This is a genomic window from Moraxella sp. CTOTU46711 (assembly GCF_031975715.1).
Taxonomy (GTDB): Bacteria; Pseudomonadota; Gammaproteobacteria; order Pseudomonadales; family Moraxellaceae; genus Faucicola.
Map to the genome: position 1 here is coordinate 288,358 of NZ_DALYMP010000001.1, position 230,686 is coordinate 519,043.

At 43.1% G+C, this 230,686-nt stretch carries 188 protein-coding genes, 1 tRNA gene and 1 pseudogene (2 of these 190 running past the window's edge); 92 read left to right on the top strand and 98 right to left on the bottom strand.

Going from position 1 to position 230,686, the window contains the following annotated elements; all coding sequences use genetic code 11:
* Positions 1-1,163 carry the 5' portion of a penicillin-binding protein 2 gene (gene mrdA / locus RTJ53_RS01285; protein WP_312275501.1) on the bottom strand. Its footprint begins 817 nt before the window's first position, so 1,163 of the gene's 1,980 nt are visible here — the first part of the coding sequence; it begins with the start codon at positions 1,161-1,163; the stop codon falls past the left edge of the window.
* 464 nt (positions 1,164-1,627) lie between these two features.
* On the opposite strand from mrdA, the gene RTJ53_RS01290 reads away from it, so the two are divergent.
* From RTJ53_RS01290 to adk, 6 genes are all read left to right on the top strand, one after another.
* A complete protein-coding gene (locus RTJ53_RS01290) occupies positions 1,628-2,938 on the top strand; it encodes a DUF445 domain-containing protein (RefSeq protein WP_312275502.1) in 1,311 nt (436 codons plus the stop codon).
* Positions 2,939-3,004: 66 nt separating this feature from the next.
* Positions 3,005-5,089, top strand: coding sequence for a heme lyase CcmF/NrfE family subunit (locus RTJ53_RS01295; RefSeq protein WP_312275503.1), 2,085 nt, complete (start codon positions 3,005-3,007; stop codon positions 5,087-5,089).
* The gene (locus RTJ53_RS01300; protein ID WP_050325568.1) at positions 5,076-5,651 is read left to right on the top strand and encodes a DsbE family thiol:disulfide interchange protein; all 576 of its coding nucleotides are present in this window, start codon (positions 5,076-5,078) and stop codon (positions 5,649-5,651) included. Before RTJ53_RS01295 ends, RTJ53_RS01300 begins: the two co-directional genes overlap by 14 nt.
* A gap of 41 nt (positions 5,652-5,692) precedes the next feature.
* Entirely contained in the window at positions 5,693-6,223 is a 531-nt protein-coding gene (locus RTJ53_RS01305) for a cytochrome c-type biogenesis protein (RefSeq protein ID WP_312275910.1), read from the top strand.
* Positions 6,223-7,503: a c-type cytochrome biogenesis protein CcmI gene (gene ccmI, locus RTJ53_RS01310; protein ID WP_312275504.1), complete on the top strand. Its 1,281-nt coding sequence runs from the start codon at positions 6,223-6,225 to the stop codon at positions 7,501-7,503. Before RTJ53_RS01305 ends, ccmI begins: the two co-directional genes overlap by 1 nt.
* A gap of 261 nt (positions 7,504-7,764) precedes the next feature.
* Positions 7,765-8,421 (top strand): adenylate kinase, encoded by a 657-nt coding sequence (gene adk / locus RTJ53_RS01315; protein WP_312275505.1) that lies wholly within the window; start codon positions 7,765-7,767, stop codon positions 8,419-8,421.
* A 165-nt stretch (positions 8,422-8,586) separates the two neighbouring features.
* On the opposite strand, the gene rpsT is transcribed toward adk, so the two are convergent.
* A complete protein-coding gene (gene rpsT / locus RTJ53_RS01320) occupies positions 8,587-8,856 on the bottom strand; it encodes a 30S ribosomal protein S20 (RefSeq protein WP_007117302.1) in 270 nt (89 codons plus the stop codon).
* A gap of 351 nt (positions 8,857-9,207) precedes the next feature.
* Between rpsT and RTJ53_RS01325 the strand changes: the two genes are divergently transcribed.
* From RTJ53_RS01325 to RTJ53_RS01350, 6 genes are all read left to right on the top strand, one after another.
* Positions 9,208-9,921: an NAD-dependent epimerase/dehydratase family protein gene (locus tag RTJ53_RS01325; RefSeq protein WP_312275506.1), complete on the top strand. Its 714-nt coding sequence runs from the start codon at positions 9,208-9,210 to the stop codon at positions 9,919-9,921.
* A gap of 44 nt (positions 9,922-9,965) precedes the next feature.
* Positions 9,966-10,481, top strand: coding sequence for a ribonuclease E activity regulator RraA (gene rraA / locus RTJ53_RS01330; RefSeq protein WP_312275507.1), 516 nt, complete (start codon positions 9,966-9,968; stop codon positions 10,479-10,481).
* Between the two features lie 166 nt (positions 10,482-10,647).
* Positions 10,648-11,904, top strand: a complete 1,257-nt coding sequence (gene alr / locus RTJ53_RS01335) for an alanine racemase (protein ID WP_312275508.1) — start codon at positions 10,648-10,650, stop codon at positions 11,902-11,904.
* 234 nt (positions 11,905-12,138) lie between these two features.
* A complete protein-coding gene (mfd, locus tag RTJ53_RS01340; RefSeq protein ID WP_312275509.1) occupies positions 12,139-15,741 on the top strand; it encodes a transcription-repair coupling factor in 3,603 nt (1,200 codons plus the stop codon).
* Positions 15,742-15,895: 154 nt separating this feature from the next.
* Positions 15,896-16,276: a phytanoyl-CoA dioxygenase family protein gene (locus tag RTJ53_RS01345; protein ID WP_312275510.1), complete on the top strand. Its 381-nt coding sequence runs from the start codon at positions 15,896-15,898 to the stop codon at positions 16,274-16,276.
* A 405-nt stretch (positions 16,277-16,681) separates the two neighbouring features.
* Positions 16,682-16,882 (top strand): oxidoreductase-like domain-containing protein, encoded by a 201-nt coding sequence (locus RTJ53_RS01350; protein ID WP_312275511.1) that lies wholly within the window; start codon positions 16,682-16,684, stop codon positions 16,880-16,882.
* A gap of 413 nt (positions 16,883-17,295) precedes the next feature.
* On the opposite strand, the gene RTJ53_RS01355 is transcribed toward RTJ53_RS01350, so the two are convergent.
* Both RTJ53_RS01355 and ccoS read right to left on the bottom strand, forming a co-directional pair.
* Positions 17,296-18,246 carry a sulfite exporter TauE/SafE family protein gene (locus RTJ53_RS01355; protein WP_312275512.1) on the bottom strand — a complete coding sequence of 317 codons (951 nt, stop codon included), beginning with the start codon at positions 18,244-18,246 and terminating at the stop codon, positions 17,296-17,298.
* A 90-nt stretch (positions 18,247-18,336) separates the two neighbouring features.
* Positions 18,337-18,567 (bottom strand): cbb3-type cytochrome oxidase assembly protein CcoS, encoded by a 231-nt coding sequence (gene ccoS / locus RTJ53_RS01360; protein WP_007117308.1) that lies wholly within the window; start codon positions 18,565-18,567, stop codon positions 18,337-18,339.
* A gap of 277 nt (positions 18,568-18,844) precedes the next feature.
* Here ccoS and RTJ53_RS01365 point away from each other — a divergent pair, with 277 nt between their 5' ends.
* Positions 18,845-19,168 carry a rhodanese-like domain-containing protein gene (locus tag RTJ53_RS01365; RefSeq protein WP_312275513.1) on the top strand — a complete coding sequence of 108 codons (324 nt, stop codon included), beginning with the start codon at positions 18,845-18,847 and terminating at the stop codon, positions 19,166-19,168.
* 1 nt (position 19,169) lies between these two features.
* On the opposite strand, the gene RTJ53_RS01370 is transcribed toward RTJ53_RS01365, so the two are convergent.
* From RTJ53_RS01370 to lipA, 5 genes are all read right to left on the bottom strand, one after another.
* Complete coding sequence (locus RTJ53_RS01370) at positions 19,170-19,847, bottom strand: YdcF family protein (protein ID WP_312275514.1); 678 nt, start codon at positions 19,845-19,847, stop codon at positions 19,170-19,172.
* On the bottom strand, positions 19,822-20,931 hold the full coding sequence (murB, locus tag RTJ53_RS01375) for a UDP-N-acetylmuramate dehydrogenase (RefSeq protein ID WP_312275515.1): 1,110 nt from the start codon (positions 20,929-20,931) through the stop codon (positions 19,822-19,824). The genes RTJ53_RS01370 and murB overlap by 26 nt, the downstream gene beginning before the upstream one ends.
* Positions 20,932-21,045: 114 nt before the next feature.
* A complete protein-coding gene (locus tag RTJ53_RS01380; protein WP_036598052.1) occupies positions 21,046-21,480 on the bottom strand; it encodes an RNA-binding S4 domain-containing protein in 435 nt (144 codons plus the stop codon).
* A 196-nt stretch (positions 21,481-21,676) separates the two neighbouring features.
* Positions 21,677-22,564 (bottom strand): alpha/beta fold hydrolase, encoded by an 888-nt coding sequence (locus RTJ53_RS01385; RefSeq protein ID WP_312275516.1) that lies wholly within the window; start codon positions 22,562-22,564, stop codon positions 21,677-21,679.
* An 88-nt stretch (positions 22,565-22,652) separates the two neighbouring features.
* A complete protein-coding gene (lipA, locus tag RTJ53_RS01390; RefSeq protein WP_312275517.1) occupies positions 22,653-23,741 on the bottom strand; it encodes a lipoyl synthase in 1,089 nt (362 codons plus the stop codon).
* Between the two features lie 389 nt (positions 23,742-24,130).
* On the opposite strand from lipA, the gene acnB reads away from it, so the two are divergent.
* Positions 24,131-26,731, top strand: coding sequence for a bifunctional aconitate hydratase 2/2-methylisocitrate dehydratase (gene acnB / locus RTJ53_RS01395; RefSeq protein WP_312275518.1), 2,601 nt, complete (start codon positions 24,131-24,133; stop codon positions 26,729-26,731).
* Between the two features lie 164 nt (positions 26,732-26,895).
* Here the strand turns inward: acnB and dinB are convergent, their stop codons facing one another.
* Positions 26,896-27,951, bottom strand: coding sequence for a DNA polymerase IV (dinB, locus tag RTJ53_RS01400; RefSeq protein WP_312275519.1), 1,056 nt, complete (start codon positions 27,949-27,951; stop codon positions 26,896-26,898).
* 398 nt (positions 27,952-28,349) lie between these two features.
* Between dinB and RTJ53_RS01405 the strand changes: the two genes are divergently transcribed.
* Positions 28,350-29,357, top strand: a complete 1,008-nt coding sequence (locus RTJ53_RS01405; RefSeq protein ID WP_409418125.1) for a TerC family protein — start codon at positions 28,350-28,352, stop codon at positions 29,355-29,357.
* 62 nt (positions 29,358-29,419) lie between these two features.
* Here RTJ53_RS01405 and RTJ53_RS01410 read toward each other — a convergent pair whose 3' ends face one another.
* From RTJ53_RS01410 to RTJ53_RS01420, 3 genes are all read right to left on the bottom strand, one after another.
* On the bottom strand, positions 29,420-30,352 hold the full coding sequence (locus tag RTJ53_RS01410) for a manganese-dependent inorganic pyrophosphatase (protein WP_312275520.1): 933 nt from the start codon (positions 30,350-30,352) through the stop codon (positions 29,420-29,422).
* A gap of 139 nt (positions 30,353-30,491) precedes the next feature.
* Positions 30,492-31,676, bottom strand: coding sequence for an aspartate aminotransferase family protein (locus RTJ53_RS01415; RefSeq protein WP_312275521.1), 1,185 nt, complete (start codon positions 31,674-31,676; stop codon positions 30,492-30,494).
* 65 nt (positions 31,677-31,741) lie between these two features.
* The gene (locus RTJ53_RS01420; protein ID WP_312275912.1) at positions 31,742-31,954 is read right to left on the bottom strand and encodes a DNA gyrase inhibitor YacG; all 213 of its coding nucleotides are present in this window, start codon (positions 31,952-31,954) and stop codon (positions 31,742-31,744) included.
* A 91-nt stretch (positions 31,955-32,045) separates the two neighbouring features.
* On the opposite strand from RTJ53_RS01420, the gene RTJ53_RS01425 reads away from it, so the two are divergent.
* Positions 32,046-32,684: a methyltransferase domain-containing protein gene (locus RTJ53_RS01425; protein WP_312275522.1), complete on the top strand. Its 639-nt coding sequence runs from the start codon at positions 32,046-32,048 to the stop codon at positions 32,682-32,684.
* On the opposite strand, the gene RTJ53_RS01430 is transcribed toward RTJ53_RS01425, so the two are convergent.
* Positions 32,681-33,625 (bottom strand): RDD family protein, encoded by a 945-nt coding sequence (locus tag RTJ53_RS01430; protein WP_312275523.1) that lies wholly within the window; start codon positions 33,623-33,625, stop codon positions 32,681-32,683. The two genes, RTJ53_RS01425 and RTJ53_RS01430, sit on opposite strands and share 4 nt — an antisense overlap.
* A 342-nt stretch (positions 33,626-33,967) precedes the next feature.
* Here RTJ53_RS01430 and RTJ53_RS01435 point away from each other — a divergent pair, with 342 nt between their 5' ends.
* The 4 genes from RTJ53_RS01435 to RTJ53_RS01450 all read left to right on the top strand — a co-directional run bounded on the left by RTJ53_RS01435 (position 33,968) and on the right by RTJ53_RS01450 (position 38,521).
* A complete protein-coding gene (locus tag RTJ53_RS01435) occupies positions 33,968-34,885 on the top strand; it encodes a DUF3025 domain-containing protein (RefSeq protein ID WP_312275524.1) in 918 nt (305 codons plus the stop codon).
* Positions 34,886-35,101: 216 nt separating this feature from the next.
* Positions 35,102-35,386, top strand: coding sequence for a hypothetical protein (locus RTJ53_RS01440; RefSeq protein WP_007117325.1), 285 nt, complete (start codon positions 35,102-35,104; stop codon positions 35,384-35,386).
* Positions 35,387-35,594: 208 nt separating this feature from the next.
* Positions 35,595-37,481 carry a tRNA uridine-5-carboxymethylaminomethyl(34) synthesis enzyme MnmG gene (gene mnmG / locus RTJ53_RS01445; protein ID WP_201666268.1) on the top strand — a complete coding sequence of 629 codons (1,887 nt, stop codon included), beginning with the start codon at positions 35,595-35,597 and terminating at the stop codon, positions 37,479-37,481.
* 83 nt (positions 37,482-37,564) lie between these two features.
* The gene (locus tag RTJ53_RS01450) at positions 37,565-38,521 is read left to right on the top strand and encodes an AEC family transporter (protein WP_312275525.1); all 957 of its coding nucleotides are present in this window, start codon (positions 37,565-37,567) and stop codon (positions 38,519-38,521) included.
* Between the two features lie 36 nt (positions 38,522-38,557).
* Here RTJ53_RS01450 and RTJ53_RS01455 read toward each other — a convergent pair whose 3' ends face one another.
* Positions 38,558-40,594, bottom strand: a complete 2,037-nt coding sequence (locus RTJ53_RS01455; protein WP_312275526.1) for an Lnb N-terminal periplasmic domain-containing protein — start codon at positions 40,592-40,594, stop codon at positions 38,558-38,560.
* Between the two features lie 252 nt (positions 40,595-40,846).
* Here RTJ53_RS01455 and RTJ53_RS01460 point away from each other — a divergent pair, with 252 nt between their 5' ends.
* Entirely contained in the window at positions 40,847-41,137 is a 291-nt protein-coding gene (locus RTJ53_RS01460) for a YeaC family protein (RefSeq protein ID WP_312275527.1), read from the top strand.
* Positions 41,138-41,270: 133 nt separating this feature from the next.
* On the opposite strand, the gene RTJ53_RS01465 is transcribed toward RTJ53_RS01460, so the two are convergent.
* The gene (locus tag RTJ53_RS01465) at positions 41,271-42,584 is read right to left on the bottom strand and encodes an acetyl-CoA C-acetyltransferase (RefSeq protein ID WP_309576670.1); all 1,314 of its coding nucleotides are present in this window, start codon (positions 42,582-42,584) and stop codon (positions 41,271-41,273) included.
* A 348-nt stretch (positions 42,585-42,932) separates the two neighbouring features.
* On the opposite strand from RTJ53_RS01465, the gene RTJ53_RS01470 reads away from it, so the two are divergent.
* The 4 genes from RTJ53_RS01470 (at position 42,933) to RTJ53_RS01485 (ending at position 47,428) form a co-directional block, all read left to right on the top strand.
* Positions 42,933-44,315, top strand: a complete 1,383-nt coding sequence (locus RTJ53_RS01470; protein ID WP_312275528.1) for a 3-oxoacyl-ACP reductase — start codon at positions 42,933-42,935, stop codon at positions 44,313-44,315.
* A gap of 258 nt (positions 44,316-44,573) precedes the next feature.
* Positions 44,574-45,470, top strand: a complete 897-nt coding sequence (locus RTJ53_RS01475; RefSeq protein WP_312275529.1) for a MaoC family dehydratase — start codon at positions 44,574-44,576, stop codon at positions 45,468-45,470.
* 121 nt (positions 45,471-45,591) lie between these two features.
* Positions 45,592-46,938, top strand: a complete 1,347-nt coding sequence (locus RTJ53_RS01480) for a serine hydrolase domain-containing protein (protein ID WP_312275530.1) — start codon at positions 45,592-45,594, stop codon at positions 46,936-46,938.
* 70 nt (positions 46,939-47,008) lie between these two features.
* Positions 47,009-47,428: an HIT family protein gene (locus RTJ53_RS01485; RefSeq protein WP_312275531.1), complete on the top strand. Its 420-nt coding sequence runs from the start codon at positions 47,009-47,011 to the stop codon at positions 47,426-47,428.
* 40 nt (positions 47,429-47,468) lie between these two features.
* On the opposite strand, the gene modA is transcribed toward RTJ53_RS01485, so the two are convergent.
* Positions 47,469-48,410, bottom strand: coding sequence for a molybdate ABC transporter substrate-binding protein (gene modA, locus RTJ53_RS01490; protein ID WP_312275532.1), 942 nt, complete (start codon positions 48,408-48,410; stop codon positions 47,469-47,471).
* 242 nt (positions 48,411-48,652) lie between these two features.
* Here modA and RTJ53_RS01495 point away from each other — a divergent pair.
* The 14 genes from RTJ53_RS01495 (at position 48,653) to RTJ53_RS01560 (ending at position 64,912) form a co-directional block, all read left to right on the top strand.
* Positions 48,653-48,739 (top strand) — tRNA-Leu (locus RTJ53_RS01495).
* Between the two features lie 394 nt (positions 48,740-49,133).
* Positions 49,134-50,165, top strand: a complete 1,032-nt coding sequence (locus RTJ53_RS01500) for a polysaccharide biosynthesis/export family protein (protein ID WP_312275533.1) — start codon at positions 49,134-49,136, stop codon at positions 50,163-50,165.
* Positions 50,166-50,181: 16 nt separating this feature from the next.
* Positions 50,182-50,613 (top strand): low molecular weight protein-tyrosine-phosphatase, encoded by a 432-nt coding sequence (locus tag RTJ53_RS01505; protein ID WP_312275534.1) that lies wholly within the window; start codon positions 50,182-50,184, stop codon positions 50,611-50,613.
* Between the two features lie 100 nt (positions 50,614-50,713).
* Positions 50,714-52,882 (top strand): polysaccharide biosynthesis tyrosine autokinase, encoded by a 2,169-nt coding sequence (locus RTJ53_RS01510; RefSeq protein ID WP_312275535.1) that lies wholly within the window; start codon positions 50,714-50,716, stop codon positions 52,880-52,882.
* A gap of 131 nt (positions 52,883-53,013) precedes the next feature.
* Positions 53,014-54,861, top strand: a complete 1,848-nt coding sequence (locus RTJ53_RS01515) for a polysaccharide biosynthesis protein (RefSeq protein ID WP_312275536.1) — start codon at positions 53,014-53,016, stop codon at positions 54,859-54,861.
* A gap of 33 nt (positions 54,862-54,894) precedes the next feature.
* Positions 54,895-56,436, top strand: coding sequence for a lipopolysaccharide biosynthesis protein (locus RTJ53_RS01520; RefSeq protein ID WP_144917751.1), 1,542 nt, complete (start codon positions 54,895-54,897; stop codon positions 56,434-56,436).
* Between the two features lie 4 nt (positions 56,437-56,440).
* Positions 56,441-57,412, top strand: a complete 972-nt coding sequence (locus RTJ53_RS01525; RefSeq protein WP_144917750.1) for a glycosyltransferase family 2 protein — start codon at positions 56,441-56,443, stop codon at positions 57,410-57,412.
* Positions 57,413-57,436: 24 nt separating this feature from the next.
* Positions 57,437-58,441, top strand: a complete 1,005-nt coding sequence (locus RTJ53_RS01530) for a glycosyltransferase family 2 protein (RefSeq protein WP_312275537.1) — start codon at positions 57,437-57,439, stop codon at positions 58,439-58,441.
* Between the two features lie 83 nt (positions 58,442-58,524).
* Positions 58,525-59,538: an EpsG family protein gene (locus RTJ53_RS01535; RefSeq protein ID WP_312275538.1), complete on the top strand. Its 1,014-nt coding sequence runs from the start codon at positions 58,525-58,527 to the stop codon at positions 59,536-59,538.
* Positions 59,538-60,428 carry a glycosyltransferase family 2 protein gene (locus tag RTJ53_RS01540; RefSeq protein ID WP_312275539.1) on the top strand — a complete coding sequence of 297 codons (891 nt, stop codon included), beginning with the start codon at positions 59,538-59,540 and terminating at the stop codon, positions 60,426-60,428. Before RTJ53_RS01535 ends, RTJ53_RS01540 begins: the two co-directional genes overlap by 1 nt.
* Before the next feature lie 465 nt (positions 60,429-60,893).
* A complete protein-coding gene (locus RTJ53_RS01545; RefSeq protein WP_312275540.1) occupies positions 60,894-62,003 on the top strand; it encodes a glycosyltransferase family 4 protein in 1,110 nt (369 codons plus the stop codon).
* On the top strand, positions 62,000-62,929 hold the full coding sequence (locus RTJ53_RS01550) for an NAD-dependent epimerase/dehydratase family protein (protein ID WP_312275541.1): 930 nt from the start codon (positions 62,000-62,002) through the stop codon (positions 62,927-62,929). The genes RTJ53_RS01545 and RTJ53_RS01550 overlap by 4 nt, the downstream gene beginning before the upstream one ends.
* A 56-nt stretch (positions 62,930-62,985) precedes the next feature.
* Positions 62,986-63,489, top strand: a complete 504-nt coding sequence (locus tag RTJ53_RS01555; RefSeq protein WP_312275542.1) for a sugar transferase — start codon at positions 62,986-62,988, stop codon at positions 63,487-63,489.
* The gene (locus RTJ53_RS01560; RefSeq protein ID WP_312275543.1) at positions 63,461-64,912 is read left to right on the top strand and encodes a capsule assembly Wzi family protein; all 1,452 of its coding nucleotides are present in this window, start codon (positions 63,461-63,463) and stop codon (positions 64,910-64,912) included. Before RTJ53_RS01555 ends, RTJ53_RS01560 begins: the two co-directional genes overlap by 29 nt.
* A 73-nt stretch (positions 64,913-64,985) precedes the next feature.
* Here RTJ53_RS01560 and RTJ53_RS01565 read toward each other — a convergent pair whose 3' ends face one another.
* Entirely contained in the window at positions 64,986-65,762 is a 777-nt protein-coding gene (locus tag RTJ53_RS01565) for a ferredoxin--NADP reductase (protein WP_312275544.1), read from the bottom strand.
* A 177-nt stretch (positions 65,763-65,939) separates the two neighbouring features.
* On the opposite strand from RTJ53_RS01565, the gene tsaA reads away from it, so the two are divergent.
* The 3 genes from tsaA to RTJ53_RS01580 all read left to right on the top strand — a co-directional run bounded on the left by tsaA (position 65,940) and on the right by RTJ53_RS01580 (position 68,612).
* The gene (gene tsaA / locus RTJ53_RS01570; protein WP_312275545.1) at positions 65,940-66,671 is read left to right on the top strand and encodes a tRNA (N6-threonylcarbamoyladenosine(37)-N6)-methyltransferase TrmO; all 732 of its coding nucleotides are present in this window, start codon (positions 65,940-65,942) and stop codon (positions 66,669-66,671) included.
* Positions 66,672-66,859: 188 nt separating this feature from the next.
* A complete protein-coding gene (locus RTJ53_RS01575; RefSeq protein WP_312275546.1) occupies positions 66,860-67,252 on the top strand; it encodes an MCR_0457 family protein in 393 nt (130 codons plus the stop codon).
* Positions 67,253-67,433: 181 nt separating this feature from the next.
* Positions 67,434-68,612 (top strand): D-alanyl-D-alanine carboxypeptidase family protein, encoded by a 1,179-nt coding sequence (locus RTJ53_RS01580; protein ID WP_409418126.1) that lies wholly within the window; start codon positions 67,434-67,436, stop codon positions 68,610-68,612.
* 67 nt (positions 68,613-68,679) lie between these two features.
* Here RTJ53_RS01580 and RTJ53_RS01585 read toward each other — a convergent pair whose 3' ends face one another.
* The 10 genes from RTJ53_RS01585 to RTJ53_RS01630 all read right to left on the bottom strand — a co-directional run bounded on the left by RTJ53_RS01585 (position 68,680) and on the right by RTJ53_RS01630 (position 80,570).
* A complete protein-coding gene (locus tag RTJ53_RS01585; protein WP_312275547.1) occupies positions 68,680-70,530 on the bottom strand; it encodes a sensor histidine kinase in 1,851 nt (616 codons plus the stop codon).
* Between the two features lie 34 nt (positions 70,531-70,564).
* Positions 70,565-71,968, bottom strand: coding sequence for a ribosome biogenesis GTPase Der (gene der / locus RTJ53_RS01590; protein ID WP_065252739.1), 1,404 nt, complete (start codon positions 71,966-71,968; stop codon positions 70,565-70,567).
* Positions 71,969-72,169: 201 nt separating this feature from the next.
* A complete protein-coding gene (gene bamB, locus RTJ53_RS01595) occupies positions 72,170-73,363 on the bottom strand; it encodes an outer membrane protein assembly factor BamB (RefSeq protein WP_312275548.1) in 1,194 nt (397 codons plus the stop codon).
* A 143-nt stretch (positions 73,364-73,506) separates the two neighbouring features.
* Entirely contained in the window at positions 73,507-74,346 is an 840-nt protein-coding gene (locus tag RTJ53_RS01600) for a YfgM family protein (RefSeq protein ID WP_312275549.1), read from the bottom strand.
* 65 nt (positions 74,347-74,411) lie between these two features.
* The gene (hisS, locus tag RTJ53_RS01605; protein WP_312275550.1) at positions 74,412-75,710 is read right to left on the bottom strand and encodes a histidine--tRNA ligase; all 1,299 of its coding nucleotides are present in this window, start codon (positions 75,708-75,710) and stop codon (positions 74,412-74,414) included.
* Positions 75,711-75,758: 48 nt separating this feature from the next.
* Positions 75,759-76,874: a flavodoxin-dependent (E)-4-hydroxy-3-methylbut-2-enyl-diphosphate synthase gene (gene ispG, locus RTJ53_RS01610; protein WP_100270046.1), complete on the bottom strand. Its 1,116-nt coding sequence runs from the start codon at positions 76,872-76,874 to the stop codon at positions 75,759-75,761.
* A gap of 64 nt (positions 76,875-76,938) precedes the next feature.
* Positions 76,939-77,847 carry a RodZ domain-containing protein gene (locus RTJ53_RS01615; RefSeq protein ID WP_312275551.1) on the bottom strand — a complete coding sequence of 303 codons (909 nt, stop codon included), beginning with the start codon at positions 77,845-77,847 and terminating at the stop codon, positions 76,939-76,941.
* 1 nt (position 77,848) lies between these two features.
* Positions 77,849-78,817, bottom strand: a complete 969-nt coding sequence (pilW, locus tag RTJ53_RS01620; RefSeq protein WP_312275552.1) for a type IV pilus biogenesis/stability protein PilW — start codon at positions 78,815-78,817, stop codon at positions 77,849-77,851.
* A gap of 194 nt (positions 78,818-79,011) precedes the next feature.
* Complete coding sequence (gene rlmN / locus RTJ53_RS01625) at positions 79,012-80,211, bottom strand: dual-specificity RNA methyltransferase RlmN (RefSeq protein ID WP_312275553.1); 1,200 nt, start codon at positions 80,209-80,211, stop codon at positions 79,012-79,014.
* 176 nt (positions 80,212-80,387) lie between these two features.
* Positions 80,388-80,570 carry a hypothetical protein gene (locus tag RTJ53_RS01630; protein ID WP_312275554.1) on the bottom strand — a complete coding sequence of 61 codons (183 nt, stop codon included), beginning with the start codon at positions 80,568-80,570 and terminating at the stop codon, positions 80,388-80,390.
* Positions 80,571-80,812: 242 nt separating this feature from the next.
* On the opposite strand from RTJ53_RS01630, the gene dusB reads away from it, so the two are divergent.
* The 3 genes from dusB to RTJ53_RS01645 all read left to right on the top strand — a co-directional run bounded on the left by dusB (position 80,813) and on the right by RTJ53_RS01645 (position 83,653).
* The gene (dusB, locus tag RTJ53_RS01635) at positions 80,813-81,811 is read left to right on the top strand and encodes a tRNA dihydrouridine synthase DusB (protein ID WP_312275555.1); all 999 of its coding nucleotides are present in this window, start codon (positions 80,813-80,815) and stop codon (positions 81,809-81,811) included.
* A 184-nt stretch (positions 81,812-81,995) separates the two neighbouring features.
* Complete coding sequence (locus tag RTJ53_RS01640; RefSeq protein ID WP_007115366.1) at positions 81,996-82,634, top strand: peroxiredoxin; 639 nt, start codon at positions 81,996-81,998, stop codon at positions 82,632-82,634.
* A 182-nt stretch (positions 82,635-82,816) separates the two neighbouring features.
* Positions 82,817-83,653, top strand: a complete 837-nt coding sequence (locus RTJ53_RS01645; RefSeq protein ID WP_312275556.1) for an META domain-containing protein — start codon at positions 82,817-82,819, stop codon at positions 83,651-83,653.
* 56 nt (positions 83,654-83,709) lie between these two features.
* On the opposite strand, the gene rlmKL is transcribed toward RTJ53_RS01645, so the two are convergent.
* The 5 genes from rlmKL to queC form a co-directional block, all read right to left on the bottom strand.
* On the bottom strand, positions 83,710-85,956 hold the full coding sequence (rlmKL, locus tag RTJ53_RS01650; RefSeq protein WP_312275557.1) for a bifunctional 23S rRNA (guanine(2069)-N(7))-methyltransferase RlmK/23S rRNA (guanine(2445)-N(2))-methyltransferase RlmL: 2,247 nt from the start codon (positions 85,954-85,956) through the stop codon (positions 83,710-83,712).
* Between the two features lie 82 nt (positions 85,957-86,038).
* Positions 86,039-87,169: a mechanosensitive ion channel family protein gene (locus RTJ53_RS01655; protein WP_312275558.1), complete on the bottom strand. Its 1,131-nt coding sequence runs from the start codon at positions 87,167-87,169 to the stop codon at positions 86,039-86,041.
* Positions 87,170-87,235: 66 nt separating this feature from the next.
* Positions 87,236-87,736 carry a peroxiredoxin gene (locus RTJ53_RS01660; protein WP_312275559.1) on the bottom strand — a complete coding sequence of 167 codons (501 nt, stop codon included), beginning with the start codon at positions 87,734-87,736 and terminating at the stop codon, positions 87,236-87,238.
* A 145-nt stretch (positions 87,737-87,881) separates the two neighbouring features.
* Entirely contained in the window at positions 87,882-88,196 is a 315-nt protein-coding gene (locus RTJ53_RS01665; RefSeq protein ID WP_065252727.1) for a hypothetical protein, read from the bottom strand.
* Positions 88,197-88,303: 107 nt separating this feature from the next.
* Positions 88,304-89,014 (bottom strand): 7-cyano-7-deazaguanine synthase QueC, encoded by a 711-nt coding sequence (gene queC, locus RTJ53_RS01670; RefSeq protein ID WP_312275560.1) that lies wholly within the window; start codon positions 89,012-89,014, stop codon positions 88,304-88,306.
* Between the two features lie 268 nt (positions 89,015-89,282).
* On the opposite strand from queC, the gene RTJ53_RS01675 reads away from it, so the two are divergent.
* Both RTJ53_RS01675 and RTJ53_RS01680 read left to right on the top strand, forming a co-directional pair.
* Positions 89,283-90,161 (top strand): DNA/RNA non-specific endonuclease, encoded by an 879-nt coding sequence (locus RTJ53_RS01675; RefSeq protein ID WP_312275561.1) that lies wholly within the window; start codon positions 89,283-89,285, stop codon positions 90,159-90,161.
* Between the two features lie 75 nt (positions 90,162-90,236).
* The gene (locus tag RTJ53_RS01680; protein ID WP_312275562.1) at positions 90,237-90,506 is read left to right on the top strand and encodes a hypothetical protein; all 270 of its coding nucleotides are present in this window, start codon (positions 90,237-90,239) and stop codon (positions 90,504-90,506) included.
* A gap of 78 nt (positions 90,507-90,584) precedes the next feature.
* On the opposite strand, the gene RTJ53_RS01685 is transcribed toward RTJ53_RS01680, so the two are convergent.
* Positions 90,585-91,355, bottom strand: coding sequence for a MipA/OmpV family protein (locus RTJ53_RS01685; protein ID WP_312275563.1), 771 nt, complete (start codon positions 91,353-91,355; stop codon positions 90,585-90,587).
* Between the two features lie 261 nt (positions 91,356-91,616).
* On the opposite strand from RTJ53_RS01685, the gene RTJ53_RS01690 reads away from it, so the two are divergent.
* The 3 genes from RTJ53_RS01690 to RTJ53_RS01700 all read left to right on the top strand — a co-directional run bounded on the left by RTJ53_RS01690 (position 91,617) and on the right by RTJ53_RS01700 (position 94,727).
* A complete protein-coding gene (locus RTJ53_RS01690) occupies positions 91,617-92,786 on the top strand; it encodes a metal ABC transporter solute-binding protein, Zn/Mn family (protein WP_312275564.1) in 1,170 nt (389 codons plus the stop codon).
* A gap of 210 nt (positions 92,787-92,996) precedes the next feature.
* The gene (locus RTJ53_RS01695; RefSeq protein WP_312275565.1) at positions 92,997-93,785 is read left to right on the top strand and encodes a metal ABC transporter ATP-binding protein; all 789 of its coding nucleotides are present in this window, start codon (positions 92,997-92,999) and stop codon (positions 93,783-93,785) included.
* A 63-nt stretch (positions 93,786-93,848) separates the two neighbouring features.
* Positions 93,849-94,727, top strand: a complete 879-nt coding sequence (locus tag RTJ53_RS01700) for a metal ABC transporter permease (protein ID WP_312275566.1) — start codon at positions 93,849-93,851, stop codon at positions 94,725-94,727.
* Between the two features lie 69 nt (positions 94,728-94,796).
* Here RTJ53_RS01700 and mnmA read toward each other — a convergent pair whose 3' ends face one another.
* Positions 94,797-95,972: a tRNA 2-thiouridine(34) synthase MnmA gene (mnmA, locus tag RTJ53_RS01705; RefSeq protein ID WP_312275567.1), complete on the bottom strand. Its 1,176-nt coding sequence runs from the start codon at positions 95,970-95,972 to the stop codon at positions 94,797-94,799.
* A 261-nt stretch (positions 95,973-96,233) separates the two neighbouring features.
* On the opposite strand from mnmA, the gene RTJ53_RS01710 reads away from it, so the two are divergent.
* Entirely contained in the window at positions 96,234-97,346 is a 1,113-nt protein-coding gene (locus tag RTJ53_RS01710) for a metallophosphoesterase (protein WP_312275568.1), read from the top strand.
* Between the two features lie 94 nt (positions 97,347-97,440).
* Here RTJ53_RS01710 and RTJ53_RS01715 read toward each other — a convergent pair whose 3' ends face one another.
* Entirely contained in the window at positions 97,441-97,998 is a 558-nt protein-coding gene (locus tag RTJ53_RS01715; protein ID WP_312275569.1) for a TetR/AcrR family transcriptional regulator, read from the bottom strand.
* A gap of 294 nt (positions 97,999-98,292) precedes the next feature.
* Here RTJ53_RS01715 and RTJ53_RS01720 point away from each other — a divergent pair, with 294 nt between their 5' ends.
* The 3 genes from RTJ53_RS01720 (at position 98,293) to RTJ53_RS01730 (ending at position 103,382) form a co-directional block, all read left to right on the top strand.
* Positions 98,293-99,594 (top strand): HlyD family efflux transporter periplasmic adaptor subunit, encoded by a 1,302-nt coding sequence (locus RTJ53_RS01720; protein WP_312275570.1) that lies wholly within the window; start codon positions 98,293-98,295, stop codon positions 99,592-99,594.
* A gap of 8 nt (positions 99,595-99,602) precedes the next feature.
* Entirely contained in the window at positions 99,603-101,180 is a 1,578-nt protein-coding gene (locus RTJ53_RS01725; RefSeq protein ID WP_312275571.1) for a DHA2 family efflux MFS transporter permease subunit, read from the top strand.
* A gap of 153 nt (positions 101,181-101,333) precedes the next feature.
* Positions 101,334-103,382: a potassium transporter Kup gene (locus tag RTJ53_RS01730; RefSeq protein ID WP_312275572.1), complete on the top strand. Its 2,049-nt coding sequence runs from the start codon at positions 101,334-101,336 to the stop codon at positions 103,380-103,382.
* A gap of 74 nt (positions 103,383-103,456) precedes the next feature.
* On the opposite strand, the gene xseB is transcribed toward RTJ53_RS01730, so the two are convergent.
* Both xseB and xseA read right to left on the bottom strand, forming a co-directional pair.
* The gene (gene xseB, locus RTJ53_RS01735) at positions 103,457-103,651 is read right to left on the bottom strand and encodes an exodeoxyribonuclease VII small subunit (RefSeq protein WP_312275573.1); all 195 of its coding nucleotides are present in this window, start codon (positions 103,649-103,651) and stop codon (positions 103,457-103,459) included.
* Between the two features lie 23 nt (positions 103,652-103,674).
* A complete protein-coding gene (gene xseA, locus RTJ53_RS01740; RefSeq protein WP_312275574.1) occupies positions 103,675-105,177 on the bottom strand; it encodes an exodeoxyribonuclease VII large subunit in 1,503 nt (500 codons plus the stop codon).
* Between the two features lie 305 nt (positions 105,178-105,482).
* Between xseA and RTJ53_RS01745 the strand changes: the two genes are divergently transcribed.
* The 4 genes and pseudogenes from RTJ53_RS01745 to RTJ53_RS01760 form a co-directional block, all read left to right on the top strand.
* Complete coding sequence (locus RTJ53_RS01745; protein WP_409418127.1) at positions 105,483-106,631, top strand: sulfate ABC transporter substrate-binding protein; 1,149 nt, start codon at positions 105,483-105,485, stop codon at positions 106,629-106,631.
* Positions 106,632-106,855: 224 nt separating this feature from the next.
* Positions 106,856-107,767, top strand: coding sequence for a sulfate ABC transporter permease subunit CysT (gene cysT, locus RTJ53_RS01750; protein ID WP_198001245.1), 912 nt, complete (start codon positions 106,856-106,858; stop codon positions 107,765-107,767).
* Entirely contained in the window at positions 107,764-108,618 is an 855-nt protein-coding gene (gene cysW / locus RTJ53_RS01755) for a sulfate ABC transporter permease subunit CysW (protein ID WP_312275575.1), read from the top strand. The genes cysT and cysW overlap by 4 nt, the downstream gene beginning before the upstream one ends.
* Before the next feature lie 42 nt (positions 108,619-108,660).
* Positions 108,661-109,371 (top strand): annotated as a pseudogene (locus RTJ53_RS01760) (sulfate/molybdate ABC transporter ATP-binding protein); the annotation flags it as partial.
* Positions 109,372-109,550: 179 nt separating this feature from the next.
* On the opposite strand, the gene sat reads toward RTJ53_RS01760, so the two are convergent.
* Entirely contained in the window at positions 109,551-110,807 is a 1,257-nt protein-coding gene (sat, locus tag RTJ53_RS01765) for a sulfate adenylyltransferase (RefSeq protein ID WP_312275576.1), read from the bottom strand.
* A gap of 253 nt (positions 110,808-111,060) precedes the next feature.
* On the opposite strand from sat, the gene RTJ53_RS01770 reads away from it, so the two are divergent.
* The 5 genes from RTJ53_RS01770 to ggt all read left to right on the top strand — a co-directional run bounded on the left by RTJ53_RS01770 (position 111,061) and on the right by ggt (position 117,688).
* Positions 111,061-112,770 (top strand): nitrite/sulfite reductase, encoded by a 1,710-nt coding sequence (locus tag RTJ53_RS01770; protein WP_312275577.1) that lies wholly within the window; start codon positions 111,061-111,063, stop codon positions 112,768-112,770.
* 3 nt (positions 112,771-112,773) lie between these two features.
* Entirely contained in the window at positions 112,774-113,349 is a 576-nt protein-coding gene (locus RTJ53_RS01775) for a DUF934 domain-containing protein (protein ID WP_312275578.1), read from the top strand.
* 219 nt (positions 113,350-113,568) lie between these two features.
* Positions 113,569-114,204 carry a phosphoadenosine phosphosulfate reductase domain-containing protein gene (locus tag RTJ53_RS01780; protein WP_007115334.1) on the top strand — a complete coding sequence of 212 codons (636 nt, stop codon included), beginning with the start codon at positions 113,569-113,571 and terminating at the stop codon, positions 114,202-114,204.
* 88 nt (positions 114,205-114,292) lie between these two features.
* Entirely contained in the window at positions 114,293-115,693 is a 1,401-nt protein-coding gene (gene cysG, locus RTJ53_RS01785) for a siroheme synthase CysG (protein ID WP_312275579.1), read from the top strand.
* A 225-nt stretch (positions 115,694-115,918) separates the two neighbouring features.
* Positions 115,919-117,688 carry a gamma-glutamyltransferase gene (ggt, locus tag RTJ53_RS01790; protein ID WP_312275580.1) on the top strand — a complete coding sequence of 590 codons (1,770 nt, stop codon included), beginning with the start codon at positions 115,919-115,921 and terminating at the stop codon, positions 117,686-117,688.
* Positions 117,689-117,767: 79 nt separating this feature from the next.
* Here ggt and RTJ53_RS01795 read toward each other — a convergent pair whose 3' ends face one another.
* Positions 117,768-118,826, bottom strand: a complete 1,059-nt coding sequence (locus RTJ53_RS01795) for an NAD(P)H-dependent flavin oxidoreductase (RefSeq protein ID WP_312275581.1) — start codon at positions 118,824-118,826, stop codon at positions 117,768-117,770.
* A gap of 226 nt (positions 118,827-119,052) precedes the next feature.
* Positions 119,053-119,631, bottom strand: coding sequence for a GTP cyclohydrolase I FolE (gene folE, locus RTJ53_RS01800; protein WP_007115330.1), 579 nt, complete (start codon positions 119,629-119,631; stop codon positions 119,053-119,055).
* A gap of 189 nt (positions 119,632-119,820) precedes the next feature.
* Here folE and RTJ53_RS01805 point away from each other — a divergent pair, with 189 nt between their 5' ends.
* Together RTJ53_RS01805 and RTJ53_RS01810 are read left to right on the top strand one after the other, a co-directional pair.
* Positions 119,821-120,624, top strand: coding sequence for an enoyl-ACP reductase FabI (locus RTJ53_RS01805; protein WP_312275582.1), 804 nt, complete (start codon positions 119,821-119,823; stop codon positions 120,622-120,624).
* 186 nt (positions 120,625-120,810) lie between these two features.
* Positions 120,811-121,482, top strand: coding sequence for a YoaK family protein (locus RTJ53_RS01810; RefSeq protein ID WP_312275583.1), 672 nt, complete (start codon positions 120,811-120,813; stop codon positions 121,480-121,482).
* A 24-nt stretch (positions 121,483-121,506) separates the two neighbouring features.
* Here RTJ53_RS01810 and RTJ53_RS01815 read toward each other — a convergent pair whose 3' ends face one another.
* The gene (locus tag RTJ53_RS01815; protein ID WP_312275584.1) at positions 121,507-121,725 is read right to left on the bottom strand and encodes a hypothetical protein; all 219 of its coding nucleotides are present in this window, start codon (positions 121,723-121,725) and stop codon (positions 121,507-121,509) included.
* A 376-nt stretch (positions 121,726-122,101) separates the two neighbouring features.
* On the opposite strand from RTJ53_RS01815, the gene RTJ53_RS01820 reads away from it, so the two are divergent.
* Genes RTJ53_RS01820 through recD form a run of 3 tightly spaced genes read left to right on the top strand, consistent with a single transcriptional unit; the run spans position 122,102 to position 133,177 of the window.
* Positions 122,102-126,667: an exodeoxyribonuclease V subunit gamma gene (locus RTJ53_RS01820; RefSeq protein WP_312275585.1), complete on the top strand. Its 4,566-nt coding sequence runs from the start codon at positions 122,102-122,104 to the stop codon at positions 126,665-126,667.
* Between the two features lie 25 nt (positions 126,668-126,692).
* Positions 126,693-131,186, top strand: a complete 4,494-nt coding sequence (locus tag RTJ53_RS01825; protein ID WP_312275586.1) for a UvrD-helicase domain-containing protein — start codon at positions 126,693-126,695, stop codon at positions 131,184-131,186.
* Between the two features lie 29 nt (positions 131,187-131,215).
* Complete coding sequence (recD, locus tag RTJ53_RS01830) at positions 131,216-133,177, top strand: exodeoxyribonuclease V subunit alpha (RefSeq protein WP_312275587.1); 1,962 nt, start codon at positions 131,216-131,218, stop codon at positions 133,175-133,177.
* Between the two features lie 100 nt (positions 133,178-133,277).
* On the opposite strand, the gene RTJ53_RS01835 is transcribed toward recD, so the two are convergent.
* The 3 genes from RTJ53_RS01835 to RTJ53_RS01845 all read right to left on the bottom strand — a co-directional run bounded on the left by RTJ53_RS01835 (position 133,278) and on the right by RTJ53_RS01845 (position 135,781).
* Positions 133,278-133,835: a hypoxanthine-guanine phosphoribosyltransferase gene (locus tag RTJ53_RS01835; RefSeq protein WP_099808079.1), complete on the bottom strand. Its 558-nt coding sequence runs from the start codon at positions 133,833-133,835 to the stop codon at positions 133,278-133,280.
* An 80-nt stretch (positions 133,836-133,915) separates the two neighbouring features.
* Complete coding sequence (locus tag RTJ53_RS01840) at positions 133,916-134,587, bottom strand: hypothetical protein (RefSeq protein WP_312275588.1); 672 nt, start codon at positions 134,585-134,587, stop codon at positions 133,916-133,918.
* Between the two features lie 12 nt (positions 134,588-134,599).
* Positions 134,600-135,781, bottom strand: coding sequence for a JmjC domain-containing protein (locus RTJ53_RS01845; RefSeq protein ID WP_312275589.1), 1,182 nt, complete (start codon positions 135,779-135,781; stop codon positions 134,600-134,602).
* Positions 135,782-136,040: 259 nt separating this feature from the next.
* Between RTJ53_RS01845 and RTJ53_RS01850 the strand changes: the two genes are divergently transcribed.
* Positions 136,041-137,705 carry a fatty acid--CoA ligase gene (locus RTJ53_RS01850; protein WP_312275590.1) on the top strand — a complete coding sequence of 555 codons (1,665 nt, stop codon included), beginning with the start codon at positions 136,041-136,043 and terminating at the stop codon, positions 137,703-137,705.
* Between the two features lie 82 nt (positions 137,706-137,787).
* Here the strand turns inward: RTJ53_RS01850 and RTJ53_RS01855 are convergent, their stop codons facing one another.
* Positions 137,788-139,233: an FAD-dependent monooxygenase gene (locus RTJ53_RS01855; RefSeq protein WP_312275591.1), complete on the bottom strand. Its 1,446-nt coding sequence runs from the start codon at positions 139,231-139,233 to the stop codon at positions 137,788-137,790.
* Between the two features lie 263 nt (positions 139,234-139,496).
* Here RTJ53_RS01855 and RTJ53_RS01860 point away from each other — a divergent pair, with 263 nt between their 5' ends.
* The 3 genes from RTJ53_RS01860 (at position 139,497) to RTJ53_RS01870 (ending at position 141,954) form a co-directional block, all read left to right on the top strand.
* Positions 139,497-140,012, top strand: coding sequence for a fasciclin domain-containing protein (locus RTJ53_RS01860; RefSeq protein ID WP_159770510.1), 516 nt, complete (start codon positions 139,497-139,499; stop codon positions 140,010-140,012).
* Positions 140,013-140,175: 163 nt separating this feature from the next.
* Positions 140,176-141,219: an NAD(P)/FAD-dependent oxidoreductase gene (locus RTJ53_RS01865; protein ID WP_312275592.1), complete on the top strand. Its 1,044-nt coding sequence runs from the start codon at positions 140,176-140,178 to the stop codon at positions 141,217-141,219.
* A gap of 3 nt (positions 141,220-141,222) precedes the next feature.
* Positions 141,223-141,954, top strand: a complete 732-nt coding sequence (locus RTJ53_RS01870; protein WP_312275593.1) for an SDR family NAD(P)-dependent oxidoreductase — start codon at positions 141,223-141,225, stop codon at positions 141,952-141,954.
* Positions 141,955-142,016: 62 nt separating this feature from the next.
* On the opposite strand, the gene RTJ53_RS01875 is transcribed toward RTJ53_RS01870, so the two are convergent.
* The 5 genes from RTJ53_RS01875 to RTJ53_RS01895 form a co-directional block, all read right to left on the bottom strand.
* Positions 142,017-142,433, bottom strand: coding sequence for a DUF2177 family protein (locus RTJ53_RS01875; protein WP_312275594.1), 417 nt, complete (start codon positions 142,431-142,433; stop codon positions 142,017-142,019).
* 66 nt (positions 142,434-142,499) lie between these two features.
* Entirely contained in the window at positions 142,500-143,960 is a 1,461-nt protein-coding gene (locus RTJ53_RS01880; RefSeq protein ID WP_312275595.1) for a class I SAM-dependent methyltransferase, read from the bottom strand.
* 29 nt (positions 143,961-143,989) lie between these two features.
* Positions 143,990-144,916 carry a DUF1365 domain-containing protein gene (locus RTJ53_RS01885; RefSeq protein ID WP_312275596.1) on the bottom strand — a complete coding sequence of 309 codons (927 nt, stop codon included), beginning with the start codon at positions 144,914-144,916 and terminating at the stop codon, positions 143,990-143,992.
* A gap of 6 nt (positions 144,917-144,922) precedes the next feature.
* Positions 144,923-146,599, bottom strand: a complete 1,677-nt coding sequence (locus RTJ53_RS01890) for an NAD(P)/FAD-dependent oxidoreductase (protein ID WP_312275597.1) — start codon at positions 146,597-146,599, stop codon at positions 144,923-144,925.
* Positions 146,600-146,632: 33 nt separating this feature from the next.
* The gene (locus RTJ53_RS01895; RefSeq protein WP_312275598.1) at positions 146,633-147,382 is read right to left on the bottom strand and encodes an SDR family NAD(P)-dependent oxidoreductase; all 750 of its coding nucleotides are present in this window, start codon (positions 147,380-147,382) and stop codon (positions 146,633-146,635) included.
* Between the two features lie 223 nt (positions 147,383-147,605).
* On the opposite strand from RTJ53_RS01895, the gene RTJ53_RS01900 reads away from it, so the two are divergent.
* From RTJ53_RS01900 to thiE, 5 genes are all read left to right on the top strand, one after another.
* Positions 147,606-148,205 (top strand): TetR/AcrR family transcriptional regulator, encoded by a 600-nt coding sequence (locus RTJ53_RS01900; protein ID WP_312275599.1) that lies wholly within the window; start codon positions 147,606-147,608, stop codon positions 148,203-148,205.
* Between the two features lie 71 nt (positions 148,206-148,276).
* Entirely contained in the window at positions 148,277-148,579 is a 303-nt protein-coding gene (locus RTJ53_RS01905; RefSeq protein ID WP_007115308.1) for a polyhydroxyalkanoic acid system family protein, read from the top strand.
* A 250-nt stretch (positions 148,580-148,829) separates the two neighbouring features.
* Entirely contained in the window at positions 148,830-149,762 is a 933-nt protein-coding gene (locus RTJ53_RS01910; RefSeq protein WP_312275600.1) for a lantibiotic ABC transporter permease, read from the top strand.
* A gap of 31 nt (positions 149,763-149,793) precedes the next feature.
* On the top strand, positions 149,794-150,255 hold the full coding sequence (locus tag RTJ53_RS01915) for a GNAT family N-acetyltransferase (protein ID WP_312275601.1): 462 nt from the start codon (positions 149,794-149,796) through the stop codon (positions 150,253-150,255).
* On the top strand, positions 150,245-150,901 hold the full coding sequence (gene thiE / locus RTJ53_RS01920; RefSeq protein WP_312275602.1) for a thiamine phosphate synthase: 657 nt from the start codon (positions 150,245-150,247) through the stop codon (positions 150,899-150,901). The genes RTJ53_RS01915 and thiE overlap by 11 nt, the downstream gene beginning before the upstream one ends.
* A gap of 29 nt (positions 150,902-150,930) precedes the next feature.
* On the opposite strand, the gene RTJ53_RS01925 is transcribed toward thiE, so the two are convergent.
* The 10 genes from RTJ53_RS01925 to RTJ53_RS01970 all read right to left on the bottom strand — a co-directional run bounded on the left by RTJ53_RS01925 (position 150,931) and on the right by RTJ53_RS01970 (position 168,110).
* On the bottom strand, positions 150,931-152,301 hold the full coding sequence (locus RTJ53_RS01925; protein WP_312275603.1) for an FAD-binding oxidoreductase: 1,371 nt from the start codon (positions 152,299-152,301) through the stop codon (positions 150,931-150,933).
* Between the two features lie 51 nt (positions 152,302-152,352).
* Positions 152,353-153,234 carry a pseudouridine synthase gene (locus RTJ53_RS01930; protein WP_312275604.1) on the bottom strand — a complete coding sequence of 294 codons (882 nt, stop codon included), beginning with the start codon at positions 153,232-153,234 and terminating at the stop codon, positions 152,353-152,355.
* Positions 153,235-153,306: 72 nt separating this feature from the next.
* Positions 153,307-154,902, bottom strand: coding sequence for a hypothetical protein (locus tag RTJ53_RS01935; RefSeq protein ID WP_312275605.1), 1,596 nt, complete (start codon positions 154,900-154,902; stop codon positions 153,307-153,309).
* Between the two features lie 25 nt (positions 154,903-154,927).
* A complete protein-coding gene (locus RTJ53_RS01940) occupies positions 154,928-157,948 on the bottom strand; it encodes a penicillin-binding transpeptidase domain-containing protein (protein WP_312275606.1) in 3,021 nt (1,006 codons plus the stop codon).
* 75 nt (positions 157,949-158,023) lie between these two features.
* Positions 158,024-160,249, bottom strand: coding sequence for an FtsW/RodA/SpoVE family cell cycle protein (locus tag RTJ53_RS01945; RefSeq protein WP_312275607.1), 2,226 nt, complete (start codon positions 160,247-160,249; stop codon positions 158,024-158,026).
* Between the two features lie 50 nt (positions 160,250-160,299).
* The gene (locus RTJ53_RS01950; protein WP_312275608.1) at positions 160,300-161,208 is read right to left on the bottom strand and encodes an RDD family protein; all 909 of its coding nucleotides are present in this window, start codon (positions 161,206-161,208) and stop codon (positions 160,300-160,302) included.
* A gap of 41 nt (positions 161,209-161,249) precedes the next feature.
* Positions 161,250-163,757 carry a hypothetical protein gene (locus RTJ53_RS01955; RefSeq protein ID WP_312275609.1) on the bottom strand — a complete coding sequence of 836 codons (2,508 nt, stop codon included), beginning with the start codon at positions 163,755-163,757 and terminating at the stop codon, positions 161,250-161,252.
* 3 nt (positions 163,758-163,760) lie between these two features.
* Positions 163,761-165,815, bottom strand: coding sequence for a PP2C family serine/threonine-protein phosphatase (locus RTJ53_RS01960; RefSeq protein WP_312275610.1), 2,055 nt, complete (start codon positions 165,813-165,815; stop codon positions 163,761-163,763).
* A 60-nt stretch (positions 165,816-165,875) separates the two neighbouring features.
* Positions 165,876-166,658 carry a vWA domain-containing protein gene (locus tag RTJ53_RS01965; protein WP_312275611.1) on the bottom strand — a complete coding sequence of 261 codons (783 nt, stop codon included), beginning with the start codon at positions 166,656-166,658 and terminating at the stop codon, positions 165,876-165,878.
* 255 nt (positions 166,659-166,913) lie between these two features.
* Positions 166,914-168,110 carry an amino acid aminotransferase gene (locus RTJ53_RS01970; protein WP_312275612.1) on the bottom strand — a complete coding sequence of 399 codons (1,197 nt, stop codon included), beginning with the start codon at positions 168,108-168,110 and terminating at the stop codon, positions 166,914-166,916.
* 381 nt (positions 168,111-168,491) lie between these two features.
* Between RTJ53_RS01970 and RTJ53_RS01975 the strand changes: the two genes are divergently transcribed.
* From RTJ53_RS01975 to RTJ53_RS01985, 3 genes are all read left to right on the top strand, one after another.
* Positions 168,492-169,052 (top strand): hypothetical protein, encoded by a 561-nt coding sequence (locus RTJ53_RS01975; RefSeq protein ID WP_312275613.1) that lies wholly within the window; start codon positions 168,492-168,494, stop codon positions 169,050-169,052.
* A gap of 198 nt (positions 169,053-169,250) precedes the next feature.
* Positions 169,251-170,507, top strand: a complete 1,257-nt coding sequence (locus RTJ53_RS01980; protein ID WP_312275614.1) for a putative DNA modification/repair radical SAM protein — start codon at positions 169,251-169,253, stop codon at positions 170,505-170,507.
* 84 nt (positions 170,508-170,591) lie between these two features.
* Positions 170,592-171,407 (top strand): TIGR03915 family putative DNA repair protein, encoded by an 816-nt coding sequence (locus RTJ53_RS01985; protein WP_312275615.1) that lies wholly within the window; start codon positions 170,592-170,594, stop codon positions 171,405-171,407.
* 93 nt (positions 171,408-171,500) lie between these two features.
* Here RTJ53_RS01985 and RTJ53_RS01990 read toward each other — a convergent pair whose 3' ends face one another.
* Complete coding sequence (locus tag RTJ53_RS01990; RefSeq protein WP_312275616.1) at positions 171,501-172,616, bottom strand: RluA family pseudouridine synthase; 1,116 nt, start codon at positions 172,614-172,616, stop codon at positions 171,501-171,503.
* A 174-nt stretch (positions 172,617-172,790) separates the two neighbouring features.
* Here RTJ53_RS01990 and RTJ53_RS01995 point away from each other — a divergent pair, with 174 nt between their 5' ends.
* Both RTJ53_RS01995 and RTJ53_RS02000 read left to right on the top strand, forming a co-directional pair.
* Positions 172,791-173,873, top strand: a complete 1,083-nt coding sequence (locus tag RTJ53_RS01995; protein WP_060995778.1) for an outer membrane protein assembly factor BamD — start codon at positions 172,791-172,793, stop codon at positions 173,871-173,873.
* Between the two features lie 87 nt (positions 173,874-173,960).
* Positions 173,961-176,183 carry a DNA primase gene (locus RTJ53_RS02000; RefSeq protein ID WP_312275617.1) on the top strand — a complete coding sequence of 741 codons (2,223 nt, stop codon included), beginning with the start codon at positions 173,961-173,963 and terminating at the stop codon, positions 176,181-176,183.
* 12 nt (positions 176,184-176,195) lie between these two features.
* Here the strand turns inward: RTJ53_RS02000 and RTJ53_RS02005 are convergent, their stop codons facing one another.
* Genes RTJ53_RS02005 through RTJ53_RS02020 form a run of 4 tightly spaced genes read right to left on the bottom strand, consistent with a single transcriptional unit; the run spans position 176,196 to position 180,818 of the window.
* A complete protein-coding gene (locus tag RTJ53_RS02005) occupies positions 176,196-177,509 on the bottom strand; it encodes an ABC1 kinase family protein (RefSeq protein ID WP_312275618.1) in 1,314 nt (437 codons plus the stop codon).
* 13 nt (positions 177,510-177,522) lie between these two features.
* The gene (locus RTJ53_RS02010) at positions 177,523-178,317 is read right to left on the bottom strand and encodes a HesA/MoeB/ThiF family protein (protein WP_312275619.1); all 795 of its coding nucleotides are present in this window, start codon (positions 178,315-178,317) and stop codon (positions 177,523-177,525) included.
* A 55-nt stretch (positions 178,318-178,372) separates the two neighbouring features.
* Entirely contained in the window at positions 178,373-179,227 is an 855-nt protein-coding gene (gene prmC, locus RTJ53_RS02015) for a peptide chain release factor N(5)-glutamine methyltransferase (RefSeq protein WP_312275620.1), read from the bottom strand.
* The gene (locus RTJ53_RS02020; protein ID WP_312275621.1) at positions 179,220-180,818 is read right to left on the bottom strand and encodes an AmpG family muropeptide MFS transporter; all 1,599 of its coding nucleotides are present in this window, start codon (positions 180,816-180,818) and stop codon (positions 179,220-179,222) included. Before RTJ53_RS02020 ends, prmC begins: the two co-directional genes overlap by 8 nt.
* A 324-nt stretch (positions 180,819-181,142) precedes the next feature.
* Between RTJ53_RS02020 and RTJ53_RS02025 the strand changes: the two genes are divergently transcribed.
* The 3 genes from RTJ53_RS02025 (at position 181,143) to RTJ53_RS02035 (ending at position 183,613) form a co-directional block, all read left to right on the top strand.
* Positions 181,143-181,541 (top strand): type II toxin-antitoxin system HicB family antitoxin, encoded by a 399-nt coding sequence (locus RTJ53_RS02025; protein ID WP_312275622.1) that lies wholly within the window; start codon positions 181,143-181,145, stop codon positions 181,539-181,541.
* A gap of 73 nt (positions 181,542-181,614) precedes the next feature.
* A complete protein-coding gene (locus tag RTJ53_RS02030) occupies positions 181,615-182,541 on the top strand; it encodes a LysR substrate-binding domain-containing protein (RefSeq protein WP_312275623.1) in 927 nt (308 codons plus the stop codon).
* 61 nt (positions 182,542-182,602) lie between these two features.
* On the top strand, positions 182,603-183,613 hold the full coding sequence (locus RTJ53_RS02035) for an LLM class flavin-dependent oxidoreductase (protein WP_312275624.1): 1,011 nt from the start codon (positions 182,603-182,605) through the stop codon (positions 183,611-183,613).
* A gap of 57 nt (positions 183,614-183,670) precedes the next feature.
* Here the strand turns inward: RTJ53_RS02035 and kdsB are convergent, their stop codons facing one another.
* The 10 genes from kdsB to ppsR form a co-directional block, all read right to left on the bottom strand.
* Positions 183,671-184,465, bottom strand: coding sequence for a 3-deoxy-manno-octulosonate cytidylyltransferase (kdsB, locus tag RTJ53_RS02040; RefSeq protein ID WP_312275625.1), 795 nt, complete (start codon positions 184,463-184,465; stop codon positions 183,671-183,673).
* A gap of 21 nt (positions 184,466-184,486) precedes the next feature.
* A complete protein-coding gene (gene lpxK / locus RTJ53_RS02045) occupies positions 184,487-185,575 on the bottom strand; it encodes a tetraacyldisaccharide 4'-kinase (protein WP_312275626.1) in 1,089 nt (362 codons plus the stop codon).
* Positions 185,575-187,338, bottom strand: a complete 1,764-nt coding sequence (gene msbA / locus RTJ53_RS02050; protein ID WP_312275627.1) for a lipid A export permease/ATP-binding protein MsbA — start codon at positions 187,336-187,338, stop codon at positions 185,575-185,577. Before msbA ends, lpxK begins: the two co-directional genes overlap by 1 nt.
* A 63-nt stretch (positions 187,339-187,401) precedes the next feature.
* Entirely contained in the window at positions 187,402-187,857 is a 456-nt protein-coding gene (locus tag RTJ53_RS02055) for an ExbD/TolR family protein (protein WP_188874265.1), read from the bottom strand.
* A gap of 30 nt (positions 187,858-187,887) precedes the next feature.
* Positions 187,888-188,511, bottom strand: a complete 624-nt coding sequence (locus tag RTJ53_RS02060; protein ID WP_036593908.1) for a MotA/TolQ/ExbB proton channel family protein — start codon at positions 188,509-188,511, stop codon at positions 187,888-187,890.
* 51 nt (positions 188,512-188,562) lie between these two features.
* Positions 188,563-189,699 (bottom strand): ParB/RepB/Spo0J family partition protein, encoded by a 1,137-nt coding sequence (locus RTJ53_RS02065; RefSeq protein WP_312275628.1) that lies wholly within the window; start codon positions 189,697-189,699, stop codon positions 188,563-188,565.
* Positions 189,700-189,877: 178 nt separating this feature from the next.
* Positions 189,878-190,678: a ParA family protein gene (locus tag RTJ53_RS02070; RefSeq protein WP_312275629.1), complete on the bottom strand. Its 801-nt coding sequence runs from the start codon at positions 190,676-190,678 to the stop codon at positions 189,878-189,880.
* A gap of 101 nt (positions 190,679-190,779) precedes the next feature.
* The gene (rsmG, locus tag RTJ53_RS02075; protein WP_312275630.1) at positions 190,780-191,427 is read right to left on the bottom strand and encodes a 16S rRNA (guanine(527)-N(7))-methyltransferase RsmG; all 648 of its coding nucleotides are present in this window, start codon (positions 191,425-191,427) and stop codon (positions 190,780-190,782) included.
* Positions 191,427-193,121, bottom strand: a complete 1,695-nt coding sequence (gene sthA / locus RTJ53_RS02080; protein WP_309593772.1) for a Si-specific NAD(P)(+) transhydrogenase — start codon at positions 193,119-193,121, stop codon at positions 191,427-191,429. Before sthA ends, rsmG begins: the two co-directional genes overlap by 1 nt.
* Positions 193,122-193,214: 93 nt before the next feature.
* Positions 193,215-194,099 carry a posphoenolpyruvate synthetase regulatory kinase/phosphorylase PpsR gene (gene ppsR, locus RTJ53_RS02085; RefSeq protein WP_007116642.1) on the bottom strand — a complete coding sequence of 295 codons (885 nt, stop codon included), beginning with the start codon at positions 194,097-194,099 and terminating at the stop codon, positions 193,215-193,217.
* A gap of 446 nt (positions 194,100-194,545) precedes the next feature.
* Between ppsR and ppsA the strand changes: the two genes are divergently transcribed.
* The gene (ppsA, locus tag RTJ53_RS02090; protein ID WP_312275631.1) at positions 194,546-196,912 is read left to right on the top strand and encodes a phosphoenolpyruvate synthase; all 2,367 of its coding nucleotides are present in this window, start codon (positions 194,546-194,548) and stop codon (positions 196,910-196,912) included.
* Between the two features lie 104 nt (positions 196,913-197,016).
* Here the strand turns inward: ppsA and RTJ53_RS02095 are convergent, their stop codons facing one another.
* From RTJ53_RS02095 to RTJ53_RS02125, 7 genes are all read right to left on the bottom strand, one after another.
* Entirely contained in the window at positions 197,017-199,119 is a 2,103-nt protein-coding gene (locus RTJ53_RS02095; protein ID WP_312275632.1) for a 2-oxo acid dehydrogenase subunit E2, read from the bottom strand.
* An 84-nt stretch (positions 199,120-199,203) separates the two neighbouring features.
* Positions 199,204-202,017 carry a pyruvate dehydrogenase (acetyl-transferring), homodimeric type gene (gene aceE / locus RTJ53_RS02100; RefSeq protein ID WP_312275633.1) on the bottom strand — a complete coding sequence of 938 codons (2,814 nt, stop codon included), beginning with the start codon at positions 202,015-202,017 and terminating at the stop codon, positions 199,204-199,206.
* A gap of 280 nt (positions 202,018-202,297) precedes the next feature.
* Complete coding sequence (locus RTJ53_RS02105; protein ID WP_312275634.1) at positions 202,298-202,993, bottom strand: glutathione S-transferase; 696 nt, start codon at positions 202,991-202,993, stop codon at positions 202,298-202,300.
* 173 nt (positions 202,994-203,166) lie between these two features.
* Complete coding sequence (gyrA, locus tag RTJ53_RS02110; protein ID WP_312275635.1) at positions 203,167-205,980, bottom strand: DNA gyrase subunit A; 2,814 nt, start codon at positions 205,978-205,980, stop codon at positions 203,167-203,169.
* 431 nt (positions 205,981-206,411) lie between these two features.
* Positions 206,412-208,076 carry an alpha/beta hydrolase family protein gene (locus RTJ53_RS02115; protein WP_312275636.1) on the bottom strand — a complete coding sequence of 555 codons (1,665 nt, stop codon included), beginning with the start codon at positions 208,074-208,076 and terminating at the stop codon, positions 206,412-206,414.
* 167 nt (positions 208,077-208,243) lie between these two features.
* Complete coding sequence (gene pssA, locus RTJ53_RS02120; RefSeq protein ID WP_312275637.1) at positions 208,244-209,161, bottom strand: CDP-diacylglycerol--serine O-phosphatidyltransferase; 918 nt, start codon at positions 209,159-209,161, stop codon at positions 208,244-208,246.
* Between the two features lie 129 nt (positions 209,162-209,290).
* Positions 209,291-210,178, bottom strand: coding sequence for a 23S rRNA (adenine(2030)-N(6))-methyltransferase RlmJ (locus RTJ53_RS02125; RefSeq protein WP_312275638.1), 888 nt, complete (start codon positions 210,176-210,178; stop codon positions 209,291-209,293).
* 120 nt (positions 210,179-210,298) lie between these two features.
* On the opposite strand from RTJ53_RS02125, the gene RTJ53_RS02130 reads away from it, so the two are divergent.
* Complete coding sequence (locus RTJ53_RS02130; protein WP_312275639.1) at positions 210,299-210,913, top strand: 2OG-Fe(II) oxygenase; 615 nt, start codon at positions 210,299-210,301, stop codon at positions 210,911-210,913.
* Here RTJ53_RS02130 and RTJ53_RS02135 read toward each other — a convergent pair.
* The gene (locus RTJ53_RS02135; protein WP_409418128.1) at positions 210,899-211,513 is read right to left on the bottom strand and encodes a LysE/ArgO family amino acid transporter; all 615 of its coding nucleotides are present in this window, start codon (positions 211,511-211,513) and stop codon (positions 210,899-210,901) included. The two genes, RTJ53_RS02130 and RTJ53_RS02135, sit on opposite strands and share 15 nt — an antisense overlap.
* A 186-nt stretch (positions 211,514-211,699) precedes the next feature.
* On the opposite strand from RTJ53_RS02135, the gene dapE reads away from it, so the two are divergent.
* Complete coding sequence (gene dapE, locus RTJ53_RS02140) at positions 211,700-212,938, top strand: succinyl-diaminopimelate desuccinylase (protein ID WP_312275641.1); 1,239 nt, start codon at positions 211,700-211,702, stop codon at positions 212,936-212,938.
* Positions 212,939-213,166: 228 nt separating this feature from the next.
* Here dapE and iscX read toward each other — a convergent pair whose 3' ends face one another.
* The 6 genes from iscX to RTJ53_RS02170 all read right to left on the bottom strand — a co-directional run bounded on the left by iscX (position 213,167) and on the right by RTJ53_RS02170 (position 218,181).
* On the bottom strand, positions 213,167-213,367 hold the full coding sequence (gene iscX, locus RTJ53_RS02145; protein WP_007116656.1) for a Fe-S cluster assembly protein IscX: 201 nt from the start codon (positions 213,365-213,367) through the stop codon (positions 213,167-213,169).
* Positions 213,368-213,380: 13 nt separating this feature from the next.
* On the bottom strand, positions 213,381-213,893 hold the full coding sequence (locus RTJ53_RS02150; RefSeq protein ID WP_312275642.1) for an acyl-CoA thioesterase: 513 nt from the start codon (positions 213,891-213,893) through the stop codon (positions 213,381-213,383).
* Between the two features lie 88 nt (positions 213,894-213,981).
* Entirely contained in the window at positions 213,982-215,370 is a 1,389-nt protein-coding gene (locus RTJ53_RS02155) for an NAD(P)(+) transhydrogenase (Re/Si-specific) subunit beta (protein ID WP_095355761.1), read from the bottom strand.
* Positions 215,371-215,381: 11 nt separating this feature from the next.
* Positions 215,382-215,744, bottom strand: coding sequence for a proton-translocating transhydrogenase family protein (locus RTJ53_RS02160; RefSeq protein ID WP_101963738.1), 363 nt, complete (start codon positions 215,742-215,744; stop codon positions 215,382-215,384).
* A gap of 43 nt (positions 215,745-215,787) precedes the next feature.
* Positions 215,788-216,909, bottom strand: a complete 1,122-nt coding sequence (locus tag RTJ53_RS02165) for a Re/Si-specific NAD(P)(+) transhydrogenase subunit alpha (RefSeq protein ID WP_312275643.1) — start codon at positions 216,907-216,909, stop codon at positions 215,788-215,790.
* A gap of 222 nt (positions 216,910-217,131) precedes the next feature.
* The gene (locus RTJ53_RS02170) at positions 217,132-218,181 is read right to left on the bottom strand and encodes a ribonuclease Z (RefSeq protein ID WP_312275644.1); all 1,050 of its coding nucleotides are present in this window, start codon (positions 218,179-218,181) and stop codon (positions 217,132-217,134) included.
* Positions 218,182-218,636: 455 nt separating this feature from the next.
* On the opposite strand from RTJ53_RS02170, the gene RTJ53_RS02175 reads away from it, so the two are divergent.
* Both RTJ53_RS02175 and RTJ53_RS02180 read left to right on the top strand, forming a co-directional pair.
* Entirely contained in the window at positions 218,637-218,918 is a 282-nt protein-coding gene (locus tag RTJ53_RS02175) for a hypothetical protein (RefSeq protein WP_312275645.1), read from the top strand.
* Between the two features lie 128 nt (positions 218,919-219,046).
* Positions 219,047-220,714 carry a sigma-54-dependent transcriptional regulator gene (locus RTJ53_RS02180; RefSeq protein ID WP_312275646.1) on the top strand — a complete coding sequence of 556 codons (1,668 nt, stop codon included), beginning with the start codon at positions 219,047-219,049 and terminating at the stop codon, positions 220,712-220,714.
* Here RTJ53_RS02180 and RTJ53_RS02185 read toward each other — a convergent pair.
* From RTJ53_RS02185 to pheA, 7 genes are all read right to left on the bottom strand, one after another.
* Positions 220,711-221,259 (bottom strand): hypothetical protein, encoded by a 549-nt coding sequence (locus RTJ53_RS02185; RefSeq protein ID WP_312275647.1) that lies wholly within the window; start codon positions 221,257-221,259, stop codon positions 220,711-220,713. The two genes, RTJ53_RS02180 and RTJ53_RS02185, sit on opposite strands and share 4 nt — an antisense overlap.
* A 40-nt stretch (positions 221,260-221,299) precedes the next feature.
* The gene (gene folB, locus RTJ53_RS02190) at positions 221,300-221,827 is read right to left on the bottom strand and encodes a dihydroneopterin aldolase (protein WP_312275648.1); all 528 of its coding nucleotides are present in this window, start codon (positions 221,825-221,827) and stop codon (positions 221,300-221,302) included.
* Between the two features lie 11 nt (positions 221,828-221,838).
* A complete protein-coding gene (gene rarD, locus RTJ53_RS02195; RefSeq protein WP_312275649.1) occupies positions 221,839-222,837 on the bottom strand; it encodes an EamA family transporter RarD in 999 nt (332 codons plus the stop codon).
* Between the two features lie 125 nt (positions 222,838-222,962).
* Positions 222,963-225,197 carry a bifunctional prephenate dehydrogenase/3-phosphoshikimate 1-carboxyvinyltransferase gene (locus RTJ53_RS02200; RefSeq protein WP_312275650.1) on the bottom strand — a complete coding sequence of 745 codons (2,235 nt, stop codon included), beginning with the start codon at positions 225,195-225,197 and terminating at the stop codon, positions 222,963-222,965.
* Entirely contained in the window at positions 225,198-226,088 is an 891-nt protein-coding gene (locus tag RTJ53_RS02205) for a DMT family transporter (protein ID WP_312275651.1), read from the bottom strand.
* Positions 226,089-226,092: 4 nt separating this feature from the next.
* Positions 226,093-227,178 carry a histidinol-phosphate transaminase gene (hisC, locus tag RTJ53_RS02210; protein ID WP_312275652.1) on the bottom strand — a complete coding sequence of 362 codons (1,086 nt, stop codon included), beginning with the start codon at positions 227,176-227,178 and terminating at the stop codon, positions 226,093-226,095.
* A 54-nt stretch (positions 227,179-227,232) separates the two neighbouring features.
* Positions 227,233-228,333 (bottom strand): prephenate dehydratase, encoded by a 1,101-nt coding sequence (pheA, locus tag RTJ53_RS02215; protein WP_050324445.1) that lies wholly within the window; start codon positions 228,331-228,333, stop codon positions 227,233-227,235.
* 408 nt (positions 228,334-228,741) lie between these two features.
* Between pheA and RTJ53_RS02220 the strand changes: the two genes are divergently transcribed.
* A complete protein-coding gene (locus RTJ53_RS02220) occupies positions 228,742-229,680 on the top strand; it encodes a transaldolase (RefSeq protein ID WP_312275653.1) in 939 nt (312 codons plus the stop codon).
* An 86-nt stretch (positions 229,681-229,766) separates the two neighbouring features.
* On the opposite strand, the gene RTJ53_RS02225 is transcribed toward RTJ53_RS02220, so the two are convergent.
* Positions 229,767-230,303 carry an adenine phosphoribosyltransferase gene (locus RTJ53_RS02225; protein ID WP_312275654.1) on the bottom strand — a complete coding sequence of 179 codons (537 nt, stop codon included), beginning with the start codon at positions 230,301-230,303 and terminating at the stop codon, positions 229,767-229,769.
* A gap of 368 nt (positions 230,304-230,671) precedes the next feature.
* On the opposite strand from RTJ53_RS02225, the gene rubA reads away from it, so the two are divergent.
* Positions 230,672-230,686: the 5' end (the start) of a rubredoxin RubA gene (gene rubA, locus RTJ53_RS02230; protein ID WP_036589380.1), read on the top strand. It continues 150 nt past the right edge of the window; the window shows 15 of its 165 coding nt (coding positions 1-15); its start codon is at positions 230,672-230,674; its stop codon lies beyond the right edge, outside the window.

Genomic DNA, 230,686 nt, shown 5'->3' on the forward strand with positions numbered 1-230,686 from the left:
TTGTAGTAGTAGGTATCGACAGATTCGACCACGGATTTATGCAAATTGACGTTACCATGACCTGATTTTTTCCAGTCACGAAATTTATGGCTATCGCCAGGCAGACTAAAATAACCCGGATCATAAATACTACTGTCCCATCCCATCATGCCGTAATGAATCCCTGCCAAACCCTCAATCGGTTTGATAGAAGAACCCGGGGGATATTGCCCTTGTAGCGCGCGATTGTACAGTGGCATGTCGGGGTCTTGTTGCAGCGCCTTGTATTCTCTGCTACTAATCCCAGTGATAAAGGGATTGGGGTCAAAACTTGGGTTGCTCACAAAGGCTAAAATCTCGCCAGTGCTTGGGTCAATTGCCACCGCGGCGCCGCGTTTACCATTTAACAAATCGCTGGTCAATTTTTGCAAGCCATAATCAAGGCTTAGATAAATATCATTGCCGGGAATGGGCGGTTTGGTATCGAGTTTTTTGATGATATCGCCATAGGCATTGGTTTCAATCGATTGATAACCGGGTTTGCCCAGTAGCAGCGACTCGTAATACTTTTCAATCCCTGTTTTACCTATCAGATCGGTGCCTGCATACAGCTTTTTATCCAACTTTTTACTATCATTGTCGCTGATACGCCCAACATAGCCAATCACATGGGCAAACAAATCACTGTAGGGATAGGTGCGCGTGAGTTTACTTTGAATCGTCACGCCTTTAAAAAACGGTTTGCGTTCACTAAACTGGGCAACTTGCTGTTCGGTAAGTCCGATTTTAATGGTGACAGGTTCGTTTTTACTTTTTTTAAGGGCTTTTGAAGCTTCACTGATTTCTTCAGGTGTCAACTGAAAAATCGGGGTAAGTAGTGCTAAGGTATTGTCAGGATTGTCAATTTCATCAGGACTGATGACGGCGGTAAAAACAGGCTGGTTATCTGCCAAAATCACCCCGTTCCGGTCATAAATGTAGCCGCGGCTGGGCGGTGCAGAAACCAGCTTAATACGATTATTGTCAGACTGGGTAACGTACTGGTCGTGGGTATAAATTTGTAGATAAGCATAGCGTACAATCAAGCCAACCAAGCCCAAAAAAACAAACACCGATGCCAAAATTACCCGACGGCGAAAGATGAGATTTTCACGTTGCATATCTGAAGAATGGGGTGGTTTCATAAGCGGGTAACAGCAATTAGAACGGTTTTAAAAAGGGTCGCGGTGCGATGAAAGTTTAGCTTAATGCAAATATAGGGATATCACCCAGCTACTATATAATATGGGTAGCTTAAATCTGATGGCTTAAGTCAAAATTTAAGAGCGATATACTAGCATAAAATGTGGTAAATAAGCATGCCCAAATCCTGCCAAAATCGCAAATAACTGACGGCTGCTGTCAAAACAAATGTATCAAATTATGATAGCACCATTGACGGCAATATGGATGATAACATAGGGACGCAAAACCGCTAAAAATACAACTTCTTCAGGCAAAATATATCTTTCTGTGCTAAAATCTAGCAGTTTGAACGCACCCTTATTAAGCCACTTATAGTATAGACGTTTTCAAGCAAACCTTATAATGTCATCTCGGTTTTATTGTCCTTTGATTTTAGCTTTTTCACCATGTGAGCTTTTTTGATATGTTTGCAGAAATTTGGCACAAGCTTGCAACCCATCCGCAATTTTTCGCCATGCTGACCATTCCATTTGTGACGGCAGTCGTGACTTGGGCGCATGTATGGATGGCGCTCAAGATGCTATTTTATCCCATTCATTTTTGGGGCATTAAGATTCAAGGATTCCCAGGCGGCGGTATCGGCTGGCAGGGCATTGTGCCACGCAAAGCGGGTAAAATATCCGGGATTATCGTTGACCAAACTTTATCCAAGCTTGGCTCGCTCGATGAGTTTTTCCAAGCCATGCACCCTGAAGAAGTGGCAGATTTTATCAGCCAAACCATGAACCAAAATTTGGATTTGCTGATTGATGAAATCATGAATGAGCGCTCGGCAACGCTATGGGCGAATCTGCCTTTTGCTGTCAAACGCCGTATCTATGCGTATGGACACGAGCAATTGCCAGCTATCATGAAAAATCTGGTGCTCGACTTGACCTACAATGTCGAAAACTTGGTTGATATGCGCGAGATGATTGTCAACAAGATGGAAAGCGACCGTGCGCTGATGGTGCGGATGTTTTTGAAGGTAGGTCAAAAAGAGATTAATTTTATTTGGCATATCAGTGCGTTGATTGGGTTTGTATTTGGTATTTTGCAGATGGCGATTTTTTGGTTTGTGCCGCAGCATTGGACGGTGCCGTTTTTTGCTGCGATTTGGGGGCTGTTGACCAACTGGATTGCTATCTGGATGGTATTTAATCCAATTGACCCGCATTATTATCGCTATCCCAAATTTTTTAGTTTTAGCAACTCATTGCCATTTATTCGCTTTGAAAAACCGCATATGGGACAATTTAACTGGCAAGGTGGTTTTATGAAACGCCAGCCTGAGGTCTCTGAGGTGTTTGCTGAGATTGTGGTCAAAGATTTGGTCACGCTCAAAAACATCATGTATGAAATGATGTATGGCAGCCGTGCGATGCAAACGCGTGAGCTAATTAAAAAACACCTAAACCCAATGTTGGAATCACAGGTGATTCAAACGAGCTTGAAATTTGGTTTGGGTCGTAAAGAATTTGGTCAGCTCAGACACGTGATTATTGATAAGTCAATTGCAGCGACCATGGTGCCGATGAGTAATCCTGAGCTTAACCTTAGCCGCGCGGAAAAAATCTTTGGGCTGTTTCGAGACCGTATTCGCGCATTGACGCCCAATGAATTTCAAAATCTGTTGCGTCCTGCCTTTCGTGAAGATGAATTAACACTGATTATTTTGGGCGGTGTGACAGGGTTTTTGGCGGGCTGGATACATTTGATATTGGTGTTTTATTAATTTGACCCATTTTTTTGGTGAAAATTCTACAGTGTGATAACCACTACAGCGATAGGAGCAGTGGGTATGTTAATTACTGAATTGGGCTATTTTGCGCTTATTTCAGCCTTGGTGATTGCCATTTTACAGGTTATTTTGCCAGCAGTGGGGGTGTTTAAACACCAACCTGCTTGGCAACGACTGGCGGGAAGTTTTGCCATTGCTCAGTTTTTGGCAACCGGTACGTCATTTTTATGCCTGATGTATGGGTTTTATGCCAATGATTTTACGTTGATCTATGTCGCCAATCAGTCAAATTCTTTGCTGCCTTGGTACTATCGCTTATCAGCCACGTGGGGCGGGCATGAAGGCTCACTGTTACTGTGGGTTACTATTTTGGCGACTTGGGGCGCGGCGGTGGCCGTTTTTAGTCGAAGCTTGCCGCTTGCCATGCGCGCACGCGTGTTGGTGATTATAGCCTTTGTGCAAATGATGATGCTAAGCATGGTGATTTTTGTGTCGTCACCTTTTAATCGCAGTCTACCCAGCATCCCCGTGGATGGCAAAGATTTGAATCCACTACTGCAAGACCCCGGATTAATTTTTCACCCGCCGATGCTATACATGGGCTATGTGGGCGCGGTAGTACCGTTTGCCTTTGCCATGGCAGCATTGTGGGCGGGCCGGTTAGATGCGGTTTGGACGCGTTGGTCGCGTCCTTGGACACTAGCGGCTTGGTGCTGTTTAACCTTAGGGATCGTATTTGGCTCAATGTGGGCATACAACGAGCTTGGCTGGGGCGGCTGGTGGTTTTGGGATCCTGTGGAAAACGCGTCGTTTATGCCTTGGCTCGGTGGTGTGGCATTATTACACTCATTGGCAGTCACCGAAAAGCGCGGCGTGTTCAAAGCTTGGACGATTATGTTGGCGATTTTTACCTTTGCCTTGAGTTTATTGGGTACGTTTTTGGTACGTTCGGGGGTCATTACCTCGGTTCACTCATTTGCCGCAGACCCCACCCGCGGTCTGTTTATACTAGTGATTTTGGGCGTGGTAATCGGTGGCGGTCTGGCGATGTTTGCGTGGCGCGGTTGGCGTTTGACCCAAGAAAGCCATTATCAGCTCAAATCTCGTGAGACATTATTGGTCATCAATAACATTATTATATTAGTCGCAACCATCGTGGTGGTGATTGGGACACTTTACCCAATGCTGGCCGATGCGTTAAAACTGGGTCAAGTATCGGTGGGTGCGCCTTACTTTAATGCGTTATTTGTGCCGTTAACTTGGTTATTGTTGTTGTTTTTAGCCATTGGACCTGTCAGCCGTTGGAAAAAAGACACCCGTCCATTGTTAGGTATAGGCCTGGCGATTTTAGCCAGTTGTTTTGTGTTAGCCGGTGTTCTGAGTTATTTCTTGGTCAGTAGCATTAACATCAATATCTTTATGTCCGCGGCACTGTGTTTATGGGTGTTGGTATGGATGGTGATTGATATCAAAGACAAAACCCGTAACGCGCGCTCACTGGGCGCTGGGCTAAAACGTCTGCACATGGGCTATTGGGGAATGCAGTTGGCGCATTTGGGTATTTTGCTATCCGTGATGGGCATTGCCATTACCACAAGCTTAAGTATCGAAAAAGACATTGCCATGCAAAAAAACCAATCGGTTGAAGTACAGGGCTACCAGTTTACGATGGATGAGCTAAAAAAAATCCGCGGTGCCAACTTTGATGCTACCCAAGCGGTGGTCAGTGTTCGTAAAAATAACCAAATAGTCGCGACCCTTTATCCAGAAAAACGCCATTATGTGGTCAGTCAAATGCCCATGACCGAAGCTTCTATCCAGTACAACCCATTAAGAGATATCTACATGGCAATGGGTGAGCCAATTTTGGACGCCAATCAAACGGAAGCTGATGCCACTAAATGGGCGGTGCGTATCTATATCAAACCTGGCGTACGCTGGGTATGGTGGGGTGGTTTTGTGCTGGCGCTCGGTGCGATTTTAAGTATGTTTGATAAACGTTATCGTAAACTGCCGAGACTTGCTGATATGAGTGATGACAAGTCGGGTAATTTGGCAGCGATTAACACACCAGTGGCAAACGCCCCTGTATTAGTAAAAAATGACAATGAGTTAGGTCAGGAGAGTGCTCATGGCAATGCGTAAAAGACAACTTTGGTTTTTGATTCCTTTGGTGCTTTTTTTGATTATCATTGCGCTGTTTTATACGCGGTTGGGCAAAGACACCACAGTAGTGACCAACACCTCGCTCAATCGCGCTTTGCCAAGTTTTAGCTTACCGTCGTTGGGTAACCCATCACAAATGATTACCCAAGCACAGTTACCCAAACAGCCATTTTTACTCAATGTATGGGCATCTTGGTGTGTGACTTGTAAAGTTGAACATCCGTTTTTATTGCAGATGTCAAAAGCAGGTGTACCGATTGTTGGGGTCAATTATAAAGATGAAACCAAAGACGCGCTCGATTATCTCAACACCCATGAAGACCCATTTACCCTCAATGTGCAAGATAAAGAAGGTAATTTTGGCATTGATTTGGGTCTGACAGGTGTGCCAGAGTCGTTTGTGGTTGATGGCAAAGGCAATGTGCGCCAGCATATCTTGGGTGAAATCAACGAAGAGCGCTACAATAAGCAAGTATTGCCTTGTATGACTGCGCTGCGTGAACAAGCCGCCGATGCTAAAATTCGTGAGGTGTGCCAATGAGTATCACATTTGCAAAAATTCTTCATTTGATAGTCAGGGCGATGGCGATGGGGTTGTTGGTCGCAGGGTTATCCATGTCGGCTTGGGCAAATATTGATACCTACCAATTTGACAACCCGCGCCAAGAAGCCCAGTATCGTGCACTTATTGAAGAATTTCGTTGTCCAAAATGTCAAAATCAAAACTTGGCAGGTTCCGATGCGCCAATTGCACAAGATTTAAAACAAAAGACTTATGACATGGTCAAAGACGGTCGTTCCGACGCCGAAATTCGCCAGTATATGAATGAGCGTTACGGTGATTTTATTAGCTACAAACCACCTGTGCGCCCATCCACCTGGATTTTATGGTTTTTTCCGCCTGTGTTGTTGGTGTTTGTGATGCTGGCTTGGTTTATTCGTAACCGTAATTCGTCAAAACGTGCCGCTGTCATCGACAATCCCATAGAAGACGGCTATGCGCCACTTTCAGCCGCCGAACAACAGCGGTTACAAGACTTGTTAAACGCCAATGATAATGCTGCCAGTGCTAAAACTAGTGAAATCAATCAAGCAGTGGGTAAGGAAAATTAATGTCAACGCTAATTATTTTTATCATTGTCGCGCTTCTGTTTGCTATCACGCTTGCGGTATTTATTTTGTTACCTTGGTTGCAAACCCAAGACCATCACGCTATTGCCAATCGCGCTGATAATCAGCTACTAACGCTCAATATTGAAGTATTTAAACAACGATTGGTAGAACTTGATGCCGATTTTGGCGAGGGTCAAATCGATGAGGCGACTTATCAAACCCAAAAACTGGCGTTAGAGCGTCAATTACTAGATATCAGTGACAATCAAGATACCAGCCATTTTACCCCCAATTGGAAAAGCCGTCTGATAGTTATCATCTGGATTCCGCTGTTATCTGCGATGGCTTATGTGATGATTGCCGACCGCACGCCCGTCTATCAATTATGGGATGCACAAAATCGCTTGGGACAAGTCGCGGATGATTTGCTGACCGCAAAAATCGATACGCCACCCGAATGGGCGACCAAAGACAGCGTGGGACTCATTAGTGCCATGCAAACCAATGTGCATCATCATGCCACCGATCCGCTACGTTGGTTTCGTCTCTCTGAAGTGTTTGTAGCCTTGCAAGCACCCGAGCAAGCAATTGAAGCCTTGGCAAGGGCGTATCGTCTCAATCCTGATGATGAAAAAATCGCCATCACCTATGCGCAAACTAGCTTTTTCACCCAAGGCGGGGTAATGGATGACAAAACCCGTCAAGTAGTTGAGCATATTCTAGCCAAAAGTCCCAAACACCAAGGCGCACAAATGCTGATGGCAATGGGCGAAATGCGAGCGGGTAACTACGCGCAGTCTCGAAAATGGGTAGAACTGCTACGCACCGAAATCCAAGCGCGTCCTGGCGATCATACCCAAGCTTTAAACAGCCTATCTGAACTTGAGCAGACTATCAATCAGCGTGAGGCCCAAGGCGAACAGGCAATTACAGTCAATGTCAAAGTCACCCCTGAGATATTAGGACGGGTGAAAAAAGGCGAAAGCTTATTTGTTAATGTGCGTAAGATGGCAGGTGGTCCCCCTGTTGCTGCCAAAAAACTGTCAGCAGATAGCTTAACCATCAATGGTATGTCAATCAACATCAGCGATAACGATAGCATCATGCCGACCATGACCTTAAGCTCGGCGATTAGCACGAATGAGGCATTGGTGATTACTGCCCGGGTTAGTGCTTCAGGTGACGCCATGCCGCAAAGCGGTGACTTGACGAGTAACCCCGTACCGCTAGAGAAAACGGCTGACTCAACAACGGTATTGATTGATAAAATCGTGCCTTAAATCGTTATGAAAAATATCTTGATTGAATAGGGGCTCAATTGAATAGAGGGCGGATTAAAGCTTGCCACATTTTTATTTTTAATACCCCTATCAATTTAAATTATTTTGCAAAAATTGCTTGAGATTTTAGCGGTTAACGAGTATTGTTAACCCAGTATTTCAAAACTGTTAGTTATTCGAACACACCATTTGTGGGTCTTTTTTGCTATTGCAGTAATGAGATAGGGCGATTTTAATAATTTCGACTTAAGGAATAGGTTTATGAAGCGTATTATTCTTTTAGGGCCACCTGGCGCTGGTAAGGGTACCCAAGCACAAATCATCACCAAGGAATTTAATATTCCACAAATTTCAACAGGTGATATGCTACGTGCCGCTATCAAAGAAGGTACTGAGCTTGGCAAACAAGCCAAAAGTATCATGGATGCCGGTGGACTTGTCTCAGATGATTTAATTATCAACCTAGTTAAAGCCCGTATTGCGCAGCCAGATTGCGCCAACGGCTGTATTTTTGATGGTTTTCCGCGTACCATTCCACAAGCGCAAGCGTTAGCCGATGCAGGCGTACACATCGATAACGTGGTAGAAATTGCAGTACCTGATGAAGACATCGTGTCTCGTTTGTCAGGTCGTCGGTCTCATCCTGCTTCAGGTCGCGTGTACCATGTGGTCTATAATCCACCCAAAGTGGAAGGTAAAGATGACGAAACCGGTGAAGAATTGGTTCAGCGTGAGGATGATAAAGAAGATACCATCCGCGATCGTTTAGCGACTTATCATAACCAAACAGAAGCTTTGGTTGGTTTCTATCAAGACTTGGCAAAATCGGGTCAAAACGCACCTCGCTATGCCAAATTTGATGGTACACAAGCGATTGATAAAGTCAGTGAACAAGTCCTTGCCGAGTTAAAAGCATAATTAAAACCATGATTAAACGCATCAATGGGCTTTTAGGTAAGCTAAATAAAAAGCTGAAATTTCGATTTCAGCTTTTTTTATAATTAAATCAGTTGTATACCCAAATCGGGCTCAATAAAAAAGCCAATTCAATACGAATTGGCTTTTTTAGTTTTAAACAAACAATTAAGCAGTTTTAAGGGCTTTAATTGCTTTATTTAAGCGGCTTTTATGACGTGCTGCTTTGTTTTTGTGAATCACGCCTTTGTCAGCAATACGGTCAATCACTGGAACTGCTTTTTTGTAAGCTTCAGTCGCTGCTTCGTAGTTTTTATCTTCAACGGCTTTTACCACATGTTTGATGAAAGTACGAACCATAGAACGTTGTGATGCTTTTAATTGACGACGTTTAACGTTTTGACGAGCGCGTTTGCGAGCTTGTGCAGAATTTGCCACGTAAATCTCCTTGGATTTGCAATATAAATCGATCTGTTAGTAAGTGAGCAGCCATTCGCTTATTACAGACACGGGTAGTTAGGGTTGCTTGAATCCTTGAATCACTAGACACGGAAACACAATTAACGATATCAAGCGGATTTAAAGCCCGCTATTTTAGCAAACTCACGCTACAATAACAACTTATTCGGCAGATTATTCAGCGTATTTCGTCTGTTGGTCAAAAAACCATCGGGCAATGCCCGTCAACGCTGAAAAAAACGTATTTGTAGGTGAAAGTTTTGATTATCTGTGATTAAATAAAATGACGTTAAAAACTCATAAAAATATTCATACTGAGGTCATTGTTTTATGCAGCGCACAGCATTAATCATCGGTGCAACCGGCTTGGTAGGCAATTCATTACTCACCCAGCTTGGCAGTTTGTATCAAAAAGTCATTATCATTGCGCGCTCTCAGCCAAAAGGATTGAGTGATTCCATGCATTTCTACCAGCTCAAAGATTTTAATCAAATGCATGAATTTGTGTCTGCGCTGTCGATAGGTAAAGACACCGATGCTTTTAGCTGTCTGGGTACCACCATTAAGGAAGCGGGTAGTGAAGCCGCCTTTCGGCAAATCGATTTTACCTATAATGTCGAATTTGCAAAAGCTTGCAAACAAAAAGGCGTAGAGCGGTTTTTTTTGTTATCGGCGATGGGCGCCAATGCTGACAGTCGCTTTTTTTATAACCGTGTCAAAGGTGAGCTTGAGACTGCGATTGGCAATTTAGGCTTTCAAGAATTGGCAATTTTTCGTCCCTCTTTGCTGCTTGGCAAACACGATGATCGTAAATTTGAAACCATCGCGCAGACGGCGTACAAACTCATCAAACCTATCGTACCTAAAAAACTGCCTGTCCGTCCCATAGAAGCCGATAGGGTGGCGATGGCAATGGCGCTGGTGAGCAACAATTGGCACATCAAACATACTTATGAAAAATCTGCTAATCGCGTCGATACTGCCAAAAAAACCCAAGTTATCAGTAACGGTGAAATGCTAGCGATGACGCGGTTTAGAAACTAACCTTCCCAAAAAAATAATTGACTTAAGGAACGATGATGAGCGACATGACGTTACAAAATTTTATTACGTGCGATTTATTAGATGATAATCCAGAATGTCAGGTTTGTGCACCCAACATGGAAGGCAAACGCTTTTTTAGTTATGGCGGTAAAACAAAATTTGGCGGTGAAGTAGTAACTGTCAAATGCTTTGAAGACAATAGCCGTGTTAAAGAGTTGTTAGCCACGCATGGCAAAGATGATAAAGGTAATGGCAAGGTTTTGGTGGTAGACGGTGGGGCATCAATGCGTTGTGCCTTGCTGGGCGATATGATTGCACAAAGCGGCGTTGATAATGGCTGGGCTGGCGTGATTGTGTATGGCTGTGTTCGCGATGTGGATGATATGAGCAAAATGCCAATCGGCGTACAAGCGCTCGGCGCCATTCCCCGCAAATCCAATCGCAAAGGTGTGGGTGAGACGGATATCGAAATCAGCTTTGGCGGTCTAACTATTAACTCTGGCATGTATGTGTATGCCGATAACAATGGCATTATTGTGAGTACGACATCATTGCTTTAATGAGCTAAGTTAAGCTACTAAACTAAAAAGTAGCCTAGGTTGGTTAAAAAACCGCATCAAGTGTTGATATATTAACTGGTTATATGGCTTGACTGCGGTAACATCAGCGCATGAAAGCGCATACTTTTTCTGATTTTTTTATTGTCATCTCATTTTGGGAATTATTATGAAACTACATCAAACTCTGCTATCGCTTGCCATCGCCACCGTTATGTATCACGCTGCGCCCGCGCAAGCCGCGCCCGCGCTAACGTATGCTGGCGATAATCCTCATATCGTTAATCTTGCCAATACCAACGCTTGGCTTGAAATAGATACTGAGGCATACGGGCATAATATTGAAGCAATGCGCGCGCATTTAGGTGGTAAATCCCAAATCTGTGCGATTTTAAAAGCCGATGCCTATGGCTTTGGCATTGATAATTTGATGCCTACCGTGATGGAGCATAAAGTCCCTTGTATCGGTATTGCCAGTAACGAAGAAGCCCGTATCGCCCGCAAGCACGGCTATAAAGGACGAGTGATGCGGGTGCGTACGGCGACCAACCAAGAAATTGAAGACGGCTTAAAATACAATGTCGAAGAGTTATTTGGTACCCTTAAACAAGCCCAAACTGCCAGTAATATCGCACGAGCAGCGGGCGGGGTCATTAATTTTCATATGGCACTCAACGACGGCGGCATGGACCGTAACGGCTTAGATTTGAGCCTTGAGAAATCTAAACAAGACGCTTTGGCAATTACCAAGCTTAAAAATCTCCACATCGTCGGTATCATGACCCATTTTCCTGTTGAAGATAAAGCCGATGTACAAAAAGGGTTGGCTAGTTTTAAACAAAACACCGATTGGCTGATTAAAACCGCCAAACTCGACCGTAAAAAACTCACCATCCATGCGGCGAACTCGTTTGTGTCGCTGAACGTGCCAGAAGGTTGGTTTGATATGGTGCGTCCAGGGGCGATTTTGTTTGGCGAGCCTTACTATGAACGTCCAGATTTTAACTACATTATGTCGTTCAAAAGCCGTGTGGCTAGCGTCAATTTATATCCTAAAGGCTCAACTGTTGGCTATGACCGCACTTATACTTTGACACGAGATAGCTATTTGGCAAATTTACCATTTGGTTATTCAGACGGCTACCGTCGCGCCTTTACCAACAAAGGTCATGTCTTAATTAATGGTCATAAAGTCCCGGCATTGGGCAAAATCTCGATGAATACCACTATGGTCGATGTCACCGATTACCCCGATGTCAAAGCAGGCGATGAGGTGGTTATCTTTGGTAAACAAGGTAGTGCCGAAATCACCCAGTCGGAAATCGAAGATATCACAGGTACACTCTTTACCGAAATCTACGCCAACTGGGGTAACTCAAATCCCAAATTTGTCAAAGCCCAAATCACCAAATGGCTCAATAAATAACGTCAACTTGACAAAAAAGCACCGTCAAATTGGCAGTGTTTTTTTTTGCATATCACTTTGGTAAAAAACGCTAGATTGCTGCATTGCAGGGATAAAGTGTTAAAGTGTTATTGCCAAAAAGTCTGCTAAAACACTGCTATTTTAGCTTTAATTTTTCAGCAAAAACCCCCACAATAACGTCATTATTTTTCGCCTTTCTTAATCAAAAGACTTATAACCAAAAGACCGATAACAATGACGAATGTTACACACTCACTGTCTCATCTTTCCTTTCGCCTCAACCAATCGTTGTTTGACAATGCTAAGCATGACAAAAAATGGCTGGGCAATTTACAAGGCATGACCCAAGCCTTGTGGCTCACTAGCCTAACCAGCAGTGATAGCGGTCAGCAAAACCGACTTAAAGTCGTCGTGACCCGTGACCAAAATCAGCTCAATCAGCTTGAAACAGAGTTGGCATTTAGTGGGGTGGATGCCTATGTGTTTCCTGATTGGGAAACGCTTACCTATGATGAACTGTCACCGCACCATGACATTGTCTCTGAGCGGATTCATTTGCTTACCCATATGCCAACTGATGGTATTTTACTGATTTCGGTGCAGACCTTAATGCATCGTGTCGCCCCTGCATCATGGCTATTGGGGCAACACTTTGATTTGTCAGTAGGTGACACCTTTGATGTGGCAACCGAACGTCGAAAACTGGCAACCGCGGGCTATCATGCGGTAGATAATGTCTTTGAGCCTGGGGAGTTTGCTGTGCGTGGCAGCGTGATTGATTTGTTTGCCATTGGTCAGCCGTTTCCGGTTCGCATTGATTTATTTGATGATGAGATTGAGAGTATCCGTTTTTTTAACCCACAAACCCAGCGTAGCTTGACCCAAGCAGATTTGGACGAGTTAAAAGACAGTGACCCCCATCAATACGTCAAGTTTATGAATAGTCAAAAAAAATCGGGTGAAACTATCGGTAAAATCACCAGTTTCCAGATTTTACCCGCGCGAGAATTTCCCCTAGATGAAGGTAAAGAAACGTTTCGCGCCAATTTTGCCAGCACCTTTGCCAACACATCCGCCCGCCGTTTTGAGCTGTTTAACGATGTGATGAACGGTATTGCACCCGCGGGGGTGGAGTATTATCAGCCATTATTTTTTGACATCGATACTTGGCAAAATGGCTCGGATTTTTTTAGTTATTTGCCCAAAGATAGCTTGTTTATCGTCGATAATCAAATAGAGACGGCTTACCAAAATTTTTGGCAACAAATCCAAACTCGTTACAATGACCGCAGGCACGATATCGAAAAACCGATTGTGGCACCGCAAGATTTGTACCTGGCAGAACATATTTTTAACGAAAAAATTGCCCAATATCCCCGCATTATCACCAGCGAACAACCAATCGATGACACCAAAGCAGGAGCAATCAATGCATTGGTTGACACCCCCCCTGATTTAACCGTTGACCATAAACTTGCTGAGCCACTGCAAAGATTGATGGCATTTCGCGAGCAGTTTGCTAAACCGATATTATTGGTCGCCGAAACTGCGGGTCGCCGTGAGATTTTATCGGAGCTGTTGCAAAAACGCTTTAATTTACAAAGTGTTTCAGGATTGACCGACTTTCTTGCAAACATGGATGAGGCGCATAGTAATGCGATTGCCTTGACCATTGCACCGATTGAACGAGGCGCGTTGCTCCCCGATAAGTTTGCGATTCTCTCAGAAACCCAGTTGTTTGGACGGCAGGTGTTACAGACTCGCCGCCGTCGCCAAAGCGATGTGTCTGATGAATTTTTGGTTAAATCGGTCAGTGAGCTTAATATCGGTGACCCTGTGGTGCATATTGATTTTGGCATTGGGCGTTATCAAGGCTTGATTACCCTGGAGATTGATAGACAACTGCAAGAGTTCATCCATCTTACCTATGCAGATGATGCCAGTGTGTATGTGCCTGTGGCAAATCTGCAACTCATCAGCCGTTATGCGGGTGGCGACGCGGCGACCGCACCGCTTCATGCCATAGGTAGCGGTAAATGGGATAAAGCCAAAGCCAAAGCACTTAGCCAAATTCATGATGTAGCGGCGGAACTGCTCAACGTACAAGCCCGCCGTGATGCCAAAGTGGGCATTAACTTCCCAATTGACCAAATCCAGTATGACCTATTTGCCAGTCAATTTGCGTTTGAAGAAACGCCCGACCAAGCCAATGCCATTGAAGCGGTTAAGTTTGATATGAAGCAAAATAAGCCCATGGATAGGCTGGTGTGCGGTGATGTCGGCTTTGGTAAAACCGAAGTGGCAATGCGTGCCGCTTTTATTGCGGTACAAGCAGGGTATCAAGTAGCAGTGCTAGTACCGACGACGCTGCTTGCTGGGCAACACGAAGATAACTTTTTGGATCGATTTGCTGATTGGCCCATTCGTATTGAAAGCCTGTCTCGGTTTGGCACCAAAAAACAACACGATGCGATTCTCAAAGGCTTAGCCGAAGGTAAAATTGATATCGTTATCGGTACCCACCGTATTTTGCAGGAAGATGTCAAGTTTGCCAACTTAGGTCTGATGATTGTCGATGAAGAACACCGTTTTGGCGTCCGAGATAAAGAGCGTATCAAAGCCATGCAATCGGATGTGGATGTACTATCTATGACCGCAACCCCCATACCACGTACGCTGAACATGGCGTTATCTGGTATGAGAAACATGTCGATTATTGCCACGCCCCCTGCAAGGCGGTTGGCAATTAAAACCTTTGTCATGCAAAAGTCTGATAACTTACTCAAAGAAGCGATTTTGCGTGAATTATTGCGTGGCGGACAGGTGTTTTTACTGCATAACGATGTGGCAAGCATTGAGCGCATGGCAGAAACCGTGCGAGAGCTTGTGCCCGAATCTCGGGTGGCAGTAGCTCACGGTCAGATGAAAGAACGAGAGCTTGAGCAAATCATGCAATCGTTTTACCACAAAAGACACAATGTGTTGGTGTGTACTACCATTATCGAAACAGGCATTGATATCCCCAATGCCAACACCATTATCATCAACCGTGCCGATAAATTCGGGCTAGCTCAGCTTCACCAACTGCGCGGTCGAGTCGGGCGTAGTCACCACCAAGCCTATTGTTATCTGCTTGTGCCATCTATTAAAGGCTTGAGCAGCGACGCCCAAAAGCGCCTTGACGCCATCAGCCGTGCTAACACATTGGGGGCAGGGTTTATGCTTGCCAGTGAAGACCTTGAGATTCGTGGAGCAGGTGAGCTGCTGGGCAAAAACCAAAGCGGCAATATGCAAGCGGTTGGTTTTAACCTGTATATGGATATGCTAAACCGTGCCACCAAAGCCATCAAAGCAGGTAAACAACCTGATTTGAACACCCCATTATCGCTAACCAGTGACATTAATCTGCATTTGTCGGCACTCATTCCTGAAGATTATCTGGGTGATGTCCATCAGCGGTTATTGTTTTACAAAAAAATCGCCAATGCTGAAGACTATGACAGCCTAATTAGCATTCGCAGCGAAATGCTAGACCGTTTTGGCAGTTTGCCGGAGCCGACCAAAAATTTATTTGCTATTCACCAAATCCGCTTAATGGCTGAAGCGCTGGAGATAAGCAAGATTGATGGCAATGAGCGGCAAGTCACCTTTGAGTTTTCACCAAGCACCCCTGTGGAAGCAATTACCATTATTGGGCTTATTCAGTCGAATCCGAAAAAATTTAAAATGCATGGCGCGACAGGGCTAAAAATGATGGATGACAAAGCCCTTGCTACAGCAGAAGGTAGGATTGATGCGGTTAAGAATTTGCTTGAAAAATTAACCTTGAAAGGATAATTTATTTCAAAAGAAAGCGACATTAATTGTCGCTTTCTTGCTTTTTTAGATTAAAATAGGATAATGATTCAGTTATACTGCAAACGTAATATTAAACAATCAAAAAACTTTCTATTATAAAACTGCCCTTAACTTAATTAAAAGGAATATTACCATGTCAGAAGTTTTAGAAATTTTAAAAAAAGATTCATCGAATTTAACCGATGAACAAACTAAAGAATTTGAACAAGGGTTTTTAGTTCTTAAAAAAGAGTTTGAAACAGCAGATATTGATGATTTAAATAATGATGAGTATAAGCAGGAATTTGCCGAGAAATTTGATAAACTAATGCAAAAAATTGGTTATGATGAATTTGAACTCGATTCATCCAATCTATTTCTTTATGACCTTTATAAAGTCGACGAGTATGAAGATTTTATGGGATTTATAGCAGTCAGTTATCAAGTTGCTTGTGGTGATGATGATGTGCTAAGAGAAATTTATCAAGAAATGCACGAAAAACTGCAAAGTGAATTTGAAGATTTTGATGAATGATTTATGATTGTTAAATCAAAATCAACTATTTAAGCAACATCACAAAACTTGATTTTCTAAAACTGCTAAACTATAATTTGAAATAAGGAGATGGTTAAGGTTTCCCTTAACCACACCTTGTGCTATTGCGAGTAGCATTTAGGTGTGTTGTTAATAAGCGTTAATCGCTAATAACAACAGTAAAACAAGAATCATGACCTTGGTTAGGCGTTTCATGGTTCTTCTCCTTACTGTTTTGGTTGGGTTTCAGCCCAACGGCTCTGTTAAATGTAACTTTAACCGCCATCATTTTCACTGCCAAAAATGACGGTAGCATTATACAGGAAATTCCATGCAAAAAAATGCCTATCGACTATGATAGGCATTTTGCTTTCTAACACTTATAAAGCCAAAGAATAAACCCACATGACCGACAAAAGTCCCAGCACTGAAAAACGCCTAGAACCCCCAATCTATCCCGAAGATTGGGAATGTTGCAACAACGGCTGCGAAGAACTGTGCGTGTATGAAATTTACCGCGTTCAAAAACAAGCCTATGACGAACAGCAACAGCGACTCAAAAGCGTGCCAAAACTACTTAGCGACCTCGACAAACCTTCACGGTAGCGGGATTGTTCTTCAATAAAAGTAATTTTTTGTAAATTCATATTCCTGTTACAGGAATTTCATGCTACTGTCATCAAACTCACGTTAAATATCATGACGTTATGAAGTTGCATTGATAACGTAAAATAGTCAGTAGTAAGTAAACAACTAAAAAATGGCAAAAGCCTTAAAATGAATAAAAAATCCACCACTATGGGATATTGGATAAAGAAGGATAGGAGTAAAAAATGTTAGATATGTTAAATGAAGCGTTTGAATATGAAACCGATATCATCTATCTTGACGAAGGCGATGATGCGGTAGAAATGTAAACTGCAAGTTAGGCGTAAAACGTAAAAATTCGCAACCGATAACCTCTTAATATACCGATTAAGAGGTTTGTTTTTTTGGCAATATAAATGAATGATTAATGACTAGTGATTATGACTGGTACTGGCAGGCATGGCCATCTCATGTTGCTTATCTTTCATATCCTGCATATTGTGCATGTCGTGATTCATGTTATGGCTCATATTATGGTTCATAGGCATACTAGTCGGCATGGTAGTCGAAGCTGTCACAGAAGCAGGGTTAGACGCAGAATGATTCATTGTCGACATATCGTGATTCATACTCGTCTCATTCATACTATAACTGGCATGACTGTGTGAACCTTGATTATGTGAACCATGATTATGGTTATGGTTATGGTTATGGTTATGGTGCATTATCATCGGAATAAAAATCACTGCAAGCCCAGACAACATCATAATCACCCCATTAATTTGGCGAAGGCGAAAATTTTTAATACTCGACTGTAACATCCCCACAGTTTTTTGTGTGGCAATCAACATCGGCATGGTACCCAGTCCAAATACAAACATCAGAGCCGCCCCTGTAGCGATGTTGTTGCCAGCAATCGCCATCATGAGCGCACCATACACCAATCCACACGGCAAAAACCCCCAAAGCAGGCCAGCAAACAAGGCTTTACCAAAGCTATCAATCGGAAAAACTTTTTTGCGTATCGGGGCAAGCGATTGCCAAAAACGCATCCCAAATTTTTCTAACTGATTAAACAGCGGTAACCCAAGCATCGCAAGCCCAATTAACACCAATACCGCACCCAGTACAATTCTTGGCGCACTATTGCTCATAATGGATTGAAAGATTGCCACCCCAACAACACTGGCAATCAATCCAAGCAATGAATAACTGATGAGGCGTCCGAAATGATACGTCAAAATCAAGCCATTTTTTTTGCTGTCCGATACATGCTGCATAGACAGCCCAAAAGCAGTCACAATGCCACCGCACATTCCCAGACAGTGCGGTGAGCCAAACAATCCCATGCTAAACGCTGCCAAAAATAAAGCCCAGGTCATAAGATGCTCCAAAAAAGTCTAAAAATTTTTCAAAAAAAGTAAATAAATCAATAGAAAGAAATCAGCAGGAAGAAAAATAAGACCAACGTGTTATTTTTGCTCGTCAGTAGGGTCTTGTATTTTCGGGGGGTGAGAAGATGAAGGCTTGGCGGGATTTTGCCCCAATTGTTCGCGGCGAAATTGTCTGTCATCCAAAATGACCCGCTGAGACTCATTGTCCAAATCGTCAAATTGGCGTGATTTGATGGCGTAATAAATGGCAAAAATACCCAATACAAATAGCACTAGACTAATAGGAATCAAAAAATACATGCTTTGCATCGTGCATCCCCATTACTTGGCGTAAACAAACGAATTAAGTTAAAAAACCATTATACGCTTATTTTGATATAAATAAATGCGGCAAAATGTCGCAGCGTTGCTGTAGCAATTAAATAGCAGCAATCAAATAGCCGTTGGTATGCTTACAAAACAAACACATGGGTTGCAAATCAAAGCAACTCAGTGATTTGAGTGCGAACAATGGATGCTATAATGATAGCAGGTTAAACATTGAGGTTTAACATGGTTTTAAAACTCAAAATTTTACAAGGAAATTATGATGTTGATGCCTAAAATCTTTAAGCTTTCAAAAAAACAGTTGCTTGCCTTAGGCGCGGCTGTCATGGTTGGCGCATTATTGATGCCAACAGCAAACGCTGCGACAGTGGTCATTGATGTACGTACCCCAGAGGAGTATTCTGTGAATCATCCCGCAGGTGCCATTAACATTCCACACAATGAATTACTTGCCAAAATAACGGCGCAAGGCATTGCAAAATCAGATACCATTAAAGTGTATAGTCGTGGTGGCGGTCGTGCCCAACAAGCCAAAGCTGCGTTGCAGTCAGCGGGCTACGCCAATGTAGAGATTCAAAAATAACTCATTTATTGGTCGGTTGGCAGTCGTATTGGGGTTTGACAAGATCGCGAGCGAATGCCAACAATTCATACAAGGCGCGTCTTGAGTGCTGCAGGTTTTGATCAAAATGCTGCCAATCATTTGCCTTTGGTAATGGGGCGATACTTGGGACAGTAGCCATACCATTAATGGCAAACTGCCGTCTTGAGCGGTTCATGTGATAAGCGTCTGTTACCAAAATTACCTGTTTGATATTGACCATTTCTGCGGTATATTTTGCATTTTGACAGGTGTTAAAGCTGTTTTTTTCTGCCACGACCCACATAATGCCCTTTTTTTGCAGCCACTTTGCCATCCATGGCGCGTCTTTACCACTGACGATGATGGGTAAGCCAGTCTGCTGATACACTTGGCTGGCTTTAATCAATCGACTTTCGGTAAATTGATTAATCACAATCTCATTTTGCTGGTTATTGGTTAATCCGCCACCTAATACCACAATCGCCGTTGCAGGATTGACGCTCACCGCCGATTCTGGCAGCCGATAGAAATCTAAGATAAACAACACAATGGTAGAAAACAGGGGTGTAAAAAAACTGAGTGTGATTAAACATCCCACCAATACAACAACGGTCAAAATCCGTTTGATGGTTGAAAAAAATCGCTCAAGGTAGTTAATGAGCTTGGCGAATGCTACCATCAGATTCAATCCAAACCGGTTCAGCTTCCAATTTTATCCCAAATTTCTCAAGCACTATATCTTGTATAAATTGCATACTTTTGGCAACATCACGCTGCGTCGCAACTTTTGGCGCATGGTTAGTCAACACTAGCGCTTGTTTCACATGCGTTAAAATCGGTGCAATGCCTTTACCCTTAAGCCCTGATTGGTCAATAAGCCAGCCAGCCGCAACTTTACAATAATCGGTCAAATTGCCTTGGGCATCTTTGACAGGATAATGCACCAGATTGGGATGGCTCTGTAGTAACTGGTCAACTTGAGATTTGGCGACGATGGGGTTTTTAAAAAAGCTGCCACAATTGGGCAAGTCGTTGGTATCGGGCAGTTTACTTTGACGAATGTCGATGATGGCATTCATGGTATCCACGGGTGTGACTTCATCGCGACCCGCTTGGCTAGCATACTGCTGCGCAACTTTTGCCACATCCCCATACTGGGTATTGGGTTTGGCGATTTTACTGAGGGTAAAAATGACGCTGGTAATGAGCCACTGTCCTGCTTGCTGTTTAAATAGGCTGTCACGGTAGCTAAATTGGCAATCAGCGTTGCTTAGATGATGCCACGTTAAACTCGGTATATGAAACGCTTTCACGCTGTCTATCACATCTTCAGCTTGTACCCCATAAGCACCGATGTTTTGCACGGGACTACCACCCACCCAGCTTGGGATTAACGCCAAATTCTCCAGTCCATACCAGCCTTGATGGACCGTGTCTACCACCAGCGTATGCCAATCCTCGCCAGCCATCACCTCAAGTGTTATGGTTTTACTATCTTCAAAAAGAACGGTTTTACCTTTAAGACTGGGTGACACGGCAACTGCGTCCAATACTTCGGGCAAAATGATATTACTGCCATTCGATATGACAACAAATGCTTGTTGATGGGCTGCCAGTTGCTTAAAAGTCGGCTCAATATCAGACAGGTCAGTTAGGCGAATGAATTGTTTGGCTTGACAGGCTAATGCCATGGTATTGTATGCGCTAATATCCACATCGCTAGGATTAGCCTGCACAGGGTTAGGTTCAAAAAGATTGGTCATAAAAATATCGTTAATAATCGGCAGAGTTGCTCATCGCCAGTGCAATGATAAAGTGCTTATTATAACGAAATATCACAGGGAAAATCGGGATTTTTATAACCCCATGACAGCCACCTAAAAACCTTCTTCATCACTGCCAAAATGGTTAATATCCCTAAAACGGCTTAACTGACGACGCTGTTTTTTATTTGGGCGATGATCGGGGCGGGCAAGATTGGCAAGTTTTTTTTGTTCGGTGAAAAACTCTCGTTGACTGATACTGGCATCGGTCTCTTGGTAAAGCACACTGGCGGCAGTGGCATTGCCCCGCACTTCAGACAGCGCCAGCACCTTGACCGTCTTTTGGGTGTAATGATTGGCTGACCCTTGACGAATCGTCAATTCATCGCCCACCGCTATTTCTTTACTGACCTTGACGCGATTGCCAAAATGGTGTACCCGCCCCGATTCAATCGCTTCCTTGGCTAGGGTTCGAGTTTTATAAAACCTTGCTGCCCATAGCCATTTATCTAAACGCACTTTAATTTTATCAGTTGTACTCAATGACATTTCCTATAGCTTAACTCCATGGATAACTTTAGATTAAATGGTTGTTTTTTCAAATCTTTCAATACGTCACATCGATATTTCTAACAAGCAGCTGGCGTGTCAAAGCGAGGCTAATAGTCTATTCATCATGACAGTTATAAAACGCTGCTTAAACACTGAACAGTCACACTTATTAGTAAGACTCAGGGGTTTTAAGCTAATTGATATGGTGAGTGAGCCAAGCCAAAATATCGTCGTACACTTGTTGGTGACTAGGCTCTAGCAAAATTTCGTGGCGCATCGCTTGATATTGCTGCATGCTCACCGAGGCAAAATTATTTTTTTGCAAACGCTTGACAATACGCGGAATGCCTTTTCCCATCTGCCCAACGGGGTCATCTTTTCCGCTGACAAATAGTAGCGGTAACTGCCGGGGTACTTGTTGATACCAATGCTTATTGGTGCCTGCTTGCATCAACGACATAAGCGCAAAATAGCCATTGTTGGTAAACTGAAAGCCGCAAAGCTTGTCATCAAGGTAGGCTTTTACTTGCTTGGGATCTGAATTGAGCCAATTAAACCCTTGTAAATCGGGTTCTTTTCTAAAGGGTAGATTATTAAACTGGTTTAAAATCTTATCTAATACCGGATTGGTGCGGCGCGTGGTGAAGTGATTAAGGTTTTTGGTTACAGGCACAAACAAGTTTGCCAATGGATTAAAATCTGAGGTACCCATAATTATTGCGCCTGCAAATCGCTCACCATAGCGCTGCAAAATACAGCGAACGATAAATGATCCCATACTGTGACCCAAGATAAAATGGGGGAGGTCGGGGTATTTTTCAGCGATTAACTGCGCATGATCCATCACATTGTCAATCATCAACTCAGCAGGGTTGGGGTTACCCATATAGCCTAAGCAACCATTGTCATAGGCTTGCTGTCCATGACCTAAATGGTCAAAGGTCAACACCGCAATATCATGATTTGCCAAAAATTGCGCGAAGGGTTGGTAGCGCCCTTGGTGTTCTGCCATGCCATGTACAATTAGTAAAGTAGCAACGGGCTTCACTTTAGGCAGATAGAATGTGTAGTTGTTATTCATCGCAGATTTCCTGTGAGTTATTTTATGATTAGGGTAGCATAAAAAAGCCGTCTAATGACGGCTTTAAATCAACGCACAAATTCACAAATCAACAGCCTGATTTTTTCATGTCCGCTTCTGATAACGGATTGGCACCACGGGTAGGGCGCGGGCAAGGCTCACCATAATATTGACGATCGGCAAAATAGCTTGAGCGCACCATCGGACCTGCCCAAATATTTGCAAAGCCCAATTTTTTACCGTGTGCAGTATAACGGTCGAATTCATCAGGATGCACAAATCTATCAACTGGGGCGTGCGATTTGCTTGGTTGCAAATATTGACCGATGGTAATTAAATCGACATCATGCGCCTTTAAATCATCAAGCAAGGCATAAACTTCTTCTTCGGTCTCGCCAAGACCCACCATAAAACCACATTTGGTGACGATATCGGGGCGACGCGCTTTGTAATCTTTTAACAGCTGTAATGAATGCTGATAATCCGACCCTGGGCGAAACGCTTTATACAAACGTGGCACGGTTTCGATATTGTGGTTAAACACGTCAGGCGCTGTGTCACTTAAGATATCAAGTGCCACTTGCTCACGACCACGAAAATCAGGGACTAAAATCTCAATCAAACAATTAGGGCTTAACTGACGAGATTCTTTAATGACATTGGCAAAATGTTCCGCGCCGCCGTCACGCAAATCATCTCGGTCAACCGAGGTAATCACCGCATATTTTAATCCTAGACCGGCAATGGTCTCAGCGGTGTGAATCGGCTCAAGCTCATCAAGCGCATTGGGACGACCATGCGCCACATCACAAAATGGGCAGCGACGGGTACAAATATCTCCCATAATCATAAAGGTCGCGGTGCCATCACCAAAACATTGGGGCAGGTTAGGGCAAGCCGCTTCTTCACATACCGTATACAGCTTTTGTTCACGCAAAGTTGACTTGATGCGCGCCACTTCACTCGGCGATGACAGTTTAACGCGAATCCAGTCAGGTTTTTTTGGGGTTTCTACGGTTGGAATGATTTTAATCGGAATACGGGCAACTTTATCATGGCCACGTAGTTTTTCACCCACTTCAGGACGTTTCGGCTTGTCGTAATTTGTTTTGTCACGAGCGATGGGTCTATCGGTGTGCGGCGTTGAAGGGGCAAAAGTTTGTACAGTGTCGGTCATTGCTATGATTAATCCTTGAATTCACTTAGCAGATTTTAGGGGTTATTATAACAGAAATCTATGCTGACTAATTTAAACTATTTTGGGATAAGCGTTGTTGTTTAAAGTACAGAGCCAAAGTTATTTTGCATCATACTAAAAAAAGCGATAATCGGCTCAAACGCATTTATTAAAAATTATTGGGCTATTTCTTTAAAAAATAATGGCTATGTTAACAAAAACGTATTTTCTCATTAACATTTCATCACATTTCAAGTATATTAGAAGGGTTAAATTTTTTAGCCAAAGCCATGCTGGCTAGTAGCCATTTCAAAATTCAACTGTGTTGTGAAGAAGGCTTGCAGACGCATGGTTAACACAATAATCTTACATGACTATGAGGACGATTCATGCTAGAGAACTATCGTAAACACGTCGAAAATCGTGCGGCACAGGGTATTGTGCCACAGCCACTTAACGAACAGCAAACGGCTGATTTGGTTGAACTATTAAAAAATCCACCAGCGGGTGAAGAAGAAACACTTGTAGACTTATTAGAAAACCGTATTCCACCTGGGGTTGACCAAGCAGCGTATGTTAAAGCGGCATTTCTAGCAGCCATCGTTAAAGGCGAAACCACTTCGCCACTGATTTCAAAACTAAAAGCGATTGAGTTACTGGGTCATATGCAAGGTGGTTACAACGTTGAACCATTAATTCAAGCATTAGACGACAAAGAATTGGCGAAAGCTGCGGGCGACGCGCTGAAAAAAACCTTACTGGTATTTGATGCCTTTAATGATGTCACTGAAAAAGCGGAAGCGGGCAATGAAGTGGCCAAAGAGGTGTTACAATCTTGGGCAAACGCCGAATGGTTCACCAGCCGTCCAGAAGTGCCAAAAAAAGCCACTTACAAAACCTTCAAAGTCACCGGCGAAACCAACACCGACGACTTGTCACCTGCTCAAGATGCATGGTCACGCCCAGACATCCCACTACACGCATTAGCGATGCTAAAAAATACCCGTGAAGGCATTGTGCCAGACCAAGACGGCGTGATTGGTCCGATGAAACAAATCGAAGAGATGAAAAAAGACGGTATTCCATTGGCATACGTGGGTGACGTGGTTGGTACCGGTTCAAGCCGTAAATCAGCGACTAACTCGGTATTGTGGTTAATGGGTGACGACATCAAAGGCGTGCCAAACAAACGTGCTGGCGGTCTTGTATTGGGTGGTAAAATCGCACCGATTTTCTTCAACACCATGGAAGATGCTGGCTCATTACCTATCGAAGTGGATGTTAGCAAACTTAACATGGGTGATGTATTTGATATCTACCCACATGACGGCAAAATCACCAAACATGATTCTGACGAAGTGATTGCGACTTTTGAATTAAAATCACCAACGCTGCTTGATGAAGTGCGTGCCGGTGGTCGTATTCCATTGATCGTAGGTCGTGGCTTAACAAACAAAGCCCGTGAATATCTAGGTTTAGGCGCGTCTGACATTTTTGCAAAACCAGAACAACCTGTCGACACCGGTAAAGGCTATACTTTAGCGCAAAAAATGGTCGGCAAAGCTTGTGGCGTTGAAGGTATTCGTCCTGGTGCCTACTGTGAACCAAAAATGACAACCGTGGGTTCGCAAGATACCACAGGTCCTATGACCCGTGACGAATTAAAAGACTTGGCTTGTCTAGGCTTCTCTGCAGATTTGGTCATGCAATCATTCTGTCATACGGCAGCTTATCCAAAACCAATTGACGTAGAAACTCAGCACACACTTCCTGACTTCATCATGAACCGTGGCGGGGTATCATTACGTCCAGGTGATGGTATTATTCACTCTTGGCTCAACCGTATGCTATTGCCTGATACCGTTGGTACAGGTGGTGACTCACATACCCGCTTCCCAATGGGTATTTCATTCCCAGCAGGTTCAGGTCTAGTGGCGTTTGCTGCAGCAACCGGTGTGATGCCATTAGATATGCCAGAATCAGTTCGTGTACGTTTTGTCGGTGAAATGCAGCCTGGTATCACCTTGCGTGACTTGGTACATGCGATTCCTTACCAAGCCATCAAAGAAGGTTTATTGACCGTTGAGAAAGCCGGTAAGAAAAACGTATTTAACGGCCGTATTCTAGAAATCGAAGGTTTAGAAGACTTAACCGTTGAACAAGCATTCGAATTATCAGATGCCTCTGCCGAACGTTCAGCCGCAGGTTGTACTATTACCCTGTCTGAAGAATCAGTAAAAGAATACCTAACGTCAAACATCACCCTACTCAAATGGATGATTTCTGAAGGTTATGGCGATGCCCGTACGATTGCACGCCGGATCAAAGGTATGGAAAGCTGGCTTGCCAACCCAACATTATTACGTGCTGATGCAGATGCAGAATATGCCGCTGACATCACTATCGATATGAGCGCCATCAAAGAACCGATTCTTTGCTGTCCAAACGACCCAGATGACGCCAAAACTTTGGCTGACGTTGCCGGCGATAAGATTGATGAAGTATTCATCGGTTCATGTATGACCAACATCGGTCACTTCCGTGCAGCGGGCGCGTTGTTAAAAGAAGTACCAGCTGGCAGCTTGACCACACGTCTATGGATTGCACCACCCACTAAAATGGATGCACGCCAATTGATGGATGAAGGTCTATACAATGTCTATGCACAAGCGGGCGCACGTACTGAAATGCCGGGTTGTTCACTGTGTATGGGTAACCAAGCGCGTATCGCACCAAAATCAACGGCTGTATCAACTTCGACACGTAACTTCCCGAACCGTTTGGGTCAAGGTGCCAACGTGTACTTGGCTTCTGCAGAGTTGGCGTCGGTGGCTGCGGTACTTGGTAAACTTCCTACCAACGAAGAATATCAACAATATGCTGGTAAGCTCAACAGCATGTCAGCTGATATCTACAAATACTTAAACTTCGACCGTATGAGTGAGTATACTGAAGAAGCAAATAAAATTAACGTAGCACAGCTTACCTAACCATCGTTAGATTAAAGTTAGGCTCATCTAATTTTAGTTAAGTAGGATAACAATAAAGTAAGACCCTGCAATATAGCAGGGTTTTGCTGTTGTTAGGTTTTAGATAAAAATTATTTAAACGGTCAAATACAAAAATATCTTGGCAAAATTTGGCTTTTAGTGGTTTATAGTAATGGCATCTGTGCTGGGGCTTCAGCTTGCAGCAAGTTTGAATAAGTCACCCCAACCAAACGTACGGGTAAAAGTTTCGGGGTATGCTCGTATAGCCATTGAATCCAATAATAGGCATCAGATTCTTGTTCAAAGTGGGAGGAAATACTATGAGAACGGGTAATCACACTAAAATCGCTGTATTTGATTTTAATGGTGATGGTGCGAGCGTAACGCTGCTTTTTTTGTAAATCTTTAAACGCTTGGCTATTTTCGCGATATAGGGCAGCCACAATGACTGTATCATCCATAGTATTGTGCTTAAACGTTGTCTCAGAACCGACAGATTTATGGTTGCGCTCAGCTTTAACCTCTCGATTATCAATACCGTGGGCAATCTGGTGAAAGAAATCACCCCGTTTGCCAAAGCGTTGTTTTAATACGTCCGCTGGGGTATTGCGTAAATCCAATCCTGTAAATATACCCATGTCATGCAACATTTTGACGGTGGCTTTGCCAATCCCGTGAAATTTTTTTACCGGTAAATTGGCAATAAAGTCCAATCCTTGCTCAGGTGTGATAACCGCAATACCGTTGGGTTTATTTAAATCTGACGCGATTTTAGCAAGCATTTTATTATAAGACACGCCTGCTGAAGCGGTCAGTTGCGTTTGTCGCAAAATCTGTTGGCGAATGCGATTGGCGATTAGTGTCGCAGAATTTTTTTCATACGGGCTATCGGTGACATCTAGATACGCCTCATCCAGTGATAAAGGTTCGACTAGTGGCGTATATTGGTGCATGATGGTACGAATTTGCTCACTGACTTCACGATATACCTCAAAGCGTGGTTTGACAAAAATTGCTTGGGGGCACAGTTGACGGGCTCGATAGCATGACATGGCAGAATGTACACCAAACTTGCGTATCTCATAACTTGCTGCTGCGACGACGCCACGCCCATTGGGATCACCGCCAACCACCAATGGTTTACCTTGTAACTCAGGATTATCTCGTTGCTCAACACTGGCAAAGAACGCATCCATATCGATATGAATAATTTTACGCATGGCTGTTAGTTTACCATTTTAACTGTATGGGGAAAGTATTTAATTAACTTGTTAAACACAAAGACGCTAGCTAACATAAACAATAAATTTAAAATTTACTGATTGATAAATTCAATTGATAAGTCGCCGTTTATCTGCTACATTAGCGCTATCAAGGGGAGTAACTTCTCACTTAGCTAGTTTGTGATTTATCGTCATTACGTAAGTAGCCGCTTACCGGTAAATCAGCTATTTTTTAGCCATATATTGAGCTAATTATCAAATAGTAAGCCAGACCTTGACTTAACACAACCACATATTTGGTCGGTGTGAGTCAAGGTTTTTTTGTGCTTAGCATTTCCCAAAATCCTTTGACTTATTGCCAGCCATAGTTTGTAAATGCATACTAAGGAGCGATAATGTTACTTGCAGCAGTAAATCAAATGACAGAACCCATGAGCATTGGCAGTCCCATGCTATATGCCGTGTTCTTTGCTATCGTAGCGATACTATTATTGGTTGATTTTTTTACTTTTAAAACCCCAAAAAATGGTGAAGCGGTTTCGATGAAACAGGCGGGTATTTGGAGTGCCATTTGGGTGGGCGTGTCTGTGCTGTTTGCAGGCGGTCTATGGTGGTATCTATCACAAAATTTTGGCGGCGCTATCGCCACACAAAAAGTAGGGGAGTTTTTTACAGGATATTTACTGGAAAAATCGCTCGCCATTGATAACGTCTTTGTATGGTTGATGATTTTTGCGGCGTTTGCGGTGTCGCCTGCGATGCAACGGAAGATTTTACTTTACGGGGTGATTGGTGCGATTGTCATGCGTACGGTGATGATTTTTGCAGGGGCTTGGCTTGTCACGGAGTTTAGCTGGATTTTATATATTTTTGGCGCATTTTTGCTGTACACGGGTGTAAAAATGTGGCAAAACCACGATGAGCAAGAAGACCCGAAGCAGTCAGGCTTATATAAGTTTTTACAAAAACATCTGAAAATCAGCGATGACAGCCATGATGCATCAGGTCAAGAGCGGTTTGTGTTGGTGAAAAATGACGTTAAATATTTTACCCCGTTAGCGGTGGTGCTTATCTTGGTTGAATTGTCGGATGTGATTTTTGCGGTGGATTCAATTCCTGCAATTTTTGCGGTCACTACCGACCCGTTTATTGTATTGACGGCAAACTTGCTGGCTATTTTGGGTCTACGGGCGATGTTCTTCTTGTTATCGGGTTTGGCGGATAAATTCCATTTATTGCCTTATGCGCTTAGTGTCATCTTGGTGTTTATTGGCGCCAAAATGCTGCTGCTTGATGTGTTCCATGTGCCGATGGCTATCTCGTTAGGCTTTATTGCCGCCGTGCTAACAGTGACAGCGATTTTATCGGTAAAGTTTCCGAATTTGGGTAAAGTTGAAGCATAAAAAATATTTTTGAATAAAAAAAGGGCTAACAATTTAGCCCTTTTTTGTGAATTAAAAACTGACTATTGGGCATAAAATGCTTCTAAAGTAGGCACAAATTGTTTTTTTCGGCTGACCAAGTTACCCAAATCAAGCAATTTATCATTGAGTCTGGTATCAAATGCTTGCTCAATGATTTCATTTTGTGCATCGTTGCTACCAACCGCCCAAGATTGCTGTTTTAAAATATCAACAATAATAACTAGCATATAATCCAAGCCATCTCTTTGGCGGATTAGTTCACTGGCTTGTTGGATGCCCTCAATGCGCGACAACACCACATCAGGTTTAACAGTTTCGATACTAGCGATTGCCCATTTTTTATTTGAGAAAATAAACTGTTTATAATCGGTAGTGACTAACGCATCATCCGTTAAGTCGCTGATATTGCTTTTTGCATCGAATAATTGATTGGCAAAGCTGTTTGTATCGTGAATCCCTGCAAGGTGGATGACTGCTTGTAACGCTTGCTTGTCACTGTCTGTAGTGGTAGGACCTGTCAGATTAAGCGTATCAGAAATGATTGCACCTGCCATCAATGTCGCCATTTGCTGAGAAATCAGCAAATTCTTTTCCATAAACATATGGTATAAAATGGTGCTGGTAGAGCCGACAGGTTCAAATCGAATATAGGCAGGTTCGGCAGTGGTCAAATCACCAAGTTTATGATGGTCGACAAGGTAACAAATATGGGCGTCTGCTAGATTGGCAATCGATTGCTGGCTTTCGTTATGATCGACTAAAGCAGCGAGTTGGTCAGGTTCAAGATGGGTGAGTAATTCTGGTAATCGGACTTTAGCAAGTTCAATTAAAAATTTAGTTTCTTGATTGATATCATCTAAGCGGTAACTTTTGGCATCTATACCTTGTTGATTGAGCCAATAGGTCATGACAATGGCGGATACGATAGCATCGGTATCTGGTTTTTTGTGCCCAAAAACAGCAATGGTTGTCATAAAATTACCCCAATATAAAACACAGCTATTATATCATCTTGTCAAAATCAAACGGTTGACTGGCAAGTTTGCGATGAAAAAGCCGATATTGACTAATCGGCTAACTTTACTATTAAGTGCACCATTAAGTGCAAAAAAACTACATGGCTGATTGGATAAGGTGAATGAGGCGCTCACCGATTTGGACGGTTTCATCGGCACTCATGTTGAGCGGTGGCAATAAACGAATGGCATTACCGCCTGCCACATTGATGATTAGATGATGATTGTCACGCGCTTTATCGACCAAGGTATCAAATGCAATGCCGCGATCCTGTGGCATTACCACCCCTAGCATCATACCTTTTCCGCGTACAGTAACCCCTTCGCTACCCAGCCCGCTGGTGATTTGCTCAATCAACGCTGCGCTATTGCTTAAGGTAGTTGCCATCATATTTTCATCATCAATGACATCAATCACTTCGCTAACCACACGGCAAGCAAACGGCGTACCACCATACGTTGAGCCGTGTGAGCCATAACTAAAAATATCATTGGCTTTTGCCGTGGTCATGCAAGCCCCCACAGGAAAGCCATTCCCCAATCCTTTTGCTGTGGTCAAAATATCAGGTTTGATGGATGAATATTGATAAGCGAAATATTGCCCCGTCCGACCATTACCCGTTTGCACTTCATCTAAAATCATTAGTAAGTCATGGTCATCACAAACTTTACGAACTTGGGTTAAAAAATCAAAGTCATTGTTAGCAGTATTAACGCCACTTTCACCTTGGATAGGCTCAAGCATCACAGCGCAAACATTGTCGTTATCGGCAATCGCTTGGCTAATCGCTTCAATATCCCCAAAAGGCACGCGAATAAAATCATCATCTAAGGTAAAAAATCCAGCTCTAGCCATCGGATTTGCGGTGGCGGATACGGTCAATAGGGTACGTCCATGAAACGATTTTTCCATCACAATCACTTTGGCTTGGGTTTGCCCACGATTTGATGCAAACAGTCGCGCCATTTTTAATGCCGCTTCATTGGCCTCGGCACCGCTATTGGCAAAAAATACTTTATCCATGCCTGCGACTTGGCATAACTTTTCACCCGCGCGCTCTTGCCAATCAATACCAAAAAGATTGCTGGTATGCACAAGCGTTGCTGCTTGATCGGCAATCGCGGCAGTGATACGCGGATGACAATGCCCCAGTCCACAGACAGCAATCCCTGTTAACGCATCCAAATACGGCGTTCCGTCATCGGTATAAAGATAACTTCCTTGACCTTTGACAAAGCTAATGGGCTGGCGTTTATAGGTGGGAAGTAAATAAGAGCTCATGGGGATTCCTTTAATCATAGTCAGCAAATCATAGCTAGCGCAATCACTAACCAATCAAATCTACGTTATTTAAAAGCGTCTAATTCGTCACTAAACGGGGTGTCTTCTGCACCGACTTTATAGTCCTCATTCGCCCATGCGCCTAAGTCAATGAGCTTACAGCGTGGACTGCAAAATGGCTTGGTGGGATTATCTGCCCAAACGGTGGGTTTGCCGCAGCGGGGACAGGGGTAAGTTTTGACAGGTGCATTTGATGGGGTGTGCTCGGTTTTAGACATAAACAAAAGGTATTCTGAAAAATGGTGTATCGGATTATTTGCCATAGTATACTATAAATCCTTTTTTTTTGGGCGAATCAAGCGACTGTTCATGCTAAGTCATCAATTTACCAGACCGTTTCAACCCGATCGTATCCGTCATCCCAGAGATTTTCAGCCACTTGCCGCAACATTTTGGCAGCAACCCGCCATTTTTCTTGAAATCGGTGCAGGGAAAGGCAAGCATGCCTTGAGTTTTGCCAGCGATAATGGCAATGCCCATCTCATCGCGATTGAACGTACGGCAGAAAAATATCAAGCCATGCAAAAAATGGCGAATCAAGCGCAGTTGTCTAATTTAACCACTATTCATGCCGATGCCATTGCTTGGGTCACCCATGGTGTGCCTGCCCAAAGTTTATCAGGGGTGTTTATTCTTTATCCCAATCCAGAGCCGCATAATCCCAATCAACGCTGGCTTAACATGCCGTTTTTTGAGTGGTTATTATCTCGGTTAAAACCAAATGGTGAGCTTATACTTGCCAGTAATATTGAAAGTTATATTGATGAAGCCGAGCATAAAGCACAGACGGTTTGGCAAGTACCGGTGGAGAAAACCCAAGTACCCAGTCATAGTGAACGCACGCATTTTGAGGTGAAATACCTAGCGCGTGGCGAGGCGTGTTGGCAATTGACCATAAAAAAACCGCATGGTTATACCACACGGTTTGATGATTTTAATTCACTTTAGTCAGGTTTTAACGCAAGGGGCGTGGTTTGGGTGTCATCGGCACGTACCACATAAGTTTTGGCGATTTTATCATGGAGGCTTAATCGCTCTTTGCTGGTGAGCATCATGACCAAATCAACAACTAACACAACCAAACCAAAAATCGATAAAGAGTAAGCCAATGTGGTGAATAACCCACGCATAATGATTAAGTTAAAAAATCTAGGAATGGCATTGGATTGGCGATCCAAAATACGTATGCCCATTATCATCTTACCGATAGTCTGACCACGGCGCATCAATAATAGGACTTGCGCAATCATTAAGCCCCATACCAAAATATTGGTCAACAACAATATATGCTCAGGTAACGCTGACATAAGTTCCATCTGCTGGGCAGAGGTCAAGCGGGTTTGTCCTGCTTCTGCCCATTTGAGCAATTTATCAAAATTTGGGCTGTTGTACAGGGAGATGAACAGCGGCGACGACGCCAATACCATGAGCAGGGTATCTACTAATTTTGCTGCGATACGGCTACCGATGCTGGCAAGGTCTAACTGTTTTTTGGCATAGGCAATGTCTTGGTTCGAGTTAAGTTTCTTGGTCAATGTGACCTTGGTAGGGTTAGGGGATTTGTGCGGGTTGTTCGCTGAATACCGATCCCAAACATTCTCAGAGTCTTCTGAAGGGGATGTAGGATTAGGCGTGTTGTTAATAATATAATCTGCTTCGTTAGATGTTAGCTGCCCACGTTGGTGGGTATCGACTGGCAGGCTTTCATCTATCGTTGGACGGTAAAAAAATTGCCCATCTGTCATCGCATTGACTGTGTTCCAGTTATCCATCCCTTGATGCCACATCAAATCAGTGAGTAACACTTGCCCTGTCGCAAGCATTTGATTGAGTTGTTCAAGGGTATAAGGGCCGGCTTGCACATTGTTGCGAGCTAAAAAAATATGCATGTAATAACTCTACTTCTACTGGGTGGTAAAATTTGAATGACTGTATCTTATTATATGATGTTTTGCAACATTGTGCTAAAAATCGCTTATTATGCAAAACAGGTTATACAAGGCATGCTATTCAAAAAATCGCGATATCCTTATGGATTGAGGTCAACAGTATCTAAACCATTAGCTATGATTGGGTGGTAATGATTGGTAGGTGGTAATTATCTATCATAGGGTTAACCAAAAGTGTGCTAATATTTTTGGTCCAGCCTACGCTTATTTTTCTTATTCTTATTCTTATTCTTATTCTTATTCTTATTCTTATTCTTATTCTTACATTGTCAGATTGTATTTATGTCAGCGATTCATCCTACTGCCAGCATTGATTTTGATAAACCTTGGTATCACTATTTGGCTTATTTTCCGAATCTTCCGGAGCTTGACGCAAAACATCCTCATGCAGCACACGGTCATGCGCCCGCTATCAATATTGTTGAAAATTTGAATGCTTGTCTGGATAGATATGAGCATGTAAACGCCAGCCGTATAGCTAATTATGAAAAATTACCCATTCGCTTTGTTGAGCAAGCGTGTCTACCTGAGGGTGAGGCTTATGAGAGTTTTATTGCCAAGACAGGGAAAATTCCAACCCGTGACAATCACCATGATTTGCTTAACGGTTTAATTTGGCTGAATTTTCCGCAGTCCAAAGCGGTATTTAACGAACTGCATGCCAAAGATATTTTGCGACATGGTATTCATAATGCCAGAACAGCGCTGCGTAATGCGTTAACGGTATTTGATGAAAATGGCGGCATTGTGGTGAGTTCAGATAGACTATTGCTTGAACAGTTACAAGCATTTAAATGGCAAGCGGCTTTGGTCACGCATAGAACAAATTGGTTGGGTCAACATCGTACCATTGCCTTTTTTCCATTTGGTCATGCCCTGCTTGAAAAATTGCTTAAGCCAAGAAAAAATATCACCAGTCATACCTTGCTGATTTTAGTAGATGAGGGTTGGTTTGAGCAATCTATAGTGAGTCAGAGAAACCAGCTTGATACCGCAATTGCTAATATGTTTCGACAGCTGGCAATGCCGGATTTGGCGCATAATGCAGTTAATCTATCATCCAAAAACTTTCAGCCTTTACCTGTAATGGGTATCCCAGGCTATAGTGCTGACAATGTGATACCAAAATTTTATCAAGATGAGGCTGTTTTTAGGCGTCCAAGAGCGTTTAGCGCGCCTATTTTTTCATTAAATGACTAATTACACCAGTGAGCAGACAATTTATAACCGTGACTAGAAAGGCGCATGGCAAGTTCATTCAATAAACATTTGAATAGGGGTGGGGTGATTACCCAGTCTATGAATCTTGCTTGATAAAAGCCGGTTAATCCGTTAGCATTAAAGCAATCTCTAGTTCATCCAGTCGCATTTATTGATGAAACTCATAATTACTAATAAAAATATTGGAGCATCGGCATGACCACCAAAGTCGTCAAAATTGATAATAAAGTTCGTATGATTACAGGTAAATTAGCCCCGCATCTTGAAATTCAGTGGGAACATTATACCTTAGCAGAATTGCAATCATTGCTTGAAACGGTGGTTCGTTTTGAAATTGAGCACAACTTTCGTCGTCATAAAGATTATAAAGATAGCAAAGGCGCTAACATTCAAGTGTTTAATGATGCCAACGAACTTAAAGTGACAAGTTTAAAAGATGAGTTACTAATCATCCGCGATAGCCAAATCGATTCACAATAACTATAAATCCGCGAATCAATCGAAATCCAAGCCGAATGACTTGGATTTTTTTATGAATTTGATTTTTTCGTCATGTCGTTGGTGATTGTTGAGGCGAAATTATCACCCTAAATACTCAAAGATTGGCATTGATAAAAAAATAATCGATAGCCATCTAAGCATGGTATAATTGTCAGTTTTTATTGACAAGCGAATGATGGGTGACACGATGAAATACCCTAAAATCTACGACGTAATTGTGATTGGTGGCGGTCATGCTGGCACAGAAGCGGCGCTAGCTGCTGCACGCATGGGTCAGCAGACGCTGTTATTGACGCATAATATTGAAACCTTGGGACAGATGAGCTGTAATCCTGCGATTGGCGGGATTGGCAAGTCGCATTTGGTGCGTGAAGTCGATGCGTTGGGCGGCGCTATGGCGCTTGCAACCGACAAAGCAGGGATTCAGTTTCGTGTGTTAAATAGCCGTAAAGGTGCCGCTGTCCGTGCCACACGCGCCCAAGCAGACCGTATTTTATATAAAGCGGCGATTCGCCATACCTTAGAAAATCAGCCAAACTTGGATATTTTCCAACAAGCGGCGGATGATATTTTGGTTGAAAACGGCAAAGCGGTAGCCGTTGTTACCCAGTCAGGGATTGAATTTGCTTGCGGGGCAGTGGTGTTAACGTCTGGCACTTTTTTAGGTGGCACTATTCATATTGGGTTAGAAAACCACAAAGGTGGACGTGCAGGCGATCCACCTTCTATCCGTTTGGCGGATAGATTGCGTGAGCTCAAGCTGCCGGTTGGACGTCTCAAAACAGGCACGCCACCACGCATTGATGCGCGCACGGTAGATTTTAGTGTCATGACCGTGCAGCCAGGGGATACACCACTGCCCGTTATGTCGTATTTGGGTGATGTGTCCATGCATCCGCGCCAAATCAACTGCTATATCACCCATACCAATGAACGCACCCATGACATTATCCGCAGCGGGCTGGATCGCTCACCCATGTATTCAGGCGTGATTGAAGGCATTGGTCCTCGTTATTGCCCATCGATTGAAGATAAAATTCATCGATTTGCGGATAAAGACAGCCATCAGATTTTTATTGAGCCTGAAGGGTTGACCACCCATGAGCTTTATCCCAATGGGATTTCAACGAGTTTACCATTTGATATTCAGTTGGCTTTAGTCCGCTCGATGAAAGGGCTGGAAAATGCGCACATCTTGCGTCCTGGCTACGCGATTGAATACGATTATTTTGACCCACAAAATCTTAAACCAAGCCTTGAGACCAAATCGATTGATAACCTATTTTTTGCCGGTCAAATCAATGGAACGACAGGGTATGAAGAAGCCGCTGCGCAAGGTATCTTAGCGGGGTTAAATGCCGCACGTCGCACCCAAGGACTAGATGCTTGGACACCGCGCCGCGACCAAGCCTATATCGGTGTGTTGGTAGATGATCTTATCACCCATGGCACTAAAGAGCCATACCGTATGTTTACCAGTCGTGCCGAATACCGTCTGCTGCTGCGTGAAGACAATGCCGATCAACGCTTAACAGAAATTGGGCGTGACTTAGGGCTGGTGGACGATGCGCGCTGGCAAGTGTATAGCGATAAGATGACAGCCATTGAGCAAGAAACCGCACGTTTACGCTCGCTTTGGGCAACGCCTACTAATACGCTGGGTCAATCATTTATCGATAAAACCGGCGAAGTATTGACCAAAGAAAATAACGCGCTTGATTTGTTAAAACGTCCAAACGTGTCATTTGATGATATTAGCGAATTGACCGAATCTCCCGTGTCTGCCGAAGTGGGCGAGCAAATTGAAATTGGTGTCAAATATGCCGGTTATATCGATCGTCAGCAAGTTGAAATCGGTCAGATGAAAAAACTTGAACACACGCTCATTCCAGACGATTTTACTTATCATGATATCTCTGGGCTTTCCAATGAAATCGTGCAAAAACTTGAAAAAGTACGTCCAACGACGCTTGCCCAAGCCAGTCGCATTAGCGGCGTCACGCCAGCTGCGGTACAGCTTTTGGCAATGATGATTAAAAAAAGCAAAAAAGCGCGTGAAGTGCTAAGCTCTTAACTTTAGACCATGCTTGATAAGTCCCATGGTATTGCTATGTGCCATACTTGGGACTTTTTTATTTTCTACTCAAAAAAATTATTATGCTAACAGCTTTCCTCTTTGCGCTAAAAATTACCTTGCCCAATATCTTGCTGATGTTATTGGGGGTGATGATGCAAAAAAAACAAACCATCAACCAATCGTTTGTTGAAATAGCCTCTGATATGGTTTTTAACTATTGCCTGCCATGTTTGCTGTTTTTTAGTATTCTAAAAAGTGACATTCATTTTGCGGAGCAGGTGGATTTGATTAAATCGGGATTGATGGTCACTTTTGGGCTGTTTTTTCTCGGTGAGCTATTTGCCTATTTTTTTGTCAAAGATAGGCGCGATAAAGGTGTGTTTGTGCAAGGCGTCTTTCGCAGTAACATGGCGATTATGGGGCTGGCGACTGTGACTAATGCATACGGTAGCCAAGGCGTGAGTATCGGTGCGGTTTATATGGGTCTTTTAACCATTGTGTATAATGTGTTATCTGTGATTAGCCTAAGCAGAAATGATAACAACAGCCAAGGCGTGGTTAAAAAAGCCATCACCATGACCAAAAAAATCGGGCAAAATCCGTTAATTATTGCGTTGGTATCGGCGTTTGCTTATAAGTTATTGCAGCTGCCGATGCCGCCTGAATTTATCATCAAAACAGGCGAGTTATTGGCGGCGGTAGCATTACCGTTAGCTTTGATTTGTGCAGGTGCGACACTCGATATCAAGTCGATGCTCAATATGACAGGCGTGTCTATGCAGGCTAGCATCGGTCGAATTATCGTGGCGCCTATCACCGCGGTCGTGGTGGGTGTATTGATGCAATTATCACCGATACAAATGGGCGTGATGTTTATTATGGTAACATCGCCCGTTGCTGCTGCCAGTTATGTGATGGCTCGCAGCATGGGCGGCAATGAAATATTAGCGGCCAATATTTTAGGATTTACCACCGTGTTTTCCATGTTTAGTCTAGCCATCGGCATGGCATTATTGCGCCATTTTGGCTTGGCGTAGCACAAAATTGGCTAGGCGTAGATTATTCAAAATAGATTATTCAAAATAGTATAGCCATTTTAGCGCAACTTCATCAACATTATGGAGATTGTCAGACTTTGGCAGCCATTCACGGCTAGCGGTGACCCGAATCGCATTGGTTTGATTGATATCATATTGACTACCAATACTGAATTTGGGCTGCCAATAGCTTTCATTATCACTATCGCCACTTATCCAAAATGGCAGTGTTAATTCCGATATCGCACGCCAATTTGGACGCAATTCTGCATTGCACCCGACATTGACGCCAAGCCCAGCACGATAACCATGGTATAAGCCTTTACCAAACTGGGCTGCAATAGTGCCCAAGCCATAGCAAATATTGGCGGGCATATCGCCTGTGTTTGGGGCAGCGCTACCGATTGCCACGCTTTTACCAAATTCACCGCTGATATTTGCGACCAAATGATTGTCTGTAGCGCTGCGGTCATCTTTGTTGCTACTGCTAGTACCCTTGATACCATCAAAGACTCGCTGTAAGCCAATATTGCCACCCCATGAATTTCCTTTTTTTGCGCTATTAATCGGATGCAATGAACGCACATCAAATAATCCTAGCTGCTCAAGTTGCACGGTATCTTGGTGGTCAGCGTTGTCATGAATGCTAAGACCCATACTCAATGCAGTCAATTGTGAGCCTATGGGATAGCCATCAATTTTATCCAACGCATCACGATATACCATGCGGTAATTTAACGTGATAGCCTGGTTACTATCTACTTTCGGTCGTCCACTGACCCTGTCAAACGACTGCTGGCTGACCCCGATATCAAATCGACTTAAAGGATTAGCCAGTTCAGGATTATCGCGGCTAGGCAATATCTGAGGACTTGACGCTATATCTTGATGGGGATTGTTAAAAGCCTTGGGATGATTCGCCGTGTTGCGGGCATTTAACTGCGCTTGCACAACAGTCGGTGTGGAAGGACTAAAATTGGTAGAGCGAATCAAATTTTCCTGGTTTAACATGCGTACCACTTGGGCAGGGGAAATCATTGGGGAATCAGTCACTAAAAAATTTTTATCGGGAAAAATAGAATTTAGTAACACCAAAATTTCAGAGGCGCAATTATCTGATAACAGATAATAGGGCAAGTTTTGGTCTTTGATTTCCCAAGTTCGATAGGCAAGTTGTTTAACTTGTTTATCGGTGAGATTGAGCTGATATTGCCATACATTGCGCCCATTATCTTGCAAATATTCTTTGATACCTTGCTGATAATTGGTCATGGTAAATTCGCCCGCATTGCCACCAATACTAGATTTGTAAGCAAATTTTAAAAAATGCTCACCGTCGGTGACTTTCGGGGTGAAGTTCAAATAGTATTGATTGCTAAGGTCGGCATTATCAAACCGCAAAAAACTATGGGCAAACGCAGACGGTGGGCTATCTAAATACTCACTGGCAAAAATTAATGAGACGGATTGGGGATTGATTTTTTGTAGCCATGAATCGAGCGTATCACAATGTTGATGGGGTAGGCTTGAGGTGTCGATGGCTAAATTTTCAATGAGCCACTGTGTACGAGCGGGAAAGCGACATTGGACAGAGGCATTATTTTTTTCGCTTGGGTGAAATAACTGTGTAAGGATTTCATCAAGTTCCGCTTGTGGATTTTTGGCACCTTGCGCGCTGGCAAAAAATTGTCGTTGGCTCGCTTGTGGATTAAAACGATTGTTGACCCGACTTTCAAAGGGCTGTTTTGTGGTGACTGTTTCAGGATAATACAACAACCGCAGCCATGCTTTTTGCGCCGCTAAATTTTGCTCATGGGCTGATGTCAATGCCGTTTGCAGTGCTTGGGTAGTGGTAATAGGCGTCGGCGTAGATAGGGCTGTATGTGAAGAAAATTGCTGAGCTGGCGCAGGCGATACATGTGACACAGGCGCTGCTAACGCACAATGTTGGCCAGATATTAGGCTCAATACAAAGACTGCTTTAGCCAACTGCTTTTGATTGAAAGCTGTTTTCTTTTGATTAAAAACACGGGTTACAGCGTGTTGATGATAGCTGTATTTGAGAGAGTTCATAGGGGTGCTCTATTTTATAAGGTAAAGTTTTATAAGATAAGTTTTCACAACTTTTGATAAGCAAAGCATATAATATCTGTGTGCAAATTAACATTGCCCAATTTGTAATCACATCATTGTAGGCAGCTATGCTCATATGAGACGACTTGCCAAATAGATTTTATCCACTTAATTTGCTATAATTTTTTAATTATTTAGCAAAATTTTTTTAAACTATTGTGATTTATTGAAGGGTATAAGGACAATTCAGTCATGGATAAACAAGCGATATTATCAGCGTTAACGCCTGAAATTGTTGAAAAATTTCGTCAAGCGATTTCGCTTGGCAAATGGGAAGATGGTCGAAAGTTGACGGATGAACAGCGTCAAACTTGTATGCAAGCGGTGATGGTGTGGGAGCATGAATTTTTGGGCGTCGAAGAGCGCACTGGCTATATTCATCGTCCAAAAAAAGCGGCAGAAGACTGTGATATCGGTCATGATCATCACTACCCAAATAAACCGCAAAATGAGGACGGTGAAAAACCGATTAAATTTAGTTAGGCGATAAAAAAGGCGAGTGCATTATCTCGCCTTTTTTACACTATTTTTTTAAGTAATTATTTATCAATTATTTGAATACTTAAGTACTTAGGTATAAGTACTTAAGTATAGGTACTTAGTATTAGTTACTTGATTATTTTTCTAAAATGGCGACCACACCTTGTCCGCCCGCAGCACAGATAGAAATCAGCGCACGACCCGACCCTTTTTGATCCAGTAGTTTGGCGGTGCTGGCAAGAATGCGACCACCGGTTGCGGCAAACGGATGCCCTGCAGCAAGTGATGAGCCATTTACGTTAAGTTTACTGCGGTCAATCGCGCCAAGAGGTTTATCAAGACCTAAGCGTTCTTTGCAAAAACTTTCGTCTTCCCACGCAGCAAGCGTAGACAATACCTGTGAGGCAAATGCTTCATGAATTTCATAATAATCAAAGTCTTGCAGCGTTAAGCCTGCACGTTGCAACATACGTGGGACAGCATACGCAGGTGCCATCAAGAGGCCTTCTTTAACGCCTTTTTTACCTGTAAAATCAACCGCAGCGGTTTCTTGGTAGGTGAGATAAGCAAGCGGTTTTAATCCATTCGCCGCTGCCCACTCATCTGTGCCTAATAACACACAAGATGCGCCATCGGTCAGCGGTGTTGAGTTACCAGCTGTCATAGTCGGGTTGGCATTTTTCTTACCAAATACAGGTTTTAATGACGCCAATTTTTCTAACGAAATATCAGGACGTAGATTATTGTCGCGTGTTAAACCTTTAAATGGCGTGATTAAATCATCAAAAAATCCCTCATCGTAAGCACGCGCCAAGTTCTTATGGCTATTAAAGGTAAACTCATCTTGTGCTTCACGGGTGATCGCCCATTCAAGTGCGGTGATGGCTTGGTGGTCACCCATCGATAATTTGGTACGAGGTTCACCATTTTGCGGTGCATCAATCAAGTCTTTTGGGTTAATGCTTAATAACGCTTGCAAGCGATCTTTATTGGTTTTGGCATTATTAAGTTTTAACAGCGCTTTACGCAGCCCATCACCAATGCCTAAAGGGGCATCAGAAGTGGTATCCACACCGCCTGCAATCCCCGAATCAATCAGCCCCAAGGCGATTTTATTGCTCACCGCGAAAGCCGCTTGTAGTCCCGTAGCACACGCCTGTGACACATCATAAGCAGGTGTTTGCGGACTTAACGCCGTGCTTAACACACATTCACGAGTGAGATTGATATCACGGCTTAATTTAATGACCGCGCCTGCCACCACTTCACCCAAGCGTTTATCTTGTAAATTATAGCGTTCCACCAAGCCGTTAAGGGCAGCCGTCAACATTTCAGAGTTGCTGACATTGGCGTATTGGCCATTTGAGCGGGCGAACGGAATACGGTTGCCACCTAAAATAGCGACCTTTTTGCCAGCAGGCTGGTGAGTTGGGTGTTGAAAATTGTCCATAGAAAAGTCCTTTTGAGCAATTAATTAAAAAAATTGGCTAAGCTTAAACCAAATAACTTTTTAAAAATAACGAAATCTTTTAAAAATAACTAAACTTTTTAAGTTTTAGTGATGTTACCATAAAACGCAGACAAAAATATCGCCTAAAGGTATATATATAACGATAATTTATATAAATCAATAAAACCAATAAAATTTTATTTGATATGACTGTTCAATATTGCTTGATTGGTATAGAATTTAGACAGAAAATTTTTTTAAATTAGTGTTTTACTCAGTGTTGAACTTAGTATTTAATTAAGCCTTATCTAATAGCCTAAGCAAAACTAATTATACAAAGGAGTCTTTATGTCAGACCATTATTCCGAATTCGTTCAAAACCCACTGGGACGTAAGATTGCCCAAAATTTGGGTTTACCGATGCCCATTAACCTTGAGCGTTACAAAGACGGTCAAGCACCCGTGACAGGCAGTGTCATTTTTGGGATCAGTGAAAACGCTGTCATAGCAAATGACATCGCCAAAGTCTTGGCGAATGTGCAAGCGGATGTCTATCTAGACCCCAATGAGTCAGCGCGTGATGCTTTACAAAATGCACAGATTGACGCCGAGCAGTTTGGCGCGAATCAGTATTTTAAAGTGGCTATTTTTGATGCTTCAGGTATCAAGACAACCCATGAGCTTAAACAAGTTTACAACTTCTTTCATCCGATTGCGCGTTCGATTGACCGCTCAGGTCGCGTTATCGTCATTGGCTTGCCACCTGAAAAATGCACCAGTATTGCACAGGCAGCAGCCCAGCGTGCTTTAGAAGGATTTGTTAAATCAGTCGGTAAAGAATTTAAGCGCGGTATCACAAGCCAGCTTATCTATGTAGACCCAAATGCGGCGCAAAACCTTGAATCTACTTTACGTTTTTTTGCCTCACCGCGTTCTGCGTATGTGTCAGGACAAGTGGTGAGAGTGGGTGAAGGCAACCCAGTCACGGTTGATTGGCAAAAGCCTTTAAAAGGTAAAACACTGGTAGTGACTGGCGCGAGCCGAGGTATTGGTGAAGCCATCGCAAAGGTATTATCGCGTGATGGCGCACATGTCATCTGTGTCGATGTGTCTGCACAGCAATCGGACTTGCAAAAAGTAGCAGGTGAGATAGGCGGCTCTACTTTAACATTAGATATCACCGCCGACGATGCCGGTGAAAAAATAGCCGCAGCGGCAGCCAAACGTGGCGGCTTAGATGGGATTGTCCACAATGCAGGCATAACGCGTGACAAAACATTGGCGAAAATGGATGATAACATGTGGGATGCCGTCATGAACGTCAATCTCAATGCAGAAGAAAAAATTGATGATTACTTACTCAGTCATGATAGTTTCAATGAAAACGCGAGAATTGTATGCGTATCATCCATTAGCGGTATTGCGGGCAATTTGGGACAGACCAATTATGCCATGAGCAAAGCTGGCGTGATTGGCGCGGTACAAGCGACTGCGCCTACGTTAAAGAACGGTATTACCATCAACGCGGTAGCGCCAGGATTTATCGAAACCCAAATGACCGCTGCGATACCTTTTGCGATTCGAGAAGCAGGTCGTAGGATGAACTCAATGAGCCAGGGCGGTTTGCCGATTGATGTCGCTGAGACCATTGCCTGGCTGGCTTGCCCTGGATCGGGCGGCGTCAATGGCAACATTGTTCGCGTCTGTGGTCAAAGTGTGTTGGGTGCGTAATTATTGACGGGCTGAAAAAATCAGTATCGAAAATGTCGGTACTGATTTTTTTTCATCATTTTTTCTAAGTCAAACTTAAACTAAGCTTTATGCAAAAAATCAACAATTAGATTGTGACATTCGATTATAATAAACTAAGTTCTCAGATTTTGAGATCTGATGGTAATGAAAAGTAATGGAATATACCCCGAATACTATCTAATCAAATAGCCATTTGTTGGCTCAAGCTTAAAAAGTAAAAAAGTAAGGACAGTCTGTATGTCAGACCAAAATTTTAGTCGTTTGCCAAAGCCGCACACCACCTATGCCAATATTATCAAAAGTTTTTTACCCATTGGCGACCAAGACAAGTCAGCCCATGCGGTGTTGCCCAACGCTACTTATAGCGTGAACACGCTTGAAATAGACCATGATAACTTAGCCGATTACCGCAGAATTTGTGGTTTTGAAAACAATAGCTATGTGCCCCCGACGTATTTTGCGGTGCTGTCGCAGTCATTACAGATGAACATGATGGTCAAAGAGCCATTTCCCTTTGCCATGCTCGGCTTGATTCATGTTCAAAACAGTGTTACTCAATATCGGCGCATTAAAGATAGTGCAATTTTTAAAATGGCGGTGAGCTTTGCTAATCTGCGCGACCATGATCGTGGTAAGCAATTTGATTTTGTGACTAAAGTTTTTGAAAAAGATGAGCTGGTTTGGGAAGGGACTTCGACGTATTTATCACGCCAAAAACGTCAAAAAACGACTCAAAAATCATCGACGACGCAAGTAGAAGCCAAGCCCACACTTGATGACAATGATATGCATGAATTTTGGGAAATTCCCGAAGATATTGGGCGTCGCTATGCATTTATCTCTGGAGATTTTAATCTGATTCATTTGCATCCTTTATCTGCCAAGGCATTTGGTTTTCCAAAAGCCATTGCCCATGGTATGTGGACAAAAGCCAAATGCTTGGGTTCATTGGGTGATTTGCCAGAGAGCTTTACCTGTGATGTGACGTTTAAATTGCCGATTTTTTTGCCCTCTGAAGTGGAGTTTATCGCAAAATTTGATAATCGTGATGAGCAGGTGGATTTTGGTGTGTATGATGCCACTACACCAAAAGCCAATTTGATTGGGAAAATCACCCAAGCGCAGGCTAAATAATAGCGATAAAAAAGCGACAGAAAAATTTCAATAAGGGTTCAATGTTAAGCAGCTATTTTTTTAGCAGAATGTTTTTTAGCACAGGATTTTTTAGGATGCTATTGAAGCAATGAAGGATTTAATGGATTATCAAGTGCTTAATCAAAACCTAGCACAACTCTTATCACAATTTGATCTTAATCAAAAGGTAGGTGGCTGCAGTCTGGTCATTTTTCATCAAGGTAAAGCGGTCACTCAATTGGCTCACGGTATCGCAAATGTTGATAAGACTAACCAGCAAGTTACCCCTTGGCAGCCATCCACATTGTCGCTGAATTTTTCGACAGGCAAGGGCATACTGGTTACGTTGATTCATATTTTAGTGAGTCAAAATCTTTTAGCATATGACAAAACCCTGGCCAGTTATTGGCCAGCCTTTGCCCAAAATGGCAAAGATAGCGTCACTTTGCGTGATATGCTAACGCACGAGTCGGGATTATTTAATATTGTCAGTGTTACCGAACATGCCAAAGACATGCTAGATTGGCAACTGATGCTCAGTAATGTCGAGCAAATGGCACTAAATAGTCCAACTAATACGTATAGTTCAGGTAATAGTTCAGCTAATAATAAGCAGCCTATTAATCAGTCAACCAAATCCAGTGCGGCTTCCAATGCGGATTCTAGCGCGGCTTATAGTGCCTTGGTATCAGGCTGGGTATTGGGTGGGCTGATTGAAAAAGTAACGCAATTACCGCTGCAGCAAGCCCTAGAATATTATTTATTGGAACCGCTCGATTTGGTCGGTCAAGCTTACGTTGGGGTACCCAAAGACAAAGTTGAAAAGGTTGCCAGTCAAATACGTGCCAAAGAGACTCAGGCCAAGCCTTTACTCACTCAAGATGCTGACTCAACGCTACAATTTTATCAATCACTCCCTTTTTACCCAGCATGGTTAACATTGTCTCAATCGGACGGTCCTTTGACGACGCAGGCCATTAATGCGCTGTATTTTCAACCTGCTAATATCAATATCGAAGATTATAATTCAGCACTGGTACCCATCGGTAGCAGACAATTTAATTATTATCACCCTATCACGCTACAGGCGAAAATTCCTGCCGCAAATGGTGTGGCTAGTGCGGTAGCGTTGGCTACAATATATGCAATGCTTGCAAATCGCGGTGTTTGGCAAGGTAAAACGTTAATTAATTCTGCTCTTTTTAAGGCACTTTCAACCATTCACAATGAGCAATTTGACAAAATCATGCCAGCGGTTATGGCATGGCGACTCGGTTATCATCGCGTATTTAGTGTGTTCCATGATGTGTCTGATGCATTTGGACATATGGGTTATAATGGGTCTATGGCTTGGTGTGATCCTAGTCGCGCATTAGCAGTCAGCTTTGTACATAATTATGATGTCACTATGCTAGGTGATGATCGACAATTTATCTTGAATGAAACCATATTAGATTTTTTTGCTTAGCGTAATTGCTAGGACTTATTTCTTAGCCTCGTTTTTTATTCTGATTTAAATAAGAAAAGGAATGTAATCAATGCAGTATGACAATCAAAATATTTTTGCCAAAATTCTTCGTGGCGAGATTCCTAGCCATAAAGTTTATGAAGATGACAAAACGCTTGCCTTTATGGATATCATGCCGATGGCAGAAGGGCATGTTTTAGTGATTCCAAAATGTGAAGCCGTTGAATTGTCGGATATGCCAGCAGATTACATTGCGGCAGTTTTCAGCACCGCGCAAAAAGTCATGGCAGCGCAGCGCAAGGTATTTAATCGCCAAGGTATTGTGCAGATGCAGTTAAATAATGCAGAGGCAGGACAATCGGTATTTCATTACCACGTTCATTTGATTCCAAGCAGTATTTATCATCTTGGCTTGCATGAAGAGCGTCAAGGCGATCATGAACGCTTAGCAGCATTAGCTAATCAATTAAAATCAGTGATTGCAAATTAATTACCTGTTTGTAAGTAGCAAATGGTTAAAACCCAATTACTTATTTACAAGCAGGTAAGATGGTGGTGGCGGTACAAATCGGCAAAAACCCCGCATCGGTTAAAACATCTTGTGCTTTTGCTGATTTTAGATAATCCACAAAAATTTGACTGGTTTCAGGGTGGTTCAAAATAATGCCATCTTGAAGAATTGGCGGATAACTATCTTTAGGTAGTATTAAATAGTTATTGGTTAGCGTCTTCACATTTTGAAGGGCATTGTCATTGGGTTTATTCAATACTTGAGACAGACTTACAAATCCAAAATCTGCTTTTCCACTATCCGTTAACGCAAAAGTTTCATCTAGAGTATTGGTATAAACAATCTTAGGCTTGATATTATTATAAAGATTTTGATTGACCAACCAGGCTTCTGCTGCCACGCCATAAGCTAAACTCTTTGGATTGGCTATCGCTAAACTAAAGGGTTTATTGTCGAGCATCAACTGATCCAGCGTGGTTGTAGGGCTAATGTCCATGGGGTATTTATGGCTATAAAGCACTAGCTGACCCCGGGTATAAGTAAAGGGCGCTGCTTTAGCACCCTTAATACTGGCAAGCATTTGCTTTGGATAACTCTGATTACCCGCTAAATAAATATCAAAGCTTTGAGGATTGGCATTGACCGTATCATACAGCGCAGCATTGGGCTCAAAGGTAATTTGAATCTTTATATTCGGATAATTGTGGTTAAAATCTGATACCAAGATAGGCAATACCATACGAAGATTAGAAAAAGCGGCTATATGTAGATTCTGAATCACTTTAGGTGAAGGGGCAGCAGGCGCATTTTTTGAAATAGCTTTGGTAGATTCTTTGGTAGATTGGTTATTGGCCGACGTTGAATTTTGATTGTTATTTGATGAATTACAACCTGCCATTAATGCTGTGATAATACATAGCATTGTGTTAAAAAAGATTGTGGTAGGTTGATTAAAAGTCATAAATTAACAAATTTAACCCTAGTTTTTAGCGATATTATGATTAAGTGGCGGGCAAGAATACTATACAAAGTAGTAAGTGAGTGTGTTAAAAACGTATCGATTTTATTGAAAAATTATTTTTTAGGTATTTTTTGGTTCAAGACAGAAATAATTGAAAAAGTTGTTGCAAAAAAAAATAAAGTTGCTAAAATACCACCCCACATAGCCGATTACAGATGAACTAAAAAGCTATAGCCATCTATGCCAGTGTGGTGAAATTGGTAGACACGACGGATTCAAAATCCGTTGCCTTTAAAAGCGTGTCGGTTCGAGTCCGACCACTGGTACCAAATTAAAGCTCCTAATTACAGGAGCTTTTTTTTTAAACTAAAATTGCTTTATAAAAGAATGATTAAGGTATTATTTTTAATTGTTTATCAAGCAAATCTATAATGCTATAATGGATTAAACATTATTGAAAATAAGAGTTAACGCTTTTTTCAATAGTTAACATGATAAAGTGATAGGTCATGATGGCTATTTTGCTTACTTAAATTTACAAAATTTACAAGCGGGTAGCATTAAACTTTTATTACAATTACGCACCATATTGGTTAATACTGTTAGATTTTGCCTTTTATTCTACGAGATTGTCACATGTTAGCAAAGCTTATAAAATTATCTCCTATCATCTTTGCACTTTCACTTGCTGGATGCAGCTCTAAAACAGCGATTACTAGCGGTATGAATGTTGGTAAATTGCCTGAATCGACAGTACCCGACCAACCCGTGTCATTTGTAGCAGATAATGGCATTCGTTTTAATGTGACCGAATTAACCGCAAATAACATTCCAGTACCTAATCTATTAGGGCCGAGAACGATCTCATTTCCGCCTGTCTCAAAATCCGCTGCAACCTATAGTACAATTGCAAAAGGCGATGTGGTTGAAATATTCTTACCAGCATATCCTGAAATCACACCTGTCGTGCAATCCACAGGGAATAATATTTATGCCAACGGCTACCTAGTTGACCAAAGTGGTTTTTTGCAGTTTCCCATGATAGGACGAGTGAAAGCGGAAGGTTTAACAGTTTCACAACTTACCAACCAAATAGCTAGCCGTTTATCTCGTTATCTTAAACACCCAGATCCGCAAGTACGGGTTATCTCCTATCGTGGGAATAAGTTCTATGTTGATGGACAAGTAAAATCGCCTGGGCAATATGACATTGCAGATCAGCCCGTCAATCTCTATACCGCAATCAGTATGGCAGGCGGTACTATTAATACCTCAGATACCAATAACATTCAGCTGATACGCGACGGTAGAAGCTATAACTTTGGTTTTAAATCACTACAAAATGCCGGCTATTCCCCAAACTCGCTATATTTGAGAAATGGTGATACTATCAAAGTTGGTGATATTACCAATCATAAAGTCACCGTAATGGGTGAGTTTACCAAACCGAGTACTATCCAGATTCCTGATAATGGGTTAAGTTTGATTAGTGCGATTGGGGAAGCCAATGGTATGGTACCTACCTCTGCAAATGCCAAAAAGGTATACGTACTAAGAGAAAATAGCTACCAAAACGAGTCAAATATCTATCATATTGATTTAACATCCATTACAAATTTTTCGGTTGCAAATCGATTCAAAATGCAGCCGGGTGATGTCGTGTATGTAGACCCAACAGGCCTGACACGTTGGAACCGTGTAATCAGTCAAATCTTACCATTAACTTCAATTACAAGTGTGGCTAGCAGTTTTTAACGAATGGAAATTAACGATGTCATTTAAAAAAATTTTAGTGGTATGCGTTGGTAATATCTGCCGTAGCCCCATTGGTGAAGCGCTATTACAGAAACAGCACCCTAATCTAATCGTTAAATCAGCGGGATTAAGCGCATTAGTGGGCGAAGGGGCAGATGAAAAAGCCATTCAAGTGATGGATGAATGGAATGTTGATATGCGTAGTCATCGCGCCCAGCAGCTTACCCAAGAATTGATGCAAACCTTTGATTTAGTACTTTGTATGTCTAAAGATCAAGAGAGTTGGATAAAACAAAATTATTCAAGCCAACGTGGGAAAGTATATCGGATTGGTCACTGGATAAACGAAAATGTAGCCGATCCTTATAAACTACCCATTGAAAGATTTTATGAAAGTCGAGCAGTGCTCAGTAAAGCTGTAGAAAGCTGGAAGGATAAATTAGCTTAACTTCTAAAGCTAGCGAATTTTTCGAAATTATAAGAAAAATTTATTTATTCTGTAACAATTAAAATGTATTTTATCGTAGTTTAGAATCAAGTGAGTAAGCATGGATCAGAAAGTAAATGATGATGAAATTGATTTAAGAGCGTTAATCGCGGTCTTATTAAATCATTGGAAATTAATTTTATCAATGCTGTTACTTGGTTTATTAGGCGGTATTTACTATGCCCAATCGGCAACGCCAATTTATAAAACCAACTCATTAATTCAAGTTGACAAAAAATCCTCAGGTGTTTCTGCGTTAGGTGAGGATGTTGCCGGTCTTCTAAACGCTCAAGATGGTTCTGCACAAACGGAAGTAGAAATCATTAATTCTCGCATGATTCTGTGGCCTGTTATAAATCAATTGCATTTAGATTTAACTGTCAATCAACTTAAAGACAGTTTTTTAGACAAATTACTTACCAAGAAAAGTGTTCTGGTTAGTCATACAGACAATGGTGTGGGTAACTTAAAGGTGGGACTTTGGATAGCTGAATTTAATGTACCATTAGCTTATCAAAACAAGAATTTCGTGTTGACAGCAATTGACAGCCAAAATTTTAAACTGATCTCTCCTGATGGTACAGAGTTTACGGGTAAAGTTGCAACCGCATCGCGTTTTAAAACGAGCGCAGGTAATATTGATATTCAAGTGACCTCATTAGCACCTGGCTACTCTTACAATGTAAGTAAACTTACACCCGCTAAAGCGATTAGTAATTTACGTACTACACTTGCAGTGGCTGAGAAAGGCAAGCAAACAGGCATTTTAGATGCTTCACTTACAGGCGCTAATCAAGATGAAATCACTAATACCTTAACGCGCATCGTAAAAATGTATGAAACGCAAAATCTTGATAAAAGTAGCGCGGAAACGACTAAAACCCTCGCATTTATGCAAGAGCAACTACCTAAATTAAAAACAAAACTTGCCGAAGCGGAAGCAAAATTTAATAACTTTCGTGAACAAAATGCGACAGTTGATATTGATAAAGAAGCTGAACTAGCTATCAAAGTAAGATCTGAGATTGAAACCAATCTTCGTGAACTTGAGCTAAAACGAGCAGAATTATCCGAGCGCTATACGGATGAATATCCTGTATTAAAGCAATTAAATATGCAGATTCAGGAATTAAAAGACAAGGAAAATTCACTTCAGGAAAATATTACACGTATTCCAGAAGTTCAACGTCAGTTTTTAGAGTTATCGAGTGACGTTAAGATTAGCAATGAAATTTATTTAAATATGCTTAAAAACTATGAGCAGCTTCAAATTGTCAAATCTGGACAATTGGGTAATGTACGCATCATAGATTTACCTATTAACACCTATGAACCTATTGCACCAAAAAAAGCGCAAATTGTCTTAATTGCGACACTTTTAGGCTTGATGTTAGGTATCGGGCTAGCATTCTTAAAATCATTGCTGTTTGCAGGCGTGAAAAATTTAGAAGAATTAGAGAACAATACAGATATTCCGGTGATTGGTGTCATTCCTCATTCGCCTCGATTAACGCGGTTGTTAAAAAGTAAATCAACTAAAATTCCCTTGGTTGAGCAAATCGAACCTGAAGGTATTGTTAGTGAAGGCTTTAAGTCCATTCGCACTCATTTATTGTTTAATGCAACAAAAACCGATGGCAACACGTTGTTAGTGACGGGTGCAGGCCCTGGTATTGGTAAATCATTTATTTCAGCCAACCTTGCAGTGGCAATGGCAATGACAGGTAAACGTGTACTGTTAATTGACGCCGATACTAGATTAGGTCATCTGCAAGATCGATTTAATTTGCCAAATATCAATGGACTGGTTGACTATTTGGTTGATGATACGATTGATGCTGCTAATAGCAGCTATATGATTCAAACCACGCTATATGAAAATCTGCATTTTGTACCTAGGGGCAAAGGACATAGCCACGCTTCAGAATTGCTCCTAGGTAGAAAAATGAAAGCATTACTCAATTTTTATTGTCAGTTCTATGACTATATTATTATTGATACCTCTCCAGTGTTGGGTACTTCAGATGCGCAATCGTTAGGGCAATTGGTTGATTCAGTCTTATTTGTGGCGCGTTACGATATATCAACTGTTAAACAAATTAATTATTCAATTGAAAGATTACAGCGTGCGAATGTAAAAGTAGAAGGGATTATTTTCAATGATGCGAAACAATCGATAATTGGTAAGTACAATGATCAGTATGGTTATGAATACAAATTAAAAGATTAACGATATAAAGATGAATCATAGCCCTATCATCTATTAGGTTTTATATGAGCAATACAACTAACGCTACTAAAGCGCCTTTAGCTTTTACTGTACTATCCAATGCGATTGAGCAGCCTCGCTGGCTAAAAGTGGTGAGCCTGTTTGTGATAGATTATATTGCATCTATTATTACTTTGATTTTAGCGATTGCCCTAAGGTATGCAAAATTTGATTTTCATACCAATATCTTGTCAATTATGCTACTTGGCGCTTTACCTGTTATCTTTTTAGCGGTTACTAAGTTTTACTCGCATGTTATCCGAGTTTTTCAAGATGAGAGTATGCGCTGGGCGCTTGTAGTTTTGTTAGGTTATCTATTAATTAGTCAAATACTGATTTTTTTAGGGGTAACACCTGATATTCCTAGAGCGGCGACCGCTATCCATGTTTTTTTGCTTTATTTATGGATATGGAATAGCCGAATTGTTTTGCAATTTATTATTTCAAGAACATTGCATCCTGAATTTTACACACAAAAAAAAGAAAATGTATTAATCTACGGTGTGGGTCACATAACCAAAGATTTGATGCATGTGCTTCATCAAACTCACCAATTTAAAATAGTTGGGATTATCGATGTCAATGATAACTTTATTGGTGCTAGGGTATTAGGGGTTAAGGTCTACCCTAAAGATAACCTTGAGTCTTTAATAACAGACTTGGAAGTTAATCATGTATTTTTTGTATTACCTAGCCATCAGCGTCATATCCAAGAGCATATTGTTAAGCAATTAGAAAATGTACCAGTTAAAATTAGTGAAATTCCAAGTTTGGAAGAAATCACCAGTGGTCGAATTAAATTATCAGATATTAAACCGGTTGATGTGCTAGATGTGTTACAACGAAATACGGTTAAACCAGATACATCGCTTCTTGCCAAAAATATCAAAGATAAAGTTGTCATGGTCACAGGGGCGGGCGGTTCAATTGGTAGTGAGTTATGTCGGCAAATATTAAAGCAGCAACCGAAAGCCTTGGTATTATTTGAACTGTCAGAGTATGCGCTTTACGCCATACATGGTGAACTACAAAAACTTGCTAAAAATATGCAGCAGGAAAGACAACTACCGACTGTGACGCCGTTATATGTGCACCTAGGCAGTGTTACCAATCAAAAACTTATTGAACTGTTATGCAACCAGTACAAGGTTCAAACCATCTACCATGCAGCCGCTTATAAACATGTCCCTATCGTCGAAAGTAACGAATACGAGGGTGTAATCAATAATTTTGTTGGTACTTACAATACTTTAAAAGGCGCAGTCAGTGCGGGCGTAGAGACTTTTGTGGCCATCTCCACTGACAAAGCCGTCCGACCAACCAATGTCATGGGCGCTACCAAACGCATGGCAGAGTTGGCGTGTCAAGCGATGGCTGCAGACCAATCAACAACCACTATCAGTATGGTAAGATTTGGTAATGTATTAGGTTCATCAGGTTCTGTCGTACCGCTGTTTAATAAACAAATTGCCGCAGGCGGACCTATCACCTTGACGCATCCAGACGTGACAAGGTATTTTATGACGATTCCTGAAGCGGCTCAGCTTGTAATTCAGGCAGGCGCAATGGCACATGGCGGCGAGGTATTTGTGCTGGATATGGGTGAGCCAGTCAAGATTATGGACTTGGCCAAGCGTATGATTAGCTTAAGTGGACTTAAAGTTAAAGACCAAAATAATCCGAATGGTGATATTGAAATAGTGATTGCCGGTCTAAGACCGGGTGAAAAGCTATATGAAGAGCTTATTATTGATGGGGATAATATCGAAACCACACAGCATCCACTCATTATGAAAGCAAAAGAGCATTTTTATAGTTATGATGAGATTGCAAATATCGTAGAGCAAGTATCCCTGCAAAATGTTAATAGTAAAGATACAAGTTGGCTAAGATCACAGTTTTTAAAATATGTCGAAGGTTATAAGACTAATTTTATTTAATATCAAAATATCTTTAGGTGGAAAATAGGCTTTATGTCTAATAAAAAAATAGCTTTGAACACAATTGCTTTATACCTTCGATTAATAATTACCTTAGTAGTCAGTTTATTTACAACAAGACTTGTTCTAAATAATCTAGGTGCACAAGATTATGGTTTATACGGTACTGTTGGTGGTATTGTAGCATTAATTAGTTTTATACAAACCGCCTTATCTACTGCCACTAATCGCTTTTTTAACATTGCAATGGTAAAGAATGAAGTTGATCATGTTCGACGTCTTTTCGTAACCTCATTTTTTTTACATATAGGGATAGCTATATTTATTAGTTTGATCTTAGAGATTATTGGAAGTATAGCTATTAGTCATTATATAATTTTGCCAATTAATAAAATTGATACTGCTCAGAAAATTTTACATTTATCTGTATTATCATTATTTATTTTGATTATAACTATTCCATTTGAGGCGTTATTAATCGCTAAAGAAAACTTCAAAGCATATGCTTTTATAAGTATCTTTGACACTTTTTTTAAATTATTAGTATCTTACTTATTGATCTATTTTGCCGATAATAGATTAATTTATTACTCTTTAGGTTTATTGTTAGCGACCATAATTACTAGATGTTTATATGTTAGAGTAGTTAGGAATCAATATATTGAGGCTAAACTTAAAGGAGATATAGATAAGTTATTCTTAAAGAAAATTTTTGAGTTTGTCAGCTGGGATTTATATGGAAACTTTTCAGTTATTTTGAAAACTCATGGTATTACTCTTATAATGAACAATTTTTTTGGTTTAATTATGGTTGCTAGTATTCAAATTGGTAATCAAATAATGGGAGCTTTAGGAAGTTTTTCGGGAAGCTTTTTAATGGCAGTTAGACCTCAATTGATGAGAAGCTACGCTGAAAATGATATAAGAAGAATGAATGAATTAACAATTTATGCTTCTAAATATTCTTATTACTTACTTTTATTATTATGTGCGCCAGTTTTAATGAATATAGACTATATTTTAAAAATTTGGTTAGTACATCCTCCAAAATATAGCAAACCTATTTCAATTTTAATGATACTCTCGGTATTAGTTAATAGTATATTTTTACCATTGAACAGTTTGATACATGCAACAGGAAATATTAAAGGTATCAGTCTAATAACTGGTTCTGTTATTTTAATTTCTGTACCTATTATTTATATTTTATTTTTATATGGTTTTAATTACTATTGGGCTTTTATCATTGAAAGTTTAATAATTCTTCTAGCGGGTATAGTTAATTTGATAATAACAAAAAAATTGATTCCAGAATTCGATAGTAAAGGTTTCATTAATTATGTTCTCTTAAACTTAATTTTAGTCAGTATTGTTCTTTTATTTTTAATGCGTACATTAATTTATTTAGAGCTTTTTGAATACCAAAATTTTTCAAATTTACTTATCTTAGGTGTAATAACAGCAAGCTTAACATTATTAGTTATATTTATAGTAGGATTAGAAAAAAATTCTAAAAAAACTGTTTTACAATTTATAGTAAATAAATTTAACATTAATTCTAAAGTGAGAAAATGAAAATATGAATACTGAATTAATTAGTGTTGTTATTCCAGTCTATAATACTGAAAATTATTTAAGAAGATGTCTAGAATCAGTTATTAATCAAACTTATAAAAATTTACAAATTATTATTGTTGATGATGGTAGTAATGATGATACTAAATATATATGTCAGGAATTTGCTAAATTAGATAATAGAATTGAATTAATTCAAAAGGATAATGAAGGCGTTAGTATAGCTAGAAATCTTGGCATTGAAATGGCTAAAGGCGAATGGATTTACTTTTTAGATAGTGATGATTATCTTGAAAAAGAAGCCTTTGAGCAGTTATTGGTTTTTGCTATGGAACATAATCCAGATATTATTCAATTTGGTGTAAGAGATGTAAATGATACTGGGCATATACGAACTAGGGTACCCCAAAAATTTGCGGTCTATAATAATAATATAGATTTTATAAGAAATAATAATTTAACTCCATTATCATTGTGGGTTCATTTATATAAGTTGGATTTTATTAACCAACATCATTTACGTTTTAATGAAAATATGGCTTATGCAGAGGATTTGCTATTTACCCATCTTGCGATTTTTGAGGCTCACACTATTATGCAGATAGATAAAATTTTTTATAACTATTACTTATCCCACAATTCTGCTACTCGTAAGGCTGTTAAAATTACAGTTTTATATGATCATTTAAAATTTTTAGATGAAATAAGCCAAAGTATATTTAAATTAAATGCTAATAAGCAGTTAAAGAATTATTTTTTCCAGCTAAGTAAATATTTATTTATTTTACCTAATTTACTAGAAAAAAAATCCATGAGTAAACATGCTGATGTTGTTCAAGATAAATATCGACATATGTATTTAAATAATCCTGACCTGTTTAGACATCCTATGTTTAAAATTGCTTATTTAAATTTCACTACAATAAGTAAGTTGTATTCAGTAAGGTTATATATAAATACTTTAATTAAAAATTAATTAATTACTATTAGAGATAAAGTAATGTGCCTAGAAAAAAAAGTTTCCGTTATCATGCCTGTATATAATGCAGAAAATTTTATTTTAAATACTTTGATTTCTCTTGAAAATCAAACTTATCAAAATTTAGAGATTTTAATATGTGATGATTGTTCCAATGATAAGAGCTTACAAATTATTAAAGAGTTTATTCTCATTCATCCTAACATGAATATTAAACTGTTTAAGAATAATGAAAACCTAGGTTATCTTAAAACGTCTAATTTCCTTAAAGATAAGGTTACAGGGGATTATTTAACATTTCAAGATGCGGATGATCTAAGTGATCCCGAGAGAATTAAGAAGCTTGTCTTTTTTCTAGAGGAAAAAAGCTTAGATGTTGTTGGCTCTGCGATTAATATTATGTCAGATAAAGGAAAGATAGTTTCATCCATTCAGTATCCAATTGAGAATGAAAACATATATAAATCATTCAAAGTTAATCCTCATCCGCCTTTTTGCGGCTCCGCTGTGCTTACAAAGATACGAATTATTCAAGAACATGGTTTGTTTGATGAATCATTTAATCGTATTGGAGCTGAAGACTATGATTGGCTCTATCGATTGGCATTAATGGGCTATAAGATGGGAAATTTGTCTGATAAGCTTTATTGCTATCGTCAGCATAGTCAAGGTGTCTCTAAAATAAACTTCCATAACAATATTTTGTCTTTGTATAGTGCTGCAATCGCTAAAGATTTATTTGTTGCAAGATTAAGTGATGTTACAACGAAAGACTTTGATTGGTTCAAAGAAAAATACTTGGAACAGCATGCTATGAATCCTGAAAAATATTTTTATATTACTTTAGGTAATTCCTTTTTTTTATCAAGAAAAGAAATAGCTCAAGCTTTTACTACCTTTTATATAAATACGCCATGGTCAAAAAATAAATTAAAATATTGTGCTCTAGCAGTTGGCGTATTGATTTTTGGAAAAGATAACTTTGAAAAAATTAAAAACCCAATAAGAAAAATGAATTTTTTATGAATAGTCACAAAGCAATTTTTTCTCAATGTAATTGTTTGCTACTGTATATGGGTTAATTAATGCTTCCATATTTCGCCGTCTTAGTGTTAGTAATTGTCTGGATAGCTTTAGAACAAAAAGCAACCGGCAGGAAGTCGTTTTGGATACCTTTACTATTTTTATCGCTTTTTGCAGGTATGAGAAGTTATAGAGTAGGTACGGATACTGGAGGTTATGTAAGCAACTACACTAATAGTTTAGACCCTAATTATTATCAATTTAGAGACGATGTCGAAAAAGGTTATCAACTATTTGATTATTTATTATTGCATCTTACTCATAATTATGCTTGGCTGTTATCTATTACCGCATTATTTATTGTTTTTAGCTACTTAAAGTTCATCAAAAAATACGCCCAAAACTATCTATTAGCAGTCATTATATACATTACCTTTGGTGTTTATAGTTTCTTTTTTAATGGATTGCGACAAGGTATTGCCATGGCAATTATGATGTATGCGATGCCAGCACTATTAGATAATAAGTTTTGGCGATATTTATTGGTATGTTTAGTAGCGTCGATGTTTCATATTTCAGCCTTATTTATGATTCCATTTTATTTTGTGGTTAATCTTAAGATTAAAATTCGTTATAAAGTCTTGTTTGTGATAATGGGTACCGCTCTTGCCGCTGCACCTTTGATTCAATATATAGCTAAAGACAATGTACGATATGAAGATTATGCAAAAGGTGATAATGTTGGTGGATTATTCACCTTAGGTTTCTATGTCATTCTTGCCTTATTTATATTAGCTATGAATGCCAAACTAAAAATTCAAGATGAAGTTTTTATAAAGCTATCAACTTTATATTTTTCAGGTATTGCTTTACTAATACCGATTGCATTTTTAGGAACAAACCCCTCTGGACCACAACGAATTTTAAATTACTTTACTTGGACAATGGTTATCATTTTACCTACAATTTTTGTTAAAATAAAAGGAGTATTTATAAAATTATTGTTTATTTGCCTTTGCATTGTTTACTTTTATCTTACCACAACTCGCTTTAGTGACTTAACCCCCTATAGGCTTAATCCATTATTTGAGATATTTTAATGAATAATCAACCATTAATCACAATCGGTGTTCCTATTTATAACGCAGAAGACTACTTAGCAGATGCCATAAAATCGATATTAGCTCAAAGCTATCAAAATTTTGAGCTTATTTTAGTTAATGACGGCTCAAAAGATAACTCACTCGAGATTGCTAAAGATTTCGCAAAACAAGACAATAGAATTAGAGTAATCTCGGATGGCATCAATAAAAAATTACCTGCGAGATTAAATCAAATTATACGTGAAGCCAAAGGCGTTTACATTGCAAGAATGGATGCGGATGATATGATGCATTCAGAACGAATAGCTAAGCAATTAAATTTTCTGCAATGCAATCCACAATTTGATTTGGTTTCTACTTCTCTGATTTCCATTAGAAATAATAATGAAATTATCGGTATTAGGACTTATTTTCCAAAGCAAGTTACAAAAAAAGATGCCTTACTAGGTCAGTCGGGTATTTTACATGCTTCTATCTTAGCTAAAAAAGCATGGTGCCAACGTAATTTATATAATGAATTTAACGCACTTGCGGAAGATCATGAACTTTGGCTATCTGCAGCTATTAAAGATGATTTAAAAGTAGGCTTTTTACCAGAGTATTTATATTACTACCGTGAAGAGAGTAGTGCAACTAAACAGAAAATGCTTAAAGGTTATAACACGCAAACACAAATTATCAAGAAGTATTATCAAAACATTTTATCAGAAACTGAATACAAATTTAATATACAAAAATTTGCTGTCAAAAAGTCAATCGTCAAGTTAGCAGACGCTATCAATATGATGCATATTATTTTAAAAAGACGAAGTAATTTAAAAGTTGATGATGAAATTATAAATGAGTATTTAAAACAATTAGCAATTATTAATAAGGTTGATAGCTAATGAAGGTACATATAATTGGTACAGTTGCTTCAAGCCTATATACCTTTCGTAAAGACTTAATCCTTTCTTTAATTAACAAAAACTTGACCATTTATGCTTTTACCTCTGATAGTAACCTAAAAGAATTGGATAAAATTGCAAAACTAAGTGCAATCTCAAGTCATTACCAACTTAGCAGGGGCAGACTAAGCCCTTACGAAGTTTTATCAAACACTATCAAACTATACCGACAAATCAAAAAACTCAGCCCAATATTGTTTTTAGTTGCTTTATCAAACCTGTCATCTAATGGTTTTTTGATACTCAATTGGATTCCACGAGCCCTCAGTTTGTCTAATGGGGAAATCGAAGCAAACAACCAATGAGCTAGAAAACCCATTGAATAGCTTTTTTTTAATAAGAAAATAGCTATAAAAAATGGTTAGAACTTTCTACGGTATAAGATAGATAACTTTTGGATTTGTTATGAAGATTGTATATATTATTACTCGTTCTGATGTTTTAGGGGGGGCAAGTGTTCATCTGCTCGACCTAGCCAAAGGTATGCTACTAAAAGGCCATCAGGTGCATATTCTGGTTGGTGGCACAGGCGCATTTACAGAAGCATTGGAAAAAAAGAACATTGGTTACACTGCTTTAACGCATTTAAAACGCGAATTATCGGTTCAAGATGAAGTTCTGGGCTATCTTGAGATAAAAAAACAGCTAAAACATTTGAAACCAGACATTGTACATTGTCATTCAACCAAAGCAGGTCTGTTAGGCCGTTTGGCAGCAAAATCACTCAAACTACCTGTCGTATTTACCGCTCATGGCTGGGCATTTACCGATGGGGTCGGGGCTAAAAAACAAAAAATTTATACCAGTATTGAGAGGGGGTTGAGCAAATTATCGGACGCCATTATTACTGTCTCAGAATATGATAGACAACATGGTTTTAAACACAACGTGGGTACGCATCAACTTGTCACCACGATACACAATGGTGTACCAGATATTATTAAACCTACACATAATACCCCGAATGCCATTCCAAAATTGATTATGGTGGCAAGATTTGAAGAGCAAAAAGACCAATATTTTTTGATTAATACATTGGCTGATTTACCAAAAAATTTAGATTGGCAGCTAGACTTAATTGGTGATGGACCAAACTTGCAAAAATGTAAAGATTTGACACATAAAAAGCAGTTGGATGATAAAATTGTTTTTCATGGACAAAGTTTTAAGGTTCAAGAGTTTCTCAATGAAGCAGATATTTTTGTCTTAATATCTAAGTATGAGGGTTTTCCTTTGACTATATTGGAGGCTATGCGAGCCTCATTGCCCATTATTGCCTCTGATGTCGGTGGGGTGAAGGAAAGCGTCAATCCCAACAATGGATTTTTAATTGCAAAAAATGATAGCACTGCATTGCGTGCAGCATTAGTCAACCTCATATCGGATGCGAAGTTAAGAGCGCAACTGGGGAATAACAGCCGAAAGGCTTATGAGGCAAATTTTACTTTCGATATCATGTTAGACAAAACGTTAGCTATCTATAACAAAATTTTAGCCCAGAGAGATTTGCGATGATGAAAATATTAGTGACAGGTGCATCAGGTTTTGTCGGGCGATATCTCGTTAATGACCTATCTAAAACCGATGAAGTCATTGCGTGTGTCAGAGAAAAAAGTAACCTTCTGCCATCATCGGTTCAACAGATTGTTAGCAATAACTTTTTTGATATCGCTATACCCAAAGATACTGATGTTATCGTTCATCTTGCAGGGATTGCTCACAACAAAAATAATAGTGTTGACGAATTTAAAAAAAACAATGTGGATGGTACTTTAGAATTGGCTCGTAAAGCCTTAGAAGCTAATATAAAGCGGTTTATTTTTATCAGTTCTATTGGGGTTAATGGTAATAGTACCCATGGTAAGGCTTTTACCGAGCAAGACACACCTAATCCTACCAATGATTATACGAAATCGAAATATGAGGCAGAAAAAGCATTAGCCAAATTGTTTGAAAATACCCATATCGATTTAATTATTATTAGACCGCCACTTATCTATGCGCACGATGCGCCTGGTAATTTTTCAAAATTGTTGATGCTGATCAAGTTGGGGCAGTTTTTACCGTTTGGTTGTACTCACAATCAGCGTTCATTTATTGCAATAGAAAATCTGGTTAGCTTTATCACTGCCTGTATTTATCATGATACTAAAATTAATGAAACTTTTTTAATCGCTGACGATGAAGTGATTTCCACTAAACAATTAATACAGTGCTTGAGCTCAGGTATGGGTAAATCCATAATATTATTACCTGTGCCAACCAAATTGCTAAGTACTTTGGCAGATGTAACTGGTAAGGTCAGTATATTTGAGCAGCTGTACGGAAACCTAGAGATAGATAATCGTAAAGCAAAAAAATTCTTTAATTGGCATCCACCCAAACATAGTTTAAATGCCCTAAGCGAAGTTGGGAATTTATATCGGAATAATAAAAAATGATTAGATTGTTAGATATTTTGCTCGCCCTCATCGGATTGATAGTCACTTTGCCGATTATGATTATTGTGTTGGTGATTGGCTATTTTGATACAGGTTCTCCCTTATTTATTCAAGAACGGGTAGGTAAAGATAAGAAGGGATTTAAGCTTATCAAGTTTCGTACCATGAAGTTGGCTACACAATCTGTTGCAAGTCATTTGGTTGATAGTGCTGCCATTACGCCACTTGGCAAATTTTTGCGCAAAACCAAACTGGACGAGTTGCCACAACTCATCAATGTGCTCAAAGGCGAAATGAGTTTTGTCGGACCAAGACCTAATTTATTTAATCAACAAGAGTTGATTAAAGAGCGTGACAAACTAGGTGTATATGAGGTTCTACCGGGAATCACAGGTTTAGCACAAATCAATAATATTGATATGTCAACGCCAAAATTACTAGCCGAAACAGATAAAGAAATGATTGACAGCTTGTCACTGAAAAAATATTTTGGTTATATTATGAAAACAGCTTTGGGTAAAGGAAGTGGTGATGCAGTTAAACAATATAAAATTTCTTAAGCTGCCTTTAGCAATTAGTGTGGCGTTACTGTGTAGCTTTTCAGCACAAGCTGGGCAACTAGTTCAAATTGATAGTGACCTACGTCAAACACTTGAGATTTTGAAACTCGATGGTGTGCTAAATGTTGATATATCAACTTGGCCGATTAGTTCAGAAGCCATACAGACCGCCTTGAGTCAAGCGCAGCCCAAATCAGACAATGACAAACTGTTACTGGGTAAAGTTAAGCAAAAGCTTGAAGCCAACGATGTATCCAAGCTACAAATAATGAGCAACGTGAATGGTGACGAGCGCGCGGTGTTTAGCGGGTTTAATACAGAAGGCAATACGGTGACGCCTTTGGGTGTTAGTATTTCTCATAGTCATGCAGGTGATAACATTGATTATAAAATTCAAGGCACCTTAAATGTCGAAGATGATGAGCCTAGTAAGTCATCGAATCTTGATGGCAGCTATATCGGCACCAAATTAGGCAATCATCGCCTTGCCTTTGGTAGTATTCCGGTATGGTGGGGCAATGGGGTTGATGGCAGTCTAATTCGTAGTGATGCCGCTAGACCTGTTACAGGCTTTTTAATGCAGCGCGCTGATAATAGCCCCATTAATTTTCCTGTATTATCAAAACTGGGTAATTTTAATTACCAAATTACGGCAGGTCAATTACAAGATTATCAGGCAGTGCCTGATACAAAGCTCATCGGTATGCGGGCGAGTTTTCAACCGCATGAAGCCTTTCAAATCGGTGCATCTAGAACACTACTTTGGGGTGGTGACGGAAGGGATGAGTCGTTAAAATCGCTTGGAAAGGCGTTAACGGGTCGTTACGATAATACCTATAATACACCCACAGATATATCTGATCAAATCGCAGGCATCGATGCACAGCTGAATTTAAAACCGTTGGTGAATTTGCCTATGAGTGTCTATGGAGAATTCATTGGGGAAGATGAAGCAGGTGGTTTACCTACTAAAAAGGCGTATTTGGCAGGTTTAAAAGGTACGATTCCGCTGTTTCAACAGCCTTGGCTCTGGCATGCAGAATGGGCGAATACTTATTATGATTTAGACAAAACTAATATTATTTATGGTCACTCAATATATACAGATGGTTATTATCAAAAGGGCTTGCCGCTAGGTCATCCGATTGGTGGGGATGGTGAAATCATTAGTGTGGGACTATCAGGTAATATTAACGCTAATAATCAGCTCGGGTTAAAATACGCCAATGCCAAAGTGAATCAATCTAATCAAGTGATTAATTCAGCCTTCCCAACCAAGCAAGATTTGGATATTGTCGAAGCGGATTGGAAACATAAATACAATGACAAAACCTCGGTTAAACTGGGTATTTGGGGTAAAAAAGACAGCATCAGCGATGATAAAGATGCGGGTGGTAATTTAATGGTGGAGTATACGTTTTAAGGTAATTAATAAAAAAGAGCCAAATGGCTCTTTTTTTAATTCAAATTATTGCTCGACTTTTACTGCTCAACTTTTACTGTTCGACAAACGCGCGTTCAACCACATAATCACCCGTGCCACCCATGCGTGGCGAGGGTTTAAGACCAAATTCATCGAGTAGTGCCGCCACATCTTTATTCATAGACGGGCTGCCGCAAATCATCGCGCGGTCATCGGTTGGATTGATGGCTGGTAATCCGATGTCTTGGAATAACTTGCCTGATTTCATTAAATCAGTCATACGCCCTTCATTGCGGAACGGCTCACGCGTGACGGTGGGGTAATAGATGAGTTTATCTTTAACGTATTCACCCAGTAGCTCATCTTCAAACAAGTCTTTTTCAAACATCCCACGGTAGCCTAATTCACTCACATAACGTACGCCATGCACTACAATGACTTTCTCAAAACGCTCATACACTTCTGGGTCACGAGCAAGTGACAAAAATGGTGCCAACCCTGTACCCGTTGCTAGCATATACAAATGCTTGCCCGGGTTTAGGTCATCAAGCACCAAGGTGCCAGTGGGTTTTTTGCTCACCAATAATTTATCACCCACTTTGATATGCTGTAAAATAGACGTCAAAGGACCATCTTGGACTTTGATAGAGTAAAATTCGAGCTCTTCATCATAGTTGGTGCTGGCAATAGAGTAGGCACGCATCAAAGGTTTTCCATTGACTTCCAGACCAATCATGGCAAATTCACCATTCCTAAAACGTAAACCTGCATTACGGGTAGTTTTTAGGGTAAATAATGTGTCATTCCAATGATGCACATAGGTAACAGTTTCTTCATAAAATTTTGACATAGCGCCCAACCTTGTATTGGTCATAGATAAAAATAAAACTGGATAAAGGATAAAAAAAGCGGGTTAATATTGACATTCTGGGGCGATATGATAGCAAATTTTTAATGATTTAGTCGAATTTGGGCGTAAAAAAATGGCATAATCATAGTTTAAAATATCATATTTTAACGACCCATTATGTTACCACAACAAATTACCCTGCCGATTATCGGCATTGTGAACTCCCCACTTAAGCAAAAGTTTGGCACACCTCGCCAGCCCAATCTTGTCGATATCAACGCTACTATCAGCATGTTGCCGCCCTACAATGTGCTCAGTGCTTTTGAGGGCATTGCCCAATTTAGTCATCTTTGGATTATATGGCAATTTCATCAAAATCGAATCAATACCAATCAGTCAAATTTTCAGCCAACAGTCCGTCCACCTAGACTTGGTGGCAACCAAAAGATAGGGGTCTTTGCCAGTCGAAGTATGTATCGACCGGCAAATATTGGATTGTCAGTGGTCAAATTTTCGCATATTGAAAACACTGAGGAGGGTTTGAGGCTGCATATCATCGGCGGCGATATGATAGATGGCACACCAGTCATTGATATCAAACCATATTTGCGTTATAGCGATAGTATCGATGATGCGATTGCTGGGTATGCCAGCCAAAAACCCGTTATCAAGTCAGTGCATTGGCATCCCGATTTATTGCAGGAATTATCGCATATTGCAATAAAAAGTCAGCTCAAGCAAACAGATTGGCAAACCATCGAGCAACTCATTGCCCAAGACCCTAGACCTGCATATCGACAACAGGAGCTTAATATCCCATTTGTCATGCGTTATCAAAATGTCGATGTTCATTTTAGCCAGACAGCAGAGAGTGTTTTGCAAATTCAAGCGATTGAGCAATTAAACTAGACAGTGTAAACTAAGCCGTAACATGGATAATGCCGAATTTTTTACCTAGTAGTATATTGCTACACTGTTTCAAAAAATTTTACTTGTTCACAAAATACTGACTATATAGCGTGATTATTCGCTATATTTTTTTTGATTATTTAGTATGATATGGGCTGTATTTTACTTAGATAACGTTAGGACACCGTATGATTAAACTGGGCAACATCAGTCAAGCTATGATAGCCATGCTGTTAATGGGCGTCACCGTGAGTGGTATCGCTGAAGATAAAAATGGCGATACCATCGCAATCGATATGTCAGAATTATCGACCACCAAAGAAGAGGTTGCGGTATTACAAGTGTTGTCAGAAATCTGCCCACCCATGCTGAATAAATCGCAACAAACAGGGTTTAACACCGCTTATAATGTCGAGCTAAAAAAATTAATGCCGACTATCAGCGATCCTCGTTTAGCGGTGCAGTACTTATCCTCTCAGCAAGATTACAAGCAAATTTTGAATGAAACCCGCCAATGGACGCTCAGTTATCCAAAAGCGGAGAATCTTGAACTGTGCAAAGACCTTGCCAACAGTAAATAATAATTTAAGTCAATCTACGCTATCCACCCCCTAACTGATTTAGGGGGTTTTATTTATGATAAATCGTTGATTTTTAGACTGGATACAGTGTTGAATTACGATTTTTTTTGCTAATATAGGCAATTTGTTTTACCAAGCGTCCAAGCAAGGTCGCATTTGATTTGAGCCAAGAGTGAGTGAGATGAAAGCAATCGTAATACCGCAATACACCCAACGCCTGATGGTCGGCACCTTTGTCGCCGCCAGTTTTTTTGCCCCCACTGTACAGGCAAATGGTGCCATACAACAGCCTGAACTAGACAATTCTGCTTTTATCCTAATTGACTATGATACGGGTACGGTATTGGCTCAAAAAAATGCCGCGCAGCCATTCCCACCCGCATCATTGACCAAGATGATGACCAGTTACATTATTGAGCAGCGGCTGCTATCAGGGGCATTAAAAGAAAATGAACCCATCCTCATGACCCCAGAGGCTTGGTGTAAAGGCTCAAGTGAAGAGTCTTGTATGTATGTCCCTGTCAATACAACCGCCCCTGTGATTGATATGTTAAAAGGTATTATTATCCAATCGGGTAATGATGCATCAAAAGCGATGGCACAGCACATTGGCGGTAGCGAAACCACGTTTGCCGATTTGATGAATGAAGAAGCCAAAAAAATTGGCATGACCCATACTCATTTTATGAATGCGACCGGTATGCCACAAGAAGGCCATCAAGCGTCTGCCGAAGATTTGGCGAAACTTGCCCAAGCCATTATTAAGAACAGCAAAAAGTATTATCCCATCTATAGCCAAAAACAATTTACTTATAACGGCATCACCCAAGGCAACCGCAATGCGCTGTTGTTTACTGATCCCACGGTAGACGGTCTAAAAACAGGGCATACCGACGAAGCAGGTTACTGTCTAGTAGCGTCGAGTAAACGCGGTGATATGCGCCTGATTTCAGTGATTATGGGTACTAAAAGCGTGCAAGAGCGCGCAGACCAATCGCGTAACTTACTCAACTGGGGATTTAGTAATTTTGCTACTAAAATTGCCGCCCCAGCACAAAGAAACTACGGCAGCGTGCCAGTCAACTTCGGTGCTGTCGATAAAGTCAACGTCGTCAGCAAAGGTAATTTACAAGTATTAGTCCCAAAACTGGATCAAGAAAAAATCAGCACTGTGGTCAATTTACCAGCCGATGTCAAAGCGCCGTTAGCGCAGGGGCAAGAAGTGGGTAAGCTGGTTGCTATGCTCAATGGTAAACCTGTGGCGTCTGTCCCACTGGTCGCTGAGACCCAAGTTCAAGAAGCAGGAATTTTTAAACGTATGTGGCAACATATCGTGGTGTTTTTTAAAGGTTTATTCTAAGTTACAAAGAAAAATCACAAAGAGAAAAACCCTTCACATGAAACGAAGGGTTTTTTTAACTCAAGTTTTAACTCAAAATATGGGACAGCTCTTTAATATATTGATCGGGTGTATCGTCTATTACTTCTTTTTTGACAAAATAATCAACCCCCGCTATTTTTAGCAGTTCGATGGTATGCGGATTTAACGCTTTGGTGTCATAAACACAAATAATGGTGACCCTGCCGTTTTGTTCAAGCTCACGAAATTTGCTGACGAAGTCTAATATCGCTTGATAATCAATATTTCGGGAGATAAATAGTGCATCCACGGTATGAAATAACAAATAATCTTCAAGAAGTTCGCTACTGGTAAAGGTCTCAACTTTAGCACCGGCATTTTCCATGCGTTTGGCTTTTTCGTATAAATCTTCATAGTGATACCAAACGACAATATGTTTATTTATCAATAAACTGCGCTCATAGTTGTGTTTCCAATCTTTTAGCAGTAGCGATACCTGAAAATTGGTACCCACATCAGGTTCGCTAGTAACTGTAATACTGCCTTTCATCAGTGCTAACAGTTTTTTCACCAAAAATAATCCTGCAGAATTAGTTGATGAGGAATGTTTTACTTCAGGATTAATTTGGAAAAAAGGTTCAAAAATTAGCTCTAAATATTCTTTCGCAATGCCTATGCCGGTGTCTTCAATCTGCAGCGTCCACCTTACTTGCGTTTGTAAATGTTGCAACTGCGAGGTGATTGTTATGCTGCCTTTATCGGTAAATTTAATCGCATTTTCTACCAATGAGCTAATAATTAGGGTAATTTTTTGAACATCGCCTTCTAGGACATAGTCGGCATGATAGGGCTTTGCCTTTAATGTGATATTTTTCTCGGCAGCCAGAGGCTGATTATCATTGACAATTTGGGTGATTAACCCCGTTGGACTAAATTGGTAGGCGCTGATGCCTGCTTGACCTTTATCGATACGGTTAATTTGGATGATTTGATCCAGCTTAGCATTCAAATCATCTTTACCCAAACTAATAATTTCAACGGCATCTTTTTGCTCAGCGCTGATATATTGATTGTGTAATAGCTGTAAACCCGATTCGATACGACTCACAGAGGATTTGAACTCATGAATCAAAATATTTTCAAATTTTGAGCTATGCTCAAGCTGCTTAATTTGGGTTTCTTCAAGGGCATTTTTTTCTTGGCGCAGGGTGTCGATTTGGGCAATTTGCGCCTTGCGCTTGTTGAGCAAATACACCAAGGCTTTTTCAAATACCCAAGCCTCATTACTTTTTGGTAGCTGATAAGCCTCTGCCTGTGAAAACTCATCTTGCAAAATATGACGGCTTAAATCTTCAAGTTCTGGTAAGCGATGGCTTAAATTTTGCACCTTTTGCAACACAAACCACAAATTTAGCAGCGCAATAAATAATAACACAAGCATTAATGGCAAATGTTGCCAAAACCATTGATGGCGAATGGTTTGTAGGTCAAGGGTCAGATTACTATAGCCAATTAGCTGGTCTACTTTAGCGTTTTTTTGATTGGGCGTTAATTTTAACAAATTGATTTTAACAGGTTCGCTCAATCCGTAATAGCGCTCAAAAAGCACTTCAGTAACTTTAATGGGACGCGTGGTTGGATGCTGCTGCTGATCAAATGGAAAAAACACAATGCTTTCGTACTGTGGCATTTCGCTTAACAGTTTGTCAATGCTAGCGGTTGTCACACTGTTAGGATTGCTGGCAGTAGACTGGGCAAGTAGATAATTTATCTTACTTGCCTGTTTGATTTCAGATTGCACCGTTTGGGTCAAGTCGACTAAGGTATAAATCACAAAGCATATAAATAAAGCCAATAAAAAGGGTAGTGCAACGATACGCTTTACCGCAATTTGATAACCTAAAGTCTTCTGTACCATTCACTCATCCCTTAAAACGCCAATTAACATCGCCTTAACGTTTTTTGCCACGCTTTTTGAATTTTTGTACCTCTCGACGTTTACGTTCTTTTTGCGCATCCGTCATAGTATTGGTGCGACCTGCGTAAGGGTTGGCGTTTTGTTTAAACTCAACTCGAATCGGGGTGCCTTCAAGCTTGAATACTTTGCGAAATTCGTTTTCTAGGTAGCGACGATAACTGTTTGGCACTTGGCTGGTCTGATTGCCATGAATCACAATAATTGGTGGATTATGACCGCCCAAATGCGCAAATCGAAGTTTAATCCGTCGCCCGCCTACCATAGGGGGCTGGTGTGCAGTAACCGCATCTTGCAGAATTTGGGTCAAGCGACTGGTGGAAATATCAAACATTGCGGCATCATAGGCACGGTGAATCGATGGGTAAAGATTGCCAACGCCCGTCCCATGAAGCGCAGAGATTAAATGCACTTTTACATAAGGGATAAAGTTAAAACGTCGATCCATTTCAATTTTGACAAAATTCTTTTGGTCTTGGTCAAGCCCGTCCCATTTATTGATGGCAAGTACCATCGCGCGACCCGCTTCTAAGGCATAGCCCAACAAGTTCAAATCCTGATCGGTAATGCCTTCTTGCGCATCAATCACCACGATAACTACATGGGCATCTTTGATGGCTTGCAAGGTTTTGACCACGGAAAATTTTTCAACTTTTTCATCAATACGTCCACGGCGACGCACGCCTGCAGTATCAATCAACACATAATGTCTGTTGTCACGCTCGTAAGGTATATAGATACTATCGCGCGTGGTACCTGGCATATCAAAAACTACCACGCGTTCTTCACCGAGCAAGCGATTGACTAGCGTAGATTTGCCGACATTGGGTCTGCCAATGATGGCGATACGTAAACCATCAGGTGCTTGTTCTTCTTGGTCATCGGTGGGCATATTGGCAGTGACGGCTTCTAATAAATTGCCCACCCCACGTCCGTGACTGGCTGCCATGGAAAATGGTTCGCCAAAACCTAACGCATAAAATTCATGAATCGCCGCTTCATGCACACCATCCATTTTATTGGCGGCTAAAAACACGGGCTTGCCTAGGGTGTGAAGTTGTTTGGCAATGACTTCATCGGCACCTGTGATACCTGCGCGGCTATCAACCACAAATACAATGATATCGGCTTCATGGATAGCGGTATGCGATTGGTGCGACATATAGTCATCAATGGTGCCGTCACCTTCATCCACTTCGCCAATACCACCGGTATCGATAACGATAAAGGATTTTTCTTCAAAGGTTGCATCGCCATATTGACGGTCGCGGGTAAGACCTGCCAAATCAGCAACCAAGGCTTGACGACTGCGGGTCAACTGATTAAATAGGGTGGACTTGCCAACGTTCGGACGGCCAATCAAGGCAACAACTGGTTTCATAAATTTAATTTCCAAAATTTTCAAAAAGCAAGATTTTCAACAAGCAAGATTTTAAACACGCTTGAAAAATTCATTATTTCTATAACTTAACAAACCCAACATCGCGCTGCAATGCTGGGTTGTCATTTAAACTCACACTTTTATCAGTATGGGCTGCTCATCCACTCGCCAAAACCGCTAAATGCGTAAACAGTTTAACAATTAACGATTTACTTGCCAAACACTAAATGCGCCATTTGCGCTTTGGGCAATCAAACGGTTATTGATAAACTGTAATACCGCCACGTCGGATTTGGCTTGTTTTCTGTCAACTAGTGCCCCTGATGCGCGGTCATATACATGCAAATAACCCATGGCATCACCAACCACCACATAGTTGCCGATACTCACCGCGTTACTCAAACCACGATAAGACAAATTATCGGTTTGCCAATTAACCGTGCCGGTCATTTTATCCATCGCTACCAATTCGCCATCAAGTGAAGTGGCGTAAACTTGGCTAGCATCTGTGCCGACTGATTTTAGGCTCGCCAACTCTTTGACAAAACTTAGCTGCTGTGAAGCCATATCGGCAGCGACTAACTGACCACTGTAGGACACAACGTACAGCATATTGCCATCTAGTACGGGGGTGGCATCCACATCAGAAATTTTTTCGATATCACTACTGCCTTTGCTGATACCAAAACGTTTTGACCAAATGGGTACGCCATTATCGATGTTTAAAGCATGGATACGACCATCGGCTGTCGACACCAGTACCGTATTGCGATTGAATAAAATCGGCGTGGCACTACCGCGAACGCTTAAATTTGGATTTTGGGTGTTAAAAGTCCAAATAGGCGCGCCAGACTCTAGCGACAGCGCACTAATTTTACCATCATTGCCAAGGGTAATGACACGGTTTTGGCTGATGAGGGCTGGGGATAGGGTTGCGGTATCTAAAGGCATTTGCCAAATAACTTTGCCAGTTGCTCTGTCTAACGCAATGATGACCCCTTTGCTGTCACTAACCACGGCTACGCGAGATTGATCATCTAGCGCCACCCCTGACATTAGGCCTTGTTTGAGCTTAATGCTCCACAGCGCTTTGCCTTGCCCATCAAACGCTTGCACGCTACCGTCTGCTAACGCATTCACATAGCCATTGTTGTCATAAGCCACGCGAAACGCGGTAGGTTGTTGGCTGATGGTGGTTTTATTGCGCAAATTGCCAAAGCGTTGGCTAACTTTTGTATTACTGCCTTGACTAAATAGCGGGGAAATCACATTTTGACTGCTAGCGAGTTTCACAAGTGCGGCAGGTTTATGGACATTGTCAGATTTTTTAAATTTGTCACAACCGGTCAGAGTCATCGCTACCACCAAGGCGGTTGCAAATACGGCAGGTTTCATTAAGTTTGTCGATAATTTTGTTGATAATGGTGTCGATTTTGTTGTTGTTATGGTAGTCATTGTTTATCTCGTAACGTATAGTGAAATTTAAATGTTGTCATTTAAAAGTTTTGTCAGGTTAAGATTTTTTACCTAATTTGCACCTATTTTATGCTTGAGGCAACAGCGGGCGCAGATGCGGTTGCTGCAGCAGGGGCAGTATTTTCAGCTTGGGTAGGTGCTTGGGTAGGCTTAGCGAGTACGCCGCCTGTTAAATCGGGTTGTTTGACGCTTAGACCTAGGCTTTCCATTTTGATACGTAGCAATGCACGGTCTTGTGGGTTTGGGTTGTTTTGATTACGTTGTTCAATCAGTTGCCAAGCCTTTTGGTAATGAGTAGCAGCCGCTTTTTTATCCCCTTGTTGGTTGGCAATGTCCCCCAAAATCTCAAGTTTACTGGCTTCAAAAGCAGCGGGTAAGGGGCTTTGTAAGCGCTTTTGTGCCGCATCCGCTTGATTGTCCGACAACAGCACTTGTGCTTGGCGCAAAATGGCAATGGCTTTTAGCCCATCATCCTTCAGCGTTAACTGAGATGCTTTTTGTAGCGTTGCCGCCGCCGCTTTTAAATCATTTTTATCGGTTTGCTGTTTGGCTTGCAGCATCAAGGCTTGCCATGTATAAACCGAGTTATCATGGTTAGCCACAAATTCGCCCAAGTCTTTGTCCAAATTGGTTTGCGCCGTAGCCAGCTGCGCTTGTGCTTTAGTATCGCTGGCAGCTTGGGTGGTTAGGGTCTCAATATTGTTTTGGTCGCTTTGAATTTTGGCAAAATCGTTCGCCGCTGCGGTATCTATATTGCCGCCATGCTTTTGCCAGTAAGTCCAGCCAAAATAACCGGCTAATACCAACATAATGGCGGATAAAATATAGCCACCATATTGTTTAAGCGCGCCTAAGGATTGCTGTTCATCATTCACTAGCTTAGGTTGTACGTCTTTAACCATTACATAAAGCCTTTCAAAAAATTACTGATATAAGTTACCCATCAAATTTGGCTTAATCAGATAGATTAGATAAAATCTGGATTTTCGCTAAAGAGCGTGTCACTCGCGACCGTAATTTGGTCACCAGTTGCCATTTTTTTGATGGTAATTTGCTGGCTGGCGACTTCATCTTGCGCGATAATCACTGACAATTGCGCACCTGATTTGTCGGCTTTCTTCATTTGCGCTTTTAAGCTCGTGGCACTCGCCATTTTTACGCGAAGATTTGAACGTCGTGTACGTAGCTCATGGGCAAATTTGATGGCATCGGTGTAAACATCAGGATGGGCGACCACAAATACATCACAGGCAGGTGTTGCCTCAAACGGATGCACTTTTTGCATGAGTAACAACAAACGCTCAAGCCCCATGGCAAAACCTACAGCAGGCTCGGAAGCGGCTGGTTTATCACTGCCAATGGATTTTATTTGTCCGATAAGACCGTCATAACGACCCCCAGCACATACCGTCGCTTGGCTACCTAGCTGGTCGGTCGTCCATTCAAATACAGTTTTATTGTAATAATCTAAACCGCGTACCAGTTTTGGATTAATCACAAAATTGATGCCGACTGCTTTAAGATACTGTTGTAAGGCTTCAAAATGCTGCTGGCTTGCTGCCCCCAAAAAGTCAGCAAGCTTTGGGGCATTCTCTAAAATTTGTTGGGTGTTTTTATCTTTACTATCCAAAATGCGTAGGGGGTTGGTGGTTAAGCGGCGCTGACTATCTTCATCCAATTGAGATTTTTTATCGGTTAAAAAATCCACCAAGGCTTGGCGATACGCCAGTCGTTCGTCTATCTCACCCAAGCTATTAATCTCAAGTTGCACCACGTCTAAAATACCCAATTTTTGCCACATTTGGTAGGTCATGATAATGAGCTCAGCATCGGCATCGGCGAATTCACTGCCAAAACTCTCAACCCCTAATTGGTGAAACTGACGATAACGGCCTTTTTGCGGTTGCTCATAGCGAAACATAGGACCAATATACCAAAGTTTTGGATTGTCACCCCGCAATAAGTTATGCTCCACCACGGCACGTACCGCGCCTGCCGTGCCTTCAGGGCGTAGCGTCAATGCCGTAGGTGGGTTGGATTTGTCATAAAAACTATACATTTCCTTTTCGACAATATCAGTAGCATCGCCAATCGCGCGGGCAAATAGCTGGGTTTCTTCAACGATTGGGAGGCGTATTTGCTCAAAGCCAAATTGATTGAGCACATCGATAAGACTGCTTTCAAGTCGGCGCCACTCACTCGATGGGCGCGTAGATTCTGTCTCAATATGTAAGATATCATTAAACCCTTTAATGGATTTTAACATGGTCAATTTCCCAAACAATGCAAACTAAAAAAATAAACGACACAAAAATTATTTAACCCGTAAGATTTCATTGGCGCGCTGCGCTTCTCGTTCAGCCACTTTCTGACGGACCATGGCTTCAATCTCATCAGCAAGCTTGGTGGTATCAATCAAATGTGATTTTTCCCCATTTTTATATACTAGGCTATTTGGACTGGCACCCACCACGCCGATATCCGATTCTTTGGCTTCCCCTGGACCATTGACTTTACAGCCAATCACCGACACATCCATTGGCTCACGGATATCCTCTAGGCGTTTTTCTAAGTCCATCATTACCCGAATCACATCAAACTCTTGGCGTGAGCAGCTAGGGCAGGCGATAAAATTCACCCCGTTACTACGGATACCGAGGGATTTTAAGATGTCAAAACCAATTTTAATTTCTTCTTCTGGCTCAGCGGCTAGCGAAATACGCATGGTATCACCAATACCTTCTAGCAGTAGTCCGCCTAAGGCAATCGCAGACTTAACAGTACCTGTGCGGTATACCCCCGCTTCTGTCACACCTAGATGCAGTGGATTGTCAACTTGTGCAGAAATCAACCGATACGCATCCATGGTCAAAAACACATTACTGGCTTTGACTGAGATTTTAAATTGGTCAAAGTTATTACGATCTAAAATATCAATATGGCGCATCGCCGACTCAAGCATGGCCTCACCCGTGGGTTCACCATATTTTTTTTGGATATCTTTTTCTAGTGATCCCGCGTTTACGCCAATACGCATACTGATGCCATGATGTTTGGCGGCAGCAATCACTTCACGCACCTTTTGTTCATTGCCGATATTACCTGGGTTGATACGTAAACAGTCTGCACCCGCATCAGCCACCGCCAGTGCAATTTTATAATCAAAGTGAACGTCTGCCACCAGAGGTACAGAAACTTGTTTTTTGATTTCGGCAAAGGCGGCAACGGATTCCATGGTAGGGGTGGAGACGCGCATCAGATCAGCACCGGCATCGACGCAGCGCTGAATCTGTGCCACAGTGGCATCGACATCACAGGTATCAGTATTGGTCATACTTTGCACACTAATGGGGGCGTCACCGCCTACTGCGACATTACCGACGTAGATTTTTTTGGTGAGTTTACGTTTGATGGGGTTATGCGCTGACATAGGCGTTCCTATTATTATAACTATTATAACGAATGATTTAGCATATTTTTAAAGTGATAAGCCGTTAAGGTTTTAGAGTAAAATTGGCTTTATCGTTTTGGGCATAATTGCTTAATTTAATCGGTTGTTTGTTCAAATCTAAGCTCACGTTGCTGGCTTTATCGATATTGACTTGAAACGGCGCTTGACCTGTCAATTGGTAACTACCGCGTGCTTGATCACCATCTAAAATCGTATTGCCTGTCGCATCGACAATGGTGATTTTGGTGGTATCTTTCACAAAAATGTCAATCGAAGCTTTAGCGCCAGCTTGCCCTGTCGCTGCTGTACCACTGGCGTTATCAGCACTCACCGCAACACCGGTAATAGCAGATCCGGTGGCGGGTAACCCACTGGCAGTCACCGTGTTTGTCACAATCGCTGAGCCTGCATTGTTAAGCGACGCACCGCTGACTTGGTCTTGGGTTGGCATACTGGCAACAGCGCTAGCAGGCGCTTGTTCAACCGAGTCATTATGTGCTTTGCTAACTTTATTAAAAATAAAAATCGCAAGCCCCAATACCAATAAAATACCACCAATGACAAAAGGATTAATACGCACACTGGGACGCGCTTCACGATTAAGCGTGCCCATCGGCTGCATTGGGGCATTGATGATCGTGGCATATTTTTGTTTGAGGGTAGCGGGGTACTGGGCATCAAAACTTTGCGCGACCAGATTTTTATCCAAATCCAAAAAACGCCCATAGGTAGTGGCAAAACCGCGCGCAAAGGTAGGCTGTGGTAAGGCGTCAAAATCATTGGCTTCAAGCGCCCGAAGATGACTTTTTAAAATAAAGGTTTTGGCAGCGACATCGTCAATCGATAAGCCTTTTTTCTCACGGGCTTGTTTAAAACGCTGACCCAAAAGCTGGGTTGTGTCATGAACAGGGGTAGAGTTTTGTTGATTGTCGGTGTTATTGCTGTTTTCCATCTTATTTCCAAGTTGACGTTGGGGTTAAAAGTCCAGAACGAATCTGCTTTGCTTCATCGCTAAGTGGATAGCGATCCAAAAGCTGCTGCGCTAATTTTTGCATTTCTAGGGGATTGTTCGCAATTTTGGCAAGCCTAATCCCTTGCGATAAAGTGCGCGGGTCAAGGTTAGATTGACCAATAATTTTAACCAAATCATTATACAGCGCCTGCGCCTCCAAAAATTTGCCATCGGACAATAAAATATCAATAAGCTCTGTACGTGCGACGATGCTTTGGCGGTTGGCATCGAGTGCTTTGATAAATGACTGTATCGCCAGTGGTTTGTTTTTGACCTTTAATGCTGTACGACCTAAATTCTCTAACGCACTGGCACGACCGTCATACCCTAAGGCAGAACCCGCAATTTGAAACTGGGCAATCGCTTCTTGGTTACGACTGAGTTGGGCGAGATAGACGCCATAATTGTTGTTTGCTTGACTAAAGTCAGGATTGAGTGCGATAGCGTTTTTAAAATAAGCTTCGGCTTTTTGCATATTGCGCGGGCTGCCTTCTTGCTGCAACAACACGCCCATCATGTCATTGGCTTCTGCTGACTTTGGATAAGACTTTAATGCACTTTCTAACTGTCGTTTGGCATCGTCTAATTTACCACCACGAATATATTCAGCGGCAATCGCGGTGCGAATCCTGGCGATTTCTTCTGGATTTTTTTCCCAGCGACTTGGGTCACTGGCAGTGACTGTCTGCGTGGTGACTTGTCGGGTGGTGGTGCAACCCGTTAGGCAAAGGGTGAGGCTTGAAAGGCCAATCATACCTGCGACAAAAATCTTCGATAAAAAATTTGATTTGCCCGGCATTTTATCATTGTCTTCTATATGGTTGTCGTCTAATTGACGCAAAATAGCAGGTTGACTGTGGTATAAATGAGTTTGACGTGAGTGACATGGTGGCATAACAAACTTACTCATAATCAAATGAACTAAATTGAATAATTAAAAATTTTGACAGTCGATAACGATTTTTAATTGTCGATAAAACCCAATGGCAAAAACAAGCCTATCACTAAAAATGGCTATTACTATAGCAAAAAAAACTTGATAACACCAACCGATAAGGCTAACCTGCGCCTTTATCACGCCAAACTATTATAATGATAAAAGATTTAATGAGACGCGTTAGATTGTAACGTTTTAGACACTTTTTCTTGCCACTGTTTTGCACGGCGGGTCTTATCGGTGACTTGTCCAACCAGTTGTCCACATGCCGCATCAATGTCATCGCCGCGGGTTTGGCGAATAGTACAGACAAAGCCCGCTTGGTTTAAGATATTGCTAAACGCATGGATACGATTGTTACTAGAGCGTCCGTAAGGCGCATGCGGGAACGGATTAAACGGAATCAAATTAATTTTGCAGGGCAAATCTTTGAGCAGATTAACCAGCTGATGGGCGTGTTCATCTGTATCATTAACGTCTTTTAACATCACATATTCGATGGTGACGTGCTTTTTATGACGAGGGTTTTCGTCATATACATAAGATTCGGCGGCGGCTATCAGCTCTTTGAGTGGATATTTTTTATTGATGGGCACCAGTTCGTTACGCAGTTCGTCATTGGGTGCATGTAGGCTGATGGCAAGTGCTACATCAATGTCTTTGGCGAGCTCATACATTTTTGGCACGATACCTGACGTTGATAAGGTAACTCGGCGTTTGGACAAGCCAAAACCAAAATCATCGAGCATCAATGACATACTGGCTACCACGGGCTCATAATTTAACAGCGGTTCACCCATGCCCATCATCACCACATTAGTAACCCGATTTTCACGTTCAGTAACGGGCACATTTTCCATATAAGACTGGTTGGCAACCCACAGCTGTCCGATAATTTCGCTAGGGGATAAGTCCCGCTCAAAGCCTTGTTTGCCGGTGCTACAAAACGAGCAGTCAAGCGCACAGCCGACTTGCGAGGAAACACACAAAGTTTTACGTCCAAACTGTTTGTTATCGTCAGCAGGGATGAGTACAGTTTCCACCAGCGAGCCACCTGCTACTTCAAACACCCATTTGCGGGTGCCATCTTCACTAAATTGTTTAAACTTGACCGTTGGGGGCGACACAGTTGCAACTTCATCCAAGGTTTCTTGTAGTTTTTTTGACAGATTCGTCATTTGATAAAAATCGGTCACGCCAAACTGATAAATCCACTTCATCACTTGGGTGGCGCGAAACGGTTTTTCGCCTAGATTGGCAAAAAATTGTCCAAGCTCAGCCTTACTCATGCCAAGTAAATTGGTTTTTGCGGTAAGGTCTTTGGGATTGACCATTTCTGGGTTTTGAATGACAGGAATTTGGGTCATAGCGGTCGGATAAGCGTGTGAAATAAACAAGATAGTATACTAAAATCTCAACAAGTTGTCATGGTAAAACATAGTGACTTGTCAGCGGCTTTATATACAATATCTTTACCTCCCATATGTTGCCCAAATTGGCATGGCTAAATGGGTAAAATATCGACAAATCAAATAGCGACGAATCAAATAGCGATAATAAGAATTATCATGATTAGGCATAAAAATGCCAATAACCATTTCCATTCAAGCGAAACAAAATCAACTGTACGACGAGCCACCCTAGCAGACCAATGGGGTAGCTGATAAACCACTTCGCCATTGACATGCTTACCGCCCCGATACCAAAGTTTAAGCTGTTTTAACATATGTTTATGCCCATTTCTATGTCTAACAAATTGATGAGTATGACACTATTAAACTTCTATTGGGTTAAGTCTATATGACAAAGAGATAAAAAATCGTAAAAAATTGATATAAAAACTCACCCGATTGTTTAAAAAGAAGGCGAAATGGGGAATTTCACTAAATGGGCGAATTTTTAGCCAAAGCATTGACAATAAAAGTTATAATGTTCCCCCATTTTTGAGCGCATCATGCTTTTTTATTTATGTCCAACCATCCATTGCTTACTCCCCTCAATATCGGCGACCAGACCATTGCCAACCGCATCATCGTTGCCCCGATGGCAGGGGTCACTGATAAGCCTTTTCGCATGCTGGCTAAGTCCTTTGGCGCAGGACATGCCGTGTCAGAGATGATGACGTCTGATGCCACTTTGTTTGCCCATCACAAAACGCTGTATCGCGCCAATTTTGATGGTGAAATCGCGCCTATTTCTGCGCAAATCGCTGGCTCAGACCCAAAAAAAATCGCCGAAGCTGCTCGCTATCAAGTTGCCAATGGGGCGCAAATTGTCGATATCAATATGGGTTGTCCGGCAAAAAAAGTTTGCAAAAAGCTTGCTGGTTCAGCACTACTCAAAGATGAAGACTTGGTCAAGCGACTATTGGATGCAACGGTTAATGCCGTAGATTTGCCAGTCACGCTAAAAACCCGTCTAGGCTATGCCAATGGCGAAGAAAATATTTTACGTGTCGCAAAAATGGCAGAAGAGGCAGGTATCGCCATGATTGTAATACATGGACGCACACGGGAAGATAAATATCTGGGCAGCGCTCGCTATGAGTTAATTAAAGAGGTTAAAAATCTTCTCACCATTCCTGTTATTGTCAATGGGGATATCGACAGCCCGCAAAAAGCCAAACAAGTATATGAGCAAACAGGCGCCGATGGCATTATGATTGGGCGGGCAGGGCAAGGGCAGCCTTGGATTTTTCGCGACATTGCGCATTACCTAGAGACCGGCGAAATCTTGCCCAGTCCAACGATGGATGAGTTAAAAGAGATTGTATTAAGCCATTTGCAGGAGATTTATGCGTTTTATGGCGAATACTCGGGGTGTCGTATCGCTCGTAAGCATATTGCTTGGTATACCTCAGGCATTGCCAATTCCAATGCGTTTCGCCAAGCGATGTATGAAGAAGATACCACCGCTGGGCAGTTTAAAGTAGTCGCGCAGTTTTTAAAGACCGCGGAATTTGATTAAAACCTCCACTATAAAACAGTCAATCGTAGCGTGCTTATGACTTTTTAGAAACAAAGATTCGCAAAAAGTCATTATTGATGAATTTAAAATCTGTTAAAATTTTGCTGAGTCTCTGTGATAGACCGATATCAAACAATAACCACATATTATTAATCAAATCAGATCAAATCATAAGGAGTCAGCGATGGCACAATTACGAATTGGCGACACGGCACCAAATTTTGACGCACAAACCACTGAAGGCAATATCAATTTTTACGATTGGCAAGGTGATAACTGGGTGGTGTTATTCTCACATCCCGCAGACTTTACCCCAGTTTGTACCACGGAGTTAGGACGCACGGCATCATTGGGTGATGAATTCAAAAAGCGCCATGTCAAACCGATTGCTTTATCAGTCGATAGCGTCGAAGATCACAAAGCTTGGGCAGGCGATATCTCAGAAACCCAAGGCTGCGAGGTGAATTTCCCTATCATTGCAGACGCGGACAAAAAAGTATCGGAAGCTTACGACATGATTCACCCAAATGCGTCAACCACGCACACGGTTCGTAGCGTATTTATTATCGATCCACAGCATAAACTGCGATTAACTTTCACTTACCCCGCTGCCGTAGGTCGTAACTTCAATGAAATTTTACGGGTGATTGATGCCTTGCAATTGTCAGATAATTATGGCATTGCAACGCCAGTTGAGTGGCAAGACGGGGACGATGTGATTATTCCGCCAAGCGTCAAAAACGAAGAAATCGCCGCGAAATTCCCAAAAGGTCATAAAGAAATTAAGCCTTATCTGCGCACCACGCCACAACCGAATAAATAATCGTGTAGTTTAAGTTTGAAATCAAAAACCTAGTCGCTTGACTGGGTTTTTTTATACCAACTTTCCCATTAAATATACTCAACTAAATTTAAAGGTACTAAACTAAATTTACAGAACGGATGCTGAATAACCATAAATATTTGGCTAAACTTCGATTAATGGTCTAATAATGGATATAAACAATGATAAACAATCAAGTACTTAAAGGTAGCTTTAAGACGAGCGCATTGCTCATGTTTGCCCTGACTGGCTGCCAAACGGTGAATACTAACCCATCAGCCCCTAGTGAGAGAGTGCCATACGTGCAGCTGCCCATCTTTATCGGCTCTACCCCAACCACTAATTCTTTACAGAGTTATGATTGGCAGCTTAACAATATCAATAGCACAGATCCGATTACGTGGAATGGTTCATACTTGCAAACACAGAATGGCAAAGTCACGCTAAACTTTAACCAAAATCACATAACCTATAATGTAGGCTGTAACCAACTATCAAATCAATATAGCCTAAGCAAAAATACCATGCAACCCATCGGGACAAGTATTAGTACTTTAATGGGTTGTGGTGAATTGCAAGCACCAGAACAATGGCTTGCTAAACAGATGCAAAGCCCAAGTGAACTACAAATAATGGAAACTCAAGTAGATGCAGTATTGTCGCAAACCACGGCTGATGGTAGCTGGCTTCAGTGGGTAGGTAAATTAAAGCCTGAAGTAAAATACGGTAAAGGGGAAACCGTATTTTTGGAAGTCAAACCCAAATGGCAGTATTGCGACAACGTGACCGATAGAAAGTGCCTAGAAGTGCGTGACATCAATTATGAAGCTCAGGGATTAAAGACAGCGGTGGGTCAATGGCATCTTCTCGATGCGCCCATCATGGGTTATCGTCATGATGAAACTGCACAGCGGGTTTTGCGCTTGACTCGCTATCGCACACCGCCCACCGATACCAAAGGCTATGGCAACCTTTATCAGCTTGATAGTGTGATTGAAACCAAGACTATGGCAAAATAACCAACTCATCAAAAAAAGCGATGACTAACACGAGTCATCGCTTTTTTATTGGCAAATTATTTGTGGCGAATCGCCCACGACTGGTGAATAGGGCGTTTACTATCAAAATCAAAGCCGATGGTTTGGTTGGTCAAGGCTTCAACGTGGTAACGGTTGTTGATTTCGTCATCGAGCACAAATTTGGTAAAGTTATTGGAAAAATACAACACGCCTTCAGCGGATAAGCGATTCATGGCACGGTTGATGAGTGGTACGTGGTCGCGCTGCACATCAAAAGTACCTTGAAATTTCTTGGAATTAGAAAAAGTCGGTGGATCGATAAAAATCACATCGTACTGCTCGGTATTGCTTTTAATCCATTCAAAAATATCTTGGGCAATAAACTGGTAGTTTGGCAAATCTGGCAAACCATTTAGGGCAAAATTTTTGCGTCCCCAATCCAGATAGTTTTGTGATAAATCCACCGATGTCACCGCTTTTGCTCCGCCCAATGCCGCATGCACGCTGGCAGTACAAGTATAAGCAAACAGATTAAGCACCGTTTTACCACGTGAGTTTTCTGCAATAATTTTTCGGATGCTGCGATGGTCAAGGAATAACCCTGTATCCAAATAATCGCTAAAGTTCACCAAAAAATATGCCCGTTGGTTGTTAGCGGTTGGCTCACTGACCACATGGAATTTACCCGAATTGGCTTTTTTCTCATACTGCTCATTGCCCGATTGGCGGGCGCGGGTTTTGATAAACACTTGCTCACGGTTCACTTGCAAGGCTTCACGCACGCCATGCAGCGCTAGATTAAAGCGTTTTTTGGCGGTCTCCAACGGGATTGATTTGGGGGCGGCATATTCTTGCACATGCACAAATTCGCCATATACATCCACCGCTATTTTAAAATCAGGTAAGTCGGCATCATACACCCGCAGATTGGTCACAGCTTGTTTGTGAGCCAGCTTACGCACATTGGCAAGATTTTTTTGTAGTCGGTTGATAAAATCTTGACCTTCTTCTACGGCGATTTCACGTTTTTCAAAGCGCGTAATTAACGGTGTATCTTTACTTTTTAACAGCTCACCATAACGGAAATAAACGGTGATAGCACCATTATGACAGCGTAGGGTTTTTGGCTCGGCAAGGGGTAGTACGTCAGCTTGTTCAACTTTGGCAGCGAGGACACCCAAAGTCACTTTGGCAGGGCTATCTGCAAATAGGGCTTGTAATTTTTTACCCAGACCTTGATACAAGGGTTTAATCAATTCTTCTTCACCCAAGCGCTCACCATACGGTGGGTTGGTGATAAACAGGGGATTGACCCAGCCATTGACTTGTTTTTCTAGTGCCAAATTAAGGGTCGCCAGTGAGCGCTGCTGCAAGGTAATACGGTTGATGATAGGCGTCAAACCTGCGGCGATTAAATTTTTATGCGTGGCTCGAACCGCGCCTGAGTCCATATCAAAAGCAAATACCGCGGGCATCTCGCCATTTGCCATCGCATTTAGGCGCTGATGAAAACGGGTTTGCGCGTCTTGCACCATAGCCTCCCAAAGGGCAGTGTCATGATGTTGCCATGCATAAAACCCAAATTGGCTATCGGCTTTATCCAGTCCTACGGCATAATCTGCGCTCATCAGCAAGGCTTCGATAATCAGCGTGCCTGAGCCGCACATGGGGTCGACGATACTGTCAAATTGGGTGGTGTGAAAATTCACGCTATAGAGCAGGGCAGCCGCCAAGTTTTCTTTGAGTGGCGCTTCAGTCATCGCAGCACGATAACCACGGCGGTGCAAACTGGTACCTGATAAGTCTAAATACAATTCAGCTTGTTTGTCACCCACCGTAGCGACAATGCCAAAATCGGGATTTTTATCGACATTGGGACGACGACCGAACTGCTCGTTAAATTGGTCAGCAATCGCATCTTTGACGCGCAGCATGGTGAATTGCTGATTGGCTTGTACGCGTTTATCTAGGGTCAAACGAATCGCAAAGGTTTGTTCCAAATCAAATAACTGAGTCCATTTGACAGTTTTGGCAAAGGTATAGAGCTGATCTGCAATATCGTACTCGGGATTGATGTTCTTTTTGCCCAGTGGTAACAACACCCGCGACGCCACACGAGACCATAGACAAACTTGATAAATCTGCGCCAACGTCAATGTCGCCATCAGCCGACCCGTGCGCTCAATTTGTGTATCTATACCAAAGCTTGCCAGCTCAGTTTGCAAGGGAATCTCTAGCCCATCCGCACAAGTGATTACAATGTGAAAAGTCTGCCCAACGGGCGTTGTATTACTGTCTGTCATAAATACTGCCAAAAAAAGTCAAAGTTGATTAATGGCGTATTTTAGCATGATTAGCAAAGGACAAATGACAGAATGTCTGAAATTATGGGGAAGTTTTTACCGATGGAGCTGCTTCGCTTGGCACTGCGCTTGGCATTAAAAGCTGCATATGCGGGTAAGGTGTGGCAATGCCGGCATCATCGAGTGCTACTTTGATTTGTTCGCGTAGATTTTCTTTGATAAATGGCATTCGAGATACGTGAGGCGGATTGACCCAAAACCGCACGATAAAAAACACCCCAAAATCGCCAATTTTATCCACTGTCGCCGTGGGCGCAGGACGTTCTAATACCTCTTTGGTGTTGGCTAAAATATCAAGAATGATAGTGCGAGCAGTTTCGATATCCGCTTCCAACGCGATACGCACTTCAATATCAAAACGAATCAGATTTTTGGCAGTTAAATTAATGACTTCGGCTGAAGCAACGGTTGAATTGGGGAAAATCACGGTAATATTGTCACGGGTCAAAATTTGGGTAGTGCGCAGGGCGATTTGCACCACTTTACCTTCTTTTTCATTGATGCTGACCCAATCACCGACTTGAAACGACTGCTCAATCAAAATGGTGATACCGGCAATAAAGTTGGCGAGTGTGGCTTGCGCGGCAAAACCCACTGCGATACCCGCAATCCCAAGACCTGCGACCACAGACACAATATCAAAACCAAACTGCGACATCACCGAGGCAATCCACAATACGATGATGAGCATGGACAATAAATTGTGCAGTAATTGTTCAATCGACGCATTTAGCCCATAATTTTTGAGCATTTTTTGCATCAAATAACCGAGGTTGTACCAAGCCATATAAAAAATCACCGACCAAATACCGGCTTTGGCAGTGGCTTTGACTGTTTCAGGTTCAAAATTAAGCTGACTCATCACCGCAAGCAAACTTGAAAACAACCACATCAACCGTGCAATGAGCCTTAACGATTGGCTGTATTTACTGTCTTTGGCGATAAAACGGGCAGAATTGATGAGCAATAAACTTAACCGATAGACCACGCCTAAAATTGCCAGCAGCACCATAATTTTGATGCCTGTACTGGCAAGTTTGGAGAGATACAGCGGCCAATTAACTGCTTCGTCTTCGAGCGAACCACCGACTGCTTTATAGACGTCATAATACAAGTCGTGATAGATATTTTTAAAAAATTGGTTCACGGACATACAATGAGTGATCTCGAGTCAAAAAATCAAAATAAAAATAATATAAGGCGTTTGGGTTAGCTTGAGTTAAAGGGTGGGCAATATCGCAAGTAATTTATCAATATGTCCCTTGGCGCGGACATTGCGCATCTCATGAACCAGCTTGCCTGAGGGGTCGAAAATTAACGTTGAACGCACTACGCCAAGGCTGACTTTGCCGTACAGCTTTTTTTCGGCAATGATGTCAAAATATTGGCAAAGTTGTTCATCGGTATCACTCACCAGCGCAAAATTAATCTGTTGGTTGGCGATAAATTTTTCATGGCTTTTGATACTATCTCTTGATACGCCAATGACTTGATAGCCCAGCTGCTGCAATTGGGTCAAATGCTGGCTAAAATCTTGCGCTTGCACACTACAGCCTGAGGTGTTGTCTTTTGGATAAAAATACAGAATCAAGCCTTTCTCTGCTTGTTTGGCATAAGCTAGCAGATTGATTTGACGCTGGATAAATTGCGGCTGCTCTGTAGAATGACGGCTGGTATCCGCTTCAACCGTGGTGACCAAAAAATTGGGTAGTTGAGTCATAGGCATTTCCCAAGCAAAAATTGAACTAACAATATCAGAAAGCCAGATTGAGTACAAACTTCTTCATGCGACAAAACAAAAAAAGACCAGTAAACAACTGGTCTGGTGGTGCGGTTCTATCGATTATGGTATTGATTGTAACCAATTAAGGACGGGCTTTATTAAATTTAACGCCGTTGCCACACGCTTTCATACGCGCACTGATGGTTTGGAAAGTTTTGTTTTGGCGAACATCTTTGCCACTTTTTACCCAAGTATCAAGCTCATTTTTTTGCGCTTGGGTGATTTTTGATTGTTCATCTACCACACAAGTACATACTTTTTTTGCAGAAGCGGCATCAGTAATGTGTTTTTCGGTCATTTGGGTGGCGCAAGCATTGACATATTGTGGGTTGGCGGCATGTGCGGCAAACGGCAAAACCATGCTAGCAAATAGGGTCACGATGGCTGAATGTTTCATAGTTTATCCTCATAAGAGACAGCAGTATAGAACAGCAGGTGTTCAATCGTACAATGGCTAGCTTTACCGTTGACGCAATAAAGCTGGCAGGATTTGATGTTGACAGATTACTGATAAATCGTTGGGTCATCTATTTCAGCTTGTAAAAAACCTTGCTGACGTAAATAACAGCTATCGCAGTGTCCGCAAGCGCGCCCTTCGCTATCTGCGCGGTAGCATGACACGGTCAAAGCATAATCAACCCCCAGCGATACCCCAAGCTTAATGATTTCTGCTTTACTTAAATGCAACAATGGCGTTGCAATGTGGAGATGATTACCCATCACACCAGCTTTGGTAGCAAGATTTGCCATGTTTTCAAATGCTGCAATATATTCAGGACGACAATCAGGATAGCCTGAGTAATCGACTGCATTGACGCCAATCACAATGGCATTGGACTGTGTCACCTCTGCCAATGCCAGCGCATACGACAAAAAGATGGTATTACGCGCAGGTACATAGGTGATAGGAATACTGTCATTATGCTGATTATCGCTAAAATCTGTTTGTTTGGCATCGGGTACCAGCAGTGAAGCATCGGTCAACGCTGAACCACCTAGCTGTGCCAAATCAATATCGATAATACGGTGGTTGACTTGAGCAGTCGCGGCGATTTTTTTGGCGGCATTAAGTTCGCTATTGTGGCGCTGACCGTAATTGAAGCTTACCGCTGTGACGTTGGCATAATTGGCTTTTGCCCAGTAAAGGCAAGTCACGGAATCTAGCCCGCCCGAGAGTAAGACGACGGCGTTTTGTGGTGTGGTTGATGTACTCATAAAAATTTACTAACGAAAAAAGCGTATTTTATCAGAACTTAAGCAATTGTTGATGGGAAAATATTGGGATAAAAATAGTCAACGCAATATTAGCCAAAAAACTGCTATCACTACCAGTAAATATTTGCGTATTCCACTAAAAAAACTTATAAAATAACCAAGAAGTTTTAAACCGTGATTTAAACTACGTTATCCAACACTTTAGCCCAAACCATACCATTGTCGTCATTGCACCATTTTTCATTTTTTCTTTTTTTTAAGGTCACTCATGATAGTTCATACCCATTTCGTTACTAACACTGCCATCTTATCAGCCGTGAGTGTTGGCTTGCTGTATTTGACAGGTTGTAGTGTTGCGCCTTCAGCCACCAAGCCCGATAGCAAAACTACTGTTACTATCCCTACCACTATTCCTGCCACCCAAGCGAACACAGATACCCAAACACTCACCAAGCGCCCGCTAGACAAGGCTTTACAAAAATGTGCCAGCGAGTTTTTGGAGAAAACTCAGCCGACAATGACCGCCAAGCTGTCGCAAAAAACCTATCCCCTGTGCTTTAATGGCTTTGCGGTGATGTATTCGGGGGTCACCAAAACCCCTATTTGGGTCGCTGAGCATTTGACGCGACAACGAATAACGGCGGCCAAAACCTTGGTCAGAGAGGATAACTTTCATGAAGAAACTCGCCTGCCAACCGATGTGCGTAGTCTATTGAGCGATTATACCCATACCGGATTTGACAGAGGGCATTTAGCGCCCAATGCGGATATGGCAACCACGGACTCACAATTTGATAGTTTTAGTTTGGCGAATATTGCCCCCCAAACACCTGACAACAACCGTAAAACTTGGGTAAAAATTGAAACACAAACTCGCAATCTGACCAACCAATACGGCTCAGCGTATGTAGTGACAGGGGTGGCGTTCTTAACACCAGAAGTCAAACGGCTAAAAAATCGTGTGCTGGTGCCATCGCATTTTTTTAAAGCGGTATATCTGCCATCACAACATCAAGCGATAGCATTTTTGAGCCCCAATGATGATAGTGGAACCGTTGAAAAAATTAGCCTAAGCACACTTAAAAAACGCACCGGAGTAAATGTGTTTCCCAGTTTGCCGAGTAATGTAGCGACTATTGCACCATAACCACAAGCAGTAATTAGCAAATCAGTAATTATCAAGTCAAAAACTAGCAAATCAGTAACTAAGCAGGGGAAAAAGATGAGTGCTTTTAAACCATTTCAAAATGACAGCCAAAGCGTGGGATTGGGCGAATTTACCCTTGAGAATCAAGGAGAGCAAGTCAATCTCTACGGCAGTGCGACATTTACGTTGGATAAACAAAGTTTAGCCACGGCAAAACAATTACAAGATGTGTTGAGCCAAATCATTACGTATTTAGAAGCCCATCAAGTACAAACGGTGGAAAAATCTACCACGCAACAGCAGCAAGCATCGCACGTGGATGAAGTGAATAACCCTTTCTTATAAATAAAAAAAGCGCAAATCAAACAATTTGCGCTTTTTATGGGCAGCTATTTATGGGTAAGCTAGGCATCAAGCTAAGCTTTAAAATTGATAGTTAAAGCCAATTTTAGTTTTGCTATCGACACGGTTATCAACCAGTGGGCTGTCTTTTTGCTCATCGCTCAAATATTCTAAATGCTGACTGATAAACGCACTCCAGCGTGGCGAAATGGCGTAACTGGCACTGACATTCACATAGGGAGTAACGCTACTATCAGCGTTATAAGCTTTTATCCCGGTGCGTAGCGATTCTTGCTCAGAAACACCAAAGTAGTAATTGTTGTACTTGTCATTGTACCACTGCAGTCCTAACTCAGGATAAATGGTGATTTTATCATCCATTGCCTTAAATCTGCTCAAATGCGCCACTTTTGCGCTGGTACCCTCACTGCGACCTAACGCATCAGTTTCCACTTGCGCTTTAAAGCCGCCATACGGGGTAATGCGCATATAGCTGGTGCCCACCATAGCAGACCATTTACGCTCATCGAGTCCTTTTAACGCCGCTGTGCTCGCATCGTCTGGATCAAATGAACGGCTATCGTAGCTTGCGGTCAATCGCCATTCGTTTTGTGCATCTTTGTAGGGATAATAACCCGCCTCACTGCCTTCAATGTAGAGTCGATTGTTGTCATAAAATGCCTGTGGCATGATCGTAACATCATTGTCTTTGTCGTACGCATAATGATTGATAGACGCGTTTAACCCTAGTTTAAAGCGGGCATTGGTATCAACTGGCATAGAGGCTGCGTGGGCAAGTGTTGTGCCCAACATACTGGCAAGTACCAGACAAGGCGCGAAAAATTGTTTCATAAAAACATCCTGTGAGAGTAGGTCATACAAAAAGTGCTGACAGGCGTAAAGCGTAGAAAATAACCACCGATTCGCCTGTGAACCATACAGCAAGGTGATAAATTTATTATGGCATAAAAAGGTGAGCGCAAATAGTTGAATTTAAAGCTGCGATAGATAAAATCCAAGCCAGCATAAATCATTAAGCTACCTTGAGAACACCATTAAAATGTTATAATATAACATTTTTAATCTTATCAATACTTGATTTGGCGACCCAGCATGATAAACGCATTGATTAACAAATATGCTTTTTTTAGCCGACCTTTTTTGCTACTAAGGCTACTAAAAACCCCCACGATTGCAGGGGTGACATTGACGATGAGCCTATTGGGGGGATTAACGGGCTGCCAAAAGCAAACTGACAATCCATCCACCTCAAATCAATCCGCATCAAATAGCTCAGCTACAACAGTCTCATCAAACGCCGTTATTAATACCCAATTACCCACGGTGTATGCGACTACCAATGTGTGGGGTTCGGTGGCTAAAGCGGTCGGGGGTGATAAAGTCAATGTGATTGTGGGGGTCGATGATTTATCACAAGATCCGCATGATTATCAAGCCACAGCGACCGACAAGCTTAATATCACTAAATCCGCTGTCATGCTGGTCAACGGTGGCGGATATGATGATTGGGGTATGAGCTTAGCTGAGTCGGTGAGTCACAAACCTGTAGTGATTAATGCCGTAGCACTTTCAGGACTATCGCCTAACACGGACAATGCGGCAGATGAGCCTGCCGGTGAACACCAACACGATACCCAACACGAAATAAAGACCGCTGATCCGCAGCCATCAGATCATACTCACGTGCACAGTGAAGTGCCCAGTGAGGTGCATAGCGAAGTACATAGTCACTCGCACGGTGACTTCAATGAGCACGTGTTTTTCTCCCTTGATACAGCGAAAAAAGTGGCTGAAGCGGTCAACAAGCAATTGGCTGCAACATCACCTGCCAATCAAGCGATTTATGCAAAAAATACCCAACAATTTATCCAGCAAATTGATGCGCTTAAAGTTAAAGCCAAACAAATCGGACAGCAAAAAGCCATCACTGCCTTTGCTACTGAGCCTGTCATCGGGTATTTGCTAGCCGATATGGGCATCAAGGATGTGACGCCAAAAGCTTATGTCGTGCAATCAGAGACGGATGCAGGGGTGTCGGTCAAAGTGCTCAATGACAGCAAAAGCCTGCTGAGCAATAAACAAGTCGGTTTGTTGGTGGTCAATGCCCAGACCGAAGATGCCACCTCAAAGCAACTCATCACATTGGCGAAGGCATCAACAGTCCCAGTTGTGGCGGTCTATGAAACGCTGCCCGATGGCGTGACAAGCTATACGCAATTTATTGAAAAAACCCTGGATGATTTTGCGGCAGCGACGCGCTAATTTTAAGCAGCCTAAAACTTTTAGGCTACCTATAAATGCGGTTGGGGAAAAATTTGCGTTAATGGGTATAGTATTGGCTGGTTATCGCTTATAATGCTTAATTTTTAGCCCAGATTTTTTGCAATGTGATATTGCCAATCAACCATCCTTGCCTTTGGGATCTTGTCGTTAGCATCTTGCCGTTAGGATGAAGAAGTAGCCACCATGCCCATGTCAACCACCAAAATAGCCAATAGCGAGCGGCAGTTTGCGCAGGCTATTCATTGCCAATCGTTTGTCAAACTGCCCCAATCACAGCAAGTCGTTTTGCAAGTCAAAGATGGCAGTATGCATTTTGGACAACGTCTGCTCTGGCAGGATGTCAATTTTTCGATTTTATCGGGTGAATTTGTGGCACTGCTCGGCGCCAACGGTACAGGCAAGACGACACTGCTGCGAAGTTTACTCAAACTTGTGCCACTATCAAGTGGTTTAATCACGCTTGGCAAAGATATTCGAGTGGGCTATGTGCCTCAGCTCAAAGACTTTGCGCCAAAACTACCGATTCGGGGTAGGGACTTGGTGCAGCTAGGGCTGGATGGGGAAAATTATCTGTTTGGTCTGCTTAGCCCGAAAAAAACCTTGGGCAGTTTTTGGCAGACGGCAAAACAAAAAAAATATTTGGTGGATAAAGCCATTGCGGAAGTCGGCGGTGAGTCATTTTGTGATGCGCCGCTTACCATGCTGTCGGGTGGTGAGCAGCAGCGCATGCGTATCGCCCAAGCCTTGGTCGCTGAGCCTGATGTTTTGTTGATGGATGAGCCGCTGCTGAGCCTTGATGTGGCAAGCCAGTATGTGGTCAGTGATATTTTAGCCCATCGCAAACAAGCACATCATACCGCGATTTTGATGATTAGTCATGAACTTGAGCCGATTATACCTTTGGTAGATAAAGTGCTGCGCCTTGAAAATGCGACTGCCAAGCTCGGTGGTATCGACTTAATCAATCGATTTCGCTAATTTATTTGCTTCAATCAAAAACAAGCCATCACATTCGATGGTTTTTTAACTTTTGGAATTTACATGCTGCTCACGACTTGGCTACATACCATCATCAATTTTGATAACTTTGCTGAGCTGTTGCCCTTGGTATCAACGTCCATCGTGGCCGCGGTGTTATTGGGTGTGATGGCGGGATTCATTGGACCGATGGTACAGGCACGGGACATGGCATTTGCCGTGCATGGGACAGCAGAGCTGTCGTTTGCAGGGGCGGCGTGTGCTTTATGGTTAGGGTCTTCAGTGACGCTGGGCGCCGTCATTGGGGCGGTGACGGCTGGCATGGTGCTGGGGGTCATGGGCATTGATGGCAAAAACCGCAACTCAGTGGTGGGTATTTTGTTGCCATTCGGGCTTGGGTTAGGAGTGTTGTTTTTATCCTTGTATCAGGGTCGCTCCTCCAATAAATTTGGCTTATTAACCGGGCAGATTGTTGCAATCACGCCCACTGAATTGCAGTCGATGCTAGTGGTTGCGGTGATTGTGCTATCAATCATTGCCATATTTGGTCAGCGCATGTTATTTGCCGCAGTTGACCCGCAAGTTGCCCAAGCACAGCATCTGAATTTAACATTTTTATCCTTGCTGTTTATGTTTGCACTGAGTCTTGTGGTGGCGGTGAGTGTGCAGTTTGTCGGTGCCTTGCTGTTATTATCGTTACTCATCACGCCTGCGGCCGCGGCGAGTCAAGTGACGGCTAGACCTATCTATGTCTATTTGTTGTCCATGCTGTTTGCCATCACCGCCGGGGTCGGCGGGATATTATTATCGTTAGGACCTGGGCTGCCGATTTCACCTTATATCACTACCATTTCATTTGTGATTTATTTAAGCTGCTGGGGAATTGGCTACCTACGAAAAAAAGCGGGGTGGAACAAACGTGTAGCCGCAAACTTTTCTTAATCAACAGGCTATAAAAAAAGCGCAAATGGTATCAATTTGCGCTGTTTGTATTTTGATGTGTATTAAACTTTAAACTTCAGCCAGGCTAGTAGGGGCATCAATGGTTTCAATCACGCCGCCGCCTAAACAGATGTCATCTTGATAAAATACACAAGACTGACCGGGTGTCACCGCACGCTGTGGCTCGTCAAACACCACTTTTATGGTGTCACCCGTTTCATCAAGGGCAAAAACTGTACAGGCTTGATCGGGCTGACGATAGCGCGTTTTGGCGGTACAGCGATAACCTTGGGCAGTAAACAGTTGGGTGGGTGCATCAACCACCCAGTCAAGTTTATAGGCAGTCAATTCGGTGGATTGTAGCATCGGATGGTCATGCCCTTGACCGACAATCAGGCGATTATTATCCAAGTCTTTGTGCAACACAAACCAAGGCGCCTCATCTCTATCTTTGACCCCACCAATACCAATACCGCCACGTTGACCAAGCGTGTAATACATTAAGCCATCGTGGGTGCCGATTTTTTTGCCATCATCGGTATAGATATCGCCTTTTTGAGCGGGCAAATACTGCTGTAAAAAGTCTTTAAAGCGTCGCTCGCCGATAAAACAAATGCCGGTAGAGTCTTTTTTCTTCGCTGTCGCTAAATCATATTGCTCGGCAATACGGCGTACTTCAGGTTTTTCTAACGCACCCACAGGGAACAAGGTTTTGGCGATTTTATCGCCTGCCACCGCGTGCAGAAAGTAGCTTTGGTCTTTATTGTTATCAAGTCCGCGCAGTAGTGGCGCTTTGCCAGTTTCATCGCTAAAACCGCGGCGCGCATAGTGACCGGTGGCAATATAGTCCGCGCCCAAGGTTAACGCATAATCCAAAAAGGCTTTAAACTTGACTTCTTTGTTGCATAAAATATCAGGATTTGGGGTGCGACCAGCGCTATATTCCGCCAAAAAATGCTCAAATACGCGATCCCAATATTCCATGGCAAAGTTGGCAGTATGCAGTTTAATGCCGATTTTATCAGCGACCGCTTGCGCATCAGCAAGGTCAGTCATGGCGGTACAATATTCGGTGCCGTCATCTTCTTCCCAGTTTTTCATAAACAAGCCTTCAACATCAAAGCCCGCTTCTTTGAGCAAAACGGCGGTGACAGAAGAATCAACGCCCCCTGACATCCCCACAATGACGCGGGTTTGGGCAGGGCTCGCAATATCAGATAAATTAACAGCAGTTGAATAAGTCATAATTTTTTAAAAGTGCCAAAAGGGTTATTATAGCAAATTTATTGCTTGTTAAAAATCAATAAACCTGCCACAATACCGCTATCGGATGAGCCGATATCGAAAAAACCCAACTTATTCTCGTAAGTTGGGTTTTTTAATGGGCAAATTATATTAATTGATTTTTTCAAATTCACTGATTGGCTTTAATAGATAAAGCGACATTGTAAATTCACAAACATTCTTTATATAACCTTTACTTATGATAAAAAATTTGGGGCTAGTATGCGTTGGATATTTCTGACCGTCATTGTATTGTTGTTTGAATTGTTTACTTATGGGGCGGGGCGGGGGCTGCAGTGGTGGGCAGGGTCTTGGTTATCCGATCGGTCTTCTCGCTATTTGATGATTAGTCTATTTGTGATGAGTAATGCGTTATTGGTATTTGGCATCGCACGATTGACAAGCTTTGGGCTCAAGCTGTCTATGACTTGGCTGACTATTTTATGGTTTGTCATCATGTCGATGGTGGCGGTGGGTATTATTAATCTGGTGTTGATGAAAGTTGCCCCGCAATTTTTTAATTCCGTGAGTTATCAAACTTACGGGGAGCGCATTTTGTTGCCGCTTGTTTTTTTTGGCATGGTGTTGATGGGTATTTATAATGCTTATACACCCACCATTCGTCATATCAGCTTGACTGCTAATCAACCACTTGCCAAACCGATTCGGATTGGGATGGTTTCAGACTTGCATTTGGGTCTCATGGTCGGTGAGCGGCAAATTAATCAATTAACTGAGATGGTAAAAGCACAGAACGTGCAACTGCTGCTGATGCCTGGCGATATCATGGATGATAATGTTGACTATTATACCTCGCAAAATATGCAGCCTGCGCTGCAGCAACTAGCCAGTGCAGTGCCAATGGGCGCGTATGCCACGCTAGGCAATCATGACATGTATGGGCATGAAGGCGAGATTCGCGATGCGATCCAAAAATCCAATATCACCTTATTGGCAGATGACAAAGTGTTGGTTGATAACCAGCTTTGGTTGGTAGGACGACTGGATAATCATGCCAGTTATCGTAAAGCCACCAAGGAATTAATGCCGTCAAGTACAGATAAGCCGATTATTTTACTTGACCATGAGCCCAATGAGATTGAACAAAACGTACAATTACCGATTGATTTGCAAGTGTCTGGACATACCCATAATGGGCAAATATTTCCTGCCAATTTTATTGTCAAATTCTTAAATCGTTTGGGTTACGGCTATGAGCGTATCAACAATACCGATGTGATTGTAAGCTCGGGGTATGGTTTTTGGGGTGTGCCGTTTCGGCTGGGCTCGCAAGCGGAGCTTTGGGTGATTGATTTAGTCGGTAAAAAATCTTAAATCTAGTTTTAGCGCTCTGTCACTAGACTCTAATGATGACATTGATGTTATGGCAGATTCTGGCACAGTAATCAGAGATTATTGCTATGAGAGATTACTGTATAGACACTGTCTGCATCATCAGTTGTATATTGCTACGAATATCATCGAGTGACATTTGCTGGTCTTGCTGCAGGCAGTAACTTAAATTGTTTAATATAATCCCTGCATACGTATGCCCTTGAAACGCCAAATCGCCTGGGCATCCATGGCGCTTGGCATGGTCAATATAATTTTGTTTGATTAACGCATACATGTCATCATATAAATGAATATTGGGGGTTTTGATTTGCCAAAAAGCCAGTATGCGTTGTTTTTGCGTGTGAATAAACGCCCAAAATTGTTCCAAACACCTTAATAAATTCTCTTGACTGGCGACACTAAAGCGTTCATTTAAAAACTTCTCATACACTTGGCGAAAATTACTCACCATTTTCTCTGTCAATGCCTCTTTACTGGCGTAATGACGATAAAAGGTTGAGCGATTAATCGCTGCAGTATCTAAAATATCTTGGACCGTAATGGCGCGGTAAGGTTTCTGCTGCAGTAATGCCAGAAAAGCTTGCTCGATATGTTGTTCAGTCTTAATGACCCGTAAATCATTTTCGTTCATCGCTTTTTGGTATCCTTATGCTCTTTATACTACGCTTTATGTCTTACCCTTTAAATTTTAGCAATCGCACGAATTGCGCAAAATTTTTACAATAAACAACATTATCTACCTAACTGTATTCTTATGCAACATTTATGTTTTATTTGATGCTTGATGACTGTTTAGGATAGTTTTATATTGCCACCCATTAAGCATATCAAATTACATAATCGAGCTATTTTCTAGCATAAATCCGTCTTCAACCATCGGATTTTTTAGATTTTGCCACTCAAGTTTAGCGATAAGGACGAAAAAATGGCTGAAACCATGCCGACTGGGGTTGATGATAGCCCCGAACCCGCACCGATACCAGAACCTACGCATAACACAACCCAACGCCCTGCCAAATCCAAACGTAAAAAAAACCTATTGGTATTTACCTTGATTGTTTTAGCCATTGCTGCGGTGACGTTATGGCTATACTTCACCCAATGGCGCTATCAAGTCAGTACCGAAGACGCCTATGTGAGCGGCAACCAAGTACAAATCAACGCGCAAATATCGGGGACGGTGACAGCAATTGGGGTCAATGACACGGATATGGTCAAAGCCGGGCAAACTTTGGTGGCGTTAGACCAGGCGGATAATGGCTTAGCGCTTGAAACCGCCAAGGCACAATTGCGCACCGCAATCAGACAGTACAAAACCCAAACCGCAACCATTCAACAAGCTGATGTCAATATCTCGCAAGCGCAAACTGCGATGAATGAAGTGCAATCACAAATTGAATCGGCGAAAATTGCGCTGCTTGCGGCACAATCTGACTATCAACGCCGCGCCGCTTTGATGGCAAGTCAAGCGGTATCGCAAGAAGAAGTCCAGCATGCTGCCGACACTGTCAAAAAAGCCCAAGCCCAGCTTGATGCGGCAGTCGCCAAGCAAGCCACCGCTCGCTCTGCGGTCGTGACTGCCCAAGCGCAGCGCAATGTGACAATCGCCAATTTGGGTAAAAATGATGTACTGTCACAACCTGCGGTGCAAACCGCGATGGCGAATATCCAAACCGCTTGGCTCAATCTCAACCGTACCCAGATCGCAGCACCCATCGATGGGCAAATTGCCAAACGCGGTGTGCAATTAGGTCAAAAAATAAGCGCAGGCACCCCTTTGATGGTGATTGTACCGTTACATGATTTGTGGGTCGATGCCAATTTTAAAGAAAGCCAAATTAAAGATATTCACCTAGGTCAAGCGGTGAATTTAACATCAGATATCTATGGTAAAGGGGTTATTTATCATGGCAAGGTGATTGGCTTATCAGCAGGGACGGGCAGTGCGTTCTCGGTTTTGCCTGCCCAAAACGCCACCGGTAACTGGATTAAAGTCACCCAGCGTCTGCCTGTACGAATTGCACTCGATAGCAAAGAGTTGCAACAGCATCCGCTACGCGTGGGGCTAAGTATGCATGCCGAGCTTGATAGCCGAGACCAACAAGGCAAACCGCAGGTGGCTACCGCGACCGCTAGCAACAAACCGGTTGCGCAGTTGCAGCCGCAAGTCGATATGTCAGGCGCGACCAAAATTATCCAACAAATCATCCAGCAAAACCAATCATGAGGTGAAAAATGGCGGAAGCAATTTCACCCACTATGGATGCCGAGCAGCCAGTGGCTGGTAGTCCAGCCCGTAGTCAGCTAAATCAACCCGCGCCTTTATCGGGGATGCCGCTTGCGATTGTAACATTTGCGCTATCGATGGCGGTGTTTATGATGGTGCTTGATTCGACCATTGCCAATGTGGCATTACCAACCATTGCAGGGGATTTGGGTGCGGCGACCTCGCAAGGTACATGGGTGATTACCATGTTTGCTGTTTCCAACGCGATATCTATTCCACTCACAGGGTGGTTGGCTCGTCAGTATGGCTCGGTCAAAGTGTTTTTGGTGTCAGCAAGTTTATTTGTGTTTTGTTCATGGCTATGTGGGGTGTCGCATAGTTTGACGATGCTGATCATTGCTAGGGTGGCGCAAGGCGCAGTGGCAGGTCCCATGATTCCACTGGCACAAAGTTTATTATTACAGTCTTTTCCGCTTGAAAAACGGGCGATGGCGCTTGGGTTATTTGCTATGGTGGTCGTCACCGCGCCGATATTAGGTCCGATTTTGGGCGGCTATATCTGCGATAATTATCACTGGGGCTGGATATTTTTTATCAATATTCCGATTGGTATTGTCGCCATTATCTTGGCATGGCAACAACTTAAAAACCGCGAAACGCCTGTCATCAAGACCGATATTGATAAAGTAGGCCTTGTTTTGATGATTGTCGGGGTGGGTGCGCTGCAGTTTTTCTTGGATCGTGGGCGTGAGCTCGATTGGTTTGCTTCCCCTGAAATCATTGCTTTAGCCGTCATTAGCGTTTTATGTTTGAGTTATTTGATACTCTGGGAGCGCGGTGAGGAACATCCGATTATTGATTTGTCGATTTTTCAAGACCGCAATTTTACTATTGGCACATTGGTGATTAGCTTGGCATTTTTGCTATATATGGGCGCCATTGTGCTATTGCCCGTCATGCTGCAGCAAACCATGGGCTATACCGCGGTTTGGGCAGGGTTGGCAGCGGCACCGATTGGTATTTTCCCGGTGTTGTTGACGCCCTTAATCGGTAAATACGCGCGAAACATCGATATGCGCATCTTGGTGACGTTAAGTTTTTTAATCTATTGTGCCACCTTTGTATGGCGAAGTGATTTTAATCCGCAGATGACGTTTTGGGATGTGTTTTGGCCGCAGTTTATCCAAGGACTGGGTACTGCCATGTTTTTTATGCCACTAACCACCATTGCGCTCTCCAACATTTCGCATGATAAAATGGCGGCAGCGACAGGGATTTTCACCTTTGTGAGAACCTTGGCGGGCGGGATTGGCGCTTCAATGGTGATGACTGTGTGGGAAAGACGCAGCAATCATGCGCATACTTATTTGACCGAAAGTATCACCCAAAATTCCAATTTTGATGCGTGGTCAAAAAGCCTGCAAGCGTCTGGCATGAGTTATGAGCAAACGCTGGCACTCATCAACCAAAATATTAACCAACAGGCGCTGATTATTGGCTCGAATGAGGTCTTTTATGTGTTTGGCTTGGTGTTCTTATTATTAATTGGTATGATTTGGCTTGCCAAACCGCCATTTCACCATTAAAAATAAGGGTTTAAGCTGCTGTGTTCAAATTTTCGCTGATAAAATGTTACTATCGTCAAGTACATAGATAACTTTGGTTACAAAATAAAATTTAACCGCAATTTTATAATTCGACTTATAATAATCCATCTTATCAAATTGCGTCGTTAATTTATGAGTAAAGCACATGCTAAAACCTCGGTTCCTGCACTTACTTTAGGGGCAATCGGGGTCGTTTATGGCGATATCGGTACCAGTGTACTGTATTCAGTAAAAGAAGTTTTTAATTCTGGTCATGTCGCCTTTAACGTTGCCAATATCTATGGGGTGCTGTCATTATTTGTGTGGACTATCACCATCATCGTCAGTCTCAAGTACATCTCGTTGGTGCTACGTGCCGACAATAAAGGGGAAGGCGGTCTGATTGCGATGCTCGCCTTGGCATCAAGCGCGGTGAAACATCGCCCAAAATTGCACGCAGTCATTATGACCATGGGGATATTTGGTACCTGCTTGTTTTATGGCGATGGGGTGATTACCCCATCCATCTCGGTGCTATCAGCAGTAGAAGGTTTGACGGTGGTATCGCCACGCCTGCATAGTGTGGTAATTCCTGCAACGCTGACCATTTTGTTCATACTGTTTTTTGTGCAAAAATTTGGTACCAAAGGTATCGGCAAGCTGTTTGGACCTGTGATGGTGCTGTGGTTTTTGTTGATTGCTGGCATTGGGGTTTATCATATCCAGCACAATGTCGAAATCTTGCAAGCCATCAATCCCCTCTATGCTTATCAGTTTGTGATGACCAATCCGACACTCGCCTTTATCATCTTGGGGGCAGTTGTGTTGTGTGTGACAGGCGGTGAAGCCTTGTATGCCGATATGGGGCATTTTGGCAAAAAACCGATTCGTATCGCTTGGTTTTCCATTGTCATGCCCGCCTTGTTGCTCAATTATTTTGGTCAAGGCGCATTTTTACTGGCCAACCCTGATGGCAAATCCAATCCCTTCTTTTTGATGATTCCAGATGCCATGCGTATTCCGATGGTGGTAATGGCAACATTAGCGACAGTGATTGCGTCACAAGCGCTGATTTCTGGGGCGTTTAGTATCACCAAACAAGCGGTGCAACTGGGCTTTTTACCGCGTATGCGTATTGTGTATACCAATGTTAAAGAAGTGGGTCAGGTTTATATTCCAGCGATTAACTGGGGCTTATTTATCGCCATTGCGTTTGCTGTGGTGATGTTCAAATCATCGGGTGCGTTAGCGGCCGCTTATGGTATTGCGGTTTGTACGGATATGCTGATTACCACAATATTGACCTTCTTTGTGATTCGCTATGCGTGGAAATATCCATTGCTACTGTGTATTGCCGCGACCTCATTGTTCTTTGTGGTGGATTTCTTGTTTTGGGCGTCAAATCTGCTCAAACTACTCAAAGGCGGCTGGTTCCCATTGTTATTAGGGGGCGTCATGTTTGTATTAATGATGACTTGGCGAGATGGCCGTAACTTGGTGAGAATTGCCCATACCACAAGACAAATTAACTTAAAAAATTTCTTGGATGACTTATTTGGTAGTTTTACCAATAAACGCTTACAAATAGCTTTGGAGTCGACGCAAGGCAAATTAGAAAAGCTGACCCAAGATATTGAAAACGCGCCACTTGAGAATATCCAAGAGTTGCAAAATCAGCAAGCGGTACTGCAAGAGAAAATCTTAATCAACCAGCGCTGCCAAGTGCTGTTTGAAAATATCAAAAAAATCAAAGGCATTGCTGTATTTATGGTCTCTGAAGTCGATATCGTACCCGTGGCGTTAAAACAAAACTTAAAGCACAATAAATGCTTGCATGAGTACAATATCTTTGTCACCGTTAATACCTTAGAAACCCCTTGGGTGGGTCTCAGTAAACGTAGTGAAGTGACCTATTTGGGACACAATTGCTGGAAGGTGGTGCTCAATTTTGGCTTTAAAAATGACCCTGATGTGCCAGACTCACTCAAACACATTCAGCAATTTAACTTTGATTTCGATCCTGCCAAGGTAAGTTATTTCTTATCCCATGAGGCAGTGGTGGCATCTGAGAGCATCAAAGGTATGGCATTATGGCGTGAAAAATTGTTTGCCCATATGCACCGTAATGCCGGCACAGCGGCTGAGTTTCTAAAACTTCCTAGCAACAATGTGGTAGAAATGGGCGCCAAAGTAGAAATTTAAGCTATGCCCAACATAAAAAAGCCATTATCCTTTGATAGTGGCTTTTTTATTCTGCTTTTATACTTGATTGAAACTTAGTCTGTTTCAAATGCTTGATTAAGCGAGGCTTCGACGGCATCAATCCGCGCTTGGCATACTTTATAGGCGTCAATGGACTCCGCTACAATAGTCATCAGTGCGTCGATATTAGGCTCTTGGCTATTTTGCAAGAGCTGTGCATTTGTTTTTAACACCTCATAGGCGCTTTTAAAGTCAGTTGGCTCGGTCATGGTTATTCCTGTTAATTGATAAGTCAGTTTTTTGATTGTTTGGCATTGATAGTGGCTTGTAGATAGCCATCTTGTAGTTCAATGGTTATGGTTGAATTGGGTTCAGCTTGGGCAATCGAAGTCATCACCGTATTTGATGCAGGATGCGAGTTTCTGATAATCGCATAGCCACGGGTTAATACGGTTGACGGATGCTGTAACAATGTCATCTCACGCAGTCGATCGGTCGATTGACGAGCCGTGGTGATTTGCTGATAGGCAAGTTGGCGAATCTGTACAAATTGGTTGTCCATGGCAAGTTTAGCGGCAGATAATTGTCGCTGCGCTGCCGATTGTATCTTGGTAAGTTGTTGTTCGCTATCACGACGTGCCTGCAAGATGCTGGATTTAGCAATTTGCTCGATGGTCAAAAAATGTTGTTTGGCACCCTGGGTAATAGTGAGCAAATGATTGCGAATTCCTGCGATAACCTTCGATGGGGTATCAAAACTTTGATGTGCGACTTCATCTAGCATGACGCGGTCGCGCTCATGACCAATGCCCACCCATACCGGTATCGGCTGCTCAGCCACCAGCGCGGCAAGTTCGTAATCATTGAGATAGGCCAGATCGCCCACCGCGCCACCCCCCCGGATAATCACTATCAAATCTGCGGTAATATGCTGCTTGCTCAGATTTTTCATGCCTTTAATGATGGCTTGGCGGATGTCTTCAGGGGCGTGATTGCCTTGAAAAGTAGCGTGCTCATAATGAAAAATACATGCCCCTGTGCTAGCGAGCCTATCGGCATCCGCGCGAAAATCGCCTAACCCTGCGGCTTTTTCAGGGGCGATGACGAGAACATGCTCAATATCAAACGGCATCGGGAGCGATTGATTGAGATCGAGCAGCCCTTCTTCATGCAGTCTGGTTAAAATCATTTGGTATTGCTTTGCCAAATCGCCCAGTGTGTAAGTGGGGTCGATATCGACGATGTTTAGCGAAAAGCCATATTGGGCATGGAACGTGGCTGAGACTTTGAGCAATACATTCAAGCCTCGCTCAAGGCTCATGCCAGTGTTTTTTTCAAACTTTGACAGTACTTTGGCTGCTTGACCACGCCATAGCGTGCCGCGGCAGCTGGCAGTGACTTTGCCATCCATATCTTTATCCGCCAATTCAAAATAGTAGTGACCGCCTTTGGCTGATAGACTACGAATTTCAGCTTTCACCCAAACGGTATGGGCAAACGTTTCACTAATCACCAACTGCACAGCGGATAGATAATCACTCAGTGACAATACAGTATCGCTTAACCCCTGTTGCAGTTGGCTATCGCGATCTTGAATGGCTAATTGTTCGCTAAAGTCATAATCGCTTAAGTTATCAACACTGTCACGCTTTGCAGTTGCTTTATGATCATGCTCACCATCGTCAAGCAGCGCCAAAAATACGTCATCAGCCTGATTTAATGTAGTGGTTTGCAAATCCAGTCGTGCGAGCTGATCTTCAATTGATTTGATAACGGTTTTGGAAGCTTTTGCCATGGAGAATTCTTGCTAATTAAAAATAAAATTGTAGGCGAAAATGATAACGCTGACAACGTGACATTTGTGATTTAGGTGTGATTCAGGTTTGATACAGCCTGTTAAGCTGTTAATTTTAAATATTACATTATATTTTATGATGTAATATTCAGAAGTGGAATATGGATACAGAATAATATTGTTTTTGCTTGACGACGCTTTTTTTGTAAAATAGTATGAATGAATTTAACATTTAACATTTAACATTTAACATTTAACATTTAACATTATATATTGATTTTTATACATTGAGATGAGGGGTGACCATGATGACTGTTAATTTTCAAAAAAAAACTAAGGTTCAACACAAAACCGTAGCTGTGCTATCAAGTCTAGCGTTATTAGGCGTGAGCCTAGCGGGCTGTTCACGTGCGCCAACGCAGCAGGACCAACAAGCCGCTTCAGGTCAAGCCGCCACGCAATCAAATGCAGGTGCGAGCGATAAAGGCGGTATTAAGCTGCTCAATGTCTCCTATGACGTCGCGCGTGACTTTTATAAAAGTTACAATCCACTGTTTATCAAAGACTATGAAACCAAAAATAGTGGCAAAACCATTGATATCCAGCAATCGCATGGCGGCTCTAGCAAACAAGCGCTCGCAGTTGCCAACGGTCTGCAAGCGGACGTGGTAAGTATGAATCAAGGCTCAGATGTAGAGCTGTTGGTGAAAAAAGGCTTGGTGGCACAAGATTGGCAAAGCCAATTCCCAAACAAAGCAGTACCCTATACCAGTGCCATCGTGTTTTTGGTGCGTAAAGAAAACCCAAAACAAATCAAAGACTGGTCTGATTTGGCAAAACCAGGTGTACAAATCGTACTTGCCAACCCAAAAACCACGGGTAATGGGCGCTATGCCTTCTTAGGCGCGTATGGCTACGGCTTACATAGTTTTAATAAAGATGAAAGTAAAACCAAAAACTTTGTCAAAGAGTTGCTCAAAAACGTGCCAGTGTATGAAAATGGTGGGCGTGCGGCGACTACCACGTTCTTACAACGTCAAATTGGCGATGTATTAGTCACCTTTGAAAATGAAGCCAATCTGGCGGTTAAACAGTTTGGTAAAGGCGATGTGCAAATCGTCTATCCAAGCTACACTATATCAGCAGAAAATCCCGTGGCGATTGTCAAATCAGTGACCGATAAAAAAGGCACCAGCGACGCAGCGAAAGCGTATCTTGATTATTTATGGAGCGAGCCTGCCCAGCAATTGGCGGCAGATTTATACCTGCGCCCAAGCGACGCGGCGGTGTTGGCTAAAAATCAAGATAAATTACCCGCGCTTACCACCTTTAGTCCGAATGCCGAATTTGGCAGCTGGACGGATATCATGACCAAATACTTCAAAGATGGGGGTGTCTTTGATCAACTAGCCAGCCCAACGAGCACCATAGCATCGGCACCTGCGGCAAAATAGTTCGCTGTTTTTACCTAACAAAACCAGAGTTCGGCTCTGGTTTTTTATTCTAGCTAAGAATATTTAAAGCGCATAAATATAGTTTGGAAAATCAAAGTGAGATGGTACTATAGCCGTGCTTAAGATTTTGGGTACAGAATTGCTTATTTCGTATCTTTATTTTTGTATGTTTATTATTTTAAATTCTGACGTTGCCTACCGATTATTAGTAAAGGAAGCCCTGCATGGCAAGCATCAATGCTAACCATCAAGCCGATTTAACATCAAACAATCAGCCTAAAACACCCAATTCACCCTTAAAACGCAATAAAAAGCGCCATATCATGCCGTTTTTTAATTTGAGTTTGGGTATTAGTGTGTTGGCATTATCGATTATCGTGCTGTTGCCATTTGTGGCAATGGTAATGACGACCGCCGATATTGGCGTAGCAGGCTTTATCAAAACCATTGCCGAGCCGCGCGTCAAGGCAGCGATTGAACTGTCGCTAAAAATGTCATTGCTAGCGACGTTGACCAATTTGGTGTTTGGTACGCTGATTGCATGGGTATTGGTGCGCTACGAGTTTTGGGGGAAGTCGATTTTAAATGCGCTGGTGGATTTGCCGTTTGCTTTGCCAACAGCAGTAATGGGTATTTCGCTAGCAACCTTGTATGCGCCCAATGGTTTAATCGGGCAGTTTTTTGCGCCATTCGGCATTAAAATTGCTTTTACCCCTATCGGTATTTGGTTAGCATTGATTGTGGTGAGTTTGCCGTTTATTGTGCGTGCGGTGCAACCTGTGCTCGCGGAGCTGTCGCCAGAATATGAAGAGGCGGCATCGGTGCTGGGCGCTGGTAGATTGACAACTTTTAGACGGGTCATATTGCCAGAGTTGTATCCTGCCTTGTTGATGGGCTCAGGCATGATGTTTGCGCGGGCGACGGGGGAGTATGGCTCGGTGATTTTTATTGCGGGTAATTTACCGATGAAATCTGAGATTTTACCGTTAATCATTATTGGTAAGCTTGAAAGCTTTGATGTGCAAGGGGCTGCCGCGGTTGCTTTGTTTATGTTGATGATTTCGTTTGTGATTTTATTCGCCATTAATGCCTTGCAGTGGCTATTTACCAAACGTATGGGCGGGGCAAGTGTATGATAGACAGTAGCCAATATCCTTACCAAACCCAAGCCGCAACCCGTGAGCCAAAATGGCTACGTTATACCTTAATTGGCATTGCGATGGCGTTTATGACGCTGATGCTAGTGATTCCGCTGATATCAGTGTTTTATGAAGCATTAAAATCTGGCTGGCAGTTGTATGTGGCTGCCTTGACCGATCACGAGGCATTATCGGCTATCAAGCTTACCTTGATTACGGCGCTGATTGTGGTACCGATTAATACGGTGATTGGGATTGCATTAGCCTGGCTATTGACCCGATTTGATTTTAAAGGTAAACAATTCCTCACCACGCTGCTAGATTTGCCATTTTCGGTGTCGCCAGTGGTCGCAGGCTTGATGTTTGTGGCACTACTGGGCGCCAATACTTGGCTTGGCGGCTGGCTAGAATACTTTGGTTTTCAAGTGATTTTTGCCATTCCTGGTATCGTGCTTGCCACCATGTTTGTGACTTTTCCATTCGTGGCACGTGAAGTGATTCCGCTGATGCAGTCGCAAGGCAGCAGTGAAGAGCAAGCGGCATTAACACTCGGTGCCTCAGGCTGGCAAATGTTTTGGCGGGTGACGCTGCCTAATATCAAATGGGCATTGCTATACGGTATTATTTTGACCAATGCCCGTGCGATGGGTGAGTTTGGCGCGGTGAGTGTGGTCTCAGGTCATATCCGCGGTGAAACCAATACCATGCCGCTATTGGTTGAGATTGCTTACAATGAATACAACATGACGGCAGCGTTTGCATTGTCGAGTTTGTTGGCGTTGTTGGCGCTCGTTACCTTAATCGTACAGCAGGCGTTGACTAAACGTCAGTCTGGCAATGATGAATAACATTGATGCAATTTAAAAAGTAAAAAAAGTTAAGAGAATACCATGAGTATTGAAATCCGTGATATCACCAAACAGTTTGGTCGCTTTACTGCACTACAACCGATTAATTTAACCGTACCGACGGGCAAATTAACCTCGCTCTTGGGACCTTCAGGCTGTGGTAAGACTACCTTACTGCGCATTATCGCAGGGCTTGAACTTGCCGATACAGGGCGTATTTTGTTTGATGGTGAAGATGTGACCGATGTCCCTGTGCAGCAGCGTCATATCGGCTTTATGTTTCAGCATTATGCGTTATTTCGCCATATGACCGTGTTTGATAACGTGGCGTTTGGCTTGACCGTCATGCCAAAAAACAAACGCTTAAGCAACGCGGAAATCACTAAAAAAGTCAATTATCTGCTGGAGCTCGTGCAACTATCCCAAACCGCAAAAAAATACCCGCATCAACTCTCAGGCGGTCAGCGTCAGCGTATCGCATTGGCGCGTGCGTTAGCGGTAGAGCCAAAGCTGTTGTTACTCGATGAGCCATTTGGCGCACTCGATGCCAAGGTGCGTAAAGAATTACGCGCTTGGCTGCGCTCAGTTCATCATGAGCTCGGTGTCACCAGTATTTTAGTGACCCATGACCAAGAAGAAGCGGCAGAATTATCCGATGAAATTGTGGTGATGAACCAAGGTCAAATCGTACAAATTGGGGATTATGACACGCTGGTCAATCACCCCTCAAATCATTTTGTTGCCAATTTTCTGCAAGATTCGCACGTCGAATATGTGATTTAGCCTAGTTAAATTTAGCTTAGTTGAGCAATAAAAAAAGAAGCCGTGTGCTTCTTTTTTTATTGCTAATTTTTTTTGCTAAAGGTTGAATAAAAAAAGGGTATTATGACATACCCTTTTTATCGATTGATAAGCGTTAAACTGCGCAATAATTATTTTGCAGAGTGACCTGTTAGCTCCACTTTATGTTTTTGATGATCTTCTAAGCCTTCATAGTAGTTACGAAGTACCGCTAACACTTCTGGACGGCTGAAGTTATCAGGCACGTCTTCCCCTTCAGATAAGGCTTTACGCAATTTGGTACCTGAGACTTTGACATGATGGCTGGCATCGTGTGGGCAGGTTTTGGTCGATGCCATCGAGTCACAAGCATCACACCAGAATGTCCAGTCAATTTTTAACGGTTGGGTGATTAAATCATTCGGTTTAAGTGTATCAAAAATATGCTGCGCATCAAACGCGCCATAGTAATCACCCACGCCTGCATGGTCACGACCGACAATCAAATGGCTACAACCATAGTTTTGACGGAATAAGGCATGTAATAACGCTTCACGCGGACCTGCATAGCGCATATCCAGTGGGTAGCCTGCTTGGATGACGGTGTCTTTACGGAAGTAATGGTCGATTAATGTACCAATGGCTTCTTGGCGTACATCTGCAGGAATATCCCCAGGTTTTAATGCGCCAAGCAATGAATGAATGAGTACGCCATCACAGATTTCAATGGCGATTTTGGCAAGGTATTCATGTGAGCGGTGCATCGGGTTGCGGGTTTGGAAGGCAGCGACGGTTTTCCAGCCATTTTGAGTAAAGATGTCACGGGTTTGTGCCGGGGTGAGATAGATATCACCATATTTGCTCGGGAATTCACCTTCGCTTAATACCACCACATCACCGGCTAGGTTGATATCACCTTGCGCCATCACCATGGCAACGCCGGGATGCTCAAGTTCTGTAGTGCCAAAGACGGTTTGGCATTCGTGCGCTTTATCAATGCGGTATTTTTCGCTTAAGGTCAAAATCCCCATGATTTCGCCTTGGTATTCTAGCGCAATGTCATCGCCTGGGTTTAGCGTATCGGCGGTGTCAGTATCGGTCGATAGGGTAATAGGAATGGGCCAAAACACGCCCGCATTGTCACCGCTGGTTAGATGCATATTGTCACATACGCTTTGCCAGTCTGCTTGGTTCATAAAACCATCTAGCGGGGTAAAGCCGCCAATACCGAGCATAATCAAGTCACCGGCTTCACGGGAGCTGATTTGGATTTTTGGGAGATTTTTGGCTTTTTGCTGGGCAGCGGTTAGCGCATCGCCTTTAAGTAATTTTTCTTTTAATGTGTCACTACCGTGTGGTGGGACCAGTTGGCTTAGAGAATGGAGAGTTGAAGTGGCGCTTTGGCTCATCGGATTTCCTATATTAACGTGTCAAAAAAACAGACGGTTCAAAAAAATTAAGGTAGCGTATAATAGAATATTGTGGTTCGCAATAATAAATGCAGTAACTCGATATATTTATGTAAAAATGGAATTTACTAAATACCCCTTGGGCATTTATGATAGGCAGGTTAAAATTTCACCCAGTTGAAATGGCTGCAAAAGCTAAAAGTTTTAAATTTAATTTGTAATTAGAATTTGTATTAGTGACATAGGAATCCGCATGTATAAATACAACGCAATTGACCAACAATTGGTAGACGATCGGGTCGAGCAGTTTCGCGACCAAACCCGACGTTTTTTGGCTGGCGAGCTCAGTGAAGAAGCGTACTTGCCATTACGCCTGATGAACGGTCTATATATTCAGCGTCATGCGCCGATGCTTCGCGTGGCGATTCCTTATGGTCTGCTTGCGACGTATCAACTGCGTAAACTTGCCGACATCAGCGAAAAATACGACCGTGGCTATGGTCATATCACCACCCGTACCAATATGCAATTTAACTGGCCAAAATTAGAAGAAGTGCCCGATATTTTGGCAGAATTGGCATCGGTACAAATGCATGCGATTCAAACCTCGGGCAACTGTATACGCAATACCACCACTGACCAGTTTGCCGGTGTGACGGCTGATGAAATTGCTGATCCGCGCCCGTATTGTGAAATCATTCGCCAATGGTCAACGTTTCACCCAGAATTTACCTATTTACCGCGTAAATTTAAAATTGCGGTTATCGGTACTCGGTCAGATCGTGCCGCGACCCAGCTTCATGATATTGGCTTGCATGTCGTCAAAAATGACGCAGGTGACATCGGCTTTGAAGTGATTGTGGGCGGTGGTCTAGGTCGCACGCCTGTGATTGGCAAAGTGATTCGTCCGTTTTTACCTGAACGCCATTTACTCTCTTATTTAGATGCCATCTTACGTATCTACAACCAATACGGTCGCCGTGACAACAAATACAAAGCGCGTATCAAGATTTTGGTTGAAAGTATGGGTGCCGAGGAGTTTTCACGAATCGTGGAAGAAGATTGGCAAAAACACAATAAAGATGGTGCGTTAACACTGACAGCTGCGCAAATTGAACACGCCAAAACCTACTTTCCACCGCCAGCGTATCAAACATTTAGCCAACAACAATTGCAAGCTAGCCAAGACAAATTGGCTGCCCAGTTTGAAGATAGCGAGTTTGTGCGTTGGTTTAACCAAAATACCCGCGAGCATAAAGTCAAAGGCTATCACGTGGTGATTATCTCACTCAAACATTTTATGCAAGACACCGGCGATATCACAGCTACCCAAATGCGCGTGGTGGCTGATTTGGCGGATAAATACAGCTTTGGTGAAGTGCGCGGCACCCATCATCAAAACTTGGTGCTCACGGATGTCAAACTTGAAGATGTGTATGACATCTATCAGGTGCTCAAACAATATGACCTTGCCCGCCCAAATATTGGCTTATTGACGGATATTATCTCATGTCCAGGCTTTGACTATTGCTCATTGGCCAATGCCAGCACCTTAAATATCGTTAACCAAGTCAACCAGTATTTCCAAGACGCAGACTTTGTCCATGATATTGGTGAAATTCGCCTAAACATGTCAGGCTGTATGAATGCCTGTGCGCATCACCACGTCGCTGATATCGGTATTTTGGGCGTGGATAAAAAAGGCGAGCATTGGTACCAAATCTCGCTCGGTGGTAGATCGGGTCAAAACGCTAAATTAGGCGATATTTTGGGTAAATCCGTGCCTGTCGATGCGGTTGCGGCGACGGTGGATGATATCCTGCAAGTCTATCTTAAATACCGTCAAGCGGCGGATACCGACTTTGGTAGTGAAACGTTTGCCGAAGTTATTGATCGTATCGGCATTGAGCCATTTAAAGAATATGTATATCGTGACAAATCAGAACAGCCGGTGGAGGGATAAGCCATGGCACTCATTAACCAAAGCCAAGTGATTGATAATGTAAAGTCAGTGAGCGTGAGTATTCATGAGCAAAAAATCGAGCATATCGACCCATCCCAGTATGCCTCAGATATCACTGAAATTTTGGTGGACTATCGCCCTGTCGAATTTAGCGAGAAAAATCCGCCAAAACCGCAGTTAGAAGCGGATGATTTGGTAGCATTATCCAATCGGTTAGGCGATAAAAAACTGGGTATTATTTTATCGGGTGCTAGTGATTATCAGTTTTTGCAACAGGACTTTATCAAAGTGATGCCGCTACTGTCCGTGATTGTGATTGATTTTCATGGTTTTCGTGATGGACGCGGTTATAGTTTGGCGCAAAAGATTCAGCAACATCCCAGTTATACCCCCGCTATTGTGTTGCGTGCTAGTGGTGATATCTTACCAGATACGTTGCAGCTGCTCACTGAAGTAGGGTTTAGTGAGTTTGATATTAGAGACAGCGATTTTAATCCCAGTTGGTTTGATTATTTTGTCGATATCAAACACCGTTATACAGGTCGCAGTGTGACGCAATTACCGATTTTTGCCATTTAATTATTGAATGATGCTAAGATTGAGCGAATCTAAGGGTTCGCTTTTTTAATGTTAGCAGGTTGCTACCTTGTCGTTTCGAATTTCTGGTTTCTGCATTTCAAGTTAATTTGTTAATTCTAAATTTTCATAATAATATCATTAAAAATCATTTTTTAAACATCGCATAATTGATTAGCATAGCGTATCCCAATTTTTCACCATAAAACATTAGGAAATCCAATGAGCAATAAACTAAATATCGACCTAGACAAAGCTAACGCAGAATTGAATGGCAAAACCCCAGAGGAAATCATTGCTTGGGCACTGGCACAAGGTAGTAATCCTATCATCACTACCAACTTTCGCCCTTATGAAGTGGTACTGTTAGAGATGGTTGCCAAACAACGTCCTGATATCAAAGTATTGTTCGTGGATTCTGGCTACAACACGGAAGCGACTTATCGTCATGCGCAAGATTTGATTAAACGTCTAAACTTAAACGTGATTACCTACTTGCCACAACAAACCGCAGCTTGGCGTGATGTCGAGTTCAATGGTGTACCTAGCGTCAATAACCCAGCGCACGAAAAATTCACCCAACAAGTTAAACTTGAGCCATTTGGACGTGCGTTAAAAGAAATTGCCCCTGATGTGTGGATTAATGCGATTCGTAAAGACCAAACAGAATTTCGTCAATCGCTTGACGTGTTGTCAGAAAGCAAAGACGGCGTGTTAAAAGTAGCCCCATTGTTTCATTGGTCAGAAGATGACCTAGAAGCTTACTTAAAAGAGCATGATTTGCCAAATGAACATGACTACTTTGACCCTACCAAGGTAGAAGAGAACCGTGAATGTGGTCTACACACACAATTATAATTTTTGATCGGCAGTATGTATAAAAATGTTAAGCTGAACTTCGGTTCAGCTTAATTGTTCTTGTCACTATCTAATGTTGAGAATGTCTATGAATACCTTACCGCTATTTTTTAAATTAGAAAATCGCCCCGTACTCGTGGTTGGCGGTGGGGAAGTGGCACTGCGTAAAGCGGATTTGCTCGATAAAGCTGGCGCGACAATCACCTTTGTCGCACCCAGCTATGAGCCAAGACTCACTGCGCAATTTAGTGATTCTCGTCATCAATTAATTAACGATGTTTATCATCAAAAATATTTGGATAAACAAACCATTGTCATTGCTTGTACCGATGATGAAACAGTGAATGCGCAGATTTTTCAAGACTGTGAAGCCCGTTTTATCCCAGTCAATGTCGTCGATAATCCACCGCTATGTACCTTTATCTTTCCTGCCATCGTCGACCGCAATCCGATTACCATTGCAGTATCAAGTGCAGGCAAAGCCCCCGTGCTGGCAAGACTGCTGCGAGCCAAAATCGAAACAGTGGTGCCACCGCAATATGGCGAATTAGCAGGATTGGCCGGTAAATTTCGCGATAAAGTGAAAGCTGCATTGCCCAATGTGACGGCTAGACGCAAGTTTTGGGAACAAGCCTTTGAAGGGCAAGTGGCGGAATCGGTATTTGAGGGTAATTCAAATAGCCTAAGCAAAGCTGAAAGCCAACTTGAAACCCTGCTAAAACAGCACGCCAACAATCAGCCGACAGATAAAGCACAGCTTGGCAAAGTGTATATTGTGGGTGCAGGGGCAGGCGATCCTGATTTGCTAACTTTTAAAGCGCTACGATTGATGCAACAAGCGGATGTAGTGTTTTATGATAATTTGGTTTCAGCGCAGATTCTCGATCTGTGCAGGCGTGATGCCACCAAAATCTACGTCGGCAAAAAAGCCAGTGATCATGCGGTAAGGCAAGAAAAAATCAATGAGCTACTCGTGGAACAGGCGCAGCAAGGAAAACGCGTGTTACGCCTCAAAGGCGGTGACCCGTATGTATTTGGGCGGGGCGGCGAAGAAGCCGAGCAATTGGTTACAGCTGGGATTGAGTTTGAAGTCGTGCCGGGCATCACCGCAGCCACCGCGGCGGCAAGCTGTGCCGGTATTCCATTGACTCACCGTGCGTATGCGCACTCTGTCAAGTTCGTCACCGCCTCTCTTAAGACGGATACCATCAATGAAGACTTTGCCAGCTGGCTTGATGATAACCAAACCGTGGTTTTTTATATGGGATTAAAGCAGCTTGATAAACTGACGAGTGGCTTGATTGACGCAGGAAAAAATCCCAGTACGCCGATTGCGATTGTGTCCAATGCCAGCTTGCCCCATCAGCAAGTTTTGACAGGCACGCTTGAGACCATCGTGGCAAAACAAGCCGAGGCAAACTTGCCCGCCCCAGCGATTTTAATTATGGGCAATGTGGTTAAGCTACATCACAGACTTAATAAACCATAGCAATCTTTAATTGATGGGGTATGGCAGTTAAAAAACCTTGCAGATTGTGGTAAATACTTATAGCTTAAATATCCGTTAGAAAAATTAACGAATGGGTCAGCTAACAGAAACATTTTTGTCACAATTTAATATGACGTTTTTTGTGAAAGGATTTATGTATATTGTAGCAATACATATTATTTGTATCTGCTACAACATCAACTAGTACTTTAGAAGGATAGGGACATGCGACTAAAACCTAAACTGATTTTAACCAATCTGTCATTGGCTTTAATGTTGGTGATATCACCCATTGCCCAAAGCAAACTATTACCACAACCAGCCACCAATGCTAGCCAGTTAGCGGCAAATCGCTACGATAGCAGTAATGATATCTTTCATCCTGTCTATGGTAAAAATGGTATGGTGGCTTCCGAGCAAGGGTTAGCAACGCAAGTTGGTTTGGATATTTTAAAACAAGGCGGGAATGCTATCGATGCGGCGGTCGCGGTTGGATTTGCCTTAGCAGTCGTCTTGCCAAATGCAGGCAACATTGGTGGTGGTGGTTTTATGGTGTTGCATGATGATAAAACTGGCAAAGATGTTGCGATTGATTTTCGCGAAATTGCGCCAGCCAAAGCTAGCCGTGATATGTACCTTGATAATCAAGGTAATGTTATTGATGGAAAATCATTGTTCACGCATGACGCTTCAGGTGTCCCTGGTACAGTAGCTGGGATGGAATACGCGCTAAAAAAATGGGGTACAATGCCATTATCTAAAGTGCTGGAGCCTGCAATTAAGCTTGCAGACAAAGGGTTTGTTGTCAGTGATGTATTGGCACAGACGTTAAAAGAAGAAAAATCAACACTGGGTAAATGGTCAGCTAGCAAAGCGATTTTTTTCAAAAACGGTGAACCGCTGAAATCTGGTGATTTGTTGGTACAAAAAGATTTGGCGAAATCATTGCGTTTGATTGCCAAACAAGGGGCAAAAGCATTTTATCAAGGTGAAATCGCCACAAAAATTGCTAAAGAAATGCAATCACATGGTGGCACAATGACACTTGAAGATTTAAAAGCATATAAAGTTGTTGAGCGTCAGCCCATTATTGGTGATTATCGAGGCTATAAAGTTGTAACCATGCCACCCCCAAGTTCGGGTGGTGTACACTTGATTGAGATATTAAATATGCTTGAGCATTACCCTATCAAAGAAGATGGGGTCAATAGTGCCAAAAATATTCACCACATGGCAGAGAGTATGAAATTAGCTTATGCTGACCGCTCAGAATATTTGGGTGACCCGGATTTTGTCAAAATCCCTGTCACAGGTTTAACATCGAAAGCATATGCTAACGAACGGGTCAAAACGATTGATGATAATAAAGCAAGACTTTCATCAAACATTAAACCTGGCAAACCACAACCTTATGAAAGTGACCAGACTACGCATTTTTCCGTTATGGATAAAGCGGGCAATGCCGCTGCTGTCACCTATACATTAAATCTTAACTTTGGTAGTGGCATTGTTGCAGCAGGCACAGGGATTTTACTCAATAATGAAATGGATGACTTCTCAGTGAAACCCGGTGTGCCAAATGCGTTTGGTCTAGTGGGTGGTACTGCCAATGCGATTGAAGCAAAAAAACGTCCACTTTCTTCAATGACACCAACAATTGTCATGAAGAACAATAAACCTTGGCTTGTGACAGGTAGTCCGGGTGGGGCTCGTATCATCACGACTGTATTGCAAAGTGTGGTTAATACCATTGACCATGAAATGAATCCAGCAGAAGCGATAATTACACCAAGAGTTCATCACCAATGGTTACCCGATGAGCTTAGAGTTGAAGAAGGCATTAGTCCTGATACGATAAAATTGTTGCAAGACAAAGGTCATAAAGTTGTTACTAAAGCACCAATGGGACGTATTCAAATTATTCAAGCTGATGACTCTGGGTTCTATGGCTATTCTGACCCAAGAAATCCTGATGGCAAAACATTAGGTTTCTAAACAATTCATTAAAAAAAACGTGAGTGATGCGACTCACGTTTTTTTTACTAACAAAATATATCAAGATTATTTTTTGCAATTAGTAGCCAAGTAAATCTTGAATAATTTTATCTACTGTACCACTTTTCGCCAATCTCGCATTTTGCCCTGCCCACAGTGAGCTAAATTCATCACTTCCCATGCTTTCGGCTTTGGCTTTAATGGGGTTGCTGACAAACGATGCATGGGGAAATGGCGGTGCAGATTCGCTAATATATCCCGTTTCTTGCATAAAGCGATTGACAATCCCACGTGCTAAGCCGCCACTAAATAGATTGGTTAAAGCGGTGTGTTCGGCTCGCTCACTTAGCAGTGCCTTGCGGTGAAAGTCTTTGGTATCACACTCATCTGCCAGCAAAAAAGCAGTACCCACCTGTACTGCACTAGCCCCCATAGCAAACGCTGCTTGTGCGGTAGCGTTGTCGCTGATACCGCCTGCCGCAATCACCGGCAAACTGACAGAGCCGATGATATTGGGCAATAGGCTAAAAGTGCCCGCTTGCAGCGTCACATCTTGGCTTAAAAACATACCCCGATGCCCACCCGCTTCCAACCCCTGCGCGATAATCATATCCGCCCCATTGGCTTGCAGCCAGCGCGCTTCCGCAGGCGTGGTGGCGGAGGATATCACAATCGCCCCGGATTTTTTGACGATATTTAATAAAGCTTTGTCAGGTAACCCAAAATGAAAACTCACCACAGGGACTTTTAAATCCGACAATAGCGCTGCTTGTTCATGGGTAAATGGCTGACGTCCACCGGTTGTGGCTATCTCATCTTGCGTCAAACCAAATTCTTGATAATAAGGTTGTAGGGCATTAAACCATTTTTCTTGCATCGCTTGGGTATAGACAGGTTGTTGATGCGCAAAAAAATTGACATTAAATGGCGCATCGGTCGCTTGGCGGATACTCGCAATTTCACTTTCGATTTTTTGTAGGCTGAGCAGGGCGCCCGGCAGTGAGCCAAGTCCGCCTACTTGGCACACAGCGATAGCAAGTTTACTGTCTTGGACACCTGCCATCGGCGCTTGGATGATGGGCAATTGAGCTTTAACGTAGTTAAGAAAGCTGTTAATCGCCTTGGTATGATGGATCATTTTATATTCCTTGTTATTGTTTTAATTTTAATGTCTTACAGGGCAAAAATCGAAAACCATTTTAGTGTATCGCCAATAGATGATCTTGAAAAGTACTATATGCCCGTTATAAAGCGTCTGAATATAAAACCCCAGTAACATTACTGGGGCTTTTTTGACTAGTTAATTTTGGTTGACTAATTAAGCATTAAGTTTAGGTACTGAGCTTAGGTATTAAGTTTAGATACTAGGCGCTTGGGATCGCCATTAACAGCGCTTGTCTTGCCTCGGTATTGTGTTTGAATTCGCCCAGTAGTGACATACTGCGGGTATCGGATTTTTGTTTCATCACCCCGCGCATCATCATGCACATATGCGCGGCATCCATCACCACTGCTGCGCCTTTTGCCCCTGTCATATCCATCACCGCTTGTGCGATTTGGCGGGTTAGGTTTTCTTGAATTTGCAAACGTCGGGCATACATATCCACGATGCGTGCCATTTTTGACAGTCCAATCACTTTGCCATCGGGCAGATACGCCACATGGGCAACGCCATAAAAAGGCAACATGTGATGCTCACACATCGAATAAAATTCGATATTTTTTACCATGACCAGTTCATTATTATCAGTTGGAAAAATCGCGTTGTTGGTAATTTCGACCAAATCTTGATGATAGCCTTGGGTCAAAAAACTAAAGGCTTTAGCGGCGCGTTCTGGGGTATTAAGCAGTCCTTCACGTGTTAAGTCTTCCCCTGTTGATGCAATGAGGGTACGGTAGGCATCACTGTTTTGTTGGATAATCTCGTCAAAATTTGCAGGCATAGTCATGATAATATTTAAGTTTAAAAAAATAGGCATAGCTTAACGCTTTACCACTATTTGTAAAGCGATTTTTGTCACAAACGCCATGAAAATCACTAAATTTGCTTTGTTTGGGTTTTTTGCTAGAATTAACCCCTAATTTTGAGCTATTATAGTGCATATTCGTTCACTGAAAAATAAGGAAAAACCATGCTATTAACAGGGAAGCGTTTCGTTGTTACCGGTATCGCCAGTAAATTATCGATTGCTTGGGGTATCGCAGAAGCGTTACATCGTGAAGGCGCGAGTTTAATTTTGACCTATCCGAATGAAAAAATGAAAAAACGCGTGGATATGGCAGCCGAAACTTTTGGTGCAGAGAAGGTATTGGCGTGTGATGTGGCATCAGATAGCGAAATCGAAGCGTGTTTTGCCCAAGTTGCTGCACACTGGCCAGAGGGCATTGATGGGGTCGTACATGCGATTGGTTTTGCCCCTGCCGATCAGCTAGATGGTGATTTTACCCAAGTGACCACCCGTGAAGGCTTTGCCATTGCCCATGATATTAGTAGCTACAGCTTTGTGGCGCTTGCTAAAGCCAGCCGTGAGTTACTGGCAAAACGCCAAGGCTCGCTGTTAACCTTGACGTATGAAGGCAGTATTCACGTGTTGCCAAACTACAATGTCATGGGTCTAGCCAAAGCCAGTCTGGAAGCGAGTATTCGCTACCTTGCGAGCTCAATGGGTAGCGATGGTATCCGTGTCAATGGGATTTCTGCAGGTCCGATTCGTACTTTGGCGGCCAGTGGTATCAAATCATTTCGTAAAATGCTCGACACCAACGCCAAAATGTCACCGCTACAGCGCAATGTCAATATTGAAGAAGTCGGCAATGCCGCGATGTTCTTGTTATCGCCTTGGGCGTCTGGTATCACCGGCGAGATTTTATTTGTCGATGCTGGGTTTAATACCGTGGCACTCTCTGAACAAGTGATGAGGCAGGTAGAGGACTGATTTTTAGGCGGGTAGTTGATAAAAGAGCGACCATGGTTGCTCTTTTTTTTGGTTGCTGTTTTTTGCTTACTTTTTTTAATTGATGTTTGGATAGGGATTGCAAAGCCGTCTGGTTAAGCTTACCATTTTTTGTCAGGCTTAACATGTTTGGCAAATCAGGTAAAGACTGATAGATGGCGGTAGCTAATGATTAATAAATTACCTAAGTGGATTTTATGGGGTGGCTGCGTGCTGGCGTTTAATGCAGGGTGTATCAATAGCACCGCATTAGTCGGCTTCACGCACTTATCTGCTTCTCATGTAACGGGCAATGTGACGCTATTTGCCACAGCATTAGCGGAACAGCACTACCAGCAGATGGCGATGGTTTGTATTGTGCTGTTATCGTTTTTATCTGGGGCAGTTATCAGTGGCTTTGTGGTGGGTAGTACGGCATTAAAAGAAGGTAAGCGCTATGGCAAGGCTTTGTTAATTGAAGCAAGTTTATTAATCATCAGTTTGATTTTATTTAGCTATCAGTCGTTTTGGGGGCAGGTGTTTGCCGCGATGGCTTGCGGACTGCAAAATTCGATGGTCGCGACCTATAGCGGTGCGGTGATTCGCACCACCCATTTGACAGGGTTGACCTCAGATATGGGCTCAACTTTGGGTAATTGGCTGGCAGGCAGACCGATTAATAAGAAGATGTTCGTGTTTCAAGCGATGATATGGTATAGCTTTTGTGGCGGCGGGGTATTGGGTGCTTTGGGCTATATCCACTACAAATACATGACGCTGATGTTACCCATTGTGATTGTATTATCTTCAGCACTGGCTTATCAAACGTATTTATTAACCCGTAAAAAAACGGCTAAGTAAATACCTTAACCGTTTGATTTTATCTTATTCTTCATTTTCGTCTTCATCTTCATCTTCGAATTTTTTTGCCTCATGTAACATATCAAGTAGCGATTCATCAGAGCCCTTAGAGGTAGGAGTGCTCGCATTATCTTGGTTGATGTCGGTACGATTGATGCCTTCCATCGCTTCATTAGCAACATCAGATTGGGCATTGTCTAATTGAGATTTGTCGATAGGGTTAGCGTTAGTATTGTCAGTCATGGTCGTCTCCTTATTGTTTTCTCTTATACGGTTGTTTTCTTTTATACGTTAGACCTAGTAAGCTTAATATTATAAGTAAAACAAATGGCTTACAACACTTAAAAATGAAACGTAACCAAAAATATACTCATGAGTGACGTAGGGATAAGTTTATCACTTTGTTAGCTATATATTACTCGCTTTGGATTGCATACTTTGTAGTGCATGGCAATTAAGTAAGTTAGGGAGATTGACAGAATGCTGGCGACACTCAATGTCGTGAATGTTGCAATTCGGGCGATTTTTTCATTGAGCGGTGATGGTGGTGCATTTTTTTGCTGTATAATTTTTTGAGCGACCCACTCACTATCCATAAAAATTCTTGAGTATTTACTGCATGCTAACGATTGTACAAAGTAATAAAATCGATACGCTATTTGACCATTTGTTAAAGGCTTACAAAAATCCCAGTTATCAAAGCTCAATTTTTGAGCCATTTCAGGTGATTGTGCCATCTAAAGTCATGGGGGAGTGGTTAAAAAAACAAGTCGCAGATAAGGCAGGCATCAGCACCTTAGTAACCACCGAATTTTGGGGTCGCTATTTTTTGGGTTTGATGCAGCGGGTTTTAAGAACCTATGCGCGCATCTCGGAAGACGACGATATATTAGACGTGCCAGAAGTGGCAATGCTATCCAAAAACGTCATGCAGTGGCAAATCTTTGGCTATTTAACCCAGTACCGACAAGCCATTGTGAAGCAGCCGCAACATCCGCTTTATCCATTTTTATCCCCGTTGGTTGAAGATAAAGAAGCAGATAGCCCAAATACGACTGGTTTTGCACCTGATACACCAGCCACCATTGATAGTTTGAGCTGGGCGAATAACCAATCGCTACTGTCTAATGACGTGATTAGCCAATCTGCTGAATTGCAAACCCAAGATCAACGCATCTGGCAGCTAGCGAGTGATATGGCAAATATGCTCAATCGCTATATGACTTATCGTCCGCAGTGGCTTACTCATTGGGGGCAAGACAAGCCTGTGGCGGTGAGTGACATGATTGCCAAAAAAGATGCGCTGCATAACCGCTTAAACGGGCGGGATGCGTCCAATGCCATTGACACGCCAGACTGGCTTGTTGAGCACTATGAACAGTTAGAAGCCGCTCAGCGATTTTTATGGCGACAACTGTTTGATAATGACTACCAGTTTCGCGAGCTGCTGCATCAGCAGTTTTGGCAAGCATTAAACCATTCAGAGAGCCGTATCCGCAATATCAGTCGTAGCAAGTTACCAAAACACGTGTTTTTATTTACTTTGCAGCAGTTACCGCCGACAGAATTGCTGGATTTACAACGCTTAGGGGTGCTCACCGACGTCACGATTTTACACTTTAATCCGTCAGAGCAATTTTGGGCAGATATCGTCGATAAAAACTGGCTCATGCAGATGCAAATGGAAGACGATACTAGCAAGCATGACGCTTGGTATCTAAAGGATTATGGTCATACCTTGTTATCAAGGTTTGGCAAACAATCGCGTGAAGTGTTTGCCATGCTGGCAAGCTTATCGGGTAATGAATATGAACATGTACTGTGGCAAGATGACTTTGATAATACCCCGCCCAATACGTTACTTGAATTTATCCAACATGACATCTTAATGCTAGAAGAAGTCGCCACCACCGCCAAAATCAATGACATGCTTAAACTGGTGAAAGGCGATGAAACAAAAGCAGCAAAAGTAGCGAGTGAAGATAGCCGCCAAAATCTCGTGCAGCAAACCCAGCTTTTGCAGCAGCAGCTTGCCAATATTCAAAGTAATGGGCTTAAAGATATCGAATCCACGCTTGGTCTATACAAAGCCATCAAAGACAAACTCAAGCAAGAATCCAACAAGCAACTTGAAAACGTGGAAAAATGGCGACCCAAACCACTTGATACCAGTATTGCCATTCATGTCTGTCATAGCATGGTGCGCCAGCTTGAAGTGCTACGAAGTATGATTATCGGGTGGCTAAATTATAGCGATATGCAAGCCACACCCGCGCAAATTCCCACCGATCCTTGGGATAGACGGGCGTTATCAGATATTTTGGTGTTATTGCCCGATATCGAAACCCACCAAAACATCATCGAAGCCACGTTCCCCAAACATGTGGGCGGCGATGGCTATCAATTGCCCGCCAAAGTGACAGGCGTGGTGGCAAAAGATATCAACCGACTTTGGCAAGCGATTACAGGGTACTACACGCTGCTCAATCGGGCAGGCGCTCGGTTTCAGCGTAGCGAAGTATTTGATTGGTTGATGCTAGCACCGCTATATGAAAGCTTTGGGCTTAATTTGGAGCAGATGACCCGTGCTTGTGATTTGCTGACTCAGGCAGGATTTATTCGCGGGTTTGACGAGCTGCATTTGCAGCAAACCTTAAGTGCTGCCGATGATGACTATCGATACACCTTTGCTTACGCGCTTGAGCGCTTGGTTGCTGGCGTGATGATGCCCAAAGCCACGGTGGTCAGTTTTGGCGAGTATACCAATAGCTTTGGCGTGGTAGAGAAGTTTGTACCACTGACAAACTTGACCATGGCAGATGCCGACATCGTCGCTGTGCTGTGTAATATTTATCAAACGTTGGATGACAATCGTTATCTAGGTAATGACGTCAAAACCCTGCCTGACTGGCTAACTCAAATAGAAAAACTCATTCAGCAAAAATTTAGCCTATTTAATCAAACCAATGCGTGGCGCGCAATTTTTGCCGCACAAAATGACCTAAAAGAAAATATCGAAGCCAATAGCAAATACCTCGCTACGGTAACAAGTAAAACCGCAAAAAACCCCAACCCGCCTACTGAGTCAGTGCAGCAAATTGACACCGAGAATTTGCCACTTAAACTCACTTTTGTACTTGAAAACATCGCCCAATCGATTATCAATCAGCAAGTAAGTGCGGAGCCGTCAGGCGTGATTACCTTTGCCCGTATCGGTTCAGTACGCAGCCTGCCCTATAAGTTGGTGGTGATGCTCAATTTAAATTTATCTGAATTTCCAAAGCAAGAGCAGCAAAACCGTTATAACTTAATGCAGGCAGGATTACCGATTCGCGGTGACAGATTTAGAGAAGATGACGATTTAGGCGCGTTTTTGGATTCGCTACTGTGCGCCAAGCAAGCGTGCTGGATATTTTATAATGGTAAAAGTACCACAGATACCCACGAGCATTTACCTGCCAGTCCCGTACAGGAATTACTCGACTTTTTGCAAAACCGAATGGCAAGTGATGAAGCTATTGTTGACCCCAATAAAGACCAAAATAGCCTAAGCAATAATTCGCAAAATTCCCAATCAGCCAACTTTGAACAATGGGTAAAAGCGTATTTGGTCACCCATCATGCCGCCTTGCCATTTGATAAAAGTTATTTTGAATTGGCGCAAACTGAGGATAGCAGCGAGCATAAATATAAAGGTATTCACAGTCCCGAGCAAAGTCCCGAGCAAATTAATGACGATAGGGTATCCCCTGATTTACAACAAACCACAGCCAGCCTAAACCAGCAAATCAAGCTGTCAAAAACTGCCCTGTACCCACCTGCCAAAATTTGGCACAATCTTTATACGGCGTTGCAAGATAAAAATGCTACGTCCACTCAGCCAATCGTGCAGGTTTGGGATACAAAGCAACTAACTGACTGGCTATCGCAGTGGCAACAACTAAAACAGCAGCTGTCCGACCTGCCTGAACAGTCGCAGCAGCATTATGTCAATTTGAGCAAAATCGTTGGTAACCTAGCCGATCCTGCCAAAGCCTTTGTGAAGGCACAAAACATTGCTATCCCTGTCCAAGGTGATAATGATAGTGGTAATAATGATAACGAGTTTGAATCGTTAACCTTGGATGCGTTAGATGGCTGGTTATTGCGTAAATCTTTGTTAGATGCTTTTTTTGCCCAAGCCTTGTCCGATAAGGGCGATAATACCCATAATAACCATCAAAACGAGATGAAACTCGCACTAGAGTCGCAAAAGCCAATCACTCAACAATCAATCAACATTGCTATCAATGAGTTATTGCCAGCCGGGGTGAACCGCTACCAATCGTTGCAGCAAAATCAGCAACAACTCAAAAAAGATTTGCAGGACTTTGTTCATCACTTAAAAACCATCAGCCAACAGCTCGATGCTACTGAGACAAAGTTGTTAGGGAATTTTTATTCAGATAAATTTGGGGCATTAGATGTACAAAATACGGACGAAGTCATCCACTGGGTGGCAACGGCGTTAACCCCCTGTGAAGAGCAGCGAATCGCCATTAGTGCCTTGGCGCTAGATAAACAAGCGGGACTGATGGATAGTAAAGAAAGCTGGGTCATCACTGCCAACCTGCCATTATATAAACCGTATCAATCAATTGAAGATCAGGTTGCAGCAGCTGCCAATCCCAGCTATTGGTTAAATTATTTGCCAACCTCTGGCAAAGAAAAATACCTGTTGCAATTTTGGTTGCATCATTTATGTTGGCAAGTACTTCGCCGCACCACGGCTCAACAAGCACAGCTGAATGATGGCTTTTCGCTATGGCAGTTTAGCAATAAAAAAACCGTGTATCTACCTGCCATCCCTTGTGAGCAAGCCTGTGGTTATTTGCAGGATATTGTGATGGTGTATCAACTCATTGATAGCGTCGTAACCATTGTACCGCCTGCTTTTTGCCTGTCATTTTTACAAAAACAACAAAAACAGCCAGAGGCGCCAGCTAGCCAGCATCTAGGTGATTGGCTAAAAGACAGTAATTTTAATTTTGTGGATGTGAACCAGTTTGACTACCCGATTTGGCAGCATTTAATCGGCGATTATAAACCATCGGTGGTTATTGGGTTTGCACAGACGTTGGGCGCGCTGATTTATGAGCCTATGTTATCTATGGTTAAAGAATTGCACCAACTTATTGAAGCATGACACGCATTTTTATTAAAGAAATCTTATGAAATACGATATTCATACCCCAAGCATTAAAGCAAGCACCGAAACAAATATCGAGGCAAACATCGAAACAAACATCGACGAAGCACGCATTAAAGAAGACGTTAAACCTTTACTACCTCCTGCTGTCACGTTGCCATTGACGGGGCGCCATTTGATTGAAGCCTCAGCAGGCACAGGCAAAACATGGACGCTGACGGGCGTGATGTTGCGACTAATCGTGCAAGCGGGGCAGCCGTGTGAAAAAATTATCGCCACGACCTTTACGCGCAGTGCTGCCGCCGAAATGCGCCAACGGATTCGTGAGCGTTTGCAAGATTTTTATCAATTGCTGCAAATGATTAATCACTCTACATTTACACCGTTAAATAACAGTGAGTTGGATAGCAGTCAAGTTATCGCTGTACAAAAATATGCACACTTTATTGCGCAGGTGCAAGCGCTTGCAGCACAAAAAAATTTATTGGCTAAGTACCAAGACCCTATCAATAAACACTTAATCGAGTGGGTCGCCAAACAAGTCTTTGGTTTGCCGGTAGATGTAACCACTGCAGCAAGCACAAAAGTAAGCCCGAAAGATAGCCTAAGTATCCCAAAGCCAACCGCCGAGGATAGTGAAAAAAGCACCCATAAACCTACCAAAAACACCGTCAATTTTCGCATCGCACTGCAGCGCACCACATTAGCGCTCAACCAACTTGATCGTTTATTTGTTAGCACCCTTGATAGTTTGTGTCAAAAGTGGCTAAGAGAATACAGTAGCGAAACTGGGTTTTCTGCAGAGGTGCAAATCAGTAATGATGTCAGCGGCATCATCAAAGGTATGATTCACGACCAAATTAGGGCATTTATGGCGCAGGTCAATGCCAATATGCCTGAATTGTATCCGATGATGTTTGACAATAACGTGTTTTTACCCGTTGATGATTACTACGAGGCGGTCAATCGCGCGCTGAATTTTTATACCGCTGACATCGATACGGTAACATTGACAACGTTTGATACCACTACTATCAAGGCGCTGATGCAGTCGATTGCAGATGATAAGGATAGTGGGTTTGAGGTCTATTTTGATAGTGACTTTCGTAAAGCGCAAGGGTTTAGTGCTGGCAATAAACTTCATAAACACTTTAGCGAAATTAAAAATCTGCAAAATTTACTCAGCACGGGTGAAATTACCAATGTTTTTGCTATGTATAAAGTTGGCAACATAGTGAAGGTGCTAGAAGGCATTGAAGATTTATACGTCAACGATAAAGGTTTTAATAGCAAAAAAGAACAGCAAAGCGCCACATTCAAATCCTTTGATATCGTGGACAACATTTGGCAGCTTATCCAACAAACGCAAGCCTTGCAAGACTACTTCAAACAAGTAAATTTTTACTTTATCCAGTTTATCAGCCGTTATGTGCGTACCCACCTACCAAAACGACTTGAATCACAGCGGCTAACTACCTTTGCCTTACAATTGGCGCGGTTAAACGATGCGTTATCAGGCAAAAAAGGTCAATCGTTAGCGCGTTATATTCGCCATCAGTATCCCATTGCCTTAATTGACGAATCGCAAGATATCAACACCGAACAAGCGTTACTGATTCAAAGGGTTTATTTACAAGACTTTGAGCCAGAGACAGCAGATAAAGCAGAAAAATCAAATGGGGGAAAATATCACACCCTTTCACAATTTTTGCTATTGGTAGGGGATCCCAAACAGGCAATTTATGGATTTCGCGGCGGGGACGTACAAAACTACACCACGCTAAAAAAATTATTTCCGGAACAACCCAAGTCACTCAACCAAAACCATCGCTCATCAGCCGAGCTAATTGATAGCCTCAATCACTGGTATGGCGTTGGCGAGCAAGATATTGACCCAAATCAAGCCGAACAGTTGCCCAATATCAACCAACAGCCGTATTTTATGGGGCGTGAAATTTACTATCGTAAAATCTCTGCGACGCGCCAAACCGCAGAGCTGGTTGTCGGTAATGCGGCGGAAAATGAAGCTGTCAGCTTACCTGCGTTCAACCATATTGCTATCGAATATAAAGCGCCCTATAGTCAGCAAGTGATAGCAGTAGGAGAGAATGACGCTACCTCGAATGACACCGCATGCCCGAATAACACTGACTCCTCGAATGAAAACACCTTATCAAGTGATGAAAAAACGGTGGATTATGCCGATGCGATTGCCGCGCAGATTTTTGATTTATTTGATGATGATAAGCCATTAAGCTACCAAACTCGTGGGTTGACGCTGAGCGATATTTGTGTGTTGGCAGTCAAAAACAGTGAACTTCATACCATCGAGAAACGCTTACATCATCATGGGATTGCGACGGTCAGAGGCGGTAGTCAAAGTGTCTTTGGCGATAGTATGAGTGTTGATTTGATGACCTTACAAAGCGTGCTGTTGACACCATTTAGCGAATCAAAATTAAAATCCTTGATGTTGTCTAGTTTTTTTCAGCTGACCCTTGAACAAATCAACCAGTTGTATGATGCGCTTAATCAAACTAACACCCAAGAGGCGCAAGGACAAGCTCATCCTCAAGCTCATCAAGCGTCAACAAACACCAGTCTGGCTGAGATTCAGCAATTGGTATTGACCGCCAGCGAATTGTGGCAAAAACACAGTTTTTTGGTTGCTATACAGTGGCTACTCAATCAACCGCTTACTTTACCCAGCCAAATCACACTCAATTTTTGGCAGCGCCTCGCCAAACATCCAAATGGCGAGCGATTGCTCATCGATTTGCGCCAGTTGTTAGATATTATCAGCGACCAGTTCAATGGACAGGTAGGCGAGCATCAACTGTTTGAGTGGTTCTGCGCCCAAGTACAACAGCAGCCTAAAGAAGATTGGTCAACACAGCAGCGCTTGCCATCTGATGAAGGGGTGCAACTGATGACCGTTCACGCGTCTAAAGGCTTGGAGTTTCCGATAGTGTTTGTGGTTGGATTTGCCGGGGAGAGTAAAGCCAAGTTTTATGGTGCGCCGTTATATCTGTATGGTATACAAACCACTCATCAAGCAACGCCCCAATTGACTCAAAACAATGATAATCCGCTGTTAAGCCGGCGATTGACCGCATTACCCAGCCAAATAGCCGATAATAATCCAATCAACCCAATCAATTATGTTGCCATTGAGGACCAATCTGCCTACGAGGAACGATTGCGATTATTGTATGTTGCCCTTACCCGTGCAAAAGAACAAGTGTATCTTGTGACTGTCGCCAAAAAATCTGCGGTGAAAAATTCTGCTTTGGCGCCTTTTATGGACGATTTGGCAAAATTTGCTGTCAAAGAAACGTTGACTAAAACGACCCATATTATAGATTCAAATAGCCTAAGTAAATACTATGACTCAAAGCTAAAGCTGACAACCAAAAAAAATGAACAAAATGCTACTACCACTAAGATTGATTACGATGAAGTTATCAAAGTCATCACCATCGATACCTTTAAAGGATGGGCGAATACCAGTTTTACCGCATTGTCTCGTTATATCGATCATACCAGCGTTGACACAGTGGTTAATGCCGAAGATAGGCAAGATGATGACATTTTGTTAGCGGCGCAATCCCGCTTATTGCCTATCCCCAATAGTCGGCTAGCGGGGGAGTCGAGTAACGAGGTTAATTCCATTAGATTTAACTTTGAAAAAGGCACAAACCCGGGTACTTTTTTACATAGTGTCTTAGAAGACATCGCCAATAACTACAATGAAACTCCTGAGTTGGCTGTACCACAGCAAGATGCCAGAGCAGACAAGTTAAAACGCTGGTCGGTCATGGTGGATCGCACGTTAAGACGCTATCAAATGCCGAGCAATTATTTTTCTACAAAAGAGAGTAGTGCAGGACAATATGGCAACTGGCACGATATCAACATTGATGATTTGCAGCCGGATTATGTCGCGTTGGTGGATTGGCTAGATGACATCATTCATACACCATTAGCCGCTTCGGCAGTCCCGCTGGTCAATATAAAATATAACCAAAAAGTTGCTGAATTAGGGTTTAATTTACGCTTAAACCAGCATTTGTCATTTAGCGACTTGAACGCGTTGTTTCATCAATTTGATATTCCACTGCAATTGCAGAGCCAAGAAATCAACACCATGGTTTGGCAGTATCTCAAAGGGGAGATTGACTTGGTGTATCAGCATGGCACACAGTTTTTTATCGTCGATTATAAAAGCAATTATCTTGGCAGTGATTTCGACAGTTATAACCCAGCGGCATTATATGATGCGATGACCACGCATAGTTATTGGCTGCAAGCAAGCATTTACCAAGTAGCGCTGCATCGCTATTTAAAGTTACGACTACCCAATTATGATATCAATACCCATTTGGGTGCGGTCGAGTATGCTTTTTTACGCGGTATGTCAGCTAAACACGCTACCTGTGGGAAGCTGGTAAAACAGTTTGATAGTGACTTTATCTTAGCACTGGATGATATGTTCGGCTATCCCAACGGCAATTAAAATTAACCATTCATCATAAAGAAGTTATCATGAAAACAAACACGACTGAGCCAACCGCTGCACTTGAAGAAACCGCTAAATTAACCCAATTAGCCAATTTTATTCAATACCGCAAGCAGCAAAAATTACAGCTAACTAATACAAAAACCAATAAAAATAGCCTAAGCAAAAAATTTCAAAATAACGAAAAAAAACCAAAAGAAAAACCGAAAATCTTGCAAATTTTTAACCAAATCAATGAACAACTATCAGAAGGTCATACCGTGTATGAAATGACGGTCAACAATGAAGAAGAAAAATCACTCATTGCAGAGTTGACGGACAATAACTGGGCAAGCGTGATAGGGGCGAAGGATGATGAGTTATACAACCATGACACCAATACACCTATCATTCTTCAAAAACTCGCCCAACCAGATGATGAAGTTTCTGCAAAAGAAGATAAATACCTGGTCTGGCTACATCGGCAATGGTATGCAGAACAATCCTTAGCCAAACAGTTGATGAAGATTGCTCATAGAAAAGTGGCGGCGTTTAATGGTATATCTTCATCACAGGACATCGATAATGGTTTAGCGCCCAATGCGATGCAGCAGCTCGCCATCGAAAAATCAAGCCGGCACGCACTGAGTATCATTATCGGTGGGCCTGGTACTGGTAAAACTTTTACCGTGGCTAAGTTGGTAACCACGCTGCAAAAGGAGCACGAGCACAAAAGAAAACAGGACCCTAACTTACCACCTTTATCTATCACCTTGACTGCACCCACAGGGAAGGCAGCGCAGCGTATGCAAGAATCTTTGCAAAAAAGTTTGCAAGATGAAGAAATCACTTTGGATAATGCAAAAACATTACATCGGCTCCTAGGTATTGGTAGTGATGGCATACCACGCTATCACGCCAAAAATCCATTACCCGATGATTTGATTATCGTAGATGAAGCGTCTATGTTAGGGCTTGAGCTTGCCAGTCAGTTGGTTGATGCTATCAAACCCACGGGTCGGCTGATTTTGTTAGGTGATGCAAACCAGCTGGCGGCAGTAGACGCGGGGTCGGTTCTATCAGATTTGTGCGCGGTGACGCGTTTGCAACCTTATATCACGGAATTGACCGAATCAAAACGCTTTGATTCAAATTCAGTTGTCGGTCAGTTTGCTCTCGCCATTCAGCAAAATTTGCCTGCGCCTAAAAAAATAAAGCTAATCCATCAATTATTGCAACCCATTGATTTGCAAGCAATTAAGCCGTCTCAAAATGCAAATCCATCAGACTTGGCTGGTAAAACGCAGCAAACAAAGCAGCAAACAGCCAATATTCCTTTTTACCCAATTGATGCGTCTTCGAGTTTGCCTGCTGTTTTCAACCAATTAGCGAAACCTTACCATCCATTTTTTGCGCTCATGCAGCAATGGTACAGCAAGCCTGTCAATATTTTTGAAGCGGATAATCGAAAAGGGCTGTTTGAGGTATTTGATAGGTATCGCATTCTGTGTGCAGGTCATCAAGGACAATTGGGCACCCAATCAATCAACCAAAAGATGAACCTAGCTTTTACCGAGTTTTCTAAAATCACTCGAACCAAAGCTTACTTTTATCACGGTTTACCGATTATCATCCAAAACAATGATTATCAGTTGGGGTTATTCAATGGCGATATTGCGATTTGTCTGTTGTACCAAGGGCAGTTATACGCGTGTTTTGCAGAAAAAGTGATACCCATTCAGCGATTAAGCCGTGAAAGTTGTGACTATGCCTATGCGATGACCATTCATAAGTCACAAGGCTCAGAATTTCATACGGTCGCCATTTGTATTGATAAAGCCCATACAAGGCTACTAAGCCAAGCGCTGATTTATACAGCAGTGACGCGCAGTAAATCCGCCTTATCCATATATAGCGCTAAAGAGAATTTTGAGTTAGCTGTGACGCAAAAAGCGGTGCGACAAACTGGCTTGCAACTACAATTTGATCATCTCAACAATACGCGATAAAAGATAGGTCATAAAACAGACATTATAAAAAGATATCTTCTAAAAAATACGCCATAAAAAAAGGTATCAAACGATACCTTTTTATTTATGACAAGCAGCTTTACACATTTTTTAACGCATAAATCCCTGGCATATGGCGTAGATACCCGTGATAGTCCATACCGCAGCCATACACATAGCGATCCGCCACATCGAGACCCACAAAATCGACTTTAAACTCTTGCACTTTTCGGTCATGGAGTTTATTGAGTAGCACACAAGTGCGGATAGATTTTGGATTTTCTTTTGCCAGCTCGTCCACCACCGCTTTTAGGGTAATGCCTTCATCAAAAATATCGTCAATCAATAAAATATCTTCACCCGCCAAATCAATATCAGGTTTGAATTTCCATTCAAGTTCATTGGTGCCTTGGTTGTTGCGATAGCGGGTAGCATGGAGATAGTACATACGATGGTAGAAGGTAAACTGGGTAAGTAGTTGACCTGCTGGAATCAACCCACCATTCATCACCACCATCACAATGGGATTTTGACCTGCATAGTGCAGGTTGACACTGGCTGCCAAACGCTCGTAAGCACTACTCACTTCAAAACTACTGATGAGACATTCAGAATTGCGTAGCGCTTCTTCGATTTGCTGATTGCTAAGTTGATTCATGGTGGACCTATTAATTTAAAAAAATAAGTGGGCTATTGTAACGCAGTTTTATCCAATTGAATAATAACGGTTAGAAATACCTAATCGTTAAATATTAACGCTTGGTAATGTTTGGTAAAACGCTCAAGCGATTCTTGCGGCATTTGAGGGATTAAACGGCGTAGTGCGATATCAATTACTTTGACGATGATGCCATCGGTCACTGGAATCGCCGCGCGTTTGAGCATATTTAAATTGAGCGTTTTGGTAAAGTCGACCAAAAAATGCTGCAAACAGGCTTTGGTTAACTCGCTAAATAACCGAATCAAATTTTGCTGCTCTTCAAGCCCGTTACCCGCTTGGACGTTTTCTATGCTAGCCAGTAAATTCTTTGCTAGCTCATCACTAAGCGGCACTGAGATACGACGTTCACCCGATTGGGTGTTTTTTAACACTTTTTGGTCAAAAAAATCAAAGCTGGGTAACACATCTTCATTTTTTGTAGGGCTTAATAGTGTGTTAATCAGTTTATCGCTAGTTGCTTCAATGGTTTCTGCGGTTTTAATCAAATGCGATTTTCGTTCTGAATCATCGGGTAGCGATTCAATTAATTTAATCAGTAGCGCATCCATCAATTCTTTACTGGTCAACTGGGTGATTTTATCCCGATAAACATCATAACGTTCGCTGCTTTTGCTAGCAATCAGCTCATACGCCTTATCAATGGTAGCGCTCAATTCTACGGAAGGGGTAAACCCAAAATAATAGCTCATAATATTTTTTCGTTATCCAATGATTTCTTCAGGGTAATCAATCACTACCCAGCCATTTTCTATCCAATCACAAATTATATCAGTTTCGACATCAGCTGCTTGCAAAATTTGCTCATCGATTGATTCGCCATTGGCAAGCCGAATAAGGAGTGATTGCGCGTTAGCGGGTATATCGTCCGCGTCAATGCCACAGCCATTGACATAAATTTTTGCTTGAGTTTTTGAATCCGCTTGGGTAAAGATAATACGGCTAGACATGTCTTGCATGATGACTGCACCCGCAGCCAAGGCGCTTTGTATCTCATCAATATCGGCATACGTCTCAGGGAGCATCAGCTCATATTGACGCTTGCTTACCGTTTCGCTAATCGCTTGAGTGATTATTTCATCGCCAAGTTCAGAGTTTAGCAGCGCAATCAGCTGCGCTTTGATATTTTCAATACTGGCTATCGACAGCTCGCCTGCAACTGCCGTTGGTTGGTTGATTTTGAGGGGGATGGCTAAATCATCAAAATGGGTAGCGACATCCGCCAAACTATCGAGCAGCTGTAATGGGGTAGGGCGCCTAAATCCAAAGGAAAAAGTCAAACAATCCTCAACAGCCACGCCGTAGTGGGAGAGATTGGTCGGCACATACAGCACATCGCCTGGCCCAAGCACCTCATCAAATATCAGCTCGCCCATCTCATTCATCAAACGAATCGGTTGACCTATTTCAAATTGGGTTGTTTGGTCGCAATATTTTCCCAATTGCCAATGGCGTTTGCCGTACCCTTGCGCCAAAAAGACATCGTAATTGTCATAATGCTTGCCAACGCTGCCACCTGGGGGCGCATACGACACCATGATATCATCACGTTGCCACTGCGGAATAAAATCAAACGCATGCCATAGGTTGCCAAGCGCTGGCGACCATTGTTCCATATTTTGCACCAGCACCGTCCAATGTTTTGGCAGTTTTTGAAAGTCTTTAGCGGTAAAAGGGCTGGTTTTAAGTGACCATTGCTGGTTATTTTCGCTGATGAGTCGGGCAGTGGCGTCTTCATCTTGGGCAAGCCCGATGATATCGTCTGGCTCAAACATACCAACCAATTGCGGCAAGCCCTGTTTGATTAGCAGTGGTTTTTTTTGCCAGTACTCGCTCAAAAATTGTTCGGGGCTGATATCGCTAGGCAAACAAAAATGCTGGGTCATATTTTTTCGTTCAGTGGGGATATATAACGCGCATTATAGCAAAGGCAGTCTATCAAAAACCCATAATAAAATTTTTTTCACCAAAATGTAAAAAAAGCGTAAAAATATGAAACATATTGAACTGGAAAGTTTCATATTTTTTGTTGTATTGGTTATAGCGCTCGTATATAGTCAATACTCACAAGGAAGTACTCACAGCAAAGTTAGACGAGCAATATTTGATTGACTCGTTGGTTATACCACAACAAAGGAATGTTCTATGACAGCTATTTTAAATCAGCACGAAAACTACCTACAAGCCGACCAAGCTTATGGTTTTCCCTTGCTTATCAAAAATTTATTGTCTCGTGCCAAAGTGGTCTCTGGCGACAAAAAAATCCATTACGCCGACAAAACCAGTTACACGTATCATGAGTTTTTCAAACGTGTCAATCGCTTAGCCAATGTCTTAAAAGGCTTAAACCTACAAAAAGGCGATGTGGTTGCGGTCATGGATTGGGACACACACCGTTATTTGGAATGTTATTTTGCCATTCCGATGTGTGGCTATATCTTGCAAACCGTCAATGTGCGTTTGTCAGAAGACAAAGTGCTATATACCATCAATCATGCCAAACCAAAAGCGCTACTGTTAAATTCAGAATTTTCACCGATGATTAAAAGCCACACCCAAGATGCGCCATCGGTCGAGCATGTGATTTGGTTAGATGATAACAACACGCCAATGCCATCATACGCCCAAGGCGAATATGAAGCCATGCTAGCACAAGCCAGCGATGAGTACGAGTTTGAAGATTTTGATGAAAACACCATTGCCACAACCTTCTATACCAGCGGTACAACCGGCAATCCCAAAGGCGTATTTTTTAGCCATCGTCAAATCGTCCTGCATACGCTCGTCGTCGCAATTGGCTGTGCGCTGAATGTCGAAGGTCAAGGGGTGCGCTATTCAGATGTCTATATGCCAATGACGCCTATGTTCCATGTCCATGCTTGGGGGTTTCCATTTGTCGCAACCATGCTAGGGCTGGAGCAAATCTATCCAGGTCGCTATGTGCCTTCCACCATGGTTGATTTGGTACAACAACACAAAGTCACCACCACCCATGGCGTACCAACGATTTTGCAAATGCTACTGGGTGAAATCAACAAACGCCAAGAAAAATTCAACGGCTTAAAAATGGTCGTCGGTGGCTCTAAACTCAATCAAGGACTTGCCAAAATGGCTGTAGCCAGCGGCATCGAAGTGTCTACGGGTTATGGCATGTCAGAGACTTGTCCGATTATCAGCATTGTCAAATTTGATGAAACATTCCAACACATGAGTGAAGAACAACAAATTGAGCATCGCTGCTTGTCTGGCTCACCAGTACCATTGGTCGATTTGCAAATCTGGCATAACGGCAAACGTATGCCAAACGATGGCACATCCACAGGCGAAATCGTGGTGCGTTCACCTTGGTTGACACAGAGTTACTACAAAAACCAGGACGCAGGCAACGAGCTGTGGGAAGGTGGTTATTTGCATACCCAGGACATCGGTTGGATGGACGCAAAAGGCAATGTCAAAATCACCGACCGTCTAAAAGATGTCATCAAATCGGGGGGCGAATGGATCTCTTCGCTTGAAGTAGAAACCATCATGTCATTACACCCAAGCGTTGCCGACATTGCTGTAATTGCGATTCCTGATGCACGCTGGGGTGAGCGTCCAATGGCGTTGATTGTGCTCAAACCCGATTATCAAGACACCAAAGCTGAAGACATCATCGCGATTGCACAGCAAGCGTATGAGCGCGGTCATTTGCCAAAATACGGTATTCCGCAGGATGTGAAATTTATCACGGAATTGCCAAAAACCAGCGTGGGTAAAATTGATAAAAAAGTCATCCGCGATCAATATGCCCAAGGGTTATTTGCTTAGACTGTTACTTAATCACGATAAATTAAAAAGAAAATAAAAAAGGTAGAATTTTTTCTACCTTTTTTATTGCCCAAGCAATCCATCAAACCAGTAAGCGCTGATTGACCTTTGCCATCGGTAATGGGTAATGTCGGGCTTTGGCAATATCGCGTGCAACGATATCGACCTCATTGACATCAATTTTTTGCCAGTTAGGACGCTTGCAAGCAGATTTTTCTATTAAATTGGCGTCAACTAGCGCATCCATGACTTTATCCGCCACATCTAGGGTAGAATTGGCTTTCACATTTTCTGCCACCGCATAACGCAGCTTGGCAAACACCTGCAAATCCGCGACGCGCACAGTAATATCATCACTCGGCACTTGCTGCCCACCATATAACGCATTATCTCCCGCTTGTGCAGTTCGAAAACTTGGCACAAATTCACTGACATAATCTATGGCGTTTTGGGTGCGCTGTTTTAGTGCGTTTGGCTCCCAGCCGTTTTCAATATAATTTAGATATTGTGGATTAATAGGCGGTTGGCTGCTTTCTTGTGTGGCTTTGGTCAACCCATCATTAAATAAGGTGATGTTTTCGGTCATGCCATGCAGCTGAAAAAACCCGTCAGGATAAGGGGTAAACTGCGCCATGCCATTGGGCGTGCCACGCTCACCATGAAAAATAATCTCAGGCAAACGCCCCTTATAATCACGCCATTCACTGATATAGGAAGCTTTAAATTCTACCATGCGTTTGATATGCACGCCTGCTTTGTCATCAATAATACCAGTTCTAAATCCGCAAGCATTGACTACGAAATCAGCATAGATACGCTGTAGCTCGCCATTTTCATCGGTAAATGACACTTGCCAGCCATCCATATGACGTTTTAAATCATCAACTTGGGCATTTAGATGTACCTGAGCGCTCTGTAGGCGCTGCAATTGTAAAAAAGCACTGGCAGAGAGTCTAAAAATATTCCAGCCAAATTCTTGCACCGCAATGATGGGATATTGCAGTTTTTCCAAATCCATTACTTTAAGAGCTGCCACAACCCACTCATCCGTAGTGCTCGGAATGTCTTTAGCTTCTAATTGAATCAGTTGTTGAATTTGCTGCTTGTCATAAACTCGGTAATAATCTTCGACATTGCCCAACACTTGGTTGCTAGGGTCAGCATCAACCAATGATTGATAGTAAGCCGTTAACATATCAAGACGTGGCAGTAAGTCAGTGGCGGTATTGTTATCGCGTTTTGGCACCGTGATGAGGGTGGGGCGCACATCAATACTCTCTGGATACAACTTGGCGATATCAATACATTGGCGCATCAACATTCGGCAATCTTCATCACTGATTTCGCGGTACAAATTGCCACCTGCATGCAGATGACACATGGGCGGGGCGTTTATAAGGCTGGCATTTTTTTCAATCAAATGCACATGAATGCCCGCCATCGCCAGCCGTATAGCAATCGTAGAACCTGCTGAACCACCGCCAATCACTGCTACGGTCGGTGATTGCGTACTTGAATTAACGTACATAATTTTGCCCTTATGCGTTGCCCAAAGAGAAGAAATAAATTGTAGCGGAAAATAATTTAGTTACTGTGACATTTATGCAGTAATTGTCGCTTTTGTTGTTAATGAATTTTACCCAATAGTATATATTAAAATAAGTAGTATTTTTTATACTTTTTAGTATAAAAATATATTGAAAATTCTAATTTTATCAGTTAAAGTTAAGTTAGCTTAAAAAGCTGACCTGTATTTTATCCAACAATCATAATTAAATAAGGAAAATAAGTATGTTAAAACAAGCCTTCTTAGCAGCGGCGATTTCTACCACGTTATTAGCCGGTTGTGCCACGACGCCAACCCATACTGCTCATGCACCGATGCACGCAGCTAACATTGTTGATGTAGCAAAATCAAATCCAGATTTTTCAATATTGGTTGAAGCGGTGGTAGCCGCAGGTCTAGCCGACACCGTCGCGACCACTAAAAACATCACCGTATTTGCGCCGACCAATGCTGCGTTTGCCAATCTACTTGCTGAGCTCGGTATGACCAAAGCGCAATTGTTTGCAAATAAACCGTTATTGCAATCTGTGTTAACTTATCATGTGCTGCCAGCCACAGTAATGGCAAAAGATGTCAAGCCAGGGATGGTTAAAACCTTACAAGGTCAAAACCTCATGGTGACTTCAAATGGTAAATTACAAGATGCCAATGGACGTGTTGCCAACATTGTCACCACAGATATCAAAGCGAGCAATGGTGTGGTACATGTGATTGACCGTGTCATTTTGCCAAAAAGATAAGTTATCATAGATAAAGTTATCGCCGATAAATTGTTGTCTTTATGCATAGTTATCTTTAGTTATAGTAATAGTAGCCAATAATGTATTGGTCTGATGGCATAGCGGTGATACGATTCATCGCTATTTTTTTAACTTTCAAAAATCGTATAGAGCGGGTAAAACTATGAAACGGATTGCCATTATCGGTGCAGGATTGGCAGGGTTAACTTGTGGTAAAGCGTTGCAACAAGCAGGGCACGATGTAGTGATTTTTGAAAAATCCCGTGGTATCGGTGGGCGACTAGCAACGCGCCGTGCCGAACCATTTTATTTTGATCATGGTGTTGCCGCGTTTACTGCCAGTGACGACGATTTTCAAGGTTTTATCAATCAATTACTCAATGAAGGGGTGGTTGCAGTATGGGCAGTTGACCAAGCTACCCCCGATAATTCCTTTGTATCTACTGCATCTACCAAACCACGATCCGTGCCCAAAGTCTCTAGCTGTTATTCTGACTACTATGTCGGCATACCCGCCATGAATGCCATTGGTAAACATCTCGCCCGTGGTTTAACTGTGCAGCGTAATACCAGAGTAGCGTCTATCATTGATCATCATCCGATTTTTAATAGTTGGGAGTTGTTAAGTGACAAGGGTGAGACGTTGGGTCAGTTTGATTGGATTATTTCGGCGATGCCTGTAGAACAAGCAAAAAGCTTTGCTCAAACATCGCTACATACCAAAGTGTTGAATAAATATGCGCTTATGCCCTGTAGTGTGCTGATGCTGGGATTTGATACGCCCTTGTCTTTAGCCTATGAGTACGCCAAAATCGAGAGTGAGGATATCGATAAAATTATCGTCAATAGTGCAAAACCCCATCGCGAAGGCGGTTATAGCCTTGTGATTCATAGTACCCCGGCATGGACAAATAGACATATTGAGCAAGATAAAACTGCCTGTATCAACCATTTGACACAAGCGGCGAGTCAAGTATTGGGTATCGATTTATCGACTGCAGTACACAAAGACATACACCACTGGCGCTATGCAACAGGCGAAGCGGTTAACTCCCAATCAGGTGACCACCAGTTAGGCTATCTACTAGATAGCGACCAAAACATCGGTGTCTGTGGGGACTGGCTACTTAAGGGTGATGTCGAGTCTGCCTACTTAAGCGGTCAAAAACTGGCAAAAGCGATAATTGAATTACTAAAAAGCGAGTAGCGTATGCAACATATCGCCATATTTGGTGCTTCTGGCGCGATTGGAAAGGCATTTTGTGATTGTTTAGCTATCGCCTATCCAAATGCCACCATTCATGCTATTGCCAGAAAACCCCCTGCATTTAGCCACCCTCATATCGTCCCTCATCAGCTTGATTTTGATGATGAACTGGCTATCGCCGCGCTTATCAAAGCGATAAGTAGCACTCAAGCGTTGGACAGTGTTATTGTGACGATTGGGTTATTACATGATTCTAAAATCGAGGCTCAACCCATCGCGCCTGAAAAATCGCTGCGTGATATCACAGCCAATCAGCTGCATCAATATTTCCACATCAATGCAGTATTACCGATGATGATTGCCAAATACGCCTTGCCCGCCTTAAACAAATCCTCGCAATCGCTATTTGCCGTATTGTCGGCACGGGTAGGGAGTATTTCGGATAATCGCTTGGGCGGGTGGTATGGTTATCGGATGGCAAAAGCAAGTTTACATATGGGCATTAAAAATTTAAGCATCGAACTGCAACGAAAAAACCCCAACGCGATTATTGTTGCTTTGCACCCTGGCACGGTAGACAGTGAGTTATCCAAACCATTTCAAAAAAATGTGGCAGAAGGTAAATTATTTACCCCAGCGTTCTCAGCACAAAGTTTACTTAAGGTTTTGCATCAGCTCACCCCCAACGATTCGGGCAAAATTTGGGCTTGGGACGGCAAAGAAATTTTGCCTTAAATCTGCCTTAAAATTGTGCCTTAGCCTTGTATTAGGGCTGTAGTTGCGTTCCTGGCTTAAGGCTAATCCATCAACCAATTTTTGTAGATGACGCCCACAATCACGCAAGTTAATCCTGTGACCAAGCCGCCCCAAATAAAATCAACCAGTGCTGCAGTTTTATCATAACCTTTGAGTAATGCTAAGCTTGTAAAATCATACGTTCCATATGCCATTAGCCCAATGACCACCCCATATCCTGCCAATACTGCCAATGATGCGTGAGCTTTTAGCTGCGGATAGATGACTACCACACAAAGCGCAAAAACATAAAATAGATAAAATACGCCTGCTGCGGTCATATTGGGTGATTCACTGAGTAGATGTCCAATGCGCGGGACATAAAAGCGTTGGGTCATGGTTTTAAGCCATACGGCATCAATACCCAAAAATACCATGACGGCGATTAGATATACCCACAGATAGTTTAATGGTGCCATTGCTAAATCCTTGTGTCCTGTTATTAATTGTCATGAACCCGTTACCGCGAGAATTGGGTTATTGGGTTAACGGTAATGGGCTTTTTCAAGGCGTACTTGCACCACGCCAATGGTTTTTTCCAAAAATCCTGCTTCACAGTACGCAAAATAAAAATGCCACAAACGCATAAACGCATCGTCATAGCCAAGTGCCTTGAGCTGCGGTAGCGCCTGCATAAAATTATAGCGCCAATCAATCAAGGTACGCGCATAATCATAGCCATAATCAACCAGTGACGTTACTTGCATATCGGTATGGTCACGTGCTTGGCTGAGAATTTCACTGTTAGACAATAAACACCCGCCTGGGAAAACATGGGTTTGGATAAAATCCACACCATGCAAATATTTTTGATAACCCCGATCATTAAAGGTAATCGCTTGTAATACCATCAGCCCATTATCTTTGAGCAGTCGATTACACTGGGCAAAAAAATCTGGCAGATATTCATGACCGACCGCTTCAATCATCTCAATACTGACCAGCTTGTCATACTTGCCGGTAAGCTCACGATAGTCTTTCTTTAGCAGGGTAATTTTGTCGGTTAGATTGGCAGCTGCAATGCGCCGTTTCGCTTCTTCATACTGCGCGTCTGAGATAGTTGTGGTGGTGACACGGCAGCCATATTGGGTGGCGGCATAAATAGCAAACCCACCCCAGCCCGTGCCGATTTCAATAACATGGTCGTCAGCCGATAACTCAGCTAATTCACAAATTTTTGCCAACTTGTGGGTTTGTGCTGCCGCCAAGCTTGATGAGGGTGTCGGATAAATTGCCGATGAATACATCATGCGCTCATCCAAAAATAATGCATACATTGCATTGCCAATATCATAATGGGCTAAAATATTGGATTTGGCGTTGTTTTTATCATTATGCCGATTGCGGTGTTGGCGGTGTTCCCAAAGTTTGGTCATATTGGCAAATTTGGCTTCGATGGTATTGATGAGGGTCAAATTGCGGGCAATCAAGCGTAAAAATGCTGTTAAATCATCGGCTTGCCATAAGCCATCGATATAATCATCAGCAAAAGCAATCGAACCGCCTGTTAATAGGTGTTGATACACCTGCGGTGAATGGATGGTGAGTGTCACTGCCAAAGGATGATTGCCAATTTGTTCCCCTAGCGTTCGTTGTGTATCGCTCACTGGCGACTGTGTTACAGGCTCAGTATCCATCACGCTAACACCAAAGGTTTTATGAGTCGCTACCTTACTCGCTACATTGTCAGACTGACTAAAGGTTTCAATCACGGTTAGATGACCCTGTTTGAGCTTTGATAGCAATAAAAATATTATTTGCCGCGCTGCTTTTGCCGCACTTTGTTGAACGGGCGTGAGCAGATGGTCAACAATTGGGTAGGTTAGATAATCCGTAAACGAGCGCCGCTTGGCTAAATCGGATTGACGGCGTTTTACCAAGGTCTCGTTACCATTTGATGGGGGAGAGGTTGCAGTGTTTTTAGCCTCTAAAGAAGATGGTGTCATAGTCAATTCCCATAAAAAATTTCAGTAAACTATTGGGGTAAACGTTGGTTATAAGCTTGATAAGGCACACGTTTTAGCACGTATAATTTAAAAGCCTGCCAGTAAATTCGCAGTAATGATGTGGCACTCATCCAGGGTCGGCGCTTAATCGCCGTTATCACCGAAGCCTCGTCCAATTGAACGCCTGTTAGACTCACGCCTGCATTAAACACTTTGCCGCGGCTATCTATCAGCCCAATATCAATCACAACATCAAAGCCATTTTGCTCAGGATTGTCATTTGCCGATGCATAGCGTTTAGGGTGAATCTCAACACGCCAATGATAGTGCTGATTGATGGGATTAAAAGGCGATACATGAAAACCTTTGTCATGTTGGTACAAGGTCTTTTCACCTGTGAGTAAAAAACCATAATAATGGCGTTTGTTCCAAGGGGTGTTAGAGACCTCTGCCAAAAAATGGCTTGGCTGATGGTTCTCATCAAAGCCAATATAAAAATTAACAGGGCTAAAATACCAACCCATATTACGTAACACGACCAAAGCCACCACCTCGCCAATCGGCTGACTGCCAGTCAATTGCTGCCAAGTTTGTTGGGCTTTGACCAATAAACTAGCCGATGGCGCAGGTTGTCCTACTGAAGCGGTTAGGCGGTTATCCAAAGAGGGGTCTAGCCGATTGATAGCAAAATAATCTGCTTGATGGAATTGATAAAGCGCCCAATGGTGCTGCGATAGCAGAGGGAGAGTCAATGATTGTTGCAGCGATTTTTTCAGCCATTTGGGCAACCATATTGGTACATCACTAGCGCCCATATTGACCTTAGGTAATGGATTGTCCGCTAGCTGGGTTAAATTAACCGCCCAAAACCGATAGGGGTAATGAAATTCATGACGGGTAGGGATTTGTCTGGCATGCCAAGTCACACCTTGCAGGATTTGATGGGCAAATGTCATGATGATTTACCTTTGAGGGGTGTTGCACAAACCATCATGCGCTAGGTTTTGGCAAAACGCATGGTTGGTCGTGGCGGTTACTTGGCATCGTTGCACCACCGAGAGTTTTTTGTCAGCGTGGCTTGGTAACTTCGATACGGTAAATTTTGCCGACGGTTTGCTTGGCTTAGACAGCCGTTTTATTTGAGCAGCGGTTGTGGCAGCTGTGGTATTGGTAGTGACCAAAATATCGATATCCACCCCCAAACTTTGGCATACCCGCAGGCCACTTTTTACCCCATCTTCATGAAACCCATTAAACCAATAAGCACCACAAAAATGGGTATGCCGCTTCGCTGAAATTTCATGCCAGCGTTTTTGGGCATCGGTCATTTTGTTGTCATACACAGGGTGGCGATAATCCACACGTTTGATGACATGCGCCTCATTAATCGGCGTATTAAGCGTCACCAAATAGTTATGTTTTGCTGTCAATCGCTCAAGGATATTCATGTGATACGTCAATATGGGTTTTTGGTCAGCCACGCGCGCGGTGGGTTTATCTATCGCGTAATTCCAACTTGCCCAAGCCAGCGGTTTTTTGGGTAGAACTTGGGTGTCAGTATGCAAAACCGCTTCGTTATCTGTATACTCAAAAGCCCCTAAAATAGACGATTCAGTCTCAGTGATATCAGCTAGTAGACGTCTTGCTACATCAGCATGGCAAGCAAATACAACGTCATCAAACACTTGGGTTTGACGCTTACCTTGATGAATAAATTCAATGCTAACGCCATCCTTGCCACGCGTGACCGATTGCACTGGGGTACTGATATACAGGGTTGTACCTGCTGCAGCGAGCCGAGTGATTAAGGCATTGACGTATTGCTTCGAGCCGCCCACCAAGGTAAACCACTGTGGGCGATTGACCACATCTAGCAGACCATGATTATCAAAAAACTGGGCAAAAAAGAGTAGGGGAAAACGCTTGGCGTCATCCATTCCCATCGACCATATCGCAGATACCATCGGCACCAAGTAGTTGGTTTTAAACAACTCGCCATAGTCATGACTGTCTAAATAATCCCCGAGTGTTTGCTGGCTTAAAGCTGCTTGCTGCATTTTATCGGCTTGGCGAAAATTTGCTAATAGTGATTTGGTCTCGCGATTAAAGCGTAAAATTTGCTGAACAAATTGCCAAAATCGGGGGCTTAGCACATGGCGACGCTGAGAAAATAGACTGTTTAAAGTGTGACCATTGTATTCAAAATTAATATAAGTATTTTTAACCGAAAAACTCATCTCAGCTTTTTGAAATGTTACATTGAGTTCATCAAGCAGGCGAATAAAATTGGGGTAAGTACGCTCATTAAATACAATAAACCCTGTATCGATGGCGACTTTTTCCGTTGATGGTCTAAACGTTTTGTTAAAAAAAGGATTGTCAAAAAGTGAGCGCTCGGTAACAGTGACATCCAGCGTATTGACATGCCCGCCCAGATAATCATTGCTTTCAAACATCGTCACTGCATGACTGTCTTTGAGATAATACGCACACGTTAGCCCTGATACCCCACTGCCAATGATGGCAATCTTTGGTGTGGTAATATTTGGCTTAGTAGGCTTGGCTACTATAGGATTAGCCACTAAAGGCTTAGGGACTGTGTGAGTAGAGTGCGGAGTTTTTTTTGTAAACACTGCCATGTGCGGATATACCTTTAAAGCCAAGCCAAATGATTAAGTCGTATGAGAAAGTTTTGAACCCACAAAATGCCATACTGCATCAGGTAACTGCGCCAATAGCTTTAAAGGCTGTACCAATGTCTGCGGAAATTCAATGATATTATCATCATTGGCAATGCCTTGTTGAATGGCTTGGCTAGCTTGCTGTACAGTTTGCAAAAAAGGCATTGGAAAGTCGTTCTGCAGCGTCATCGGCGTTTTGACAAAGCCCGGTACTACCAAAGCCACTTTCACCCCATAAGGTTGCAGGCTCATTTGCAAAGTTTTGCTCAGATAATGGATTGCCGCTTTTGAGCTACCATACCCCTCTGCACGCACAAAGGGCACCAAAGCTGAAGCCGAGCCGACGGTGACAATTTTACCTTTAGTTGCCTTGAGGGCGGGTAGTAGCGCTTCAATGGCATGCACCAACGAGCCGTAATTTGCGTTCATCACCCTCATGATAGACCGCGAATCAAAGTCTGGCATGTCAATGTATTCGCAAATACCCGCTGCCGCGATGAATAAATCCAGCGTTTTAATGTCGCTAAATGCTTGCATCACGGCATCATATTCGGTTAAGTCGAGCTGAATCGTTTTTGCCCCCATCGCTGCCAACGTGTGCAAAACATCGCTGTTTCGACCCACCGTATACACCTCATGCCCTTGGCTTAGATAATCCATCGCCAACTGTAAACCGATGCCTGAGGTTGCACCTGTAATGACGATGGATAAAGGCTTTGAGGAATTGGGGGTTGGCATCATAGCGACTCAATATAACAACTCAATACAAAATTTTGAAAACGACTTACCGCATACTATAAAAGAGTAGCCGATGGTTGGCAATAGGTTTTATACTATTTAGTATAAAAATATAATTATTGGTATATAATCAAATAATAAGTATCATAAAAACATTTGTAGTATAATATTAGCTAATTTTTAACCTCATAAATATTAGAAACCTGAAGAACATTAGAAACTTGTGATGAAAAAGTTAACGTTTAAACAGCGAATGATGCTAGAGCGTGAGTCGCTGATTATTGAAACGGTCAACCATTTGTTAGCCACTAAAGGCTATGACGCGATGACCGTCGATGAGATTGCTGATACGGTGGGGATTGCCAAGGCGTCATTGTATCGACATTTTCCCAGTAAAGAAGCGCTAGGCATGGCGGCTTTGGTTGATATCATGCACAAAGCGCTTGAGGTCATCAATCAGCTAAACGCGACCGAACAAACCGCCATCGATAAGCTAAAAGCGCTGACACAGTGGGCGATGCGACTAAAACTGGCGCAAAAAATGCCCAATCTGCCGAGTGAAAACTCCCAGCTGCGCGAGCTGCTAATTGCCAATGACGATTACACCAACAACTTGGTCATGTTGTCAGATAGCATCGGTGAATGGATTGAGCAAGCGCAAGCAGAGGGCAAGTTGCAAAGCAACATACCAGGACTGGCAATTTTATACACCTTATATGCCAGAGCTTGTGACCCTGTACTGGGGTTTTTACGCTCGTCGCAGCTGTATGACGATGAAGAGATTATCGCTATCGTGACCCGCACGTGCTTTGAAGGGCTAACCTAGATTAAGCTAACCCAGACCACTAAAAATAGATAGCTAAAAACCCAAGACAGCGTAGAAAAAAGTAGAAAAGTATGAGTAATTTTGTGATTCATCGTGAGCATGGCATCAGTAAAGCGCAAGCCTTTGAGATAACCGAGGACTGGATTGTCTCAGCAGAAAAAGACTATAAAATGCATTGCGATGTAGTGCGCAGTGATGAGCAAATACGCGTCAACTTTTCTCGTGCCGGTGTGACAGGTACGTTAACAGTGGATGATAAAGTATTTGATATGCAAGCAAAGCTTGGGTTTTTATTCAAAAGTTTTTTGCCGCTGATAGAAAAGACGGTGAATCAAAATCTTGATAACGCATTGCAAGCTGTAAAAGACCGTTAGCAGATACAGTGAGGTTTGAGTGGCAGTTAGCGTTTAGTTTGAATTGTTTTATTTAACATAATATACATTATGCGAAATAAAAGCTATCGGCGTTAAAAATGGTATGTATGGCACTGTGATTAATTTAATGATGAAATGACAATTAGCAGCAAAATCATTTGCATTTATCAATCAATAATGAGTAGTATGCTCACTCAATTATTTATTTATCGTTTGTTTGTTTTATCATTAAAATCGCCAAGGATTTATCATGATTGGATTTATTGCCCGTCACAGTACGATTTTTATGCCATTATTTGGTGTGATTGGATTTATATTTCCTGACTTGTCGCATTTTATCCTTGGGCTTCTGCCGCAGATTTTATTTTTCTTGATGTTTTTTACTTTGTTGGGCATTGACCAAACTCAGCTGATTAGACGCATGACGACGCAATATGTTTGGGGGTTTGCCATCTTCCAAAGTGCGCTGATGAGCTTAGCCATGACCTTAATTGCTTATTTACTGGGTGTCCGTGGTGATTTGTTGTTGGCTATCGCGGGTCTATCAGCCACCGCACCGCTATTTGGTACGGGCGCTATTGTGAATGCAGTTGGTTTTGATGCACTGCTAGCCATGGCAAAAACCATCACAGCCACGTTGGTTATGCCTGTTAGCTTACTGGTGATATTGTGGTTACTTGGCAGCAAGGATGCCCATTTAGACTTTGTACTGTATATTAAGCGGTTATTAATTTACATTATCGCCCCCATGATTTTGGCGGTCGCAGCACGCCAATATATTCCCCGTGATACGCTCAATACTTATTATCCAAAAATTGCTAAGTTTAATATTATTCTACTGATGATGTTTCCGCTTGGATTGATGTCGGGCTTTAGACATACCTTCGACACCAATCCCATGCAGGCGTTAAGCTTGTTTGGTTTGGGCACTGTGTTGTCGTTAGTATTTTACTTTTCTGCTTATTTTTTATACCGCCGCTTTGGCTATGAAAACGCCATTATCTCTGCATTGGCTTGCGGTGGTCGCAATGTGTTATTGGCGTATACCATCACCACGCCATTTATGGGTGCGATGTTTTTACCGCTGATTGGCGCGTACCAATTGCCTTCGTTTTGCTTGCCGTTATTGGGTAAAAAGATGGTCAAATGGCATAATATCGACAGCCAAGCCAGCCTAAAATAATGCTGATGTTTAATCCGTTTGATTTATTCGTATGCTAACGTTTCAACTCAATCTACTGCCACAGTTATCATCACAAGCCTTGTATGGCATTTTTAAGGCGCGCTGTGAGGTATTTGTTGTAGAGCAACATTGCGCTTATCCAGACATTGATGATACCGACTTGGTGTGTTGGCATTTACAGGGTTTTATTGATAATAGTCTGGCGTGTTATGCGCGGATTATCCCACCCGATTATCATTATTTGGGTTATGTCGCGATTGGTCGCGTGTTAACGGTTGGCGATTTTCGCGGTCACCATTATGGGCGTGATTTGATGCAAAAAGCCATTGAAATTTGCCAGCAATACTACCCTAGCCAGCCGATTTTTATCGCCGCTCAAACTTATCTTATCCACTTTTATCAAGCGCTCGGCTTTTGTATACAAGGTGACTGTTACCTTGAAGACGGCATTGAGCATGTCAATATGATATTGGAAGGCAAACATGATGCATAACCGTGCTGATTATCGGCTATATTTGGTCACAGATCGCAATTGCTTGCAACAGCAGACGCTTGAACAAGCCGTTGAGCAAGCGATATTGGGCGGCGTCACATTGGTGCAGCTTCGAGAAAAAGCGATTGCTAGCAAAGAGTTCTATGAGCGCGCGCTGCGTATCAAAGCGATTTGCCACCACTATAACGTGCCATTAATCATTAATGACCGTGTCGATATCGCTCTCGCAGTTGAAGCAGATGGGGTGCATATCGGTCAAAGTGATTTGCCGTGTGGCGTGGTTCGGCAACTTTTAGGCAAAGATAAAATCATTGGGGTTTCCGCGCGCACCGCCCAGCAAGCCATCCAAGCGCAAGCAGACGGCGCAGACTATCTGGGCGTTGGCGCGATGTTTGCCACATCCACCAAGCAAGATGCGCAGACAGTTACCATAGCGAGCTTAACGCAAATACGACAAGCGGTAACGCTGCCGATTGTCGCCATTGGTGGCATCAATCACACCACCCTGCCCGCCTTACAACAAGCGCTGCAAGCTGCCGAAACGTCCACTGGTGGTGTGATTGACGGCGTGGCAGTCGTTTCTGCAATTCTGGGGCAAAAAGATGTCAAACTCGCCAGTGAACAGCTCAAAAATATGATTAAATAATTATGATTAGATAATAATGAAATCAATAATTAATACCAAATTTTATCAGGATTCATGATATTGTTTGGGTCAATGGCATTTTTAATCGCTTTCATAAAATAAATCGCATTGCCATGTTCTTTATCCATATATTTACGTTTGCCCTGCCCAATCCCATGCTCACCCGTACAAGTTCCATCCATGTCAATCGCTCGCTCGGCTAGGCGATGTAAAATGCCTTCAGCGGTTTTCACTTCATTTTCTTCTTTCATATTGATGAGCAGCAACACATGAAAATTGCCATCGCCCACATGACCGACAATCGGGGCAAGCATCCCTGTGCTTTCGATGTCTTTGACCGTTTCGGCGACGCATTCAGCAAGGCGCGAGATTGGCACGCACGCATCGGTCGATAAACTGCCACATTCTGGGCGTAATGCTCGGCTGGCGTGATAGGCATTGTGGCGAGCCGTCCAAAGCTGTTTACGCTTATCTTCGGCAGTATCCCACGCAAAATCTTGCCCTTGATACTCAGCAATGATACTTGCAAACAATTCGGCTTGTTCTTTTACGCCATTTTCTGTGCCATGAAATTCGACAAACAAGGTTGGCATTTCTTTCAAGGTTAATTGGGAATACGCATTACATGCCTTGATCTGCACCGCATCGAGTAGCTCAATGCGCGCCACTGGCAAGCCGTATTGAATGGTTGTCATCACTGTTTGACACGCCAAGTCAATGCTTGGGAAATGGCAAATCCCAGAGCCTGTGCATTCTGGCACGCCAAACAGTTTCACCGTAATCTCGGTCACAATGCCAAGCGTGCCTTCCGAGCCGATAATCAGCCGTGTCAAATCATAGCCTGCCGATGATTTTTTGGCTCGTGTGCCTGTGTGGATGATTTCACCGTTTGGCATGACGACTTCAAGCGACAGCACGACATCTTTCATCGTACCGTAACGCACCGCATTCGTACCAGACGCCCGAGTGGCGACCATACCGCCAAGCGTGGCATTCGCCCCAGGGTCAATGGGAAAAAATAGCCCAGTCATCCGCAAATGATGATTGAGCTGTTCACGAGTCACGCCAGCCTGTACGGTGGCGGTCAAATCCGCTTCATTGACCTGCAAAATCTCGGTCATCGCAGACATATCAATGCACAATCCGCCATGAGGGGCATTAAGCTGACCTTCTACCGATGAACCAACACCAAAGGCAATCACAGGCATTTTATACTCGTTGCAAATTTTGACGGCATCGGCGACGTCATGTTTGTTGTGAGCGGTCAAAACAGCATCGGCAGGCTCATTGGGTAGCCAGCTCATAGTATGGGCGTGCTGTTCACGAGTGGTTAAATTGGTCGATAATTGATTGCCAAAACGTGCTTGTAGCACATTAATCGCCTGTGAAAAATCATTCATTTGCATAACTTACCTTACCTAGTTTTATCTCTAGTTCATTTGTTTTTTGGATTAATTTAGACTCAAATTACTATTAAAATCCCTTAATTCGTTAGTCAATGGGTCAATAAACGCGATGGATTTTGCCAGCAATTTTAACGGTTTTGCAAAATCGGTTGTACCTTTAGGTTTGACAGTGGGATAAAAATTGTCATTTAACAGCGGCATACCTAAACTTGCCATATGCACCCGCAATTGGTGTTTTTTGCCCGTCACAGGCGTTAATCGGTACAAGCTAAAAGACCCGTTATTTTCAATCAACTCAATTGTGGTATGCGCATTGGGTTCACCTTGGGCCGTCTTGGTCAAAAAAAACGGCTCGCCACGCTCAAGTCTGGAATGGATGTGAAAGGGATAACATAAATCGCTGCGAGTCGGTGCTATGGCGTGGTAAGTTTTGTGTATTTGTCTATCGGCAAACAGCGCATGATAGCAAGCGCGGCTACTTGGATTAACCGATAATAACATCACGCCTGCCGTGTCTTTGTCCAACCGATGCAAGGGTGAAATGTCATTCACGGCTAACTGCTGTAAGTCTGGATGATTTCTTAATTTGGCGAGCAGGGTTTGGCTGACATAGCGACCTGACGGTGTAACAGGTAAAAAATGCGGTTTATCGACCACCAGTAAATGTTCATCCAAATGAAGAATATGGGGCTCAAATGGAATGATAGGCTCATTCTCAACCTGCCTATAGTACAAGATGGTTTGCCCTGCCAAATAGGGTGAATCGTGTTTGAGCGGCTCACCACGCTCAAGACTAATTAAACCACTGTCAAATCGTTGTTGCCAGCTTGCCAAACTAATATGAGAAAAATGCGCTGCCAAATAATCGATAAGCCGCCCACCCATAAACGACTTATCATGGGGTAAATATAACTTACTGGGTTTCATGCCACGCTCTATCATGTTAAATCTATCATTTTTAAAAACCACTTTATCGATGCTGTTTTACTTTATGCCCATTTATTGGGCTAACAACAATTGCACAGTTATGGCATGATTCGCATGATTAATGCTTAGCACATCATTGGGCAGCAAAACATCATGTCGGTTGATGGGTTGACCGTTTCGGGTAATACTGATATTGGGATCAATCTCATCAATCAGCAGCTGTCCTTGAGATTCGACAATCGCAAAATACACGCCGCTGCCAGGCTTTAGGTCATTGGCGGCAAATAGACGTAAGGCATGCGCGATTTGTGCCTCGCGAATGGCAAACACAATCGGAAACTCGCGTACTTTTTGTTGGCGCTCACCTAGCCCATCCACAGATTTTATGGTCAAAACAATCTGCTGTAGATTTTGGTTCAACTGCGGCAGTTTGCTTTGTGCTTGGCGTGGCGCACTACTAGCAGTACTAAAAGCGGGCGGGCTTGCTGGGATATGATGATTTGAGTTTGGCTGTGCCTGATTCTGAGTCTGAGTCATGAATTTAACACCCAGTTTAATCTCATTGCTAAATACCTCACCTTTTTGCAAACGTGCGATATCAGTTGGCGTGGCTTGCACTTTGGCTTTTAATCCAAATTGCGCTTCGTCCGACAAGGTTACCCCAATTGTGGCAAGCTTGGGTTTTAATACCTCATAACCGTAAGATACCAAATCAATGGCATCATGCGGGGTAGTAGTGGATTCGTGGGAATGATTAAAACTGCTAAATAACTGCTCTACCATCGCGGTTGTCAGTCCATCATTGGATTTTAAGGTGATTTGAGTAATGACTTGGGATTTATCCACCCATTGTTTTGCCGCTGCCATAATCGCATCGGTCAATAAATCTTGGTACGGCTTGGCAGATTTTTGGATGTTTGGTAACACAGTTACCATCGGCTTGGGTGCGGCTGTTGTCGTTTGACTTGGCGGTTGTACCCTCGTAGGTTGTGGCTTAGAGGATACAGATGGCATAGGCTCAGTATTCACCAGCGGCGGCTGCATCAGCGCAACTGCAGGTACTGGATTAGGTTTTAAAGGCGGTATTGCTGATTGCTGGTTTGGCATCGTAACCTGTTGCACAGGCATTTGATAAGCTTGAGCAGGCTGTGGTTGTGGCGAAACAGGTATCGGGGCTGAAGGTGCTGGCTGCCCGATAGGCTCAGGCAAGGTGATTGGAGCGCGTTCAGGGTAGTGTCCTGTAGCAGATTTTTCTTCGGCAAATCGTGGCATCAGTCGCCCTAACAGGCTTTGATATAGACTCGGTTTTTCGTCTTCGTCATCTAGGGCATAGCCGTCAAGCCGTTGAATCAACAAAACGACCGAATTATCTGCTTCGCTGGCTGGGTCATCGTCATCCGCTGTTTGGGCGGCATGGGTTTTAATCGGCAATATATGAATATCAGGCATGGTGTATTTAAGCGATTGGGTAAATTGTCGGTAGCTTTCTGCCATTTTCTTATTGGCAGTGATATCAAAACTCATCGGCACGGAGAGCTGAACGCTCACTCGTTGTAAGTCATCAATGGCGGTGGTGTATAGGCTAAAGAAATTTTCCATTTCATCAAACACATCGCTTGGGTGTTTGTCGTCAATGATAAAACGGTGATTGGTGGTGATGTAAGCCATAATTTACTCTTAATGATTAACTTTTTTATTGATAGGTTTGTGTTTTTTTAACAGCTTGCGTAGTATCAGTTACTGGACTAGCCACTGAATCAGCCCATGGGTTGGCACTGGTAGGATGGCTAATCGCCGAGCTTTGATACATCTGTTTGGCTAATATCATGCCTGCCTGTACCGCTCGGTTAATGCCATCGCGGGGGTCATCGACCAAGCCGTTTTTAGTCCAGTTACGCTCAACCAATACCGCTACCGCTTTATCCCATTTGCCATTTTTATCTTTTAGCCCATAGACAAACCATTTATACGGACGAGCATAACACGCCACCGATGGCTGAGCTTTGCCTGCGCGAATGTCCGCATTGTTACACAGATTTGCCACCATACTGACAGTGACATTTGGGGTATAAAAGCTGCGACCATTTTGGCTGGTTGGATAGTTAAAGCCGGGTGTGCCTGTTTTGCCCACTATCACGCCCTGTGTCCATGTACAGCTGCCAATGGCTTGGTTACAGGCAGTGAAAGCTGTGCCATTGCCGCCGCCCAAACCTGTGCCTGCTAGCAGCGTACCTGATAATAAATTGAGCGCACCACGGGCGTCAGATTGGTTGATGCCCAGTGGCATGGCGCCGAGTTGGCTGGTAGCTGTGGTCATTGTCTCTTGACTTTGAGCATCGCCGCGCCAGGCTTTAGGGCGCAGCGGAATTTGATTGACGCCCCACAAATCCTCAATTAAATGCACGCCGCGACGCTGGGTCGCGCCATTATCGGCAATCAGCAGATTGGCAAACATATCCGACACACCCAGTACCGAGGTTTTGGCATTACCTGCGCCAAACACTTGGTTCATGCTGGCATTGAGCATATCGCCCCCTTGACGACACGCCCCGTTCATACGTCCACCATTGGCTTTGACACAGCTTGCCACTTGGCTTTCGGTAAATTGTAATTGCTTGGTGGTGTAATCTTGCTTGCCATCGGTGAGCAGTACACCTGAAAAATAGCGGCTTTGTAGCATCGGGTCGCTATTGTAGGCTTTACCAAACAATAAATCTTTAAATCCGCAATTCACTCCCCCTTTATCGGCGCAATTCACACTCCAGCCCATGTCATCACTGGCTTTTTTAAAGGCGGGCATACCCGGGCAAACGCCTTGTCGGTCACGTTGCAATGACATCGCACTGGTCGTGCGTTGACAATATAAAAAGTTCGCCACTTTTTCGGTAGATGAGCTTGCTATCACTTGTTTGAGATAGCGGGCTTCAGGGGTTTGCATATTTTTAAACCGTGGATTGGCGCGTACCAGTGCCAATGCTTGTACGGTTTTAACGGTCGAACCTGGGTATACGGTTTGGTATAACGCATGGTTCATGAGGTTTTGCTTGCTCCAGTCTTTTTTCCACAGTATCGGGCAACCTGTGGGCTTAATCGTGGTATCGCCATTATCGGCACGGTAGCAGTTGGAGTCAGCGCTAGCAAGGGCAAGCACGCCTTGGGTTTTGACATCAATCACCGCGATACCGATACTGCGTACCAAGGCGTTCTCATACATGCCATTGGCGACTTTTTGCAACGCAGGCGATAGCACGCTATTACAGTCCGCGCCATTGGGGTTATTGGTGACACAATCCGCTACTTGCTGGGCGGTGGTCTGTACAGCGGGATTCAGGGTCAACGCCATGTTGTAGCCGATTTTGATATCTGAGCCATCGACATTGATACTATTGATTGGCGGTGCCGTGAGTTTTTGCCACCAGCTGCGTTGATCATTTTTTTGTTGGTAGCTTTGATAAGCGTCCAATAACTGGCGGTCAAAATGGCTGGCGTGAATGTTGGACAATTCGCTATACATCAACCCTAAATTGGTCGGTAAAGCAACCTCGGTTTTGCTAGTGGAGGCAATCCGTTTTTTCGGGTCTTGCGTGGGTTTGTCTTGTAGGGTTTGCAGCACGCCATTGGCTTGGTTTTGAATATCGTTTTTGGTTTTATTAAAAGCATTGTTGGGGTCAGATGCTGGTGCATTTGGTAAAGTCGCCGCCCCTGTCAATGGTTTAACCGCCAAGGATTTGACCGACATCGGAATCAATCTAGGGTTATTACAAAGCTGGGTTAATGGGTCAACGTCACCTGTGTCAGTGGTATTGCTACGATTATCGACATACAGATAGCCTGTCTGATTGTCTGCCGTTTTGGCGGTTTTGATGTACACACAGCCCGGCAGCCCATACCAAGGGTTGGTTTGGGTGAGCCAATTGGTTGGCATATGGGCGACATTGGGGTCGTTTTGATTGCGGCGATTGGGCTGTTGTTCTCGCCATTGTAGCTGCAACAATCGCTCCGGGCTGGCAAGCGTTTTTAGCGCAAATGCTAACTCATCTTCGTTGATATGTTGCTCACAGGCTTGTTGCCAAAGGCTGGCAGTTTGCAGTTGGTATTGGTTGGCCAGACGTTTTTGCTGATACAAGCTCAACAGACTTTGATTGACTCGGTTGATACTGTCGGTAAAACGTGCTTGGTTTTTGGGCTGAGTTAAATCGCACGTTTTGGCAGGCGTGGCGTTGACCGAACTTGATAGATTAGCGTTCGCACTTTGGGTATTAGTATTTTGGCTGTTGGCTTGGTTGACCACATCCGCCATACCCAGGTTGTCAACGACAAGTGACACGGCGTTTTCATTCGCCTCTGCATTGTACGTGGTATTTGAGGCGGTTAAGGGCGAGAGATACCACGCTAGCCAGCCGATAAGACCGACGACAAACACCACCAAAATCACTTGTAAGTTGGTCAAAATGGTTTTGTAAAGCGCTTGAGAAACCCGAAAACTGGCAACTTTACCGTCGTTTTTGATTTTTTTGTTAGTATTTTTTGTTTCACTTGCTTGCGTATTGTCGGAGGTATTGGCAGGCGTGGCGATTTGTTCAACATCTACTGAATCAGCGACATTTTTGTCCTGTGACAGCGTGTCAGAACCTGTGTTGTTGACAGTTTCTAAATCGCCACTGTTCATAGTTTCTTGACTGTTTTCGTCTTTCGGGATTTGGTTTTCGGTCATTTTGAACCTTTAATTTTTGCAAGCCTTACTAAAATTTGACGTTTCTACAATTGGATAAGTTATTGAGCATATGGTTTACAGTTTATTGCCGTCCAACATCAACTTTGGCTGAAACAGCGCCAAACTGAGCATAATACTATTGAGCCATAAATTACTGGTGCCATAACTTAAAAACGGCAACGTCACCCCCGTGAGCGGTAAAATCCCCAAATTTCCCGAAATGGTGACAAGTGCCTGAAACACCGTAATCACCACCCACAGCAAAATCACCCACGCCAGCAAAAAATAACCGCCCGATAACAGCCGTGATTTCATCTGCTCACTGGCAAACGCCATCTGCTGACGGGCAATGAGCGCAAGCCAAGCAAAATACACCATCATCAGCACCACACTTGCCCCAATACCCACCACTGCCATCACCGAGGTAATAGTATAGTCACTTTGCATTTGTAGCGGCACGCCCTGACAGCCCGACAAATGATACCCACACCACGGAATATCGCCAAACCCATAGCCAATCATCGGCACACTCTCGCGAAACCAATGCAAAATCGCCATCTGATCGTTGCTCGCCACAAACGGATTGACCCACGCATTGACCCGCTCGGCAGTGCGCGCATCAAACCCGCTTAAATTCACCAACACCATCATCAGCAAGAGCAAAATCGCGGTACTCGACAACACGCCCAAAATATAACCCCGCCCGCCCATTTGGAAAATTTTGTTGGATAGCGCCACGCCCACCAAAAAGGTAAACAAAAACAAAAATACCAGCATAGTGCCTTTTTCATTGGCAATACCCAGCGCGATAAACGGCAACACCACCGCAAAAGCAAGCAGTAGGGTCATTTTTTTGGAGCGAAAAAACAGATGATTAATCAAACCGCGTTGGTTAATCGCCAAAAACACACCCAAAAACACCATCAGCCAAATTTTTGACAGTTCAGCGACTTTCGCACTGTCACTGTGAATCAACACTGCCAAGCCCAAATAGCCCACCGTAAAGGCAAGCAGCCACACACGTGCTTTAGTCATCGCCGATTTAACATTGCCCCAACTGCTGTGTAGTAAGTTATTGGCAATGAGGGTTTTAAGCCCCCAACTAACCAAACTGCTAATCGGACGAGCTAGGCTAATAAACACAAAACACCAAAATAAATCCTTGAAATGATTGAGAAAAATATAACGCAGTGACAGATAACTACGGGTGCTTAAATCAAATAAAATCATCAAGCCAAAGGTGGCAAAGCCTACAAACAACGGATAAATCCACGCAGATGATAGCATGGCACGGTTGTCGGGGAATTTTTCCATCAACCGACGCATGGGCGAAAAAATCATCAATACACTCAGTAGCACGCCGACGCAAAATAGCACGCCCCCCACCATCATCGGCAAAATCACCGTATGGCTAACGCCCGCAATGACCAATCCCCACACCGTGATGGCTATCGGTAGTACCTCAAGCCAATGTTTACGGCGAGACAGCCATAGCAAGCCCCACGTCACCCACGACCAAACACACACCTGAGTGAGCATCCCCAAATGCGTGGGCGTGCCAATTAATGGCAGTAAATTGTTCGCTTGCAGGGCTTTTTGTTGGTTGTTATTGGCGTCATAGATACTGGCAACATCATTTGCTGATTGATTTAACAGTTTGGCAATGGCAGGCTGATTGCTAAACAGGCGATTGTAGGCAAAACGTCGATTGCCATCGGCGACCGCAAGCAATGACACCGCAAAATTGGCTTGGTCGGCAGGGGATAATTTATCGGTTTTCAGCGCCATTAGGTTGTCTAAACTATCGAGTTGCCCACTAGCGTTAAGGTGTAGCCAATCTTGGCGATTGCTGAGTTTATCACCACCCAAATTCACTTCGGTTTCATTTTCAACCAGCTCAGTTTGGCGTTGCTGTTTGCCTTGGGCTTGCCATGCGGCCGCTAAAGCTTGTTGGGTTTTGGCAAAATGTTGCTTTGCCTCACTTATTAATTGTGTAGGCTGACTGGCTTGGGCGCAGGCTTGAGTCATGCCATAGTTAGGATCATTACGGTTGTCATACAGATTAGTAATAACGTTGTCACCACAATATTTGCTGAGCAGTTGCGGTTTGGCGATGCCTTCAGTATAGCTGGTGAGTTCAAGTTGATAACGCTGCAGTTTGGGCGAATGGGCGTAATCTGCCAGTAAAAATGCGCCAATTAACAGGAGCCATACCACCGCTAAAATCATGATTTCGCTCAACGTTTGCGCTTTGGCGTTGGGTTTTTTGCTGGCTTTTGTACGACTCACTATGTTTAGCATGGGGTTTTCCAAATTGATTAACTTTTTTTATTGCTATCCCTGTTTAAAAATTAATTGGGGTCATACAACACCACCGTACGTGCGATTAAATCATGCAGCGTTTGTTTACGGGCGGTAAACCACATCAAAAAACCAAATGGCAGCAAAATCAGTTTGAGCGTTTCTCGAATCAGCGCATGGAAAAAATTAACCCGTTGACCCTGCATACCAAACACCCACATACCCATAATCACCTTGCCCACCGTTGCTTGTCGTCCCAAACAGGTCAATAACGTCATATAGAACAAATAAAATCCATACGCTATCAAGGCAAGCGTTTGATCGGTAAACCCACGAATGCCAAGCTGCGGTAAAATCTGCGGCAACAATAATTGATAAGCCAATCCCAATAATAAACTGACTAACGCTAAATCAAATAGATAAGCCAATGCGCGGCGCACAAAACCTGCATACAGCATGGCATGAGCCGGCTTACGAGTCTGCAGCGCGGTCGAAGGCAGCTGATTGACGGCTGGCGTTGGGTATTGGCTAGGTTGCTTTGGTTGCACTGCGGGAGCGACATAAGGATTTGCGTAGTCAGTGGGTTGTGCGGGTGGATTTGACGCCTGAGCAATATCAGGCTGTTCATAGTTAGGCTGTGGATAGATTGGTTGAGCAGGTTGCTGCATAGGTTGACTAGCCTGAACAGCTGGCATATCGGTCGGTTGATAATTGCCTGCAGATGGATTTGGCGTATAACTTTGCCAAGTAGAATGTTCTGGCTGGGTCAGCTGAGAGGTTTGAGGCGCGTCATAGGCACCGTCATGGGCATTATAGCCACTTGACTGTACAAACGAATTTTCTTGCTGCGGCTGAGTATGATTATCAGATTGTTGCGCAAACTGACGACTGCCACAATTTGGGCACATAACCGCAGTTTTTGGTAATTTTTGACCACATTGTTGGCAGACAATAATCATAGATGTTTACTACCCTATTTTCATATTTTCAATTTGATAAACTAATTTGACGATCCAACCACCCAGTTGTATGGCGGCAAACACTCAGCGGGCACAGGATTGGCGCCGCTGCTGTTTTGCTGGTCGATAATGGCTAGCACTTTCTCGGCGATGGGTACCAATTCTGGATAGGTTTGCGGATAATTTAACATGTTTTGGCAACGTTTTTGTTGATCGTCCGTGGTATAAAACTGTGCCAATAACGACCCCACTGCGCCTTTGTCATCACCCGCTTGCAGTGCCATTGCCGCTGCCAATTCAATCATATAAGTGTTGGGGTATTTGCTGCTATCACGCGGCGTTTGTAGCGCATAAAGCAAAAAAGATTTGCTATAAGGATAGTTGTTTTTAAATAAATAATAAGCGAAATTGGCGACATATTCGCCTTGATTGGGATTGTATTTCACTGCTTGCGCTTGAAGATAAACGGCGGCTTTTGGGTCTTTTTTGCGCCAGTAATAGCTTTTTGCCGCTTCATTGAGTTGTTTGGCGAGCGTTTTATTCATGGACTGCTGTTTAAAATAGCCCATATCCGCGTTGCGAAAGGCTTCAAGCGAGTATTGCTTTGTCGCATTGATATCTTGGCTGTAACCGAGCTCTTGCAGCTGTTTGAGCGATGGCTCGGCAAACTCACCCACCTTGACTACGTTATCAAAAAACTCAGGGCTAATACCGAGCGTGTCTTGATACAGCTTGGCTACGCTAGTTTGCGATGAGGAAGAAAAAAAGCCATTTTGCGCTTTAAGCGCTTGCGTCATAGTGGCTTTTGCAGTCGGTAGTGATTTGATGATGGTGCTGTAACTATTTTGGCTTTTTGGTTTTTTTTGCGGATTGTCATCGGTACTTGCCGCTTTGGCATTATCGGACTGATTGGTAGTGGCTGATTGTGATGTTGTGGGTGTTGAGGCGGATTTTAACCTTGATACGCCATAGCCACCGATTCCCACTAAGGCGGCAATCAGCGCTATCAGCCACCCTTTAGAGGGCTTTTTGACAGATACCTCACCGGTAGAAGTGGTATACGGTGGCGAAGTGGGTGGCGCCTCTGTAGTATCAGTGTGATGCGCGGGTGCTGTCATCGTATCTGCTATTGTATCTGGCATCGCCATTGAATGAGTCGCCAGTGTTTGGGTCGCGTCATCGCCTGCATTGACTACATTTGCATTGATTACATTGATGGGTTGGCTCGGTATGCCCGTGTGACTGTTAGCCTGATTATTGAGCGATTGCTCAAGCCGACGATTAGTTGCCAATGTTTCATCATCCATCAAACCGCTCAAAGCCGCGCTTGGTTGATGACTTGGGTGACTTGCGGCAGTTAACGCTACAGAAGCATGGGTGGGCGTGGTCTGCCAGACGCTGGGTGTCGCTGCAGCGCTGATTGCGGGTACAGGTGTGACGGGCGTGGTTAACGGGTTATTGGGTACGGTTAAAAACAGACAGCGATGACAGGGTTTACCGACAAAATGAATGTGGCTGGTATCATTGGAATAATTTTCACACACTTTAAACTGGCGGTGTTGAACCAATCCGCGTAGATGATTTTCCCACTCGGCGGCGCTTGGGCGATCAGTTGGATGGGTAGATAAAAACGCTTGATCAAACATTGCACGGGTTTGGTCATCCCAACACACATGAATGCTATTTTTTAGCGGTGCAATCTCTGGGTGTGGCTGCAAGCCATAAGCATATAGCCGCTCTTTGATAAATTGGTCGGTGTTGCGATGAGCAGCATTTTTTAATCGGTCTGACACAGGGATAAAATAAAAAGGATGAATACCATTGTTTAAAATTTTAAACAGCTCAATCGCCAGTACAAAACGGTCGTGTTTTTCATCCAACAAACCAATATCTTTGTGTTCATGATATTCAGGACTGGTCATTTCAGGGGATATGACAGGACTTGGATAAACGCTACCATCACTGCCAGTAATACGATAGCTATCACAATCGATAAACCCAACGATAAAGCCTTTATAATCATCATCCATGCCCGTGTTTGGCTCTGGCATCAGGCGCATATTGGCTTCTTTAAAATCAATAAAGGCATGCCCATGACCATGTAAGTCCGCCATCAAGGCGCTAATATTGGCACACAGCTGCACACGATAATTGAGACTCTGCTGATACGCGGTCAGTTTTGCCGCCTCTCGTGGGTACATAAAAGGATTGAGCGATAACGACCTATCAAAATCCAGCTCTGGCATGGCGTAGCCAATAAGTTCGTCATGCTCACCGACAATCAGATGTCTCACCCAAGCAAACTGGGTATACCCTACCCCATTAATCACTTCATAAATATGCTCAGGCGGGCGCGCCATCATGGCTTGTAGTTTGGCAACGCTGGGGTTTTTGGGATCGGTGGGATTTTTAAAGATTTTTGCCACCAAATTGCCCGTGCCTAACAGATTACCAAGACGGTAGACAATGCCCATACCGCCTGAGCCGATCTCATGAGAGATAGGCAAATCAATGGTGATACGCTGATTGTTTGCAATTAAATACGGCATGGACTATCTCTTCAGATGGGCAGATGAGGTGGGTAAAGCGGCTAACTCAGTGCTAGCAGTAGCACTCATATGATTTATTGTGTCAGTAATACCCAAATAGTATAGCTGTATTTGCTGATTGCCGCCAGAATCGCTGACCGTGCTAGCAGGCAAACCCGTAGAGGCGGTAGCTGCGGTATTGGTGGTAGAGCTAGTTAAAATTTCTGATAACCCTTTGTCAAGCGTCAGACTATCCAAGATTTCCGTCTTTTTGCTTAACCCAGCTATTTGGCTCGTTATCGATTTGATAGGCAAGCTAATTTGGCAGTTGTAGTAATGCATCGTGGGTTGGATGGTGACACCCAAACTTGTCAAATCGTGGGTATCGGTAACTGGCAAGCAGCTTGCTTTAGCTGCAAGTTTGACAGCATGATTGTTAAATTGTGAGTCGGTCAAAGTAGCCTCGGTATGTTGGTTTTGCAAAGCTGTACTCGCTGCACCACTGGAAACTCTGGCAACCGTTGGGTTTTTATTAGCGACCACTGTGGTAACAGTGGCGGATAATAAGGGCTGACTCACACTATTTTTATTGTCGTTTTTAGTTTTAGCGCTGCTTGTTGGTTTGGATTTTTGCTCGATGACATCAATAGACTGACCTTGCAGGCTGGCTACTATCACCTTTAGGATGGGATCATCGCTCGGATTGCCACTATCGGTAACCACTGCGGCTTTGCTCAAATCAATGGCATAGGAATCACCCAGTGCGTGCGCGGTCAGTGGGGGCGTTATAACCGAGGTGGGCGTTGTGCTCGCCACCGATGCCGCAGTATTGGCATTGTTGACAGTTTGCGTCGGCAGCAATCGATCTTTATTTATCCAGCCCAATACACCTGTACCAATGAGCATCGCTGCGCCAGCCATCATAGCAGTATTACGCCGCTGTCTAGTTGCGTCACTAACAGACTGCGAAGGCGGCAACACCTGCGACGTTGTAGCCGCTGGCGTTGCACGAGCGGTATCTACAACACTGGCGTGCGGCTTTGGGTTAGGCGCTATGTTATTGATGTTATTAAAGGTTAGGTCATCAGGCGTCCTAGTGGCGCGGGTGTTTTTATGATTGACAGCATCGGTATGCCAGACCGTGGGGTTTGCGGTCGCTCTGATTTCAGTCACTATAGTGTCATTCGCTAGGGTTTCATTTTGTACCTCAACCATCGGTTCAAGGTTTTGATAATGCTGTTGATTTTTTAATAAAACCACCAAGGATTTATCATCACCGGTTAATCGATAGGTGGCAGGGTTGCCAAGCGCCTGTTCAATAATCGCGCTGCCCTGCTGTGAGCTTTGACTTTGGGTTAAATTAAATAGCAAGTTACCAAAAAAAGGGCGGTAAATTTTGGGCGTAACACTTGCGCCTTCAAATACCAAGTCAGCACAGCCATCCGACATCAGTGCAAGGCAATCCACTTGCGATAAATCAATGGGCTCAACCCTTAAAAAGGATTGCCAATTATCTTGGGTGATAAAATGCGTCTCATTGACGTATTCATTCTTGCTATCATCCCCGTACACTTGCAAGTTGGTGAAATAATCGATGTGAGGATGGCGGACAACAAATTGGCTGGTGATGAGAGGACTATCACCGATTTGCACCAATAGTGCTTGATGATTAGCATCAATCAATACCCCGGTAAAGGTAGTGTGATAGTCTCTTAGGCTCGACTCAGCGGGCAGCTGCGACTGCAGGTCGAGGCGTATTTGTGATAATTGCTCGATAATTTGCTGTTTGACTTGTCCTAAATCAAGCGCAATGCCGCTAACACTGAGACTGAGCAGCATTTTTCCAATCGATTGACTAAAAAACGCTGCACCCGCTTGGCTAAATTTTGCTGAGCCCGCCCCATCACATACCACGGCGACCATACCTTTTTCGGTTTTTTGCAAATAGATACTGTCTTGATTGGGCAGGCTGCTGTCGATATGGGATTTACCAATACTGGATGCGCCATACAGTTGCCAAGATGATTGGACCGATGATTGCGATGTTTGCGCGAACAAATCCGTGGTTTGGTTCATCATTATCCCCAATTTTTTTAGGTTTTTTATTATTATGAGCGTTGAAGGTGATTGTCTTTGCCATCAACTTTGAATGGTCGCCCACGGTGAGATGCTTCCTAATTGCACGGTTTCTCCAGGCGCAGATTGTGACACGGTCTTAAGACTCGCGGACAACCACACAAAAAATTCGACAAATTTAACGGAGTTGAGATGCACGGGCGGGGTTAAAATCGACAGTTGCTTGAGCATCTTAACTTCTTGCACGCCCGCATCAATGGCAATCGGATAAATAATACATTGGTTATTTTGCTCGGCTTGGTGACATTGATTGATAGCTGCCTGCCACACATCTTGGCTGTCGGTGGGCAGACCATCCGTCATGGCAATAACCCAAGGACGGGTATAATTGATACCGTTGTCGCGTAGATTGATACGCTCTTGCTCAATCAAATTGAGCGCAAGTAACATACCTTGCCCAAGCGGCGTCATACCATTTTCACGAAATTTAATGGGGAAAAAATCAATCGCATCCGTCCAATCCATCATCAGCTCTGCGGTATCATTGACCCCGCCCACGATGACAATGGCTAAACGCACACGGTTACGCGCTGTTTCATCTTTCATCAAATCATGATAAAACGCTTCAATTCCTTCATTGAGCATATCGATACGGCGTTTTTCGCCATTGCCTGAGCGTATCGCCATTGAGCCTGACAAATCCAACACCAAAACGCACAGGGTACGCTGGGCAACGTTATTGCCGTAATCGATTTCTCGAAATTGGGGGGTGAGGGCTTGCGGGATGGATGGCGGCGTAGAATCAGTTGCGGTTTGAAAATTGGGTATGGGGTTGTAGGGGACCATAAAGATATCCTATTTTTATTAAAATTATTGTAATCGGTATCTCAGCAAAAGCCGATACGAAAAGCAAGGTTTTTTGTGGCGATTTAATTAACAACAGTCAAAAATATTTCTACAACCTTACCAGAAGGGCTTAAATACTCCCCCACCCCGTTAATCATAAGTTATAAAAAACCCCTAACATGCGGTTAAGGGTTTTGATGATTTAAGCTATCTTAGTTTTTTAACAGGCTTATTTAATAAGCCCATGTAATACGCTTAGTCTTTTAATACTTCTGCCATGGCATTGGCTACATAGTCGATATTGCTAGCGTTTAGACCGGCAACTGAGATACGACCATTAGCGACCATATAGATACCAAAATCTTTGATAATCCGCGCTACTTGCTCAGGGGTGAGACCAGTATAGCTAAACATACCGTTTTGCTTGGTGATATAGTCAAAACTGCGACCCGGTAATTTGGCCTCTAAACTGTCACGCAGTTTTTGGCGCATCTCTTTGATGCGATCGCGCATCACATACACTTCTTGTACCCATTCATTGAATAACGCTTCGTCATTCATCACGATATCAACCACGTGACCGCCGTGCGAAGGGGGGCTTGAGTAAATGCGGCGGATATTGAACTGCAATTGACCTTGTACCGCTTTGGCTTGTGCTTCGTCTTTACACACCACAGATAAACCGCCAACGCGCTCACCATACAGTGATAGATTTTTTGAGAATGAGTTACTGACAAAGAACAACAAGCCCATGTCCACTGCTTTGCGAATCGCATAGACATCTGCATCCATGTCTTCACCAAAGCCTTGATAGGCAATATCCATAAAGGCAAGCAAGTTTTTCGCTTTTACCACTTCAAGTACTTGATCCCATTGCGCTTGGGTCAAGTCAACGCCCGTTGGGTTATGACAACAGGGATGTAGCAACACCACATCATGGGCTTGCAAGGTGTTTAAAAAGGCAATGAGCTCATCAAATTTGATGCCGTTGGTCGCTGCATCATAGTAGGGATATTTGCCCACCGCAAAACCAGAGCCTTCAAAGATACCAATATGGTTCGCCCACGTTGGGTCAGACACATAGCATTTGGCTTGTGGAAACCAAGCATGAATAAAATCAGCCCCGACTTTGAGCGCGCCCGAACCACCAATGGTCGCTGTGGTTGCCACACGCTTGTCTTTTAATACTTGTGCGTCTTTACCAAACAATAGGTTTTGGCAAGCGGCGCGATAACCTGGCAGACCGTCCATTGGCAGGTAGGGACGTGGTTTTGGTGGATTAGCGATTTGTGCTTCAGCTTTTTGCACACAGTTAAGGACGGGTAATTTACCGTCATTATCAAAATATACACCCACACCCAAATTAACTTTGTCGGCACGTGGGTCTTGTTTATGCTTGTCCATCAACCCCAAAATCGGGTCACCCGCATACGGTTCTACATGTGAAAACATGAATAGCTCCTACATTTAATTGATAAGTTTGACTGCTAAAAAATTTACGCTAACGTGGCATTGCCCAAATATTCAATGTCAACGGATAAGGATAAACCTTGTAACCCAATAAAACAACCGTCAAGCCTATTTTTTTGCTTGTCTAAGCGCTTCACTTAACAAAATTTCAAGCCTGTCAAAGGTGCCTGTTTGATGAGTTAACCTACCCATGCAGTTACATTTTTTCACAGCAGCTATCGCATAAATTGCAAATTTTGCGTGTTATTTACATTTATAACTTATATTTCTATCAACAATATGCGCATAATAATTTTATCAATTCGGTGTATATTTTTGACCCCTATTTATTTTTCGCCACTGTGTATTTTGAGGAAACACAACATGATGATGACCGCTATAAAAAAATCCCAAATCGTTGCCGCGACAGTTGCGGTGATTGCCATGAGTGCCGTGGCAACACCGAGTCATGCGCGTACCGTTAAAGTCGCCGCCAAAAAAACGACAACGGTAACCACGACACGCGTCGCACCAAAAACCACAACGATTGTCAATCAACATATCGATGGCACTAGTGATACGGTAATGGTTCGCCCCAATGGATTTACCATCGTTGACGGTATGCCATTTTACCCGACACAAATTGTCACCACGCCGACTTATCGCACTGTCTCTACATCTACCTCTACGCCTGTTGTCACTACCACAGCCCCTGTAGTAACAACAGCGCCTATTACAACTGTAGTGTCGACATCGAATGTCAATACCACCACCCCAGTGACGGTACAAACAGGCTCAGGCGCGACAGTAACCGTGTCCAAACCTGCCACTGTTGTTTCTACTACCACGACAACCCCTGTATTGCTACCGGCATCAACGCCTGCGGTAGCGACAATGACCACCGTGCCTGTCACGACCGCACCGGCTATTATCGTTAATCCGTAATTCGTAATTCGTAATTCGTAATTCGTAGACACTAATTAGTTAATCTACCAAAAGCAAGACGTCACACGTTGTCGTCTTGCTTTTTTTTAACCGTATTTTTAGTGGCTTATAAGGTAAAATACTCATCTTAAGTTTAATTTTGCAACCTATTTTTTATGTTTTTATCCGCTGATATATGAGATATGCAAGGTTTACGCGATGAATTATGAAAGATTGCAAGACAAATTATCCATCTTAGCCGATGCTGCCAAATATGATGTTTCCTGTTCATCAAGTGGTAGTAAACGTGACAATCATAACAAAGGACTCGGCACGGCTAACTCGGGTATTTGTCATAGCTATACCGAAGATGGCCGCTGTGTTTCCCTTTTAAAAATATTGTTTACCAATCATTGTATCTACGACTGCGCGTATTGCACTTCAAGGCGCAGTCACGATACACCACGTGCAGCATTTACTGTCGAAGAAGTGGTTGATTTGACCATGCAGTTTTATCGGCGCAACTATATTGAAGGCTTGTTTTTAAGCTCAGGGATTTTTAAATCGCCCGACTATACCATGGAGCGATTGGTTCGTGTCGCCAAAACCCTGCGCCTTGCGCACAAATTCAATGGCTATATTCATCTAAAAACCATTCCGGGTGCGTCTGCTGAGCTGATGCAGGAAGCAGGATTGTATGCCGATCGCTTAAGCGTCAATATGGAAATCCCCACCAAATCTGGCTTGGCATTGCTCGCACCTGAAAAAAACCATGACGATATGAAAGCGCCAATGAAAGTGGTGCAAGAACAAATTGTGGTGTTTAAAGACAGTAAAAAACAACACAAACATACCCCAAAATTTACCCCAGCGGGTCAAAGTACCCAGCTGATTGTGGGCGCAGCGCAAGAGACCGACTTACAAATCATCCGTTTATCGAGCCATTTTTATCAAGAATATGACCTAAAACGGGTGTACTATTCAGGGTATGTGCCTATGCTCAGTGACAATCGCTTGCCGGCTATGGGCACCCCTGTGCCGATGGTGCGAGAAAATCGCTTGTACCAAGCGGATTGGCTCATGCGTTTTTATGGATTTGAAGCAGAAGAAATTCTACCCGATGACCATCCGTTCTTGGATTTGGACTGTGACCCAAAATTGGCTTGGGCGATTCGTAATAAGTCACATTTCCCCGTCAATATCCAAACCGCGCCCTACAAAATGATTGTGCGTATTCCTGGTATTGGCACCCGAACCGCCAAAAAAATTGTTCAGGCACGAAAATTTTCGACTTTGACACTCGAACATCTCAGGCAAATGGGCGCGGCCGTAAACCGTGCCAAATACTTTATCGCACTCAAAGGTCGCAATGAGCATTTAAGTCATTTAACGCAAGATAATTTTCGCGATTATGTGCTGGCGCAGACCCAAACCAAATTCAAAGCCGAGCGGCATGGTCAATTGGCGTTGTTTTAGCATTATTATTTTAGAATTAATTTTTTAAAATCAATCTTTTAAAATTAAGGTTTTAAAGCCTACTGTGCAAAAGGTCAATCATTTATGGATTTAGTGACGGCTGAGACCCCCATTTTAATCTTTGATGGCAGCTTTGAAGGGTGGCTCACGTGTGTGTTCACCATTTATGAAAACGGTTGGCAGCACACCCCGATTGTGAGCATTCAAGCCGAGCATGAAGTGGTGCCCAATTTTTGGCAAGCCACTGTCACCATCGCGACCGATGAAGCCAAAACCTTACGGGTGAGTGATAAATTAGCGCGCGTCTTTGGCAAAAACGGTATGCGACAACTGCTGTGGGGCTTTTTATCAGAATCGCCTACCGTGTATAGTCATCTGTTTGGGGTGGTACGGTTTCAATTGTCCAATCCCAACCTTGATGTGTGGGAGAATTATACCCATGCGGATGTGATGGCAGTGAGCAAGCTTATCAAAATGGTCGGGCGTGAGCGCCACCGTATGCAGGCGTTTGTGCGATTTGAACAAATGCAAATGCCAGACACTGAAAAACCGGTATATTTTGCGCGCGTTGAGCCCGATTTTAATGTATTACCCATTTTGCATCAGCATTTTAAAGAACGCTATGCCGATCAAACTTGGGCGATATATGATGTCAAACGCGGGTTTGGTATTTATTACGCTCACGATGATCCCAGCGAACAAGTCCATATCATCTGTGATTTAGATGATGAAGCGCTACTGCATCCGCAGCAGTTTTATAGCGAGGCAGAACAACAATACCAAACGCTTTGGCAAAAATATTTTACCCACGTGACCATCAAGGAGCGGTTAAATCGCAAGCTGCATATTCAGTATTTGCCAAAACGCTATTGGAAATATTTGACAGAAAAAATGGGTTAATAGCGGGGCGTACCCCAATCGCCCGCTAACAAACCTCAGTAACGCATCAGTAATCTAATAAAAGTAATATTACGGTAAAAAATTATGGCTTTGTTAGGGCTTTAGGGTGTCGAGTAATTTTTGCATGTCTTCGGGCAGGCGTGCTTGCACTTTAATAGGCTCGCCTGTTTTTGGGTGGATAAAGCCAAGCTCATACGCATGCAGCGCTTGACGCTGGAACTGTTGTACGATCTGTTTTTGGTCGTCATCCAAAGTTTTTAACAATATCGCATTTTTACGAGCAGCGCCATAGAGCGGATCTCCGAGCAATGGAAAACCCAAATTTGATAAGTGTACGCGGATTTGGTGGGTGCGCCCTGTTTCCAGTCGCACGCTGACCAATGAGACAGCATCGCTTATCGCTGTGATTTTCTCAAGATGAGTGACAGCGGGTTTGCCACTACCCACCACCGCCATTTTGGTACGCTGGGTCGGATGGCGACCGATGGGTGCATCAATGGTGCGATGGCGGGCAAGCTCAGCCGCGGACGCTAACACAATCGCTTGGTAAAGCCGGTACACGGATTTGTCTTTAAGCTGATTAATTAGATGCAGCTGACTTTGACTGTCTTTAGCAATCACCATTAAACCCGATGTTTCTTTATCGATTCGATGTACCAATCCCGCTCTAGGTAGGGTGCGGCTGTCAGGATAATGAAAAAGCAGCGCGTTGACTAGCGTACCCGAGCCATTGCCCGCGCCAGGATGTACGACCAAGCCTACGGGCTTATTGATGACCAGCACCGCCTCATCTTCATACAAGATATCAAGTGGGATATTCTCGGGCAAATCTTGCTGCTGAGCGGTCAAACTCGCTTTAAGCATCAGCACATCGTTGGGCTTAAGACGATATTTGGGTTTTTGCGCTGCGCCGTTTACGGTTAGTTCGCCTGACTCAAGCCAGTTTTTGATTTGCTCACGCGAATAATCGCTAAACACCAAGGCAGCAATTTTATCAATGCGCTCCCCTATTTGTTCAGAGTTGACTGTATAATTTTGGACAATTTGATGACTGCCAGCGTCGTGGGTGTGCAGGTTTTGAGTGCTTGGGTGTGGTTGTGACAGGTTTTCCCATTCTTCTTCGAGTTGATTGGTATTGTTTTGATTCATAAATTCAGTCATAGATTCAATGTTTGATTCGATTGGATGTGAGGCGATTGGCGTGGTCATAAACAGTTCAGACTTAGGGTATAGGGGTTTGCAAAATTAATATGCGCGGATAGGTCACAAAGTATAACGTTTCGTGATAGACTTAGTGAAATTTTTAATACAATATTTTGCATTCAGTTTTGAACAATAAGTATTATGATGGGCAAATATTTTTGCAATAGATTTGAGGTTCGTATGCATCATCTTTCCAAAGTTGTGGGTGTCACCGCAATTACTCTGGCTTTGACCACTTTATCTGGCTGTCAAACGCTAAAAAATTCAAAATTGTTTGGTGGCAAAGACGAAGTCGTCGCGACCAAAGCTGAAAAAAGCGAGCAAGGCTACTACCAAGCAGCATCTGACAACATCAAAAAAGGCAACCTTGCTAAAGCGATTAGCCAGTTGAACGATTTGCGGACTTTCTATCCTGTAGGTGATTACAGCGAGCAAGCGTTACTTGACTTGATGTATGCGCAGTACCAACATGGTGACTATTTGGATGCCATTGCCAGTGCTGATCGTTTTATCCAGTCTTACCCATCCAACCCGCAAGTTGACTATGCTTACTATGTTCGCGGCATCTCAAATATGCAGGCAGCATCAGGCGGCGTGATGAAGTACACCAAGCTCAATCCCGCACACCGTGATATGGGCTATTCGCGCATTGCGTTTAATAACTTTCAGCAACTGATCAATCGCTTTCCAAACAGTGCGTATGCCCCAGACGCTGCGCTACGTATGCGTTATATCTATAACCAATTGTCAGAAAGTGAAATGGATGTAGCGCGCTGGTATATTAAACGCAAAGCCTATGTGGCAGCCGCCAACCGTGCTAAATGGGTGTTTCAGTACTACCCACAAAGCGAGGCGATTCCAGAGTCTATTGCAACCATTGCCTATAGCTATGACAAACTCGGAATGACCGATACCGCCAACCAATATAAACAACTACTTCGAATCAACTATCCTGGTCTGATTGATGCGCGTGGCAATGTCAAACTTGATAATACCCGTACCGGTTCAAACTGGTTAAATAAAGCCACATTAGGCGTGCTGGGTCAAAGCTCACAAAATGCTGCTGTTCAAGGGCTAGCCCAGCAGTCGGGTCAATACTCAGGCAACACCAAGCCACAAGTGATTCAGACCTCAATTCAGCAAGCTGCGGCAATGCGCCTGCCAAGTCCGGCTACCACGGCAAATGATGAAACACCGACCAGACCACGTGAGACGACAATTGGTTTGGGTCTACCACCTGACAATACCAGTCAAGTCAAATAATCTATAAACCCTGTTAACATTAGCTAGGTTTATCCTAGCTATTTTTTTTCAATCAGCTAATTTTTAACTGGAAATGCGCTTTTTACCATGAGTAACAATGCCATCATTGATCAAATCATTGCCAATGCTGATATCGTCAAGATTATTGGCAAGCATGTGGAGCTCAAACGTTCGGGCAATGAATTCAAAGGCTGTTGCCCTTTTCATGGAGAAAAAACGCCCTCATTTTTTGTCAATCCGCAAAAAGGGTTATATAACTGTTTTGGCTGTGGTGTCGCAGGCAATGCGCTCACCTTTTTAAAAGAGTACGAAAATCTCACCGCGGGTGAAGCGCTCAAAGAACTGTCCCGTCAAACGGGGATTGAGCTGCCCAAAGAGCCTGTCAATAAATCGCATACCTATAAAAAAACACCCGTTCAAACCAAACCTGCTGTATCGCAAGCAAGGGCATCATTGCAGCAAAATTTAGCTCAAAGTCCCGCTCAAGCCCTCTCTGACTCAGATGTTGCCGAGCGTCCGGCTATTACCAATACAGAGACTTTGTGGATAGACGCTTTTGATGACTTTCAAACGTCTGATAACTTAGATGCGAGCTTTATCCCTTTTGCTGATTATAATGATGTAAGCGTTGGCGGGTTTTCACCCTTTGATGACATGGGCAATAACAGCCCGCAGGATAGTTCATCAAGTTTATACGACTTACTGACCCAAATCTGCCAGTTTTATCAACATCAATTACAGCAAAATAGCTTTGCCCAACATTATTTGCTCAAACGTGGTCTGACGCCGCACACTATCGAAGAATTTGCCTTAGGCTTTGCCCCAAACGGTTGGCAACATCTTGAAGAAGCCTTCCCCCAAGATATCGAAGGTTTAAAAATCTTGGGATTGGTGCGCACTTCGCAAAATGGGCGTGATTTTGATTTGCTGCGCAATCGGGTGATTTTCCCCATCCGCGACCAACAAGGGCGCGTGATCGGCTTTGCCGGTCGCACCATGTCTGATGATGAGCAGCCCAAGTATATCAACTCTTCAGATTCACCTGTATTTCATAAACAAGCTGTGTTGTATGGTCTTTTTGAAGGTCGCAAAGCCAAAGCCAAAGACTGGCTCGTGGTTGAAGGTTATATGGATGTCATAAGCCTTCATCAAGCGGGCGTGTATGGCGCAGTTGCCTCAATGGGAACAGCACTAGCGCAATCACAAATCGAAAGATTACTGCAACTTAATCCCATACTTACTTTAAGTTTTGATGGCGATAGTGCAGGACAAAAAGCCGCTTGGCGTGCCATGGAAGTTGGGTTGCCTGCGCTTACTGATGGCAAGGAATTACACTTTTTGACACTGCCAGACAATCATGATCCCGATAGTTATGTCAAAGCGCATGGTTTGTTAGCGATGCAGCAACAAATTGCCCAAGCCGTTCCCCTATCAGCGTATTTGTACTCAAGTCTGACGCGTCAATATCCTACCAATACCCCCGAAAATCGCAGCAAGATTTTGCAGCAGCTCTCTGCGCTGACCCAAAAACTACCAAAAGGCAGTTATGGCTGGTTGCTGCGTGAAGACATCAAAAACAAAATGGGATTGGGGCGAAAAAACCAAGCACGGCAAGCGCAAGATGCCCTGCTCAATTTTGATAGCGAATTGACGGTACAACTGCATCTGCAGTTGTGCTTTTTGTTTCAACCAGAGCTGTTAGGCAGTCTAGAAAATAACCGCATTAGCCAATCTGTCATCCGCGATATTTATCAGCGCAGCGAAGCGGCTAATGTTTTTAAGCCGAAACACCCATCTACCAAACCGACAGCCCCGATTCGATTAGATGAAAATTCAACTGGTGACACTAATGTTATCACTGGTGTTATCACGAATGTCATCGATGCGCCCTGCAAAAACTATGACGAAAGCTGCTGCCTAACTTGGCAAGCCATTGCCGATGAAGAATTATTGAATTTGATTACTTGGATTCAAACCATTCAATCAAGATTGCAGGATTTTGATAACCCAAAATGGTCAACTTACGAGCGAATCAATGCCAAAGCACATTTTATACTGGCGGGCTTGACCTCAGAGCAGCAAAACAAACTTATCAAACATTGGGCGCGGTTTTTTAAGGAACTTAGTCAGCGCAATATTGATGATATCTCAGACCTGGTGACAGAGTTGGTGGTTCAACTGATGTTAGAAACTCTACAGCGCGAACAAAAAACCCTAAAAGCCGACTTAAAGGCGCTGAGCCTATGCATCAAACACCACCAAGCGATTTTAACTTGGCTTAGAACATGGCTACAGCGCAAAGATGATTAATTCATCGCGTTTTTATGCCATTTTAATCCGCGCATCATGAAACATGTCCATCTCAGGGGTAAGTACTTTCATAAAGCGGTCAAAATACAACAGTTGCTTAGTCAGTAGCGCAAAATCTCTTGGGAAGTGAATACCATGGCGTTTACCGACTTCCACCATTTCAAGCAACATTTGGTTGATTTCATCAGTATGATCTTTCAATCGGTTTGGCATAGTTTGGTCAATGGTTTTTCCCATAAATAAGCTATCATCTGCCAAGATTTTTTTCATCACTGACTCAAGATCTTGGGCAAGGATATCGACATTGACTTGCTCTCGCGCGTGGGTCATATCCATTTCAACCATATAATGCGCCATGCCGCGATAGTCTTCTTTAGCAAAACTATCCATCATGCCCATACTGGCTTGCCACGCTTTGGGTTCAAGTTTGCCTACAATCCCAAAATCAATAAAGCCAATACGACCATCGGTCAACAACATCAAATTGCCTGCATGCAAATCGGCATGAAAACTATTGCACAGCATCAAGCTAGAAAACCACGTATTTAAAGTATCTGTCATCACCTGTGCGGGGTATTTGCAGTATTGACGCATGGCAGCATCATCAATCATCGACACCCCAAAGAACCGTGTCATGACAAGTACTTTTTTGGTGCTGATATCATGATAGACATCGGGTGCGACTACTTTATGATTGTCGGTTTTTTTCAAAAAATCTTGGAAATCATCAATGTTTTTGGCTTCTTGTAAGAAGTCTGTTTCTGCTGCCATACGCAAACGGATTTCATCAATAATGGGTGAAATACTGGCAAATTTTAGCGACGGTGCGATACTGTCAATCAGTTTAGTCAATCCTACCATCATACCTAAATCGGTTTGAATGATGGTGTCTACTTCAGGCTTTTGCACTTTTAACACCACATTATCGCCATTTTTTAAAATAGCACTGTGAACTTGGGCGATGGATGCAGACGCTAGCGGTTTGACCTTGATACTTTGAAAAATATCTTCCAATGTCTGCCCACGCTTTTCCAACTCCTCTCTTAAGACGCCTTCAATATAACTGTAAGGCATGGGCGTGGTTTGATCCAGACAGCCTTGAAATACTTCAACATATTCTCGGGGAAAGATAGACGGGGTACTGGCAATAAACTGACCGATTTTGATATAGGTAGTACCCAACTCTTCAAAGCTTTGGCGCAGCAGCGTTGGGGTCATTTTTTCGCCTTGGGCGATACGCAGCCCTGCTTTGCCAGCCACGGTTGCCGTTTTCCTAACCCGCTGAATGACATTTAAGGATTTTTTAAAAAAGTGATTTTTTTGCATGATTAACTCTAGTTTAAATTACGTCTGTAATAGCCGATGGGTGGCTACAAATCTCGCAGTTAGCGTCTTTACGATAGTGAAGTTTTTTAAGATTCATGGTTTTGCCGTTCCATAGCAATAACGTTTGCGCTATAGGATTGATGCCCAGTCCCAAAAAACTTAAAGCCGCTTGGGCTTGAAGGTTGCCGATGATTTGGGTGGTACTGGTTAGTACTCCGCTAGTGGCACAATTTCGCTCGTCATCCCCTGCCCCTTGAAACAAGCAATGATAGCAACCTTGCTGCGGCGTAAATAATGCCAGTTGCCCTGTTTGCGCAATAGCAGAGGCTGATAATAATGACAAATTTGATTTGACAGCGATGTTATTAATGAGGTCTCGTGTTTTGAAGTTATCTGTACAATCACAGATTAATTCGCTTAGGCTATTTATTTTCGCTTGTTCAACCATTTGTTGATAATTATCTGCTGTCAAACGGGTTTGTATGGCGATAACGTCACAAAATGCATTGATTTCATGTAATTTAGCCTTGGCTACTAGCGCTTTAGATTGACCGATGTCGTTAGGGGTAAACAACGACTGCCGCTGTAGATTGCTCTCATCAATCGTATCATCGTCAATAATCAGTAGCTTGCCAATGCCAGCACGGCACAAGGTCTCTGCAAGTGGGCAACCTAGTCCGCCCATCCCAATAATAATCGCACAGCTATTTTTTAGCCGCGTTTGTGCTTCTATATCCCACCCTTCTAGCAATATTTGGCGGGCATAGCGTAGCATTTCTGCATCGGTTAATTCTGTTTGTTTTGGCATAGTAGTTGAATTTCACATATTTGCTTAGGCTATTTTAGCCCATTAATTTAGTACACTAATTTAGTACACCCAGCGTTACTCGTTCATTGTCCCCATAGTCTTTGACGGTGATTACCTCGTCAAAGCCATTTGACAAAAACACGCCCCTAACCTGCTCACCCTGATCATACCCATGTTCAATGGCTAATAACCCATGAGGCTGTAAAAATTGTGGCGCAGTTTTGACAATATGACAGATATCCGCCATACCCTTATTATCCGCGATTAGCGCGCTAATGGGTTCATCGGTTAAGCCTGCCAAGTGGGGATCGTTGGGATCGATATAAGGTGGATTAGATACGATGATATCAAATTTATTGCTTTCATCTGCATGGGCTGTCATAAAGGGTTCATACCAACTGCCTTCAAAAAACGCGATATTATTAACCCCTATTCTTTTAGCATTTTGTGCTGCCATCTTCAGTGCCTCAGGTGACTTGTCTACTGCGCTAACGGATGAATTTTTAAATTCCTCTGCCAGCGTGATGGCAATACAACCTGACCCAGTGCCTAAATCCAAAATATTCATTGTTTTGCTTAGGCTATTTTTATGGTGATTAAGCACCGCCTCTATCAACCGCTCGGTATCAGGACGCGGTATTAAAGTATGCTGGTTGACTAAAAACTCATGCTGCCAAAAACTTTGTTTACCTAGTACATAAGCTAATGGTTTACCTGCTATCAACTCCTCTAGCGCAGCAAAATATTGAGTGGCTATTGCTGCAGCTACCATTTCGCTATCATGGGTAATAAGATAAGTTTGCCCTACATGAAGATACTCACCTAGCAACTGTTTACGGATGTGCTTTTCAACCGCGCTTGTTACAGCCAACAATGATTGAATAGTGTAAGATGACATTGGGTTATTCATGGGTAATGTTATCGCCTCTTGTCACATCTTGGCTCATCACATGCTTATCTACCATATAAATCAACAACAGCACAGGAATGCCAATCAATGCGGTAAAGGTGAAAAAAGCAGGATACCCCATGGTTTCTACCATCGCACCTGAATAGCCACCTAAAATTTTTGGTGTTAAGGTCATCAATGAACTAAGCAGTGCATACTGTACCATGCTAAAGCGAATATTGGTCAATACCGATAAAAAGGCGACGAAAATGGCACTTGCTAGACCGGAGGCGAGGTTATCAAACATCACCGCCGAGTACATATAAAAAAAATCATGCCCCTTGCCCGCCAAAATCACAAACAATAAATTACTGGCTGACGCTAAAATAGCACCAATCAACATAGCATTCATGATTTTAAAACGCTCAGCAAGCAAACCGCCTAGAATACCACCCACAATTGACATCCCCATCCCAAAGGTTTTGACCGCCAAGGCGATATCGGTTTTGCTAAAGCCTAAGTTGACATAAAACAAGTTTGACGTCGTACCTGCCACAATATCTGAAATACGATACAAGCCTATCAATAAAATCAGCCATACGGCTTTTTTACCATAACGAATGAAAAAGTCTTGAATCGGCGCGACCCACATGTCAATCGCGACTTGCTTTTTAATGATTTTGGCTTTTAATAACACTAAAGCGGTACCAATGGCGATAACCACAGCGCCAATAAATTTAATACTCTCATAAACAAAGCCCAAAAATTTTGACTCAGTCTCTGGAAGCACGTGTCCGATGACAATAAAACTGGCAATCAGCGCAATCACTGAAATTAAAAATAGTAAAAACAGTTGAAAATAATCCGACATCGGGCGTTCATGCTGCACACGGGTGACGGTGGGTTCTTTAATCAAAAGGGTAGTAACAACCCCTATGAGCATCAAAGACGCCATAATATAATAGGTTTGTTGCCAAGCAGCGTAGTTGTAAGTGGCTTTGGTGGAGCCAAAATATTCTGCCAAGAACAGCGCCCCTGCCCCTGCGACAATCAGACCGATTCGATAGCCTGCCATAAACATACCAGAGAGTACGGGCTGCATGGATTTTTCAGCAATTTCAATGCGATAGGCATCAATCACGATGTCTTGTGTCGCCGCTGAAAAACCTAATAACACGGCAAAAAATGCCATGTAATCAAGCACAACATCACTGGTGGGATTAAAACTACCGAGCATAAAAATTGCAAAGGCGACCACAATTTGTGCGACAACTAGCCAACTACGGCGTTGTCCTAGCATTTTGGTTAACATCGGAATCGGCACGGCATTGACGAGGGGCGACCAAACAAACTTAAACGAGTATCCCAGCATCGCCCAACTAAACATGGTGATAATTTTGATATCAAATCCTGCTTCTTTGAGCCAAATTGATAAACTAGAAAATATCAATAGATAAGGTAACCCCGAAGAAAAACCCAATAGCAACATCACCCAAGCGCGCTTGTCCATATAGGCTTTGATGGCTTCGCCCCAAGACTTTTTTGTGCCTGTCGAGCTTTCGCTTGGTAGCGCCACTTGGTCGTTTGACACAGGTTGTTTTGATATTTGCATGTTACCTCTCACTCATCACGCACGATTTACCACAAAACTTCATTAAAATCTTGCTATTGTAGCGGTTTTCTAGGTCTATACAAACTAAAATTATTATGGCTGTCTGAAACGTCGATATCTGAAACAAGGCGGCAATACAACTGAATCAATAACTGAGTCAATGTCTGCAGACTTGTCACATTAATCAATTTCTTAAATTTTAGGCCTATTAAATAAGCCTGACGTAAGCAGCTAGGTTTTGAACCTGCTATTTTATGGTAATATGCTATACTTGACACCCTGCGATGACTTTCAACCTTTTTGTTAGCAGCTTTGAGGCAAATTATGCAATACCCGATTGCTATCTATCAGCAAAATAATGCCTATCATGTCACGGTACCTGATATTGAAAGCATATCTGTAGTCGATAGTAGCATGGCAGGCGCAGTGTCTAATACACGTATGGCGGTGATGAGCCATTTATATCACCTAATTGAAGAAGATTTACCGATTCCTGAGCCCTCGTCTGTCACCGAGCATTTGATAAAACCTAAATACGCAGGCTATACTTGGGCCATCGTGAGTGTTGAGTTATCACGAATTATGGGAAAAACTGTCGAAGTCACTTTACAGTTACCTAGCCAGCTTATTTCACAAGCCACTGAGCAATTTGCTGACGAGTCACTTGATAAAATCGTGTTAATGGCATTAAAAAGCTATGTAAAAAATCAGTCTAATGGCTAATTTCGTTAATATTTAAGTTCAACCAAGCTCATATAGCGAGCATTTTATTTCGTTTTTTTATTAAGGTCATTTTATGGCAATCAATGTTGTCATCAATCAACGTTATTTACAAATCCAACTCAAACAACTTGAAACCGTTTGGCAGACTGTGATTAATAATTACAATCTGAGCCAAGCTGCCAAAGTATTACACACCAGTCAATCCAGTCTTAGTAAGCATATTGCTGCGCTCGAAAGTCAGCTTCGGGCGGAAGTTTTTGTGCGTCAGGGTAAACGATTGGTGGGTCTCTCCCCTATCGGTGAGCTGCTACTACCGCATATTGAGAAAATCTTTGTGGAAGTACGGTCGATTGAAAATTTAACTTTAGATTTTCAAAATCCCCATCAGGGTGAACTATCAATTGCCACGACGCATACCCAAGCACGTTATGTGTTGCCTTGGGTGATACAGCGCTTTAAACAACAATTTCCCAATGTCCATCTGATTTTGCATCAAGCTGACCCTGAGTCGATTGCCAATATGGTGGCACAAGGTCAAGCAGATATCGGCATCGCAACTGAATCGCTGCTTGCGCACGATAATCTACACTGTATTCGCTATTATGATTGGTATCATCATGTGATCGTGCCAGTGGGTCATGAGCTTGAGAATCGCACTGAGATTGATATCCAAACCTTAGCAAATTATCCGATTATCACTTATCATGGCGGTTTTACGGGTCGTGGTGCGATTGACAGAACCTTTAGCGCGGCAGAACTGACGCCCAATATTGTACTTACTGCTTTGGATGCCGATGTGATTAGTACCTATGTCGGTATTGGTATGGGCGTGGGCACAATTGCTGAAATGGCATTTGAAGGTCAGAATTATCGCAATCTTGTCAAAATTCCAACGAAAATTTTTGGAAAACATGTGACGTGGATAGCCACCCGTGTCGATGGCGATATCCGTAATTTTGGCAAAGCTTTCATTGATATTTGTCAGCAACAATTTGGGTGATTGATTTTTTTGGATTCGCCATTATAAAGGGACTACTATTCTTTTTATGATGACTACAGTGATGACAAAGATAACTAAACAAATCCCTATTTCATTTTTAGACCTTGTTCCTGTACCTGAAGGCAGTGACGCTAAAAACGCGCTTAAGCAGGCGGTGACTGTTGCCCAAACTGCCGAACAAGTAGGTTTTAACCGCTATTGGCTGGCTGAGCACCACAACATGCGCGGCATCGCCAGTACCGCAACCAGTGTGTTGCTAGCTCACATTGGCGCTCACACCTCAAAGATACGAATTGGCTCGGGTGGTATCATGCTGCCTAACCATGCGCCCTTAGTGGTCGCAGAACAGTTTGGTACGTTAGCCACTTTGTATGGCGAACGTATCGATCTTGGCGTCGGCCGTGCCCCTGGTACGGATGGAGCAACCTTCCGTGCCTTGCGCCGTACCATGAATGATGCCGAAAACTTCCCGCAAGATGTGCAAGAGCTGATGCATTATTTTGACCCGCTCGATGGTCAGACAGTCACTGCCATGCCTGCTAATGGCTTAAATGTCCCTGTGTGGATTTTAGGGTCGTCTTTATTTGGCGCCAGTCTCGCTGCTGCATTAGGCTTGCCATATGTATTTGCGTCGCATTTTGCGCCGCAGATGTTATCACAAGCGGTGACATTGTACCGTGAGAATTTCAAGCCGTCTCGCTACTTGCAACAACCTTATGTGATGGTAGCAAGTAACTTGCTATTGGCCGATACCGAAGAGGAAGCCGCTTACCAATTCACCTCAGCGCAGCAAAGTTTTGTCAATTTGCGCCGTGGTAAACCCTCACAAATGCCAAAACCGATTGAGAATATTGATGCTTTTTGGACATCTGCAGAGAAGTACATGGTTGAATCGTCGTTGGCAATTTCGTTTGTGGGTACATCTGACAGTGTCAAACCAAAACTTGACCATTTTCTTGAGACTATCCGCCCTGATGAATTGATTGTCACTTGTAATATTTATGACCAACAAACCCGCCTCAACTCCTTATCTTTGGTGAAATCGCTTGATTTATTTAGCTTAAACAGCTAATCAAAACCCTAAAGACGAAAACCACAAAAAAGCCCAAAATTAACTTGGGCTTTTTTATTATTTCAATAATTCTGATAACGCCAACTCATTGAGCCGATCCAAATCCTCTTGCGTGTCTACACCGGGCGGCAACAATTCTGAAGCAATATCAATGGCGATACGCATGCCTTGCTCCAAAATACGCAATTGCTCCAATGATTCAAGCTGCTCTAGCTCGCCTTGCTGCCAAACACTAAATTGTTGTAGCAAACTGACCCGATAGGCATAAATCCCTAGGTGTCGATAAGCGTTTTTTGGCACGCTATTTTCCCCACTGATTGGCTGTTCGGTCAACAATGCTGTATGACGATCGCAAGGAATCGGCGCTCGGCTAAAATACAAGGCTTCCTTGTGGGCATTTTTGACGACTTTGACCACCGATGGCCGTAAAAACTCTTCAACGCTTTGGATGGGTTCAGCCAAAGTCGCCATCACGCAATCTTTTTTTTGTAGCAGAAGCTCAGTCACTTGTTTGATAAGTCCTGCAGGCACGAGTGGTTCATCGCCTTGCATATTAATCACGATATCTTCAGTTGACCATTGCTGAAGCCTAGCTACTTCAGCAAGCCTATCCGTACCAGACGCATGATTGGGGTCAGTCATGATGACATTTGCCCCATAGTCTTGACACAGTTTAGCGATGCTATCATCATCGGTTGCCACAAAAATATCATCGGCAATTCCCGCCGATTTCACCGCATTGGCACGATCAATCACCCATAGAATCATCGGCTTACCATGAATTTCTAACAGCGGTTTGTTGGGCAGTCGGGTACTTTTTAGACGGGCTGGTATGACCAAATGTTTTAACATATTGTATTTCCTACAAGTTTTTTAATTGTCAGCATTGTCAGCAAGGGTAACCAATTTACCGATTTGTTGGTCGATTAACGCATAAAAGGCGGGTGATAATTCAGCTTCTACCGGTAACACCCAGATATTTGATGCAATATCATTTTTCTCATGACCTTGGTCGAACATGACACGCAATTTGACTGCATCCTTATCGGTGACGATAATCGGTAACTTTGGCAAATTGGCAAAATCTTGCAAACTATAAGTGTGATGGTCATTCAATGGCATCGGTATGATGTCAAACCCTAATTCGCTTAGGCTATTAAAAAAACGCTGTGGCAATCCAATCCCTGTCATGGCAATCACTTTTTGGGCAGATAGACTATCTTGTGAATACATTTTAAATAAAGGTTCTAATGGCTTTTGTAGCAAACGCATACGAATATCTGGGGACACGCTATGACAATTTTTGCTTAGGCTATTTGAAAAATGGGTTAAAGCCTGAGTATCCTGCCAATCACTTTGGTGAAATATGACGGTGGTATTGGGCTGATACAGCCGTTTAATCGGTTCGCGCAGAAAGCCTGTGGGCAATAGCTGGCGGTTACCAAAGCCGCGATCGGCATCGACGACAATCCAGTTTTCGTCCCTATCCAAGGCAAAATGTTGCAGTCCATCATCCGCCAAAATAAGTTGAATGCTTGGATATTGCTCAAGCAATAACTCAATTGCTTGACCACGGTTTGGACAGACTGCCATTGGCACACCTGTACGCTGGACAATCAGGCACGGCTCATCACCAACGTCACTGGGCTTTGAATTTGCTGTCACGATACAAGGCATGAGCTTGGGTTGCCCGCCATAGCCACGACTGATGACGCCCACCGCCAGCCCTTTTTGCTGCAGGTAAGTTACCACCGCAATGATTAGCGGCGTCTTACCGCTACCGCCAACCGTGATATTGCCCACTACAATGACGGGCACGTTGGGATAATAAACGGGTTTTAGCCCTAATCGATAAATAGTTTTATTGAGCCAAAAAACCAATCCATACAACCAAGACACGGGCAATAACAACCATAGCCAGAGAGATTTATTGCGCCACGCCTGTAGTAGAGTTTGTTGCATTAGCTTGACAATATGTCCTCTTCAAAATGACGCTCATACAACTTGGCATACGTACCTTGCGCGGCTAGCAAACTGTCGTGAGTACCGACTTCAATGATTTCACCTTTATCCATGACCACGATTTTATCGGCATTTTGGATGGTCGTTAATCGGTGCGCGATAACGATGGTGGTTCTGCCATGCATGACGCGCTCCAGCGCTTTTTGGATATAAAATTCTGATTCGTTATCTAGCGCGCTTGTGGCTTCATCCAAAATCAAGATAGGCGCATCCTTTAACAGGGCACGTGCAATGGATAAGCGTTGGCGTTGTCCGCCAGATAACTGCAGACCCTGTGAGCCTATCTTTGATTGGTAGCCCTGCGGCAACTGCATGATAAAATCGTGCGCAAAGGCTGATTTTGCGGCATCAATCACTTGCTCCGACGTTCGGTTAGATAATTCGCCATAGGCGATATTGTTGTGGATAGAGGTATCAAACAGTACCACTTGTTGGTTGACACTAGCAATCTGACTACGCAGTGAATGTAATGTCAAATCTTCGATAGCGACATCGTCAAGATAAATATTGCCCTTTGTGGGTTCTAGCGCGCGCATCAGACAGTTGACTAGGGTAGTTTTACCGGCGCCACTTCGACCGATTAACGCCACCGTTTCACCGGGATTGACCACCAAATTTACGTTGTTGAGTGCTTGTTTGCCATCCTCAAAAGTGACGCTTAGGTTGTTAAGTACTATTTTACCGGTCAGGGTTTTTTCAACCTTGCCTGTGTCTTTTTCTTCGGCTTCATCGAGCATCTCAAATATAGAATCCGCCGCCGCCAAACCTTTTTGCAAGCCTTGATTGATATCGGTCAACGAGCGTACGGGTTTACTCAGTAGCCCTGCCGCGCTGATATAGGCAATAAACTCGCCTGCGGTGGTATCGCCTAATACGTTTGGTCTTAATGCAATCCATACCACCACCGCCATCGCGCACGCCATCAATAATTGAATTAAAGGAGTATTGATGCTATTGGTCACCACCACTTTTAGCCCTTGTTTAAGATTGGTTAAAGAGGCGTTATTAAACCGCGTCAGCTCATTTTGCTGACCACCATAATTTTTGACCACTTGGTAGCCTGTGATGACTTCATTGGTAATATGACTGACCTCGCCCATGGATTTTTGAATACCGCGCGACAGCTTACGAAAGCGTTTACTGGCTTTACCCACTAACAATAAAATCGGCGGCAATACCACAAACAACGACAGGCTTAATTTCCAATTACTGTAAAGCAAAAACGCCAACAACCCAATCACGGTCAAACCATCGCGTAACAAGGTTTTGAGCGTATCGGTACCCGCCGCAGTGACTTGCTCGACATCAAAGATTAATTTTGCAGAAATCTGACCGGCGTTGTGATTGAGATAAAATTGGCTAGGTAATCTGAGCAATTTTGAAAACACTTGCATACGCAGCTGATAGACGACATTGCGTGAAATCACGGCGCTAAAGTAATTACCCAAAAATGAGCTAAGTCCTCGCAGTACAAACAACAACACGATTAAGGCTGGAAAAAGATTGATATGCGCTTGATCACGTTCATTAATCGCATCAATAATGAATTTGACCAGCTTGGCAATGCCCACTTCGGTGCCTGCATTTAAGGTAAAGCCAATGACGACTAGCGTCATCGCCCACCAATACGGCTTGAGATAACCTAGCAATCTTCGATAGGTCTGCCAACGTGGGTGAGCATTGGAAGGTTTTGAAACGGTCATGGCATCTCAATATATAAAAGAACGACTTAACAGCTATTGTATCAGTAAATTGAAAAATAAAAATTATTTGGCGTCTGGCGCTGGGGCAATATTACTATCGAGCGAAGTGGCAGGTATCACGGTACTGATATTTAAATTCATAAAGCCCATTTTACCCGCTATATCCATCACCTTAACCACCGACTGGTGACTGGTCTCGGCATCAGCAGAGATAACAAATAGCTGCTTTCGGTCTTCACCTGCTTCTTGGCGGATCATCGCTGTCAATTCAGCTTCGCCATTACCAGATAAAGCAATGCCATTGACCAAATAGCTACCATCTTTTTGCACCGCGATTTCAATGCGTTTGCTTTTCTCAGTAATCGGTACGCCCTCTGCTTGCGGCAAAATGATATTGAGTTTACTAAAATGGTTGAAAGTGGTCGACAGCAGTAGAAAAACAATCAAAAACAGTAAGCAATCAATCATTGGGGTAAGATTGATTTCTAAAGGTTCGACCGTGGGTTTACGAAATCGCATGGGTTGACTCTTTTACGCAGCTATACGCCATTAACGAGGCGTGATTAGACCATTGTCCAGTAATTCTTGCATCATCAAACCCGCTTCTTGTTCAAACGCCGCATTGATATCAATGATACGGCGCTGAAAAATACGGTACGCCATCACCGCAGGTATGGCAACCAGCATACCCCCTGCTGTGGTAATTAGCGCTTGTGATACGCCAGCTGCCAGCATGGTCGGATCTTGCATTGCGCCTTCGGTAATCGCTAAGAATGATGAAATAATCCCCAATACAGTACCTAAGAGACCCAATAATGGCGCGATAGCACCAATGGTACCCAACATATTGATATGTTTTTCTAATTGGTGGATGGTAATACTGGCGCGGTTTTCCATATGCATGGTCATTGAATCAATCCCATGCTGGCGATTCATGAGTCCTGCAGCAAGGATATCACCCAAAGGCGAATTAAGTTTGACATTCTCAAGCGATTCACGATCAATATCGCCCTGCTCAATCAGCCGCTGCATCAATTGTTCACGCAGATGGGCGGGTGTCACTGTGCTGACTTTAAGTTTTATCGCGCGCTCAATGATGATAATCAACATCAAAATCGAACATAGGACAATGGGCCACATCAACCAACCGCCTGCTTTAACTAATTCCCACATCCGTTATACTGCCTTTGCCTGTCAATGACTAATAAATTGAGAAAACTAAATTTAATGCTCAAGTTGCGACTGGAACTGCACAATCAAAGCTTGTAATTCCTCTTCATTGTGAAAAAATATCTCAATACTCCCCTTGCCTTTTGAGGAGCCTTTGATTTTTACAACGGCACCGAGTTGTTCAGAGAGGTGTTGGTTCAGTCGCAGCCTATCATAATCAATTTCTTGGCTTTGTGTCGGCGCTTTTGGATTTAAAATGTCTTTGACTAAGGCTTCAGTCTGACGAACAGTCAATTGACCCTGTATAATTTTTTTGGCAATAACAGGCTGCTGTTTGGGTGACAGCGACAATAATGCCCTGGCATGCCCCATGTCCATCTGACCTTCGTTTAGCGCTTGTTTGACATCGTCATGTAATTGGTTCAAACGCAGCAAATTAGAAACCGTAGTTCTTGCCTTACCCACAACATCCGCAATTTGCGAATGGCTCATGCCAAATTCATCATGAAAACGCTGCAATGCGGCAGCCTGTTCCATGACACTTAAATCTTCCCGTTGGATGTTTTCAATCAATGCCAAGGCGATTGCCAAGTCATCTGACATTGGGCGCATGATGGCGGGTATATGGGTTAAACCTGCAATTTGCGCCGCACGCCAGCGACGTTCACCCGCGATAATTTCATGGGTAATCGGGGAATTGGGCAATACTTTGGCTAAAGGTCGAATCACAATAGGCTGCATCACGCCATGCTGCTTGATAGACGTTGCCAGCTCTTGCAAGGCATCTTCGTCCAAATCAATGCGCGGCTGATACTTGCCACGCTGCAAATACGCGACATTGATATGCATCAAATTTAACCCAGCAATATTACTATTATCATTGTCATCGTTATTGATGGGTGCGTTATGGCTACTGGACTTTAGTGTTTTGTCGGGTTTAGGGGTTATCGCCGATGTAGGCGATTTTTTGGCTGCGGCTATAGTGTCGCTAGCTTCAGCTGATTCGTCATCCGAGACATTTTGCCCATCATCGGTTGACTTGGCATGTAGTTTTTCAGCGCGTTTAGTGTCATCAACAGAGGCTCGAACACTCGCATCGATTAGATTACCGGTAATCAATTTTTCTGTTTTGATTGAGCCGAGTAACGCATCAAGTCCTCGATTTGATGCCAATCCACGCTTTTTAACCATGTCGAAATTCCCAATGCCATTAAATAGTTAAAAATGACTGATAAAAAATTAAACCAATGCCGCCATTTTTGAACTGGCTATTTTAGCAGATTCGCCATAGCTTGAAAAATAGTTTCATTGCTTTTGCCAGTGCGCACTTGCCAACAAATTAACAAAAAAAGTGCCTAAACAGTTTAATTTAGGCAAGTTGGAATTGGCGACTTTGCTTGATAATTTCATTGGCAAGGCGAATATAGGCTTGTGAGCCTTTTGAATTCATCTCATAATCAAGCGCAGGTATGCCGTGCGCAGGGGCTTCTGCTAGACGAATATTACGGGGAATGATAGTATTAAATAAAATCGGACCAAAATGCTCAATCAATTCCATTGATACATCATTTGCCAAGGTATTGCGCGGGTCAAACATAGTTCTTAACACACCGCGGATATGCAGTTTTGGGTTTAGCGACTTCAAACGCTCAATGGTTTGCGACAAATCCGCCAATCCTTCCAATGCAAAATATTCACATTGCATCGGGATAATCACCCCTGATGTGGCACACATTGCATTGATGGTAAGTAAACTTAAACTCGGCGCGCAGTCAATCACTATAAAATCATAAGGTTTCGGCGCGCGGCCGTTTTTGGCAGGCATAGTAGCGAGCTGCTGCATGGCTTTTGACAAAATTGTATGATTTTCAGGCTTTTGACTTAAATGCAAATCACTGCCTGACAATTCATTGTTGGCACCGACAATATCAAACCCATTCGGGGTTTTGACAATCGCCTCATGGATTGGTAAATCATCCAATAGCACATCAGCAATACTGTACTCTAACTCGCGTTTATCCAGCCCTGATGCCGTGGTTGCATTGCCTTGGGCATCCAAATCAATCAGTAAAACTTTTTTGCGGCGATGTGCCAGTGCACTTGCCAAATTAACCGCGGTGGTGGTTTTGCCCACCCCACCTTTTTGATTAGCAATGGCTAAAATATCCATGAACTGTCTCGCAATGTGTTGATAAAAAGGTTGAAAATTGTAGTCAAAAACAGCCAGTTTTTCAAACTCTAATACCGGTAAAACTGGCTGAAATGGGATGTTTATCTTTGCAAATAAATCAAATGGCGTGATTCATGCAACGATGGGACGGTTAACACTTGGGTGTTAATTTGCCACTCATTTTGAAGGGCTTGAATCTCGTCAACAGGTTCAACCCCCTTCATGGCACAAATGATACCATTGTCTGCCAATTTGCTTTGACTATGGGTGACAAAATCCACCAGCGATGCAAATGCCCTTGAGGTAATCACTTGATAAGTCCCTGCATGCGCTTCGATACGACTGGCAACCGGTGTTAGATTTTTTAACCCCAATTCACTGGCGACTTGTTTGATAAAGCGAATCTTCTTTTGGTTACTATCGAGTGCTGTCACCGCACGCTGTGGCTGACAAATAGCAACTACCACCGCTGGCAAACCCGCACCCGTCCCAATATCTAGCAAATCACCGGCTGGCAAAAATGGCACAATCGACAAACTATCAAAGATGTGTTTGATTAATGCTTGTTGGTCATCCTTAATAGCGGTCAAATTATACGCTTTATTCCAAAATAACAGCTGCTGTAGATAGTACAGGAGCTGTAATTGCTGCTCATCCGATAGTGGCAACTTTAACTCAGAAAGCGCTTGTTGCAACTGCGGTTGTAATTTTACGTACTGGGGTTGTAGCTTTATATTAATCTGCGCCATTAAAACACCCGATTAAGACCATTGAGTGCAGCAACGCGATAGGCTTCTGCCATCGTTGGGTAGTTAAAGGTGGTATTGACAAAGTATTCTAGCGTATTGCTGCCCTTACTTTCCATCACTGCTTGTCCGATATGAATAATCTCAGAGGCGTGATTGCCATAACAATGGATACCTAAAACCTCTAAGGTTTCACGGTGGAACAGTATTTTTAACACCCCACTACGCTCACCGATGATTTGTGCGCGGGCAAGGTGTTTGAAGAAGGCTTGCCCCACTTCATACGGCACTTTTTCAGCCGTTAATTCTTGTTCGTTTTTACCAATGCTTGAAATTTCAGGAATGGTATAAATACCCGTTGGCACACTGCGAACAGGTTGTGCGTTTTCATCGCCCACCATATAAGCGGCGGCGCAGCGTCCTTGGTCATAAGCCGCCGATGCGAGCGATGGCCAACCAATCACATCCCCTGCTGCATAAATATTTGGGATATCGGTTTGGTAATGCTCATTGACTTTGAGTTGACCCCGGCTGTTTGCGGTGAGTCCGATGGCGGCAAGGTTGAGACTGTCGGTATTACCTGAGCGACCGTTTGACCATAAAATAGCATCTGACTTGATGCGCTTACCACTTTTTAGGTATAAAATCACGCAGTCATCATAAGTTTCTAGCCGCTCAATTTCTTCTTTGTTGCGAATCAACACGCCAAATTGTCTAAAGTCATGCGACAACGCGTCAGAAATCTCATCATCTAGATAGCTAAGCAACTGCTCTTGGGTATTAATCAAATCTACTTTATAGCCAAGACCAGTAAAAATAGACGCATATTCACAGCCGATCACGCCTGCACCATAAATAATAATGCGCTGTACCACATAATCCATTTGCAGGATTTTATCGGAATCAAACACGCGAGGATGGCTAAAATCTAACAAATCAGGACGATAAGGACGGCTACCCACAGTAATAATGGCTTGTTCAAAGGTAATGTCTTGCTCGGTACCATCACTCATATCAACATGAATGGTATGGGTATCTTTAAAACTTGCCCAACCATTGATTAAGTCAATTTGGTTGCGCTCGTAAAAACGGGTATGGGTTTCTACCTGATTACGCACCACTTCGCGCGCTTTGGTTAATACTTTATTGAGTGGAATCTGGTGATAGTCAATGCCTTGGTTTAAGATAGGATCGCGGCGATTACCGATAATATTAAACACCGACTGACGCAATGCTTTACTTGGAATCGTGCCTACGTGCGTACAGTTGCCGCCCACTTGTTTGCGTGGATCAATCACGGCAACTTTTTGCCCAGATTTGGCGATTTTCATCGCTGCTGCTTCGCCCGCGGGTCCTGCGCCAATCACAATAGCATCATAATCATAGGCATGGCTAACGGCATCTTGACGCTTGTAACGCTTTAAATTGATACGGGTGTTATCTAGCGGGCTAATTAAATCAAAATGCACCGATGCATCATCAAAATGTTTGACCTTATCATCGTCTTCACTGATACTGACGGTATTGGCTTTTTTATCAGAATCCGAAATTTCAGTTTTGGTTGGTTTTGCCAAAATTTCGGTAATATTTTCTTGGGGCTCAATAATTGACTGTGTGTTGGAATCACAGATGTTTTCGTTTTCATTGTTTGTAGGGGGAATTTGAGTGACTTTGTCATTAATCCGTTTTTTTGGCATATTAGCTCCCATATTTTAAGCCTTGATAATGAATAAAAAATTTTTAAATTGAATATAAAATACGATAAATTAACCGTATGTTAAGAGATTACGTTAACCAATTCGACGTTTTAACCCCGTCATTTGTAAAATACGCGTCGCGATTTCTTCAATCGACATCGTTGATACATCAATATTTGGAATCCCTTGAGAAATATAAATACCTTGAATGGCGCGCAACTCCTGCTGACATTGCTGATAACTTGCATAGCGGCTACCTGCACGGCGCTCGTTACGAATTTTTACCAGTCGATCGGTGTCAATCACCAAACCAAACAGTTTGTCACGGTAGGGCTTTAACGCTTTGGGCAACGAATTTTCATATAAATCATCTTCAGTCAACGGGTAATTCGCCGCACGAATACCGAATTGCAACGCTAGGTATAAAGAGGTGGGCGTTTTGCCCGAACGTGACACCCCAATCAAAATAATATCTGCGGCATCATAATGGGTGGTACGCGCGCCATCATCATTGTCTAAAGCAAAATGCACCGCATCGATACGCGATTTATAGTTCTCAGAATCGACATCCCCATGCGCATGACCGGTATGCGGTGCAGGTTGTACTTTGATTTCATCGGCAATTTTACTAATTAAACCTTCATAAATGTCTAAGTTAAAGGCATCTGCGCCGTTGATTCGCTCGCGAATCACAGGGTCAACGATGGTATCAAAGACTAGCGGCTTTACCCCATCACGTTGGTGGGCAAGATTGATTTGATTGACCGCTTCATCGGCGCGATCGAGGGTATCAACATAAGGAATAACCCGGGTCTCAAATGGTACCGTGGGAAATTGGCTTAAAATAGAACGACCTAGGGTTTCAGAAGTAATCGCGGTACCATCGGAGATAAAAAACACACTTCGCAAGGACTGCGAATTTGCAAAATTTAAGGCGTCTTTATTTTGAATCGTGGCTTTGATTTGCTCAATGGTCATGAAAATTATCCAAAAAAATGACAAGAAGCGTCCATACTAATTTAAATTAATACTGGTTTAAACTGACACTGATGGTTAACCTCACTCATTAACTGCGTCTTTTGCAGTGAATGTCATCTTATTAATGTCGTTATCAGCGCAGACACTATTGTTTGTCTTACAGGTCGAGAGTTTGTTATTATACGTGACTTGTAGGCTTTAATCTAACAAATCGATGCTTAATTTGCCTTAATTAGCCATCAGTTATTGTCATTGAAGGCTTATCTACGTTTTTCATCCCCTTAAACTCAAAGATATCCAAGCAAAATTTTAGTTGAATTATTGATCGCTGACAGTTTTTCTAAAATTATAATTTTTTTGCTAGAAAATCATTTTTTAAGATGAATTTTCTGCGAAATACCGTTATAATCTTTTCAAAATAATCTTTATTTCACGGAGTTATCACCTTGAACGCACAAGTTATCTCACTCGACAAGTTAGGCAAAAACGACATTGACAAAGTAGGCGGTAAAAACGCTTCATTAGGTGAAATGATTAGTCACCTAACGGATTTAGGGGTAAGCGTACCAGGTGGTTTTGCAACAACGTCTGAAGCTTTTAACAAATTCTTAATCGGTACAGGCCTTCAAAACAAAATCAAAGACGCGCTTCAAGGTCTGGATGTGGATGATGTTGCGGCATTGACTGCCACGGGCAAAAAAATCCGTGACATGATTATTGAGCAAGAGTTGCCTAAAGATCTTGAACAAGAAATCCGTGATGCCTTTGCCGAGATGAGCCAAGGTGAGGACATCGCTGTTGCGGTTCGTTCATCAGCGACTGCCGAAGATTTACCAGACGCCTCCTTTGCTGGTCAACAAGAAACTTTCCTTAATATCCGTGGTATTGACAATATCTTGATTGCTATTAAAGAAGTCTTTGCTTCTTTATACAATGACCGCGCCATCGCTTACCGCGTTCACAAAGGTTTTGAGCACGCAGGTGTTGCCTTATCAGCTGGCGTACAACGCATGGTACGCTCAGAGACAGGCACTTCAGGTGTGATGTTCACCATTGATACCGAAAGTGGTTTTAATGACGTAGTATTTATCACCGCAAGCTATGGCTTGGGTGAAATGGTCGTGCAAGGTGCGGTGAACCCTGACGAATTTTACATTTCAAAAGCCTTATTAAATGCCGGCAAACCTGCGGTAATTCGTCGTAACCTCGGCAGCAAACAACAAAAAATGGTTTATGCAGACGAGCACTCAGCCGGCAAATCAGTCAAAATAGTCCCAGTAGACAAAGCAGAACGCAACCAATTTTCACTGAGCAATGAAGAGTTGGTTGAACTTGCCAAACAAGCGTTAATCATCGAAAAACATTATGGTCATGCGATGGATATCGAATGGGCAAAAGATGGTGACAGTGGCAAACTATTCATTGTGCAAGCCCGTCCAGAGACAGTAAAAAGCCGTGAAAGTCAAAATGTCATGGAGCGTTACATCCTTAAAGAAAAAGGCGATGTCATCTGTGAAGGTCGTTCAATTGGTCAACGTATCGGCGCAGGTACTGTACGCGTGGTCAACTCAATCCATGAAATGGATAAAGTACAAGAAGGTGACGTCCTTGTTTCTGATATGACTGACCCAGACTGGGAACCCGTCATGAAACGTGCAGCTGCTATCATCACTAACCGTGGTGGTCGTACCTGTCACGCGGCAATTATCGCGCGTGAATTAGGCGTCCCTGCCATCGTGGGTTGTGGTAACGCCACTGACCTATTGACCGATGGTCAAGCAGTCACTGTATCTTGTGCAGAAGGTGATACCGGTTATATCTACGAAGGTCAATTGGACTTTGAAATCCAAAACAACTCAATTGAGTCAATGCCAGACTTGGCATTTAAAATTATGATGAACGTCGGTAACCCTGACCGCGCCTTTGGATTTGCACAAATCCCTAATGAAGGAGTGGGTCTAGCACGTTTAGAATTCATCATCAACCGTATGATTGGCGTGCATCCAAAAGCACTACTTAACATGAACACTCTACCACGCGAAATCGTACAAGCAATTCAAGAGCGCATGGCAGGTTATGCTTCACCGATTGATTTCTACGTTGATAAATTGGTTGAAGGTATTTCAACCCTAGCGGTCGCATTTAAAGATAAGAAAGTTATCGTACGTATGTCTGACTTTAAATCGAATGAATATGCAAACTTAATCGGCGGTAAACTATACGAGCCATCTGAAGAAAACCCCATGCTCGGTTTCCGTGGTGCCAGCCGTTATGTGTCAGAAAACTTCCGTGACTGCTTTGAATTAGAATGTCGTGCATTAAAACGTGTTCGTGATGAAATGGGCTTAACCAACGTTGAGATTATGATTCCATTCGTACGTACGACGGAAGAAGCGCGTAAGGTATTAGAGCTACTTGAGAAAAATGGTCTTAAACGTGGTGAAAACGGTTTACGCGTCATCATGATGTGTGAGTTGCCAACCAATGCCTTATTGGCAGAAGAGTTTTTACAATACTTCGATGGTTTCTCAATCGGCTCAAACGATTTAACCCAGTTAACCCTTGGTCTTGACCGTGATTCGGGTATCGTATCTCAATCATTTGATGAACGTGACCCAGCGGTTAAAAAACTACTGAAAATGGCTATCGATGCCTGTAACGCACAAGGCAAGTATATCGGTATCTGTGGACAAGGTCCTTCTGACCACCCAGACCTAGCCATGTGGTTAATGGAACAAGGTATTACTTCTGTTTCATTGAATCCCGATTCGGTGTTAGACACTTGGTTCTTCTTAGCAAAAACCGAAAAATAAGCTTATTAGCATTCATAAAGCCCTTAGTTTTGACTAAGGGCTTTTTTTGGGCATTAAAAAAACCTAGCATGGATATAATACGCTAGGTTCTTTTGACCTAAAACTTATAACAACACGCGGCGTGGATCTGCTAGTAATTTTGCAATATAGCGGGTGAATACCGCAGCGTCCGCACCATTGATCACACGGTGGTCATACGATAATGACAACGGTAGCATTAAACGTGGCTCAAACTCGCCTTTAGTCTCATTCCAACGTGGCTGAATGCTAGATTCACTCACGCCCAAAATCGCAACTTGTGGCCAATTGACCAGCGGCGTAAAGTAAGTACCGCCAAGATTGCCTTGACTTGAAATCGTAAATGATGCGCCTGTTAACTCTTTGGCAGATAGTTTTTTATCACGCGCTTTTTTGGCAAGCTCACCGATTTCAATCGCTAGTTGCTTGATGCCTTTTTGCTCTACACGTTGAATGACAGGTACCGTCAAACCATCTTCGGTTGCTACAGCAAAGCCTAAATTCACGGATTTACGGATGATAATTTGGGTGTTGTCATCACTTAAATGGCTGTTAAATTTTGGATGTTGCATCAGCGCGTAAGCGGTTACTTTCATGATGAAAGCCAGAATGGTTAGACTCACCCCTTCTTTTTTCATCTCATCTTTTAGGTCACCACGCAATTTTTCAACATCGGTAATATCTGCCAAATCAAACTGGGTGACTTGTGGCAAATAGGTATTGTAATTAAGCTGTGGAATTGAGACTTTTTGTAGACGGGTCAAATCTTGGCGTTCAATTTCTCCCCAAATTTCCGTTTTACTCATATCGGGTAAATTAGGTAATCCTGAGCGAGCCGCTGATGGCGCAGAGACTTTGTTTGCAGCGGTTGGCGTGCTAACTGCTTTTATCATATTCTTGACATAAGCAAACACATCTTCTTTGACAATACGCCCATTAGCGCCCGTGCCAGTCACCTCACTGACATCAACACCCAATTGTCGGGTAAGTTTGCGCACCGCAGGACCTGCATAAACCGCGGCGTTTTTGGCATTAATTTGCGCTTCAGACAGTTTTGACTGTGAACTTGACTGACTAGATGGTGTACTGGCGCTATTAGTTGCAGTTGACGCGGTATTTTGCGTTTTAGCGACTGCTTGCTGAGCGGTATGGGTGGTCGCTTGCGGCTGTGATGCTGAACTTGACGCTGATTGCACTGACCCCGCCGCTTCAATCACAACAAAGTCTTGACCATTGGTGACGGTATCACCAGGGTTAACCAGTAATTCAGCCACTTTACCGGCGACTGGCGAGGGGACTTCCACCGATGCTTTATCAGATTCTACCAACAACAATGGTTGTTCTGCTGTGACCTCATCGCCTACTTTCACCATCCATTCACTAATCTGTGCCGACTCTACCCCAAGATCAGGCAAACCAAAGGTTTGTTTACCAGCGGGTGTTGATGATTGAGCGGGTGATACCGTTTGAGCGGGTGGCTGATTTTGGTTTGCGGCTGAATTGGCTTGACTGGCGGCTTGTTCTGATGGGTTACCGGCTAGTGGCTGTTGCGTAGCTGATTGGGACGCCATCACGATAAAGTCCTGGCCATTAACGACCGTATCACCTGCATTGACTAAAAATTTGACAATTTTTCCACTGACAGGTGCCGGTACTTCGACCGATGCTTTATCGGATTCGACCAATACCAGCGGTTGTTCAGCAGTGACAGTATCGCCTTCTTTGACCAACCACTCACTAATTTCTGCGCTATCGACACCCAAATCTGGCAATGTATAAGTTGCTTCAGCTGATGCGGATGTGGGCTGTGATTGGTTTGACGCAGCCATAGACGGCGCTTGCGATGAACTTGCGCTAGCTTCTTTAGTTTCTTTAATTTCTCCAGCTTCGTTAGATTGGGCTGCTTGTTGGTCTGTCTGTTGCGCAGATTGCTCTACGGGTGTAGTGTTGGATTGGCTATTGCCTGCACTGTCGATGGTGAGAATCACATCACCTTCTTTGACCTTATCGCCGATTTGAAGACTAATTGCTGTAATAGTCCCTGCTGATGTTGCAGGCACTTCCACAGAAGCTTTGTCAGACTCTAATAAGACAATGTTATCGTCCACATTGATGACATCGCCGACTTTGACCATAATTTCGCTGACTTCAGCGCTATCAACGCCTAAGTCGGGAACTTTGATTTCCATGGGTTTATCCTTAAAGTTTTATTTTTACTAAGTGGGCAATCAGCCGCTAATACGTGGCTGATTTTTTCCAATTATTAATTGATATTATTCAGGTTTTTCGTTAAGAATTGGCGCATCGGCTTTATCTTCTGCTTTGCCGTCTGCTGAAATCGCTTCATCATCCTCTTCAACCAAGGTTGGTACAGGTTTTGGATTCGCGCCTAAAATCGCTGGTGCATCTGGGGATTGGTCGATTTGTACTTGAGGATACCAAGCAGGTGAAGCATCGGCATCAATACCTAGGCTACTAATAGCATCTTTGACCAAACGCGCATCAACTTCGCCTTCATCTGCCAATAGTTTGAGCGTTGCTACCACAATGTGCGCGGCATCCACTTTAAAGTAACTACGTAATTGGCGGCGACTATCCGAACGACCGAAACCATCGGTACCTAAGGTGGCATACGGACGACTGTCTGGTAGGTAGGCGCGAATTTGTTCAGAGAAAATGCGCATGTAGTCGGTGGCGGCGACTACAATACCTTCATGCTGCGCAAGTTGCTCAGTAACCCAAGGCGTACGCTGTTCATCTAATGGGTGCAGACGATTGTACTCATCACATGCCATGCCTTCACGAGTGAGTTCATTAAAGCTTGTGACACTCCACACGTTGGCATTGATATTGAATTCTTCAGCTAGAATTTGTGCGGCTTTTTCAACCTCACGTAAAATCACGCCTGAACCTAGCAATTGCACTTGTTTTGAACCATTATCTTTGAGCAAGTACATGCCTTTTTTGATGCCTTCTTCCACCCCTGTTGGCATAGCTGGTTGCTCGTAGTTTTCATTCATTAAGGTGATATAATAGAAAACCCGTTCGCCTTCACCATACATACGGCGCAGACCATCTTGTACAATCACCGCTAGCTCATAACCATAGCATGGGTCATAAGTGACACAGTTTGGCACGGTGTTAAATAAAATCAACTGATGACCATCTTGGTGCTGTAAGCCTTCGCCATTGAGTGTGGTACGACCTGCGGTACCGCCAAGTAAGAACCCTTGCGCCTGCATATCGCCTGCGGCCCAAACTAAATCACCGACGCGTTGGAAACCAAACATCGAATAATAGATATAAAAAGGAATCATTGGTAACGCATTGGTTGAATAACTGGTTGCTAACGCAATCCAAGCACTCATTGCACCCGCTTCATTAATGCCTTCTTCCAGCATGTGACCGTCTTTGGCTTCTTTATAACCCATCAAAGCTTCATGGTCTTCAGGGGTATAATTTTGACCCGATGCCGAGTAGATACCCAATTGGCGGAACATACCTTCAAGACCAAAAGTACGGGCTTCATCAGGAACAATCGGCACTACACGCTCTTGCAGCGCTTTATTTTTTAGCAGTGCCGCTAGCAAGCGTACAAATACCATGGTAGTAGATTGTTCTTTGCCTGCACTACCTTGTAGTAATTTGTCAAAAATCTCCAATCCTGGGACATCGAGTGGAATATGACCACTACGACGATTGGGCAAATGTCCGCCCAGTGCTTGACGGCGACCTTTCAAATATTGGATTTCAGCAGAATTTTCATCAGGACGATAAAACGGCAATTCTTCAAGCTGCGTATCGGTAAATGGCAAATCAAAACGGTCACGGAAATATTTTAATGAATCAATTTCGAGTTTTTTGATTTGGTGGGTTTTGTTGACCGCTTGGCTTTGGTTAGATAAGCCATAACCTTTGACGGTTTTAACCAAAATCACCGTCGGCTGACCTTTGGCTTTCATGGCTTCACTAAATGCGGCATACACCTTCATCGGGTCGTGACCACCACGGTCTAAATTTTGGATTTCTTCGTCAGTCCAATCTTTGACCATTTCGGCAAGTTCTGGGTATTTACCAAAGAAATAGTCACGGACAAATTTACCATCACGCGCTTTATACACTTGGTATTCACCATCGAGGGTCTCAAGCATACGGTGTTTGAGCGCGCCTGTCTGGTCTTTATCTAGCAGCGTATCCCATTTACCGCCCCAAATGACTTTAATCACTCGCCAGCCTGCACCGCGAAACACGGATTCAAGCTCTTGGATGATTTTACCATTACCACGTACCGGACCATCTAGGCGCTGTAAGTTACAGTTAATCACCCAAATCAGATTTTCTAGATTCTCGCGACCGGCTAGTGAGATAGCACCTAGGCTCTCTGGCTCGTCGGTTTCACCATCACCCAAGAATGCCCAAATTTTGCGACCTTCTTTTGGAATCAAGCCGCGATTTTCAAGATATTGATGCACATGCGCGTGATAAATCGACATGATTGGGCCTAAACCCATCGACACGGTTGGGAACTGCCAATAGTCAGGCATCAAATAAGGGTGTGGGTAGCTAGATAGCCCTTTACCCCCTACTTCACGGCGAAAATTCGTCAGCTGCTCTTCAGTCAATCGACCTTCTAAAAATGAGCGAGCATACATCCCTGGCGAACCGTGACCTTGATAATAAATCATATCACCACCAAAGCTTTCACTCGCTGCGCGCCAAAAATGGTTAAAACCTGTTTCGTATAACGTTGCGCTAGAGGCAAAGGTCGCTAAGTGACCACCTAAGTCGTCGTCATTTTTGTTGGCACGCATCACCATCGCCACCGCATTGTAACGAATGATAGCGCGAATTTTACGCTCGAGGGTTAAATCACCGGGATACGAGGGCTGATCTTCTACAGGAATAGTGTTGATATAAGCGGTGTCAAGACGGTTAACGCGTAACCCTTCTTGTACCGCCTTATCATAGATGGCTTTTAGTAAAAAAGTGGCACGTTTTTTTCCCACTGACTTGATCACCGAATCAAAGGCGTCAAGCCATTCTTGGGTTTCTTGACTATCAGGGTCTTTAAAATACTGATATTGCATTTTTCGTTCCTTCTGGCAATGGCATCCATCCATGGAAATAACCTAGAATGGAGCTAGGTTGTAAACGACTCAAAGTATTCAACTATTAGACACAAAACATTGTTATAAATAGCGATAGCAATATTTTACAGGAAAAAAATATTTATGTATTTTCGCTAATTTTTAATAGGTATTTAGCTATGAAATAAAGGTGAAAAAAACAACTGTTTTTTCTGACCGAATAGTAAATTTATCGATAAAGTAAAGTAATAAAAGGGTTAAATGGGTTGACAGTCAATCATCAACATTTATCAACCGCTTTTTGATAAGCTGGGCGAGCTTGGCATTTTTTTAGCCAATTGTGAATGTTGGCGTATTTTGCCTCTAAGCTATGGGTTTCTTGCATGGCGTTTATGCCAAATTCAAGCTGTATATCAGCGCCGCTAAATTGGTTGCCAGCAAGCCATTCATTATTCCCCAAATGCTTATCTAACATTTTGAGCTGTTCGGTCAATGAATGATTCAGGTAAGATTTGTCTATACCTGATTTGAGTAATTTTGCCACTTGCTTGATACCTATCGGTGATTTTTTTATCATGGTAGCAAATATTAGTCGGATAATAAGCAAGGGCATCAACGAGCTTTCGGTAAAATGCAGCCAATATCGATACTGCTCATACGCCTCACTGCCATAATCTGGGCGAAATTTTTTATTCAGCACCAGTTGTGAGATTAGCTGTGCATCTTGCGGGTCGCTTAACTTGTCATAGTTATCAATCAAATACTCAATGATATTGGCAGATTCAATCAGCGTTTTTCCATTATCTTGCAGGATAGGTGCCTTACCCATCGGGTGAATTTTTTGCAAAGACTTGGGCGCCAAACCATGATGGCGTTCGTACTTGGTTAACTGATAAGGCAGTTCTAATTCCTCTAATAGCCAAAGAATTCGAAACGAACGTGATTTTTCAAGGTGATGTAGATGCAGTTTTGACATGGGTATACTCGTCTTTTAATGTAATAGGATTGTTGGAACAAGATAATTTTAAATTTTATAAGGCTTTAAACTTACTGGCTGTTGCGAAATTGTAGAATTCAGCGAAAAAAAACCAGCTTATTGTTTGATAAGCTGGTTTGATAAAGTGAGGTTACAAATAGCAAGGCTACAAATTAGTCATCTAGCTGTTGTGCATCGGCTTCTAGTAAACCATCTTGTTGCAGCGTTTCAGACAACTCGATGTCTTGCAAATCCGCACTGTCTTGTAAATCAGCGCTGTCTTGCGCGATATTGTCAGCCAATGCTGCCTCTAAACTATCTTCGTCCAGCTCGTCTTCACTACCGCCTTCAACCAAAGCAATAGATACCAATGATTCATCTTGTGAAATACGAATCAGGGTGACCCCTTGCGCATTACGACCTGTTTGCGCGATTTGTCCGACAGGTGTGCGCACCAGCGTGCCGGCATCAGAAATCAGCACAATATCATCGGCATCGGTTACCGCTAATGCCTGCACCAGCTCGCCATTACGCGCCGTGGTTTTGATGGCGATCATGCCTTTACCACCCCGACCTTTGACAGGAAAATCAGAGACAGGCGTACGTTTGCCAAAGCCACGCTCACAAGCACATAAAATCTCGCCTTGCTGTGGGGCCACAACTAACGACACCACACGGCTAACCGCAACGACACTGTCATTGTCTTGGTCATCTTGGCTATCGTCTTCAAGATCGGTATCCTCGTCTTCGATACCTTGATTGGCCAGTAGCGTCACCCGCATACCGCGTACCCCTTTTGCGGTACGACCCATCGCACGGATTTTACTTTCATTAAAGCGAATCGCTTTACCTTCATTGGAAAATAACATAATGTCTTGCTCGCCATCGGTAATGGCAACGCCAATCAAGTTATCGCCGTCATTGAGTTCGACAGCGCGAAGTCCGTTGGCGCGAAGGTTTTTAAATTGTGACAATTGGACGCGTTTTACCATACCCGATGCGGTTGCAAAGAACACATAGCTATTGTCATTTTGCTTGTCGTCTTCGGTCACGGGCAAGATGGCGGTGACTTTTTCATCGGCATCGAGCGCAATCAAATTGACCATCGGACGGCCACGCGAACCACGGCTGGCAATAGGCACTTCAAACACTTGTAACCCAAACACACGACCACGATCGGTAAAAATCATCACGTTGTTGTGTGTGGACGTGACCACCATATGATCAATGACATCGTCTGCTTTCATGGCAGTGGCTGACTTGCCTTTGCCACCGCGTTTTTGGGCGATATAGTCGCTAATAGGCTGGGTTTTGGCATAACCCGTGCGTGAAACAGTCAACACAACGGTTTGTTCAGGAATCAAATCAGCACGGCTAAAGTCACTGCGGCTATCGACGATTTGGGTTTTGCGCGCATCGCCAAAGTCATCACGGATTTGGATTAATTCGTCTTTGATTACTTGCATTAATTTGTCAAAGTTATCCAAAATGCTTTGTAATTGGGCAATGAGTGCCAAGATTTCTTTGAATTCTTGCTGTAGCTTGTCTTGCTCTAGCCCTGTTAAACGGTGCAGCTGCATATCCAAAATAGCATTGACTTGGTCGGGCGATAGACGATAATTTTGCTTGTCATCAATCAGTCCATATGGGGCGTTTAGGTCTTCGCCTTCAATCACATCAGGGCGAATCGAATGACTGCCTGCTGCCTCTAACATGGCAATCACGCCACCTGACTGCCAAGTGTTGGTCAGTAAATTATCGCGGGCTTCTTGGCGGTTTGCCGATGCCTTGATAGTGTCAATAATGCGATCAATGTTGGCAAGGGCAATGGTCAGCCCTTCGAGCAAATGACCACGCGCCTGCGCTTTTTTGAGTTCAAAAATAGTACGGCGAGTAACAACTTCTTGGCGGTGACGCACAAAAGCGGCAATTAAATCACGCAACGTCATGATTTTAGGTTGACCTTCATCTAAGGCAACCATGTTGATACTAAAACTTGATTCTAAAGGCGTTTGGATAAATAGATTATTAACGATGACTTCCGCGTTTTCACCACGTCTTAAGTCAATGGCGATACGCATCCCATCTTTATCTGACTCATCGCGAATCTCGCTAATGCCTTCAAGTTTTTTATCGCGTACCAATTCTGCGATTTTTTCAATCAGTTTTGCTTTATTGGTTTGATACGGAATCTCGGTAAATACAATACGCTCACGTTCTTTATTGGCGCCCGTTTCACTCATCGGTTCGATGTGATATTTGCCGCGCAAATGCAAGCGACCTTTACCGGTGCGATAAGCATCGACAATGCCTGAGCGACCATAAATAATACCGCCTGTTGGGAAATCAGGACCGGTGATGTACTGCATGAGCATTTCACCCGAGATGTGCGGATCATCGGCATAGGCCAAACACGCATTAATCACTTCCGTCAGATTGTGTGGCGCCATATTGGTCGCCATACCCACCGCAATGCCTGTGGCACCGTTGACGAGCAAATTTGGAATACGCGCTGGCATGACGCTTGGCATTTGCTCTGAGCCATCATAGTTTGGCTCCCAATCTACGGTGTCTTTATCCAAATCACCCAGCATTTGGTGAGTGAGTTTTTGCATGCGCACTTCGGTATAACGCATCGCTGCGGCAGGGTCATCATCCACTGAGCCAAAATTACCTTGACCATCGATGAGCATATAGCGCATTGAGAACGGCTGCGCCAAACGTACAATCGCGTCATAAACTGCGGTATCGCCATGCGGGTGGTATTTACCGATAACATCACCCACCACACGCGCCGATTTTTTGTAAGGTTTGTTAAAGTCGTTTGATAATTCATGCATCGCGTATAACACACGGCGATGAACAGGTTTGAGCCCATCACGCACATCAGGTAAAGCACGGGAGACAATTACGCTCATGGCATAGTCGAGATAAGATTGTTTTAATTCATCGACGATGCTAATGGGGCTAACGGAATCGGTGGACATGCACGCTCCTTTTATCAAGCTACTTAAATATGTGAGTCATCTTATTTATTTTACTTTTCAAGGCAACGGCTAAGTTAACAACAATGCGTTTAAAAGTAATGCGCAATTTTGACCAAAAGTTGCAAAAAAACCCCAATCAAAAACTTCAGAAAAGCAACACAGATGACGTTATATTTTTAGGATAGTAAAAAGGAATAATTATAGCATAAAACGCATGATTTAGCAGTTAACTCACCGCCAAATGTCGACCGTAATGTCAAAATATCATGCTTTGACGGGTGTTATTTCACCCCCATGGTAAGCTACCCAAATTTAATCAGCTATTTCAATAATCTATAAAATAAACTGTCTAATAACAAAGCCTGTTAATAAACAGGCTTTGTTAAATGGGTATCAGTTATATGCGTATATGTTTAGTAGATATGGCAAATTTAGAACTGGCTAAACAATGTCTGTGCCACACCCATACAATATGGCGTGACTAAACCATGATATTGCATAGCGACGGCTTGTGATGGATTGCCCCCGTTGGCAGCCGCAATCGCCGCAATATTTTGCACTTTGCTAGCAAATCCTGCTTGCATTTTTTCTGATTGAGACTGGATGCTATTATTGTTGACGGTATCAAAACCTAACGTTTGATAAACCGGTTTTTGACGCGTTGCGCGATTGGTGATATCGATATCAATAATTCCCAACTTGGTCGCGCTAGTTTTATTAGTATCTGTGTCCCATAGTTTTTTCATTAAACTACTATTGACGTCAAAGAACACCATCGGATCTTGGTTACCGCCACACATAATGACAGGCATTGTTGGTAAATAACCACGCAAGTCATTGGCTTTTAACGCTTTACGTAGTGGATGTTCAGGCAGTGTGGCAGGCACTGGGCTATAGTTGGTATAACCTTGTAAATAAGGCACTGCCCAATCGACATTTTTTTGGGCATCCGCCAAGTATCCTAATCGGTAGTCATTTTTGATTAAATACTGCGTTGTATCAAAACCAAAACTAAATGCTGGGTCAGACGGTGATAACGCATCGAGCGTTGAATTGCCAGTTGGCGCTTTTTGAAACATCGCAGAGGCAGGCAATTTACCACTTACAATGAGCTGCATATCAGTCATGCTGGTGCTAGGCAGTAGCGAGGGGATTTCATCGGCGTTGGCTGGCGCAAACATGTCACTGGGTTTGGCATAAATATTGCCATACTGCTCTTGATAGTTGCGAGCCATCAGCGGGGCAAAAAACGTCGCACCGAGCATGACTTTGCCACCAAATACCACATCACCAAAGGCTTCCATGGCATAGGGTCCAGAAATTGGCAGGGCTGCTGTCACAGGTTCTTTAAGCGTTTCAAGATAGCGTGTTGTTGCCATGGTGACATAGCCACCTTGAGAATAACCTGTAACAAACAATTTGCCATTGTCAGCGACATTGGTTGCACTGCCTGTGCGGCGTACCACTTCCCTGCCTGCTTTTAACGCATCTGCCATCTCGTGTGACTGCTGCTGGGCATTGAGGTACGGATGATAAGCTAGGCTTGATTTGTCATAACCTGCATAATTGGGTGAAATAACCACATAGCCTTGCCCTGCAAACAGAGCCGCTAACAATGTCGCGGCTGGTCCTGCTTCATTGTTGGCATTACCGATTTCTGCAAAATTATAGGCTTTGGTCGTTGCCGTACCGTGTGCATTGAGTACAATGGGTCGATTGCCACTACAGCTTGCATCCGTGCCTGTCGGAATAAAAACAGCACCCGTCGCATCGGTCTTATTACCTTTGACATCGACGGTATCATATTGCATGTATTCTACACGCACACCGCACTTGGGCGTGGCTGCAACTTGGCTAAAATCGGGATCTGTGGTATTAAATAACTGGGTTAAGGCGCTAGCGGTGAGATTTTTGGTCGTTAATGGATCTTTGATTAAATTACCTGTGGGCAGTGAAGCAACACCTGTTTTGGCAGGTGGCGTTGTAGTGGAATCATTATCGCTACCACAAGCGGCTAAGGTTGAGGCCAGCCACACCGAGATAAAAATTTTGGTTAGGCTAAAAGTAGGGTGGATTAAATCAGACTGACGGTGCATCTCATACTCCTTATGAGGGAATTAATGGTTCATATCCTTGAACAACGCATCATGTTACCCAAAAAAAACGGGCATGAAAACGATACGCTCATCATGCCAGTTTTTGTACTATTTGAACATCCGTTTCTAAAAAAATTTGCTACTAAAATAAAAAAACCAGAGTAGCTCTAAACAGATTTGCGTTTAAACTTACTCCAAACCGCAGTTACTAGGCCCGATAAGGCGTAAATCACGCTAATCGCGAGCAATCCTGCAGGAATATTATACAATACGATACCCAGCGCAAACACAATCAAAATCAATGCCACAAACGGGACACGCTTTTTATCAAATTCTTTAAAGCTATAGTATTTTAAATTACTCACCATCAAAAAGCCGGCAACCACTACCCAAATAGCTGCCAAGATTTGAAAAGCGGGACTGGTCGCAGGCAATTCAACTTGCCAATCCATATGCACCATCACAAACGTCGTGACTAAAATAGCGGCTAACGGACTTGCTACCCCGACAAAGTATTTTTTATCAACGACACCAATTTGTACATTAAAACGCGCCAGTCTCAGCGCGGCACAGGCAGCATACACAAAGGCGCAAGCGATACCAATACGCCCCAACGGCTCTAACGCATAATGATAAATCAATAACGCAGGCGCCAGTCCAAACGCGATGCAGTCAGCTAGCGAGTCTAGCTGCTCGCCAAAGGGACTTTGTGCATTGAACAGCCTTGCCGCCCGACCATCTAACCCATCTAGCAATGCCGAGATAAAAATCGCCACACAGGCACGCATATAATGCCCTTCTCCCAACGCGCTTTGGGTAATCGAATAAAATGCCGCAAGCAGCGACAATAGCGTAAATGAATTGGGAATTAAATAAACGCCTTTTTGCGCAATCGTTTTGTCAGCGACACGCGCATTTTCAATGACTTCAAAGGTCAGCCCATCATAGTCATCAGTTTCTGCCAATTCACGGTTACGCTGATGCTCAAGCTGAATTGGATTGATATCCTGAGCCGGTGGCGGCTGTTGGGAGGGGTCGATGGGCGTCTTGATAAGGGTTGGTTGGTTATTATTATCGTTATTCATTGATTATCCTTGCAGGTTGTCTCTTGCAGGTCGTCTATAATAAATCGTCTGTTGCTAGGTGCATCGAGCTCGGTAACAAATTGCGAAATTTGGCGGGTTGTGTGACCAGTTAACCCGCCAAGTGTGACATTATTCGCCAACCAACCATTGTACTTTGGTGCGCTGCTCCACGCTCATTTGTGGGCTTTCAGGATGCTGCAAAATTGGCTGTAGATATTGCAAAATCTCTTCGGCTTTAGCATCAAATTGCCACGGTGGGTTAATCACTAACATGCCCGTCCCATTTAAGCCCATCGGCAAATCGGGTGGGAAAATATTCAGCTCAAGCACCAATTGACGGCGGATTTCGGTACGTTTCATTTTTTTATAAAACAGCTCAACCGCATCGTTGTTTTTGATGGGGTACCAAAGAGCCAATACCCCGGTTGACCATTTTTTATGCGCTTTGACCAACAAATCTACCAATGCGCTAAAATCACGGTGTTCCTGTTCAAAAGGGGGATCGATTAGAATCAACCCGCGTTTTTCTTGGGGTGGTAGCACCGCCAAAATCCCTTCATAGGCATTGCGATGTTGCACACCAATGGGCAATTGGTGCAGTTGGTAGTTGAGCGCATCAAACTCGCTTGCTTTCCATTCAAACGCTTCGGCGCGATTGTTAATCTCTGGGTGAGCGTCTTGTTGTTCTTCGATGTGATGGGCAATAAACCAAGGCGAACCTGGATACACATGCTTATCATAGAATTTTTTGGCGTAGCCAATATCTTGTAGATAAGTTTGCACCGCCTGTGGCGCTTGGCTATTGTCTTGCGCTAGCAGTTTGGTAATACCATGGATGGCTTCGCCGGTTTTTTTGGCTTCATCGCTGGCAAGTGAATACAAACCGCGCCCACCATACGCATCCAAAATATAATAAGGTTTTGGCTTGGCGCTCATCATCTCAAGTAATTGCAACAATAAAACATGTTTTACCACATCAGCGAAGTTGCCTGCGTGGTAGCTGTGTTGATAATTCATAATAAATTTTTCGTAAACAAATTAGCAGGTATGGTAGCATAGCTATCAAAAATTGGCGAAGTTTTTGCTAAAAATTGCCCAGTTAAATGTTTAAACAATGCTGAAGGAAACACAGCGCATATGCCAGAGTTGAATTTTATCCTGCCCAACTGGTTTGAAAAAATAAATGACACACAGCTTGACGGGCTGGTTAATGACGGGTTTATCGTGCTAGATGACTGTTTTGACGTCAATTTTTTTCAGGCGTTACAAAAAGAGAGTGGCTTGATTGACTATCAAGCGGCCAATTTGACGCAGGGTGAGCGAATCACTAGCATTCGCGGGGATAGCACCCGCTGGATTGATGAGCGCTGTCCGATTGGTATGCAGTATCTACAAGCGATTAACGAGCTCGCGCAATTTTTTAATCAAACCTTATACACTGGCATTCGCCGTAGTGAAGCCCATTATGCCCGCTACCCTGCAGGGTTTGGTTATCAGTGGCATTCAGACAATCCGCAAGGGCGTGATGAACGTGTGTTATCGGCAGTTTTTTATCTCAATGAAGGTTGGGGGGCGCCCGATGGCGGTGAAATTGTCGTCATCGATCACCATGACACACAGCAACAATTACAGCCCCAAGGTAACAGATTGGTGGTTTTTAATAGTAACTTAGTCCATCAAGTCGCAATCACCCATCGTGAACGCTTCTCTATTGCCACTTGGATGAGAAAAGATGGGCTAATTAGCCAGTAATAAACTTGCCGCAATCCCCCACATCACAATTCCGATAAGGATATCAAGAATTTTCCAAGACAGTGGTTTGGCAAATAGCGGCTGCAGCATACGCGCACCATAACCCAAACTAAAAAAGAAGATAAACGAAGATAAAATTGCGCCCAAGGCAAACGCCAGTTTATCGGTAACCTGTGACGCAATCGTCCCAAGCAAAATCACCGTATCTAAATACACATGGGGATTGAGCCAAGTAAACGCCAAGCACATGGCAATCACTTGTTTTAAATTACCCACCTCTTCACCCTGCGCCACGAGCGATTGGTTTGATTGATAAGCCGCAATAAAACTTCGAGCACCATACACAATTAAAAACAACGCCCCTGCGTATTTGGCAATGGTGATAATCAGCGGGAATTGCGAAATCAGTTTGCCAAAACCAAACACACCACCCGTAATCAACACCGCATCGGATAACGCACAAATCAAACACACGATAAACACAAATTGTTGTTTTAGCCCTTGTTTAAGCACAAACGCATTCTGTGCCCCAATCGCCAAAATTAACGAAAAGCAGACGCTCATGCCCATTAAAAAAGTAGAGATATTCATCAGTACCACATGTCCCCAGTAACATTCGCAAAAAACACAAAAAAGCACAGTAAGAAAAAAGCATAGCCAGAAAAAAAAGCGTATTGTAGCCAAAATGCTAAGCGATTGCGAACAATGCGACCCGCTAAGGCGCTAATTTATGCTAATATGCAGCGCAAATAAGCGAGATTTTTGAGAGATTTTGAGGAAACGACGATGACTGATTATGCCAGTAACGCCACTAATTTAGACCACCTTCAAGCGCAAACCTTAGCACTGAGTTTACAGTTGATGCGCGAGCCATCAGTGACGCCAACTGACCTTGACTGTCAAAATATACTGGCTGAGCGGCTTAACCACCTCGGCTTTGATTGTGAGTTTTTATACTTTGGCGAAAAAGGCACAACAGGACGCGAAGCAGAAGTCAAAAATTTATGGGCAATTCGTCAAGGTCGTGGGCAGACGCAGGCGCCCGTCTTATGTTTTGCAGGACATACCGACGTCGTGCCCACGGGCGATGTCAGCCAATGGACTTATCCGCCATTTGAACCTACTATCAAAGATGGCATACTATATGGGCGTGGTGCTGCAGACATGAAAACAGCAATTGCGGCATTTACTGTCGCTGTTGAAAACTTTGTCGCCAAGCACCCCAATCATCACGGTTCAATTGCCTTTTTAATCACCGCTGATGAAGAAGGTCCTTCGGTCAACGGTACAATCAAAGTGGTGGAAACATTGCAATCGCGTAACCAACCCATAACCTATTGCTTGATTGGCGAACCCTCTAGTACTCACACCTTGGGCGATATCATCAAAAATGGTCGCCGTGGCTCGCTTGGCGCCGTTTTGACGGTCACCGGCAAACAAGGCCATGTTGCCTACCCGCATTTGGCAGTTAACCCCATTCATTATGCTTTGCCAGCACTGTCCGAGCTTTGCAGCCAAACTTGGGACAATGGCAATGCGTATTTTCCTGCCACCACCCTGCAAATCTCAAACCTTCATGCAGGCACTGGGGCTAACAATGTGATTCCTGCAACTTTAAGCGCCGAGTTTAATTTTCGTTTTTCCACTGAGACCAACGATGAGAAACTTAAAGCGACTACCCATGCGATTTTTGACAAGCATTTTCAAGACGGTGCAGCTAGTTATCACATCAATTGGAAATTATCGGGCAACCCATTTTTGACGCCGCAAGGCAACCTCGTCGGCGCCTGTCAATCCGCGATTAAAGCCGTGACGGGGACAGATACAGAGCTTTCAACCACAGGCGGCACTTCAGATGGTCGTTTTATCGCAACGTTGAATGTTGAAAATAGGTCGCCTGAAGTGGTTGAGCTTGGCGTGCGTAATGCGACCATCCACCAAATTGATGAATGTGTAGAGGTTGAAGATTTGGGCAAACTTGCCGCAATTTATGAGCAAATATTACAAAACTTACTGTTAAACTAAATACTGTTAACCCAAATACTGCATGATAGCAACCCAGTGATACGGCTAATTTTGGTGGGTTGGCAATCTTCGTAAGGGTGGCAAATGATTATTTACCCAAGCTAAATGACATCAAAAACTGTTATTTTTGGCTGACGCATTAAGCAAACGCGAGTCATTTTTCATGGGTAAATTAATTTAGCTGCTGCTCATTAACAATCTAGTATGAAGAAGAACCTAGCATGACGCTCAATCTAGTTCGTCTAGCCAAGCCATTTGAATCGCTTCTAGTTGTTTTTCGGTGGATTTGGTTGGGTCATCGCCAAATTCTTCTAACTGCGTCACATACCGATGCAAATCGGTAAAACGAATATATTGTACGTCTTCATCAGGGTATTTTTCAGAAAGTTGAATGGCAATTTCTAACGTGTCGTTCCATTTGAGGGACATATTTTTTCTCCAGTTATTTGATGAGAGTGAGTTTTTTGATTTCGTTAAGATTGTCTTGCCAAGTTTTGATGACAGGATGAACTTGTTCATCTTGCTGTACAATGACGCTGGTCGGTTGCACTTGCCCATCTAGCATCAATACAATTTTGGTCAATGCCACCACATTTAAGTCATTTTTCACCCAAAACTCGTGGCGAAAATACAGGTATTTTTTATCCCAAGCCAATAGTTGACTGCGAAGCGCCAATTTATCAAACAAAAAGCTTTCTTTGATGTAAGTTAATTGTTGCGATGCAATCACCCAACCAAGCTCGTCCATCGGGCGTTGCTGCATCAGCCACTGCTGGATGTTGAGCTCAATAAAGCTTAAGTAGCGATAATTAGGCACATGGTGACGAAACCCCATATCATGTGGCAAAATCCGGTAGTGACGGACGATCGCATCGCTATAGCTTGGTTTAGATGACTTTGCTTTATCGGATTTTAGCATCAAGCATAAGATAAGGTAACGAAGTAATAAATTCATGAATTTTCCTTGTGATATCCGCCTGATTATAGCAAATAAAAAACCCTGACTAAACTGGTTAGTCAGGGTTGATTAAAGTCACAAAAACTTAGTGACCTGTGCCATTGATATGGCGAATCATGTCTTCCACCACTTTTTTGGCATCGCCAAAGATCATCATGGTTTTGTCCATATAGAATAAGCTATTATCAAGACCTGCGTAGCCGGCACTCATTGAGCGTTTGATGACCATCACGGTTTGCGCTTTATTTGCTTCAAGAATTGGCATACCAAAGATGGGTGAGTTTGGATCGTCTTTTGCCGCTGGGTTGACAACGTCATTGGCACCGATAATCAGCACAACGTCTGTACCGGCAAAGTCGGAGTTGATTTCATCCATTTCTAAGATGTCTTCATACGGTACATCTGCTTCAGCCAATAGTACGTTCATATGACCTGGCATACGACCTGCCACGGGATGAATCGCAAAACGCACGTCCACGCCTTCTTCTTTAAGCATTTCATAAAGCTCTTTTACCGCATTTTGGGCGCGGCCTTGCGCCATACCATACCCTGGCACAATGACGACACTGCTAGAGTTTTCCATCATAAAGGCGGCATCTTCAGGTGAGCCTGTACGGTAAGTTTTGGGTCCCGTGTCTTCTTCTGTCGCAGCAGCTGAGCTGCTTGACATACCGCCAAACAATACGTTCAGAAGTGAACGGTTCATGGCTTTACACATAATGTAGGACAAAATCGCCCCAGATGAACCCACCAGCGACCCTGCGATAATTAGCATTGAGTTGCCTAGGGTAAAACCGATACCGGCTGCCGCCCACCCAGAGAATGAGTTGAGTAGTGATACCACCACAGGCATATCACCGCCGCCAATCGGCGCAATCCACATCCAGCCAAAAATAATAGCCAGAATGGTCATGGCATAAAACGCTGGCATGGATTGGGTGGTAAAATACATAATACCAAACGCTAACATCGCGATGAATAATAACGCTTGGACAGGTTTTACCCAAGTGCCTTTAAGCGTCTTTGCCCAGCTTTTTGCCGCCAATTTACCAAAAGCAAACATTGATGCTGAAAAGGTAATTGCACCAATAAAACAGCCCACAAACAACTCAAACCGCGCGATGGTGCTATGCTCGACGCCTGTATGCAATACGCTCGCTAGTGCGATGGCAACCGCCGATAGACCCACTAAAGAGTGCATCAAAGCCACGGTTTCGGGCATTTGCGTCATGGCAACAGTACGTGCTTTCCAAGTACCAACCACAGCGCCTAGCACCATCGCGCCAACAATTAATACAAATACCGGACTGGGTGCCAAGAAAAAGGTAGTGATAATGGCAATCGCCATACCTATCATACCGAATCGGTTACCACGGATGGCTGTTTTTGGGCTTGATAAACCCCGTAAGGTTAAAATAAATAGCACCGCACCAATCAAATAAAACCAATCCGCATGTTGGGCGACCCAATTCAAATTCTCATTCATCAAGCATTTCCTTCTTTGTTTGGCTCAGCTTTGGCTTTTTTATCTTTTGATTTAAACATCGCTAACATACGTTCCGTCACCGAAAAACCACCAAAAATATTGATGCTAGCTAAAAATACCGCAAACGCCCCCAATAAGCTGGTTGGGGTAAACATATTGCCACCGATGCTGACGGTCTGCAGCATGGCACCGACGATGACAATACTGGATAATGCATTAGTCACCGCCATGAGTGGGGTATGCAGTGCAGGTGTTACCCCCCAAACCACGTAATAACCCACAAAAATAGCCAAAACAAAGATACTAAAGATTGCCACAAATGGGGTGGCAGATGTCGCAGACGCTAATAGGGTCAATAACATAAAACCTCCTAACCTCGATAGGTAAAATTAAATGAAAATTAGGTTAGCGACTGGCTAACAATACTTGACCTTGGCTAGTAACCAGCAAGGCTTTTTGGATTTCATCTTCTGGATTGAGCGCAAACACTTTATTGTCATCCATCAAGGTTGCAAAAAAGTTATATAAATTGTTGGCATACAATGCCGATGACTGCGCCGCCAAGGTCGATGGAATATTGGGCACACCCATGATAGTGACACCGTTTGGGGTAATGATATTTTGTCCGACCACTGAGCCTTCTACGTTACCGCCTGTTTCCACGGCCATATCGAGTAGAATTGAGCCAGATTTCATTTTATCGATGGTAGCTTGGTGTATCAAACGCGGGGCGTTGCGACCAGGAATTTGAGCCGTGGTAATCACGATATCTGCTTGACTGACCGCTTTATCGACAACCGCAGCTTGGTCTTTGATATATTGCTCAGACGGTGTCCAGGCATAGCCGCCTGTGTCTTTGGCTTTGGCTTTTTCCTCATCGCTCATGGGGACATCGAGCCATTTACCACCCACTGACTCCACTTGATCACGCACGGTGGGACGTAAGTCACTGGCTTCTACAACGGCACCCAAACGACGAGCGGTAGCAATTGCTTGCAGACCCGCGACGCCTACGCCTAGGATGACAATACGCGCAGGTTTCACCGTACCTGCCGATGTCATAAACATGGGGAAAGGACGACCAAACTGGTTGGCAGCCAAAATCACCGCTTTATAACCTGCCAAGTTGGCTTGGGATGACAGCACGTCCATGTTCTGCGCCCGCGACAAAGTTCGTGGCAATAGCTCCATGGCATATACTTTGGCGTGGCGATTGGCATAGTCCTGCAAATTGGCATTGCGATACGGATTCATCATGCCGATGACAATCGCTTCTTGTTTTAGCTGGTTGATTTGTTCAATCGTCAAGCTATTGACCGTCAGCACCACATCACTTGTTGAGATCGCATCCTCAACAATTTGTGCCCCTGCTTGTTCCAACGCATCATTGGTAATAAACGAACCTTTACCCGCATTGCGTTCGACCACAATACTGTGACCCAACTTGATGAATTTTTTAATAGTATCGGGGGTAATCGCAATCCGATTTTCATATAATGCAGTTTCTTTTGGTACACCAATTTGCATACACTCTCCTCAAGCGGTTCGGTTGGATTCTCAATCCACAACTGACGATTGGCTAAGACAGTTATAAATTAAAAAAATGATGATTAAATTACCATAAATATAATTAATTATGCAAAATAATTCTAGGCGGAATAACAAGTAAATTTGACTGGTGCGTATAAAAAAAAGTTATCAATAAAATTTTTTACAAAATTTTCTTTTAACAAGATAGCTTTCTAAGGGTTAATTTATTTGCGTATTGCGTTTTTTAACGTTGTCATTATTGATTTCAAATTCATCAAAATCTTGGGCAAGCCAAAAATTACCTTGATAATTTACAGCAACTTCTGCCCGAATATCTGACATATTCAAAGTTTTGCTACTAGGTTTATCAAAAGGTTGAAAACGCGCGCTAAAATGGGTCAAAATCAGGTTTTTTAACTGTGATAGCTGCGCAAACTCGGCAACTTGCTTGGCGGTTGAATGCATGGGGTCAAAATAGTTAGGGGCTACTTTTCGTTTATCAGCGATTGCTTGGGTATAAGTCGCCTCGTGTACTAGCACATCGGTATCTGATATGGCATCGGCTAATAGCTCAGGTGAGTCATTGTCGCCTGCGACTATCAGCACGGTTTTATGCAGCGTGGTGGTGACAAAATCCGCGGATTTTAGCAAGGTGTTATCATCTAGATTGACGTCAATACCGTATTTAAGTTTACCCCATAGCCGTTTATCTAGCACGTTAAGCTCGGTGAGTTTTTGGGTCAATAAGGTTTTTTTGGACAGGCGCTGGGTGAATTTAAATGCATGGCTAGGGATGCGGTGTGATAGCGCAATCACGTCAACTTGTAGCTGATGGCCGTCTGTCAAATCCAGCGTGACAGGTTGGTAACTATCCCCCTGCATTCTATTTTCAATGGCGATAAAATTAATGTCAAAACTTATCATCAGCGCTGTCGTGGCTTGCACGGCGGCAAGATAATCGGCAATGGCTTGCGGGGCGATAAGGGTTAGCGGTTGCTTGCGTCCACTCATCGCCATACTTGCCAGTAAACCTGGCAAACCATAACAGTGGTCGCCATGTATATGGGTGATGCAAATCAATTCTAGTTGCATTACGGACAACGGGGTTTTGAGTAATTGGTGCTGGGTGGCTTCTCCACAGTCCACCAATATCCAAGGGATATTTTTTGCTTTGCTATAAGGATTGATGAGTGATACAGCAAGCGCGGTGACGTTGCGGTATTTAGTGGGTATCCCTGCTGATGTGCCCAAAAAAGTGAGTGTTAACATGATTGCCTCATGATCAAACGAGTATTACATCGTTATAGTGAATGTTTATCAATTTAACTATAAAATAAAATGCGCTAACAAATTTCACAACAACTTTTGACTGGGCTATGGCAATGACTTTAACGCATCCTTTTAACTCTTAGCCCCTAGTCTTTAACCATTAGCCCTTAGCTTTTAACTTTTGCCCGTTATGCTGTGTCTGACAAATTCAGCAATTTTTCTTTAATCATTAGCCTTGTGCTTGGCGATAGGCGGATTTGGGGCGTGTTTTGTTACGAGTGCAACGGCTGGCGCATGGCTTTACCCGTTTACATTTTAAAAATTTGGTAACAGATAATAGCAATAATAATTTGGCAAGCGGGTTATTATTGGAGATGATTTCACTGAGTTTTGGTATACTCAATGCTGCTTGTATCACCTCTTATATCACCTACGGAACACAATAAGGAAATGCTATGTTCAAGTTTTTTACTCTATTATGTTTCTCATTAAGTTTATTTGGCTGCCAAGCTGTTAGCCCAGCTCAGCAAAACCCCCAACCTATGCATCAGCCCATCAAAAAACCTGAGATGGTGTGCACCATGCAATATGATCCTGTCTGCGTCAAAACTATCAATAATGGCATCGTTCGCTATCAAACCTATGGCAACGCCTGTATGGCGAATAATAGCGTCAATGCTATGGACAAGACCATGAGTGTCACCAAAGGTGCTTGTGAGTCGGAGGCTAGCAAGTGACTGGGCTATTATAACTTAGCCCGCCATAACGTCTGCACTAGCTTGTTTTGCCATAGCTTACTGACGATAAAACAAGCGAAGTGTTATAATCTCCTCTAATTACTTTGTGTTAAAGGTGTTGCATCTGTATGGCATTAGCGCTGATTATTGATGATGAAGTAGATTTGTGTCGCTTGATGCAGATGACACTCAAAAAAATGGGCATTGAAACCAAAGTCGCCTATGACTATGCGACCGGCATCAGCCATCTTAGCGAATATAGTTTTGACTTTTGCTTAACCGATCTCAAACTTCCAGACGGAACAGGACTAGATATCGTCAAGCTTATCAATAAAAATTATGCCAAAACTCCCGTGGCAGTGATTACCGCTCACGGTAGTATGGATTTGGCGATTGAAGCGTTAAAATTGGGCGCTTTTGATTTTGTCAACAAGCCACTTGAGCTGTCGCGGCTACGCCAGTTGGTCGAAAACGCCTTAAAGGTGGCGGAAAATTCCAATAAACTCAATTGTAAAGAAGTCTATGATCCTTTTAGCAATCGCTTAATCGGACAATCTAACGCCATTGCCCAGCTCAAAACCACCATCCAAAAGTTGGCGCGTAGCCAAGCGCCCGTATTTTTGTGGGGTGAGTCTGGTACTGGTAAAGAAGTCGTTGCCAAGCTGATTCATGATTTAAGCCCGCGCTGCTCTGCCAATTTTGTGCCTGTTAACTGCGGCGCCATCCCATCAGAGTTGATGGAAAGCGAGTTCTTTGGGCACAAAAAAGGCAGCTTTACTGGGGCTACCGCAGATAAAGAAGGGTTATTCCAACAAGCAAATGGCGGCACGCTATTTTTGGATGAAGTAGCGGATTTGCCGATTTCAATGCAAGTCAAATTATTACGCGCGATACAAGAAAAGAAAATCCGCCCAATTGGGAGCACCCAAGAGATTGCCGTGGATGTGCGCCTTTTATCCGCTACCCATAAAAATTTGGCTAAGCTTGTCGAAACCGGTGAATTTAGACAAGATTTATATTATCGCATCAATGTGATTGAAGTAAAATTACCAAGTCTCAATGAACGGCGTGATGATATTTTACTGTTAGCCAATCATTTTATCGCTTTGATTGCAGACGATTGGGGACTAGCGCAGCCACCGACATTATCGAATGAAGCCGCTGTTCAATTGGCAAACCATCACTTTGCAGGCAACGTACGTGAATTAAGAAATATCTTAGAGCGCGCGATTACCCTAGCTGATGATAATGTGATTGAAGCCCATCATTTGAATTTGCCATTATCAGCGGCCAACGTACCGCCTGACACTCATAACATCCATGAAATCACAGAAACTCCCAATCACCCCGTCTTATCAACACTGAGTCAACCGAGCGCGTTACAAGTTTCGCCCTTAGCTGAAGCTAAATCCGCTTCCAACAGCCCCATCAATACTTCCTATAGCAGCAACTTGTTTGCAACTGGTTATAAAGTCAAACCCAATATTCAACTTGCGCCCACACCGACCCAATCCACCCATGAATCGTTAACTTTAGATGCGCCGATAGGGAGTATCAATGCGCCTAATTTAGCCCACCCCCCTGTTGAGGAAGGTCAGCTGCCTGAAGAAGGGCTTGAAGAATATTTGATGAATCAAGAACGCAAAGTCATTATCGCAGCACTCAACCACAGTGGTTGGAATCGCACCCAAGCCGCCAAATTATTAAATACAACGTTTCGCTCACTCCGCTACCGTATGAAAAAATTGGGCATTGATAGTGACAGTGATATTAATATTGAGAGCGATGAGGATTAAAAACTTCGGATAAAGGACAAATCGATATTTTTTGATAAATCTACTATCCCTACTTGGTCATAGCAAGCTAACGGAAACCGACGGCGGATGCCTAACCACTGGTTTGCTGATTTAGCAAATAGCACAAATCGATTGCCTTTTTCATCGAGGCTTTGGTCGATATTGTCAATTTGATGCAGGCATTTTACCGCAATGATATCAATGTCTAACGTAACAGCAGGTTTTTGGTACAGAAGTCTGTCTTGTTGCTGTTCAAACTTCTTGGTGATTTGTAACCACTGCCAATAATCCATTGGCTGCGCAAATGCTAAATAAGCCACTTGGTTAAAATAAACCCGTCTATTTGGTGTTTGCTTGTTTAAGTCATCGTTTAAATTGGTATCACTACAGGTATCTTCACTGGGATGAATTGCACTGAGGGTCAAAGTACCAAAGTTTTGCATCCAGTCTTTGGCTTTTTGTAAATAATAAGGTTGTTTGACATTACTGGCTAACGACAAAACACAGGCTTCGATGACTATGACATCACGCGGTGGTACACTCATACTCAAATGCTCAAATAAACATATTTTTTGCTTAGGCTAATTAATTTTGCCGAAAACGGGTAATTTTAACCCCAACACTATCGGCTTGTTTGATGGCGGTGGGCTTGTGAATCGTCACTGTGACTTTTTCTGGGGCAAATTCTGCCAAAATCATCTCAGCGACCAATTGCGCTAATCGCTCTAACAGCGCCACTTTGTTGGCAATGCTCACTTCAGCCACGCGCTCACTGACACTTTTATAGTTGATGGCATCTTGAATATTATCAGTCTTCGACGCTTGGTATTGACAGCCTACCATTTCAATGTCAAAAATCAGCGGTTGGGTTATTTGCTGTTCCCACTCATAGACCCCAATCACGGCATCGACTTTGAGTCCCTTGACAAATACTGTATCCGTTGTATTGCCCGTCAGCTTGATTGGCTGACTGTTGGACTTTTCGTTTGCAATCGCATATAAGGCATCCGCCGCTGAATATAGCGATTCATGCATGGTTTTTTGTGTGGTAGCTTGCGTGGTATCATGGGGCGTTTCAAGCTTAGTTTGTTGGGTGGTTTCTGGTGTGGTCATTTTTACTCTCGTTAGGTATTTCGTTGTTTGATTAAATCATAACTAAAAAATACCAACCCTGTCCAAATAAAGGCAAAGGTAATCAATTTATAAATATTAAAAGGCTCATGATACAAGAATATCGCCAATAAAAAAATCATGGATGGGGTCAAATAATTTAAAAAGCTCAATAAGCTAAAATTAACCATTTTGGTGGCTTTATTAAACATGAGCAAAGGTATCAAGGTCACAGGCCCTGCAATCATCAATAAAAAAATTGATGGCGACAGCCAAAAATCTAACTGACTACTAGCAACATCATGCATAGCAAACCAGCCAATAAAGATAGGTACCAATAGCGCCGTTTCGATAAACATCGCAGACAGCGCGTCAAGCGGAGTATGGCGATGCATCAAACCATACACAGAAAAGCTACTCGCCAACACTAACGATACCCATGGCAATTTACCCAGCACGACCAGCTGAATCACCACGCCTATCGCTGCCAAAATCACTGCCATCCATTGCAAAGGACGCAGTTTTTCTTTGATGACCACTAGCGATAGTAAAATACCCACCAACGGACCAATATAATAGCCCAAACTGGCTTCCAAAATCTGATCATGATTGACTGCCCACACGTACACCAACCAATTGACTGAGATAATCGCCCCCGAAACGGCAGTATAAAGTAGCCATTTTGGGTTGGCTTGAATCACTTTTAACCAGTGCCAGTTTTTGGTCACTGTCATGATCAGTAAAATCGTGACAAACGTCCAAATAATTCGATGCCCAATGATTTCAATCGCATCATACTCTTTGAGTAGCTTAAAATACAGCGGGAAAAACCCCCAAATTAAAAAAGCAGCCAGTGCGGTCAATACCCCTTTAGGGGTGGTCACTACGGTTGGTTTTTCATGGTCAGTACTATCAACGGCACGGGTCGAAATGTCACTATTGATGATATCAATGGTTTGACTTTCGGAGATTTGACTTTTAAGGATTTGATTTTCGGGGATTTTATTTTTCATTAACACAACGATAAATTTTATTTTTTATAAAAAAGTAAAAACTAAGAAAGTCATAGTCTATCTTAGTTTTCATGTCATCCATGTAAAGACTTGCGACAGTGATACAAGTTTAGCTCACCTAGGGTTTAGTCAGTCACTACTTTAACTTGCAATCCTGCACTATTGACCAGTTCAGCAAAGTTAGGGAAGCTAGTATTGACCGTTTCAGTACCATGAATGGTAATCGTATCACTTGCGCGCAAACTTGCCACAGTAAAACTCATGGCAATGCGATGGTCATGGTGACACTCAATCTCACCGCCCCCAAAGACCTGTGCCACATCACCGCGACCTTCAATTTCAATGCCATCATCGAGTACGGTACAGGCAATTCCTAAGGTTTTTAGCCCATCTGCCATGACTTGAATACGGTCAGATTCTTTAACGCGTAACTCAGCTGCGCCATGTAGCACGGTTTTACCCGTGGCACAACTTGCTGCCACAAACAGCACAGGGAATTCATCAATGGCGAGTGGCACCAAGTGCTCAGGAATCTCAATACCTTGCAACTTTGAGGATTTCACCACGATATCGGCAACTGGCTCACCGCCAACGGTGGTTTCATTGGTCAATGTCAAATCAGCGCCCATCAGCTTTAAGATATCAATCACCCCGGTGCGCGTGGGATTGATACCCACTTGTTTGATGGTCACATTGCCTTGTTGGGCGATGGCGCCTGCCACCATAAAAAATGCCGCGGATGAAATATCAGCAGGCACTGCGATATCACACGCCGTTAATTCGCCGCCCCCTGTCACACTAATTTGATTGCCATTGTGCACTTTTGACACTGTCACAGGATAACCAAATGCTGTCAGCATGCGCTCGGTATGATCGCGCGTCACTTCTGGCTCAATCACCGTGGTAGTGCCTTGTGCCCATAGCCCTGCTAGCAGCAAACACGATTTGACCTGCGCTGATGCCATCGGCATTTCATAGCTGATACCTGTTAAAGTTTGATTGCCGGTGATGCTAATCGGCGGTGTGCCCTTCTCGCCCGTGGTTTGGATTTTGGCACCCATGTCACGCAGAGGCTTGGCGACGCGTTCCATGGGACGTTTGGATAAACTCGGGTCGCCCGTCATCACCGAATCAAATTTTTGTGCCGATAAAATACCTGATAACAAGCGCATACTGGTGCCTGAATTACCCATGTATAGCGGATCATGCGAGGGTTTTAACCCATGTAATCCAACCCCATGAATCACTACCCTGCCTTGGTTTGGACCTTCAATCACTACGCCCATATCACGAAAGGCTTGCAAAGTAGCGAGTGCGTCTTCACCTTCCAAAAACCCTGTCACCGTGGTGGTGCCTTTGGCTAACGAACCAAACATAATCGAACGGTGAGAAATAGACTTGTCTCCCGCGACAGTGTGACTGCCTTCAAATTGTTGGGCGGGGGCGATAACGTAAGTTTGCTTCATGGCTTGTTTTTCCAAATAAGGCGTTTTATTTAACATATGTCCAAAATGTTGTCGGGCGGCTTGGGCTTGGGTCAATATACCTAGCATCTGCTCAGAATCATTGGTCTCAATAATTGCTTTCAACTGGCTTAATTGCTCACTAAATTCATCAATGGCATCGATTAGCGCGGTTTTATTGGCATAAAAAATATCATGCCACATGGTTGGGTCGCTGGCTGCGATACGGGTAAAATCCCGAAAGCCACCCGCCGCGAAACGAAAAATATCCATATTGTCGTTGTGCTTGGCTAGTTGCGCGACTAGATTGTAGGCTAGCAAGTGGGGTAAATGGCTGGTACGCGCGAGCACCTTATCATGATAATCCGCTGGCATGGTCACCACTTCTGCGCCAGTCTGCGCCCATAGTGCAATCACTTTTTTAACGGCTTGTTTGCTGGTGGTATCTAGCGGCGTTAAGATAATTTTATGGTTATCAAATAGTTTGGCATTACGCGCATCAATCCCTGATTTCTCTGCGCCGGCTATCGGATGGGCCGGCACAAAACCTTTCGGCATATCCTCACCAAACACTGCGCTAGCGTCTGCAATGATATTGCCTTTGGTACTGCCCACATCCATGATAATGGTTTTATCGGTAATTATGGGTTTGATTTGTTCAAAAATCTTTTTGACCGCCTGTACCGGCGTGGCTATTACCACCAAGTCTGACCCTTGCACTGCCAGGGCAGCATCATCAAACCCTGCATCAAGCAGTCCGTAGTTGATACCTTTGTCAATGGTTGATTGTGAACGGCTGACAGCCACAATTGATTTGGCCAATTTTTTATCACGCATGGCTTGTGCCAAACTCGCGCCGATGAGCCCTAGCCCAATAAAACACACTTTTTCAAACATTTAACTTACCGATTTTTTATAATTTGCTAAAAAGACTGCCAATGCAATCAAAATCCCACCCAACATAGTGCTGGTGGTGATTGTTTCGCCCAATAAAACCACACCCAACAATACCGCAATGAGCGGAATAAAATAAATATACAGCGAGGTTTTTACCACGCCCAAATTCTTATTGGCATTGGTCCACAACACAAAACACAAGGCGGAAGCGATACCACCTAAAAACAGCAAATTTGCCAGATTAATGGGCGTAAACGCGTGCAGGTTGATAAAGGCTTCACCTGTCACAAGCATATACAGCGACGCGGTGATTATGCCATACAAAAACACTTTACGCATGCGCACCATCGGGTTGAGCGCATCTTTAATCGCACTGTTAGCAAAGCCAAAGAACGACCACGCCAACCCACTTAATAGCGCCAAAATATTACCCAGCATGCCATTGGTTAAATTCATCGGCTGATTAGCTAGTACTAATGCCACGCCAGCCAACGCCATCACACAGGCAATTAAAAGCAACTTGCTAAAGGCATGCGTTTTAATGATAAAACTGGCAATCAGCACCGTAAACAAGGGGGATGCTGTGACTAGCAATGCCGCATTACTGCTATAGGTGTATAGCAATGCGGTATTTTCTAGCAAAAAGTACAAGGTGATACCGCAAAGCCCCGACAAAAAATACAACACTTCGTTTTTTACACTGCTAAAGGTTCGCAGTCTAGGTGACATTGCAAACAATAACCCATAGGCAAATAACGACCGATACAGCAAAATCTGAATGGGTGACATATCCGCCAGCAACACCTTAGTGCTTGCTAATGTTGTTCCCCAAACGATGACCACAAATAACGCTAAAAAATGCCAAAATACTTCACGATTTTTTTCTAACATTGACTTAGCTCAATACCTGCGCCAACGTATCTAAAAAACGGTTAATTTCTTCAGGCAACCCCACGCTCACGCGTATCCAGGCTGGCAGACCGTAGCCAACCATCGGCCGCACTACCACACCTTGCTCAATCAATGTTTGGTAGATATCCATGCCATCGCCGACATTGACCATCACAAAGTTGGTCGCTGATTTGACATAGACGACACCTAAGCTATCCAAGCCATCATATAAGGCTTGTTTTTGCTCATGGTTAAATACCAAATATTGGTTAATAAAATGTTGGTCTTTAATTGCCGCTGTGGCGGCGGCATGCGCCAATGTACTGGTATTAAACGACTGACGCGTATAATTTAAAATCTCGGCAATGCTTGCGCTGCTTACTGCATAACCAATGCGCAAGGCTGCCAGTCCATAAGCTTTGGAAAAACTACGTAGCACAATGACATTGTCATACTCTTGGGTCAAATCTACACAGCTGAGCGTTGGCACAAATTCGATGTAAGCCTCATCAATCACCACCAACACCTCCGATGGCACTTTTTTGATGAATTTAATCAAATCATCTTTGGCGAGCACGGTGCCGGTGGGGTTGTTGGGATTGGTGATAATCACCATTTTACAATTGGCGGTTTGATTGACCGTCTCAAGCATCGCAGGCAAATCATGAGCAAAATTTTTGGCAGCGACTTGTTGGGTTCGCTCACTAATACCCAAAGACGCCAACTCGTAATCCGAAAACGCGTATTGAGAATACACAATCACATCATCGCCATCGGCAAAGCTTGCAGTAATGTTATTGAGTAACTCATTAGAGCCATTACCCAACACAATTTGTTTTGTTTCACAGCCCAAAAAATCGGCTAACGCTTGTTTAAGCCCCTGCCCTGCGCCATCAGGATAACGCGATAATTCCCCCAGTTTTGACGTGATTGCCAAGGTCACGTGTGGCGAGCAGCCCGTGGGGTTTTCATTGCTCGCCAATTTGACGATGTCACCCAAGCCATACTCACGGGTCAGCTCTTCATTGGATTTATCCATTTCATAAGCTTTTAACTGCTCAATACTGTGATTGACCGATTGGATCGTCATATCAAAACCTTTAGTTGATGATTGATACTGATAAAATTTTATTGCCAAAAACGGTTAAATCACCGCTTTTGGATAAGCGCCTAGTACCCGTAAATCTTTGACTTGCGGGCGAATCTCAGCGAGGGCGGCCTGCATGTTGGCATCGTCAATATGACCAAGCATATCAATAAAGAACACATAAGCCCATTTGTTTGGCCGCTCTGGGCGGGTTTCGATACTGGTCATCGATACCCCATGTTTTGCGAGTGGCTGCAATATTTGAATCAGCGCGCCCGCCTGATCTTTGGCTGCCACTAAAATCGAGGTTTTATCTTGACCTGACGGCGCTACTGCTTCGCGGCCAATGATTAAAAAACGTGTGGTATTGGACGGGGTATCTTCGATGTTTTCAAATAGTTTGTGCAAATTATATTCGCTTGCTGCCACTTCCCCTGCAATAGCGGCTGAGTGCCACTCATTTTTGATACGCCGCGCCGCTTCACCATTGCTAGAGACTGCCACACGCTCGACATTGGGATAATGGGTATCTAACCATTGGCGACATTGTGCAAGCGCTTGGCTGTGGGCATAAATTTTTGAAATCGCGCCCACTTTGGTATGCTCACCCACCAAAAACTGATGATGCACCGGTAATTCCACCTCGCCAATGATTTTCAGATCGGAGGATAAGAAGCCATCAAGGGTATGGTTAACCACGCCTTCTGAGGAATTTTCCACAGGGACGACGCCATACATCGCAGAGCCGGCTTCCACTTCACGAAACACATCAGCAATGGTCGATAGCGGCACTGTTGTGGCGGCTTTGCCAAAATGCTTCAGCGCTGCCATGTGGGTAAAGGTGCCTGCAGGCCCTAAATAAGCAATTTTTTGTGGGGCTTCTAAGTCTAAGCATACTGACATAATCTCGCGGAATAAACGTGCCATTTTATCGGCAGGGAGTGGACCCTCATTACGCGCCATCACCTTTTTTAGCACCTGCGCTTCCCGCTCTGGGCGATAAAAAATCGGATTGTCTTCTTGCGTCTTTTTGGCTTTGGCTACTTGCACCGCATAGCCTGCTCGCTCGTTGATTAATCGCTGGATTTTTTCATCCACTTCATCAATTTTTTGGCGAAGTCCAATTAATTCATCATTGCTCATCGTTTGTTCATTCATAAAATTACAACTCAACAGTCAACACTGACCTGCGCGATAGGATTGAGGGTCATAAATCACAGGCAGCCTAGCTTGAAATATACCTTGAAATATATAAAGATACCAAATGGCTTTATAGCAGAAATTGCCTAATACTAGCACAAATCACGCCTGTTAATCGAGTTTCGCTCGGCGCTTTTTCATCACAAATAGTGATATAGACACAATATTTTTGGCATACCCTAAAAAAAAATTGGATTTTTTGGCTTGGCGCTTAACAAATACTTGCAAAATAGAAAAAAAACTAGCGATTGTCACAATGTTTGTGATAGCTTTTGACATAGGTTAAACAACATTGAATGAAACCATACTATTTTGTCGGTGATAGGTTATCAGTGACATGCAGCAATTTGACATTTAGGAAAGTACATGACGAGCAGCTTAAACCAACTAAAAATGATGACAACCATTGTGGCAGATACTGGGGATTTGCAAGCGATTGCCCGCTTAAAACCAGTCGATGCGACCACCAACCCAAGCTTGATTACCAAGGCATTGTCAGCGCCACAAATGCAGCCTATTTTAATTGAGACATTAAAAAAATACCGCAATGATATGGATGCGGTGATTGATGAGCTCACCATTTATATTGGCACCGAAATTTTAAAACTGATTGATGGTCGTGTTTCCACTGAAGTTGACGCAAGGTTGTCTTACGATACCGATGGCACCATTGTCAAAGCGCAGCAATTTATCAAAGCGTATGAAGCCGCTGGGATTGATAAAAAACGCGTACTTATCAAAATCGCTGGCACCTGGGAAGGCATTCAAGCCGCCAAAGCACTAGAGCAACAAGGTATCCATTGTAATGTGACGCTGCTATTTGGCTTGCACCAAGCCAAAGCCTGTGCTGATGCCGATGTTACCTTGATTTCGCCATTTGTCGGACGGATTTTGGATTGGCAGAAAAAAGATGAAGGGCTCGATAGCATCGAAATCAGCCGGGATAAAGGCGTGAGCTCAGTCAAAACTATCTATCATTACTTCAAACAGCATGGCTACACTACCCAAATCATGGGCGCGAGCTTTCGCAGCATTGAGCAAATATTGGCATTGGCAGGTTGTGACTTATTGACTATTGCGCCTGATTTGCTAGACCAACTTGCCACGATGGACGTCAAAGTCGAGCGTCAGCTATTCCCAGACATGAAATTTATTGACCTCAAAAAACAAACCCTCGATGAGACCCAATTTGCCGAGCAACATGCGCTTGATCCTATCAGCCAAGAATTATTATCTGCAGGTATTGAAGGCTTTATCCAAGCTCGAGAAGCGTTAGAGCAAACCTTGAGAGGCTTGGTTAACTAAAGTTTTGATAAATGAAGCTTGGTTCATTAAATTTTCATTAGCGGCTAATCATGTCCTTTAATGATGATTAGCCCCATGCCATCCCACTAACCTTTAGCTTGCAACACGGTATAAAGTGGTATAGCAAGCGGTTGATGCAAGTCCACCAAATCAAGCAGTACAAGTGCGCCTAATACTTGATGTCCTGCGGACTCACAAAGTCCCACCGCAGCGCTCAAGGTACCGCCTGTCGCCAATATATCGTCCACCAACAACACATTCGCGGGCGCAAGTCCCGCCTGCATCTCTAAAGTATCACTACCATACTCTAGCGCATAGCTTTTATTCGCCACAGGCGGGGGCAGCTTGCCTTCTTTGCGTACCAACACCATGCCTTTGCCCGTTCGACCCGCCAACAGGCTAGCAAAAATAAACCCCCGTGCTTCAATGGCGCCAAAGCAATCAACCGCCTCAAATACTGGCTGTGGTATCGCTGCCAGTAACGCATCGATTACCGCATTGACGTGAGCGCGCAATAATGGCGTGATATCATAAAACTCAATGCCTTGTTTGGGAAAATCAGGTACCACTCTGATGATTTGCCAAAATGGGTGTGCTGAATCAGGGGTGATAGTCGATTGCATAGGATTTACCTAGTTAAGTAAAAATTAAGTGTTAAGTAAAAATTAAGTAAAAATTGCTAAAGCGTACCTCATTCTAGCAATTTTTTCCTGCTGAGCCAATCAAGGTCATAGATGGCGTTAAGCCTCTACTTTGACCATGATTAATAGGCTAGTCTTGGGCAAACTGATTTAAAGATTTGCGATATGGGATTGAATGTTGCCTGTCATTGGCTTGCTTGTTTCAGTGCATACTTGTAAACTATCGCAAGTTAAATTTTTAGGTGATTGCGCAAGTTTTGCATGGTTAACATACTGCTCGGCATTGTAATTGCAATTTTTATCCTTATCTTCAATAGCAAAAGTTACAACTAACATGGGGAAAGTTATCAATGAAAAAATATCAA

Excerpts from the sequence above, each read along its gene's own strand:
- RTJ53_RS01290 (WP_312275502.1), top strand. The coding sequence starts at position 1,628 with ATGTTTGCAGAAATTTGGCACAAGCTTGCAACCCATCCGCAATTTTTC.
- RTJ53_RS01295 (WP_312275503.1), top strand. The coding sequence starts at position 3,005 with ATGTTAATTACTGAATTGGGCTATTTTGCGCTTATTTCAGCCTTGGTG.
- RTJ53_RS01300 (WP_050325568.1), top strand. The coding sequence starts at position 5,076 with ATGGCAATGCGTAAAAGACAACTTTGGTTTTTGATTCCTTTGGTGCTT.
- RTJ53_RS01305 (WP_312275910.1), top strand. The coding sequence starts at position 5,693 with ATGGCGATGGGGTTGTTGGTCGCAGGGTTATCCATGTCGGCTTGGGCA.
- ccmI (WP_312275504.1), top strand. The coding sequence starts at position 6,223 with ATGTCAACGCTAATTATTTTTATCATTGTCGCGCTTCTGTTTGCTATC.
- adk (WP_312275505.1), top strand. The coding sequence starts at position 7,765 with ATGAAGCGTATTATTCTTTTAGGGCCACCTGGCGCTGGTAAGGGTACC.
- RTJ53_RS01325 (WP_312275506.1), top strand. The coding sequence starts at position 9,208 with ATGCAGCGCACAGCATTAATCATCGGTGCAACCGGCTTGGTAGGCAAT.
- rraA (WP_312275507.1), top strand. The coding sequence starts at position 9,966 with ATGACGTTACAAAATTTTATTACGTGCGATTTATTAGATGATAATCCA.
- alr (WP_312275508.1), top strand. The coding sequence starts at position 10,648 with ATGAAACTACATCAAACTCTGCTATCGCTTGCCATCGCCACCGTTATG.
- mfd (WP_312275509.1), top strand. The coding sequence starts at position 12,139 with ATGACGAATGTTACACACTCACTGTCTCATCTTTCCTTTCGCCTCAAC.
- RTJ53_RS01345 (WP_312275510.1), top strand. The coding sequence starts at position 15,896 with ATGTCAGAAGTTTTAGAAATTTTAAAAAAAGATTCATCGAATTTAACC.
- RTJ53_RS01350 (WP_312275511.1), top strand. The coding sequence starts at position 16,682 with ATGACCGACAAAAGTCCCAGCACTGAAAAACGCCTAGAACCCCCAATC.
- RTJ53_RS01355 (WP_312275512.1), bottom strand. The coding sequence starts at position 18,246 with ATGACCTGGGCTTTATTTTTGGCAGCGTTTAGCATGGGATTGTTTGGC.
- ccoS (WP_007117308.1), bottom strand. The coding sequence starts at position 18,567 with ATGCAAAGCATGTATTTTTTGATTCCTATTAGTCTAGTGCTATTTGTA.
- RTJ53_RS01365 (WP_312275513.1), top strand. The coding sequence starts at position 18,845 with ATGATGTTGATGCCTAAAATCTTTAAGCTTTCAAAAAAACAGTTGCTT.
- RTJ53_RS01370 (WP_312275514.1), bottom strand. The coding sequence starts at position 19,847 with ATGGTAGCATTCGCCAAGCTCATTAACTACCTTGAGCGATTTTTTTCA.
- murB (WP_312275515.1), bottom strand. The coding sequence starts at position 20,931 with ATGACCAATCTTTTTGAACCTAACCCTGTGCAGGCTAATCCTAGCGAT.
- RTJ53_RS01380 (WP_036598052.1), bottom strand. The coding sequence starts at position 21,480 with ATGTCATTGAGTACAACTGATAAAATTAAAGTGCGTTTAGATAAATGG.
- RTJ53_RS01385 (WP_312275516.1), bottom strand. The coding sequence starts at position 22,564 with ATGAATAACAACTACACATTCTATCTGCCTAAAGTGAAGCCCGTTGCT.
- lipA (WP_312275517.1), bottom strand. The coding sequence starts at position 23,741 with ATGACCGACACTGTACAAACTTTTGCCCCTTCAACGCCGCACACCGAT.
- acnB (WP_312275518.1), top strand. The coding sequence starts at position 24,131 with ATGCTAGAGAACTATCGTAAACACGTCGAAAATCGTGCGGCACAGGGT.
- dinB (WP_312275519.1), bottom strand. The coding sequence starts at position 27,951 with ATGCGTAAAATTATTCATATCGATATGGATGCGTTCTTTGCCAGTGTT.
- RTJ53_RS01405 (WP_409418125.1), top strand. The coding sequence starts at position 28,350 with ATGTTACTTGCAGCAGTAAATCAAATGACAGAACCCATGAGCATTGGC.
- RTJ53_RS01410 (WP_312275520.1), bottom strand. The coding sequence starts at position 30,352 with ATGACAACCATTGCTGTTTTTGGGCACAAAAAACCAGATACCGATGCT.
- RTJ53_RS01415 (WP_312275521.1), bottom strand. The coding sequence starts at position 31,676 with ATGAGCTCTTATTTACTTCCCACCTATAAACGCCAGCCCATTAGCTTT.
- RTJ53_RS01420 (WP_312275912.1), bottom strand. The coding sequence starts at position 31,954 with ATGTCTAAAACCGAGCACACCCCATCAAATGCACCTGTCAAAACTTAC.
- RTJ53_RS01425 (WP_312275522.1), top strand. The coding sequence starts at position 32,046 with ATGCTAAGTCATCAATTTACCAGACCGTTTCAACCCGATCGTATCCGT.
- RTJ53_RS01430 (WP_312275523.1), bottom strand. The coding sequence starts at position 33,625 with ATGCATATTTTTTTAGCTCGCAACAATGTGCAAGCCGGCCCTTATACC.
- RTJ53_RS01435 (WP_312275524.1), top strand. The coding sequence starts at position 33,968 with ATGTCAGCGATTCATCCTACTGCCAGCATTGATTTTGATAAACCTTGG.
- RTJ53_RS01440 (WP_007117325.1), top strand. The coding sequence starts at position 35,102 with ATGACCACCAAAGTCGTCAAAATTGATAATAAAGTTCGTATGATTACA.
- mnmG (WP_201666268.1), top strand. The coding sequence starts at position 35,595 with ATGAAATACCCTAAAATCTACGACGTAATTGTGATTGGTGGCGGTCAT.
- RTJ53_RS01450 (WP_312275525.1), top strand. The coding sequence starts at position 37,565 with ATGCTAACAGCTTTCCTCTTTGCGCTAAAAATTACCTTGCCCAATATC.
- RTJ53_RS01455 (WP_312275526.1), bottom strand. The coding sequence starts at position 40,594 with ATGAACTCTCTCAAATACAGCTATCATCAACACGCTGTAACCCGTGTT.
- RTJ53_RS01460 (WP_312275527.1), top strand. The coding sequence starts at position 40,847 with ATGGATAAACAAGCGATATTATCAGCGTTAACGCCTGAAATTGTTGAA.
- RTJ53_RS01465 (WP_309576670.1), bottom strand. The coding sequence starts at position 42,584 with ATGGACAATTTTCAACACCCAACTCACCAGCCTGCTGGCAAAAAGGTC.
- RTJ53_RS01470 (WP_312275528.1), top strand. The coding sequence starts at position 42,933 with ATGTCAGACCATTATTCCGAATTCGTTCAAAACCCACTGGGACGTAAG.
- RTJ53_RS01475 (WP_312275529.1), top strand. The coding sequence starts at position 44,574 with ATGTCAGACCAAAATTTTAGTCGTTTGCCAAAGCCGCACACCACCTAT.
- RTJ53_RS01480 (WP_312275530.1), top strand. The coding sequence starts at position 45,592 with ATGGATTATCAAGTGCTTAATCAAAACCTAGCACAACTCTTATCACAA.
- RTJ53_RS01485 (WP_312275531.1), top strand. The coding sequence starts at position 47,009 with ATGCAGTATGACAATCAAAATATTTTTGCCAAAATTCTTCGTGGCGAG.
- modA (WP_312275532.1), bottom strand. The coding sequence starts at position 48,410 with ATGACTTTTAATCAACCTACCACAATCTTTTTTAACACAATGCTATGT.
- RTJ53_RS01500 (WP_312275533.1), top strand. The coding sequence starts at position 49,134 with ATGAATGTTGGTAAATTGCCTGAATCGACAGTACCCGACCAACCCGTG.
- RTJ53_RS01505 (WP_312275534.1), top strand. The coding sequence starts at position 50,182 with ATGTCATTTAAAAAAATTTTAGTGGTATGCGTTGGTAATATCTGCCGT.
- RTJ53_RS01510 (WP_312275535.1), top strand. The coding sequence starts at position 50,714 with ATGGATCAGAAAGTAAATGATGATGAAATTGATTTAAGAGCGTTAATC.
- RTJ53_RS01520 (WP_144917751.1), top strand. The coding sequence starts at position 54,895 with ATGTCTAATAAAAAAATAGCTTTGAACACAATTGCTTTATACCTTCGA.
- RTJ53_RS01525 (WP_144917750.1), top strand. The coding sequence starts at position 56,441 with ATGAATACTGAATTAATTAGTGTTGTTATTCCAGTCTATAATACTGAA.
- RTJ53_RS01530 (WP_312275537.1), top strand. The coding sequence starts at position 57,437 with ATGTGCCTAGAAAAAAAAGTTTCCGTTATCATGCCTGTATATAATGCA.
- RTJ53_RS01540 (WP_312275539.1), top strand. The coding sequence starts at position 59,538 with ATGAATAATCAACCATTAATCACAATCGGTGTTCCTATTTATAACGCA.
- RTJ53_RS01545 (WP_312275540.1), top strand. The coding sequence starts at position 60,894 with ATGAAGATTGTATATATTATTACTCGTTCTGATGTTTTAGGGGGGGCA.
- RTJ53_RS01550 (WP_312275541.1), top strand. The coding sequence starts at position 62,000 with ATGATGAAAATATTAGTGACAGGTGCATCAGGTTTTGTCGGGCGATAT.
- RTJ53_RS01555 (WP_312275542.1), top strand. The coding sequence starts at position 62,986 with ATGATTATTGTGTTGGTGATTGGCTATTTTGATACAGGTTCTCCCTTA.
- RTJ53_RS01560 (WP_312275543.1), top strand. The coding sequence starts at position 63,461 with ATGCAGTTAAACAATATAAAATTTCTTAAGCTGCCTTTAGCAATTAGT.
- RTJ53_RS01565 (WP_312275544.1), bottom strand. The coding sequence starts at position 65,762 with ATGTCAAAATTTTATGAAGAAACTGTTACCTATGTGCATCATTGGAAT.
- tsaA (WP_312275545.1), top strand. The coding sequence starts at position 65,940 with ATGTTACCACAACAAATTACCCTGCCGATTATCGGCATTGTGAACTCC.
- RTJ53_RS01575 (WP_312275546.1), top strand. The coding sequence starts at position 66,860 with ATGATTAAACTGGGCAACATCAGTCAAGCTATGATAGCCATGCTGTTA.
- RTJ53_RS01580 (WP_409418126.1), top strand. The coding sequence starts at position 67,434 with ATGAAAGCAATCGTAATACCGCAATACACCCAACGCCTGATGGTCGGC.
- RTJ53_RS01585 (WP_312275547.1), bottom strand. The coding sequence starts at position 70,530 with ATGGTACAGAAGACTTTAGGTTATCAAATTGCGGTAAAGCGTATCGTT.
- der (WP_065252739.1), bottom strand. The coding sequence starts at position 71,968 with ATGAAACCAGTTGTTGCCTTGATTGGCCGTCCGAACGTTGGCAAGTCC.
- bamB (WP_312275548.1), bottom strand. The coding sequence starts at position 73,363 with ATGAAACCTGCCGTATTTGCAACCGCCTTGGTGGTAGCGATGACTCTG.
- RTJ53_RS01600 (WP_312275549.1), bottom strand. The coding sequence starts at position 74,346 with ATGGTTAAAGACGTACAACCTAAGCTAGTGAATGATGAACAGCAATCC.
- hisS (WP_312275550.1), bottom strand. The coding sequence starts at position 75,710 with ATGTTAAAATCCATTAAAGGGTTTAATGATATCTTACATATTGAGACA.
- ispG (WP_100270046.1), bottom strand. The coding sequence starts at position 76,874 with ATGTCAGCGCATAACCCCATCAAACGTAAACTCACCAAAAAAATCTAC.
- RTJ53_RS01615 (WP_312275551.1), bottom strand. The coding sequence starts at position 77,847 with ATGGAAAACAGCAATAACACCGACAATCAACAAAACTCTACCCCTGTT.
- pilW (WP_312275552.1), bottom strand. The coding sequence starts at position 78,817 with ATGAGTAAGTTTGTTATGCCACCATGTCACTCACGTCAAACTCATTTA.
- rlmN (WP_312275553.1), bottom strand. The coding sequence starts at position 80,211 with ATGACCCAAATTCCTGTCATTCAAAACCCAGAAATGGTCAATCCCAAA.
- RTJ53_RS01630 (WP_312275554.1), bottom strand. The coding sequence starts at position 80,570 with ATGTTAAAACAGCTTAAACTTTGGTATCGGGGCGGTAAGCATGTCAAT.
- dusB (WP_312275555.1), top strand. The coding sequence starts at position 80,813 with ATGTCCAACCATCCATTGCTTACTCCCCTCAATATCGGCGACCAGACC.
- RTJ53_RS01640 (WP_007115366.1), top strand. The coding sequence starts at position 81,996 with ATGGCACAATTACGAATTGGCGACACGGCACCAAATTTTGACGCACAA.
- RTJ53_RS01645 (WP_312275556.1), top strand. The coding sequence starts at position 82,817 with ATGATAAACAATCAAGTACTTAAAGGTAGCTTTAAGACGAGCGCATTG.
- rlmKL (WP_312275557.1), bottom strand. The coding sequence starts at position 85,956 with ATGACAGACAGTAATACAACGCCCGTTGGGCAGACTTTTCACATTGTA.
- RTJ53_RS01655 (WP_312275558.1), bottom strand. The coding sequence starts at position 87,169 with ATGTCCGTGAACCAATTTTTTAAAAATATCTATCACGACTTGTATTAT.
- RTJ53_RS01660 (WP_312275559.1), bottom strand. The coding sequence starts at position 87,736 with ATGACTCAACTACCCAATTTTTTGGTCACCACGGTTGAAGCGGATACC.
- RTJ53_RS01665 (WP_065252727.1), bottom strand. The coding sequence starts at position 88,196 with ATGAAACATTCAGCCATCGTGACCCTATTTGCTAGCATGGTTTTGCCG.
- queC (WP_312275560.1), bottom strand. The coding sequence starts at position 89,014 with ATGAGTACATCAACCACACCACAAAACGCCGTCGTCTTACTCTCGGGC.
- RTJ53_RS01675 (WP_312275561.1), top strand. The coding sequence starts at position 89,283 with ATGATAGTTCATACCCATTTCGTTACTAACACTGCCATCTTATCAGCC.
- RTJ53_RS01680 (WP_312275562.1), top strand. The coding sequence starts at position 90,237 with ATGAGTGCTTTTAAACCATTTCAAAATGACAGCCAAAGCGTGGGATTG.
- RTJ53_RS01685 (WP_312275563.1), bottom strand. The coding sequence starts at position 91,355 with ATGAAACAATTTTTCGCGCCTTGTCTGGTACTTGCCAGTATGTTGGGC.
- RTJ53_RS01690 (WP_312275564.1), top strand. The coding sequence starts at position 91,617 with ATGATAAACGCATTGATTAACAAATATGCTTTTTTTAGCCGACCTTTT.
- RTJ53_RS01695 (WP_312275565.1), top strand. The coding sequence starts at position 92,997 with ATGTCAACCACCAAAATAGCCAATAGCGAGCGGCAGTTTGCGCAGGCT.
- RTJ53_RS01700 (WP_312275566.1), top strand. The coding sequence starts at position 93,849 with ATGCTGCTCACGACTTGGCTACATACCATCATCAATTTTGATAACTTT.
- mnmA (WP_312275567.1), bottom strand. The coding sequence starts at position 95,972 with ATGACTTATTCAACTGCTGTTAATTTATCTGATATTGCGAGCCCTGCC.
- RTJ53_RS01710 (WP_312275568.1), top strand. The coding sequence starts at position 96,234 with ATGCGTTGGATATTTCTGACCGTCATTGTATTGTTGTTTGAATTGTTT.
- RTJ53_RS01715 (WP_312275569.1), bottom strand. The coding sequence starts at position 97,998 with ATGAACGAAAATGATTTACGGGTCATTAAGACTGAACAACATATCGAG.
- RTJ53_RS01720 (WP_312275570.1), top strand. The coding sequence starts at position 98,293 with ATGGCTGAAACCATGCCGACTGGGGTTGATGATAGCCCCGAACCCGCA.
- RTJ53_RS01725 (WP_312275571.1), top strand. The coding sequence starts at position 99,603 with ATGGCGGAAGCAATTTCACCCACTATGGATGCCGAGCAGCCAGTGGCT.
- RTJ53_RS01730 (WP_312275572.1), top strand. The coding sequence starts at position 101,334 with ATGAGTAAAGCACATGCTAAAACCTCGGTTCCTGCACTTACTTTAGGG.
- xseB (WP_312275573.1), bottom strand. The coding sequence starts at position 103,651 with ATGACCGAGCCAACTGACTTTAAAAGCGCCTATGAGGTGTTAAAAACA.
- xseA (WP_312275574.1), bottom strand. The coding sequence starts at position 105,177 with ATGGCAAAAGCTTCCAAAACCGTTATCAAATCAATTGAAGATCAGCTC.
- RTJ53_RS01745 (WP_409418127.1), top strand. The coding sequence starts at position 105,483 with ATGATGACTGTTAATTTTCAAAAAAAAACTAAGGTTCAACACAAAACC.
- cysT (WP_198001245.1), top strand. The coding sequence starts at position 106,856 with ATGGCAAGCATCAATGCTAACCATCAAGCCGATTTAACATCAAACAAT.
- cysW (WP_312275575.1), top strand. The coding sequence starts at position 107,764 with ATGATAGACAGTAGCCAATATCCTTACCAAACCCAAGCCGCAACCCGT.
- sat (WP_312275576.1), bottom strand. The coding sequence starts at position 110,807 with ATGAGCCAAAGCGCCACTTCAACTCTCCATTCTCTAAGCCAACTGGTC.
- RTJ53_RS01770 (WP_312275577.1), top strand. The coding sequence starts at position 111,061 with ATGTATAAATACAACGCAATTGACCAACAATTGGTAGACGATCGGGTC.
- RTJ53_RS01775 (WP_312275578.1), top strand. The coding sequence starts at position 112,774 with ATGGCACTCATTAACCAAAGCCAAGTGATTGATAATGTAAAGTCAGTG.
- RTJ53_RS01780 (WP_007115334.1), top strand. The coding sequence starts at position 113,569 with ATGAGCAATAAACTAAATATCGACCTAGACAAAGCTAACGCAGAATTG.
- cysG (WP_312275579.1), top strand. The coding sequence starts at position 114,293 with ATGAATACCTTACCGCTATTTTTTAAATTAGAAAATCGCCCCGTACTC.
- ggt (WP_312275580.1), top strand. The coding sequence starts at position 115,919 with ATGCGACTAAAACCTAAACTGATTTTAACCAATCTGTCATTGGCTTTA.
- RTJ53_RS01795 (WP_312275581.1), bottom strand. The coding sequence starts at position 118,826 with ATGATCCATCATACCAAGGCGATTAACAGCTTTCTTAACTACGTTAAA.
- folE (WP_007115330.1), bottom strand. The coding sequence starts at position 119,631 with ATGCCTGCAAATTTTGACGAGATTATCCAACAAAACAGTGATGCCTAC.
- RTJ53_RS01805 (WP_312275582.1), top strand. The coding sequence starts at position 119,821 with ATGCTATTAACAGGGAAGCGTTTCGTTGTTACCGGTATCGCCAGTAAA.
- RTJ53_RS01810 (WP_312275583.1), top strand. The coding sequence starts at position 120,811 with ATGATTAATAAATTACCTAAGTGGATTTTATGGGGTGGCTGCGTGCTG.
- RTJ53_RS01815 (WP_312275584.1), bottom strand. The coding sequence starts at position 121,725 with ATGACTGACAATACTAACGCTAACCCTATCGACAAATCTCAATTAGAC.
- RTJ53_RS01820 (WP_312275585.1), top strand. The coding sequence starts at position 122,102 with ATGCTAACGATTGTACAAAGTAATAAAATCGATACGCTATTTGACCAT.
- RTJ53_RS01825 (WP_312275586.1), top strand. The coding sequence starts at position 126,693 with ATGAAATACGATATTCATACCCCAAGCATTAAAGCAAGCACCGAAACA.
- recD (WP_312275587.1), top strand. The coding sequence starts at position 131,216 with ATGAAAACAAACACGACTGAGCCAACCGCTGCACTTGAAGAAACCGCT.
- RTJ53_RS01835 (WP_099808079.1), bottom strand. The coding sequence starts at position 133,835 with ATGAATCAACTTAGCAATCAGCAAATCGAAGAAGCGCTACGCAATTCT.
- RTJ53_RS01840 (WP_312275588.1), bottom strand. The coding sequence starts at position 134,587 with ATGAGCTATTATTTTGGGTTTACCCCTTCCGTAGAATTGAGCGCTACC.
- RTJ53_RS01845 (WP_312275589.1), bottom strand. The coding sequence starts at position 135,781 with ATGACCCAGCATTTTTGTTTGCCTAGCGATATCAGCCCCGAACAATTT.
- RTJ53_RS01850 (WP_312275590.1), top strand. The coding sequence starts at position 136,041 with ATGACAGCTATTTTAAATCAGCACGAAAACTACCTACAAGCCGACCAA.
- RTJ53_RS01855 (WP_312275591.1), bottom strand. The coding sequence starts at position 139,233 with ATGTACGTTAATTCAAGTACGCAATCACCGACCGTAGCAGTGATTGGC.
- RTJ53_RS01860 (WP_159770510.1), top strand. The coding sequence starts at position 139,497 with ATGTTAAAACAAGCCTTCTTAGCAGCGGCGATTTCTACCACGTTATTA.
- RTJ53_RS01865 (WP_312275592.1), top strand. The coding sequence starts at position 140,176 with ATGAAACGGATTGCCATTATCGGTGCAGGATTGGCAGGGTTAACTTGT.
- RTJ53_RS01870 (WP_312275593.1), top strand. The coding sequence starts at position 141,223 with ATGCAACATATCGCCATATTTGGTGCTTCTGGCGCGATTGGAAAGGCA.
- RTJ53_RS01875 (WP_312275594.1), bottom strand. The coding sequence starts at position 142,433 with ATGGCACCATTAAACTATCTGTGGGTATATCTAATCGCCGTCATGGTA.
- RTJ53_RS01880 (WP_312275595.1), bottom strand. The coding sequence starts at position 143,960 with ATGACACCATCTTCTTTAGAGGCTAAAAACACTGCAACCTCTCCCCCA.
- RTJ53_RS01885 (WP_312275596.1), bottom strand. The coding sequence starts at position 144,916 with ATGACATTTGCCCATCAAATCCTGCAAGGTGTGACTTGGCATGCCAGA.
- RTJ53_RS01890 (WP_312275597.1), bottom strand. The coding sequence starts at position 146,599 with ATGGCAGTGTTTACAAAAAAAACTCCGCACTCTACTCACACAGTCCCT.
- RTJ53_RS01895 (WP_312275598.1), bottom strand. The coding sequence starts at position 147,382 with ATGATGCCAACCCCCAATTCCTCAAAGCCTTTATCCATCGTCATTACA.
- RTJ53_RS01900 (WP_312275599.1), top strand. The coding sequence starts at position 147,606 with ATGAAAAAGTTAACGTTTAAACAGCGAATGATGCTAGAGCGTGAGTCG.
- RTJ53_RS01905 (WP_007115308.1), top strand. The coding sequence starts at position 148,277 with ATGAGTAATTTTGTGATTCATCGTGAGCATGGCATCAGTAAAGCGCAA.
- RTJ53_RS01910 (WP_312275600.1), top strand. The coding sequence starts at position 148,830 with ATGATTGGATTTATTGCCCGTCACAGTACGATTTTTATGCCATTATTT.
- RTJ53_RS01915 (WP_312275601.1), top strand. The coding sequence starts at position 149,794 with ATGCTAACGTTTCAACTCAATCTACTGCCACAGTTATCATCACAAGCC.
- thiE (WP_312275602.1), top strand. The coding sequence starts at position 150,245 with ATGATGCATAACCGTGCTGATTATCGGCTATATTTGGTCACAGATCGC.
- RTJ53_RS01925 (WP_312275603.1), bottom strand. The coding sequence starts at position 152,301 with ATGAATGATTTTTCACAGGCGATTAATGTGCTACAAGCACGTTTTGGC.
- RTJ53_RS01930 (WP_312275604.1), bottom strand. The coding sequence starts at position 153,234 with ATGAAACCCAGTAAGTTATATTTACCCCATGATAAGTCGTTTATGGGT.
- RTJ53_RS01935 (WP_312275605.1), bottom strand. The coding sequence starts at position 154,902 with ATGGCTTACATCACCACCAATCACCGTTTTATCATTGACGACAAACAC.
- RTJ53_RS01940 (WP_312275606.1), bottom strand. The coding sequence starts at position 157,948 with ATGACCGAAAACCAAATCCCGAAAGACGAAAACAGTCAAGAAACTATG.
- RTJ53_RS01945 (WP_312275607.1), bottom strand. The coding sequence starts at position 160,249 with ATGCTAAACATAGTGAGTCGTACAAAAGCCAGCAAAAAACCCAACGCC.
- RTJ53_RS01950 (WP_312275608.1), bottom strand. The coding sequence starts at position 161,208 with ATGATTATTGTCTGCCAACAATGTGGTCAAAAATTACCAAAAACTGCG.
- RTJ53_RS01955 (WP_312275609.1), bottom strand. The coding sequence starts at position 163,757 with ATGCCGTATTTAATTGCAAACAATCAGCGTATCACCATTGATTTGCCT.
- RTJ53_RS01960 (WP_312275610.1), bottom strand. The coding sequence starts at position 165,815 with ATGATGAACCAAACCACGGATTTGTTCGCGCAAACATCGCAATCATCG.
- RTJ53_RS01965 (WP_312275611.1), bottom strand. The coding sequence starts at position 166,658 with ATGGTCCCCTACAACCCCATACCCAATTTTCAAACCGCAACTGATTCT.
- RTJ53_RS01970 (WP_312275612.1), bottom strand. The coding sequence starts at position 168,110 with ATGTTTTCACATGTAGAACCGTATGCGGGTGACCCGATTTTGGGGTTG.
- RTJ53_RS01975 (WP_312275613.1), top strand. The coding sequence starts at position 168,492 with ATGATGATGACCGCTATAAAAAAATCCCAAATCGTTGCCGCGACAGTT.
- RTJ53_RS01980 (WP_312275614.1), top strand. The coding sequence starts at position 169,251 with ATGAATTATGAAAGATTGCAAGACAAATTATCCATCTTAGCCGATGCT.
- RTJ53_RS01985 (WP_312275615.1), top strand. The coding sequence starts at position 170,592 with ATGGATTTAGTGACGGCTGAGACCCCCATTTTAATCTTTGATGGCAGC.
- RTJ53_RS01990 (WP_312275616.1), bottom strand. The coding sequence starts at position 172,616 with ATGACCACGCCAATCGCCTCACATCCAATCGAATCAAACATTGAATCT.
- RTJ53_RS01995 (WP_060995778.1), top strand. The coding sequence starts at position 172,791 with ATGCATCATCTTTCCAAAGTTGTGGGTGTCACCGCAATTACTCTGGCT.
- RTJ53_RS02000 (WP_312275617.1), top strand. The coding sequence starts at position 173,961 with ATGAGTAACAATGCCATCATTGATCAAATCATTGCCAATGCTGATATC.
- RTJ53_RS02005 (WP_312275618.1), bottom strand. The coding sequence starts at position 177,509 with ATGCAAAAAAATCACTTTTTTAAAAAATCCTTAAATGTCATTCAGCGG.
- RTJ53_RS02010 (WP_312275619.1), bottom strand. The coding sequence starts at position 178,317 with ATGCCAAAACAAACAGAATTAACCGATGCAGAAATGCTACGCTATGCC.
- prmC (WP_312275620.1), bottom strand. The coding sequence starts at position 179,227 with ATGAATAACCCAATGTCATCTTACACTATTCAATCATTGTTGGCTGTA.
- RTJ53_RS02020 (WP_312275621.1), bottom strand. The coding sequence starts at position 180,818 with ATGCAAATATCAAAACAACCTGTGTCAAACGACCAAGTGGCGCTACCA.
- RTJ53_RS02025 (WP_312275622.1), top strand. The coding sequence starts at position 181,143 with ATGCAATACCCGATTGCTATCTATCAGCAAAATAATGCCTATCATGTC.
- RTJ53_RS02030 (WP_312275623.1), top strand. The coding sequence starts at position 181,615 with ATGGCAATCAATGTTGTCATCAATCAACGTTATTTACAAATCCAACTC.
- RTJ53_RS02035 (WP_312275624.1), top strand. The coding sequence starts at position 182,603 with ATGACAAAGATAACTAAACAAATCCCTATTTCATTTTTAGACCTTGTT.
- kdsB (WP_312275625.1), bottom strand. The coding sequence starts at position 184,465 with ATGTTAAAACATTTGGTCATACCAGCCCGTCTAAAAAGTACCCGACTG.
- lpxK (WP_312275626.1), bottom strand. The coding sequence starts at position 185,575 with ATGCAACAAACTCTACTACAGGCGTGGCGCAATAAATCTCTCTGGCTA.
- msbA (WP_312275627.1), bottom strand. The coding sequence starts at position 187,338 with ATGACCGTTTCAAAACCTTCCAATGCTCACCCACGTTGGCAGACCTAT.
- RTJ53_RS02055 (WP_188874265.1), bottom strand. The coding sequence starts at position 187,857 with ATGCGATTTCGTAAACCCACGGTCGAACCTTTAGAAATCAATCTTACC.
- RTJ53_RS02060 (WP_036593908.1), bottom strand. The coding sequence starts at position 188,511 with ATGTGGGAATTAGTTAAAGCAGGCGGTTGGTTGATGTGGCCCATTGTC.
- RTJ53_RS02065 (WP_312275628.1), bottom strand. The coding sequence starts at position 189,699 with ATGGTTAAAAAGCGTGGATTGGCATCAAATCGAGGACTTGATGCGTTA.
- RTJ53_RS02070 (WP_312275629.1), bottom strand. The coding sequence starts at position 190,678 with ATGGATATTTTAGCCATTGCTAATCAAAAAGGTGGGGTGGGCAAAACC.
- rsmG (WP_312275630.1), bottom strand. The coding sequence starts at position 191,427 with ATGGCGCAGATTAATATAAAGCTACAACCCCAGTACGTAAAATTACAA.
- sthA (WP_309593772.1), bottom strand. The coding sequence starts at position 193,121 with ATGCCAAAAAAACGGATTAATGACAAAGTCACTCAAATTCCCCCTACA.
- ppsR (WP_007116642.1), bottom strand. The coding sequence starts at position 194,099 with ATGACCATTGAGCAAATCAAAGCCACGATTCAAAATAAAGACGCCTTA.
- RTJ53_RS02095 (WP_312275632.1), bottom strand. The coding sequence starts at position 199,119 with ATGGAAATCAAAGTTCCCGACTTAGGCGTTGATAGCGCTGAAGTCAGC.
- aceE (WP_312275633.1), bottom strand. The coding sequence starts at position 202,017 with ATGCAATATCAGTATTTTAAAGACCCTGATAGTCAAGAAACCCAAGAA.
- RTJ53_RS02105 (WP_312275634.1), bottom strand. The coding sequence starts at position 202,993 with ATGTCAAAACTGCATCTACATCACCTTGAAAAATCACGTTCGTTTCGA.
- gyrA (WP_312275635.1), bottom strand. The coding sequence starts at position 205,980 with ATGTCCACCGATTCCGTTAGCCCCATTAGCATCGTCGATGAATTAAAA.
- RTJ53_RS02115 (WP_312275636.1), bottom strand. The coding sequence starts at position 208,076 with ATGCACCGTCAGTCTGATTTAATCCACCCTACTTTTAGCCTAACCAAA.
- pssA (WP_312275637.1), bottom strand. The coding sequence starts at position 209,161 with ATGAATAACGATAATAATAACCAACCAACCCTTATCAAGACGCCCATC.
- RTJ53_RS02125 (WP_312275638.1), bottom strand. The coding sequence starts at position 210,178 with ATGAATTATCAACACAGCTACCACGCAGGCAACTTCGCTGATGTGGTA.
- RTJ53_RS02130 (WP_312275639.1), top strand. The coding sequence starts at position 210,299 with ATGCCAGAGTTGAATTTTATCCTGCCCAACTGGTTTGAAAAAATAAAT.
- dapE (WP_312275641.1), top strand. The coding sequence starts at position 211,700 with ATGACTGATTATGCCAGTAACGCCACTAATTTAGACCACCTTCAAGCG.
- iscX (WP_007116656.1), bottom strand. The coding sequence starts at position 213,367 with ATGTCCCTCAAATGGAACGACACGTTAGAAATTGCCATTCAACTTTCT.
- RTJ53_RS02150 (WP_312275642.1), bottom strand. The coding sequence starts at position 213,893 with ATGAATTTATTACTTCGTTACCTTATCTTATGCTTGATGCTAAAATCC.
- RTJ53_RS02160 (WP_101963738.1), bottom strand. The coding sequence starts at position 215,744 with ATGTTATTGACCCTATTAGCGTCTGCGACATCTGCCACCCCATTTGTG.
- RTJ53_RS02165 (WP_312275643.1), bottom strand. The coding sequence starts at position 216,909 with ATGCAAATTGGTGTACCAAAAGAAACTGCATTATATGAAAATCGGATT.
- RTJ53_RS02170 (WP_312275644.1), bottom strand. The coding sequence starts at position 218,181 with ATGTTAACACTCACTTTTTTGGGCACATCAGCAGGGATACCCACTAAA.
- RTJ53_RS02175 (WP_312275645.1), top strand. The coding sequence starts at position 218,637 with ATGTTCAAGTTTTTTACTCTATTATGTTTCTCATTAAGTTTATTTGGC.
- RTJ53_RS02180 (WP_312275646.1), top strand. The coding sequence starts at position 219,047 with ATGGCATTAGCGCTGATTATTGATGATGAAGTAGATTTGTGTCGCTTG.
- RTJ53_RS02185 (WP_312275647.1), bottom strand. The coding sequence starts at position 221,259 with ATGAGTGTACCACCGCGTGATGTCATAGTCATCGAAGCCTGTGTTTTG.
- folB (WP_312275648.1), bottom strand. The coding sequence starts at position 221,827 with ATGACCACACCAGAAACCACCCAACAAACTAAGCTTGAAACGCCCCAT.
- rarD (WP_312275649.1), bottom strand. The coding sequence starts at position 222,837 with ATGAAAAATAAAATCCCCGAAAATCAAATCCTTAAAAGTCAAATCTCC.
- RTJ53_RS02200 (WP_312275650.1), bottom strand. The coding sequence starts at position 225,197 with ATGTTTGAAAAAGTGTGTTTTATTGGGCTAGGGCTCATCGGCGCGAGT.
- RTJ53_RS02205 (WP_312275651.1), bottom strand. The coding sequence starts at position 226,088 with ATGTTAGAAAAAAATCGTGAAGTATTTTGGCATTTTTTAGCGTTATTT.
- hisC (WP_312275652.1), bottom strand. The coding sequence starts at position 227,178 with ATGACGATCCAATCGGTCAATCACAGTATTGAGCAGTTAAAAGCTTAT.
- pheA (WP_050324445.1), bottom strand. The coding sequence starts at position 228,333 with ATGAATGAACAAACGATGAGCAATGATGAATTAATTGGACTTCGCCAA.
- RTJ53_RS02220 (WP_312275653.1), top strand. The coding sequence starts at position 228,742 with ATGACGAGCAGCTTAAACCAACTAAAAATGATGACAACCATTGTGGCA.
- RTJ53_RS02225 (WP_312275654.1), bottom strand. The coding sequence starts at position 230,303 with ATGCAATCGACTATCACCCCTGATTCAGCACACCCATTTTGGCAAATC.